The sequence below is a fragment of the Herbaspirillum sp. NPDC087042 genome, assembly GCF_044745245.1.
Lineage (GTDB): Bacteria > Pseudomonadota > Gammaproteobacteria > Burkholderiales > Burkholderiaceae_D > Herbaspirillum.
The window spans coordinates 1-203,849 of the sequence record NZ_JBIUZW010000012.1 but is presented as its reverse complement, the minus strand read 5'-3'; the positions used below and the strand labels follow the sequence as shown (position 1 = coordinate 203,849).

Annotated in this window: 186 protein-coding genes, 5 tRNA genes, 2 pseudogenes and 1 riboswitch; of the genes and pseudogenes, 107 read left to right on the top strand and 86 right to left on the bottom strand. The window is 63.4% G+C overall.

What is annotated here, in order from left to right:
* The 3 genes and pseudogenes from glnA to ntrC all read left to right on the top strand — a co-directional run.
* Window positions 1-665, top strand: a pseudogene (gene glnA, locus ACIPHN_RS17510) (glutamine synthetase); the annotation flags it as partial.
* A 157-nt stretch (window positions 666-822) separates the two neighbouring features.
* Window positions 823-1,896, top strand: coding sequence for a nitrogen regulation protein NR(II) (gene glnL, locus ACIPHN_RS17505; RefSeq protein ID WP_400438003.1), 1,074 nt, complete (start codon window positions 823-825; stop codon window positions 1,894-1,896).
* A gap of 138 nt (window positions 1,897-2,034) precedes the next feature.
* Window positions 2,035-3,540 (top strand): nitrogen regulation protein NR(I), encoded by a 1,506-nt coding sequence (ntrC, locus tag ACIPHN_RS17500; RefSeq protein WP_400438001.1) that lies wholly within the window; start codon window positions 2,035-2,037, stop codon window positions 3,538-3,540.
* Between the two features lie 221 nt (window positions 3,541-3,761).
* On the opposite strand, the gene ACIPHN_RS17495 is transcribed toward ntrC, so the two are convergent.
* A complete protein-coding gene (locus ACIPHN_RS17495; RefSeq protein WP_400437999.1) occupies window positions 3,762-5,045 on the bottom strand; it encodes an MFS transporter in 1,284 nt (427 codons plus the stop codon).
* A gap of 265 nt (window positions 5,046-5,310) precedes the next feature.
* Window positions 5,311-6,951, bottom strand: coding sequence for a propionate catabolism operon regulatory protein PrpR (gene prpR, locus ACIPHN_RS17490; RefSeq protein ID WP_400437997.1), 1,641 nt, complete (start codon window positions 6,949-6,951; stop codon window positions 5,311-5,313).
* A 303-nt stretch (window positions 6,952-7,254) separates the two neighbouring features.
* Here prpR and prpB point away from each other — a divergent pair, with 303 nt between their 5' ends.
* The 6 genes from prpB (at window position 7,255) to ACIPHN_RS17460 (ending at window position 13,044) form a co-directional block, all read left to right on the top strand.
* Entirely contained in the window at window positions 7,255-8,145 is an 891-nt protein-coding gene (gene prpB / locus ACIPHN_RS17485) for a methylisocitrate lyase (RefSeq protein ID WP_400437995.1), read from the top strand.
* Window positions 8,146-8,193: 48 nt separating this feature from the next.
* Complete coding sequence (prpC, locus tag ACIPHN_RS17480; protein WP_400437993.1) at window positions 8,194-9,348, top strand: 2-methylcitrate synthase; 1,155 nt, start codon at window positions 8,194-8,196, stop codon at window positions 9,346-9,348.
* A 169-nt stretch (window positions 9,349-9,517) separates the two neighbouring features.
* Entirely contained in the window at window positions 9,518-9,949 is a 432-nt protein-coding gene (locus ACIPHN_RS17475; protein WP_400437991.1) for a hypothetical protein, read from the top strand.
* A 324-nt stretch (window positions 9,950-10,273) separates the two neighbouring features.
* Window positions 10,274-12,160 (top strand): propionate--CoA ligase, encoded by a 1,887-nt coding sequence (locus ACIPHN_RS17470; protein WP_400437989.1) that lies wholly within the window; start codon window positions 10,274-10,276, stop codon window positions 12,158-12,160.
* Window positions 12,161-12,253: 93 nt separating this feature from the next.
* Entirely contained in the window at window positions 12,254-12,760 is a 507-nt protein-coding gene (locus ACIPHN_RS17465) for an arsinothricin resistance N-acetyltransferase ArsN1 family B (RefSeq protein ID WP_400437987.1), read from the top strand.
* Window positions 12,757-13,044, top strand: coding sequence for a hypothetical protein (locus ACIPHN_RS17460; protein WP_400437985.1), 288 nt, complete (start codon window positions 12,757-12,759; stop codon window positions 13,042-13,044). Before ACIPHN_RS17465 ends, ACIPHN_RS17460 begins: the two co-directional genes overlap by 4 nt.
* A 43-nt stretch (window positions 13,045-13,087) precedes the next feature.
* Here ACIPHN_RS17460 and xth read toward each other — a convergent pair whose 3' ends face one another.
* Window positions 13,088-13,855 carry an exodeoxyribonuclease III gene (gene xth / locus ACIPHN_RS17455; RefSeq protein WP_400437983.1) on the bottom strand — a complete coding sequence of 256 codons (768 nt, stop codon included), beginning with the start codon at window positions 13,853-13,855 and terminating at the stop codon, window positions 13,088-13,090.
* 261 nt (window positions 13,856-14,116) lie between these two features.
* On the opposite strand from xth, the gene ACIPHN_RS17450 reads away from it, so the two are divergent.
* The 3 genes from ACIPHN_RS17450 to ACIPHN_RS17440 all read left to right on the top strand — a co-directional run bounded on the left by ACIPHN_RS17450 (window position 14,117) and on the right by ACIPHN_RS17440 (window position 17,449).
* Entirely contained in the window at window positions 14,117-14,794 is a 678-nt protein-coding gene (locus ACIPHN_RS17450) for a response regulator (protein WP_400437981.1), read from the top strand.
* Window positions 14,781-16,163, top strand: coding sequence for a sensor histidine kinase (locus tag ACIPHN_RS17445; RefSeq protein ID WP_400437979.1), 1,383 nt, complete (start codon window positions 14,781-14,783; stop codon window positions 16,161-16,163). The genes ACIPHN_RS17450 and ACIPHN_RS17445 overlap by 14 nt, the downstream gene beginning before the upstream one ends.
* A 140-nt stretch (window positions 16,164-16,303) precedes the next feature.
* On the top strand, window positions 16,304-17,449 hold the full coding sequence (locus ACIPHN_RS17440; RefSeq protein WP_400437977.1) for a porin: 1,146 nt from the start codon (window positions 16,304-16,306) through the stop codon (window positions 17,447-17,449).
* Window positions 17,450-17,604: 155 nt separating this feature from the next.
* Here the strand turns inward: ACIPHN_RS17440 and ACIPHN_RS17435 are convergent, their stop codons facing one another.
* The 5 genes from ACIPHN_RS17435 to ACIPHN_RS17415 all read right to left on the bottom strand — a co-directional run bounded on the left by ACIPHN_RS17435 (window position 17,605) and on the right by ACIPHN_RS17415 (window position 23,351).
* Window positions 17,605-18,177: an FxDxF family PEP-CTERM protein gene (locus ACIPHN_RS17435; RefSeq protein WP_400437975.1), complete on the bottom strand. Its 573-nt coding sequence runs from the start codon at window positions 18,175-18,177 to the stop codon at window positions 17,605-17,607.
* Window positions 18,178-18,592: 415 nt separating this feature from the next.
* Window positions 18,593-19,354 (bottom strand): MipA/OmpV family protein, encoded by a 762-nt coding sequence (locus ACIPHN_RS17430; RefSeq protein WP_400437973.1) that lies wholly within the window; start codon window positions 19,352-19,354, stop codon window positions 18,593-18,595.
* Between the two features lie 159 nt (window positions 19,355-19,513).
* Window positions 19,514-20,614, bottom strand: a complete 1,101-nt coding sequence (locus ACIPHN_RS17425) for an alkene reductase (protein WP_400437971.1) — start codon at window positions 20,612-20,614, stop codon at window positions 19,514-19,516.
* A 213-nt stretch (window positions 20,615-20,827) separates the two neighbouring features.
* Window positions 20,828-21,703, bottom strand: coding sequence for a dienelactone hydrolase family protein (locus ACIPHN_RS17420; protein ID WP_400437970.1), 876 nt, complete (start codon window positions 21,701-21,703; stop codon window positions 20,828-20,830).
* A 127-nt stretch (window positions 21,704-21,830) separates the two neighbouring features.
* Window positions 21,831-23,351, bottom strand: a complete 1,521-nt coding sequence (locus ACIPHN_RS17415; RefSeq protein WP_400437969.1) for a leucyl aminopeptidase — start codon at window positions 23,349-23,351, stop codon at window positions 21,831-21,833.
* A 154-nt stretch (window positions 23,352-23,505) separates the two neighbouring features.
* Between ACIPHN_RS17415 and lptF the strand changes: the two genes are divergently transcribed.
* From lptF to ACIPHN_RS17400, 3 genes are read left to right on the top strand one after another with little or no spacing between them, the layout of a single operon-like run.
* On the top strand, window positions 23,506-24,636 hold the full coding sequence (gene lptF / locus ACIPHN_RS17410) for an LPS export ABC transporter permease LptF (protein WP_400437968.1): 1,131 nt from the start codon (window positions 23,506-23,508) through the stop codon (window positions 24,634-24,636).
* Between the two features lies 1 nt (window position 24,637).
* On the top strand, window positions 24,638-25,768 hold the full coding sequence (gene lptG / locus ACIPHN_RS17405) for an LPS export ABC transporter permease LptG (RefSeq protein ID WP_400437967.1): 1,131 nt from the start codon (window positions 24,638-24,640) through the stop codon (window positions 25,766-25,768).
* 13 nt (window positions 25,769-25,781) lie between these two features.
* Window positions 25,782-26,168 (top strand): sirohydrochlorin chelatase, encoded by a 387-nt coding sequence (locus tag ACIPHN_RS17400; RefSeq protein ID WP_400437966.1) that lies wholly within the window; start codon window positions 25,782-25,784, stop codon window positions 26,166-26,168.
* 65 nt (window positions 26,169-26,233) lie between these two features.
* Here the strand turns inward: ACIPHN_RS17400 and ACIPHN_RS17395 are convergent, their stop codons facing one another.
* The 8 genes from ACIPHN_RS17395 to ACIPHN_RS17360 form a co-directional block, all read right to left on the bottom strand.
* Window positions 26,234-26,605 (bottom strand): tRNA-binding protein, encoded by a 372-nt coding sequence (locus ACIPHN_RS17395; protein WP_400437965.1) that lies wholly within the window; start codon window positions 26,603-26,605, stop codon window positions 26,234-26,236.
* Between the two features lie 30 nt (window positions 26,606-26,635).
* Complete coding sequence (gene cobA / locus ACIPHN_RS17390) at window positions 26,636-27,397, bottom strand: uroporphyrinogen-III C-methyltransferase (protein WP_400437964.1); 762 nt, start codon at window positions 27,395-27,397, stop codon at window positions 26,636-26,638.
* 30 nt (window positions 27,398-27,427) lie between these two features.
* Window positions 27,428-28,759, bottom strand: coding sequence for a sulfate adenylyltransferase subunit 1 (locus ACIPHN_RS17385; RefSeq protein WP_400437963.1), 1,332 nt, complete (start codon window positions 28,757-28,759; stop codon window positions 27,428-27,430).
* Window positions 28,759-29,694, bottom strand: coding sequence for a sulfate adenylyltransferase subunit CysD (gene cysD / locus ACIPHN_RS17380; protein WP_400437962.1), 936 nt, complete (start codon window positions 29,692-29,694; stop codon window positions 28,759-28,761). Before cysD ends, ACIPHN_RS17385 begins: the two co-directional genes overlap by 1 nt.
* Before the next feature lie 68 nt (window positions 29,695-29,762).
* Window positions 29,763-30,494 carry a phosphoadenylyl-sulfate reductase gene (locus ACIPHN_RS17375; RefSeq protein WP_400437961.1) on the bottom strand — a complete coding sequence of 244 codons (732 nt, stop codon included), beginning with the start codon at window positions 30,492-30,494 and terminating at the stop codon, window positions 29,763-29,765.
* Between the two features lie 44 nt (window positions 30,495-30,538).
* Window positions 30,539-31,066, bottom strand: a complete 528-nt coding sequence (locus ACIPHN_RS17370) for a DUF934 domain-containing protein (protein WP_400437960.1) — start codon at window positions 31,064-31,066, stop codon at window positions 30,539-30,541.
* On the bottom strand, window positions 31,059-32,756 hold the full coding sequence (locus ACIPHN_RS17365) for a nitrite/sulfite reductase (protein ID WP_400437959.1): 1,698 nt from the start codon (window positions 32,754-32,756) through the stop codon (window positions 31,059-31,061). Before ACIPHN_RS17365 ends, ACIPHN_RS17370 begins: the two co-directional genes overlap by 8 nt.
* A 66-nt stretch (window positions 32,757-32,822) precedes the next feature.
* Window positions 32,823-33,596, bottom strand: a complete 774-nt coding sequence (locus ACIPHN_RS17360) for a sulfite exporter TauE/SafE family protein (RefSeq protein ID WP_400437958.1) — start codon at window positions 33,594-33,596, stop codon at window positions 32,823-32,825.
* A 161-nt stretch (window positions 33,597-33,757) separates the two neighbouring features.
* Between ACIPHN_RS17360 and ACIPHN_RS17355 the strand changes: the two genes are divergently transcribed.
* Entirely contained in the window at window positions 33,758-34,699 is a 942-nt protein-coding gene (locus tag ACIPHN_RS17355) for a CysB family HTH-type transcriptional regulator (RefSeq protein ID WP_400437957.1), read from the top strand.
* Between the two features lie 97 nt (window positions 34,700-34,796).
* On the opposite strand, the gene ACIPHN_RS17350 is transcribed toward ACIPHN_RS17355, so the two are convergent.
* Together ACIPHN_RS17350 and ACIPHN_RS17345 are read right to left on the bottom strand one after the other, a co-directional pair.
* Entirely contained in the window at window positions 34,797-36,722 is a 1,926-nt protein-coding gene (locus ACIPHN_RS17350; RefSeq protein WP_400437956.1) for a chemotaxis protein CheA, read from the bottom strand.
* Complete coding sequence (locus ACIPHN_RS17345) at window positions 36,722-37,465, bottom strand: protein phosphatase CheZ (protein WP_400437955.1); 744 nt, start codon at window positions 37,463-37,465, stop codon at window positions 36,722-36,724. Before ACIPHN_RS17345 ends, ACIPHN_RS17350 begins: the two co-directional genes overlap by 1 nt.
* A gap of 501 nt (window positions 37,466-37,966) precedes the next feature.
* Window positions 37,967-38,253, top strand: a riboswitch (cobalamin riboswitch).
* Between the two features lie 85 nt (window positions 38,254-38,338).
* Between ACIPHN_RS17345 and ACIPHN_RS17340 the strand changes: the two genes are divergently transcribed.
* From ACIPHN_RS17340 to ACIPHN_RS17320, 5 genes are all read left to right on the top strand, one after another.
* Window positions 38,339-40,330 carry a TonB-dependent receptor family protein gene (locus tag ACIPHN_RS17340; RefSeq protein ID WP_400437954.1) on the top strand — a complete coding sequence of 664 codons (1,992 nt, stop codon included), beginning with the start codon at window positions 38,339-38,341 and terminating at the stop codon, window positions 40,328-40,330.
* Between the two features lie 41 nt (window positions 40,331-40,371).
* A complete protein-coding gene (locus tag ACIPHN_RS17335; RefSeq protein ID WP_400437953.1) occupies window positions 40,372-41,355 on the top strand; it encodes a FecCD family ABC transporter permease in 984 nt (327 codons plus the stop codon).
* A complete protein-coding gene (locus ACIPHN_RS17330; RefSeq protein ID WP_400437952.1) occupies window positions 41,352-42,128 on the top strand; it encodes an ABC transporter ATP-binding protein in 777 nt (258 codons plus the stop codon). Before ACIPHN_RS17335 ends, ACIPHN_RS17330 begins: the two co-directional genes overlap by 4 nt.
* A gap of 184 nt (window positions 42,129-42,312) precedes the next feature.
* A complete protein-coding gene (locus ACIPHN_RS17325; protein ID WP_400437951.1) occupies window positions 42,313-42,909 on the top strand; it encodes an outer membrane beta-barrel protein in 597 nt (198 codons plus the stop codon).
* A 292-nt stretch (window positions 42,910-43,201) separates the two neighbouring features.
* The gene (locus ACIPHN_RS17320) at window positions 43,202-43,828 is read left to right on the top strand and encodes a porin family protein (protein WP_400437950.1); all 627 of its coding nucleotides are present in this window, start codon (window positions 43,202-43,204) and stop codon (window positions 43,826-43,828) included.
* 45 nt (window positions 43,829-43,873) lie between these two features.
* Here ACIPHN_RS17320 and ACIPHN_RS17315 read toward each other — a convergent pair whose 3' ends face one another.
* The 4 genes from ACIPHN_RS17315 to ACIPHN_RS17300 form a co-directional block, all read right to left on the bottom strand.
* The gene (locus tag ACIPHN_RS17315; protein ID WP_400437949.1) at window positions 43,874-44,749 is read right to left on the bottom strand and encodes a cobalamin-binding protein; all 876 of its coding nucleotides are present in this window, start codon (window positions 44,747-44,749) and stop codon (window positions 43,874-43,876) included.
* A 1-nt stretch (window position 44,750) separates the two neighbouring features.
* Window positions 44,751-45,590: a pantoate--beta-alanine ligase gene (gene panC / locus ACIPHN_RS17310; RefSeq protein ID WP_400437948.1), complete on the bottom strand. Its 840-nt coding sequence runs from the start codon at window positions 45,588-45,590 to the stop codon at window positions 44,751-44,753.
* Window positions 45,591-45,668: 78 nt separating this feature from the next.
* The gene (locus tag ACIPHN_RS17305; RefSeq protein WP_400437947.1) at window positions 45,669-46,565 is read right to left on the bottom strand and encodes a segregation and condensation protein A; all 897 of its coding nucleotides are present in this window, start codon (window positions 46,563-46,565) and stop codon (window positions 45,669-45,671) included.
* Between the two features lie 9 nt (window positions 46,566-46,574).
* Window positions 46,575-46,778 carry a DUF3460 family protein gene (locus ACIPHN_RS17300; RefSeq protein ID WP_400437946.1) on the bottom strand — a complete coding sequence of 68 codons (204 nt, stop codon included), beginning with the start codon at window positions 46,776-46,778 and terminating at the stop codon, window positions 46,575-46,577.
* Window positions 46,779-46,850: 72 nt separating this feature from the next.
* Between ACIPHN_RS17300 and bamE the strand changes: the two genes are divergently transcribed.
* Together bamE and ACIPHN_RS17290 are read left to right on the top strand one after the other, a co-directional pair.
* Window positions 46,851-47,378 (top strand): outer membrane protein assembly factor BamE, encoded by a 528-nt coding sequence (gene bamE / locus ACIPHN_RS17295; protein ID WP_400437945.1) that lies wholly within the window; start codon window positions 46,851-46,853, stop codon window positions 47,376-47,378.
* Window positions 47,379-47,606: 228 nt separating this feature from the next.
* Window positions 47,607-47,891, top strand: coding sequence for a hypothetical protein (locus tag ACIPHN_RS17290; RefSeq protein ID WP_400437944.1), 285 nt, complete (start codon window positions 47,607-47,609; stop codon window positions 47,889-47,891).
* Between the two features lie 53 nt (window positions 47,892-47,944).
* Here the strand turns inward: ACIPHN_RS17290 and ACIPHN_RS17285 are convergent, their stop codons facing one another.
* Genes ACIPHN_RS17285 through ACIPHN_RS17265 form a run of 5 tightly spaced genes read right to left on the bottom strand, consistent with a single transcriptional unit; the run spans window position 47,945 to window position 53,080 of the window.
* The gene (locus ACIPHN_RS17285) at window positions 47,945-48,775 is read right to left on the bottom strand and encodes a carbohydrate ABC transporter permease (protein ID WP_400437943.1); all 831 of its coding nucleotides are present in this window, start codon (window positions 48,773-48,775) and stop codon (window positions 47,945-47,947) included.
* A 4-nt stretch (window positions 48,776-48,779) separates the two neighbouring features.
* Window positions 48,780-49,655, bottom strand: coding sequence for a carbohydrate ABC transporter permease (locus tag ACIPHN_RS17280; RefSeq protein WP_400437942.1), 876 nt, complete (start codon window positions 49,653-49,655; stop codon window positions 48,780-48,782).
* Window positions 49,656-49,678: 23 nt separating this feature from the next.
* Window positions 49,679-50,971 (bottom strand): ABC transporter substrate-binding protein, encoded by a 1,293-nt coding sequence (locus ACIPHN_RS17275; RefSeq protein ID WP_400437941.1) that lies wholly within the window; start codon window positions 50,969-50,971, stop codon window positions 49,679-49,681.
* 52 nt (window positions 50,972-51,023) lie between these two features.
* Window positions 51,024-52,070: an ABC transporter ATP-binding protein gene (locus ACIPHN_RS17270; protein ID WP_400437940.1), complete on the bottom strand. Its 1,047-nt coding sequence runs from the start codon at window positions 52,068-52,070 to the stop codon at window positions 51,024-51,026.
* A 23-nt stretch (window positions 52,071-52,093) separates the two neighbouring features.
* On the bottom strand, window positions 52,094-53,080 hold the full coding sequence (locus ACIPHN_RS17265) for a sugar-binding transcriptional regulator (RefSeq protein ID WP_400437939.1): 987 nt from the start codon (window positions 53,078-53,080) through the stop codon (window positions 52,094-52,096).
* Between the two features lie 278 nt (window positions 53,081-53,358).
* Between ACIPHN_RS17265 and ACIPHN_RS17260 the strand changes: the two genes are divergently transcribed.
* From ACIPHN_RS17260 to ACIPHN_RS17250, 3 genes are all read left to right on the top strand, one after another.
* Window positions 53,359-54,168, top strand: a complete 810-nt coding sequence (locus ACIPHN_RS17260; protein ID WP_400437938.1) for a MetQ/NlpA family ABC transporter substrate-binding protein — start codon at window positions 53,359-53,361, stop codon at window positions 54,166-54,168.
* A gap of 62 nt (window positions 54,169-54,230) precedes the next feature.
* A complete protein-coding gene (locus ACIPHN_RS17255) occupies window positions 54,231-55,328 on the top strand; it encodes a methionine ABC transporter ATP-binding protein (RefSeq protein ID WP_400438018.1) in 1,098 nt (365 codons plus the stop codon).
* Window positions 55,315-55,971, top strand: coding sequence for a methionine ABC transporter permease (locus tag ACIPHN_RS17250; RefSeq protein ID WP_400437937.1), 657 nt, complete (start codon window positions 55,315-55,317; stop codon window positions 55,969-55,971). The genes ACIPHN_RS17255 and ACIPHN_RS17250 overlap by 14 nt, the downstream gene beginning before the upstream one ends.
* Window positions 55,972-56,047: 76 nt before the next feature.
* On the opposite strand, the gene ACIPHN_RS17245 is transcribed toward ACIPHN_RS17250, so the two are convergent.
* Entirely contained in the window at window positions 56,048-56,527 is a 480-nt protein-coding gene (locus ACIPHN_RS17245; RefSeq protein ID WP_400437936.1) for a GNAT family N-acetyltransferase, read from the bottom strand.
* A 30-nt stretch (window positions 56,528-56,557) separates the two neighbouring features.
* Entirely contained in the window at window positions 56,558-58,618 is a 2,061-nt protein-coding gene (gene metG, locus ACIPHN_RS17240) for a methionine--tRNA ligase (protein ID WP_400437935.1), read from the bottom strand.
* A 205-nt stretch (window positions 58,619-58,823) separates the two neighbouring features.
* Here metG and apbC point away from each other — a divergent pair, with 205 nt between their 5' ends.
* The 7 genes from apbC to ACIPHN_RS17205 all read left to right on the top strand — a co-directional run bounded on the left by apbC (window position 58,824) and on the right by ACIPHN_RS17205 (window position 62,360).
* Window positions 58,824-59,912, top strand: coding sequence for an iron-sulfur cluster carrier protein ApbC (gene apbC / locus ACIPHN_RS17235; protein WP_400437934.1), 1,089 nt, complete (start codon window positions 58,824-58,826; stop codon window positions 59,910-59,912).
* A gap of 135 nt (window positions 59,913-60,047) precedes the next feature.
* The gene (gltX, locus tag ACIPHN_RS17230; RefSeq protein ID WP_400437933.1) at window positions 60,048-61,448 is read left to right on the top strand and encodes a glutamate--tRNA ligase; all 1,401 of its coding nucleotides are present in this window, start codon (window positions 60,048-60,050) and stop codon (window positions 61,446-61,448) included.
* Between the two features lie 73 nt (window positions 61,449-61,521).
* Window positions 61,522-61,597: transfer RNA gene (locus ACIPHN_RS17225), tRNA-Ala, on the top strand.
* A gap of 82 nt (window positions 61,598-61,679) precedes the next feature.
* Window positions 61,680-61,755, top strand: a tRNA-Glu gene (locus ACIPHN_RS17220).
* Window positions 61,756-61,811: 56 nt separating this feature from the next.
* Window positions 61,812-61,887: transfer RNA gene (locus ACIPHN_RS17215), tRNA-Glu, on the top strand.
* A 248-nt stretch (window positions 61,888-62,135) separates the two neighbouring features.
* Window positions 62,136-62,211 (top strand) — tRNA-Ala (locus ACIPHN_RS17210).
* Between the two features lie 73 nt (window positions 62,212-62,284).
* Window positions 62,285-62,360 (top strand) — tRNA-Glu (locus tag ACIPHN_RS17205).
* Window positions 62,361-62,594: 234 nt separating this feature from the next.
* Here the strand turns inward: ACIPHN_RS17205 and ACIPHN_RS17200 are convergent.
* From ACIPHN_RS17200 to ACIPHN_RS17190, 3 genes are all read right to left on the bottom strand, one after another.
* A complete protein-coding gene (locus tag ACIPHN_RS17200) occupies window positions 62,595-63,104 on the bottom strand; it encodes a flavin reductase family protein (protein ID WP_400437932.1) in 510 nt (169 codons plus the stop codon).
* Between the two features lie 98 nt (window positions 63,105-63,202).
* A complete protein-coding gene (locus ACIPHN_RS17195; RefSeq protein ID WP_400437931.1) occupies window positions 63,203-64,231 on the bottom strand; it encodes a methionine synthase in 1,029 nt (342 codons plus the stop codon).
* A 27-nt stretch (window positions 64,232-64,258) separates the two neighbouring features.
* Window positions 64,259-65,242, bottom strand: a complete 984-nt coding sequence (locus ACIPHN_RS17190; RefSeq protein WP_400437930.1) for a DUF1852 domain-containing protein — start codon at window positions 65,240-65,242, stop codon at window positions 64,259-64,261.
* A gap of 300 nt (window positions 65,243-65,542) precedes the next feature.
* On the opposite strand from ACIPHN_RS17190, the gene ACIPHN_RS17185 reads away from it, so the two are divergent.
* Complete coding sequence (locus tag ACIPHN_RS17185; protein ID WP_400437929.1) at window positions 65,543-66,337, top strand: enoyl-CoA hydratase-related protein; 795 nt, start codon at window positions 65,543-65,545, stop codon at window positions 66,335-66,337.
* 24 nt (window positions 66,338-66,361) lie between these two features.
* Here ACIPHN_RS17185 and ACIPHN_RS17180 read toward each other — a convergent pair whose 3' ends face one another.
* The 8 genes from ACIPHN_RS17180 to ACIPHN_RS17145 all read right to left on the bottom strand — a co-directional run bounded on the left by ACIPHN_RS17180 (window position 66,362) and on the right by ACIPHN_RS17145 (window position 74,462).
* Complete coding sequence (locus ACIPHN_RS17180; RefSeq protein ID WP_400437928.1) at window positions 66,362-67,231, bottom strand: NAD(P)H-binding protein; 870 nt, start codon at window positions 67,229-67,231, stop codon at window positions 66,362-66,364.
* Window positions 67,232-67,293: 62 nt separating this feature from the next.
* Complete coding sequence (locus ACIPHN_RS17175) at window positions 67,294-67,596, bottom strand: 4Fe-4S dicluster domain-containing protein (protein WP_400437927.1); 303 nt, start codon at window positions 67,594-67,596, stop codon at window positions 67,294-67,296.
* 2 nt (window positions 67,597-67,598) lie between these two features.
* Window positions 67,599-67,958, bottom strand: a complete 360-nt coding sequence (locus ACIPHN_RS17170) for a hypothetical protein (RefSeq protein WP_400437926.1) — start codon at window positions 67,956-67,958, stop codon at window positions 67,599-67,601.
* The gene (locus ACIPHN_RS17165) at window positions 67,958-68,548 is read right to left on the bottom strand and encodes an RNA polymerase sigma factor (protein ID WP_400438016.1); all 591 of its coding nucleotides are present in this window, start codon (window positions 68,546-68,548) and stop codon (window positions 67,958-67,960) included. The genes ACIPHN_RS17170 and ACIPHN_RS17165 overlap by 1 nt, the downstream gene beginning before the upstream one ends.
* A gap of 170 nt (window positions 68,549-68,718) precedes the next feature.
* Window positions 68,719-70,323, bottom strand: coding sequence for a methyl-accepting chemotaxis protein (locus ACIPHN_RS17160; RefSeq protein ID WP_400437925.1), 1,605 nt, complete (start codon window positions 70,321-70,323; stop codon window positions 68,719-68,721).
* A 505-nt stretch (window positions 70,324-70,828) separates the two neighbouring features.
* Window positions 70,829-72,433, bottom strand: a complete 1,605-nt coding sequence (locus ACIPHN_RS17155; RefSeq protein ID WP_400437924.1) for a methyl-accepting chemotaxis protein — start codon at window positions 72,431-72,433, stop codon at window positions 70,829-70,831.
* Window positions 72,434-72,847: 414 nt separating this feature from the next.
* Window positions 72,848-73,429, bottom strand: coding sequence for a DJ-1/PfpI family protein (locus ACIPHN_RS17150; protein WP_400437923.1), 582 nt, complete (start codon window positions 73,427-73,429; stop codon window positions 72,848-72,850).
* A 115-nt stretch (window positions 73,430-73,544) separates the two neighbouring features.
* A complete protein-coding gene (locus ACIPHN_RS17145; RefSeq protein WP_400437922.1) occupies window positions 73,545-74,462 on the bottom strand; it encodes a LysR family transcriptional regulator in 918 nt (305 codons plus the stop codon).
* A 230-nt stretch (window positions 74,463-74,692) separates the two neighbouring features.
* Between ACIPHN_RS17145 and ACIPHN_RS17140 the strand changes: the two genes are divergently transcribed.
* The 4 genes from ACIPHN_RS17140 to ACIPHN_RS17125 all read left to right on the top strand — a co-directional run bounded on the left by ACIPHN_RS17140 (window position 74,693) and on the right by ACIPHN_RS17125 (window position 80,019).
* Window positions 74,693-75,925 (top strand): ABC transporter substrate-binding protein, encoded by a 1,233-nt coding sequence (locus ACIPHN_RS17140; protein ID WP_400437921.1) that lies wholly within the window; start codon window positions 74,693-74,695, stop codon window positions 75,923-75,925.
* Window positions 75,926-75,992: 67 nt separating this feature from the next.
* Window positions 75,993-77,501, top strand: a complete 1,509-nt coding sequence (locus tag ACIPHN_RS17135; protein WP_400437920.1) for a CoA-acylating methylmalonate-semialdehyde dehydrogenase — start codon at window positions 75,993-75,995, stop codon at window positions 77,499-77,501.
* 10 nt (window positions 77,502-77,511) lie between these two features.
* Window positions 77,512-78,414, top strand: a complete 903-nt coding sequence (mmsB, locus tag ACIPHN_RS17130; protein WP_400437919.1) for a 3-hydroxyisobutyrate dehydrogenase — start codon at window positions 77,512-77,514, stop codon at window positions 78,412-78,414.
* 198 nt (window positions 78,415-78,612) lie between these two features.
* Window positions 78,613-80,019 (top strand): DUF2130 domain-containing protein, encoded by a 1,407-nt coding sequence (locus ACIPHN_RS17125; protein WP_400437918.1) that lies wholly within the window; start codon window positions 78,613-78,615, stop codon window positions 80,017-80,019.
* Between the two features lie 106 nt (window positions 80,020-80,125).
* Here the strand turns inward: ACIPHN_RS17125 and denD are convergent, their stop codons facing one another.
* Entirely contained in the window at window positions 80,126-81,100 is a 975-nt protein-coding gene (gene denD / locus ACIPHN_RS17120; RefSeq protein ID WP_400437917.1) for a D-erythronate dehydrogenase, read from the bottom strand.
* 127 nt (window positions 81,101-81,227) lie between these two features.
* Here denD and ACIPHN_RS17115 point away from each other — a divergent pair, with 127 nt between their 5' ends.
* Window positions 81,228-82,073, top strand: a complete 846-nt coding sequence (locus ACIPHN_RS17115; RefSeq protein WP_400438014.1) for a FadR/GntR family transcriptional regulator — start codon at window positions 81,228-81,230, stop codon at window positions 82,071-82,073.
* Between the two features lie 154 nt (window positions 82,074-82,227).
* Here ACIPHN_RS17115 and ACIPHN_RS17110 read toward each other — a convergent pair whose 3' ends face one another.
* The 5 genes from ACIPHN_RS17110 to acnA (ACIPHN_RS17090) all read right to left on the bottom strand — a co-directional run bounded on the left by ACIPHN_RS17110 (window position 82,228) and on the right by acnA (ACIPHN_RS17090) (window position 88,543).
* A complete protein-coding gene (locus ACIPHN_RS17110) occupies window positions 82,228-82,803 on the bottom strand; it encodes an elongation factor P (protein ID WP_400437916.1) in 576 nt (191 codons plus the stop codon).
* A gap of 128 nt (window positions 82,804-82,931) precedes the next feature.
* The gene (gene earP, locus ACIPHN_RS17105; RefSeq protein WP_400437915.1) at window positions 82,932-84,101 is read right to left on the bottom strand and encodes an elongation factor P maturation arginine rhamnosyltransferase EarP; all 1,170 of its coding nucleotides are present in this window, start codon (window positions 84,099-84,101) and stop codon (window positions 82,932-82,934) included.
* A gap of 114 nt (window positions 84,102-84,215) precedes the next feature.
* Window positions 84,216-84,947, bottom strand: coding sequence for an ABC transporter substrate-binding protein (locus ACIPHN_RS17100; protein ID WP_400437914.1), 732 nt, complete (start codon window positions 84,945-84,947; stop codon window positions 84,216-84,218).
* Between the two features lie 28 nt (window positions 84,948-84,975).
* A complete protein-coding gene (locus ACIPHN_RS17095) occupies window positions 84,976-85,872 on the bottom strand; it encodes a GntR family transcriptional regulator (protein WP_400437913.1) in 897 nt (298 codons plus the stop codon).
* A gap of 43 nt (window positions 85,873-85,915) precedes the next feature.
* Complete coding sequence (gene acnA / locus ACIPHN_RS17090) at window positions 85,916-88,543, bottom strand: aconitate hydratase AcnA (RefSeq protein WP_400437912.1); 2,628 nt, start codon at window positions 88,541-88,543, stop codon at window positions 85,916-85,918.
* A gap of 106 nt (window positions 88,544-88,649) precedes the next feature.
* On the opposite strand from acnA (ACIPHN_RS17090), the gene ACIPHN_RS17085 reads away from it, so the two are divergent.
* From ACIPHN_RS17085 to ACIPHN_RS17070, 4 genes are all read left to right on the top strand, one after another.
* Window positions 88,650-89,861 carry a lactonase family protein gene (locus ACIPHN_RS17085; RefSeq protein ID WP_400437911.1) on the top strand — a complete coding sequence of 404 codons (1,212 nt, stop codon included), beginning with the start codon at window positions 88,650-88,652 and terminating at the stop codon, window positions 89,859-89,861.
* Between the two features lie 60 nt (window positions 89,862-89,921).
* The gene (locus ACIPHN_RS17080) at window positions 89,922-91,226 is read left to right on the top strand and encodes an MFS transporter (RefSeq protein ID WP_400437910.1); all 1,305 of its coding nucleotides are present in this window, start codon (window positions 89,922-89,924) and stop codon (window positions 91,224-91,226) included.
* A gap of 133 nt (window positions 91,227-91,359) precedes the next feature.
* Window positions 91,360-91,845, top strand: coding sequence for a MarR family winged helix-turn-helix transcriptional regulator (locus ACIPHN_RS17075; RefSeq protein ID WP_400437909.1), 486 nt, complete (start codon window positions 91,360-91,362; stop codon window positions 91,843-91,845).
* Window positions 91,846-92,076: 231 nt separating this feature from the next.
* Entirely contained in the window at window positions 92,077-92,511 is a 435-nt protein-coding gene (locus tag ACIPHN_RS17070; RefSeq protein WP_198980766.1) for an organic hydroperoxide resistance protein, read from the top strand.
* Between the two features lie 107 nt (window positions 92,512-92,618).
* On the opposite strand, the gene ACIPHN_RS17065 is transcribed toward ACIPHN_RS17070, so the two are convergent.
* The 7 genes from ACIPHN_RS17065 to ACIPHN_RS17035 form a co-directional block, all read right to left on the bottom strand.
* A complete protein-coding gene (locus ACIPHN_RS17065) occupies window positions 92,619-93,632 on the bottom strand; it encodes an SMP-30/gluconolactonase/LRE family protein (protein WP_400438012.1) in 1,014 nt (337 codons plus the stop codon).
* A 355-nt stretch (window positions 93,633-93,987) separates the two neighbouring features.
* Window positions 93,988-94,515 carry a DUF2867 domain-containing protein gene (locus tag ACIPHN_RS17060; RefSeq protein ID WP_400437908.1) on the bottom strand — a complete coding sequence of 176 codons (528 nt, stop codon included), beginning with the start codon at window positions 94,513-94,515 and terminating at the stop codon, window positions 93,988-93,990.
* A gap of 76 nt (window positions 94,516-94,591) precedes the next feature.
* A complete protein-coding gene (gene cydX / locus ACIPHN_RS17055; RefSeq protein ID WP_400437907.1) occupies window positions 94,592-94,762 on the bottom strand; it encodes a cytochrome bd-I oxidase subunit CydX in 171 nt (56 codons plus the stop codon).
* 36 nt (window positions 94,763-94,798) lie between these two features.
* Window positions 94,799-95,938: a cytochrome d ubiquinol oxidase subunit II gene (gene cydB, locus ACIPHN_RS17050; protein WP_400437906.1), complete on the bottom strand. Its 1,140-nt coding sequence runs from the start codon at window positions 95,936-95,938 to the stop codon at window positions 94,799-94,801.
* A 28-nt stretch (window positions 95,939-95,966) separates the two neighbouring features.
* Complete coding sequence (locus ACIPHN_RS17045) at window positions 95,967-97,577, bottom strand: cytochrome ubiquinol oxidase subunit I (RefSeq protein WP_400437905.1); 1,611 nt, start codon at window positions 97,575-97,577, stop codon at window positions 95,967-95,969.
* A 6-nt stretch (window positions 97,578-97,583) separates the two neighbouring features.
* Window positions 97,584-97,811 carry a cytochrome oxidase putative small subunit CydP gene (gene cydP, locus ACIPHN_RS17040; protein ID WP_400437904.1) on the bottom strand — a complete coding sequence of 76 codons (228 nt, stop codon included), beginning with the start codon at window positions 97,809-97,811 and terminating at the stop codon, window positions 97,584-97,586.
* Between the two features lie 3 nt (window positions 97,812-97,814).
* The gene (locus ACIPHN_RS17035) at window positions 97,815-98,384 is read right to left on the bottom strand and encodes a GbsR/MarR family transcriptional regulator (RefSeq protein ID WP_400437903.1); all 570 of its coding nucleotides are present in this window, start codon (window positions 98,382-98,384) and stop codon (window positions 97,815-97,817) included.
* 457 nt (window positions 98,385-98,841) lie between these two features.
* Between ACIPHN_RS17035 and ACIPHN_RS17030 the strand changes: the two genes are divergently transcribed.
* Window positions 98,842-99,939 (top strand): AI-2E family transporter, encoded by a 1,098-nt coding sequence (locus ACIPHN_RS17030; protein ID WP_400437902.1) that lies wholly within the window; start codon window positions 98,842-98,844, stop codon window positions 99,937-99,939.
* On the opposite strand, the gene ACIPHN_RS17025 is transcribed toward ACIPHN_RS17030, so the two are convergent.
* The gene (locus tag ACIPHN_RS17025) at window positions 99,908-101,350 is read right to left on the bottom strand and encodes a heavy metal sensor histidine kinase (RefSeq protein WP_400437901.1); all 1,443 of its coding nucleotides are present in this window, start codon (window positions 101,348-101,350) and stop codon (window positions 99,908-99,910) included. The two genes, ACIPHN_RS17030 and ACIPHN_RS17025, sit on opposite strands and share 32 nt — an antisense overlap.
* Window positions 101,347-102,018 carry a heavy metal response regulator transcription factor gene (locus ACIPHN_RS17020; RefSeq protein WP_198980757.1) on the bottom strand — a complete coding sequence of 224 codons (672 nt, stop codon included), beginning with the start codon at window positions 102,016-102,018 and terminating at the stop codon, window positions 101,347-101,349. Before ACIPHN_RS17020 ends, ACIPHN_RS17025 begins: the two co-directional genes overlap by 4 nt.
* A gap of 201 nt (window positions 102,019-102,219) precedes the next feature.
* Here ACIPHN_RS17020 and msrP point away from each other — a divergent pair, with 201 nt between their 5' ends.
* From msrP to ACIPHN_RS16940, 16 genes are all read left to right on the top strand, one after another.
* Window positions 102,220-103,188, top strand: a complete 969-nt coding sequence (gene msrP / locus ACIPHN_RS17015) for a protein-methionine-sulfoxide reductase catalytic subunit MsrP (protein ID WP_400437900.1) — start codon at window positions 102,220-102,222, stop codon at window positions 103,186-103,188.
* A gap of 7 nt (window positions 103,189-103,195) precedes the next feature.
* Window positions 103,196-103,849 carry a sulfite oxidase heme-binding subunit YedZ gene (locus ACIPHN_RS17010; protein ID WP_400437899.1) on the top strand — a complete coding sequence of 218 codons (654 nt, stop codon included), beginning with the start codon at window positions 103,196-103,198 and terminating at the stop codon, window positions 103,847-103,849.
* Window positions 103,850-103,906: 57 nt separating this feature from the next.
* Window positions 103,907-104,608, top strand: a complete 702-nt coding sequence (gene msrA, locus ACIPHN_RS17005) for a peptide-methionine (S)-S-oxide reductase MsrA (RefSeq protein WP_400437898.1) — start codon at window positions 103,907-103,909, stop codon at window positions 104,606-104,608.
* A gap of 312 nt (window positions 104,609-104,920) precedes the next feature.
* Window positions 104,921-105,274, top strand: a complete 354-nt coding sequence (locus tag ACIPHN_RS17000; RefSeq protein ID WP_400438010.1) for a DUF305 domain-containing protein — start codon at window positions 104,921-104,923, stop codon at window positions 105,272-105,274.
* Between the two features lie 47 nt (window positions 105,275-105,321).
* On the top strand, window positions 105,322-106,713 hold the full coding sequence (locus ACIPHN_RS16995) for a hypothetical protein (protein WP_400437897.1): 1,392 nt from the start codon (window positions 105,322-105,324) through the stop codon (window positions 106,711-106,713).
* 76 nt (window positions 106,714-106,789) lie between these two features.
* Window positions 106,790-108,508: a tetratricopeptide repeat protein gene (locus ACIPHN_RS16990; protein WP_400437896.1), complete on the top strand. Its 1,719-nt coding sequence runs from the start codon at window positions 106,790-106,792 to the stop codon at window positions 108,506-108,508.
* Between the two features lie 329 nt (window positions 108,509-108,837).
* Complete coding sequence (locus ACIPHN_RS16985; protein WP_400437895.1) at window positions 108,838-110,151, top strand: TolC family protein; 1,314 nt, start codon at window positions 108,838-108,840, stop codon at window positions 110,149-110,151.
* 69 nt (window positions 110,152-110,220) lie between these two features.
* Window positions 110,221-111,018 (top strand): EAL domain-containing protein, encoded by a 798-nt coding sequence (locus ACIPHN_RS16980; RefSeq protein WP_400437894.1) that lies wholly within the window; start codon window positions 110,221-110,223, stop codon window positions 111,016-111,018.
* Between the two features lie 863 nt (window positions 111,019-111,881).
* Window positions 111,882-113,975: an ATP-binding cassette domain-containing protein gene (locus tag ACIPHN_RS16975; RefSeq protein ID WP_400437893.1), complete on the top strand. Its 2,094-nt coding sequence runs from the start codon at window positions 111,882-111,884 to the stop codon at window positions 113,973-113,975.
* Between the two features lie 22 nt (window positions 113,976-113,997).
* Window positions 113,998-115,158: an HlyD family efflux transporter periplasmic adaptor subunit gene (locus tag ACIPHN_RS16970; RefSeq protein WP_400437892.1), complete on the top strand. Its 1,161-nt coding sequence runs from the start codon at window positions 113,998-114,000 to the stop codon at window positions 115,156-115,158.
* Between the two features lie 33 nt (window positions 115,159-115,191).
* Window positions 115,192-115,542 carry a hypothetical protein gene (locus ACIPHN_RS16965; RefSeq protein ID WP_400437891.1) on the top strand — a complete coding sequence of 117 codons (351 nt, stop codon included), beginning with the start codon at window positions 115,192-115,194 and terminating at the stop codon, window positions 115,540-115,542.
* 44 nt (window positions 115,543-115,586) lie between these two features.
* On the top strand, window positions 115,587-117,143 hold the full coding sequence (locus ACIPHN_RS16960) for a hypothetical protein (RefSeq protein WP_400437890.1): 1,557 nt from the start codon (window positions 115,587-115,589) through the stop codon (window positions 117,141-117,143).
* 119 nt (window positions 117,144-117,262) lie between these two features.
* Window positions 117,263-118,114 carry a vesicle formation protein gene (locus tag ACIPHN_RS16955; protein ID WP_400437889.1) on the top strand — a complete coding sequence of 284 codons (852 nt, stop codon included), beginning with the start codon at window positions 117,263-117,265 and terminating at the stop codon, window positions 118,112-118,114.
* 9 nt (window positions 118,115-118,123) lie between these two features.
* The gene (locus tag ACIPHN_RS16950) at window positions 118,124-118,516 is read left to right on the top strand and encodes a hypothetical protein (RefSeq protein WP_400437888.1); all 393 of its coding nucleotides are present in this window, start codon (window positions 118,124-118,126) and stop codon (window positions 118,514-118,516) included.
* Window positions 118,517-118,520: 4 nt separating this feature from the next.
* Window positions 118,521-118,916 carry a helix-turn-helix domain-containing protein gene (locus tag ACIPHN_RS16945; protein ID WP_400437887.1) on the top strand — a complete coding sequence of 132 codons (396 nt, stop codon included), beginning with the start codon at window positions 118,521-118,523 and terminating at the stop codon, window positions 118,914-118,916.
* A 57-nt stretch (window positions 118,917-118,973) separates the two neighbouring features.
* Complete coding sequence (locus ACIPHN_RS16940; RefSeq protein WP_400437886.1) at window positions 118,974-119,309, top strand: helix-turn-helix domain-containing protein; 336 nt, start codon at window positions 118,974-118,976, stop codon at window positions 119,307-119,309.
* A gap of 6 nt (window positions 119,310-119,315) precedes the next feature.
* Here the strand turns inward: ACIPHN_RS16940 and ACIPHN_RS16935 are convergent, their stop codons facing one another.
* Window positions 119,316-120,596, bottom strand: a complete 1,281-nt coding sequence (locus tag ACIPHN_RS16935) for an MFS transporter (protein ID WP_400437885.1) — start codon at window positions 120,594-120,596, stop codon at window positions 119,316-119,318.
* Between the two features lie 317 nt (window positions 120,597-120,913).
* Here ACIPHN_RS16935 and ACIPHN_RS16930 point away from each other — a divergent pair, with 317 nt between their 5' ends.
* Window positions 120,914-121,297 (top strand): type II toxin-antitoxin system RelE/ParE family toxin, encoded by a 384-nt coding sequence (locus ACIPHN_RS16930; RefSeq protein ID WP_400437884.1) that lies wholly within the window; start codon window positions 120,914-120,916, stop codon window positions 121,295-121,297.
* Window positions 121,281-121,583: a helix-turn-helix domain-containing protein gene (locus ACIPHN_RS16925; RefSeq protein WP_400437883.1), complete on the top strand. Its 303-nt coding sequence runs from the start codon at window positions 121,281-121,283 to the stop codon at window positions 121,581-121,583. The genes ACIPHN_RS16930 and ACIPHN_RS16925 overlap by 17 nt, the downstream gene beginning before the upstream one ends.
* 27 nt (window positions 121,584-121,610) lie before the next feature.
* On the opposite strand, the gene ACIPHN_RS16920 is transcribed toward ACIPHN_RS16925, so the two are convergent.
* Both ACIPHN_RS16920 and ACIPHN_RS16915 read right to left on the bottom strand, forming a co-directional pair.
* The gene (locus tag ACIPHN_RS16920; RefSeq protein WP_400437882.1) at window positions 121,611-122,828 is read right to left on the bottom strand and encodes an ABC transporter substrate-binding protein; all 1,218 of its coding nucleotides are present in this window, start codon (window positions 122,826-122,828) and stop codon (window positions 121,611-121,613) included.
* Window positions 122,829-122,897: 69 nt separating this feature from the next.
* Window positions 122,898-124,235 (bottom strand): hydroxymethylglutaryl-CoA reductase, degradative, encoded by a 1,338-nt coding sequence (locus tag ACIPHN_RS16915; protein ID WP_400438008.1) that lies wholly within the window; start codon window positions 124,233-124,235, stop codon window positions 122,898-122,900.
* Between the two features lie 166 nt (window positions 124,236-124,401).
* Here ACIPHN_RS16915 and ACIPHN_RS16910 point away from each other — a divergent pair, with 166 nt between their 5' ends.
* Together ACIPHN_RS16910 and ACIPHN_RS16905 are read left to right on the top strand one after the other, a co-directional pair.
* Window positions 124,402-125,808, top strand: a complete 1,407-nt coding sequence (locus ACIPHN_RS16910) for a PLP-dependent aminotransferase family protein (RefSeq protein ID WP_400437881.1) — start codon at window positions 124,402-124,404, stop codon at window positions 125,806-125,808.
* A 208-nt stretch (window positions 125,809-126,016) separates the two neighbouring features.
* Entirely contained in the window at window positions 126,017-127,627 is a 1,611-nt protein-coding gene (locus ACIPHN_RS16905) for a methyl-accepting chemotaxis protein (RefSeq protein ID WP_400437880.1), read from the top strand.
* Window positions 127,628-127,767: 140 nt separating this feature from the next.
* Here the strand turns inward: ACIPHN_RS16905 and ACIPHN_RS16900 are convergent.
* From ACIPHN_RS16900 to ACIPHN_RS16870, 7 genes and pseudogenes are all read right to left on the bottom strand, one after another.
* Window positions 127,768-127,896: pseudogene (locus ACIPHN_RS16900) on the bottom strand (IS3 family transposase); the annotation flags it as partial.
* Between the two features lie 412 nt (window positions 127,897-128,308).
* Window positions 128,309-130,024 (bottom strand): secretin N-terminal domain-containing protein, encoded by a 1,716-nt coding sequence (locus ACIPHN_RS16895; protein ID WP_400437879.1) that lies wholly within the window; start codon window positions 130,022-130,024, stop codon window positions 128,309-128,311.
* Window positions 130,025-130,042: 18 nt separating this feature from the next.
* Complete coding sequence (locus ACIPHN_RS16890) at window positions 130,043-130,486, bottom strand: toxin co-regulated pilus biosynthesis Q family protein (RefSeq protein WP_400437878.1); 444 nt, start codon at window positions 130,484-130,486, stop codon at window positions 130,043-130,045.
* 96 nt (window positions 130,487-130,582) lie between these two features.
* A complete protein-coding gene (locus tag ACIPHN_RS16885) occupies window positions 130,583-131,308 on the bottom strand; it encodes a type II secretion system protein (RefSeq protein WP_400437877.1) in 726 nt (241 codons plus the stop codon).
* Window positions 131,308-131,946, bottom strand: coding sequence for a type II secretion system protein (locus ACIPHN_RS16880; protein ID WP_400437876.1), 639 nt, complete (start codon window positions 131,944-131,946; stop codon window positions 131,308-131,310). Before ACIPHN_RS16880 ends, ACIPHN_RS16885 begins: the two co-directional genes overlap by 1 nt.
* Before the next feature lie 72 nt (window positions 131,947-132,018).
* A complete protein-coding gene (locus ACIPHN_RS16875; RefSeq protein ID WP_400437875.1) occupies window positions 132,019-132,738 on the bottom strand; it encodes a type II secretion system protein J in 720 nt (239 codons plus the stop codon).
* Window positions 132,739-132,913: 175 nt separating this feature from the next.
* Window positions 132,914-134,713: an ATP-binding protein gene (locus tag ACIPHN_RS16870; RefSeq protein WP_400437874.1), complete on the bottom strand. Its 1,800-nt coding sequence runs from the start codon at window positions 134,711-134,713 to the stop codon at window positions 132,914-132,916.
* Between the two features lie 286 nt (window positions 134,714-134,999).
* Here ACIPHN_RS16870 and ACIPHN_RS16865 point away from each other — a divergent pair, with 286 nt between their 5' ends.
* Together ACIPHN_RS16865 and ACIPHN_RS16860 are read left to right on the top strand one after the other, a co-directional pair.
* On the top strand, window positions 135,000-135,230 hold the full coding sequence (locus ACIPHN_RS16865) for a hypothetical protein (RefSeq protein ID WP_400437873.1): 231 nt from the start codon (window positions 135,000-135,002) through the stop codon (window positions 135,228-135,230).
* A complete protein-coding gene (locus ACIPHN_RS16860; protein ID WP_400437872.1) occupies window positions 135,215-136,489 on the top strand; it encodes a serine hydrolase domain-containing protein in 1,275 nt (424 codons plus the stop codon). Before ACIPHN_RS16865 ends, ACIPHN_RS16860 begins: the two co-directional genes overlap by 16 nt.
* Here ACIPHN_RS16860 and ACIPHN_RS16855 read toward each other — a convergent pair.
* From ACIPHN_RS16855 to ACIPHN_RS16840, 4 genes are all read right to left on the bottom strand, one after another.
* Window positions 136,474-137,898 (bottom strand): sensor histidine kinase, encoded by a 1,425-nt coding sequence (locus ACIPHN_RS16855; protein WP_400437871.1) that lies wholly within the window; start codon window positions 137,896-137,898, stop codon window positions 136,474-136,476. The two genes, ACIPHN_RS16860 and ACIPHN_RS16855, sit on opposite strands and share 16 nt — an antisense overlap.
* On the bottom strand, window positions 137,885-138,571 hold the full coding sequence (locus ACIPHN_RS16850) for a response regulator transcription factor (protein ID WP_400438006.1): 687 nt from the start codon (window positions 138,569-138,571) through the stop codon (window positions 137,885-137,887). Before ACIPHN_RS16850 ends, ACIPHN_RS16855 begins: the two co-directional genes overlap by 14 nt.
* Before the next feature lie 19 nt (window positions 138,572-138,590).
* A complete protein-coding gene (locus ACIPHN_RS16845) occupies window positions 138,591-139,403 on the bottom strand; it encodes a MipA/OmpV family protein (protein ID WP_400437870.1) in 813 nt (270 codons plus the stop codon).
* A 74-nt stretch (window positions 139,404-139,477) separates the two neighbouring features.
* Window positions 139,478-140,395, bottom strand: coding sequence for a LysR family transcriptional regulator (locus ACIPHN_RS16840; RefSeq protein WP_400437869.1), 918 nt, complete (start codon window positions 140,393-140,395; stop codon window positions 139,478-139,480).
* 241 nt (window positions 140,396-140,636) lie between these two features.
* Between ACIPHN_RS16840 and aceB the strand changes: the two genes are divergently transcribed.
* On the top strand, window positions 140,637-142,223 hold the full coding sequence (aceB, locus tag ACIPHN_RS16835) for a malate synthase A (protein ID WP_400437868.1): 1,587 nt from the start codon (window positions 140,637-140,639) through the stop codon (window positions 142,221-142,223).
* A 156-nt stretch (window positions 142,224-142,379) separates the two neighbouring features.
* Here the strand turns inward: aceB and ACIPHN_RS16830 are convergent, their stop codons facing one another.
* The 3 genes from ACIPHN_RS16830 to ispD all read right to left on the bottom strand — a co-directional run bounded on the left by ACIPHN_RS16830 (window position 142,380) and on the right by ispD (window position 144,140).
* Complete coding sequence (locus ACIPHN_RS16830) at window positions 142,380-142,586, bottom strand: cold-shock protein (RefSeq protein WP_006464465.1); 207 nt, start codon at window positions 142,584-142,586, stop codon at window positions 142,380-142,382.
* 310 nt (window positions 142,587-142,896) lie between these two features.
* Window positions 142,897-143,400 carry a 2-C-methyl-D-erythritol 2,4-cyclodiphosphate synthase gene (gene ispF / locus ACIPHN_RS16825; protein ID WP_400437867.1) on the bottom strand — a complete coding sequence of 168 codons (504 nt, stop codon included), beginning with the start codon at window positions 143,398-143,400 and terminating at the stop codon, window positions 142,897-142,899.
* The gene (ispD, locus tag ACIPHN_RS16820) at window positions 143,397-144,140 is read right to left on the bottom strand and encodes a 2-C-methyl-D-erythritol 4-phosphate cytidylyltransferase (RefSeq protein WP_400437866.1); all 744 of its coding nucleotides are present in this window, start codon (window positions 144,138-144,140) and stop codon (window positions 143,397-143,399) included. The genes ispF and ispD overlap by 4 nt, the downstream gene beginning before the upstream one ends.
* 181 nt (window positions 144,141-144,321) lie before the next feature.
* On the opposite strand from ispD, the gene mfd reads away from it, so the two are divergent.
* The 12 genes from mfd (at window position 144,322) to ACIPHN_RS16760 (ending at window position 160,289) form a co-directional block, all read left to right on the top strand.
* Window positions 144,322-147,759 (top strand): transcription-repair coupling factor, encoded by a 3,438-nt coding sequence (gene mfd, locus ACIPHN_RS16815; protein ID WP_400437865.1) that lies wholly within the window; start codon window positions 144,322-144,324, stop codon window positions 147,757-147,759.
* A gap of 85 nt (window positions 147,760-147,844) precedes the next feature.
* Entirely contained in the window at window positions 147,845-148,711 is an 867-nt protein-coding gene (serB, locus tag ACIPHN_RS16810) for a phosphoserine phosphatase SerB (RefSeq protein WP_400437864.1), read from the top strand.
* A 49-nt stretch (window positions 148,712-148,760) separates the two neighbouring features.
* Window positions 148,761-149,123 carry a DUF4870 family protein gene (locus tag ACIPHN_RS16805; protein ID WP_400437863.1) on the top strand — a complete coding sequence of 121 codons (363 nt, stop codon included), beginning with the start codon at window positions 148,761-148,763 and terminating at the stop codon, window positions 149,121-149,123.
* 184 nt (window positions 149,124-149,307) lie between these two features.
* A complete protein-coding gene (locus ACIPHN_RS16800) occupies window positions 149,308-150,933 on the top strand; it encodes a methyl-accepting chemotaxis protein (protein ID WP_400437862.1) in 1,626 nt (541 codons plus the stop codon).
* Between the two features lie 18 nt (window positions 150,934-150,951).
* Window positions 150,952-151,431, top strand: a complete 480-nt coding sequence (locus ACIPHN_RS16795; RefSeq protein ID WP_400437861.1) for a chemotaxis protein CheW — start codon at window positions 150,952-150,954, stop codon at window positions 151,429-151,431.
* Window positions 151,428-152,684, top strand: a complete 1,257-nt coding sequence (locus ACIPHN_RS16790) for a CheR family methyltransferase (protein ID WP_400437860.1) — start codon at window positions 151,428-151,430, stop codon at window positions 152,682-152,684. The genes ACIPHN_RS16795 and ACIPHN_RS16790 overlap by 4 nt, the downstream gene beginning before the upstream one ends.
* A gap of 13 nt (window positions 152,685-152,697) precedes the next feature.
* Window positions 152,698-153,381, top strand: coding sequence for a chemotaxis protein CheW (locus ACIPHN_RS16785; protein WP_400437859.1), 684 nt, complete (start codon window positions 152,698-152,700; stop codon window positions 153,379-153,381).
* A complete protein-coding gene (locus ACIPHN_RS16780) occupies window positions 153,378-155,681 on the top strand; it encodes a hybrid sensor histidine kinase/response regulator (protein ID WP_400437858.1) in 2,304 nt (767 codons plus the stop codon). Before ACIPHN_RS16785 ends, ACIPHN_RS16780 begins: the two co-directional genes overlap by 4 nt.
* Window positions 155,678-156,703 (top strand): chemotaxis response regulator protein-glutamate methylesterase, encoded by a 1,026-nt coding sequence (locus ACIPHN_RS16775; protein ID WP_400437857.1) that lies wholly within the window; start codon window positions 155,678-155,680, stop codon window positions 156,701-156,703. The genes ACIPHN_RS16780 and ACIPHN_RS16775 overlap by 4 nt, the downstream gene beginning before the upstream one ends.
* An 11-nt stretch (window positions 156,704-156,714) precedes the next feature.
* Window positions 156,715-157,752, top strand: a complete 1,038-nt coding sequence (locus ACIPHN_RS16770) for a diguanylate cyclase (RefSeq protein ID WP_400437856.1) — start codon at window positions 156,715-156,717, stop codon at window positions 157,750-157,752.
* Between the two features lie 70 nt (window positions 157,753-157,822).
* The gene (locus ACIPHN_RS16765) at window positions 157,823-158,278 is read left to right on the top strand and encodes a MaoC family dehydratase (protein WP_400437855.1); all 456 of its coding nucleotides are present in this window, start codon (window positions 157,823-157,825) and stop codon (window positions 158,276-158,278) included.
* A gap of 217 nt (window positions 158,279-158,495) precedes the next feature.
* Window positions 158,496-160,289, top strand: coding sequence for a diguanylate cyclase (locus ACIPHN_RS16760; protein WP_400437854.1), 1,794 nt, complete (start codon window positions 158,496-158,498; stop codon window positions 160,287-160,289).
* Window positions 160,290-160,324: 35 nt separating this feature from the next.
* Here ACIPHN_RS16760 and ACIPHN_RS16755 read toward each other — a convergent pair whose 3' ends face one another.
* From ACIPHN_RS16755 to ACIPHN_RS16735, 5 genes are all read right to left on the bottom strand, one after another.
* The gene (locus tag ACIPHN_RS16755; RefSeq protein WP_400437853.1) at window positions 160,325-161,017 is read right to left on the bottom strand and encodes a glutathione binding-like protein; all 693 of its coding nucleotides are present in this window, start codon (window positions 161,015-161,017) and stop codon (window positions 160,325-160,327) included.
* A gap of 79 nt (window positions 161,018-161,096) precedes the next feature.
* A complete protein-coding gene (locus ACIPHN_RS16750) occupies window positions 161,097-162,254 on the bottom strand; it encodes a pyridoxal phosphate-dependent aminotransferase (RefSeq protein ID WP_400437852.1) in 1,158 nt (385 codons plus the stop codon).
* Between the two features lie 77 nt (window positions 162,255-162,331).
* On the bottom strand, window positions 162,332-162,862 hold the full coding sequence (locus ACIPHN_RS16745) for a putative toxin-antitoxin system toxin component, PIN family (RefSeq protein ID WP_400437851.1): 531 nt from the start codon (window positions 162,860-162,862) through the stop codon (window positions 162,332-162,334).
* 12 nt (window positions 162,863-162,874) lie between these two features.
* Complete coding sequence (locus ACIPHN_RS16740) at window positions 162,875-163,159, bottom strand: hypothetical protein (protein ID WP_400437850.1); 285 nt, start codon at window positions 163,157-163,159, stop codon at window positions 162,875-162,877.
* A 229-nt stretch (window positions 163,160-163,388) separates the two neighbouring features.
* Complete coding sequence (locus tag ACIPHN_RS16735) at window positions 163,389-165,116, bottom strand: methyl-accepting chemotaxis protein (RefSeq protein WP_400437849.1); 1,728 nt, start codon at window positions 165,114-165,116, stop codon at window positions 163,389-163,391.
* Window positions 165,117-165,335: 219 nt separating this feature from the next.
* Here ACIPHN_RS16735 and yaaA point away from each other — a divergent pair, with 219 nt between their 5' ends.
* Entirely contained in the window at window positions 165,336-166,112 is a 777-nt protein-coding gene (yaaA, locus tag ACIPHN_RS16730) for a peroxide stress protein YaaA (RefSeq protein ID WP_400437848.1), read from the top strand.
* Between the two features lie 132 nt (window positions 166,113-166,244).
* Here yaaA and ACIPHN_RS16725 read toward each other — a convergent pair whose 3' ends face one another.
* Window positions 166,245-167,045: an outer membrane protein assembly factor BamD gene (locus ACIPHN_RS16725; RefSeq protein ID WP_400437847.1), complete on the bottom strand. Its 801-nt coding sequence runs from the start codon at window positions 167,043-167,045 to the stop codon at window positions 166,245-166,247.
* A 112-nt stretch (window positions 167,046-167,157) separates the two neighbouring features.
* On the opposite strand from ACIPHN_RS16725, the gene ACIPHN_RS16720 reads away from it, so the two are divergent.
* Together ACIPHN_RS16720 and pgeF are read left to right on the top strand one after the other, a co-directional pair.
* Window positions 167,158-168,273 (top strand): RluA family pseudouridine synthase, encoded by a 1,116-nt coding sequence (locus ACIPHN_RS16720; RefSeq protein ID WP_400437846.1) that lies wholly within the window; start codon window positions 167,158-167,160, stop codon window positions 168,271-168,273.
* 13 nt (window positions 168,274-168,286) lie between these two features.
* Window positions 168,287-169,033 carry a peptidoglycan editing factor PgeF gene (pgeF, locus tag ACIPHN_RS16715; RefSeq protein ID WP_400437845.1) on the top strand — a complete coding sequence of 249 codons (747 nt, stop codon included), beginning with the start codon at window positions 168,287-168,289 and terminating at the stop codon, window positions 169,031-169,033.
* 63 nt (window positions 169,034-169,096) lie between these two features.
* On the opposite strand, the gene ACIPHN_RS16710 is transcribed toward pgeF, so the two are convergent.
* Window positions 169,097-169,990 (bottom strand): LysR substrate-binding domain-containing protein, encoded by an 894-nt coding sequence (locus tag ACIPHN_RS16710; protein WP_400437844.1) that lies wholly within the window; start codon window positions 169,988-169,990, stop codon window positions 169,097-169,099.
* A gap of 149 nt (window positions 169,991-170,139) precedes the next feature.
* Between ACIPHN_RS16710 and ACIPHN_RS16705 the strand changes: the two genes are divergently transcribed.
* Window positions 170,140-170,907: a sulfite exporter TauE/SafE family protein gene (locus ACIPHN_RS16705; protein WP_400437843.1), complete on the top strand. Its 768-nt coding sequence runs from the start codon at window positions 170,140-170,142 to the stop codon at window positions 170,905-170,907.
* 8 nt (window positions 170,908-170,915) lie between these two features.
* Window positions 170,916-171,191: a hypothetical protein gene (locus ACIPHN_RS16700; protein ID WP_400437842.1), complete on the top strand. Its 276-nt coding sequence runs from the start codon at window positions 170,916-170,918 to the stop codon at window positions 171,189-171,191.
* A gap of 97 nt (window positions 171,192-171,288) precedes the next feature.
* On the opposite strand, the gene ACIPHN_RS16695 is transcribed toward ACIPHN_RS16700, so the two are convergent.
* Window positions 171,289-171,591 carry a hypothetical protein gene (locus tag ACIPHN_RS16695; RefSeq protein WP_400437841.1) on the bottom strand — a complete coding sequence of 101 codons (303 nt, stop codon included), beginning with the start codon at window positions 171,589-171,591 and terminating at the stop codon, window positions 171,289-171,291.
* 57 nt (window positions 171,592-171,648) lie between these two features.
* Here ACIPHN_RS16695 and ACIPHN_RS16690 point away from each other — a divergent pair, with 57 nt between their 5' ends.
* From ACIPHN_RS16690 to phaR, 3 genes are all read left to right on the top strand, one after another.
* The gene (locus tag ACIPHN_RS16690; protein ID WP_400437840.1) at window positions 171,649-173,463 is read left to right on the top strand and encodes a PHA/PHB synthase family protein; all 1,815 of its coding nucleotides are present in this window, start codon (window positions 171,649-171,651) and stop codon (window positions 173,461-173,463) included.
* A 247-nt stretch (window positions 173,464-173,710) separates the two neighbouring features.
* Complete coding sequence (locus ACIPHN_RS16685; RefSeq protein ID WP_400437839.1) at window positions 173,711-174,451, top strand: 3-ketoacyl-ACP reductase; 741 nt, start codon at window positions 173,711-173,713, stop codon at window positions 174,449-174,451.
* 309 nt (window positions 174,452-174,760) lie between these two features.
* Window positions 174,761-175,327: a polyhydroxyalkanoate synthesis repressor PhaR gene (gene phaR / locus ACIPHN_RS16680; RefSeq protein WP_198980691.1), complete on the top strand. Its 567-nt coding sequence runs from the start codon at window positions 174,761-174,763 to the stop codon at window positions 175,325-175,327.
* Here the strand turns inward: phaR and ACIPHN_RS16675 are convergent.
* A complete protein-coding gene (locus ACIPHN_RS16675) occupies window positions 175,315-175,557 on the bottom strand; it encodes a hypothetical protein (RefSeq protein WP_400437838.1) in 243 nt (80 codons plus the stop codon). The two genes, phaR and ACIPHN_RS16675, sit on opposite strands and share 13 nt — an antisense overlap.
* On the opposite strand from ACIPHN_RS16675, the gene rimO reads away from it, so the two are divergent.
* The 12 genes from rimO (at window position 175,556) to ACIPHN_RS16615 (ending at window position 187,117) form a co-directional block, all read left to right on the top strand.
* Window positions 175,556-176,932, top strand: coding sequence for a 30S ribosomal protein S12 methylthiotransferase RimO (gene rimO, locus ACIPHN_RS16670; protein WP_400437837.1), 1,377 nt, complete (start codon window positions 175,556-175,558; stop codon window positions 176,930-176,932). The two genes, ACIPHN_RS16675 and rimO, sit on opposite strands and share 2 nt — an antisense overlap.
* An 8-nt stretch (window positions 176,933-176,940) precedes the next feature.
* Window positions 176,941-177,369, top strand: coding sequence for a hypothetical protein (locus tag ACIPHN_RS16665; RefSeq protein WP_400438004.1), 429 nt, complete (start codon window positions 176,941-176,943; stop codon window positions 177,367-177,369).
* Window positions 177,370-177,492: 123 nt separating this feature from the next.
* Window positions 177,493-178,662, top strand: a complete 1,170-nt coding sequence (locus ACIPHN_RS16660; protein ID WP_400437836.1) for a cystathionine beta-lyase — start codon at window positions 177,493-177,495, stop codon at window positions 178,660-178,662.
* Window positions 178,663-179,277: 615 nt separating this feature from the next.
* Window positions 179,278-179,595: a flagellar transcriptional regulator FlhD gene (gene flhD / locus ACIPHN_RS16655; protein ID WP_017451773.1), complete on the top strand. Its 318-nt coding sequence runs from the start codon at window positions 179,278-179,280 to the stop codon at window positions 179,593-179,595.
* Between the two features lie 174 nt (window positions 179,596-179,769).
* Complete coding sequence (gene flhC / locus ACIPHN_RS16650) at window positions 179,770-180,366, top strand: flagellar transcriptional regulator FlhC (protein WP_400437835.1); 597 nt, start codon at window positions 179,770-179,772, stop codon at window positions 180,364-180,366.
* A gap of 61 nt (window positions 180,367-180,427) precedes the next feature.
* Window positions 180,428-181,222 (top strand): class I SAM-dependent methyltransferase, encoded by a 795-nt coding sequence (locus ACIPHN_RS16645; protein WP_400437834.1) that lies wholly within the window; start codon window positions 180,428-180,430, stop codon window positions 181,220-181,222.
* 170 nt (window positions 181,223-181,392) lie between these two features.
* Window positions 181,393-182,253 carry a flagellar motor stator protein MotA gene (gene motA, locus ACIPHN_RS16640; RefSeq protein ID WP_400437833.1) on the top strand — a complete coding sequence of 287 codons (861 nt, stop codon included), beginning with the start codon at window positions 181,393-181,395 and terminating at the stop codon, window positions 182,251-182,253.
* A gap of 68 nt (window positions 182,254-182,321) precedes the next feature.
* Window positions 182,322-183,260: a flagellar motor protein MotB gene (gene motB, locus ACIPHN_RS16635; protein WP_400437832.1), complete on the top strand. Its 939-nt coding sequence runs from the start codon at window positions 182,322-182,324 to the stop codon at window positions 183,258-183,260.
* A 40-nt stretch (window positions 183,261-183,300) separates the two neighbouring features.
* Window positions 183,301-183,855 carry a chemotaxis protein gene (locus tag ACIPHN_RS16630; RefSeq protein WP_400437831.1) on the top strand — a complete coding sequence of 185 codons (555 nt, stop codon included), beginning with the start codon at window positions 183,301-183,303 and terminating at the stop codon, window positions 183,853-183,855.
* Window positions 183,856-184,008: 153 nt separating this feature from the next.
* Window positions 184,009-184,374 (top strand): response regulator, encoded by a 366-nt coding sequence (locus ACIPHN_RS16625; RefSeq protein ID WP_198981777.1) that lies wholly within the window; start codon window positions 184,009-184,011, stop codon window positions 184,372-184,374.
* 52 nt (window positions 184,375-184,426) lie between these two features.
* The gene (gene cheA / locus ACIPHN_RS16620) at window positions 184,427-186,592 is read left to right on the top strand and encodes a chemotaxis protein CheA (RefSeq protein ID WP_400437830.1); all 2,166 of its coding nucleotides are present in this window, start codon (window positions 184,427-184,429) and stop codon (window positions 186,590-186,592) included.
* A gap of 18 nt (window positions 186,593-186,610) precedes the next feature.
* Window positions 186,611-187,117, top strand: a complete 507-nt coding sequence (locus ACIPHN_RS16615; RefSeq protein WP_058896055.1) for a chemotaxis protein CheW — start codon at window positions 186,611-186,613, stop codon at window positions 187,115-187,117.
* 185 nt (window positions 187,118-187,302) lie between these two features.
* Here the strand turns inward: ACIPHN_RS16615 and ACIPHN_RS16610 are convergent, their stop codons facing one another.
* From ACIPHN_RS16610 to ACIPHN_RS16590, 5 genes are all read right to left on the bottom strand, one after another.
* Window positions 187,303-188,550 carry a DUF2863 family protein gene (locus ACIPHN_RS16610; protein WP_400437829.1) on the bottom strand — a complete coding sequence of 416 codons (1,248 nt, stop codon included), beginning with the start codon at window positions 188,548-188,550 and terminating at the stop codon, window positions 187,303-187,305.
* A gap of 172 nt (window positions 188,551-188,722) precedes the next feature.
* On the bottom strand, window positions 188,723-191,434 hold the full coding sequence (gene acnA / locus ACIPHN_RS16605) for an aconitate hydratase AcnA (RefSeq protein ID WP_400437828.1): 2,712 nt from the start codon (window positions 191,432-191,434) through the stop codon (window positions 188,723-188,725).
* Between the two features lie 130 nt (window positions 191,435-191,564).
* A complete protein-coding gene (locus ACIPHN_RS16600) occupies window positions 191,565-192,101 on the bottom strand; it encodes a hypothetical protein (RefSeq protein WP_400437827.1) in 537 nt (178 codons plus the stop codon).
* Between the two features lie 19 nt (window positions 192,102-192,120).
* A complete protein-coding gene (locus ACIPHN_RS16595) occupies window positions 192,121-193,122 on the bottom strand; it encodes an HpcH/HpaI aldolase/citrate lyase family protein (RefSeq protein ID WP_400437826.1) in 1,002 nt (333 codons plus the stop codon).
* 101 nt (window positions 193,123-193,223) lie between these two features.
* Window positions 193,224-194,213 (bottom strand): malate dehydrogenase, encoded by a 990-nt coding sequence (locus tag ACIPHN_RS16590; RefSeq protein ID WP_400437825.1) that lies wholly within the window; start codon window positions 194,211-194,213, stop codon window positions 193,224-193,226.
* Window positions 194,214-194,676: 463 nt separating this feature from the next.
* On the opposite strand from ACIPHN_RS16590, the gene ACIPHN_RS16585 reads away from it, so the two are divergent.
* From ACIPHN_RS16585 to ACIPHN_RS16550, 8 genes are all read left to right on the top strand, one after another.
* Entirely contained in the window at window positions 194,677-195,462 is a 786-nt protein-coding gene (locus tag ACIPHN_RS16585) for a GntR family transcriptional regulator (RefSeq protein ID WP_400437824.1), read from the top strand.
* Between the two features lie 154 nt (window positions 195,463-195,616).
* Complete coding sequence (sdhC, locus tag ACIPHN_RS16580; protein ID WP_400437823.1) at window positions 195,617-196,027, top strand: succinate dehydrogenase, cytochrome b556 subunit; 411 nt, start codon at window positions 195,617-195,619, stop codon at window positions 196,025-196,027.
* Between the two features lie 2 nt (window positions 196,028-196,029).
* Entirely contained in the window at window positions 196,030-196,395 is a 366-nt protein-coding gene (gene sdhD / locus ACIPHN_RS16575; RefSeq protein WP_400437822.1) for a succinate dehydrogenase, hydrophobic membrane anchor protein, read from the top strand.
* 2 nt (window positions 196,396-196,397) lie between these two features.
* Window positions 196,398-198,176, top strand: a complete 1,779-nt coding sequence (sdhA, locus tag ACIPHN_RS16570; RefSeq protein WP_400437821.1) for a succinate dehydrogenase flavoprotein subunit — start codon at window positions 196,398-196,400, stop codon at window positions 198,174-198,176.
* Window positions 198,177-198,187: 11 nt separating this feature from the next.
* Window positions 198,188-198,898: a succinate dehydrogenase iron-sulfur subunit gene (locus ACIPHN_RS16565; RefSeq protein WP_180668336.1), complete on the top strand. Its 711-nt coding sequence runs from the start codon at window positions 198,188-198,190 to the stop codon at window positions 198,896-198,898.
* 131 nt (window positions 198,899-199,029) lie between these two features.
* The gene (locus tag ACIPHN_RS16560) at window positions 199,030-199,311 is read left to right on the top strand and encodes a succinate dehydrogenase assembly factor 2 (RefSeq protein WP_400437820.1); all 282 of its coding nucleotides are present in this window, start codon (window positions 199,030-199,032) and stop codon (window positions 199,309-199,311) included.
* Window positions 199,312-199,461: 150 nt separating this feature from the next.
* Entirely contained in the window at window positions 199,462-200,763 is a 1,302-nt protein-coding gene (gltA, locus tag ACIPHN_RS16555; protein WP_400437819.1) for a citrate synthase, read from the top strand.
* A gap of 372 nt (window positions 200,764-201,135) precedes the next feature.
* Window positions 201,136-203,849: 2-oxoglutarate dehydrogenase E1 component (locus tag ACIPHN_RS16550; RefSeq protein WP_400437818.1), on the top strand; the 2,714-nt coding region annotated here is incomplete at its 3' end.

Below are 203,849 nucleotides of genomic sequence, written 5' to 3'. Positions count from 1 at the left end.
CCTACGGCAAGACCGCGACCGTCATGCACAAGCCCCTGGTTGGCGACAACGGCTCCGGCATGCACGTGCACCAATCCGTCTGGAAGGATGGCAAGAACCTGTTCGCAGGCGACGGCTATGCTGGCCTGTCCGAGTTCGCGCTGTACTACATCGGCGGTATCATCAAGCACGCCAAGGCACTGAACGCGATCACCAACCCTGGTACCAACTCGTACAAGCGTCTGGTCCCCGGCTTCGAAGCTCCGGTCAAGCTGGCCTACTCGGCCCGTAACCGTTCGGCCTCGATCCGTATCCCGCACGTTGCCAACCCGAAGGGTCGTCGTATCGAAACCCGCTTCCCGGATCCCCTGGCCAACCCGTACCTGTGCTTCTCGGCGCTGCTGATGGCCGGTCTGGATGGCGTGCAGAACAAGATCCACCCGGGCGAAGCTGCGACCAAGGACCTGTACCACCTGCCGCCGGAAGAAGACAAGCTGATCCCGACCGTGTGCTCCTCGCTGGAAGAAGCGCTGGATCACCTGAACAAGGATCGCGAGTTCCTGACCCGTGGCGGCGTGTTCAGCGACAGCATGATCGATGCTTACCTCGAACTGAAGATGCAGGAAGTCACGCGTTATCGCATGACCACCCATCCGATCGAATTCGATATGTACTACTCGCTGTAATCGAATCCGGGTTTGATGAAAAAGGGGAAGCTTGCTTCCCCTTTTTTTATGCGCCGGCGCCTCCTGTGCCGGATCCCGGAGCGCGCCCGAAACTTGCTAGTCATCCGGCATGACGACAACGCGACATGACATGAACCCAGGCTTATCCACCTCCGCCATGAAGACACAATTTCCCTCGCTCGACGGTCTGGACCTGCTGGCGTCGGCCGTGATCATCCTCGATGCCCGGGGCGGCATCGTCTATGCCAATGCAGCCGCCGAGAACCTGCTGGAGAGCTCCTTCAAGGTGCTCTCGCAGCAGAAGCTCTCCGAGCTCTTCCTCAATGGCAAGGAACTCTCGGCGCTGTTCTACCAGGCCATCGAACACCAGTTCGCCGACAAGCGCCTGGACCTGGTGCTGGAGCGTGCCAACCGCGAGCCGCTGCAGGTCCATACCATCGTCACCCCGCTGGACAACCCCGACATGCCGGTGCTGCTGGAGCTGCGCGAGAACGTGCAGCAGCTCAAGCTGGACCGCGAAGAACGCATGTTCGACCAGAGCCAGGCCAACAAGGAACTGATCCGCAACCTGGCCCACGAGATCAAGAATCCGCTGGGCGGTATCCGTGGCGCGGCACAGCTGCTGGAGCTGGAGCTGCCCGAGCGGCACCTGAAGGAATTGCGCGAATACACCCAGGTCATCATCAAGGAAGCCGACCGCCTGCAGACCCTGGTCGATCGCCTGCTGGCGCCGCACCGTCATCCGCACATCGTCGGCGACGTCAACATCCATGAAGTCTGCGAGCGCGTGCGTAGCCTGGTGATGGCCGAGTTCCCGCAGGGGCTGAGCATCCAGCGCGACTATGACCTCTCCATCCCCGAATTCCGTGGCGACAAGGAGCAACTGATCCAGGCCGTGCTCAACATCGTCCACAACGCCGCCCAGGCCCTGGCCGAGCGTATCCGTGCCGGTGATGGCGAGCTGATTCTGCGCACGCGCGTCTCTCGCCAGGTCACGCTTTCCAAGGTTCGATACCGCCTGGCACTAGACTTGCATATCATCGATAACGGTCCGGGTATTCCCCCTGACATCCAGGAAAGAATCTTCTATCCCCTGGTGTCGGGACGGGAAGGTGGTAGCGGACTGGGGCTGACCCTGGCGCAGACTTTCGTGCATCAGCACATGGGCGTGATCGAATGCGACAGCCGGCCGGGTTGTACCGATTTCAGAATACTTATACCGCTGCCGTGAGCTCATGGCCGCAGGCGGCGCGCCAAAGCCGGAATGACGGAAGGCATCCCGTCACCATGGGGGCTGCGGACAGGGCGCCAGAAGTGCCTTGGCTCGCGGGAGCTTTAACAGCAAGACCAACGCAGGAAGAAGTTATTTATGAAGCCAATCTGGATTGTTGACGACGACGAATCGATACGCTGGGTGCTCGAAAAGGCCCTGGCCCGAGAAAATCTCGCCACGCAGAGTTTTTCCAGCGCACGCGATGCCATGGCGGCCCTGCAGAACGGGACGCCGCAAGTGCTGGTTTCCGACATCCGCATGCCCGGCGCCTCCGGCCTGGAGCTGCTGCAGACCGTCAAGGCCAAGCATCCCGGGATTCCGGTGATCATCATCACCGCCTTCTCCGATCTCGACTCGGCGGTCTCGGCCTTCCAGGGCGGCGCCTTCGAATATCTGGCCAAGCCCTTCGACGTGGACAAGGCGGTCGAGCTGATCCGCCGCGCCCTCGACGAGAGCCTGCGCGAAACCGACATCGAACAGGGCGCCGCGCAGACCCCCGAGATCCTCGGCCAGGCACCGGCCATGCAGGATGTGTTCCGCGCCATCGGCCGCCTGTCGCAATCGAACGTGACGGTGCTGATCACCGGCGAATCCGGCTCCGGCAAGGAACTGGTGGCACGCGCCCTGCACAAGCACAGCCCGCGCGCCAGCCAGCCCTTCGTGGCGCTGAACACCGCCGCCATTCCCAAGGACCTGCTGGAGTCCGAGCTGTTCGGTCATGAACGCGGTGCCTTCACCGGCGCGCAAGCCATGCGCCGTGGCCGCTTCGAGCAGGCTGAGGGCGGCACATTGTTCCTCGATGAAATCGGTGACATGCCGCTGGATCTGCAGACGCGCCTCTTGCGCGTACTCTCCGACGGCCACTTCTACCGCGTCGGCGGCCATCAATCCTTGAAGGCCAATGTGCGCGTGATCGCCGCCACCCACCAGAACCTGGAACAGCGCGTGCGCGAAGGCCTGTTCCGCGAGGACTTGTACCATCGCCTGAACGTGATCCGCCTGCGCCTGCCCAGCCTGCGCGAACGCAGCGAGGACATTCCCATCCTGGCCCGTTATTTCCTGGCGCAGAGTGCGCGCCAGCTGGGCGTGGAAGCCAAGCGCCTGTCGCCGCAGGCGATGCAGTTCCTGTCGCAGCTGGAGTTCCCCGGCAACGTGCGCCAGCTGGAAAACCTGTGCAACTGGATCACCGTGATGGCCCCCGGCCAGACCGTCGAGATCAAGGACCTGCCGCAGGATCTGGTGGAAGAGCGCGCCTATGCGCCGCAACCGGCGCAGGTCGTGGCCGGTCCGGCATCGGCGGGGATGGCCGCACCGGTAATGCCGGTCAGCTACGGCGAAGCGACGGCGGGGGCAGCCTTGCCGGAGGCCGGCAATGTCAGCTGGATCTCGCTGCTGGAAACCGAAGCCGCGCAGATGCTGGCCTCGGAACAGCCCGAGGTGATGGATATCCTCGGCCGCCAGTTCGAAGCCGCGCTCATCAAGATCGCCCTGAAGCATACCCACGGTCGCAAGAACGACGCCGCGGTGCGCCTGGGCATTGGCCGCAACACCATCACCCGCAAGATCCAGGAGCTGGGGATCGGCGGTGCCGAGGATGACTGAGCGGGTGTGCCGCTAGCAAGAGTCAAGCAGGGGAGGCCTGCCCGCGTGCCGCCGCGTGGGCAGGACCAGCAAGGGGAAGAGGCGGCGGCGCATAAAAAAGGAAATGGCCTGGATCGCGAGATCCAGGCCATTTTTATTGCGTGACGCAGGGTGAGATGCCGGGTGTGATGCAGGTGCTTCCGGATAAATGATTTATATCGTTTATCCGGACTGCCCCGTGATCAGCGCAGCTTCAGCACCACGCGTGCCGCGATCGACGCGATCAGGCTCAGCACCGCGCCGAAGATGACGAAGTAGCTCACCGACAGCTTGTTGCCGGTGAAGTCGATCAGCCAGGTGATGATCAGGCCGGCGAAGCCACCGAAGATGGTCACGGCGATGTTATAGGCCAGCGACATGCCGGTGCCGCGCGTGGCCACCGGGAAGATGTCGGCCAGCAGGGCCGGCATGGCGGCGAAGTACATGGTCATGAGCACGCCGATGACGGTCTGCAGCAACAGCAGTTGCAGGAAGCCCGGCGAGTTGGTCAGGAACACGAACATCGGATAGGTCAGCACGATGTAGAGGGCGCTGCTGACGATCATGAAGGGGGTGCGGCCGATCTTGTCGGAGAGCGCGCCCACCAGCGGCGAGCCGATGAACATGATCAGGCCGGCCACCGACATGGCGGCAAACGACGACCAGGCCGGCAGGCCCAGTTGCTTGACCGCGTAGGTCGGGATGTACAGCGACAGGTACACCGAGACGGTGGCCATGATGACGCTGCCCGAACCGATCAGCAGGCGCAGCTTCTGGCTGGAGAAGGTGTCGCGCAGCGGAGCGTCGGTCTTCTCGCGGGATTCCTTGAACTCCGGGGCTTCATCCAGGTGGCGACGGATATAGATACCGGCCGGGGCGATCAGCAGGCCAAAGATGAAGGGCACGCGCCAGCCCCAGGAAGCCAGTTGGTCCGGCGTGAGCATGTTGTTGAGCACGGCGCCGAAGACGGCAGCCAGCAGCAGGCTGATACCTTGGCTTGCGACCTGCCAGCTGGAGAAGAAGCCGCGACGATGCGGTGCGTGTTCCACCAGGAAGGCGGTGGAGCTACCGAATTCGCCACCCGCCGAGAAGCCCTGGATCATCTTGCCCAGCGCGATGCCGGCCGGTGCCAGCAGGCCGATGCTGGCGTAGCTGGGCATGAAGGCGATCATGGCCGTACCGATGGTCATCAGGGTGATCGACAGCATCAGGGCCGACTTGCGGCCGGAGCGGTCGGCATAGGCACCCAGCACCACCGCACCCAGCGGACGCATGAAGAAGGACACGCCGAAGGTAGCGAAGGTCAGCAGCAGCGAGACGCTGTCATCCCCGGTGGGGAAGAACTGCTTGGCGATCACGACCGCGAAGGCGCCGTAGATCAGGATGTCGAACCATTCGAGGGCATTGCCGATCGACGAGGAAATGATGGCGCGCCTGGCCTGTGGATGCGAGTGAGCGGCGTCGTGCGCCGCGGTCTGACTGGTCATGAAGACTCCCTGATGGATAGCAGTGTGGATGGAGGAGCGGGCTAGCCCGTGCGACCCGGGTGGAGCCGACAGTTGCCTGGCTGGATGATGGTTGTTCGCTCCGTTGCAGCAGCCTGCCGATGACGGACATGCAACAATGCCGCTACAGCGGGCGAGCATAGGCGGGGCGATGTGGCGCTGTCAAGGCGCGCCGCAAGGGATTATCAACAGGCAGGAAGGTGTTTGCCGAAACCCGAAATCCTGTAAATCATTTACGCAATCCACTCTATCGGGATATCCCATCCTGCGCTTCCCTGAGCTTGCGCCACAGGGTAGTGCGACTCATGCCCAGGTGTCGCGCCGCTGCCGCCCGGTTGCCGCGATAGCGTTGCAGGACGGCCTGGATATCCTCGTCGTCGGGCGGGGGCGCTTCCGCTTGCGGCACCTGCAGCGGCAGGGCGGTTTGCGCAGCCAGTTCCGGTGCCACCCGCAGGATCAGCGCCGGTGTCAGCGCCTGCAGTGGTTCGGCTGCCAGGAACAGGGCCAGCCGCTCCATCAGGTTGCGCAGCTCGCGCACATTGCCCGGCCAGCCATAGGCGCACAAGAGCGGCGCGCAGCGCAGGATCTCGGCGGCCAGGTTGGCGTGCGGGCGCGTATCCAGCGCCGCCAGCGCATGCTTGAGATGCCATTCGGCCAGCGCCGGGATATCCTCGCTGCGCGCGCGCAGCGGCGGCAGCGGCAGGCGCAGCACGCTGAGCCGGTAGTACAGGTCGGCGCGGAAGCGACCATCGCGCACCCGCTCCTCCAGGTCGCAGTGGGTGGCGCTGATGATGCGCACCTGGACCGGAATGGGTCGCGTGCCCCCCACTCGCACCACCACCCGTTCTTCCAGCACGCGCAGCAGCCGGGTCTGCAACTGCAGGGGCATCTCGCCGATCTCGTCGAGCAGCAGGCTGCCGCGATGGGCCGCCTCGAAGACGCCGGCCCGTCCGCCGCGTCGCGAGCCGGTGAAGGCACCTTCTTCATAGCCGAACAGTTCGGACTCCAGCAAGGACTCGGCCAGCGCGCCGCAGTTGATCGCCACGAAGGGATGGGCCGCATGCGTCTTGCCCTGCATCAGTGGATGGGCGCGGTGGATGGCCTGCGCCGCCAGTTCCTTGCCGGTGCCGGTCTCGCCCTGGATCAGCACGGTCGAGGGGGACCGGGCAAAGAGGGTGATCGCCTGGCGGACCTCTTCCATGGCCTCCGAATCGCCGCGCAGGTCCTTGATGTGATGGCGTGCGCGCAGGCTGTCGGCCACCGGCAGGCTGGGGCTGCGCGTGCTTTCCAGTTGCGTCAGGCGGGCCAGTTCCAGCGCATCCTCGAAGGACTGGCGCACCGTCGCAGCGGAGTAGAGGAAGATGCCGCGCATGCCGGCTTCCTCGGCCAGGTCGGTGATCAGGCCGGCGCCCACCACCGCCTCGATGCCGCCGGCCTTGAGCTCGTCGACCACGGCGCGCGCATCTTCTTCGGTGGCATAGGTGCGCTGGGCGATCTCCAGGCCGAACATCTGCTGGAACTCGGCCAGCGCCGGCATGGCGTCCTGGTAGGTGACCAGGCCGATGCGGGTGGTGATCTGGCGCGCCCGCGCCAGCGCCTGCATCACGTCGAAGCCGCTGGCGCGCGCCACCACCACCGGTACCGGCAGGCGGCTCTTGAGATAGGCACCGTTGGAACCGGCCGAGATCACCACATCGCAGCGCTCGCTGGCCAGGCGCTCGCGGATGCTGCGCACGGCCTCGTCGAAGCCCAGCTGGATGGGCTCGATGTCAGCCAGCTCGTCGAATTCCAGCGTGATGTCGCGGAACAGTTCCGACAGGCGGGACATCGAGACCGTCCAGATGACCGGTTTGTCGGCATGACGGTCGGCGGGGGCGGGGCGTTTCATGGCGGTTCCTGTTGTTTCAAAAAGCGTTCATGATGTTTCGTTGAAACGTTAATGTAACACTTGTGGAACGTGGTCGGCGCAATCCGTAGAGCTGCCCGGGCGGCGAGGGATGATCCGGGGCGCTTCCGGCGCCGCCTGCCAAGTCCTTGATTTCACTGTGATATACCAGCGCGGCCGGCCACCGGCCGGGTCGGCGCGGGCGCATGCTGCACTGCGATGGCACGGCCGTTGCAATAAGCCTTGCCATCAGCCGGCGCGGGACGCTCCGCGCACATCCAGCAACCCACTCAGAAGGTGTCCATCATGGCTCTCCACTCCGCAGGCGCAGCATTCCGCAAGGCCGTCCAGGAAGAATCCCCTTTGCAGGTCATCGGCGCGATCAACGCCAACCACGCCCTGCTGGCCAAGCGTGCCGGCTTCCGTGCGATCTACCTCTCCGGTGGCGGTGTCGCGGCCGGTTCGCTGGGCCTGCCCGACCTGGGCATCTCCAACCTGGATGACGTGCTCACCGACGTGCGCCGCATCACCGACGTGTGCGACCTGCCGCTGCTGGTGGACGTCGATACCGGCTTTGGCGCATCTGCCTTCAACGTGGCGCGCACCGTCAAGTCGATGATCAAGTTCGGCGCCGCCGCCGTCCATATCGAAGACCAGGTCGGTGCCAAGCGCTGTGGCCATCGCCCCGGCAAGGAAATCGTCAGCAAGCAGGAAATGGTGGACCGCATCAAGGCCGCCGTGGATGCCCGTACCGATGAGAACTTCGTCATCATGGCGCGCACCGACGCACTGGCCGTGGAAGGCCTGGAGGCCGCCGTGGAACGCGCGGTCGCCTGTGTCGAAGCCGGCGCCGACATGATCTTCCCCGAGGCCATCACCGACCTGGCCATGTACAAGCAATTCGCCAATGCGGTGAAGGTGCCGATCCTGGCCAACATCACCGAATTCGGTTCGACCCCGCTGTTCACCGTGGACGAGCTGAAGGACGCCGACGTCGGCCTGGTGCTCTATCCGCTGTCGGCCTTCCGCGCCATGAACAAGGCCGCCGAGAACGTCTACCAGGCGATCCGCCGCGACGGCACGCAAAAGAACGTGGTCGACACCATGCAGACCCGCATGGAGCTGTACGACCGCATCGATTACCACAGCTACGAACAGCGCCTTGACGCCCTGTTTGCGCAACAGAAAAACAAATAATCCCTTCCGATAATTAGTTTTCACCGAATACGCTACGAGGAGAACACGATGAGCGAACAACAAGCCGCAGGTTTCAAGCCCAAGAAGTCCGTTGCCCTGTCCGGCGTCACCGCCGGCAATACCGCCCTGTGCACCGTCGGCAAGACCGGCAATGACCTGCACTATCGCGGCTACGACATCCTGGATGTGGCCGACAGCTGCGAGTTCGAGGAAATCGCCCACCTGCTGGTGCATGGCAAGCTGCCCACCGCCGCCGAACTGACTGCCTACAAGGCCAAGCTCAAGGCTCTGCGCGGCCTGCCGGCCAACGTCAAGGCGGCGCTGGAATGCCTGCCGGCGGCCTCGCACCCGATGGATGTGATGCGCACCGGCGTCTCGGCGCTGGGCTGTGTGCTGCCCGAGAAGGATGACCACAACACCCCGGGCGCGCGCGATATCGCCGACCGCCTGATGGCGTCGCTGGGTTCCATGCTGCTGTACTGGTACCACTACAGCAGCAATGGCAAGCGCATCGAAGTGGAAACCGATGACGATTCCATCGGCGCCCACTTCCTGCACCTGCTGCATGGCCAGAAGCCCTCCGAGTCCTGGGAAAAGGCCATGCACACCTCGCTGATCCTGTACGCGGAACACGAATTCAATGCTTCCACCTTCACCGGCCGCGTCATCGCCGGCACCGGCTCGGACATGCACTCGGCCATCACCGGCGCCATCGGCGCGCTGCGTGGCCCCAAGCACGGCGGCGCCAATGAGGTGGCCTTCGAGATCCAGAAGCGCTACGACAATCCCGACGAAGCCGAAGCCGACATCCGCCGTCGCGTCGAGAACAAGGAAGTGGTGATCGGCTTCGGCCACCCGGTCTACACCATCTCCGACCCGCGCAACAAGGTCATCAAGGAAGTGGCGCGCAAGCTCTCCACCGAAGCCGGTTCGACCAAGATGTTCGACATCGCCGAACGCCTGGAATCGGTGATGTGGGAGATCAAGAAGATGTTCCCCAACCTGGACTGGTTCTCGGCCGTGTCCTACCACATGATGGGCGTGCCCACCGCGATGTTCACGCCGCTGTTCGTCATCGCCCGTACCTCGGGCTGGGCCGCGCACATCATCGAGCAGCGCATCGACAACAAGATCATCCGCCCCTCCGCCAACTACGTGGGCCCGGAAGATCTGCAGTTCGTGCCGATCGCCGAGCGCAAGTAAGCAGCAGGTGAGGGGACGGCAGTAGCAGGGGAGACGCGGCGGCCCGCCTGGGTGACCGCGATCCACGGATTTGTAACAAGCGGTACATGGGGTCGAGCCGATTGCAATTACTTGTTAAGATGCGGTCGGACCTTTTTCCCCACCGTCTGGACTCTCCATGGATCACCCGATGACTGCTCCCGTCACCTCCCGCCATTCCCTTTTTCTCACGACCTGCCTGGCCGGCGCTGCCGCCTTGCTGCTGGCTTCCTGCGCCTCCAATGACCCGGTGCCGGTCACCGATACCAAGCCGGTATTGCCGCAGATCCTGAAGTCCGAGGCGGCCAGCCAGCCGACCTGGGCCACCCAGTTGAAGACGGGGGACTTCAGTTGCGAGATGGGCAACAAGGTGCAGGTGCGCATGGATGGTCGCGTCACCGATGGCGTCACGCTGGTGTGGAAGGGCAACAGTTACATGATGAGTCCGGTCAGCACATCGACCGGCGCGGTGCGCCTGGAGAACAAGGGCGAGGGGCTGGTGTGGATCCAGATCCCGTCGAAGTCCATGCTGCTCAATTCCAAGATCGGACAGCAGCTCGCCAACGATTGCCGGTCCCGCTGATGGGGTGCGCGTCGTCGGCCCGATGGCCTTCGACGCGATGTCGTTTCCTCTCCGGATGGCGTTCGCTGTCCGTCTCTCTTTCTCTCCATCTCTTGCGCGCGCCACGCGTGCTGCATTGACGTGCATCAAGCGTGGCACGCGCAGCGCCACGGATTCAGCAGACCGTAAGTTTCAGGTGCAAGACTGGTTTCATCGTCGCATCAGGGCCGCGCACAAGCGCCATGCATCAGCGCCATGCATAAGAGCCCAGCGACAGTCGCGCCGCAAGCCACGCAGCAGGCGGGCGAAGACGAGATTTCAATTCGAGAGACATGAGGAGACGTCATGCAATACGAGCAATTCTATCGTCAGTCCATTGACCATCCCGAGGCCTTCTGGGCCCAGGAAGCGCAGCGCATCCACTGGGAAACGCCATTCGCCCAGACCCTGGATTATTCACGCGCACCGTTCGCACGCTGGTTCATCGGCGGCCAGACCAACCTGTGCTACAACGCGGTCGATCGGCACCTGGCCGAGCGTGCCGACCAGGCCGCACTGATCGCCATTTCCACCGAGACCAATACCGAACGCGTCTACAGCTTCGCGCAGTTGCAGCAGGAAGTCATGGCCATGGCAGCCACCATGCAATCGCTGGGCGTCGCTCGCGGCGACCGCGTGCTGATCTACATGCCCATGGTCGCCGAGGCGGTCTTCGCCATGCTGGCCTGCGCGCGTATCGGCGCGGTACATTCGGTGGTGTTTGGCGGCTTTGCCTCCAACAGCCTGGCCTCGCGCATCGACGATGCGCAGCCGCGCCTGATCGTCTCGGCCGATGCCGGTTCGCGCGGTGGCAAGGTGATCCCCTACAAGGGCTTGCTGGACGATGCCATCAACCTGGCCACGCACAAGCCGCAGCAAGTGCTGCTGGTCGATCGGGGCCTGGCGCCGATGGCGCGCAGCACCCCGCGCGACGTCGACTACGCGCCGCTGCGCGAGAAATTCCTGGGCCAGCAGGTACCGGTGACCTGGCTGGAGTCCAACGAGAGCAGCTACGTCCTCTACACCTCCGGCACCACTGGCAAGCCCAAGGGCGTACAGCGCGACGTCGGCGGTTACGCGGTGGCACTGGCCTCGTCGATGCAGCACATCTTCTGCGGCAAGCCCGGCGAGACCTACTTCTGCACCTCCGACATCGGCTGGGTGGTGGGCCACTCCTACATCGTCTATGGCCCGTTGATCGCGGGCATGGCCACGGTGCTCTACGAAGGCCTGCCGATCCGGCCCGACGCCGGCATCTGGTGGAGCATCGTCGAGAAGTACAAGGTCACCCGCATGTTCTCCGCCCCCACGGCCATCCGCGTGCTCAAGAAGCAGCCGCCGGAATGCATGGAGCGCTACGACACCTCGTCGCTCAAAGCCCTCTACCTGGCCGGCGAGCCGCTCGACGAGACCACCTCCAGCTGGATCTCGGGCGCGCTGAAGGTGCCGGTGATCGACAACTACTGGCAGACCGAATCGGGCTGGCCCATCATCTCCATCGCCAAGGGCATCGACGACAAGCCCACCCGCCTGGGCAGCCCCGGCGTCCCCATGCCCGGCTATCGCCTGGCCATCCTCGATGAGAGCACCGGCGAGCCCTGTGGCGCCAACGAGAAAGGCGTGGTGGCCATCGAAGGACCGCTGCCACCGGGCTGCATGCAGACCGTCTACGGCGACGACCAGCGCTTCGTCAACACCTACTGGCGCAGCCTGCCGCGGGAAGTCTATTCGACCTTCGACTGGGGCATCCGCGATGCCGACGGCTACTACTTCATCCTTGGCCGCACCGATGACGTCATCAACGTCGCCGGCCACCGCCTGGGCACGCGCGAGATCGAGGAGAGCATCTCCAGCCATCCCAATGTCTCGGAGGTGGCCGTGGTCGGCGTGGAAGACAAGCTCAAGGGCCAGGTAGCCTTTGCCTTCGCCATTCCCAAACAGGCCGATGCGGTAGCCACGGCCGAGCAGCGTCGCGCCCTGGAGGCCGAGATCATGGGCGTGGTCGACAAGCAGATCGGCGCGGTGGGCCGACCGGCGCGGGTGTTCTTCCTCAGCGCCTTGCCCAAGACGCGCTCGGGCAAGCTGTTGCGGCGGGCCATCCAGTCCATCTGCGAAGGCCGCGATGCGGGCGACCTGCCCACCATCGAAGATCCGGCGGCACTGGAGCAGGTGCGCGCGGTATTGCGCGATTGAACCTGGTGCGGCGGCCGGCCGGTCGGGTTGGTCGCCGCAGCCAGCGCAATTTGGTTACACTGGCGACTTCATTGCGCTATTCACAACCCGGCCATGCACCACCCCATCCGCCCGGCAACCGCCGCCGACGCCGCCGCCATCTGCGGCATCTACAACCACTACGTGGAAACCACTGCCATCAGCTTCGAGACCGAGCCGGTCACGGACGTGGTCATGGCCACCCGCATTGCCGAGGTACAGGCCAACTTCCCCTGGCTGGTCTACGAAGAGCAGGGCCAGGTACTGGGCTATGCCTACGCCGCCCAATGGAAGCCGCGCGCGGCTTACCGGCAATCGGTGGAGAGCTCGGTCTACCTGCGCCATGACGCCGGCGGACGCGGCATCGGCAAGCAACTCTATGTGCGCCTGTTCGAGCAGTTGAAGCCCCTGGGCGTGCACCTGGTCATCGGCGGCATCGCCCAGCCCAATGCCGCCAGCGTGGCGCTGCACGAGAGCCTGGGCTTCGAGAAGTGTGGCGTCTTCAACGAGGTCGGCTACAAGATGGGACGGTGGATCGACGTGGGCTATTGGCAGCTCAAGCTGCAGGAGGTGCAATCATGAGATCGACCCGTGCCGCCAGCGCCATCGAGCGCCTGAACACGCGCACCGAGACGCGCGAATACTCCATGCTGCGCACCTCCGACGAACGCTTCGTGCTGACGCGCCGCGTCGCCGGCCAGCCGATGGAAAAGCTCAACGAACCGCTGGAACTTGACGAATTCGTCGCCTTCGTCAATGCCCAGGGACCGCAGAAAGCCAAGCGCGTCAGCAAGCTCGACGTACAGTTCGAGAAGAACATGCGCAACAAGAAAGACAAAGCGCCACCCGAGGGTGGCGCTGCCTGAGTGCCAGATTGGCTGACTGCCTGCCGTCTGCAGCGCGGCGGGATCAGTCCGACAGGGTCGCGATCACGGGCGCGTGATCGGAGGGTTGCTCCCACTTGCGCGGCACCTTGTCGATGACGCAGGCGGTGCAGCGCGGCACCAGCTCCTCGGAGAGCAGGATGTGGTCGATGCGCAGGCCGCGATTGAGGCGGAAGCCCATCTGGCGATAATCCCACCAGCTGTACATCTTTTCCGGCTGCTCGAAGAGGCGGTAGGAATCGGTCAGGCCCAGTGCCTGCAGCTTGCGGAAGGCCTCGCGCTCCGGATCCGAGACCAGCACCTGGCCCTGCCAGGCCACCGGATCGTGGACGTCGCGGTCTTCGGGGGCGATGTTGTAGTCACCCAGCAAGGCCAGACGCGGGTTCCTGGCCTTCTCCTGCGCCAGCCACTCGTGCAACGCGGCCAGCCAGCTCAGCTTGTAGGGATACTTCTCGGACTCCAGCGACTGGCCGTTGGGGATGTAGGCGCACACATAGCGCACCCCCTCGATGGTGGCGGCGATGATGCGCTGCTGCTCGTCGGGGAAGAGCGGGTTGTTCTTGACCACGTCGCTCATGGGGTGGCGCGACAGGATGGCCACGCCGTTATAGGTCTTCTGGCCCGAGAACTCGACCTGATAACCGGCCGCGGCGATCTCGGCGGCGGGGAACTTGTCATCGGTGAGCTTGGTTTCCTGCAGGCAGAGCACGTCCACCGGGTTGTCCTGCAGCCAGGTCAGGACTTGGGGCAGGCGGACCTTCAGGGAGTTGACGTTCCAGGTGGCGATTTTCATGTGTGGTGGGCTTTCCAGGAAGGTCCGGGCAGGGAATCCCGCATCGACGCCAGGATCCCGGCTGCACCAGACGGATTGCAGCGGCAAATATTTCAGGGCGCCACTATAGCACTTGCGATCCAGTCGCCCATTCTTCCCTTGCTCCCGCCTAAGTCTTTCCTAAGTCTTCGCTAAGTCTGATCCGTTACGCTCCCCAGAATAATTGATAAAAAATTTCCACGGGGAAATGACGTTTGCCCCTTCCCGGACAACGGAGACAACATGCGGATTCTCTTGGCGGAAGACCATCGGCCCCTGGCCGACTGGCTGGTGCTGACCTTCGAGCGCAGCAACTATTCGGTGGATTGCGTCTACGATGGCGGCCACGCCGATCACCTGCTGCTGACCCAGCATTACGACCTGGTGGTACTCGATATCTCCCTGCCGGCCCTGAGCGGCAACGAGGTGGTCAGGCGCCTGCGGGCGCGGGCCAGCAAGGTGCCGGTGCTGATGTTGACCGCCAACAACTCGGTGGAGGGCCGGGTGGTGAGCCTGGACCTGGGCGCCGACGATTACCTGGGCAAGCCCTTTGCGGTCAAGGAGCTGGAGGCGCGCATGCGCGCCCTGGTGCGCCGTTCCGAGCAGCATCCCAGTCCGCATTGGCAGTGCGGGGCACTTTCCTATGACAGCAATACACGGGCGTTCTGCCTCGCTGGCGCACCCTTGTCGCTGCCGCCGCGCGAGCACGCCATCCTGGAGACGCTGCTGTTCAAGTCGGGCAAGACCGTGAGCAAGAAGATGATCGCCGATGCGCTCTTTGCCATGAGCGAGTCGGCCTCCTCGGATGCGATCGAGGTCTATGTCCATCGCCTGCGCCGCAAGCTGGAAGACAGCGGCGTGTCCATCGTGACCCTGCGCGGATTGGGCTACATCCTCAAGCACGACGATGCGCCTCACTAGCCTGCGTGGCCAGTTGCTGCTGTGGCTGCTGCTGCCGCTGGGTATCTTCGTGGCAGTCAGTTCGTGGGTGACCTATCGCAATGCCGTGGAGATGGCGACCGATACGCATGACCGGCTCCTGCTGGGATCGGCACGCGTGATCGCCGAGCAGATCCGCTACGACGATGGCGTCTTCCAGGTGATCGTGCCGCCGGCCGCGCTGGAACTGTTCGAGTCCGGCGCGCGCGACCGCGTCTATTATCGGGTGACTTCGTCAAGCGGACAGCTGCTGGCTGGCTCGGCCGATCTTGCCTTGCCAGCGCAGAGCCCGGAGGCGGATGCGGCAAGCTTCTTCAGTGCGACGTTCCGCGGCGAGCCGGTGCGCATTTCTGCCTTCGGGAAATCGGTCATCTCTGCGCCCGACGATGATCTGGTCATCGTCGAGGTGGCCCAGACGCTGCGCGCCCACAAGATTTTCTCGGACCGGATCTGGGAGCATGCGCTGTTGCAGTACCTGCTGATCCTGGTGTTCGTGGCCGTGCTATTGCTGGTCGGGGTGCGCAGCGCGCTGTCTTCCACGGTGGCGCTGCGCGAGCGCATCCAGGATCGCCGGCCTGATTCGCTGGAGCCATTGGCGCGGGGCAATGTGCCCGATGAACTGGTGCCGATGGTCGATGCCATGAACCACTACGTGGCGCGACTGGATGCCCAGGTGGCCGCGCACAGCCGCTTCGTGGCCAATGCCTCGCATCAGTTGCGCACACCGCTCACGGTGCTCACCACCCAGGTCGACTACGGCTTGCGCAGCACGGCCGTGACGGACAAGGATGCCGCACTGCACGCCATGGCGGGCTCGCTGCAGCACGGCATACGCCTGGTCAACCAGCTGCTGCTGCTCTCCAGCGCGGAGGCCGGTATCGATGCCGGCGCAGCCAGCCGTGCTGACGCGATCGACCTGCTGGTGGTGATCCAGCAGGTCTTCGAGGACTTTGCCGGCTTTGCCCAGGGGCGGCAGATCGATCTGGGCTTCGATTCCCGGCTCGACACCGCGCCGGTACGCAACGGCATGTTGCGCGACCTGGTCTCCAACCTGCTCGACAATGCGCTGCGCTATACGCCCGCCGGTGGCATCGTGACGGTGTCGCTGGCGCGGCAGGGCGCGCGTCTGGTGCTGGAGGTGGCCGACAATGGTCCGGGCATTCCCGAGCAGGAAAGGGGACGTGTCTTCGATCGCTTCTACCGGATCAGCTCCAGCCAGGCCGACGGTACCGGCCTGGGCCTGGCGATCGTGGCCGAGATCGTTGCTGCAGTGGGGGCAACGATCTCGCTGTCGGCGCCTGCGGGACATTCTGGCCTGGTGGTCAGGGTGGAGATGCCGTTGGCGGCATGACAGCAAAGGCAGAGGGAGTGTTGCCCAAACCGCACAACCGCCGGGGAAAATGAAAGCCGGTCGTAAGATTCAAAATTTTATAGTGGCTCCGCTGGACTGCTGGAGGTGTCCAGACCACCTAATCAAATAACGGAGACCCTATGAAGAAGAGCATGGCCGCCATTGCGGCTCTCGGCGCACTCGGCGCATTGGGCGCAGGCAGCGCCTACGCCCAGTCCAACGTGACGATTTACGGCCTGATCGATGCCACGATCAGCACCACCAACAATGCCAATGCCTCGGGCGCGCGCCTGACCGGCATCTCCACAGCCTGGTTCAGCGGCAACCGGCTGGGCTTCCGCGGCAAGGAAGACCTGGGCGGCGGCCTGGGGGCGATCTTCAAGCTGGAGGCCGAGTACCTGGTGGCCACCGGTGCCATGGATACGCCGGGCGTGCTGTTCAATCGCGATTCCTGGGTGGGCCTGCAGGATCCTCGTAGCTTCGGCCAAGTGACCATCGGCCGGCAGAATACGCTGGCGCGCGACTTCGCCCAGGTCTACGGTGATGCCTATGGCTCCTCCGCGATCGGCTACGAAGAGGGCGGATTCACCAACAACAACAATTTCAAGCAGATGATCTTCTACGCCGGCAGCGCCACCGGTACCCGCTATGACAATGGCGTGGTGTGGAAGAAGGTGTTCGACAATGGCGTGGTGGCCGGCGTGGGCTATCAGTTCGGCGAGGTCGCCGGTTCCTTCAACAGCGGCACCACCAAGTCCTTCGGCCTGGGTTACAACGCGCCCAGCTTTGTGCTGTCCAGCTTCTATAACGAGGCCGACGTCGGCAACAAGGCCGATGCCTCCACCGAGAAGCACAAGTCCTGGTCCCTGGGTGGCAGCTATATGTTCGGCATCACCCGGCTCAATGCCGGCTACTTCCACTACACCGCCGAGCAGGGCGCGCTGGGAACGCGTACCGACAAGGCCTGGACGGTTTCAGCCAGGTTCGCGCCGCAGGGTGTGATGGATTACGAGATCGGCTATCAGGTCATGAAGGCCAACAATGCCGCCTACAGCAGCGATGGCACTGGCACCCTCAACGCCTATAGCGACGCCAGCGGTTCCACGGCCACCGGCTCGGGCAAGAAGTCCACGCTCTATGGTTCAGTGTTCTATCACCTCTCCAAGCGCACCGAGCTGTACGTGGCCGCTGACTACATGAAGCTCAGCGATGGCTATCGGGTGGCCTCGGCCAACGGTTTCAAGAACCAGACCGAACTGGCCGTGGGGATGCGTACGCGATTCTGATCGGAAGAGGTAGCAAGGCAGCAGCAGTGTTTGTAGCGAAGTAGTCTTCGAGGTTGCGGCGTACCAGGGGTACGCCGCTTTTTTTTCTTGTCTGCCCTGCAGGGAGAGCGCAGGACAGATGCGTCCTCCCTGCAGACCGATCATCCATCCGCCAATCAAGCCGGCATCAGTTGATCGCTACGTTGCTGCGGGCCGTCCTGGCCGTCCTTGCGACGGCGACGATAGGCCGCAAAGCCCACCACGCCCAGGCCACCCAGCATCATGGCCATGGTCGAGGCTTCCGGCACGGCAGCGATACTGATGTTGCCGCCGAAGCTCCCACCGGTGGAGCCCGAGACCAGGCCACCGATCGACAACGTGTAGTTGCCGGAGAGCAAGCTGTTGGTCCGCAGGGTGTAGACCTGTGTATCTCCCAGGGTGGTCTTCACACCGGTCCACGTGCCACCGTTGCCGGTGAGCGTGAGGCTGGACAGGTTCAGGCGCGACACGCCATCCAGGGCAATCGAGATGACCGCCGAGGAGAACGAGAAGGGACTGGCGTAGCTGAAGGTGAAGTTTTCCAGGAAGCTCTGCCCGGTGGTGCCAGCACCGAACTCGGAACCGAACGACGTGGTGGATGCACTGTTGAAGGTCAGCGCGGTACTACCGTTGATCTGTGCGGCGTTGGCCGTGGCGCCAGCCGCGCACAGTGCGGACGCAAGCAGCACGCCGCCAATGAGTTTCTTCATGACACACCTCTTTCTTGGTATTGATTCATCGAGAATGCACAACAGGGGGAGTGTGTCCCGGCGTTCCTGTCCGATTGCCGGAACGATGGTGTGCCTCAGCTTGTATTTGTCGATGCAACCAGACCTGGTGATCCGACTTTGTTGGAAAGAGACCTGGTGAGCGTAGCGTTTCACACCGGAAAGCTCAATCGATTTCCGCATCAAATCTGTTACTTTTTGTTGCGGTGTAGGAGTCTTGGAAGTCTTGCTGGTAAAGGCTTTCCGACGTTCGCGATAAATTTTTTGCCGCGCCGCAATTTTCTCAGATATTGGATTTTGGCAATGATGATGGACGGCACTGTTCCGGCCCGCGGCGGGCGGGTCGGAATGCGGTGGTCATCGTGCTGCGGATGGGGGGAGGGCAGGTGCGCAGGGATTACTTGAAGTGATAGCTCAGGGCGATGATGGCCGTGTCCTCGGCGCGATGATGGATCAGCGGGCTGTTGGTCACCGAGCTGTCGAGCCACTTGCGGCGCCAGGTCAGGTTCAGCTTCCAGTCGCCGGTGAGGGGCACGTCGGCCGACAGACCCAGTATCGGGCTGGTGGAGGCCCCGGCGGTGTACTGGCGCAGGCCACTGGCGCTGGCTTCAGTGGGATCGACGCCGAAGTAGTAGTTGTTGTAGTTGGCGCTGCGATATTCCACCCCGATCTGCGGGTAGATGCTGACCCGGCCGATATCGACCTGGGCGGCATAGATGGCTTCGGCCAGGGTACCGTGCGAGGTGTTGAAGTCGTAGAAGGCGTTGAGGAAGAAGGCGCCGATCGGGGTTTCCTGATAGGTACCCAGGCCCAGCGGGATCGGATCCGAGCGGCGATGCAGGCCGCGGTCGGCGTCGAAGCCCTCGAAGTTCAGGCGACCGGCCAGTTCCAGGTAGCCGTAGCCCATGCGCACGGTCTTGATGCCGAAGGTATCGACCCGGGCAAAGAAGCGGTCGTAGTCAAAGTAGGCATAGGGCAGGGCCAGGTTGTGGCTGTGACGGCTCAGGCCGTTGCGGTCGAGGTGGAATACGCCGCCACCAATGTCGCCGACGATGCGGTCTTGCAGTTGCAATGGATCGGTGCTGTCGGACGCGGCTTGCTGGGCCAGTGCAGGCAGGGTGCAGCAGGCCAGTGCCAGGGCGGCGAAGGTGTTTTTCATGACGGATCGGCGAATGGGAATGTGGACACTATTGTAACGGTATGCCCGTGATTCTTAACAAAGTGTATCTATCTGAGGTCGTCGCGCAACACGCTCCATGGCGCCATGCAAACGGCCCGCGCGATGGCGGGCCGTTGCAGGATTGATTCAGCCTGCCGCTCAGGCCAGCTTCAAGGCCGGATAGTCGGTATAGCCGGCGGCACCGCCGCCATAGAGGGTGTCCGGATTGAAGGAGGCCAGCGCGGCACCGTGCCGCAGGCGTGCCACCAGGTCGGGATTGGCGATCCAGGGGCGGCCGAAGGCGACCAGGTCGGCCAGGTTGCCCTCGCGTGCCTGCTGCGCCAGCGTCAGGTCATAGCCGTTGTTGGCGATATAGATACCCTCGAAGAGATCACGCAGCACCTGCAGGTCGAAGCCGTTCTCGACCTGGCGCGGGCCGCCGGTGGCACCTTCGACCACGTGCAGGTAGACCAGCTTGTAGCGGTTCAGCTGCTGCACCACATAGCTGAAGAGCGCTTGCGGATTGCTGTCGGCGATATCGTTGGCCGGGCTGATGGGCGAGAGGCGGATGCCCACGCGTTCGCTGGGGACCACCGAGGTCACGGCTTCCACCACTTCCAGCAGCAGGCGGGTGCGGTTTTCAATGCTGCCGCCGTAGGCGTCGGTGCGCAGGTTGGTCTTGTCACGCAGGAACTGGTCCAGCAGGTAGCCGTTGGCGGCATGGATCTCGACGCCGTCGAAGCCGGCCTGGATGGCCAGCTGTGCCGCCGTCTTGTATTGCGCGACGATGCCCGGCAGTTCGTCCAGGTCCAGCGCGCGCGGGGTGACGAAGGGCTGGAGCCCGGTGTCGGTGAAGGCATTACCTTCGGGCTTGACGGCCGACGGCGCCACCGGCAGGGCGTGCCCCGGTTGCAGGTCGGGATGGGAGATGCGGCCGACGTGCCACAGTTGCAGGAAGATGTGGCCACCCTTGGCATGCACGGCGTCGGTCACCTTCTTCCAGCCGGCCACCTGGGCCTGGTCGTAGATGCCGGGGGTGAAGGCATAGCCCTTGCCCTGCGGGGAAATCTGGGTGGCTTCGGCGATGATGAGGCCGGCGCCGGCACGCTGGGCGTAGTACTCGGCGCTCAGTTCGCTGGGGACGTCACCGGCTTGCGCGCGGCTGCGCGTGAGCGGGGCCATGACGATACGATTCTGCAACTGGACGGCGCCCAGTTGCACGGGCTTGAACAGGTCGCTGCTGGGGCTGGCGATGGTCATGTGTATCCTTTTCTGGTTTGCGTTGGCAGGGGAGGTATCGTCGGGCTACGCTGGCAATCCCGTGGCAGCGTGCCGACGTGTTGGAATGCGTTTTCCGGGGCCGGCCATGCTGGAGGGCGCGGCTTGTCGGTAAAGACCAAGCAGTTTAGTCGAGAATTATCAGGGCTGCAGGAGGTGGCCGGATTTGGGGGCGGGAGCGATGCAGGGGCGGTTTCAGGGCAGCGACGGCACCCGGTCCAGCCAGTCGCCCAGGCGTGCCAGGGCATCCTCGCGGGCCTGGCGATTGGCGCCGATGGCCTGGCGTGCACGACCGGGGTCGTCGAAATCATGGGTGGCGCCGGGATAGACGGTGACCACCGGGGCGCTGGTCTGGCGGATACGCAGCACACGCTGCAGCACACGCTGGCAGGTGGCCGGCGATACTTCCTCGTCGGCGCCGCCCAGCAGCACCTGCACGGGCCGGTCCAGTGCGGGTGTGCGCGAGAGCAAGGCCTGCCGGCCGCAGCCGGGATAGAACACCAGGGCGGCGGCAAAGGCGGGGCTGCCGGCGGCCCGGTCGGCCTGGCGCTGCATCACATTCAGCGCCGTGCTGGCGCCGTTGGACCAGCCTTGCAGCATGATGCGCGCAGGATTGACTTCCTGGCGGGCGGCCAGCCAGGCCAGCGCGCCCTCGGCATCGAGCGGACGCACTGTCAATTCGTTGACCTCGTCGCGCTCGGGGGCGCCATGGGTATGGCGGCCGAAGCCATGGGCCACACCACGCGGGCCGAAGCTGTCCACATGCAGGACCAGGTAGCCGCGCGCGATCCAGTAGGCGGTCCAGGCCAGATGGCGCTGGCTGAGCGTATCGCCGTCGCAGGGCGAGGGAATGCCGGGCGCCACCAGCGTGCATTGGCTGCTGACCCGGCCCGAATAGGGCCCGGCGCGACCATGCAGCATCACGATGGCGGGATGCGGGCCCGGTCCCGAGGGCGAGAACAGGTAGCCGGTCAGGTCGGTGCGGCCATCGGCCGAGGGGAAGCGCACCGTCTGCGCCGGCGGCAGCGGGCCGGATTGCGCCAGCGAGAGCCGGGATTGTGCCCCCGTCATGACGATGACAAGGACGAAAAAAAGCCACCGCATCAGCGGTGGCGGGGTCATGCGGTAGCGGGCCGGCGGTGTCATGGCAGGTAAAACCGTGCAAAGGCCTGTCATGCGCCGCCGGGCCTCAAGTCCCTCAGGCGCGCGCCGGCTTGGCGCCTGCCTGCTGGAGCAGCCAGCTGGTCAGCAAGGGGACCGGACGACCGGTGGCACCCTTGGCCGCGCCGCTCTTCCAGGCGGTACCGGCGATGTCCAGGTGGGCCCAGGTGTACTTGCGGGTGAAGCGCTCCAGGAAGCAGGCGGCGGTGACGCTGCCACCCGGCTGGCCGCCGATGTTGGCGATATCGGCGAAGTTGGACTTCAGCTGTTCCTGGTAGACGTCCTGGATGGGCATGCGCCATGCGGTATCGCCAGTCTCGCGGCCGGCGGCCAGCAGCGCGTTGGCCAGCTGGTCGTGGGCGGCATCTTCACGCGTGAACAGGCCCGAGTTGTGATGGCCCAGTGCCACGATGCAGGCGCCGGTGAGGGTGGCGATATCCACCACGGCGGCAGGCTTGAAGCGTTCCACGTAGGTCAGGGCGTCGCACAGGATCAGGCGGCCTTCGGCGTCGGTGTTGAGCACTTCGATGGTCTGGCCGGACATCGAGGTGACGATGTCGCCCGGCTTGGTGGCACGGCCCGAGGGCATGTTTTCGCAGGTCGGGATGACGCCGATGACGTTCAGTTTCAGGTCCAGTTCGGCGATGGTACGGAAGGTGCCCAGCACGGTGGCGGCGCCGCACATGTCGTACTTCATCTCGTCCATGTTCAGGCCCGGCTTGAGCGAGATGCCACCGGTATCGAAGGTGATGCCCTTGCCCACCAGCACCACCGGTGCATCCTTGGCCTTGCCGCCCATGTGCTTGATGACGATGAACTTGGGCGGCTCGTCGCTGCCGTTGGTCACCGACAGGAAGCTGCCCATCTTCAGGGCCTGCAGCTGCTTGCGGTCCAGCACTTCCACGCCCAGCTTGAATTGCTTGGCCAGTTTCTTGGCGGTGTTGGCCAGGTAGGTCGGGGTGCAGACATTGCCCGGCAGGTTGCCCAGGTCCTTGGTCAGGGCCATGCCGTTGGCCAGCGCCACGGCTTCGGCCAGCGCGGTCTTGGCGGCGGCGACGGCCGTCACCGGGACCAGGAAGGCGATCTTCTTGACGCCCGTGGGCACCGGGTCCTTCTTGCTCTTGAGGATGTCGGAGCGGTAGTTGGCGTCACGGCCGGCCAGCACCACGTTGCGGAAGGCCCAGGCCAGGTCGCGGCCCTTGATGCCATCGAAGGGCAGGGCCAGGGCGGCGTCGTCGCAGCCCAGGGTGGCCAGGGTGCGTACCAGGGCGCTGCTGGCGGCGGCAAAGCTCTTGTCGCTGATCTCTTCCTCGGCGCCCAGGCCCAGCAGCACGATGCGTTCGGCGGCGATGCCGGTGACGCCGCGCAGCAGCAGGGTCGAGCCCGGCTTGCCCGAAATGTCGCCCGACTTCAGCGCGGCGCTGATGGCGCCCAGCTTGTCCAGGGCGCCTGCGGCCTTGGACAGCTTGCGGTTTTCATAGATGCCCACGACCAGCGCGCCGGTCTTGACAGCGGTCACGGCGTTTTTTGCGTCCAATGTTTTTGTGCTAAAGTCCATCGTTCGTCCTTTATATGAATTACCTGGCGATTATAGAGCCCATTTCGACGCTACGCGCGCATGAGTTCGGCCGGGTGGGCCAGCCCCGGACAGGACGCTCCGGCCCGAGGCCCAAGATTCGATTTCCAGACACCAGACACATTCCGGCATCCGCATGATTTTCCAGCGCGCTCTTCGACGCGAATTGACCAGCACCGCAGGTGGGGTCTTCACGACGCTGTTCACCATCACCCTGACCGTGATGCTCATCAAGATCCTCGGCCAGGCCGCCGGCGGGCAGGTCGCGTCGCAAGACGTGCTGGCCCTGATCGGCTTCCAGTCGTTGAACTACATGCCCATCATCCTGATCCTCACCGGTTTCATCTCGGTGTTGCTGGTGATGACGCGCAGCTACCAGGATTCCGAGATCGTGGTCTGGTTCGCCTGCGGCCTCTCGCTGACCCGCTGGATCGCGCCGGTGCTGCGCTTCGGCTGGCCCATCGTGGCCCTGGTGGCGGTGCTGTCCTTCGTGGTCACGCCCTGGGCCAACCAGCAGAGCAGCGAATACCGCGACCGCTTCGAAAAGCGCGAGGACATCGCCCGCGTCTCGCCGGGCAAGTTCCAGGAGTCGGCCAGTTCCAACCGTATCTTCTTCGTCGAGGGGATTTCCGGCGATGCCTCCAAGGTGCGCAATGTGTTCGTCAACACCATCAACAGCGATGGCAAGAACAGCGTGGTGGTGGCCAAGGAAGGCGAGACCACGGTCGACCCCGATGGCGAGAAGTTCGTGGTCATGCACAAGGGCCGCCGCTATGACGGATCGCCGGCCCTGCCGGATTTCCAGGTGGTCGATTTCGAACGTTACGGCCTGCTGATCGGCAACCAGTCGGCCGCGGCCGCTGGCGACCGTTCGGCGCGCGCCCTGCAGATGGGCGAACTGGTCACCAAGAAGGATGGCTATGCCCGCGGTGAATTGCTCTGGCGCATCGCCTTGCCGCTGATGGGCCTGGCGCTGATGCTGCTGGCCATCCCGCTGTCCTTCGTCAACCCCCGTGCCGGCCGCTCGCTGGGCCTGGTGGTGGCCCTGCTGCTGTTCGTGGTCTACAGCAATACGGTCAGCGTCTTCCAGGCTTCGGTGGCGCAGAACCGCATGAGCTTCCTGATGGCCTGGTGGCCGGTGCACGTGATCGTGGCCGCGCTGATCCTGGTGATGTTCGTGCTGCGCCTGAACATCAACCATCCCTACCATCCATCCCGGTTGTGGACCCGCGTTCGCCGCGCCATGACGTTCAAGCGCGAGGCCTGAGATGAGAGTCATCCAACGTTATTTCACCTCCGAGATCACGCGCTCGGTGTTCTTTGCACTGGCGGCCTTCCTGGCGCTGTTCGCCTTCTTCGAGATGATGGGGCAGCTGGAGCAGGTCGGTCGCAACGGCTACAACCTACAGCAGGCGGTGTTCTACGTCTTGATGGGTTTGCCCGGCAACGTCTATGAGCTCATGCCCACGGCGGTGCTGATCGGCACCATCTATACGCTCTCGCAACTGGCGGCGCGTTCCGAATTCACCATCATGCGCGTCTCCAGCATGTCCACCGGCATGGCCGCCAAGGTGCTGATGCGCATCGGCATCGGCTTTGCGGTGCTGACCATCGTCTTCGGCGAGCTGATCGCCCCCAAGGCCAGCGAATGGGCCGAGAAGCTCAAGCTGCAGGCCCAGGGGGCCTCGATGTCCTCGCAGTTCCGCTCCGGCATGTGGGCCAAGGATGTGATCAAGGACAACGGGCTGGAAGGCAATGTCACCGGCAGCCGTTTCATCAACATCCACACGGTGCAGCCGGATGGCCGCATCGAAGGCGTCAAGCTCTACGAACTGGATACCGATTTCCACATGGCGCGCATGATCACGGCGAAGTCGGGCCTCTATGAAGGCGACCACCAGTGGGAGCTCGATGATGTCGTGCAGTCCGACTTCACCGGTGGCCGTGACCGCGACATCACCGAGCCGGTCAAGACCGTCAAGATGGCGAAGATGAAGCTGGTGTCCGAGGTGACGCCGGAAATCCTCTCGGTGCTCTTCGCCGACCCGGACCGCATGTCGGCCTACGACCTGCTGGCCTACACCAAGCACCTGGAAGCCAACAACCAGCGTACCGACCGCTACGAGATCGCCTTCTGGAAGAAGATCGTCTACCCGCTGTCGATCTTCGTGATGCTGGCGCTGGCCTTGCCATTCGCCTACCTGCATTTCCGCGCCGGCGGCGTGAGCCTGAAGATCTTCACGGGCATCATGATCGGCGTCTGCTTCCAGTTGATCAACAGCCTGTTCTCCCATCTGGGCTTGCTCAATACCTGGCCTGCCTTCGTCACGGCGGCGCTCCCCAGCCTGCTGTTCATGGTGCTGGCCGCGGGCGCCCTGTGGTGGGTGGAGCGGACCTGAGCCGGTGAGCACCATGTCGTCTTCCATTTCCCCCCCTGGCGTGGTGCTGTTTGCCCACGGCGCGCGCGACCCGGCCTGGGCCGCACCCTTCGAACGCCTGCGGGCACTGACCCAGGCGGCCATGCCGGCCGCCGATGTGCGCCTGGCTTTCCTGGAACTGATGCAGCCCGACCTGCCCACGGCGGTGGCGCAACAGGTCGCTGCCGGAGCACAGCGCATCACGGTGATTCCGGTGTTCCTGGGGCAGGGCGGCCATGTGCGGCGCGACCTGCCGCAATTGCTGGAGCAGTTGCGCCAGGCCCATCCGCAGCTGACGCTTGCCACCGTGCCGGCCGTGGGTGAGGACGAAGCGGTGCTGCAGGCGATTGCCGCTTATTGTGTCGGCGCTGCCGGCGCCTGACCTGGCTCTGCGCAGTAAAAAATATGGCCCGCTAGCGGGCCATATTTTTTTGCGGTATCAGGACATCAGAACAGCCGCGCACCGTTGGGGACATCCCGGTCGGGCTTGAACAGCACCACCTCGCCGTCGGCATCGGGGAACCCCAGCGTCAGGACCTCGGACATGAACTTGCCGATCTGGCGCGGCGGGAAATTGACCACCGCCGCTACCTGGCGGCCGGTCAGCTGTTCCAGCGCGTAGTGAGTCGTGATCTGGGCGCTGCTCTGGCGGATGCCGATGCCGGGGCCGAAATCGATCTTCAGCTTGAAGGCCGGCTTGCGCGCCTCCGGAAAGGCCTCGGCCGAGACGATGGTACCGATGCGGATATCGACCTTCAGGAAGGCGTCGAAATCGATGGCGTCGGCAGCGGGGGCGTTGGTGTCGTGCAGCAGGTGCATGCGTCTCTATCCTTGGTGTGGCTTGATGGCTCAGTCGCGATCGGCCAATGCCGGACCGATCATCACCAGCACCGGGCCGCTGCAGGCTTGCAGCCCCGCTTCCAGACCGGCCAGTTGCAGATGGTAGATGCGCTCTTCGGGGCGGCTGCAGTTTTCCACCACCACCACCGGGGTATCGGGGGCATGGCCCAGTTCCAGCAGGCGCTGGGCGGTGGCCGTGGCTTCGCGCCCTCCCATGTATTGCACCAGGGTATCGCCATTGGGCATGCGCACTTCGTCGGGTTCGTCCACACCGGTGCTGGAGGTGAACAGCGAGACGCTGCGGGCGATGCCGCGGCGGGTCAGCGGGCGCTTGGCCGACGACGCGGCAGCCAGCGCGGCGGTGATGCCGGGGACGATCTCGTAGGGGATGTTGTGGGCTTCCAGCGCCCGCATTTCCTCGTCGGCGCGGCCGAAGAGCATGGGGTCGCCGCCCTTGAGGCGGACCACGCGGCGGTATTGCTGGGCCGCTTCCACCAGTTTCTGGTTGATGACGGGCTGGGCGGTGGAACGCTGGCCGCTACGCTTGCCGACCGATACCTTCACGGCTTGCGGGCACAGGGCCAGGATCTCTTCGGTGACCAGAGCGTCGTGCAGCACGATCTCGGCTTGCGCCAGCAGGCGCGCGCCGCGCACCGTGAGCAGGTCAGCCGCGCCGGGGCCGGAGCCGACCAGCCACACCTGGCCCGGATGTTCCGGGCTGGGGGCGGGCGAGTCGGAAGGGGTGGGGGAAGCTGCCTGTTCGGTGGCCATGGCCTTGGTATCGGTTCGGATCGATGAAAATCAGTCGATCCGAATCATACCAGCGGCAACGGTCTGGTGGCTCACTTCGTCGATCAGGATGAAGGCGCCGGTGGCACGGATATCCTGATAGGCATCGGCAGCGATGGGCGCTTGCACGTTCACGCTGATGCGGGCGATGTCGTTGAGCTTCAAGGTGTCGGCCGGGCGGCGTTCCTGGGTGTTGATGTCCAGCAGCGTATCGACCTTGGCCACGCGCGCAGCGACCTGCTTGGTGGTGTGCTTGAGCCAGTACTTGCGGCGCAGGTCCAGCGGTTCCTCGGAGAGCCAGCAGACGTCGGCGTCGACGGTCTTGAGGATGGTCGAGGGCTGGGCGGCGGCGGCCAGCAGGTCGCCACGGGAGATGTCCAGGTACTCGTCCAGCAGGATGGTCACCGACTGGCCGGCCGAGGCCGATTCCAGCGAGCCGTCCAGGGTCTGGATATCCTTGACGGTGGCACTCTGGCCGCTGGGCAGCACGACCAGCTTGTCACCACGGGCGACCTTGCCGGCTTCGATGCGACCCATGTAGCCACGGAAGTCATTGGCTTCGTGGCCGTTGTGGCGTGCCACCAGTTGCACCGGGAAGCGGAAGGCTTCTTCGTGCGCGTCTTCGTAGACCGAGAGCGATTCCAGCAGCTTGATCAGGGTCGGGCCCTGATACCAGGACAGGCGCTCGCTGGCGGTGACCACGTTGTCGCCGGCCAGGGCCGACAGCGGAATGGCATGCACGTCCTTCAGGCCCAGCTGCTGGGCGAACTGCTGGTAGGCACCGACGATGCGGTCGTAGACGGTCTGGTCGTAGTCCACCAGGTCCATCTTGTTGACGGCCACGATCACGTGCTGGATCTGCAGCAGGTGGGCGATGGTGGAGTGGCGCTTGGTCTGGGTCAGCAGTTCCACGCTGCCATCGTCACCCAGCTTCACCTTGGACACATCCACCAGGATGATGACCGCGTCGGCGGTGGAGGCACCGGTGACCATGTTGCGGGTGTACTGCTCGTGGCCGGGGGTGTCGGCGATGATGAACTTGCGCTTGGGCGTGGCGAAGTAGCGGTAGGCCACGTCGATGGTGATGCCTTGCTCGCGCTCGGCTTCCAGGCCATCGGTGAGCAACGACAGGTCCACCGTGTCGCCCACGGTACGCTTGTGCTTGGCGCGCGAGATGGCGTCAAGCTGGTCGGCGAAGATGCCCTTGCTGTCGAACAGCAGGCGGCCGATCAGGGTGCTCTTGCCATCGTCCACGGAGCCGGCGGTGATGAAGCGCAGCAGGCCGCGTTCGTGCGAAGGCGCGGAGGCGTTGGCCAGTTGTTCTTGGGTTGCGGCGGCGTTCATCAGAAATATCCTTCCTTCTTGCGTTTTTCCATCGAGGCTTCGGACGTCTGGTCGTCCATGCGGGTGGCACCGCGCTCGGTAATCTGGGTCACTGCGGTCTCGGCGATGATGGCTTCCACCGAAGCGGCATCGGAAGAGACCGGGCAGGTGCAGGAGATGTCACCCACGGTGCGGAAGCGCACGACCTGCTTTTCCACGGTCTCGCCTTCGCGGGCCGGGGTCAGGTCGGTCAGCGGCACCAAGAGGCCATTGCGCGGGATCACGTCGCGCTCGTGGGCGAAGTAGATCGAGGGCAGGGCCAGGTTTTCGCGGGCGATGTATTGCCACACATCCAGCTCGGTCCAGTTGGAGATGGGGAAGACGCGCATGTTCTCGCCCGGATGCACGCGGGTGTTATACAGGTCCCACAGCTCGGGGCGCTGGGCCTTGGGATTCCATTGGCCGAACTCGTCGCGGAAAGAGAAGATGCGTTCCTTGGCGCGGGCCTTTTCTTCATCCCGGCGCGCGCCGCCGATACAGGCGTCGAACTTGAATTCCTCGATGGTTTCCAGCAGCGTCACCGCCTGGGCGGCATTGCGCGAATCGGTCAGCGGATTGCGCAGGCGCACGGTGCCGCGCTTGATCGAGTCTTCCACCGAACGCACCACCAGGCGCTCGCCCAGTTCATTGGCGCGGCGGTCGCGGAATTCGATCACTTCCGGGAAGTTGTGGCCGGTATCGATGTGGACCAGCGGGAAGGGGAACTTGCCGGGACGGAAGGCCTTCTCGGCGATGCGCAGCAGCACCACCGAGTCCTTGCCGCCGGAGAACAGCAGCGCCGGGTTGCTGCACTCGGCCGCAACCTCGCGCATGATGTGGATGGCTTCCGATTCCAGCCAGTCGAGGTGACGGTTGCTGGCGTTGTCCAAAAAGAGTTTGTCTACCGCAGTGTTCATGCCGGGCCTTCCCATGCTTTCTATTGATGCTGGTTGTTGCTCTGGTTCAGTTCTTGTTTGCTGCCGGTTCAGGTCGCCGCGTGCGCCTTGATGCGCACCAGCTTGCCGTCAACCACGTGCAGGCCGCATTCCTTGGAGTCGGGGTTTTCCCACCACCAGCGGCCGGCGCGGACATCTTCGCCCGGCTGGATGGCCCGGGTACAGGGCTCGCAGCCGATCGAGGGATAGCCCTGGTCGTGCAGCGGGTTGTAGGGCACATCGTTGGCGCGGATGTAATCCCACACATCCTGTTCGGACCAGTCGGCCAGGGGATTGAATTTCTCCATGCCGTGGGCCTCATCGCGTTCCTGCACATGCAGTTCGGCGCGCGTGACCGACTGCGCGCGACGCTGGCCGGTGACCCACGATGCCTTTCCCGACAGGGCGCGGTTCAGCGGCTCCATCTTGCGGATGTGGCAGCACTGCTTGCGCAGTTCCACGCTGTCGTAGAAGGCGTTGGCGCCGTGGTCGCGGACGTAGGCCTCGACGGCCTCCGGTTGCGGACGGTAGGGCTCGACCTCGTAGCCGTAGGTGTCACGGATGCGGTCGATCATGCCCACGGTCTCCTTGTGCAGGCGGCCGGTTTCCAGGGTAAAGATGCTGATCTTGTCCTGCAGCTTGCCGCGCAGGATGAGGTCGGCCAGCACCATGTCTTCAGCGGCCAGGCTGGAGGCCAGGGCCGCCGGGGCGTACTCGGCGGCGATGCGTGCCAGTGTGGCCTGGGTGTTGGCGATGAGTTCCTGCAAGGCCTGATTCGACATGGGCTGTCCTTCCTTCTTCAATATTGCTGCTGCGAGCGTCCTGCTCAGTCTGCGGCCTGCGCCGTTTCACGCTTGACGCGGCGGAACAGCGGGTTCTTCTCATCCCAGGAGGTCTGGTACTTCTCGGAGAAGTCGGTCAGGCCCTTGACGGCGTCGTGGATGTTCTTGTCGGCACGCACGGCGAAGGCGTCGAAGCCCACGCGCTGCATGTAGAACAGCTGGTCACGCAGCACGTCGCCGATGGCGCGCAGCTCGCCGGTGTAGCCCAGGCGGGCGCGCAGGTTGTAGGCGATGGAATAGCCCCGGCCGTCGGCGAACTTGGGGAAGTCCACGGCCACGACCTTGAAGCTCTCCAGCTCGCCCTTGAGTTCTTCGGGACGCTCGTCGCTGGCCAGCCAGACACCCAGCTCGGCACGTGCCTTGAGGGTGGCGGCCTGGGCCTTCCACACCGTCAGCGGCACGATCACGCGGCCAGCCGGCACCGCGATGGTCTCTGCGGACTCGCCTTCAGCCAGGCGCAGCACGCTCCAGTCGTCACTGACGACGGTCTTGTTCTTGATGATTTCAGGCATTGGCGTCTTCTCCTGCGACATAGTCGGCCGAACGGATCGGCGTTGCGTATACGAATTCCTTGAACGGGTTTACACCGATGCGGCGCACGGTATCGATGAAGAGTTCTTCTTCGTTGCGTTGCTGCACATAGACTTGCAGCAGGCGATCGATCACGGTCGGCATCTGGGTGGCCGAGAACGAGGGGCCGATGATCTTGCCGATTGAGGACTCGTTGCCCTGGGCGCCGCCCAGCGAGACCTGGTACCACTCGGAACCATCCTTGTCCACGCCCAGGATGCCGATGTTGCCCACGTGGTGGTGACCGCAGGCGTTGATGCAGCCGGAGATGTTCAGTTCGATGTCACCGATGTCATGCTGGAAGTCGATGTTCTCGAACTTCTCGGCGATGGCCTGGGCGATCGGGATCGACTTGGCATTGGCCAGCGAGCAGAAGTCGCCGCCAGGGCAGCAGATGATGTCGGTCAAGAGGCCAATGTTGGGGGTGGCCAGGTTGTGCGACTTGGCGGCCTTCCACAGCGCATACAGCTCGGACTGCTTGACGTCGGCCAGCACCAGGTTCTGCTCGTGGGTCACACGCAGTTCGCCGAAGCTGTACTGGTCGGCCAGATCGGCCACGAAGTTCATCTGGTCGGCGGTGATGTCGCCCGGGGGCACGCCCGGCTTCTTCAGCGACAGCAGCACGGCGGCATAGCCCGGCTTCTTGTGGGCCTTGACGTTGCGCTTGATCCAGTTGGCAAAGCCACGGTCTTCGGCCTTCAGGCGTTCGTACTCGGCATCCACCGCCGGCAGGGCAGCGTAGGCCGGATCGGTGAAGAACTGCGCCACGCGCTGCAGTTCCTCTTCGGTCAGGGTGGAGGGGCCGTCCTTGATCTCGGCCCATTCCTGCTCGACCTGGCGGGCGAATTCCTCGGCGCCGATGGCCTTGACCAGGATCTTGATGCGCGCCTTGTACATGTTGTCGCGGCGGCCGTACTGGTTGTAGACGCGCAGGATGGCTTCCAGGTAGGACATGGCGTGCTTCCAGGGCAGGAAGTCGCGGATGACGCTGCCCAGGATGGGCGTGCGGCCCATGCCGCCGCCGACCAGCACGCGGAAGCCCACTTCGCCGGCTTCGTTCTTGAGCACATGCAGGCCGATGTCATGCACGGCCGTGGCGGCGCGGTCTTCGGCGGCGCCGCTGATGGCGATCTTGAACTTGCGCGGCAGGTAGGCGAACTCGGGGTGGAAGGTGCTCCACTCGCGGATCAGTTCGGCGTAGGGACGCGGATCGACGATCTCGTCGGCAGCCACGCCAGCCAGCTCGTCGGAGGTGGTGTTGCGGATGCAGTTGCCCGAGGTCTGGATGGCATGCATCTCGACGCTGGCCAGTTCTTCCAGGATCTCGGGGGATTCTTCCAGCTTGATCCAGTTGAACTGGATGTTCTGGCGGGTGGTGAAGTGGCCATAGCCGCGGTCGTACTTGACGGCGATCTCGGCGAACTTGCGCAATTGCTTGGAAGCGAGCATGCCATAGGGAATAGCGATGCGCAGCATGTAGGCATGGCGTTGCAGGTAGAGACCGTTCTGCAGGCGCAGGATACGGAATTCGTCCTCGATGAGTTCATCCGACAGGCGCCGGCGCACCTGGTCCCGGTATTGTGCAACTCGCTCTTTGACGATCAAGTGATCGTATTGGTCATAGCGGTACATCTTATAGTCCCTGTTAACGTCTTGATGGGCGACCTCAACGCAAGGTGCGCCCGATTGAAAAACAGCCTACCAAATCAGCTTGACTGCAACGCTCGTCAGCGTAATGGCCAGCAGGCCTCGCAAGAATTTCTCCGGCACCGCTCGTGCTGCGAGCGAACCGATGGTGATACCCGGAACCGAGCCCAGCAGCAGCGTGGCCAGCAGTTCCCAGTTGATCGAACCCAGCCACCAGTGACCCAGCGCCGCGATGGCGGTCAGCGGCACGGCGTAGGCGATGTCGGTGCCGGCGATCTCGGCCGGCGTCAGGCGAGGATACAGCAGGACCAGCAAGGTTGCGCCCACGGCACCGGCGCCGATGGAAGAAATGGTCACCAGCGTGCCCAGCAGGGCACCGGCGGCGATGGTGGCATTGGACAGTGCGGCGCCTTGCAGCTGGCGTTGCGGGTGGGCATTGAGCCAGGCCTGCATGCGCGAACGGAACAGCAGGGCGGTCACGGTCAGCAGCACCGAGATGGCGATGGAATAACGGATGGTCAGGGCGATGCCGTCGCTGACGGCGCCGAAGTGCTTGAGCAGCAGGGTGGTCGCCAGGGCGGCCGGCAGGGCGCCATAGGACAGGCGACGGACCACGTCCCAGCGCACGGTACCCTTGAAACGGTGGGCCAGGGTGCCGGCGGTCTTGGTCGCCGAGGCAAAGGCCAGGTCGGTGCCCACCGCCACGCTGGGGTGGATGCCGAACAGCAAGGTCAACAGGGGCGTCATGAGCGAGCCGCCACCGACCCCGGTCAGGCCGACCAGCAGTCCCACGGCAAATCCGCTTACTACATAAGAAACAGTCATAACACCTCGCCCATTAGTCTGCGAATCGTAATAAACTTATGTTTCAAACCAAACTACATAGTATTTATTTGCTTATATACGCCTTTGGCATATACAAATGAGGCTGGCGATTGCCCTAGGGGCGGGGTCGCCGCGCTGTGTGGAAGCGAAGGATTTCCCTCATGAATCTTCATCAATTCCGCTTTGTACGCGAAGCGGTACGTCAGAATTTCAACCTCACCGAGGCCGCCAAGGCCTTGTACACGTCCCAGCCGGGCGTCTCCAAGGCCATCATCGAGCTGGAAGAAGAACTGGGTGTGGATATCTTCACCCGCCACGGCAAGCGTATCCGTGGCCTGACCGAGCCGGGACGGGCGGTGTTGCGCTCGGTGGAGCTGATCATGCAGGAAGTCGACGGTCTGAAGCGCATCGGCAAGGAATTCGCCGCCCATGACAGCGGCAGCTTCACCATTGCCACCACCCACACCCAGGCGCGCTATGCCTTGCCCAAGGTGGTGCAGGCCTTCACGCAGAAGTATCCCAAGGTGCATCTGTCATTGCTGCAGGGCAATCCCAAGCAGATCACCGAGATGGTCCGCAACGACCAGGCCGACATCGCCATTGCCACCGAGGCCCTGGCCTCCGGCGAGGGCCTGGTGTCCTTGCCCTGCTACCAGTGGGAGCATGTGGTGGTGGTGCCGCCGGAGCATCCGCTGCTGCAGTCCAAGAGCCTGACACTGGAAGAAATCGCGGCCAATCCGCTGATCACCTACGACTCGGCTTTCAGCGGTCGCAGCAAGATCGACCATGCCTTCTCGCTGCGCCAGTTGAAGCCCGACGTGGTGCTGGAAGCCATCGACGCCGACGTCATCAAGACCTATGTGGAACTGGGCATGGGCGTGGGCATCATCGCCGGCATCGCCTTCGACGCCGAGCGGGACCGTGGCCTGCGCGCCATTCCGGCCGGACACCTGTTCGGCACCAATGTCTCGCGCGTGGCCCTGAAGCAGGGCGCCTACCTGCGCGGCTATGTCTATACCTTCATCGAACTGCTGGCGCCGACCCTGAACCGCAAGCTGATCTCCCAGGTGATGGAAGGTGAGAAGGACATGTACGAACTGTAAGGGCAGGCCTGGCGGACGTAACGCCTCATGCAAAAACGGCCGGGTCTTCGCAGACCCGGCCGTTTTTGCTTGTGCCCCGCTAGCGGGCTGCTCAGACTTATGCCACCGCCGTGCGTTCCAGGTCGCGGCAGCCGTCCAGCAGGAAGGACAGGCCCACCACCAGCACCAGTTCACCCTCGGCCGAACGCGCCGTGCCGGTGATGCCGGCGGTGTGGATCGCCGTCAGCGGCTTGATCACCAGGTCGGCCGTGCCTTCGACCGATTCCACGCCCAGAATGTAGGGGTGCGGTACCGCCATGACGATGCCCACGCGTTCATTGCCCGGTTCGTAGCCCAGCACGCCTGCCAGCGAATTGACCGGCAGCGGACGGCCCTGGTCGCGCAGCACCGGGGCGCCGCCGACTTCGTCGAAGGTCTCGGGCAGCTCGACCACACGCTCCACCACCGCCATCGGCAGGGCCAGCGGCGCGCCGGCGCAGCGCACCAGCATGGTCGGGATGATCGACAGTTCGATGGGCAGGCGGATCGAGAACTTGGTCCCCTTGCCGATGGTGGAGTCGATGCGGATGGTGCCGCGATGCTTTTCCACCGCCGTCTTGACCACGTCCATGCCCACGCCACGTCCGGAGACGCTGGAGGCCACTTCCTTGGTCGAGAAACCGGGCAGGAACACCAGTTGCAGGGCCTCATCGGAGGTGAGCGCCTGGTGTTCGTTGATCAGGCCCTTGGCCAGCGCCTTGCTGCGCAGCATGTCGGGGTCCATGCCCTTGCCGTCGTCGAAGACCTCGATCATGACGCTGCTACCGGCCTGCCAGGCGTTGAGCGAGATGGTGGCCTTGGTCGACTTGCCGGCACCGACGCGATCGACTTCGATGCCGTGGTCCAGCGAATTGCGCAGCATGTGCACCAGCGGGTCGTAGAGGCTGTCCACCACCACGCGGTCCACTTCGGTTTCGGCACCGGTGATGACCAGATCGACGTCCTTGCCCAGATCCTTGGCCAGTTCGCGTACCAGTCGGGGGAACTTCTGGAACAGGCGGCCCACCGGTTGCATGCGGGTCGACAGGGTGGCGCGCTGCAGTTCGCTGGAATAGCGCGAGGCGCGTCCCAGGGTCTCGGCCAGGGTCGACATGAGGGCCCCAGCCGTGCCTTCGAACTTGAACTGCTGCAGTTTTTCCAGCAGGACGGCGGCCTGGTTGGCAGCCTGCACCGATTCGCCGGCCACTTCCAGCAGGGCATCGAGTTTGCCGGCATCGATACGGATGCTTTCTTCCTTGGCGGCGTCGGTGGAGCGACGGTTGTGCTGTGCAGGCGCGGCCTTCGCTTCGCCACCATCGGCGCTGGCCGGGGCTGCAGCCGCAGCTGGTGCAGCAGGAGCGGCCGCTGCCGCGACCGGACTGGCCGCAGCGGCGACGGGGGCTGCGGGGGCTGCACTTGCCACGGCCGGGGCGGTGGCGCCTGCGGCGCCCGGCACCAGGGCCTGGTAGAGCGCGTTCCAGTCCAGCTGGCCATTGTTCATCACGCTGGCGCTGCCATCGATGGCAGCGGCCGACGTCGTCACGGCAGCAGGTGCAGCGGCGGCCACCGGGGCAGGGGCGGGCGCGGGCGCCGCAGCCGCCGGGGCGGGTGCCTCGGCCTTACCTTCGATGGCCTGGGTCAGGATGTCCTTGAGCTCGGTCGGCATCGACGCCAGGCTATCGGGCGCGGCACCATTGGAGAGCTCGTTGAGTTGATCGGCCACGAAACCGCTGGCTTGCAGCGCCGCTTCGATGGCCAGGGGCGTCACGGGCGCCTTGCCGGTCCGCAGGGCGTCGAACAGGTTTTCGGTCAGGTGGCAGGCCGACACCATGGCCGGCAGGTTCACGAAACCGGCGCCGCCCTTGATGGTGTGGAAGGCGCGGAAGACCGCATTGAGGATTTCAAGGTCATCAGGATGTCGTTCGAGCGTCAGCAGATGCTCTTCCACGTTGGTGGCGAGCTCCAACGCTTCAACGACAAAATCCTTGAGCATTTCGTCATCCATTAGAACCCCAGGCTATCGAGTAAGTCGTCCACATCGTTCTGGCCCATGGCCGTTCCCGGCGTGGCAGGACCATTCATCAGCGAAACCGGTTTCTCGGCTTCGATCTGCGCGCGCACCTCGGCCGGTGCATTGTCGCGCAGCAACTGCGCCAGCTCGCGCTCGGCGCTGGCGGTGATGCCCACGATCTTCTTGATCAGCTGGCCGGTGATGTCCTGGAAGTCCTGGGCCATCATGATTTCCAGCATGCGGGCCTTTTCCGCTTCGGTCGATTCCACCACCGAGGCAGAAAACTTCTGGGAATCGCCCGCCAGTTGCTTGAACTCGTCGATGCTCATCTGGCCGGCATAGAGCCTGGCCCAGCGGTCGTTGATGTCCTTGGCCTGTTCCTGCAGGCGATCCTGGGCAGGCATGCCCGAATCGAGCGCATTGAGCACCTTGTTGGCGGCCTGCTCGGTGAGCGTGGCGATATGTTCCAGGCGGCTCTGGGCGTCGCCGATCTGCTCGGCCACGTCGGTGAGCGAGCGGTCGTAGCCCAGTTCGCGCATCGAGTCGTGCAGCAGGCGGACGATGCCACCCAGGCGCTCGTACATGGGCTTGTCACTTTGGTCTTCCGTCGATTCCGGGCTGGCCTCGTCGGCGGCGACGGCCTGGGGAGGCGATGCCTCGCCGGTGGGACTCATGGCCGGCAGGGTTTGCGCGGAAATTTCGTCAAACAGTGCTTCCAGATCAACGTCGTCGCTCATGATTACAAATTCTCCCAACAAATGTAGTGCACTTTTTATGCAACCTGCCTGTCCAGGCAAGTCAAATGAGTCGTTCCACCAGGCCAGACCACAGCCCAACCTGCAATATCGGCAGACCGGGACCGTCTCTGAAGTCCAGCGGCCGTCAACGGCGATTCAGGGATGACAGGGAAGGCCAAGGAGCGAGAGCCCGAGGGTCGACGATGCCATGCTGCCGAGTATAGGGTGCGCGCAGACCATTTCATCGGCTAAATAGCGAGTGAAATCCCCCATCTGTTCCGTTTTTTCTTCAAGCTGTCAACTTCCTGACAAAGCGGCGGATCGCCTGGCTTGTCGGACTGGTGTTGCCCCCACTTCTTGAAACTTCTTGAATTGACTTCGAAATTTTTCGATATTGCTTTGGATTTTATCCATCTTTTTCTTTTAAGCAATACATATGCCCAACTTGTGCTGATTTACATCAGTCTTCTTCTCTTGCTTGTGAGACAAGTGGCTTCGCGCCTACAATGGCGCCGTTTTGGTGCCCGCCGGCGTGTCCTCGCCGGCAGTTAAACGGGAAACACCCGCCATCGAGGCTGGCCGCAAGGCCGCTCCGGTGGTCAATGTGTGCTGCCCCCGCAACGGTAAACAGGCGCCGGCCTTGTGCCAATGTCTCCTTGAGAGACCTTGCGTAGTGCCGGCAATCCATCTTCCATGCCACTGTGCATCTTGCCGCGTGCAAGCAATGCATGGGAAGGCCGATGGTCATGCCTGCAGCCCGGATACCGGCCAGGACGGGGGGGAGCTTGCCTGTACGCCATATCGTCCGGGCGGCTTCCGTTGAATCCGGCTTGCGGGGAGGCAGGCCGGGGAATGTCACCGGATTTCACTACCATGTCTAACATCGTTTCGCGGGGCCATCGCGCTGCCCCCAGCATGCACTTGCGCGCTTCCGTTTCCCTGAGTCTGGCCGTCGCGGCCGCCTGGCAGCTGCCTGCCCAGGCCGAGTCCGATACGGCCAATGCCACTACCCCGTTGTCGGCGGTGGTGGTGTCGGCCTCGCGCTTCCCCAATGATCCGGCCTTTGCGCCGGTGGCCACGACCGTGATCACGGCCGAGCAGATCCGCGCCGCCGGCATCGACAATGCCAATGAGGCGCTGCGCAAGCTGGGCGGCATCTATGGCCGCCAGAGTTCGGCCGGCCCCAATGATTTCCCGCTGGACCTGCGCGGTTTCGGCACCAATGGCGACCAGAACATGGTGGTGCTGGTCGATGGTGTGCGGATTTCGGAAAACGAATTGTCCACACCCTTGCTGTCCTCCATCCCCATCGAGACCATCGAGCGCATCGAGATCGTGCGCGGTGGCAGCAGCGTGCTCTATGGCAGCGGCGCCACCGGCGGCACCATCCAGATCATCACCCGCCGTCCGCAAGCCAACGATGGCCATGGCACGGTGGTGGCCGAGCTGGGCAACCAGGGCCAGCGCGCCGGGCGCGCCGCCGTCTCGCGCGGCTGGGACAACATGTCGATTGACGCCAGCTATGCCAAGGCGCATAGCGACAACTGGCGCGACAATGCGAAATCCAACCAGGAAAACTTCAGTACCACCGTGCAGTGGTTCGCCAGCGACTGGCGTTTTGGTCTGCGCGCCAATATCGCCCGCGCCGATTTCGGTCTGCCGGGCAGCCTCACCCAGGCCCAGTACCAGGCCGATCCGCGCCAGAGCAGCAAGCCGCTGGATCATGGCTCCTATGACAACGACACGGTGACAGCCTTCCTGGAGCGCCGCTTCGGCGACTTCGACGTGGCCGCCGAGCTGTCTCATCGCGAGAAGATCTCGCGCGCCGACTACGTGAGCAGCGCCTCGACCTCGCAAGCCAATATCCGCCTGACCCAGTTCTCGCCGCGCCTGCGCCATGTGCTGCAAAGCGGGCCATGGAAGAATGAATGGATCGTCGGCACCGACCTCACCGAATGGAACAGCGTCACCAACGCCAGCTATGGCAACAGCGATGCGGCCCAGCATGCCAAGGCCCTGTACCTGCGCGACGAGATCGAGTTCGACCACAATGCCCGCCTGGCGGCCGGCGTGCGTCGCGAGCAGTTCACCCAGAGCAGCGGCTCGGGCGCCTACAACCGGACCAGTGCCGTCAATGCCTGGGACCTGCAAGCCAGTTACGCCCCGCTGCCGCTGTTGCGCGCCTTCGCCAAGACTGGCCAGAGCTACCGCCTGGCCACGCCCGACGAGAACGGCTATACCGCCTTGCCCAGCGGCCAGGTGCTCAAGCCCCAGGTGTCGCATGACGTCGAGCTGGGTGCCACGCTGGGTAACGATGCGCGCCAGCTGACGGCGCGCTGGTTCCGCCATCGCGTGCGTGACGAGCTGTATTACGATCCCACCGCCAATGGCGGCTTCGGTGCCAACAGCAACCTCGATCCCACCCTGCACCAGGGCGTGGAACTGGAAGGGCGCCTGCGCGTGAACGACAGCATCACCCTCAGCGCCAACTACCAGCATATCGACGCCAAGTTCGCCGATGGTGTCAACAACGGCAAGGAGCTGGCGCTGGTGCCCAGGAACACCCTGTCGACCCGGATCAACTGGAAGTCCGGCCAGCAGAGCGCCGACGCCGGTGTGCGCTGGGTGGACCGTCAGCGCATGGGCAATGACTTCGCCAATACCTGCGCCAGGATGCCCTCCTTCACCACCCTCGATGCCCGTTACGCGGTGCGGGTGAGCGCCTGGGAGTTTGCCGTGACCGGGACCAACTTGGCCGACCGCACCTACTATTCCCAGGCCTATGATTGTTCCGGTGGCGCCGTCTCCGGCATCTATCCGGAAAACGGTCGGGCGGTAAAATTCACGGCCCGCTACGATTTCTGATGCGGGACGCCTGAATTCCAACCTCCCCATCCGGATTGCCGATGCGACGTCTGTTCTCCCTGCTTGCCGTCTTGTTGCTGGTGTCGCTGCTGACGCTGGCGGCGGCCGCCTTGTGCGGCAGCACGGGCTGCCTGCGTCCTTCGGCCCCGGCCGACACGGTGTCATTGTTGCTGTCGCTGCGGGTGCCGCGCGCGCTGACCGCGTTCGTGGTGGGCGCCGCGCTGGCCTTGTCGGGGGCGCTGATGCAGGTGCTGCTCCGCAATCCGCTGGCCGATCCGTATGTGCTGGGCCTGTCTGGTGGTTCGGCGGCCGGGGCCTTGCTGGCCATGCTGGCGGCATTGCACCTGGGCCTGCCGGTACAGGCCGCGACCGCACCTGGCGCCTTGCTGGGAGCGGCGCTGGCGATGGCGCTGCTGTTTGGCCTGGTACGGCAATCGCTGCGGCATCTGGCGACCTCGCCGCTGCTGTCCAGCCAGCGCCTGCTGCTGACCGGCGTGATGCTGGCGGCCGGCTTTGGCGCGCTGATCTCGCTGGCCCTGTCGGTGGCGCCGGACGCGCAATTGCGCGGAATGGTGTTCTGGCTGATCGGGGACCTCGATGATGCCCGCCTGCTGCCGCTGGCGGCGGTCGTGCTGCTGCTGGCGCTGATCTGGAGCCTGCGACATGCGCCGTCGCTGAACCTGCTGGCGCGTGGCGATGCTTTTGCCCAGTTGCTGGGTGTGCCGGTGTTGCGCCTGCGGGTCATGAGCCTGTGCGTGGCCTCGGCCTGTACCGCCATGGCCGTGGCCATGGCCGGAACCATCGGTTTCGTCGGCCTGGTAGTACCGCATACCTTGCGGCTGCTGTGGGGCAATGACCAGCGGCTGTTGCTGCCGGCCTCGGTCCTGGGTGGCGGCGCGGCGCTGACGCTGGCCGACCTGCTGGCCCGCACCGTGGTGGCCCCCGTGCAATTGCCGGTGGGCGTCATCACGGCCTTGGTCGGGGTGCCGGTGTTCCTGTGGCTGCTGGCACGGAGCCGTGTATGAGCCGCCCTGACGACTTGGTCTTGCAGGCCCGGCAGCTGGAGATCAGGGCAGGCCGGCGCATCCTGCTTGCGGGGCTGGACTGGCAAGCGCGCGCTGGCGAGTTCTGGTGCGTGCTGGGGCGCAATGGCATCGGCAAGAGCACGCTGCTGCACGCCGCCGCCGGCCTGCAGCGCCCGTATGCCGGCCAACTGCTATTGCAAGGACAGCCGCTGGCCGGGATGGCCGTGCCGACCATGGCCCTGCACCGGGGATTGCTGCTGCAACAGCAGCATGATGCCTTCTCCCTGCCGGTGCTTGAGGCCGTGCAGGCCGGGCGTTTCGCGCATGGTGGCGGCTGGGGGCAGCCGGCTGGGGATGGCGAACTGGCACGGGCGGCGCTGGAACAGGTCGGCCTGGCCGCGCTGGCCGGGCATGACCTGCTGCAACTGTCGGGCGGAGAGCGGCAGCGCGTGGCGCTGGCCACACTGCTGGTCCAGGATCCGGCCTTGTACCTGCTCGATGAGCCGACTTCACACCAGGATATCGCCGCGCAATTGCAGATCATGCAATTGCTGCGCGGGCTGGCGGAGCAGGGCAAGGCGGTGGTGGCGAGTTGTCACGATATCAATCTGGCCAAGCGTTTCGCGACCCACGTCCTGCTGCTGGGACCTGACGGGTCTCATGCCGGGACCGTCAGTGAGGTGATGGTGCCGTCCCTGCTGGAAGCCGCCTTCGGCTGCCGCTTCACTCAGCTCAGCCAGGATGGCTGCAGCGTCTTTCTTTCCAGTCTCTAGCGAACGCACTTTGCTGGTGTGTCGGGCGCGTACTCCGTAAGGGGATGCGCTGTTGTTTTTCGTCTAAAAAATCGAATTTGTTCGAGAAATCCCTTAACAAATATTTACGCATTCTCACCAGTCGATATAATTGCGGCGGGGAAACCCTGACAAAAGACTGACATATTCCTAGGGATTATAAGAAATGCAAAAGAAGATCGCAGCAGCAGTAGCAGTAGCCGCAATGATGACCGCCGGTTCGGTGGCAGCCCAGACCGCCGACAGCGGCGTGTATGTCGGACTCGAAGGCGGTATCGCCTCGATCAACGCCATCGCCACCCCGACCAACGGTGTGAAGACCTCCGAAACCAACGAAACTGGCGCCCTGCGCGCCCTGGTTGGTTATCAGATCAACAAGAACTTCGCTCTGGAGCTGGGCTACTTCGTCACCGACGATTTCAAGCAGGACGGCACCAACGTCGCCCGCACCGTGCGCTACAACGTGAAGGCCAATGTCCAGGGTGCGGATCTGTCCGTGATCTACAAGTTCACCGAATTCGTGCCGGGCCTGTACCTGAAGGCGGGTGCCACCCAATCCAAGGTGTCCCTGGAGCTGAGCCAACCCTCCGGCACTTCCAAGTTCTCGACATCGGGCAGCGGTTACCTGTACGGCCTGGGCTATGAGTTCAGCGTCACCAAGAACGTCGGCATCAATGTCGGCTTTACCCGCCTGGAAAAGCTGGGTGGCCAAAGCGAAAACAAGATGAACCTGTACTCGGCTGGCGTGAAGTACAAGTTCTAAGCGCTGATGCCTTAGTACGCAGGTACGCAGAAATCCCTCCGCTTGCGGGGGGATTTTTTTTGCCTGGGCGCGCTATCGGAGCAGTTGTTTTTCTGCACCTGGCGGCGGAATTTATCGCTTGTAGCTCGGCTGCTTTCGATGGCCAATTCGAATTACGACGATTTTCTGAACGCATTCTTCGCTATCTCCGGTCTTTTCTCTCCCTCACTTCTATCATCCGCCCGCCTCCACCATCCTTGCGGCCTTGCTGCAAGGGTTCGTGGAGACCCATTCAATTTTTGAGAAGAGACCTATGAAGAAAATGCGCTTACTGTTCGCTGGTGTGCTGCTGGCGGCATCTTCCGTTCCCACCTGGGCCCAGGCTGTGAAGTCAGATAGCGGCGTCTATATCGGCATCGAGGGCGGCATGAGCAGCTACCTCGTCAGCGAAAAAGATGCGCCCACCACCCGGAATTATTCGGATTCGCGCAATGCTGGGGCCTTGCGCGCCCTGATTGGCTACCGCTTCACTCCCAACTTTTCGGTGGAAGCGAGCTATCTGAGCCTGGGCAATTTCGAGCGCGAGCTTGTCCGCGGTGATCGTCGCTGGAACCTGAAGGCCAGTACCGACGCCTTCGATGTGAGTGCCATCTATAAATTCACCCAATTCGTGCCGGGCCTGTACATCAAGGGCGGGTTGATGAATTCCACGGTATCGGTCCAGATCGTTGATGAAGTCCCTAACCGCTTCCGTAATACCCGCAACCACTCGCAATCGGGCAACGGCTATCTTCTGGGCCTGGGTTATGAGTTCGACCTGACATCGAACTGGAGCGCTAACGCCGGTTTCACACGCCTGCAGCGTCTCGGCGGCTCCTGGGACGATGAAGTGACTGTCAATGCCAACCTGTACAGCGCCGGTGTGAAATACCGCTTCTAGACCTTGCTTTCCTGGCAAACCATCCCTCCAGACCTGGAGGGATTTTCATTTCATGGCCGCCCTGGCCTGATCCAGGCGAGCACAGACTTCTGCGGCTGCATCCAGGATGCGCGGCCCGGCCCGGTTGAGCCAGTCCGCATTGACGCTGTAGAGCTGAGCATCGCGCACCGCACGCAGGCGCGGGAACTGGCGCCAGCGCTCCAGCGGCTGGTCCTTCGCATCACCCGGGGCGAGGATCACCTGCGGATCGGCTGCCAGCACCGCTTCGACGCTGACGGTGGGGGCCAGTTGCGGCAGGTCGGCGAAGATGTTGCGACCACCGCACAGGCGCAGCACCGATGACACCATGTGGTGACCGTTGAGTGTCATCAGCGGCTGGCTCCAGATCTGGTAGAACACGCTGACCTCGGGCCGTCCGCGATACTGCGCCTGCAGGCTTTGCCAGCGCGCCCGGAAGGCGGAGGCCGCGGCCTGCCCAGTGGCATCGCTGCCGGCCAGATGGGCGAGTTGCTCCAGCGACGTGGCGATCATGCCGAAATCGGCCGGCTGGCTTTCATAGAGAGGGATGCCGAACTGGCGCAGGCGCGCCAGTTGCGCGGGTTTGTTGCCGCTGTGCCAGGCCACGATCAGGTCGGGCTTGAGGGCCAGGATGCGCTCCAGGTCGAGCGCGGCAAAGCTGCCCACGGAAGGGAGTTGCGCGGCCTCGCGGGGATAGTCGCTGACATTGCTGACACCCACCAGCCTGTCGCCGGCGCCGGCGGCATACAGCAGTTCGGTGACGTGCGGTGCCAGGCTGACGATGCGGCGGGCTGGCTGGGCCAGCGTCACCGTATTGCCCAGGTCGTCCTGGACGGTGACCGTCGCCTGCGCCGGGCCTGCCAGCGCAAGCGCGGCCAGCCAGAGCCCGGCCGCGGCCCGCACTTCAGATTTCCAGGTTGTCGATCAGGCGGGTCGCCCCCAGCTTGGCCGCCGACAGGACCACCAACGGCGCGCCCTGTTCGATGTCGGCTGCGCTCGGTGCCTGCAGGTCGATGCGCTTGCGCACGGCCACGTAGTCCGGCTTCCAGCCACGTCCGGCCAGGCGCTCCATGGCCAATTGCTCGACCAGGGCGATATTGGTCTGGCCGCCACGCACTTCCTCGGCCACATTGTTGAGCACCTTGTAGAGCAGCGGCGCCTCGGCGCGCTCCTCGGCCGACAGGTAACCGTTGCGCGAGGACAGTGCCAGGCCATCCTCGGCGCGATAGGTCTCGGCACCGACGATCTCGGTGGGCAGGGCGAACTGGCGTGCCATGTTGCGCACGATCATCAGCTGCTGGTAGTCCTTCTTGCCGAACACGGCCACGCGCGGTTGCACACAGGAGAACAGCTTCATCACCACCGTCGAGACGCCGGTGAAGAAGCCGGGACGGAATTCACCCTCCAGCGTATTGCCCAGGCCATCGGGCGGCTGCACGCGGTATTCCTGCGGCTCCGGGTACATGTCCTTTTCGGTCGGGGCGAAGAGCACGTAGACGCCTTCCTTCTCCAGCTTCTCGACGTCGTCCTGGAAGGTGCGGGGGTATTTGTCGAAGTCCTCGTTGGGGCCGAATTGCAGACGGTTCACGAAGATCGAGGCCACCACCGGGTCGCCGTGGGTGCGCGCCAGGCGCATCAGCGAGAGGTGACCTTCGTGCAGGTTGCCCATGGTCGCCACGAAGGCGGTGCGCAACTGGCCCCGCAGGTGGTCGCGGAGTTCTTCGATCGAGGAAATGATTTTCATGCGGATTCTCTGGTTGCAGGCCGGCCAGCGCTGGCGTCATGCGCGGCCCGGCCCGGGTTGCCGGTGGGTGTCGCCCGCTCAGCTGGGCGAATACGACAGTCTGACATAGATGGGCGCGAAGGCTTCGGCCTGGGTGATTTCGATGAGCGTTTCCTTGGCCAGTTCGAGCAGGGCGATGAAGTTCACCACCACCACCGGTACGCCGCGGGAGGGCTCGAAGAGATCCGAGAACTCGACGAAGCGCGCCGTCTGCAGGCGGCGCAGGATGCCCGTCATGTGCTCGCGCACTGACAGTTCCTCGCGGCTGATGTGGTGATGCTGGGTCAGCTTGGCGCGCTTGAGGATATCGGCCCAGACCGACTTGAGGTCATCCATGTTGACCTCGGGCCAGCGGGTGACCACGGTCTGCTCGATGTGCACCTGGGTGCGCACGTAGTCGCGCCCGACCTGCGGCAGCTGGTCCAGCTCCTGGGCCGCCAGCTTGATCTGTTCGTACTCCAGCAGGCGGCGTACCAGTTCGGCGCGCGGATCCTCGGGCTCTTCGCCGCTCTCGGCCCGCTTGGCCGGCAGCAGCATGCGCGACTTGATCTCGATGAGCATGGCCGCCATCAGCAGGTATTCGGCGGCCAGTTCCAGGTTCTGCTTGCGGATCTGTTCGACGTATTCCAGGTACTGGGCGGTGACCTGGGCCAGCGGGATGTCCAGGATGTTGAAGTTCTGCTTGCGGATCAGGTACAGCAACAAGTCCAGCGGTCCCTGGAAGGCTTCCAGGAAGACTTCCAGCGCATCCGGCGGGATGTAGAGGTCGTTGGGCAGCTGGAACAGCGGCTCGCCGTACAGGCGCGCCAACGCCACGCCGTCGATCACGTCGGGCGTGGTGTCCTGTTGTCCTGCGGGGGTGATGTCGATGGCGTCGACGTTGCGTTGCTCGCCGGGCTGATCGGCGGTGTCGGCGCCACCTGCTTGAACCGTCATGCGAACAGCTTAGTGGCTCTGGTAGACGTAGGGCTGCTGCGCCACGCGCGAGGCCTTCTCACGGGCGGTCTTGTCCAGGTCCAGCGGCTCCTTGTCCCACAGCAGGGCACGGCCGTCACGCTGAGAGTCTTCCAGCTTCGGGTTCTTCGTCTTCAGTTCGTCGATGAACTGGGTGATTTCAGATACGTAGGTGGTCTTTTTTCCGAAGATCATGATGAGGTCAGGCCAAAATGTTACACAGAAGCCGTATTTTACCTTGTCTTCATCAGGGATAATCAATTACCTATGACTGCGCCTTTATTCACCCGCCTGCGTCGCCACGCCGCCAGCTTCGGCGCCTTGCTTGCCGCTTTGGCAATGTTCGGCTGCGACCGCAATGGCAATCCCATCGAGGAGTTCGGTTTGGACAAGTTGCAGAAGGGCATCTCCAGCGAAGCCGACGTGCGCGGCGTGATGGGGCAACCCGATACCGTCTGGGAAGACGGCGGAGGCGCCCACACCCTGGAATATCCCAAGGGACCGGAAGGCATCCGCACCTGGATGTTCGCCATCGGCGCTTCCGGGATGCTGGTCGACTACACCCAGGTGTTGACCCAGGAACATTTCGACACCATCCGCCCCGGCATGAGCGCCGACGAGGTACGCCGCCAGTTCGGCCGCCCGCGCAGCGTGGTGCCCTTCGCCCGCAAGAACGAGGAGGTGTGGGACTGGAAATACCACTACGTCCACGAGGATCGCCTCTTCAACGTGCATTTCGACATGACCACCCGGCAGGTGGTGCGGACCTCGATTTCGGAGATTTCCGGGCATTAAGCGGGAAGCTCTTACCGTTCTATCGTCAATTGCACGGTATACGGAGGATGCCGGTGACGTGATGCCGCTGCGCGTCGAGCAATGAAAAGAAGAACTGCGGAAAAGCAGTCTCTCGTGATTCTTCGGACATTCCTGTATTCCTTCGGCTTGTCTCTCGGTGGGGCTTGCTCATGTCATCTAATAAGCATCCTTAACAATGTCGCCGCCCGACGCGCGTGAGGAGTGCTCATGTCATCACTTGTTTATCGAACGACCACCCGATTGTCTGTCCTGGCGCTGGCCTGCTGTCTTGCCAGTGCCTGCTCGACACCAGATTTCGATTTGCACAAGGCCGGATTTGGCCTTTCTGGAATGGCTCAAGACAAGGCTCACGATCGTTGCGATGGAAAAGTCGGCTATGGGGACTACCGCGACTGTACCCGCAGTATCGACACACAGTATGACGCGTGGCGTTCGCAGCAAAAGGCGGCCGGGGAGGTTGAGTGGTTCGGGAAGTCGCCAGGACGCCCCTGACCACACCTGCCGTCGTAGCTACCAGGGGCGCAATGTGTATGCGGCGGATGGCGTCAGCGTATCCCCGCCCGCATGAACGACTGCACGAACTGTCGCTGGAACAGCAGGAAAGCCAGCAGCAGCGGTGCCGAGGTCATCAGGGTGGCGGCCGTGATGATGGACCAGTCCACCCCCTGGTCGGTGGAGGAAAACACCTGCAGCCCCACCGTCAGCGGGCGCGATTCCACCGAGTTGGTGACGATCAGCGGCCACAGGAAGTTGTTCCAGTGGGTACTCACCGAGACCAGTCCGAAGGCGATGTAGATCGGCCTGGCCAGCGGCACATACACCTGCATCAGGATCTGCATGGGCGAGGCGCCTTCGACCGTGGCCGCTTCGTCCAGCTCGCGGGGAACCGTCTTGAAGGTCTGGCGCAGCAGGAAGATGCCGAAGGCCGAGGCGAAGTAGGGCAGGCCGATGGAGAGGATGGTGTCGCGCAGGCCCAGCAGGTTCATGGTCTGGTAGTTTTCCACGATGAGGATGTCGGGCATCACCATCAATTGCATCAGCACCAGCATGAACATCACATTGCTGCCGCGGAAGCTGAAGCGCGCAAAGGCATACGCGGCCAGCGTCGCCAGCACCATCTGCGCCACCAGGATCAGGCTCACCAGCAGGAAGGTATTGAGGAAGTAGCGCGGGAAGGGCGCCGCATGCCAGGCATTGGCGAAGTTCTCCAGCGTCAGCGGCGCGTCCAGGGCGAAGCGGGTGGCGTAGGCGGCCGGGTGGAAAGCAGTCCACAGGGCATACAGCAGCGGCAGCAGCCACAGCAGCGCCAGCGCCCAGGCGGACAGGGTTTCCAGTGTCCGGCTGCCGGTGGCGAAGGGGGAGGTCGGCGCATTCATTGATTCATTGGTAGTGGGTCCTGCGGTCGAGGATGCGGAACTTCACCAGCGCGATCAGCCCCAGCATGGCCAGCAGCACCACCGTCAGCGCCGCCGCGTAGGACGAATCCCAGAAGGCGAAGCCGACTTCATAGATGTAGTACAGCAGCAGCGCGCTGGCATTGTCCGGGCCGCCCTTGGTCATGACCACGATATGGTCCACCAGCCGGAAGGCATTGATCAGGGCATTGATGAGCACGAAGAGTGTGGTCGGCATCAGCAGCGGGAACTGCACCTGCCAGAAATACTGCCAGCGCGAGGCGCCTTCCAGCGCGGCGGCTTCGGCCAGCACCGGGGAGATCTGCTGCAGCGCGGCCAGGTAGAAGATCATGAAGAAACCGGCTTCCTTCCACACCGCGACCACCATCAGAGCGCCCAGCACGGTGTCAGGATTGCCCAGCCAGTTGTGCGAGGGCAGGCCGAGCGCGCCGGTGATCTGCTCCAGCAAGCCGTACTGGGGCGTGTAGAAGAACAGCCAGATATTGGCCACCGCGATCATGGGCAGCACCGTCGGCGTGAAATAGGCCAGGCGCAGCACACCGCGCCCGGCCAGCCGTTCATTGACCCACAGGGCCATCAGGATGGCCAGGGCAATGGCCACCGGGATGGTGCCGAAGGCAAACCACAGGTTGTTGCACAAGGCCCGCCAGAATACCGGATCGTCCACCATCAGCGCATAGTTCTCCAGACCGACGAACACCGACGGCCTGGCGCCCTTGGGCGTGGAAAAGAAGCTATGCCACAGCGTCGCCAGCGCCGGATAGTGCGTAAAGGCGATCAGCAGCACCATGGCCGGCGAGAGCAGCAGCCAGGGCAGGACGGAGGAAGACAGGCGTTTCATCGGCGGGCCAGGTGCGCTGCGCCTTAGCGGCCGTAGGCGCGGAGGATGCGCTCGGCTTCGCGCTGGGCGTCCTTCAAGGCGGCGTCCGCTGTCTTGGTGCCGGAGAGCGCCGCCTGCAGATTGTCGTTCAGGGCCTTGGTCACGCGCTGGTTGTCATGGGTGGACAGTTCGGCCACACCGTATTTCATCTGCTCGCGGGCGACGTCGGCGGCCGGGACATCCTGCAGGTACTTCTTCATTTCTGGCGTATCCCAGGCGTCCTGGCGCGGTGCCACGTAGCCGGTGGCGATCGACCACTGGGCCGCGCGCGCCGGTTCGGTGGCGAAGCGGATGAACTTCATGGCGGCCTGCTGCTCGGCCGGCGAAGTCTTGTTGAAGACATAGAAGTTGCCACCGCCGGTGGGGCTGCCCGGATGCTTGATGCCCGGCAGCATGGCCACGCCGAAGGGGAAGCTGGCATTGCTGCGGATATTGGTCAGGTTGCCGGTGGTGGTCCAGACCATGGCTGCCTTCTGCTCCAGGAAGTCCTTGGGCGTGGTGCCCCATTCGATGGCGCCGGCCGGCATGACCTTCTCGCGAGTGGTCAGGTCGACCCAGTGCTGCAGCGCCTGGACCGCGCCCGGCTTATCGAAGTAGGTCTTGGTACCGGCGCTGTTCATGAGCAGGGTGTCGTTGGAGGCCGTCATGGCCTGGAACATCCAGTAGCCGAAACCGGTCGAGGGGATCTTCACACCCCACTGGCTGACGTTGCCGGCGGCGTCACGCTTGGTGAGCTTCCTGGCGGCTTCGACCATCTCGTTCCAGGTGGCCGGGGCCTTCTCGGGGTTCAGGCCGGCTTCCTTGAACAGGGCCTTGTTGTAGTACATCACGATGGTCGAGCGCTGGAAGGGGATGCCCCAGGTCTTGCCTTCGGTCTGGCTGTTGTCCATGAAGCCCTTGTAGAAGCCATCGATCCACTTCTTGTCTTCGGCGCTGCTGGCCAGGCTGTCGATGGAGACAATGGCGTTCTCGTCGATCAGCGTGAACAGGTCGGTCGACAGCAGCACGGCCAGCGTGGGCGGGGTGCCGCCCTTGAAGGCGGTCAGCGCCTTGACGATGCTTTCCTGGTAGGTGCCGGCATAGATGGCCTTGACCTTGATGTCCGGGTTGGCCTTCTCGAAGTCGGCCACCATGCTGTCGATGGTCTTGGTCACCGCGCCACCGACGGCGACCGGGTAGTAGAAGCTGATCTCGACCGGGTTGGCCGCCAGGACCGGGGCGCTGAAGGCGGCGGTGACGGCCAGTGCGGCCAGGGATTTCAGGATGGTTCTACGCATGAGACATCTCCATGAGGGGAAGGTGGACTTGCAACGGAAAACAGGACGCGCATCAGCCATGGCGCAGGCCGCTGTCACGCGCGAAGAAGTACTGGTCGCGGGCATCCCAGGCCAGTCGTATCGCCGCGCCGGAGCGCAGGCTGTGCTGGCCCGGCACCCGCGCCATCAGGGATGCCTGGCCGATGCGTGCGGCCACGATGGTGTCGGCGCCGAAGTATTCGACCGTCTCCACCACCGCCGCCACGCCGTCATCGGCGATGCGGATGTGCTCCGGGCGCAGGCCCAGTTGCAGCGGCGTGTTGGCATCGTCCCTGACCCTGTGCGTACTGCCGGCGATGACCAGGCCTTGCGGGGAAGACTCCAGCGCCAGCAGGTTCATGGGCGGCGTGCCGATGAAGCGGGCCGCGAAGGCGCTGGCCGGTTGCGCATACAGCTGTGCGGGCGGCGCATCCTGTTCGATGCGGCCATCGCGCAGCAAGACCACCTGGTCGGCCATGCTCATGGCCTCGGTCTGGTCGTGGGTGACGTAGATCATGGTCATGCCGAGCTGCTGCTGCAGGGCGCGGATCTCGCGGCGCATTTCCTGGCGCAACTGGGCGTCGAGGTTGGAGAGCGGTTCATCCATCAGGCAGACCGGGGCGTCGGCGATGATGGCGCGACCCAGCGCTACCCGCTGTTGCTGGCCGCCGGAGAGCTGCGCCGGACGCCGGTCCAGCAGGTGCGACAGTCCCAGGATATCGGCCACGCGCTTGAGTCGCGCCTCATACCCCTGGCGCGGCTCCTTGCGCACCCGTACGCCGAAGAGGATGTTGTCGCGTACGCTCAGGTGCGGGAACAGGGCATAAGACTGGAACACCATCGAGATCTTGCGCTGCGCCGGCGGCAGCTGCGTCACATCCTTCCCGCCGATATGGATACGGCCGGCGCTGGGTTTGTCCAGTCCGGCGATCAGGCGCAGGGTGGTGGATTTGCCGCAGCCCGAAGGCCCCAGCAGGACGGTGAAATCCCCCGACTTCACCTCGATATCGATGCCCGTGATGCCCTGGGTCTGGGCCTCGCCCCAGTGCTTGCACAGGCCCTGCAAGGAGATGGCTGCCATTGCGGTTTCCCCGTGGTGATGGCTCAGGACGTGGCCAGGCTGCTGCGGCGGATATGCTCCACCAGCAGGCGCGCACTGGGTTCGTCGATGATCAGTTCGTTGATGAAGCCGCCGCGTAGCGCCGCCTTCAGGCCGGGCAGCTTGCCGGTGCCGGAGACCACGCAGATGGAATGCGGCGCGCGCTGGAAGCAGCCCAGGTCGGGGCCACTGCTGCGGGCATTGAGGGCGACGTCGCGCCAGCTGCCATCCTCGCGGAAGAACACCGTGGCGATGTCGCCTACCAGGCCTTCGTCGCGCAGGATCTGGCGTTCCTGTTCACCCAGGTAGCCAGCGGTATGGATGTAGCTGCCGGTGGCCTCGGCGCCGATGGAAAAGAGCAGGATGGAGGCGCGGTCCTGCAGGTCGCGGATGGCCTGGATGCTCTTTTCGCGCCACAGCGCGCTGCGGGTGTCGGCGTAGTCGAAGAAGGCCGGCACCGGGAAATGATGGGCGCGCGCGCCATAGTTCTGCGCCACCCGCGAGACGATCGATTCGCCAAAGGTATTGATGAAGCTGGCGCCACTGCCGGAGCCATTCAACTGCACCACGTCGACGTCATGCACATGACGCGGCAGCAACTGGTCGGCGATCTCCGAGACGGTGGTGCCCCAGGCCAGGCCGATGACCGACGAGGGCGTCACCAGCGCATTGACATAGGCGGCGGCATGGGCGGCCACGCGCTGCAGGGTTTCCTTGTCGCTGGCGGCGGCCGCCACCGGCACCACCTGGATGGAGCGCAGGCGGTAATGGGTGGCGATCAGGGTTTCCAGGTTGCCGGAGATTTCCTGCGGGTCGTGTACGCGGATTTCCACCAGGCCACGCTCCAGCGCATAGGACAGCAGGCGCGAGACGGTCGCCCGCGAGGTACCGATCTCGTCGGCGATGGCCGCCGTGGTCATGTTCTGGAAATAGTAGAGCCGTGCCACGCGCACGGCCATGTAGGCGGTTTCCTGCCTCTCCCCTTGGGCCATTTTCTTGTCCGGACGTCGAAAGTGATGCGAAATAGATAAATAGATAAGTAGGTGGTCTGTGTGCAGCGGCCGCCTGGCAACGTTTTCACGATGGTAGCGATCCTTTGTTACACCTTGATGAACAGATGTTCTTGGGGCGTGGGCAGGCGCATGGGGTGACGTATAAGGACATACGAAAAGCTTCGTTGGCCGCGCGGAGTGGCGTCCCTACACTGGCTAGCCTGCACCCGGAAGGTGCATCTCTGCCCGCCCATCAGATCACTACAAAAGGAGCCTCCATGACCCTTCTCTCCCGCCTGTCCGCCGTGCTCGCCTTGACGAGTTTTTGCCTGTCCGGCCTGGCCCATGGCGCCGATACCAGGACGTTGAAGGTAGGCGTGCGGGGTGGCACCGACGAACTGATCTGGCAGGTGGTGACCCAGGTGGCCAAGAAGAACGGGCTCAATGTCGAAGCCGTCGTCATCTCGGGCGCGGCCAGCCCCAACGAGGCGCTCAACAATGGCGACCTGGATGCCAATTCCTTCCAGCACATTCCCTTCCTGCGCGACCAGATCAAGCAGCGCGGCTACAAGCTCAGCGCCGTGGGCGATACCTATATCTCGCCGATCGCCTTCTATTCGAAGAAGTACAAGTCGCTCAAGGACCTGCCCGAGGGCGCCAAGGTGGCCATCCCCAATGACCCCAGCAACCAGACCCGCGCCCTGGTGATCCTGCGCGACGCCGGCCTGATCACCTTGCGCGAGGGCTTCGATCCCTACACCGGCACGGCCTCGCTGTCGGATATCAGCGGCTACCGCAAGAAGATCAACCTGATCGAAAGCGCCTCGGTGGTGCTGGCGCGCTCGCTGGAGGATGTCGATGCTGCTGCCATCGTCAATACCTTCGCCTACCAGGCCGGCCTGATCGCCACGCGTGACGGCATCGCGGTGGAAAAGCGTGAGCAGAATCCCTACGTCAACATCATCGTGGTGCGCGAACAGGACAAGAATGCCCCCTGGGTCGCACCGCTGGTGAAGGCCTACCAGTCCGAGGAAGTGCGCCAGTTCATCCAGAAGCAGTTCAATGGCTCGGTGGTGCCGGTATTTTGAGTATCGCCGCCCTGATCCGTGGCGGCATCAGCCTGCCGGCACGCCGTCGCAAGGTGCCGTCGCTGACGCCAGTGGCGACGCCCACGTCTGACGCCGCGACGGCATCGCGCCCGGGTGACACCCACATCACCCTGCGCGAGGTCGGCAAGCACTATGCCGCGCCGACCGGGAGCGTGCAGGCCCTGAGCGGGATCGACTTCAGCGTGGCCCGTGGCGAGATCTTCGGCATCATCGGGCGTAGCGGTGCCGGCAAGTCGACCCTGCTGCGCACCCTCAATGCGCTGGAGGCGGTGTCCTCGGGCCAGGTCCTGGTCAACGGCATCGATGTCGGCACGCTCGACGAAGCGGGGCTGGTGGCCCTGCGGCGGCGCATCGGCATGATCTTCCAGCACTTCAACCTGCTCTCGGCCAAGACCGTGCGCGAGAACATCGGTCTGCCGTTGCGGGTGGCGGGTGTGCCGCCCGATCGCATCCGGACCAGGGTGGATGCATTGCTGGAACTGGTCGGGCTGGCCGACAAGGCCGATGTCTACCCGGCCAGATTGTCGGGCGGGCAGAAGCAGCGCGTGGGTATCGCCCGCGCGCTGGTACACGAGCCCGACATCCTCCTTTGCGACGAGGCCACCTCGGCACTCGATCCCGAGACCACCCAATCCATCCTGGCGCTATTGCGCCAGGTCAGCCAGGCCATGGGTTTGACGGTGGTATTGATCACCCATGACATGGCGGTAATCCGTGAAATCTGCGACCGCGTGCTGGTGCTGGACCAGGGGCGGGCCGTGGAGCTGGGCGAGGTGTGGCGGGTGTTCGGCCAGCCGCAGGCCGATGCCACGCGCGCGCTGCTCAGTCCCTTGCTGCACGGGGTTCCGACCGACCTGGCGGCGCGACTGGTGGACGATCTGCGCGGTAGTCCGGGCCAGGCGCTGGTCAGTCTGCATGTCGATGGCAGCGCGGCGGTCCAGGGTCTGCCCCTGCCGCTGCTGGCGCAGTTGGGGCCGCAGGCGGTGCTGGTCCATGGCGGGCTGGACCGCATTCGCGGACACTCGCAAGGCGAACTGCTGTTCCTGTTGCCGGCGCAGGACCTGGCGCGCGTGCGCCAGTCATTCGAGGCCGGCCAGGGGGCCGGTCGTATCAAGGTGATTGCCTATGTCCCTGCCTGAACTCGACAAGTATGTCCTGGCCTTCTTCCAGACCCTGCTGATGGTGGGCAGTGCCGCGGTGCTGGCCATCCTGCTGGGACTGGCCCTGGCAGTGGTGCTGACGGTGACAGCGCGCCACCATCTCTACCCCCGGCCACGCCTGCACCGGGCCTTGTCGGTGACGGTCAACGTGTTCCGGGCAGTGCCTTTCATCATCATGCTGGTGGCGCTGCTGCCGGTGACGCGCTGGCTGGTCGGCACCACCCTGGGCACCTGGGCGGCGGTGGTGCCGCTGACGGTGAACCTGCTGCCTTTCTATGCCCGCATCGCCCAGGTCTCGCTCAACGAGGTCGATGGCGGACTGGTGGAAGCGGCCCGCGCCATGGGGTGCCGGCGCTGGCACATCGTGCGCCATGTGCTGCTGCCCGAGGCCTTGCCGGGCATCGTCGGTGGCATGACGGTGAGCGTCATCGCCATGATCAATGCCTCGGCCATGGCCGGGGCGGTGGGGGCTGGTGGCCTGGGCGACCTGGCCATCCGCTATGGCTATGAACGCTACGAGACGCGGGTGATGTTCGAGGTCATCGTGATCCTCATCGCGCTGGTGTCGGTGATCCAGTTCACCGGGGAGGCGATTGCACGGCGGCTGGATCACCGGCGCTGAGCGTGGCCGGATGCCCCAGACGAAAAAAATGCGACGCCGTGGCGTCGCATTTTTTCTTGCGGATCCTGCGGTCACTTCAGTGACGCATCATCCGGCGCATCACGATGGGAGGCGCATCCAGCGGATTGGCCCGGGTGTACTCCAGTTCCGGCGCGATCTCGAAGCCGAAGGCGGCATACAGGTCCACCAGCCTGGCCTGGTCATGGCGCACCGCCAGCCGCAGCTCGCGCACATCGGCCGCTTGCGCCCGGTGGATCAGTGCTTCCATCAGGTGCTGCGACAGGCGCTCGCCCCGGAAGGCCGGGGCGATGCCCATGCGACGGATTTCCCAGACATCGCTCTCGGTATCGAGCGGGATCCAGCGCACCGAACCGGCCGGCGTTTCACCGCGCAGCAGGATGAAGGCGCCGCCATGCTGCAGGTCCTCGGCCACGTGATCGGCAGCCTCGCGGTGGCCGGACGAGTTCGCCGCCACCTTGTTGGCCCAGCTGTGCCGGGTCAGGTCGGCGATGAGGATGGTGTCCTCGGAGGTGGCTTCGCGGATGAGCAGGTCCATACTGGAGACTCCCTTCAGGCCGGCAGCGCCTTAGCGCACCCGCATGCCCGGCTCGGCGCCCGGCCACGGATTGAGCACGTAGATGCCCGGATTGGCCTTCTCGTCCTTGGCCGAGGCTGCCAGCACCATGCCTTCGGAGACGCCGAACTTCATCTTGCGCGGCGCCAGGTTGGCCACCATCACCGTCAGCTTGCCGACCAGTTCTTCCGGCTTGTAGGCCGAGGCGATGCCCGAGAAGACGTTGCGGGTGCGGCCTTCGCCGGCATCCAGGGTCAGGCGCAGCAGCTTGGTGGAGCCTTCCACGGCTTCGCAGTTGACGATCTTGGCAATGCGCAGATCGACCTTGGCGAAGTCGTCGATGGAGATCTCGGGGGCCAGTTCCTCGATGGCGCTTTCTTCGGCAGCGGCGGCTGCGGGGGCTTCCGGTGCCTCGAACAGGGCATCGAGCATCTTGGGATCGACGCGCTGCATCAGGTGCGAGTAGGCGTTGATGACATGGCCATCGGCCAGCGGCACGGTCACGTCGCCCCACTGGAAGGGCTGGACCTTGAAGAAGGCTTCCACCTGTGCGGCCAGTTGCGGCAGCACCGGCTTGAGGTAGACGGTCAGGATGCGGAAGGCTTCCAGCAGGCGGCTGCAGACTTCGTGCAGTTGCGCGTCGCGGGCCGTGTCCTTGGCCAGTTCCCAGGGCTTGTTGGCATCCACATAGGCGTTGATGGCGTCGGCCTGTTCCATCACCAGGCGCAGGGCCTTGCCGTATTCACGCTGCTCGTAGAGGCCGCGGATTTCATCGGCCACGCCGCGCAGCTTGCCCAGGAAGGCGTCGTCGCCCGTGGCCCACTGGGTCGAGACGCGACCTTCGAAGCGCTTGGCGATGAAGCCGGCGGCACGGCTGGCGATGTTGACGTACTTGCCGATCAGGTCGGCGTTGACGCGGGCGACGAAGTCATCCGGGTTGAAGTCCACGTCCTCGACCTTGGCATTCAGCTTGGCGGCGATGTAGTAGCGCAGCCATTCCGGGTTCATGCCGATATCCAGGTAGCGCAGCGGCGAGATGCCGGTGCCGCGCGACTTGGACATCTTCTCGCCGCTGACCGTGATGAAGCCGTGCGCGAAGACGTTGTTGGGCGTCTTGCGGCCGGCGAATTTCAGCATGGCGGGCCAGAACAGGGTGTGGAAATAGGTGATGTCCTTGCCGATGAAGTGGTACTGCTCGGTCTTCTCGTCGGCCATGAAGGCGTCGAAATCACGACCGGTCTTGCCGAAGTAGTTCTTCAGCGAGGCCAGGTAGCCGATCGGCGCGTCCAGCCAGACATAGAAGTACTTGCCCGGTGCATCGGGGATCTCGATGCCGAAGTAGGGCGCGTCACGGCTGATGTCCCAGTCGCCCAGGCCGCCTTCGCCGTCCAGCCATTCGCGGGCCTTGTTGGCCACTTCCGGTTGCAGGCGGTTGCTCTCCAGCGCCCATTCGCGCAGGAATTCCACGCACTTGGGGTCGGACAGCTTGAAGAAGAAGTGTTCCGACGACTTCATCACCGGGGTCGCGCCGGACAGCGTCGAGTACGGGTTCTTCAGGTCGGTCGGTGCGTAGACGGCGCTGCAGTTCTCGCAGGAGTCGCCGTACTGGTCCTTGGTACCGCACTTGGGGCATTCGCCCTTGATGTAGCGGTCCGGCAGGAACATGTTCTTGACCGGGTCATAGAACTGGTCGATGGTCTTGGTCGAGATCAGCTTGGCCTCGTCGCGCAGGGCGCGATAGATTTCCTGCGACAGCTCGTGGTTCTCGGGGCTGTCGGTGGAGCTCCAGTTGTCGAAGGCGATATGGAAGCCGTCCAGGTACTGCTTGCGACCGGCAGCGATGTTGGCCACGAATTGCTGCGGCGTGATGCCGGCCTTCTCGGCGGCGATCATGATGGGCGCACCGTGGGCATCGTCGGCGCCGACGAAATGGACCTCATTGCCCTGCATTCGCTGGAACCGGACCCAGATGTCGGCCTGGATATATTCCATGATGTGGCCGATGTGGAACGCGCCGTTGGCGTAGGGGAGTGCGGTTGTGACGAAGAGTTGGCGAGGTGCAGTTGTACTCATTGGCAATACGGACGATGCGATGGGTGGATAAAGGGCGACGTTTTGCGTGGCCGAAGGGAGTCATTCTATCAGTCGATGGCGATCCGGCGCAGTAGTTGCTTGATTGCAAGGAAAATCCGGTTGCGGATGGGCTTGCATTGATCCCGTCACAGGGCGGCGCGGGCGCGATTGCGATAGACTTGCGGGTTCTGAGCAAGGAGAATCAATGAGCATCACAGTGGAAGAGGTCAAGGCGGCACTGTTGCAGGTGATCGACCCCAATACCGGCCGGGATCTGATCCGCGGCAAGGAAGCGCGCAACATCCGTGTCGACGGTGGCCGCGTGCTGCTGGACGTGGAGCTGGGTTACCCGGCCGCCAGCCAGCTGGAACCCATCCGCCAGATGGTGGAAGAGGCCCTGGGCAAGCTGCCCGGCGTCACCGCCGTGGAGGCCAACGTCCAGTTCAAGATCGTGGCCCATGCCGTGCAGCGCGGCATCAAGCTCAAGAGCAACGTCAAGAACATCATTGCGGTCGCCTCCGGCAAGGGCGGGGTGGGCAAGTCGACCACCGCCGTCAACCTGGCGCTGGCGCTGTCGGCCGAGGGCGCGCGCGTGGGCATCCTGGATGCCGACATCTATGGCCCCTCGCAACCGATGATGATGGGTATTTCGGGCCAGCCCGAGACCAAGGATGGCAAGACCATGGAGCCGCTGGAAAACCACGGCCTGCAGGTCTCCTCCATCGGTTTCATGATCGACCCGGACGAACCCATGGTCTGGCGCGGTCCCATCGTCACCCAGGCCCTGCAGCAACTGCTGGACCAGACCAACTGGCGCGAGCTCGATTACCTCATCGTCGACATGCCCCCCGGCACCGGCGACGTGCAACTGACGCTGTCGCAGAAGGTGCCGGTCACCGGTGCGGTCATCGTGACCACGCCCCAGGACATCGCCTTGCTGGACGCGCGCAAGGGCTTGCGCATGTTCGAGAAGGTCGGCATCCCCATCCTGGGCATCGTGGAAAACATGAGCATGCACGTCTGCTCCAACTGCGGCCATGCCGAGCCCATCTTTGGCGTGGGCGGCGGCGAGAAGATGTGCGCCGACTTCGGCGTGGACTTCCTGGGCGCCTTGCCGCTGACCATGGAAATCCGCCAGCAGACCGACTCCGGCACCCCCACCGTGGTGGCCGATCCGCAGGGCAAGGTCGCCGAGATCTACAAGGCCATCGCCCGCAAGGTCGCCGTGAAGGTGGCCGAAAAGGCGCGCGACATGTCCAGCAAGTTCCCCACCATCGTGGTGCAGAACGACTGAACATTCCAGCCAGGGCGGGCCGCCGGCATGGCGTGCCCGCCTGCAAAGGCGTTAAAATGACGTCTTTCCGATTGAACCCTTGACCGTTGTACGGCTTTGGCATGCCAAGGCCGTTTTGGTTTTTTATTCCCGATCATGACTGCCACTCAAGTACGTACCCGTTTCGCTCCCAGTCCCACCGGCTACCTGCACCTGGGCGGCGCCCGCACGGCGCTGTTCTCCTGGGCCTATGCCCGTCGCTTCGGCGGCACCTTCGTGCTGCGCATCGAAGACACCGACGTCGAGCGTTCCACCCCGGAAGCAGTGCAGGCCATCATCGAGGGCATGCAATGGCTGGGCCTGGCGCATGACGAAGGCCCGTTCTACCAGATGAAGCGCATGGACCGTTACCGCGAGGTGGTGGGCCAGATGCTGGAGCAGGGCACGGCCTATCACTGCTACTGCACGCCCGAGGAAGTCGAAGCCATGCGCGAGCGCCAGCGCGCCGCCGGCGAGAAGCCGCGCTACGACGGCACCTGGCGTCCGGAGCCGGGCAAGACCCTGCCGGCCATTCCCGCAGACCGCAAGCCGGTGGTACGTTTCAAGAACCCGCAAGAGGGCGAGGTCAGCTGGAACGACGTGGTCAAGGGCCCCATCACCATCTCCAACCGCGAGCTGGACGACCTGGTGATCGCCCGCCCGGACGGTACCCCGACCTACAACTTCTGTGTGGTGGTGGACGACTGGGACATGAAGATCACCCACGTCATCCGTGGCGACGACCACGTCAACAACACCCCGCGCCAGATCAACATCCTCAAGGCCCTGGGCGGCACGCTGCCTGAATACGGCCACGTGCCCATGATCCTGGGCGCCGACGGTGAAAAGCTCTCCAAGCGCCACGGCGCGGTCAGCGTGATGGACTACCCGGCCCAGGGCTACCTGCCCGAAGCGATGCTGAACTACCTGGCCCGCCTGGGCTGGAGCCATGGCGACGACGAGATCTTCTCGATGCAGCAGTTCTGCGAATGGTTCGACCTGGACCACCTGACCAAGGCCCCGGCGCAATTCAATCCGGAAAAGCTGAACTGGCTCAACAACCACTACATCAAGCTGGCCGACAACGCCCGCCTGGCCGGCCTGGTGCGCCCGCAGCTGGAGCAGCAGGGCGCCGCCTTCGACGGCGCGCCGGCGCTGGAAGCCGTGATCGCCTTGTTGAAGGACCGCGCCAACACCGTCAACGAGATCGCCGCCGCCGCGCTGATGTTCTACCGCCAGCCGGCCCCGGACGCCGCCCTGGTGGCCCAGCACATCACCGACGCCATCAAGCCGGCCCTGGCCGACTTTGCCCAGCGCGTCGCCACCGTGGAATGGACCAAGGAAGCGATCGCCCCGATGATCAAGGAAGTATTGGCCGCGCACGGCATCAAGATGCCGCAGCTGGCCATGCCCCTGCGCCTGATCGTCGCCGGTCAATTGCAGACTCCGGCCATTGACGCCGTGCTGCAATTGTTCGGTCGTGAGGCTGTGGCGGCACGTTTGGCAGCTTATCTTTAAAAAAAAGAAATTATTTTTGAAAAAGCTGTTGTCTTTTGAAAAGAGGTATTGCATAATCTCGCTTCTTCGCAACGGGGGTATAGCTCAGCTGGGAGAGCGCTTGCATGGCATGCAAGAGGTCAGCGGTTCGATCCCGCTTACCTCCACCAGCGACCCGCAGATGTTTGGCGGTGATATTTCAGGCGAAGCTTGAGATGTTGAAGTAAGAAGATGTAGTTGAAGTACCTGCTTGTCCCCTTCGTCTAGAGGCCTAGGACATCACCCTTTCACGGTGAGTACGGGGGTTCGAATCCCCCAGGGGACGCCAGATTTTGATATCTGTGCTGTCACCCAGCAAGCAGCACAGGTATGAAGAAGTACAGTGTCCCCTTCGTCTAGAGGCCTAGGACATCACCCTTTCACGGTGAGTACGGGGGTTCGAATCCCCCAGGGGACGCCAGGTAAGAAATAGTCCGGCTACGGTCGGGCTATGTAAGTCCAGCGATGTGCTGAGCACATCGCGTGGGGATTCGAAGGGAATCGCTTGAAAGCGATTCCGCGGCCCGCAGAATGTGGGCGAATCCCCCAGGGGACGCCAGGTTGTAAGGCAGTCCGGTAGCCGCCGGGTTGTTGGAAAGTTGAAGTAGTCTGATTATTCAGGCTACCTTGAGGTTGGATAGTCCGGAGTTTGGGACTTTTCCTTTCGCAGGGGGTATAGCTCAGCTGGGAGAGCGCTTGCATGGCATGCAAGAGGTCAGCGGTTCGATCCCGCTTACCTCCACCAGCGACCCACATGGAAATGTGGGGTGAATTAGTGGAAGAGCTGATTCGAGGAAGTTTGTAGTTGTAACCGTTTTGTCCCCTTCGTCTAGAGGCCTAGGACATCACCCTTTCACGGTGAGTACGGGGGTTCGAATCCCCCAGGGGACGCCAAATAAAAAAGCCCGCGCAAGCGGGCTTTTTTGTTTGGTGGCGCCTAGCGATGTGCTGAGCACATCGCGGGGGGGATTCGAAAGGTTTCGCTTGCAAGCGAAACCGGGCCCGCGGCACGTGGGCGAATCCTTCGCTCGCGCAGCGAGCGTTAGAGGGCAGTGGAATGCGCACCGAACGCAATCCAAGCCAAGCAAGTCAATCCAGATCAACTCAGATCAATTCAGATCAATCCGCTCAAACCACCTCAGCCACGGCAATATTCCGATATTGCCCCCTGAAATACAGCAATGGCTGCCCATCAGCCGCATCTTGCGTATCCAATCCCTTCACCTCACCAATCACGATCACGTGATCCCCCGCAGCATGTTCCGCATGCACCTGGCAATCCAGCCAAGACAGGCTACCGGCAATGACCGGATTGCCCAGCGCTGACCTCGTCCATTCAATCCCGGCCCATTTGTCCCCGCCGCGCCGGGCGAATTGCGAGGAAACCCCGATCTGCTCCTCCGACAGGATATTGACGGCGAACCGTCCCGCCGCGCGAATCCTGGGAAGGCTGGCCGATCCGGACATGACGCAGAAGGACACCAGTGGCGGACTCATCGACACGCTATAGAACGACTGGCAGGTGAAGCCGACAGGCTCGTCATCGACCAGGGAGGTGATCACGGTGATGCCGGAGGCAAAATGCCCGAGCGCCTCGCGCAAGCGTGAGGGGGCGATGGCAGGACTGGAAATGGACATGGCAGGAAGCAATGGCAGGTACGGTGTGACAGAGCCCGTGCGGCTCTTCTGGTATGGCCGTCGCGATTTGCACGCGACGGCCATGGCCCGGGGCAGTGTTATCGCGCCAGCTCTTGACGGATGATTTCCGCGCCGGCACTCAATGCATTGAGCTTGCCCCTGGCCACGTCACGCGGCAAGGGCGCCATGCCGCAGTTGGTGCAAGGGTAGAGCTTGTCGGCATCGACGAACTGCAACGCCTTGCGCAGGGTATCGGCGACTTCCTCCGGGGTCTCGATGGTATGGCTCGCCACGTCGATGGCCCCGACCATCACCTTCTTGCCCCGGATCAGTTCAATCAGATCCATGGGCACATGGGAGTTGTGGCATTCCAGCGAAACGATATCGATGCCGGATTGCTGCAGCTTGGGGAAGGCCTCTTCATATTGACGCCACTCCGAGCCCAGCGTCTTCTTCCAGTCCGTATTGGCCTTGATGCCATAGCCATAGCAGATATGCACGGCCGTCTCGCACTTGAGGCCTTCGATGGCCCGCTCCAGGGTGGCGACACCCCAGTCATTGACCTCGTCGAAGAAGACATTGAATGCCGGCTCGTCAAACTGGATGATATCGACCCCCGCGGCCTCCAGCTCCCTGGCTTCCTGGTTGAGGATCTTGGCGAACTCCCAGGCCAGTTTTTCGCGGCTCTTGTAATGGGCGTCATAGAGCGTATCGATCATGGTCATGGGACCTGGCAGCGCCCACTTGATGGGCTGGCTGGTCTGCTGGCGCAGGAAGCGGGCATCGTCGACAAAGACCGGCTTCTGGCGCGATACGGCGCCCACCACGGTCGGTACGCTGGCGTCGTAGCGGTCGCGGATCCTGACGGTCTCGCGTTTGGCGAAATCGACGCCGTCCAGGTGCTCGATGAAGGTCGTCACGAAATGCTGGCGCGTCTGCTCGCCATCGCTGACGATATCGATGCCGGCGTGTTGCTGCTCCTGCAGCGCCAGGCGCAAGGCATCCTGCTTGCCATGGCGAAGTTCGTCACCTTGCAGTTTCCAGGGCGACCAGAGCTTTTCAGGTTCGGCCAGCCAGGATGGTTTGGGCAGGCTGCCGGCAGTGGAGGTGGGTAAGAGTTTTTTCACGGTAGATGACCTGGTGTGTGGGATGAATCAGTGCGCGGCGTGGGCGGACCATTGCGCCAGTACCGCCTGGTAAGGCTTGATGAAGTGCTCCTCGGCGAAGCGGCCCTGCTCGACCGCCAACCGGCTGCGCTCCTCGCGGTCATAGACGATCCGCGTCAACGAGTAGTCCTGGTGCTTCAGGCTGGGTTGATAGGATTTGCCGGCAGCAGAATTGGCGTTGTAGATCTCGGGCCGATAGATCTTCTGGAAGGTATCCATCGTGCTGATGGTGCTGATCAGTTCCAGATTGGTGTAGTCGCCCAGCAGGTCGCCGGAGAAATAGAAGGCCAGCGGCGCGGCGCTGTTGGGTGGCATGAAATAGCGCACCTGCAAGCCCATCTTCCTGAAGTAGTCATCGGTGAGGGAGTACGCGTCCTGCACGTATTCCACGCCCAGGACCGGATGCCGGTTTTCAGTGCGCTCATAGGTCTTGCTGCTGGACACGCTCAGGCAGATCACGGGCGGCTTGCTGAAATGGGCCTGGTAGGCGTCCGAATTGACGAAGGACTTGAACAGCTTGCCGTGCAGGTCGCCAAAGTCCTCCGGCGCGCTGAAGGCCGGCTGGTCCTTGTTGCGCTCCAGCAGGACCACGCTGAAGTCATAGTCACGCACGTAGGACGAGAAGTTGTTCCCCACGATGCCGGCGATGTGCTCGCCGGTGCGGCGATCGATGATCGTGGTCTTGAGGATCTCGATCAGGGGGAGGGCGTTGCCAGTGTTTTCGCCATCGACATTCATTCCGACCGAGATGATGTCCAGCCGGACCTGATAACGATCGCCGGTGGGATTGTCCCAATGCGCCAGGGCATTGAAACGGTTGTCGATCATCCTGAAGGTGTTGCGCAGGTTTTCCTGGCGACTCGCCCCCCTGGCCAGATTGGCGAAGTTGGTGGTGATGCGCGTATTGTCCGAGGGACGATAGTCCTCGTCGAAACTGATGCACTTGATGGCAAATGTGAATTCTTTGTTCATGATGATCCTTACCCGGATTTCCGCATTGACGATGTTCGAAACGGATTTTAGGTGGGGTCATCCATGAAAAAAAAGTGATTTGATTTCATAAAACCATTAGGTGTACTCATGGATTGGGGTGGCGTACCGGTCTTCTAGTCGCCTGCCTCATCAAGCAGAACCTTAATATGGCGCATCAACTCCCGCCTATCCCTATCCTCGTTTGTCCTCCGCCCAACAGTCCTTCGGGAGCGTTTACGTTATGCTCCTGAGAAACACCGCCCCGGACCGGTGCATAGACAGACAACGACAGGAGTACACATGACAGCCGCAGCCCAACTCGATATCGACAGCCGTGGCGTGGCCACCATCACGCTGAACCGGCCTGATGTCCACAATGCCTTCGACGACCAGCTCATTGCCCATCTGATCGAACTGATCAACCAGGCCGGTCAGGATCCGCGCACCCGCGTGCTGCTGCTGGCCTCGACCGGCAAGTCCTTCTCGGCCGGCGCCGACCTGGCCTGGATGCGCCGCATGGCCGATGCTTCGCGCGAGGACAATCTGCGCGATGCCCGCCAGCTGGCGAAGCTGATGGAGACCCTCAATGGTTTTTCTGCGCCCACGGTGGCCAAGGTGCAGGGGGCGGTGATGGGGGGCGGTGTGGGCCTGGTGTCATGCTGCGATATTGCCGTGGCCTCCGAGACGGCTTTCTTTGCGCTCTCCGAGGTCAAGCTGGGCCTGGCGCCCGCGGCCATCAGCCCGTACGTGATCGCCAAGATGGGGGTGTCGCAGGCGCGCCGCTTTTTCGTCTCCGGCGAGCGCTTCTCGGCCGTGCGGGCGGCGGCTGTCGGCCTGGTGCATGAAGTGGTGTCGCCGGCCGAGCTGGAAGTGAAGGTCATGCAGATCATCGATACCCTGCTGGCCAATGGACCGCAAGCCATGCGTGCGGCCAAGCAACTGGTGCAGGTGGCCAATCCGCTGCGGGTCACGCCCGAACTGGCCGACTATACCGCCGGTGTGATCGCCGACCTGCGCGCTTCCGAGGAGGGACGTGAAGGCTTGCGTGCCTTCCTGCACAAGGATGTGCCGGCCTGGATCCGCTCCGGCAAGTGAGACCGGTGGCTGCCCTCGGGGCGTTCAGGCCTCGACCGCGTCCAGCGGCCAGGCCAGCGACAGGGGCGTAAGCCGCAGGCCGAAGCGCGCTGCTGTCTCCAGGCTGGCTCCGGCATCACGCGGGGCGGCGATACGCGCCAGCAGGTCGCTGACCGAGCGCTGCAGCGCCGGACAGGGCAGCGCCTGCAGGGAGGCCCGCTGCAAAGGCAGGTCGCCACCATTGGCCAGCCGCGCAAGTTGCGCCAGGCTGTGTTCTTCGGGGCCGCCCAGCTCATACAGGCCGGGCGTACCTTCCCCTAGTGCCGCGGCTTCGGCGATGGTGGCGACATCCCCCAGGTTGATCGGACGGCTGGTGCGCTCCGGGTCCCCATAGAGGATCACCGGCGCCGCCGGTCCCGGTTGCAGCAATGCCTGTTCGAACGGCAGCGGTTGCGGGCTGCCCCGCACCACCGGACCCAGACGGAAGATCACGCTGCCCGGCAGCGGTCGCAAGGCGGCTTCGGCCAGGCCCTTGGCGCGCAGGTACCAGTTCTCCGAGGCCGCATCGGCTGCCAGCGATGAAAAATACACCACCCGTGTCGCCCGTTCTCCCACCGCCTGTGCCACCTGGCGGGCAGTATCGACCATGCCTTGCTGGTAGTGCTCCCAGTGACTGGCGCCGCAGACCCCGGTCAGCAGCACCACCGCATCGGCGGCGGCGATGGCCTCGGCACTGCGCGGGTTGGTGGTCCAGTCGCTGATGACGTCGTCAGCCACCAGGGGCGCCGGTTGACGCACCAGCGCCGTGGCATGCACGCCGGAGTCGCGCAGTAGGAGCAGCAACAGGCGGGCGGTGGCACTGTTGGCGCCGGCGACCACTACGCGGCGAGGACGCGAGGGAGAAATCAGCTTCATGGAGACTCCTTGGGGGAGGATGCCGGCAGGCCCCTTCCTGGAAGGGCCGTGTTCCGGGAAAGTCAGCGCCGTGCCAGCGTGATGGCGCGCTCCGGGCAGGCTTTGACGCACAGGCCGCAGCCACGGCAGGCGTCGGCGTTGGGGGTATAGGCGACCTGCATGCCATGCACGCGCAGCTTGAACTTGCCCAGCCAGCCCAGGGTGGCGAAGTCGCTATCGTCGATGCGACGTACTTCGAATACGTTCTCGGGGCAGACCGGCACGCAGTCGGCCTTGCCTTCGCAACGCTTGAGGTTGACCACCGGCACGATCACGCCAGGGGCTTGCTTGCAGTCGCTGGCCTTGGAGGAGGAGGTGGCTGGCATGCTCACTCCTGCTCGCGGCCACGGCCGAAGCGGCCCATGCGTGCGTGGCAGCGTTCGCGCTCCTCGGGGGTCATGGCCTGCCAGCGGGCGCGCATCAGGCGGCGCTTTTCGCGCCAGCCACCGGGGCGTCCACGGAAGCCGCCGAAGAGAATGCGGCACAACACCAGCAAGCCCAGCGCGCGCCAGAAGCCGATCTCGGCCACGCCGGGGAAGATCGGCGGCATCACCCAGTTCCACAGGTACATGACCACCGCACCCAGCAGGGGCACGCACAGCAGTACCACCACCAGCTTGAGTGCCCACCAGCGCGCACCGAAGCGGCAGCGCGAGCGTTCACGATTGTCCATTTGATCCTGGTCCATCATTCCATCTCCAATTCGTCATAAATCGCCTGCAGGCGCTCGCGCAGATGCAGGACTGCATAGCGCTTGCGCGCCAGTAGGGTGTTCAGGCTGGTGCCGCTGGCGGCGGCCATTTCCTTGAAACTCTTGCCATCGAGTTCATGCGCGATGAAGACTTCGCGCTGGGCCTCGGGCAATTCATTGAGGGCTGCCTGCAGTGCTTCCAGCAGGGTGGCCCGCACGTAGGCGGCCTCGGGGCCGTCGGCGCTGGCCGGCAAGACCAGGTCCAGCCGCCAGGCGCTGTCGGCACCGTCGTAGTCGTCGGCATCGCTGGCCTCGGCCAGCGGTTCTTCCTTCTTCTTGCGGAAGCGGTCGATGATGCGGTTGCGCGCTACCCGGAACAGCCAGGCGCTGACCTGCTCGATGGGTTCGGGCAGGCGGTAGGCCTGGACGAATTCATAGAACACCTCCTGCAGGATGTCCTCGGCCTCGCCGGCATCGGCCACCCGGCGGCGGATGAAGCCGCCCAGCCGCGATCGCTCGCGCAATACGGTGGCGGTTATCTCGCGGTCCTGGTCGCTCATGGCCTGGGAGGTGGAAATCGGCTGCATGCCCTGAAGACGGATCATCTTCGCGCATATTGTGGCGTCGCCGAAAAATGGGTGGATAGCGCGATTCTAGCGGCTATCGGGGCAGGGAGGAGGGCGAGGGGGAGTGCGCCGCCAACAGGACTTGCCGGCAAGGCGGCAAGGCAAGTCCTGTCAGCGCAGATACGGCGCGATCAATGCTGCTCGAAGACTCGGATGGCCAACACCAGCATGGCCACGCGCTCTTCCATGTCGGCGACGGCGGCGGCCGAGTGTTCGACCATGTCGGCATTCTTCTGGGTCATCTCGTCCAGCATCAGGGCCGACTGGCTGACCTGGGCCACGCCCTGGCTCTGTTCGGCGGTGCTGCTGGAAATCTCGCCGATCAGGGCGCTCAGACCCTTCACCTCGGAGACGATGGTCTGCATGGCCAGGCCGCCCTGTTCCGCGCGCCGGGCGCCAGCCTGGCTCTGCGAGACGCTTTCGGCGATCAGCTGCTTGATATCGCGCGCGGCCTTGGCGCTGCGCTGGGCCAGTACGCGCACTTCACCGGCCACCACGGCAAAGCCGCGACCGGCTTCACCCGCCCGGGCCGCCTCGACGGCGGCATTGAGGGCGAGGATGTTGGTCTGGAAGGCCAGGCTGTCGATGAGGCCGTTGATCTCGCCGATCTGGGCCGAGGAATCGGCAATCTGGTGCATGGTATTGACGACCTGCATGACGATCTCGCCCCCCTGGGTGGCCGCATCACTGGTCTGGCGGGCCAGCGCATTGGCGCTTTGGGCCGTGTCGGCGCTGTGGCGCATGGCGGTGGCCATTTCTTCGGCAGCGGCAGCGGTCTGTTGCAGATGGGCATGGGTCTCGGCCGTACGCTGGCGCAGGGAGATGTTGTCGCCGGCGATCTGCTGGTTGGCCAGGCTCAGGCCGTGGACCTGGGCTGACACGTCATCGATGAGGGCGCGCAGGTTCAGTCCGGCCTGGTTGGTGGCGCGCAGCAGGAGACCGATTTCGTCGACCCGGTTCAGGGAGTGGGCTTCTCCGGGTTGCCCGGAGGCGACCGCCTTGGCTTGCGCCAGGACCTGTTGCAGGGGGGCCGAGATGCTGCGCTCCAGCCAGATGCCGGCACCCAGCAGTGTCACCAGCACACCGGCTGACAGCGCCACGGCTTGTCCCGGCAGCAGCACGGGAAGTGCCACTGCGCTGGTGCCCACGCCTGCCAGGGCCAGCCGCAGGCGCCAGCGTACCGGCATCACCTGGCCCAGGCGTGTCCACGCGCCCAGGCCCCGGCGCACCACCAGGCCCTTGTAGAAGGCCAGGCTGCCGGCCTGCCCTTCGCGAAAGCGCCGATAGAGCGACGCCGCCGCGTTGATTTCAGCGGACTGTGGCCGTGTACGAACCGACAGATAGCCGTGGACCTGACCGTTGCGGCGGATCGGCGTGACATTGGCGCGTACCCAGTAATGCTGGCCATCGGCGCGGCGGTTCTTCACCAGGGCGGTCCAGGCATCGCCGCGGCGCAGGGTCGACCACATGTCGGCAAAGGCTTCCCTGGGCATGTCGGGATGGCGCACGATGTTGTGGGGCTGGCCCATCAGGTCTTCGCGCGTGTAGCCGCTGATGTCGACAAAGGTGGCGTTGGCGTAGGTGAGCTTGCTGCTGGTGTCGGTGCTGGACATCAGGGTGGCGCGGCCGGGGTAGGGGTAGCCGGTTTCATCATCCCCGGGCAAGGCGAGCCTGGGGACGGCACGCAATGGATCGCTGGTGGCGGCAAAGTCGGCGGGGAGGTCGTTGATTTTCATGTTGGCGAATCGATGGCAAAGCAAGGCCCTGCCCGCGCACGGCGAGATGCGCGGGAATGACGTGGATGAAAAGAACGGGTGAGGACGGGTGAGGGCAGCGGGTTCCGGCTTGCCGGGGTGTCGGTGCGAGGCTGCCTCGGCGAGGCAGCCTCAGATGTCTGGTTTGGTGATGCTGAACATTGGACTCCCTCGGCGACGGCGGTGGGGCCGACCTGCGGCCGGCCTGATGTTATCCCTCAGGACAGCAGGGGTAATGAGAATGGGTCACTGTATATCGTTGCGCGGGACAGTCGGGGTAGCCGGGTTGCGATGAATCAAGTCCGTAATGAAAATACCTGATGGAAACCTTGTGCATGGGGAACTAAACCGTGTAGCACGGAGGTGCGCTTCCACACGGGGCATCACAGGCATGGCGGACAGAGGGTGTAAAAAAAGCGCACCCTGCGGGGTGCGCTTGCGGATGTGCCTTGCGGCAGCGAGTCCCTTCGACGTCGATCTCTTCCGGTCAACGCTGCTCGAACACGCGCATGGCTGACACCAGCATGGCCAGGCGCTCTTCCATGTTGGTCGTGGCGGCGGCCGAGTGTTCGACCATATCGGCGTTCTGCTGGGTCATGGTGTCCAGCATCACCGCCGACTGGCTCACCAGCGCCACGCCCTGGCTTTGTTCGGCGGTGCTGCTGGAGATCTCGCCGATCAGGGTGCTCAGACCCTGCACCTCGGAGACGATGGTCTGTATGGCTTGACCTGCCTGTTCGGCGAGTCGGGCACCGGCCTGGCTCTGGGATGCGCTCTCGGCGATCAGCTGCTTGATGTCACGTGCGGCCTTGGCGCTGCGCTGGGCCAGTACGCGCACCTCCGAGGCCACCACGGCGAAGCCACGGCCGGCTTCACCCGCCCGCGCGGCCTCGACGGCGGCATTCAGGGCCAGGATGTTGGTCTGGAAGGCCAGGCTGTCGATGAGGCCGTTGATTTCAGCGATCTTGGCCGAGGAGTCGGCAATCTGGTGCATGGTCTGCACGACCTGCATGACGATCTTGCCGCCCTCGGCTGCTGCTTCGCTGGTCTGGCGGGCCACCGCATTGGCATTGCGGGCGGTGTCGGCGCTGTGGAGCATGGCCGTGGCCATCTCTTCGGCGGCGGCAGCGGTCTGTTGCAGGTGGGAGTGGGTCTCGCCCGTGCGCTGGCGCAGGGCGCTGTTGTCACCGGCGATCTGCTGGGTGACCTGGTTCAGGCCGTGGATCTGGGCCGACACGTCATCGATGAGCGAGCGCAGGTTCAGTCCGGCCTGGTTGGTGGCGCGCAGCAGGAGACCGATCTCGTCGACCCGGTTCAGGACCTGCGGCTCAACCGGTTGCCCGGACGCGACCGCCTTGGCCTGCGCCAGCACTTGCGCCAGCGGCGCGGCAATACGGTGTTCCAGCCAGATCCCGGCCGTCAGCAGGGTCGCCAGTACGCCCGCTGACGTTGGCAGGGCTTGTTCCGGGTACAGCACGGACAAGACCAGTGCGGTGACGGCCACGCCCGCCATGGCCAGCCGCAGTCGCCAGCGCACTGGCATCACTTGGCCCAGGCGTGTCCACGCCCCCAGGCCCCGGCGCACCAGCAAGCCCTTGTGGAAGGCCAGGTTGCCGGCACGGCCTTCGCGGAAGCGCCGATACAGGGAGGCCGCTGCGGTGATTTCCTCGGATTGCGGACGCGTCCGTACCGACAGATAGCCATTGATCTTGCCGTCGCGCCGGATCGGCGTGACATTGGCGCGGACCCAGTAATGCTGGCCGTCGGCGCGGAGGTTCTTCACCAGGGCGGTCCAGGCGTCCCCCTGGCGCAGGGTCGACCACATGTCGGCAAAGGCTTCCTTGGGCATGTCGGGATGGCGCACGATGTTGTGCGGTTGTCCCATCAGGTCCTCGCGCTTGTAGCCGCTGATGTCGACAAAGCTGGCGTTGGCGTAGGTCAGCTTGCTGCTTGTGTCGGTGCTGGACATCAGGGTGGTGTCGCCGGGGTAGGGGTAGCCGATTTCGGCCTCGGTGGGCGAGGCGAATCCGGGTGTTGCGCCCGGATGATTGGCGGTAGCGGAATAGTCGGTGCGAAGCTTGTTGTTTTTCATAATGGGCTAATCGATGACGTGTGGGTCCTGAGGCCACAGGTTGTTGTACGAGCCGGCAGGGCAGGGATCAGGAGTGAAACTGTCGGCATCCATGGCGTTGGATGGGGGGCCGCTCCGGGCTTGCCTGAGCGGCGTTGGCCTGTCGACGCATATATATGACTGGAACGGTTTTGATTATTTCATGATGGACGGAGGTGAATGCCAGGATAAAGTTGCTCTACATCAATAAATCAATCGAAAAATTTCGAGGAATATTGCGCTATGAGAATAGGGCTGCGCATATATCGATTCACTTCTCCATCGGTATCTGCCTCATGGCCGGTGCGGTGCGGCGACGTGACGTAGCCACCAACAAAAACGCACCCCTGGGGGTGCGTCATGTGTCGTGCTATCGGATTGTCGCCGGCGGGGCCTTCAGGGTTCGATACGCGTCCCCAGCACCTGCAGGAACTGCGCCAGCCAGGCCGGATGCGCCGGCCAGGCCGGGGCGGTGACCAGCTTGCCATCGGTGATGGCGGCATCCACCGCGATATCGGCGAAGTGGCCGCCGGCCAGCTTGACTTCCGGTGCGCAGGCCGGATAGGCCGAGACCTTCTTGCCTTCCAGCACGCCGGCCGCGGCCAGTACCTGGGGACCATGGCAGACGGCCGCGATGGGCTTGTCGGCCTTGGCAAAGGCTTGCACCAGTTCGATCACCTTGGGATTCAAGCGCAGGTATTCCGGCGCGCGGCCACCGGCCACCACCAGCGCATCATAGGCTGCCGCGCTGACCTCGTCGAAGCTGGCATTGAGAGCGAACTGGTGGCCCGGCTTTTCGGTATAGGTCTGGTCGCCTTCGAAGTCGTGGATGGCGGTCTTGACCTTGTCGCCGGCTTTCTTGCCGGGGCATACCGCATGCACGGTATGGCCCACCATCTGCAGTGCCTGGAAAGGCACCATGGTTTCGTAGTCCTCGGCGAAATCACCGGTCAACAACAGGATCTTCTTTGCAGCCATCGTCATCTCCTTGGGATAGGGCCGGGCGGCGCCGTAGGGGGAGCGCCTTGCGGCCGGGTTGGAACGAATGTCTTGTTCTTGCTCTTGCTCTTGCTGGCGCGGGCCAGGACGTTCTTCAGTCCAGCCAGCGCATCTGCCGCGACCGCCCCATCAGGAAATCGCGGTTGGCTTCCACGCATTCGCGCAGATAGCGCCACAGGGCCGAGACCCGCGCCACATGGCGTTGCTCGCTGGCGGCTACCAGCCAGAAGGTGCGGGTGATGGCGACTTCATCCTCCAGCACCGGCACCAGCTGGTCCGACTGCTGCGCCAGGAAGCAGGGCAGGATGGACAGGGCGCGACCGGCACAGGCCGCCGTGTACTGCGCCACCACGCTGGTGCTGCGGAAGGCCCGGAAGGCGTCGGGTGCCACCGTATCCTTGTAGCGCAATTCCTCGCTGAAGACCAGATCATCGATATAGCCGATGAAGTGATGTTGCGCCAGGTCATCCACGTTGTGAATGGCCGGGTGGCTGGCCAGGTACTCACGTGAAGCATATAGCTTCAGGACATAGTCGGACAGTTTTGTGACCACGTAATTACCCGACAGCGGCCGTTCGATCGACACGCTGATATCGGCCTCGTGCTTGGACAGGTTCACGAAGCGCGGCATGGGCAGCATGTCCACCGTGATGTGCGGATTGCTGGCGCAGAAGTGGGCGATATGCGGTGCCAGCACGAAGGTGCCGAAGCCTTCGGTGGCGCCCAGCCGCACCTGCCCCGAGAGCTTGCTGTTGTGGCCGCCCAGTTCTTCGGTGGCGGCGTAGAGGGTGCTTTCGACCTGCTCGGCATATTCGACCAGGCGGTAGCCATCGGCGGTGAGCTTGTAGCCATGGTTGTTGCGGTCGAACAGTTGGCTGCCCACCTGTTCCTCGAAGCGTTTCATGCGGCGCGAGACGGTGGAGTGGTCGATGCCCAGTTTCTTGGCGGCATCCACCAGGCCCTGGCTACGGGTGAGTTCGAGGAAGATCCTGAGATTGTCCCAGTCCAGCATGCGGTCTCCAGAAGGGGTTTTGCATTGATGCAAAATCGTTTTGGGTTTCTGGTTATTGTAGCGCTAATTACGCACATGCAGAATAGCAAGGCCGTAGCGGCGCCGGGATGACGAGCGACAAGATGTGCGACAAGACACCGGCTAGCGCAACGGAGGGAGGACAACGGCAAGACCCGGCGTCGACGTAACGCGGGCGTGGCCGACAACAATCACAATATCTAGGAGACATGATGCGCAAGAACGTAATCGGCCGTTCCGTCACGGCCGCTGCCGTAGCCTGTACGGTTTCCCTGGCCGCCGCGACCACACCGGCCATGGCGCAGGATGCCAACACGGTCAAGATCGGCGTGCTCACCGACATGTCCGGCCCGTATTCCGCCATGGGCGGGCAAGGCTCGGTGGTGGCCGCCAAGATGGCGGTGGAAGACTGCCTCAAGAATGAATGCAAGGGGATGAAGATCGAGATCCTCTCTGCCGACAACCAGAACAAGCCCGACGTGGGCGTGACCCGCGCCCGCGAATGGCTGGACCGCGATAAGGTCGAGGCCATCGCCGACCTGACCAATTCTTCCGTGGCGCTGGCGGTGCAAAAACTCATCAAGGACAAGGGCGGCATCGCTATGTACAGCGGCCCGGCCACCGGCGCGCTGACCACGGCCGAGTGCGCGCCGAATGGCTTCCACTGGATGTTCGATACCTATTCGCAGGCCGCCGGCGCGGCTGCGGCGCTGACCAAGCTGGGCAACAAGTCCTGGTACTTCGTGACGGTGGACTACGCCTTTGGCCACTCGCTGGAAAAGGATGCTTCCGACGTGGTCAAGGCCAATGGCGGCACGGTGGTGGGCTCGGTGCGCCACCCGCTGAATGCCTCGGACTTCTCGTCCTTCCTGCTGCAGGCGCAGGCCTCCAAGGCGCAGGTGATCGGCCTGGCCGATGGCGGCACCGACGTGGTCAACGCCATCAAGCAGGCGCGCTCCTTTGCCGTCGGCGGCAAGGACCAGCGCCTGGTGGCCCTCTTGGTGTTCCTCTCGGACGTGCATGCGCTGGGACTGGATGCGGCCCAAGGCCTGGTCTATACCGATGGCTTCTACTGGGACTACGACGACCAGACCCGCGCCTTCTCCAAGCGCTTCGAATCGCAGTTCAAGAACATCAAGCCGACCATGGTGCAGGCGGGTGTCTATTCCAGCGTCTACCACTTCCTGAAGGCCCGCGCGGCCGCCAAGACGGCTGACTGGAAGGTGGTTTCGCAGAAGATGCGCGAGATCCCGATCTCGGACGCGGTCATGCGCAATGCCTCGATCCGCCCGGATGGCCGCGTCATCCACGACATGTACCTGTACCAGGTCAAGGCCCCGGCCGAATCCAAGGGCGCCTGGGATTACCTGAAGCTGTTGTCGGTGATCCCGGCCCAGCAGGCCTTCCGTCCGATGGATGCCGCCTGCCCGCTGGTCAAGCAGTAATGTACCCGGCCGGGAGCGGGGCTCCCGGCCATCCTGATCTCCACCCCCACACTATGGAAATTGCATCATGAGCCAAGCCAACATCCCCAACGTTCCCCTGTACATCAACGGTGAGAAGGTGCAATCCACCTCCAAGGAGTGGCGCGACGTGCTCAACCCGGCCACCCAGGAAGTGGTGGCGCGCGTGCCGTTTGCCACCAAGGAAGAAGTGGACCGCGCCGTCGCCAACGCCAAGGACAGCTTCAAGACCTGGCGCAATACCTCGCTGGCGCAGCGCATGCGCATCATGCTGAAGTTCCAGCAGCTGCTGCGCGAGAACATCGCCCCGCTGGCCGAAATGATCACCCGTGAACACGGCAAGACGCTGCCCGACGCCGAAGGCGAAGTCATGCGCGGCCTGGAAGTGGTGGAGCACGCCTGCTCGATCACCTCGCTGCAACTGGGCGAGCTGGCCGAGAACGTGGCCGGCGGCGTCGACGTCTACACCCTCTACCAGCCGCTGGGCGTGGGGGCGGGCATCACCGCCTTCAACTTCCCTGTGATGCTGCCCTGCTTCATGTTCCCCATCGCGGTGGCGTGCGGCAATACTTTCGTGCTGAAGCCCTCGGAACAGGATCCGACCTCGTCGCTGTTCCTGGTCGAGCTGGCCAACCAGGCCGGCCTGCCCCCGGGCGTGCTCAACGTGGTGCATGGCGGCCCGGACGTGGCCAACATGATCTGCGACCATCCCGATATCAAGGCGGTCTCCTTCATCGGTTCCACCCATGTCGGTACCCACATCTACCGTCGCGCCAGCGAAGCCGGCAAGCGCGCCCAGTGCATGATGGGCGCCAAGAACCACTGCATCGTGTTGCCGGATGCGCCCAAGGACCAGGCCATCAACAACCTGCTGGGCGCTGCCTTCGGTGCTGCCGGCCAGCGCTGCATGGCCAACTCGGTGGTGGTGCTGGTGGGCCAGACCCGCGAATGGATTCCGGAAATCGTCGAGCGCTCCAAGGCCATGAAGGTGGGCCCGGGCACCGACCGCAAGGCCGATGTCGGCCCGCTGGTGTCGGCCGCCGCCAAGGCCCGCGTGGAACGCCTGATCGGCAGCGGTGTGGAGCAGGGCGCCAAGCTGCTGCTGGACGGCCGCAACTGCAAGGTGGCCGGCAGCGAGAACGGCAACTTCGTCGGCCCGACCGTCTTCACCGGCGTCAAGCCCGAGATGGATATCTACACCCAGGAAATCTTCGGCCCGGCCATGTGCATCGTCGAACTGGACACCCTGGATGAGGCCATCGCCTTCATCAACGCCAATCCGAACGGCAACGGCACCTCCATCTTCACCAGCTCCGGCTATGCGGCGCGCAAGTTCCAGAACGAGATCGACGTCGGCCAGGTCGGCATCAACGTGCCTATTCCCGTGCCGGTCGCCTACTTCAGCTTCACCGGTTCGCGCGCTTCCAAGCTGGGCGACCTGGGCCCCAACGGCAAGCAGGCCGTGACCTTCTGGACCCAGACCAAGACCGTCACCGCGCGCTGGTATGCCCCGGATGAAGAAGCCGGCCAGGTCAACACCACCATCACCCTGAAGTGAGGAGAGCATCATGAGCGCCAACATCGTCTTCATCGGCCTGGGCAACATGGGCTTGCCGATGGCGCAGAACCTGGTCAAGGCCGGGTTTGCGGTCAGCGGCCATGACCTGGTCAAGGCCAGCGTGGACAAGCTGGTCGAGACCGGCGGCAAGACCGAGGCCGACTCCATGGCGGCGGTGGCCAAGGCTGACGTGGTCATCACCATGCTGCCGGCCAGCCGGCATGTCGAATCGCTCTACCTGGGCGATGCCGGCGTGCTGGCCTCGGCCAAGCCCGGCACCCTGCTGATCGACTGCTCCACCATCGCCCCGGAAGCGGCGCGCAAGGTGGCCGCTGCCGCCAAGGCCCGCGGCTTTGAGATGCTCGATGCCCCGGTCTCCGGTGGCACCAACGGCGCCACCGCCGGCACGCTGACCTTCATGGTCGGCGGCAGCACGGCGGCCTTCGAGGCGGCCCAGCCCTATCTGCAGAAGATGGGCAAAGCCATCTACCACGCCGGTGAAAGCGGCAGCGGCCAGACGGTGAAGGTGTGCAACAACATGCTGCTGGGGATCCTGATGATCGGCACCTCCGAGGCGATCCGCCTGGGCATTGCCAATGGCATGGATCCCAAGGTGCTCTCGGAGATCATGTCCAAGAGTTCCGGGCGCAACTGGACGCTGGAAGTCTATAACCCCTGCCCGGGCGTGATGGATACGGCGCCGGCCTCCAAGGGCTATGCCGGTGGTTTCGGCGTGGACCTGATGTTGAAGGACCTGGGGCTGGCGGTGGAAAATGCACTGGCCACCAACTGTGCCATCCCGCTGGGTTCGGCGGCCCGCAACCTCTACGATATCCACAGCATGAACGGGGCTGGCAAGCTGGACTTCTCCAGCATCTTCAACATGCTGGGCAAGGCCGGCAAGGTCGGTTAGGGCCACCGGGACGACATAGCTGGTTTCATTGTTCTCCGAGGAAGTGATGTCACTGCGCGGCCGCATGAGGTGGGCCGCGCTTTTTTTTGTCCAGCTGGCGCGTCGCCGCCGAAAATCTGGCATGCTCCCTGCACCCGACATCGGGCCGGACCGGTCGCCCGGCCCCCGGCCCCCGGACAAGGCAAAGGAAAGGTGAGCATGCACGAAATCATGTGTCCGCATTGCGGCAAGGCATTCAAGATCGACGAAGCGGGTTACGCCCAGATACTCAAGCAGGTACGCGACGGCGAATTCGAGCAGCAACTGCATGAGCGGCTGGAGCTGGCCGAGCAGGACAAGCGCACCGCCATCGAGCTGGCCCAGGCCAGGGTGGTGGCCGAGATGAACAAGAGCGCCGCCGGCAAGGATGCCGAGATCCAGAAGCTGAGCGCGCAGATCGATGCGGCGCAAGTGGAGCGCAAGCTGGCCGTGAACGAAGCGCTGGGCGAGGTGGCTCGGGAGCGCGATGCCCTGGCCAACGAGCTGGAGCAACTGCGGCGCGACCAGCAATCCAGCCAGCAACTGGCCGAAGCCCGCCTGGTCAACGAACTGCAAAAGAGCGCCGCCGCCCGTGATGCGGAAATCCAATCCCTGCGGGCCGAGCTGGAGGCCGGCCGGCTGGCGCAGCAACTGGCTGTTGCCGAGGCGCTCGGCGGCGTGGAGAAGGAACGCGACCAGCTCAGGCATGGACTGGCCCAGGCCGCGCTGGAAAAGCGCCTGGCCGAGCAATCGCTCAAGGACAAGTACGAGACCCAACTGAAGGACCGCGATGATGCCATCGAGCGCCTGAAAGACCTCAAGGCGCGCCTGTCCACCAAGATGGTCGGCGAGACCCTGGAACAGCACTGCGAGATCGAGTTCAACCGTATCCGCGCCATGGCCTTCCCGCGCGCGTATTTCGAGAAGGACAACGATGCCCGCAGCGGCAGCAAGGGTGACTACATCTTCCGCGATAGCGATGAGGCCGATACCGAGATCGTCTCCATCATGTTCGAGATGAAGAACGAGAACGACGAGACCGCGACCAAGAAAAAGAACGAAGACTTCCTCAAGGAACTGGACAAGGACCGCATCGAGAAGAAGTGCGAATACGCGGTGCTGGTGTCGCTGCTGGAGCCGGAGAACGAGCTCTACAACGGCGGCATCGTCGATGTCTCGCATCGCTTTCCGAAGATGTATGTGGTGCGTCCGCAGTTCTTCCTGCCCATCATCACTCTGCTGCGCAATGCCGGCATGAAGTCGCTGCAGTACAAGGCCGAGCTGGCCCAGGTGCGGGCCCAGAACATCGACATCACCAACTTCGAGAACGAGCTCGATACCTTCAAGACGGCCTTCGCGAAGAACTACGACCTGGCGTCCCGGCGCTTCCAGACGGCCATCGACGAGATCGACAAGTCCATCGACCATCTGCAGAAGACCCGCGAAGCCCTGGTCGGGGCCGACCGCAACCTGCGGCTGGCCAACGACAAGGCGCAGGACGTGACGATCAAGAAGCTGACCAAGGGCAATCCCACCATGGCCGGCAAGTTCGCCGAGCTGGGCCATGTGGGCAGCGAGCCGGACTGATGGTGTAGCCCGCCCTTGAGGGCGCATCCCGGAAAAGAAAACGGCACCCCGCGAGGTGCCGTTTTTCTTGTCCGCCAGGTGGGCGCAGGCGGCTTGCTTCAGGGGCTTACTTCCTGACTTCGTCCTCGATGTGGGCGCGGATGATGTCGGCGAAGCTGGCGTCGGCGGTGAAGCCCAGGGCCTTGGCGCGCTTGGCTTCGAACTGGCCGGGCCAGGAGTTGACGATGCGCTTGATGGCTTCGTCTTCCTTCCACTCGATCAGCTTGACCACATCTGCGCCGGCGACCTGTTCCAGTGCCTCGACCATGTCCTTGACGGTGACGCACAGGCCATCGATGGAGAGGAAGCGGGCCAGGCCCAGGTCGGCACCGTTGATTTCGTGGCCGTGGATCAGGTTGGCAATGGCCTGGCGCGGCGACATCAGCCACATGCGGGTCTCCGGCGTGACCGGGCAGACCGAGGGCTGGCCGTTCAGGGGTTCGCGGATGATGCCCGAGGCGAAGCTGGAGGCCGCCTTGTTGGGCGCGCCCGGACGCACCGAGATGGTCGGCATGCGCAGCGCGCGGCCATCGATGTAGCCCTTGCGGGAGTAATCCTGCACCATCAGTTCGCCCATCACCTTCTGTGCGCCATAGGAGCTTTGCGGCATCAGGAGGGTGTTGTCCGGCACCACGGCCGGCAGGTCGCCACCGAACACTGCCACCGAGCTGGTGAACACCAGGCGCGGCTTGGTACCCAGGGCGCGGGCGCGTTCCAGGATGACGCGGGTGGCGTCGAAGTTGATCTTCATGCCCAGGTCGAAATCGGCCTCGGCGTGGCCGCTGACGATGGCGGCCAGGTGGAAGATGGAGTGCGTCTCGGCGGTGATGACGCGCTCGATCACGGCGGCGTCGGCAATGTCGCCGGTGACCGCTTCGATGCGGGCATCATCGAAACCCTGTGCCGGCACCACGTCCAGCAGGGTGATGCGCTTGATCTCTTGTGGCTGGCCATCGCGGCCGGTCAGGGTGCCGCGTTGCAGCAGCTGGCGCGCCAGTCGGCTGCCCAGGAAACCGGCGCCGCCGGTGATGACGATATGCATGTGTGCTCCTCTTGGTCTGTAGGAAAGTGCGTGACGATATTTTTGCGAAGGGCAGTATAGCACAAAGTTGTCATACAACTTTTTGAGGTGGAAGCGGGTGGCATCTGCGTCGGGTAAAAGCGGTATGATGCGCGCCATGAAGACTTCCACCACGACCCGCGCGGCCAGGACCGCTGTTGCACCGACCGGAGGCGCCGCGCCCGCTGGCCGTGCCAAGGCCACCTTGGCCGATCACGTCACCAGCGTGCTGGCGCAGCAGATCCGTGCCGGCGAGTTTGCGCCGGACACCCGCCTGCCCTCGGAGATGGAGTTGACCGAGCGTTTTGCGGTGAGCCGCACGGTGATCCGCGAGGCGATCTCCCGCCTGAAGTCCGAAGGCCTGGTCGGCTCGCGGCGTGGCAGCGGCACCGTGGTACTGGGGGCCAACCAGGCCACGCCGTTCCGGCTGGATCTGCAGGTGGAGGATGGGCGCGACTCGATCCAGGCGGTGCTGCGCGTGATCGAATTGCGCCGTGGCGTGGAAGGGGAGATGGCCGCGCTGGCTGCGCAGCGGCGCACCCGGGAGCAGGAGAAGGCGATCCGCCAAGCCTTGCAGGCCATCGATGAAGCGGCGGCGGCCGGGCGCGATGGCGTGCAGGAGGATTTCGCCTTCCATGCCGCCATTTCGAATGCCTCGCATAATCCGCTCTATACCTCGCTGGTGCAGTTCCTGAGCCAGTTCCTGCATGCCGCCATCCGGGTGGCGCGCATGAACGAGGCCCGCAGCAGCGAGTTCGTGCAGCAGGTGCGCGCCGAGCATGCGGCGCTGGCACAGGCCATCAGCGATGGCGACGCCGAGGCGGCACGGGCGGCGGCCTTGCGGCACATGGAGAATTCGGCCAAGCGCATCCAGGCTGCCGACCGGGCGTTCTGGGCCAGCGAAGAGGGGCAAGCGGCGGCACGCGACCTGGCGCAGGTCAGGAGCGGTGGATGAGCAGGGGATGGGGTAAGGGGGGGGGCGGACCCCGGACCCGTTCGCCCTGAGTAGACGCGCAGCGTCGTATCGAAGGGATCTCTGACGATGACGACGTCGGCAGGCATAAAAAAACGCTGCACAAGGCAGCGTTTTTTGTTGGCATCGACAGCGATCAGCCGCGGACAACCTTCTTGTATTCGTTGGTGCGGGTGTCGATTTCGATATCGTCATCCTGGCTCACGAACAGCGGCACCATCACGATGATCTGGTTGGCTTCGATGGCGTTCTCGATCTTGGCTTCCTTCAGGACGTTGCCCGAAGTGTTGCCCTTGACGGCCGGTTCCGAGTAGGCAACCTTGCGCACGATGGTGGTGGGCATTTCGACCGAGATGGCCTTGCCGTCGTAGAACACGGCTTCACATTGCATGCCGTCCTTCAGGTAACCGACGGCGTCACCCATGTTTTCGCCTTCGATTTCGTACTGGTTGTACTCTTCGTCCATGAAGACGAACAGCGGGTCAGCGAAGTACGAGTAGGTCACCGGCTTCTTGTCCAGCACCACGACGTCGAACTTGTCGTCGCCACGGAAGACGCTTTCCTGGGGGCTGTTGGTCAGCAGGTTCTTCATCTTCCACTTGTAGGTGAAGCCGGTACGGGAAGAACCGTTGACGTCGGAGCGCAGGACGATCATGGGCTTGCTGTCGACCATAATGATGTTGCCGACGCGGATTTCTTTTGCAAATTTCATAGCGATGTGTCGTGAAAAGTAGGTTTTTTCAAACTGTCAGTAGCCCACTGGTAAAACTTCACCGCAAGCCCACGTACGATTGAATTCCAAACTGCGTTAAAACTGTAGCCGGCTATTTTAACCCATTTTCAGCGCTCTTCCACTACCAGGCGGGCAGCGAAGCGGAGCAAATTCTCCATGAAGTCGCCATTTGCCAACATCTTGTGCACCCATTGCCCGGCCGACCGGGTCATGGCCGGCAATTCGGCCTGCAGGGCCTGCCAGTTGGCGCTCCAGTCGAGCTGGCCGGGATAGGCGCCGTTCCAGGCGCGGTCGAGGTCGACCAGCGCGGCCGTGGCTGGGTCGTAGATCTTCAGGAAGGCGTTCAGCTTGGTGTGGTGCAGGTTCTTGTCCTGGTGATAAATGTTCCACAGGAAAGGTTTTCCCGCCCATTGTGCCCGCACGAAGGAATCCTCACCCCGCACGAAGTTCAGGTCACAGCTCCACAAGAGCTTGTCATAGTCGGTCTGCGGCACGAAGGGCAGTACCCGCACGCTCAGCTGGCCTTTTGTGGCAGCGGCGCCCGGCACCATCGGCTGGCCCAGGAAGGCCTCGATGGCGGCGCGGCCGACGCCCTCCGGCACCAGGCAGGTCACCGGCACCGGTGAGGCTTGCCAGGCAGCAAACAGTTCGGCAATGGGGGCATAGTCGTAGCAGAACAGCGAAACCTTGCAGCCTTGTTGCTCCTGCGCGCTGACGCCCAGGTCTTGCAGGAAGCGGGTGGACTCGCCACTGTCCAGGAAGGCCAGGCGCCGGGCCAGCAGGTCGGCCTCGACGCTGAGGCCGCCGGTGCGTTCATTGAAGCCGGGGAAGAAGAAGTACTTGGTCAGCTTCAAGCTGCGGTGCGGTGAGGGCAAGGTGTGGCAGCCTTCGACCCAGGGTTCGGCCGACAGTCCTTCGAGGTTGAACCAGACCGGCTTGACCGGACGCTGGGCCATCGCCTCCACGTAGCCGGGCGGGATCTCGCAGCCAAAGAATTCGATGACGATATCGGCCACGTCGGCGGGGGTGTAGGCATCGTCCTGTCCACGCCAGTGCTGCACGGTGACGCCAGCGACGACTTGCGTGGCGGCCCCGGTATCGACCGGCGGCCAGATGCGCTGGAAGCTGACCAGGTCGTCGACCCACAGCCGCACCGCGATCCCGTGCTCATGCGCCAGTTGTCGCGCCAGGCGCCAGCAGATGCCGATATCGCCATAGTTGTCGACGACCTTGCAGAAGAGGTCCAGGGAGCGCAGCGGATTGGTGTGGGTTGACATGCCGGGAGCGGTAAAAAAACGGAGCAGCGCGCATGGTTCACGCTCTGCGGCCGGAAAGCAAGCCCCTGGTCCAAAAAAGGGCTTGCCGGAACGGCATGCGGATGCGACCCGGGCTCAGGCCGCCGGTGCCACGGAGGCGCCCGCGATGCCATGCCGCGCCAGCGCGGCGGCCACGAAGCCGCTGGACTTCATCTGCTCGACAAAACCGGCCAGGAAGGCGGCCGCCTCCGGGCCGCGCGACTTGGGCGTCCCCATGGCTTGCTGGATCACCATGAAGCGCTCATTGAGCAGGCGCAGCCCACCGATCTTGCCGGCATCCTGTTCCAGTTGCTGCTTCACGCCGGCGGCGACCTCGGCACCTTCCTGCAGGAAATGCTGCACCACCGCCGGCGAGGTCGGGGCGCGCAGGATGGTGGCCTGCTTCAGCTCACGTGTGAGATACAGGTCATAGGCGCTGCCCTTGCCGACCACCACGCGCTGGCCGGCACGATCCACCTCGTCGTTGGTGCGCAGCGGTGATTCGTTCTTGACCAGGTAATAGCCTTCGATCAACACATAGGGGGCGGTGAAGGCGATCTGCTGGCCGCGTACCGGGTCGATGGCAAAGAAACCGAAGTCGGCCTGCTCGGCCGCCACGGCGTCCACCGACTTGCCGGCGGCATCGAAGACCACCAGTTCCAGTTCCGCCTGCAGGGCCCGCGCGAGTTCGCCGGCCAGGTCGACCGAGACGCCGCAGGGCTGGCCCTGGGCGTCGCGGCCGGCCAGGATGGGGTTGCCCAGGTTGATGGAGGCACGCAGCTTGCCGGTGGGCGTGAAGGCGGAGCGGAGGGCGGGAGTCAGGTTCATGGGATCTCAGGAAACGGTGGGGAAGGGCTCAGGGTTGGAGGAGGTCTCCGATCTTGGCAATCGAGGACAGCGTGTATTCCAGGTGTTGCTTCATGAAGGCCGAGGCCTCGTCGTTGCGCTCGCGCTCCAGCAGATCGAGGATGTGCAGGTGCTGGCGGCAATGCTCGGGATAGCGTTCGCGCTGGCGCATGGAGCGATAGGACAACAGTCGTCGCACCCGGTTGACGCGCTTGATGGTATCGATGAAGAAGGCATTGCCGGAGGCTTCCACCAGGCTTTCGTGGAAGCGCACGCCACGGTTGTGCAGCTCGTCGGCGGTGGCGGTCTCGATGCCGCCGGCCAGCAGATATTGTTCGGTGGCGCGGCATTGCGCCAGGACTTGCGCATCCAGGCGGAATCCCGGCTCCAGCAGCGCCGCCGGTTCCAGTGCCAGGCGCAGTCGATAGGATTGCAGCAGGCTGTCGGGCGTGAGCAGCATGCTGGAAAAAGTCCAGCCATAGCCTGGCTTGCGTTCGGCCCAGCCTTCCTTGGCGATGCGGCTGAGCACGGCGTTGAGCTGGGAGGCGGTCAGGCTGTAGCGGTTCTTGATCAACTGCTCCGAGAATTCCTGCGGCAATTCGCCGCGCAGCAGGTCGTCGGCGATGCGGAAGTAGACGCTGGTGACCACGTCCGATTCTTCCAGTCCCAGCGCCTGCACGATATCGCCCAGCTGTTCGTCGAAGCCCTCGCCGACGAAATAGCCCTTGTTGCGTTCGCGGGTGAGCAAGCCCTTTTCATGCAGCATGGCCAGCGCCGTATTGATGGGCTGGCGCGACACGCGCAGGCGATCGGCCAGCATTTGCGCCGGCAGGTGCGTGCCGATGTCCCAGGACTGGTTCTTGACCAGTTCCACGATCTGTTTGGAGATGCTTGATTCCGTGCTCATTGTCGTCATGGTTCGCAAGGCCCGGGCGGGCCTCCTGTGCCTATTATGACCGACGCTGCGCCGCCATCGTGTTTTGCAGGATGAAAGGAATCACGCCGCCCCGGCGCAGCAGCTCCACTTCGAGCTGGGTTTCGACGGCGGCGCGGGCGCTGATCTCTTCCACCCGGCCATCCTGGCGCAGCAGTCGCACGGCGATCTCGCAGCGCGGTGCCAGCAGCGCGGCATCGGCATTGACGTCGATGCGGTCGCCCGGAGCGATGGCCAGCTCGGCCGGTGAGGCGCCGTCCGGCAGGCGCAACGGCAGGATGCCCATGCCGATCAGGTTGGAGCGGTGGATGCGCTCGAAGCTCATCGCCAGCACCGCGCGGATGCCCAGCAGGCGCTGTCCCTTGGCCGCCCAGTCACGCGAGGAGCCGGTGCCGTAGCGCTCGCCTGCCACCAGCACCGAGGCCAGGCCGGCGGCCCGATAGCGGGCGGCGACCTCGTGGATGGGCGCCAGTTCGGCACTGGGTACATGCAGCGTATAGCCGGGGGGCGCGTCCGGTGCCAGCAGGTTGCGCAGCGTCTTGTTGTAGAAGGCGGCCCGCATCATGACTTCCCAGTTGCCACGGCGCGAGGCAAAGACATTGAGGTCATTGCGGTCGTCACCGCGCTCCACCAGGAAGTCGGCAATGAAGCTCTGGCGCGGGATGGCACTGGCCGGCGAGATATGGTCGGTGGTGATGTCGTCGCCCAGTACCAGCAGCGGATAGGCCGTGAAGCTGCCCAGCAGGCTGCCTTCGGAGAGGGCTGCGAAAGGCGGGCGGCGCAGCGCCGTCGAGGCTGGCGACCACGGGAAGAGCGGCGTCTGCGGCACCTGCAGCGCATGCCACATCGGGTTTTGCGAAGCCAGTGCAAAGGCGCGCGGGAAGTCCTCGGCACGCACGCCGGCATCGACGGCCGCAGCGATTTCAGCATGGCTCGGCCACAGGTCCCTGAGCCACACGTCGCGCCCATCGGCGGTGGTCTGCAGCGGCTGGGTGGCCAGGTCGATCTCGGCGTCTCCGGCCAGCGCGCAGGCCACCACCAGGGGTGGCGACATCAGGAAGCCCAGGTCCAGGTCGGGATGCACCCGCCCGGGGAAGTTGCGGTTGCCCGACAGGGCGGCCACCGGGTGGATCTCGCCGTTGGCCAGCGCCTGCTGGATGGGGGCGCTCAGGGGGCCGGAGTTGCCGATGCAGGTCGTGCAGCCATAGCCGACGATATCGAAACCCACCGCCGCCAGGTCGGCGTCGAGGCCGGCGCGTGCCAGGTAACTGGCGGCGGCGGGGGAGCCCGGTCCTAGCGAGGTCTTGACCCAGTAGGGAACGCGCAGGCCCAGCGCACGCGCCTTGCGCGCCACCAGGCCGGCCGCCGCCAGCAGCGCCGGGTCCGAGGTATTGGTGCAGCTGGTGATGGCGGCAATGGCATAGGGGTGACGCGGCAAGGGCCCCTGGGCCTGGCTGGGCGTGAAGCCCAGCGCGCGCACGGTCGGCGCCAGTTCGGCGTAGGACAGCAGGTCCTGCGGACGACGTGGGCCGGCCACATGCATGGCGACGGTGGCGAGATCGATGGCGATGGTGCGGGTGTAGCGGGGTGTGGCGTGCGGGTCGAACCACAGTGCATTGCGCCGGGCGTAGGCTTCGGCCAGTTGTTGCAGCGCCTGCGGGCGTGCGGTGCTGTGCAGGTAGGCGATGGTCTGTGCGTCGATGGGGAAGAAGCCCGAACTGGCGCCATATTCGGGCGCCATGTTGGCCACCACCGCGCGTTCGCCGGCCGTCAGCGTGGCTACGCCGGGGCCGAAGAATTCCACGAACTCGCCCGACACGCCGATGGCGCGCAACTGCCGGGTCACCGTCAGCGCCAGGTCGGTGGCCAGCACGCCCGCCGGCAGGCGACCGCTGAGCTGCACGCCGATGACGTCGGGGATACGCATCATGGTGGGCATGCCGAACATCACCGTCTGTGCTTCCAGCCCGCCCACGCCCCAGCCCAGTACGCCAATGCCGTTGATCATCGGCGTGTGGCTGTCGGTACCCAGCAAGGTATCGGGCACCAGCCAGGGCTGGCCATCGCGTTCTTCGACGCTGACCACGGTGGCCAGTTGCTCCAGGTTGATGGTGTGCATGATGCCGGTGCCGGGCGGATGGATACGCACACCCTTCATCACCTTCGAGGCCCAGCGCATGAAGCTGTAGCGCTCGCCATTGCGCTTGATCTCCAGCGCCAGGTTCTTCTCCAGCGCCTCCTTCTGCGCGAAGAATTCCACTGCCAGCGAGTGATCCACCGAGATATCCACCGGCAATCCCGGATTGAGCGCGGTCGGGTCGTAGCCTGCCTCGGCCAGTGCATCGCGCATGGCGGCGATATCGACCAGGGCCGGTGTGCTGGTGGTGTCGTGCATCAGCACGCGGCCGGGCTGGAAGGCAATCTCGGCCTCGCTGCTGCCGTGTTCCAGCCACGCGAACATGGCCGCGACCACCGCCTCGCGCTCGGCGCCGCTGCCGTGGCGGACGATGTTCTCCAGCAGGATGCGCAGCACCACCGGCAGCGCGTTGAGGCGCTCACCGAACAGGGCGGGCAGGTCGACCACTTGATAAGACGTTCCGGCGTGGTCCAGTGAACCCGGGGCGAATGGCGAGGAAGTTTTCATCAATTCATTGTTGCATAAGTTTGCGAATAAATGCAATATAAAGAAAAAGAACAACCACCAACCCATCGGAGACACACATATGGATGCAACAGGAAAACCGTCCCCCATGCCCGCGCAGAGCGGCGTCGAGGGCATCCGGCAGGGGCGTCGCAGCCTGCTGCTGGGCGCCGGGGGCGTCGGCGCGCTGGCGGCAACGGGACTGGCCGGCTGTGCCGTGGCCACCACCAATCAGGGTGTGGCTACACCCGTCAATTCAAGGGGAAATGCAATGTTTGCTTATGTAGGCTCGCGCACCACGCGGGAGCGCAATGCGCACGGAGATGGCATCAGCGTGTTCCGGGTCGATCCGCACAGCGGCGACCTGGCACTGGTGCAACTGGTGAAGGACCTGGTCAATCCCTCCTTCCTGGCCTTGAGCCGGGATGGCCAATTCCTCTACACGGTGCATGGGGATATCTCCGATATCAGCGCCTTCAAGGTCGATCGCGCCACCGGCATGCTGCACTTCATCAACCGCCAGAGCACGCACGGCAAGAATCCGGTGCACCTGGCCATCGACCCCAGCGGCAAGTTCGTGGTGGTGAGCAATCACCTGGGTTCCAGCCTGGCGGTGTTACCCATCGCGGCCGATGGCGCGCTGCAGGAGATGACGCAGCTGGTCACGCTGGAAGGCCCCATCGGCCCGCATCGCGTCGAGCAGAAGCTGTCCAAGCCGCACTTCAATCCCTTCGATCCCAGTGGCAAGTTCGTCATCGTGCCTGACAAGGGCCTGGACCGTACTTTCTCGTTCCGCTTCGCCGACGGCAAGCTGACCCCTGCGGCCAGCCCCTTCGTGGTGGCGCGTGAAACCTCGGGGCCGCGCCATCTCGCCTTCCATCCGCGGCTGCCGATGGCCTATGTGGTCAATGAACTGGATTCGACCGTGACCAGCTATGGCTACTCGGCCGCCGATGGCAGCCTCAGCCCGCGCCAGATCCTCTCGACCCTGCCGGAAAGCTTCACCGGCAACAGCCGCGCCTCGGAGATCGAGGTCGACCGTAGCGGGCGCTTCCTGTTCGCCTCCAACCGGGGCTACGACAGCATCGCCGGTTTCACCATCGACCAGCAGACCGGCCTGTTGCGTGCGGGCGCGATCACGCAGACCGGTGGCAAGACGCCGCGCTTTTTCACCATCACCCCGGACAACCGCTTCCTGTACGCGCTCAACGAAGACAGCGACAGCATCGTCGCCTTCACGCTTGACCAGGACAGCGGTGCGCTGCGGCCGACCGGTTTCTCGGTCGCCTCCGGCAGCCCGGTGTGCATGATCTTTTCCTGATCCTGCCATTTCCATAGACCCCAACGAGGATGCCGGCGCCCAAGCGCCGGCAGCAGTTCCATGCAAGCACATCAAGACATCCATGAAGCCGCGCTGGTGCGCAAGATCACCTGGAAGATCATTCCCTTCGTCTTCATCCTGTACATCATTTCCTACCTGGATCGCGCCAACATCGGCTATGCCGCGCTGCAGATGAACAAGGAGCTGGCCCTGTCGGCCGAGGCCTTCGGCTTCATCTCCGGCATCTTCTTCATCGGTTACTTCCTCTTCGAAGTGCCCAGCAACGTCATGCTCAACAAGTTCGGCGCACGGCGCTGGATCGCCCGCATCCTGTTGAGCTGGGGCGTGGTCTCGGTGGCCTGCGGCTTCGTGCAGAGCGCCAACCAGCTCTATGTACTGCGCTTCCTGCTGGGCGTGTCGGAGGCCGGCTTCTTCCCCGGCATCATCGTCTATCTGACCTACTGGTTCCGCCAGAAGGAGCTGGCGACCACGGTGGCGCTGTTCACCTCGGCCATTCCAGTGTCCTACATCATCGGGGCGCCGCTCTCGACCTGGATCATGGATCACGTGCACTGGTTCGGCTGGAGCGGCTGGCGCTGGATGTTGCTGCTGGAGGGTGTCCCGGCCATTGTCGGCGGCCTGTTCTGCTACTTCTACCTGATCGACCGCCCGCAGGATGCCCGCTGGCTGACCCCGGCGGAAAAGGACTGGATCGCCGGCGAGCTGGAGCGTGATCGCCAGGCCAAGCCCGAGGCCAGGCACCTGAGCACGATGAAGACCCTGTCCAATCCACGCGTGCTGTACCTGTCCTTCATCTACTTCGTCTACCAGTGCGGCAGCCTGGGCATCGGCTACTGGATGCCGCAGATCATCAAGGGCTTTTCGGACCAGCTCAGCCATACCCAGATTGGCCTGATCGCGATGATCCCGTATCTGTTTGCCACCATCGTAATGGTGTTCTGGTCGCGCAGTTCGGACCAGCGGGTGGAGCGTCGCCTGCACTCGGCCATTCCGCTGGCCATGGCGGCACTGGCGCTGGGCAGTATCGCCCATGTCGGCAACCCGTATCTGGCGACCCTGCTCATCAGCGTGAGCCTGGCCGGGCTGTATGCCTTCAAGTCGCCGTTCTGGGCATTGCCGACCCTGTTCCTCTCGCGCGAGACGGCAGCGGTCTCGATTGCCGTCATCAATTCGGTGGGAAACCTGGGCGGATTCGTGGGGCCGTCGCTGATCGGCTATGTCAAGGGGCAGGGCTATGCGGCCAGTACCGGCCTGATGTTTCTGGCGGCCATGCTGGTGGTCGCCTTCCTGATGACCATCTTCATCCGCATCCGGGAAAGTGCGCCACGTGCCGATGCCCGCTGATCCTGTGGGCAGGGTGGGTGCGGTGGCCGTGGGGCTGCCGCACCGGCGCGCTGTGTTGTTTCAGCGAGGCTGAACGAGTGCTTCAAATTATTTCAAATTAAATAGCTTGCAATTTAATTTTGAACGTTTTAATATGCCCTCCATGGACAAGGCAACGACCCCGACACTGAGCGACGCACTGATCGATGAAGCCTTGCTTCTCGACAACCAGCTGTGCTTCGCCATGTATTCGGCGTCGCTGGCGATGACCAAGGCGTACAAGAAGATCCTGGCGCCGCTGGAGATCACCTATCCGCAATACCTGGTCATGATGGTGTTGTGGGAGCAGGACCAGGTCATCGTCTCCGAGCTGGGCGCGCGGCTGTTCCTGGATTCTGGCACGCTCACGCCCTTGCTCAAGCGCATGGAGGCGATGGGCCTGCTGCGGCGGGCACGCGATGCCGGCGACGAGCGTCGGGTCGTGGTCAGCCTGACCGATGCCGGCCGCGCCCTGCGTGAAAAGGCCAGGGCGGTGCCGGTACAGATGGGCTGCATGTTGCCGCCGCTGGCGCAGGTGAAAAACCTGGTCGTGGAATTGAAGCAGGTCCGAAAAGGCCTGTACGATGGCGAAGGGGCTTGATTGGCTCCTTCATGTTTGTGGTTTATATTGCGAACAATTATATTGTTAACTATTTATATGATTGCCGGACGATGCGCATGGCCGTCCGGTACAGGCAAGACAGTAGTAGCGCAGAACGTATTTGCAGTCGCAGTAGCAGGAAATGAATGAAACCGGCGGATCTTTCGCCAACGCTTACCCTCGAAAGCAGACCCGGAAGGGTCTTAACCTGAAACCTTGAAAGGAATGAACATGCCCTCGCACAAGATCGAAAAAGCCCTCTACACCGCTACCGCCACCGCCACCGGCGGTCGTGAAGGCGCCGCCAAGTCCTCCGACGGCGTCCTGGACATCAAGCTGTCGACCCCGAAGGAACTGGGCGGCGCCGGCGGTAACGGCACCAACCCGGAACAACTGTTCGCCGCCGGCTACTCGGCTTGCTTCCTGGGCGCGCTGAAGTTCGTCGCCGGCCAGGCCAAGGTGGCCCTGCCTGCCGACGCCAGCATCACCGGCAAGGTCGGCATCGGCCAGATCCCCAACGGTTTCGGCATCGAAGCCGAGCTGAACATCTCGCTGCCGGGCCTGGACGCCGCCGTGGCGCAGGATCTGGTGAACAAGGCACACCAGGTGTGCCCGTACTCCAACGCCACCCGTGACAACATCAACGTCACCCTGAACCTGGTGTAATCGGCTCAGGATGTGCCGGCCATGCCATCAGGCGGGCCGGCATGAAGAAAAACCGCCGCTGCGATTCCGGTCGCAGCGGCGGCTTTTTTTCGTCAGGTGCAGAGCCATCATACCGCGCCGCGCGTCTCCACGTACAGGGCATACAGCGAGTGGCTGCTGGCCATGAACAGGCGGTTCTTCTTGGCACCGCCGAAGACCAGGTTGGGGCAGCGTTCGGGCAGGTGGATATGGCCGATCGCCTGGCCATGCGGATTGAAGATGCGCACGCCGTCGAGCTCCTCGGCCTTGGCATCGAGGGCGCCATTGCTGCCCCAGCCGCACCAGAGATTGCCGTCGACATCGACCTTGAAGCCATCGATGGCGCCGGCGCCGTTGGCGTCCACGGCCAGGCGGCGGCGACCGATGCGGGTGCCGTCGTCGCTCATGTCATAGGCCCAGATCACGCGATTGGGCGTGGCGCGCGATTCGACGATGTAGAGCACTTTCTCGTCCGGCGAAAACGCCAGGCCATTGGGGCCGGCCAGGGCATCGGTGACCAGGCTGAGCTTGCCGCTGCGGCCATCGATGCGGTACACCGATTGCGGCAGCTCGGCGGTCTGCTTGTCGCCTTCCCAGTCACCGGCGATGCCGAAGGGCGGATCGCTGAACCAGATCGAGCCGTCGGACTTGCAGACGATATCGTTGGGCGAATTGAAGCGCTTGCCGTTGTAGCTATCGGCCAGCACCGTGATGCTGCCATCGTATTCGGTGCGGGTGATGCGGCGGGTCAGGTGTTCGCAGGCCAGCAGGCGGCCCTGGCGGTCACGCGCCAGGCCATTGCTGTGGTTGGACGGCTGGCGGAATACCGAAGTGGTGCCGGTGGTTTCATCCCAGCGCATGATGCGGTTGTTGGGAATGTCCGAGAACAGCAGGTAGCGGCCATCTCCGAACCAGACCGGCCCCTCGACCCAGCGGAATCCCGTCGCCAGTTGTTCCACGCTGGAACTGAAGAGGCGGTACTTGAGGAAGCTCTTGTCCAGCACTTCCACGCTGGGATCGGGGTAGCGCTGGTTGGGCGTGAACGCAAAGCTCTGGGCCTTGGCGCCCAGCGCGGTACCGGCCAGGCCTAGTCCGGCCAGCATGGTTGTACGACGAGTGGCGTTGAAATTGGATGTTGTGGTCTTGTCTTGCTGCGACATCGATGTCTCCATGTTCCAGGTCGGCGACTTCCCGCAATCGTGTAGGGCAGGCCGAAAGGTAGATTGGCAATGGGCGGCAGGAGGCAGCGCAAACCGTTGGGCGGTTCGCTGGTGCTGGTGGAAGTCTCCTGTGGTGCGGGCTGGATGAGGCATGGACCCGTTCTTGTGGTAGGACATCGTACTTCATGATTTGTCATTTTGCAATCGGACGTGCAATCCATGACAGGGTGGCGGACGGGGCAGGAAAAACGCCGCGACGCAGCTAGCGTGGCGGCGCCTGGAGACAGCGGGGGATCGCTTAGTGTGAACGGGGGGCCGGTGCCACCAGGCCTTGCAGCAAGGTGCGTGCGATCAGGCGATGGAAGGGCATGATCGCGGCCAGATAGACCTGTCCCAGCATGCGCTTGGTGCGCACCACGGTGGTCACGGTCAGCCAGCCCAGCTCATCGTCGTCGCTGCGTTGTGCATCTGGGGATGCGGCCGATTTTTCCACGCAGAGGCGGAAATCCAGGTGGTTGTCATCGAGCCCCATGACCACCCGGCCGGCTTGCGCCATGATCAGGGGGAAGCCGGTCGGGGTGCGGTTGTCGGCGGCACGCTTCAAGCCCAGCGGCGCCACCAGCCGGTCGCGCAACTGCATCAGGCCGCTGACCCAGGCCGGTTGCTCGGCCATCATTTTGGCGGTGAGTTCGGTCGTGTCCAGGCCGGCCAGTTGCGGCGTGAGACGGATGCGGAAGCTGTCGGCAAAGCCGGCACCGGGCAGCAAGGCCCAGTGATGTGGGGCGGGACGGATTTCCTCGGTGTGTTGCCAGCGGGGCTGTTGCATGGTGGGCCTCGTCGGGTAGGGAGTGACGCTTGGGGTTGAAAAAAAGCCGGCTACCTTGCGGCGCCGGCTTCCGGTCTTATTTGCCGCTGCGCCGCTGCTGCGACGCTGCACGGGCGCTGGCGAAGCGCTCGTGGGTTTCTTCGGCCTTGCGCCGGCCGAAGGCATAGTTGGCTTCCAGCCACATGACGTTGATGATGCCGAAGGCCAGTGCCAGGCCGATGCCAAGTATCCAGGCGAAGTACCACATGATGTTCTCCTTGTTCCAGTTCGGTATTGATCGTGATCAGTAGGCCGTGTGTTCGTTGTCGTGGATGTGGCGGGCGGTCACCTTGCCCCGCACCACGCGGTACACCCAGCCGGTGTAGAGGATGATGATGGGCAGGAAGATCAGCACCATCCAGAACATCAGGCCCAGCGTCTTGTGGCTCGATACCGCATCCCACAGGGTCAGGCTGCTCTTCGCATCCAGCGAGGAAGGCATGACGAAGGGGAAGAGCGACATGCCGGCGGTGAGGATGATGCCCGTCACCGACAGGCCACTGGCAATGAAGGCCAGGCGGGCGCTGCGCAGCAGGGCCAGCAGTGCCGCCAGTACCGCACCACCCACGCCCAGCACCGGGAAGAGCTTGGTGGCTGGCCACTTGGCGTAGTTGTCGAACCAGGCGCCGGCCACCACTTCCACGGTCTTGGCCAGGGGCGTGAAGGCGCTGTTGGCGTCCGGCATGGCGGTGATGCGATAGCCCGGCAGCTGCGCCACCCAGAAGCCGCCAGCGACGAACAGGGCCACCGTGACCAGGGCCGCAGCCACCACAGTCTTGCGCGAACGCTCACCCACGGCCGCATCTGTCTTGACGAAGGCAAACGCGGCACCGTGCATCAGCAGCATGGCCACCGACAGCAGACCCGCCAGCAGGCCGAAGGGATTCAACAGGGCGAAGAAGCTGCCGGTGTATTCCACCCGCATGGTGTCGTCGTAGTGGAAGGGCACGCCCAAGAGCAGGTTGCCGAAGGCCACGCCGCAGATCAGCGGCGGCACGAAGCCGCCCACGAACAGGCCCCAGTCCCAGGCATTGCGCCAGCGCGGATCGGCCACCTTGCTGCGGTAGTCGAAGCCGACCGGGCGGAAGAACAGCGAGAACAGCAGGATCATCAGGGCGATGTAGAAGCCCGAGAAGGCGGTGGCATACACCAGCGGCCAGGCCGCGAAGGTGGCGCCGCCGGCAGTGACGAACCAGGTCTGGTTGCCTTCCCAGGTGGGGCCGATGGAGTTGATCAGCACGCGTCGTTCGGTGTCGGTCTTGCCGGCGAAGGGCAGCATCATGCCCACGCCGAAGTCGAAGCCGTCGGTCAACGCGAAGCCGATGATGAGCACGCCGACGAAGGCCCACCAGATCAGTTTGAGTGTTTCGTAGTCGAAGATCATTTTGTTTTCCTCATTGCTTGCGGGGGCGTCACTGGGCCGATGGCTTCATGGGCGGCGGCAGGGCGGCGCCGGGCTTCTTGTGCGGGGATTTGGTTTCCCAGTGATACTGGCCGGTATGCAGGCTGCTCGGTCCCAGGCGTGCGTACTTGACCATCAGGATCATCTCCACCACCAGCAGGAAGGTGTAGAACAGGATGAATCCGGCCAGGCTGAAGTAGAGGCTGCCCGGCTGCAGCGAGGAGGCCGACAGGTGGGTCGGCAGGATGCCGGCGATGGTCCAGGGCTGGCGACCGTATTCGGCCACGATCCAGCCCAGTTCGGCGGCGATCCAGGGCAGCGGGATGGCGATCACGGCCAGGCGCAGCAGCCAGCGTTGCGGCGCCAGCTGCTTCTTGGCGAGGAACCAGAACGACGCGACGAAGATGAACAGGAACAGGAAGCCCAGTCCCACCATGCCCCGGAAGGCCCAGAACATCGGCGCCACCTTGGGGATGGTGTCATTGACGGCCAGGGCGATCTGCTCGGGCGTGGCATCGACGACGTTGTTGGTGTACTTCTTCAACAGCAGGCCATAGCCCAGGTCCTTCTTGAGCTTGTCGAACTCGGCGCGGGCCTCGGGCGACTTGTCGCCGGACTTCAGGCGGGCCAGGGCGGCGTAGGCCAGCATGCCGTTGCGGATGCGGACTTCGTGTTCCTTCTTCAGGTCCTTGATGCCCAGCACTTGCGTATCGGTCGAGCGGGTGCCGATCAGGCCCAGTACGTAGGGGATCTTGATCGCATAGTCGGTACGTTCCTGCTTGTCATTGGGCAGGCCGAACAGGGTCAGGCCGGCGGGGGCGGGGTGGGTATCCCACTCGGCTTCGATGGCGGCCAGCTTGACCTTGTTGACTTCACCGGCGGTATAGCCCGATTCGTCACCCAGCACGATCACCGAGAGCGTCGCGGCCAGGCCGAAACCGGCGGCCACGGCAAAGGAGCGCAGCGCGAAGGCGGTGTCGCGGGCCTTGAGCAGATACCAGGCCGAGATGCCCAGCACGAACATGGAGGCCGTCACATAGCCGGCGGCCACGGTGTGGACGAACTTGACCTGCGCCACGGGGTTGAAGATCACCTCGGTCATGCTCACCAGTTCCATGCGCATGGTCTCGAAGTTGAACTCGGCGCCCACGGGATTGTTCATCCAGCCGTTGGCGATGAGGATCCACAGCGCCGACAGGTTCGAGCCCAGCGCTACCAGCACGGTGACGATCAGGTGCTGCTTGCGCGAGAGCTTGTCCCAGCCGAAGAAGAACAGGCCCACGAAGGTCGATTCCAGGAAGAAGGCCATCAGGCCCTCGATGGCCAGCGGGGTGCCGAAGATGTCGCCCACGTAGTGCGAGTAATAGGACCAGTTGGTGCCGAACTGGAATTCCAGCGTCAGGCCGGTGGCCACGCCCATGGCGAAGTTGATGCCGAAGAGCTTGCCCCAGAAGCGGGTCATGTCCTTGTAGATCTGGTTGCCGGTCATGACATAGACCGACTCCATGATGACCAGTATCCAGGACAGGCCTAGCGTCAGGGGCACGAACAGGAAGTGATACAGCGCTGTGACGGCGAATTGCAGCCGTGACAGCGACACGACTTCATCGATGGGAACCATGTGTTGTTACTCCGGTGATGTTGAGGCTTGGGGTGTTGCGGAATGTGTCGGGGTCGGCGCCAGCATGCGTTGCTCCACGCTGGCCGTGGGCATGCGCATATGCTTGGCTTCGGGATGGGCGAAGAAGGTCTTGGCCAGCACCGTGAGCAGGGCGATCTTGAGCACCAGCAGGAGGGTGATTTCGACGCCCAGCGGCAAGCTGGTCAGACGGGGGAACCTGCGCAGGAAAGACATTGATTACTCCTTTTCCCGGACAGCGCCGGGGCGGAACTTGTCACGCACATCGAGCAGCTTCTTGACCTTGGAACCCATCTTCATGAGCGAGACCAGGGTCTCGGGCGAGAGCCGTTGCACGTCGTCGAACCAGGAGCTGGAGAGCTCGATGAGTTCATACATCTCGCGCATGCGCTTTTGCACTTCCTTGTCGTCGCGGCTGCCGGGTGACTCCAGCAGGGCATCGCGCAGCATCGACAGGGTGGGCTCAATCTCGCGGCGGCGACGTTCTTCCAGCAGCACCTTGAAGATGTCCCAGATGTCGCCCGGCGGTTCGAAGTATTCGCGCCGGTCATTGGGCTTGTGCAGCAGCTTCACCAGGCGCCAGGATTGCAGTTCCTTGAGCCCCATGCTCACGTTGGAGCGCGAGAAGCTGAGGTATTCGGCAATCTCGTCGGCATTGAGCGCGCGACCGCAGATGTAGAGCAGGGCATAGATCTGCCCCACCGTGCGATTGATGCCCCAACGACTGCCCATCTCGCCGAAATGGCCGATGAAGCGTTGCATCATGGGGCTGAGAACCTGGTTTTCCATATTCATATATTTTGAAATTTCAGTAATTACTGAAATTTAAAACAATTGCTTGTCCCATCGCAATGACACGCGATCGCGGTTTTTGCTGATAACAGGTATCACGGATGAGAATGACCCAGTCCCGGCGCGGCTGCGCAAGGAGTGGGCGGTAGCGGTGCACAGGCAGGGTGGGACAATATGTCACACCGTCCTTGCGAACTTCCCGGTTCCGCAAGGCGGCAGTCCTGTGTTGCACCGCATGAAGTTATTTTCACGCTTTCCTACAAATGCAGAAGAGATTGGCCGATAGGAAAGCTGACGCCGATCAACTAAAGTCCACTTCAAGCTCTGCCGTGGTGATCGCTCGTTGCGATCCGGTCACGGCCAGGTGGCCCGGGCTGCCCAGGCTGCACAAGCCTGCTGTCGCCGATTCCACTTCCGGAGGCCAGGCCTCCCCCTATCCCGAGGATGTACATCAATGCTGGGTTTCGATTTCCGCGTGGCCAGGATTGCCTGGACCGTCTTCCTGGTGGCGCTGCTGCTCTACATCACCTACACCATTTCTTCCACGGTGCTGGTGCTGGTCTTTGCGGTCTTCTTCAGCTACCTGGTCTATCCGCTGGTGGAGTTGCTGGAGCGCGTGCGTCCGCCGCGCATCCCGCGCACGGTCTCCATCGCCCTGGTGTTCGTGCTGGCCATCGCCCTCGTGGTGGCGGTGGCGACCGTCTTCGGCGCGCGCATCCAGGAGGAGGCACTGCGGCTCTCCGAGCAATTGCCGGCGCTGCTGCGTTCCAATGACGCCGTCTCGCGCCTGCCCCTGCCGGGCTTTGCCGAGCCGCTGCGCGCGCGCATCCTGGGCTTCATCCGCGACCAGCTGGCCAATGGCACCGACCAGGCCATGCCGCTGGCCAAGCAGTTCGGGGTGGGGGTCATGCATGCGGCCAGCAACCTGATCTACCTGGTGCTGGTGCCGGTGATCAGCTTCCTGCTCATCAAGGAAGCACCGGCCATGCGCGAGGAAATGCTGTCCTGGATGAACCGCGCCAACCGCAAGCTGTGGGACGGCATCATCACCGATCTCGATGTCCTGCTGTCACGCTATGTGCGGGCCTTGCTGTTCCTGTCGATGGCGACCCTGGTGGCCTACAGTATTGCCTTCTCGCTCATGGGCGTGCCCTATGCGATGCTGCTGGCGGGCCTGGCTGCGGTGCTGGAATTCATCCCCTTCGCCGGTCCCCTGGCGGCTAGCGCGGCCGCGCTGGTGGTGGCCGGTTTCAGCGGCTACGACCATCTGTTGTGGCTGGTCGGCTTCATCGTGGCCTATCGGGTGTTCCAGGATTACGTGCTCAATCCCTACCTGATGAGCGAGGGCGTGGAAGTGAGTCCGCTGATGGTGATCCTGGGCTTGCTGGCGGGGGACCAGCTGGGCGGGGTGGCCGGCATCTTCCTGTCGGTGCCGGTGATGGCCGCCCTGAAGATCATTTTCACCCGCGCCTCGGCAGCGCAGAAAGCGCGCCGCGCCGCCGAGGCGCGCGAGGCCGAGCTCAGGGAAGCGTCGCCGCCGGCGGGAAGCTGAGGGTAAAGCGGATCCAGCCCGGCTGGGGACACTCCACCGTGGCGGTACCGCGATGCAGGGCCATGATGGCCTTGACGATGGCCAGCCCCAGACCGTTGGATTCGGTGAAGGCGCTGCGCGAGAGGTCGCCCCGGTAGAAGCGGTCGAACATGCGCGCCATGGCGTGCGGGGTGATGGCGTCGCTGCGGTTTTCGACCACGATGCGACTGCCGCTCTCGTCACTGCGGGCCAGGATGCGGATGCCGCTGTCGGGCTCGCCATAGCGCACCGCATTGATGACCAGGTTGTTCACCGCGCGACGCCACATGATCAGGTTGGCCTGGCACAGGCCCTGGGCATCGAGTTCGAAGCGCATGCCGCGCTCGTCGGCAATCCCCTCGAAGTAGTCGGTGATCTTGCCCAGTTCCTCGGACAGATCCAGCTGGGTGCACTCCACAGCCAGCGTGGCATGGTCGGCCTGGGCCAGGAACAGGATGTTCTCGACGATGCGTGCCAGGCGCTGTAATTCTTCCACGTTCGATTCCAGCAACTGCTCGTACTCTTCCGGCGTACGGCGTTGCCCCAGTGCGACCTGGCTCTGGCCCATGAGGACGTTGATGGGGGTGCGGATCTCGTGGGCCAGGTCACCGGAAAACTGCGCCAGGTGGGCGTAGCCGGCTTCCAGCCGGTCCAGCATGGCATTGAAGGACAGGGCCACGCGGCGCAGTTCGGCCGGCATGCCTTCCTGCTCCAGCCGGGCCGAGAGATGGTCGGGGGTGATCTGGGCGGCGCGCAGGCTCATCGCTTCCAGCGGTTGCAGGCCCCGGCGCAGCAGCAGGAAGCCCAGCAGGGCGGTCAGCAGCACCGCGGCGGCGGCGGCGCCGGCGATGCGCCAGCGATAGCTGCGCATCATGTGCGCTTCCTGCACCATCACGTAGGCGGCCACGATTTCCACCGTATCGCCTCCCTGGCCCCGGCCACGGCCCACCTCGGCCAGGGCCGAGACCCAGCGTACCTGTACGCCATCGGCGCGGGCGCTGGTGACCAGGTTGGCGGCCGAGACCGGCTGGTCCACCGCCAGCGGTTCCATCGGCGGCGGGACCAGATGGTCGGGATTGCTCTGGATGAAGGGCGCTTCGCCACGGCGGCGGAAGATGCGCACGTCCTGCTCGTTGCCCATCATGCTCTCGAAGAGGGCCGGGCGCTGTTCCATCTGTTCGACGTTGTACAGGTCCTGCATCAGCGTGCGGAAATGCTCGACCCGGCCGATCAGCGCCTGGTCGGCGCGCTGCGCCAGCGCCTCGCCGGCGGCGCCATCCAGGTAGACGCCCAGGCTGGTCACGACCAGGCAGGCCAGCAGCGCGAACAGGGCCGTGACGCGGGTGGTCAGGGTCCAGCCACGGGTGGTGGCCGGTTCAGCGTGGCCGTTCATGGCTCTTCCGAGAACATGTAGCCGACACTGCGCACGGTGTGGATCAGTTTCTGCTCGAAGGGGGCATCGACCTTGGCGCGCAGGCGCTTGATGGCGACATCGACGACGTTGGTGTCGCTGTCGAAGTTCATGTCCCAGATCTGCGAGGCGATCACGCTGCGCGAGAGCGCCTCGCCGCGCCGCTTGATGAGCAGGTGCAGCAGCATGAATTCCTTGTTGGTCAGGGCGATATTGACGCCCTGGCGGGTCACCTTGTGGCGCACATGGTCCAGTTGCAGGTCGGCGATCTCGTAGACCTCGGTCTCACGGGTGACGCCGCGTCGCAACAGGGTGCGGATGCGCAGCACCAGTTCGGTGAAGGAGAAGGGCTTGACCAGGTAGTCGTCGGCACCCAGCTGCAGGCCACGGATACGGTCATCCACATGGTCCTTGGCGGTCAGGAAGAGCACCGGCAGGTCGCGCTTGTTGCGCAGCGCACTCATGACCTGCCAGCCATCCAGGCCGGGCAGCATCACGTCCAGCACCACCAGGTCGTAGTCCTGTTCGAGCGCCATGTGCAGGCCATCGGTGCCATTGCGCGCCAGGTCGACCACATAGCCGGATTCGCGCAAGCCGCGCCGCAGGTAGTCCCCGGTCTTGGGGTCGTCTTCGATTACCAGGATAGCCATGCCGGATCAGTTGCTCAGTAAGTCGCCCAAAAGGCTTGCAGGATGCAGGAAAATGCCTGAGATTCTAGCAATGACGGGATTTTTCTTCATGACAAAATTGTCATCAAATTGCCACTTGCCTGTCACGCCGTCGCCTTTAAGATGCTTTCACGTTGCCATGGCTGAGGCCATGCAGGCCCCCCCACCTTGCCGGAGTGCACCATGCTGATCAAGATTCGACCCGACCAGATCGAGATTCCCACCGCATCCGAAATCACGCCCAGGGAGATCTACCTGTCGCGCCGCAGCTTCATGGCGCGCGTGGCGGCCGGTGCGGCGCTGGCCGGTGGCATGGGTGCGCTGCCCCAGGCTTTCGCCCAGCAGGGCCGCAAGTTGCCGGCCAAGCTCAATAACGCCTACGCGGTCATGGACAAGCAGACCGCCTACAAGGACGCCACCAGCTACAACAACTTCTACGAATTCGGTACCGACAAGGCCGATCCGGCCAAGAACGCCGGCACCCTCAAGACCAGCCCCTGGACGGTAGACATCGAAGGCGAGGTCAAGAAGCCCTTCACCCTGGACCTGGACGCCCTGGCCAAGCTGGCCCCGCTGGAGGAACGCATCTATCGCCTGCGCTGCGTGGAGGGCTGGTCGATGGTGATCCCCTGGATCGGCTATTCGCTGTCGGCCCTGATCAAGAAGGCTGAGCCCACCGGCAATGCCAAGTATGTCGAGTTCGTCACCCTGGCCGACAAGAAACAGATGCCTGGCATCAGCGACCCCATCCTGAACTGGCCCTATCGTGAAGGCCTGCGCATGGACGAGGCCAATCATCCGCTGACCCTGTTGACGCTGGGCATGTATGGCGAAGTGCTGCCCAACCAGAACGGCGCGCCGGTGCGCATCATCGTGCCATGGAAGTATGGCTTCAAGTCGGCCAAGTCCATCGTCAAGATCCGCTTCGTCAAGGAAGAGCCCAAGACCGCCTGGAACCTGTATGCCCCGCGCGAGTACGGCTTCTACTCCAACGTCAATCCCGAGGTGGATCACCCGCGCTGGTCGCAGGCCACCGAGCGCCGCATCGGCGAGGATGGCTTCTTCGCCCCCAAGCGCAAGACCCTGATGTTCAACGGCTACAACGACGTTGCCAGCCTGTACAGCGGGATGGACCTGCGCAAGTTTTACTGAGATCGCCATGGCCCTGCAGCTCGCTCCCGCCGTACTCCGCAACCTCAGGCCGCGTGCCGTCACGGGGCTGTGGTGGATCTTCCTGGCCCTGGCCTTCACGCCGCTGGCGCGACTGGTCGTGCTGGGCTTCACCGGCGGGCTGGGTGCCAATCCGCTGGAATTCATCACCCACAGCACCGGTGACTGGACGCTCTACCTGTTCTGCATCACCCTGGCCGTGACACCGCTGCGCAAGCTGACCGACCTGAACTGGCTGGTGCGCATGCGTCGCATGCTGGGGCTGATGGCCTTCTTCTACCTGAGCCTGCACTTCACCACCTTTGTCTGGTTCGATCACTTCTTCGACCTGGGCGAGATCTGGAAGGACATCGTCAAGCGGCCCTTCATCACCGTGGGTGTGCTGGCGCTGCTGCTGACCCTCCCGCTGGCCATCACCAGCACCAACGGCATGGTGCGACGACTGGGCGGCAAGCGCTGGCAAGCCTTGCACCGGCTGGTCTACCTGATCGTGCCGCTGGGCGTGTTGCACTACTGGTGGGACAAGGCCGGCAAGAACCTGATTGCCCAGCCGCTGCTCTTTGCCGTGCTGGTCGGCCTGATGCTGGCCTTGCGCCTGGCCTGGCGCCGGGGCAGGGCGCCGGTGGCGGTGCAGCGTTCCTGAGGCGCTGACCGGCCCGTATTTGCTGTTCGTTTCTCTTACCGTTTTTCGGAGCCTTCCATGTCCCTGCTGAAACCCCTTGCCCTGGCATCGGCGGCCGCCCTGTGCCTGGCGTTGTCGTCCCTCTCTTCCGTCCATGCGGCCGAAGCCGCCGTTGCCGTGCCGGCGCCTGCGGGCAAGGCGCTGCTGGTTTCCACTGCCCCCAGCGAGAGTGTGGTGCTGGCCGGCGGTTGCTTCTGGGGCGTGCAGGGCGTGTTCCAGCATACCCAGGGCGTGCTCAGGGCGGTCTCCGGCTATGCGGGGGGCAAGCCGGATTCGGCCACCTATTCGATGGTCAGCTCGGGCAGCACCGGGCATGCCGAATCGGTGCAGGTGACTTACGATCCGCGCAAGATCTCCTTTGGCCAGATCCTGCAGATCTATTTCTCGGTGGCCCATGATCCTACCCAGCTGAACCGCCAGGGACCGGACCACGGCACCCAATACCGCTCGGCCATCTTCACCGCCGGCGAGCAGCAGAAGCAGGCCGCCGATGCCTACATCGCGCAGATCAACGCGGCCCACGTGTTTTCCTCACCCATCGTCACGCAGGTGACACCGCTGCAGGCCTTCTATGCGGCCGAGGACTATCACCAGGACTACGCCACCCTGCATCCCAACCAGCCCTATATCGCCTACAACGACCTGCCCAAGATCGCCAACCTGCAGAAGATGTATCCGGCCATCTACCGTGCCGATCCGGTGCTGGTATTCAAGCATTGAAATTCAAGCGCTGAACCCGCTTTGTCCGGTGTCACCCGGCAAGCCGCCTCGCCCTGTGCGACGCGGCTTTTTTGTTTTGCCTGAGCCCGGAAAGCAGCGCAGTGGGTGACAGAATTGTCATCCGTTTGTCATTCGATGGTTGCCACGGTCTACCTACACTGCTCGCATCACTGTTACCGAGGAGAGCGCATGAGCATCACATCCGCACGCCCCCAGGCAGGGCGCCATCGACTTCATCCACGCGGGCTGCTGCTGGTGGCCTGCCTCATCGCGCCCTTGCCGGCGAGCGTGCTGGCGCATGACATGGGCAACATGGCCGGCCATGGCGACCATGGCGAACATGCTGCGCCCGCCCCGGGCAGTGCAGCGCCGGTGTTCATCGCCAGCACCGCCAAGCCCTTCGCCGGCTTGATGGACGACGCCATGAATGTCATGGACTACGGCATGAAGCAGGCCCCCATGAACGGCCAGGCCGAGCACGACTTCGTGACCATGATGATGCCGCACCACCAGGGCGCGGTGGACATGGCCAAGGCCGTACTGCTGTACAGCCAGGATCCCGAGATCCGCAATCTCGCGCTGGGCATCATCGCCGAGCAGCAGAACGAAATCCAGGTCATGCAGGCCTGGCTGAAGCGCCACGGCTATCCGCTGGGTACGCCGTAATTCCTTCCTTCGCATCCTCCCCCTTACGCCCCCAAAGAGAGACAAGCATGAACAAACTCGCCCTGACTTTTTCCACCGTCGCACTGGGTCTGATGGCCGGCGCGGCGATGGCCCTGCCCACCGCGCACGACCGCGTCTATACCGCCGACCAGAACAGCAATACCGTGTCGGTCTTCAATCCCGCCGACAACACGCTGGTGGGCCAGATCCGCCTGGGTAATCCGCGTCCGGATGTGCTTTCGCCGCTCTACCGGGGCCAGATCAACGTGCATGGCATGGGCTTCTCGCCGGACCACAAGACGCTGGTGGTGATCTCCAATGGCTCCAACTCGGTCACGTTCATCGACACCGCCACCAATGCCGTCAAGGGCAGCACCTACGTCGGCCGTTCACCCCACGAGGGCTTTTTTAACGCCGACGGCAAGGAGGTCTGGGTGGTGGTGCGTGGTGAGGACTACATCTCGGTGATCGACCCCACCACCTTCAAGGAAACACGCCGCATCCAGACCGCCGTCGGTCCGGGCATGGTGCAGTTCATGCCGGATGGCAAGCTGGCCTTCTCGGTGTCCAGCTTCACGCCGCAGGTGGATGTGATCGACGTGAAGTCGCACCAGGTGATCAGGAAGATCGACGTGGTCAGCCCGTTCTCGCCCTTCCTGCAGTTCACGCCCGACCACAAGGAAATCTGGATGACCCACAAGGACGTCGGCAAGGTCACCCGCATCGATACCCATACGCTGGAAGTGACCGGTGTCATCGATACCGGCTTCATCACCAATCACCTGGCCTTTGCCACGGTCGATGGCAAGGTGCTGGCCTATGTGACCGTGGGGGGCGAGAACGTGGTCAAGGTCTATACCACCGAGGCCCAGGCCAGGCTGGTGGCCACCATCCCCACGGGCGCGCTGCCGCATGGTATCTGGACTTCGGATGACAGCAGCCGCATCTATGTCGGCCTGGAGAACGGCGACGGCATGGAAGTGATCGACCCGGCGCAGAACAAGGTGGTCGCCCATGTGGCGGGCGGGCAGGCGCCGCAGGCGCTGGTGTTTCTCTCCAATGTCGTCAAGGACGGCGAGGGCCGGCAGAACCTGGTCCCGCTGGCCAATGGCGAACCCCTCAACCTGCGCCTGAAGCCGGTGACGGCGCCCGACGCACGTGGCTTCGTGGTCTCGCGCAACCTGGGCGTGGTCGATGCGCTGGAGGTCTCGCTGTTCAAGCTCAAGCCGCAGACCCCCTACAACGTCTACCTGAGCGGGCAGGCTGCGCCGGTGGCCAGTTTCGTCACCGATGCCAAGGGCATGGCCAACGGCACGGCGATCGGCCCCACCCGCCACCTGGCCGCGCCGGGCGCCATGGCCACAGCGTCGCGGCTGGTCGTGATGGAGGGCAATGCCGCGGCGGATGAGTCCAGGGCGGTCCTGGTCAGCGATCAGTGAGAAGAGGCGCCGGCAAGATGCGGCGCGGGGCGGGCAGGGATGAGACAATAGCGCCGTTTGCCTGACTCCGCCCGCCATGAATCCCACTGACACGCTGACCCAAGCCCTGGCCCATTTCGACCGGGAAGACTACGCCGCTGCCGAAGCAGCCCTGTTCGGCCTGCTGCAGGCGCAGCCCGACCACAAGGATGCCCTGCACCTGCTGGGCAGCGTGGCGGCGGCACAAGGTCGTTTCGAGGAAGCCGCGCTGGCCTGGCAACAGGCGCTGCGGTGGGTGGCGCCCGCCAGCCAGGAAGCCCTGGCCCTGCGCTATCGGCTGGGACGTGCCTTCTACGAACAGGGCCGTTTCGAGGATGCCTTCCTGCTGTATCGCGACCTGATCGAGGCTGGCCATGCCCAGCCTGAATTCTTCGTCGCGGCGGCAGCGGCCCTGCAGGGCATGTCGCCGTCGGGCAAGAACGATGGCCAGGCCATGGCCTTGCTGGACGAAGCCTTGCAACTGAATCCGGATGTGCCCGATACCTGGCACCGCAAGGCCTTGCTGCAGGAGCGCGCCCGCCAATGGGAAGCCGCCCGCACCAGCATCCACAACGCCTTGCGCCTGAACGACCAGCAAGCCCAGTACTGGCTGGCCGCTGGCCTGGTCGAGCATGCCCTGGGCGAATTCGAAGAAGCCCTGCGTTACTACGATGAGGCCCTGATCCTGGCCCCCGAGTTGGTCGATGCCCACGTCAGCCGCGGCACCTCGCTGGCGCGCTTGCGCGACTACGACGAAGCCATCGACAGCTACCGCCGCGCGCTGCGCCTGGACGACGGCGAGGCCGACGCCCGTCTCAATCTGGCCCTGTCGCTGCTGGTGCTGGGCCGGCTGGACGAAGCCTGGCCGCTCTACGAGTGGCGCTGGGAAGCGCGCGATGCCGATCCCTACCGCCATGCCGCCATCCCCGCCTGGAATGGCGCCAGTTCGCTGGCCGGCAAGCGCATCCTGCTGTGGAGCGAGCAGGGGCACGGAGACACCATCCAGTTCAGCCGCTATGTGCAGCAGATCGTCGAGGCCGGCGCCGAGGTCGTCCTGGAAGTGCCGGCCAGCCTGTTGTCCCTGATGCAGAGCCTGCCCGATGCCGCACGCCTGCAACTGGTGGCCATGGGCGAGCCACTGCCGGCGGTGGATTTCCAGCTGCCGCTGATGAGCCTGCCGCTGATCTGCAATACCGCACGCGACGCCATTCCGGCCCCCATCCCCTATCTGGCGGCAGAGCCCGGCAAGCGCGCTGCCTGGGCGCAGCGCATCGAGGCCATGGCCCCGCGTGCGCCGGGTGGCCTGCGGGTGGGGGTGGTGTGTTCGGGCAATCGCGGCAACGCCAATGATGCCCGCCGCTCCATCGCTCTGTCGCGCTTCGCCTCGCTGGCGGCGGCCCGTACCGGACTGGCGCTGTTCGTGATCCAGCCCGATCTGCATGACGAGGATGCCCGCTGGCTGCAACAGCAGGGGGCGCCAGGCTGGCACTGGCTGGGCGCCGACATCGTCGATTTCAGCGATACGGCGGCGGCGCTGTCGTGCATGGATCTGGTGGTCAGCGTCGATACCGCTGCCGCTCACCTGGCCGGGGCCTTGGGCCTGCCGGTCTGGATCGCCTTGCCGTATGCGCCGGACTGGCGCTGGTTCCTCAACCAGTCGACCTCGCCCTGGTATCCCCAGGCCCGTTTGTTCCGCCAGCAACAGCCAGGGGCATGGGAGGAAGTGATGCTGACCTTGCGGGCTGCACTGGCGGTGGCGCAATTGCCAACCCCCTAGAAATTCATCGATACGCAGGACAGGAGAAAGGCGGCTTCCGGGCGGCCTTTTTTGTTTTTTGCTGCCGTTTATCGAAAAGGTTCGAGGTCTATCGGCGGGTTCTGCCCCATAGGACAATTCGGACACACGTGCATTTCCACGATCATAAAAAAGCACTTTCTTGTCCGAGTTCCTTCCTTTTTCCTGCAATCCGTCGTGGGGGCCGTGCCTGTCGCATCTACCCATGGCGAGATCATCCGCGGTCCTGATTTTCCCGCCCGGCAGCTTGCCGGGATGAGGTCACGACTGTCATTGCAGAGGCGGACAAGAGCAACCGGAAATGACCGCTGATGAATGACAACACAAACAAGCACGCTTCTCCCGGCCTCCGCCGCCATCGCTATCGTTTCTGCCATTGGCACGCGCCGGCATTCTGCCTGGCCCTGCTGGCCTGGAATCCCGATGCCAGTGCCATCACGCTGGACGAACTGGTCAAGGCCGCCGCCTACAACAACCCCTCGGCACTGTCACGCCAGCGTGCGGCGGAGGCCGCCGCAGAAGGGGTGTCATCGGCACAATGGCAATTCTTCCCCACGCCGTCGGTCTCGGTGGAACGCGCCGGCACCAGTGGCAGTCGCGATATCTCCTATGGCGGCGACGCCAGCGTGGTGATCCTGCGCCTGCAGCAGACGCTCTGGTCGGGCGGACGCCTGACGGCCCAGCTGGAGCAGGCGCAGCAGAACCAGCAATCGGCCGAAGAGGCGGTGCGCGAGCAGCGCTTCCGTCTGGCCGAGCAGGTGATTTCGCAGTACAGCCTCTGGCTCAGGTCTGACCTGGCCAGCACCGCCAACCAGAAGAACCTGGCAGCACTGGAAAACTTCCTGGAACAGAGCCGGCGCCGCGAGAAGGAGGGCGCCGCCGCCAAGGTCGACGTGACCCTGGTCCAGGGGCGTCGCGACCAGGCCCTGACCGACCTGCTGGCGGCCAAGGCGGCGCGCCAGTCGGCGCGGTTGCAGCTGGAGCAACTGGTCGGCCTGCCGCTGGCGGATGCTGAACTGCGCACCGACGTCGAGCAGGCCCCGACGCTTGAGGACCTGCCGGCCCTGACCGAAAGCGCCCTTGCCAGCAGCCCCTTGCTCAAGCGCTTGCGGGCCGACGCGCAAGTCCAGGAATCGGCCATCAAGGTACGCCAGGCCGCGTACTGGCCGGAAGTCTATGCCCGCCTGGAACACCAGCGCGGCAACTACAGCGTCTCCAACCAGCCCAGCAGCAATCGCGGCTTCATCGGCATGCAGATGCAACTGGGCGCGGGGCTGTCGCTGGGTTCGGAAGTCGACGCCGCACGCGGCCGCTACCAGTCCGCCCTGCTGGCGGTGGACGCGGCGCGTCTGGAGCTGATCTCGCAGATCGGCGCGACCTACACCGAATACCAGCAGGCCATCGGCCGCGCCGGCAACCTGGAAGATGTCGCCCGCTCTGCCGAGGAGGTACAGGCCTCCTATACCCGGCAATACCTGTCGGGCCGTCGTTCCTGGCTGGACGTGATGAACGCGGTGCGCGAAGTGGTCCAGACCGACCTGCAGAAGGCCGATGTCACGGCCATGAGCATTGCCGACGGACGCAAGCTGCTGCTGTGGGCCTATGGCATCGATCGCCTCCGCTGATGCCATGAGAGACGCTGTCGCCATCTCGCCCATGCCGACACCGTCGCTCCCGCCTGGCTGGAGCACACCGTGAAGGCGGATGTGATCGACCGGCGGCAACTCCGGAATGCGCTTCGTCGCAACGAGATTGCCGTGGTCTATCAACCCGTCATCGAACTATCGAGCGGGCAATGTGCGGGCGTCGAAGCGCTGGTGCGTTGGCGACGCGAGAACGGCGAGAACGTTTTGCCGGAACGCTTCATCCCGGTTGCCGAGCGGCTGCAATGCGTCGACGTCATCACCGAGCGCGTCGTCGATCTTGTGATCCGGGAGCTGGGGGCTTGCCTGGTGAGCCATCCCGCATTGCATGTGGCCATCAATGTCTGCCCCCATGACGTCAGCAGCGGACGGATCCTGCCCCTCATGGAAGAGCGGCTGGCGGGCAGTGGCATCCACCCCGCGCAAGTCTGGCTGGAAGTCACCGAGGGCAGCGAGATCGAAGTCGAGAGCGCCCGCAATACCCTGGCACAAGCCAGACGCCGAGGACATGTGGTCGCCCTGGATGACTTCGGTGTGGGCTACTCCAACCTGCGCTACCTGCACGAACTGCCCTGCGACGTCCTGAAGATCGATCGCGCCTTCGTCCGTGGCATTGCCGGCGATGGTCCGTCGCCGCCCATCCTCGATTGCATCATCGGCATGGCCGCTGCCCTGGGGATGAAGGTCGTTGCCGAGGGCGTCGAGGACATCGTGCAGGCGCGCTACCTGGCCGATGCAGGCGTGCGCTATGCGCAGGGATGGCATTTCGCCAGGCCCATGTCCTGCACGCAATTGATGGCGTATCTGGACGCCGGAAATGAGGCGAAGGCGCCCCCTGCGGCGACGTGACGCGCTTGCCCGCGTTCATTCTGAACATCACCGACACCGGTGCAAAATCGTAATGGTCGATTTCTTCACCAAAGACCAATTAAAAAAATCATGTAATCGCCATAAAGTTAGTTTTGCATCCAGAAAAAATATTCCCAATGGATGCTGTCATCAGCGACGATATCCAGTCTGTCCATCAGATGGCGAATGCGGTTTTGCTCCCCTCATTTCATGTCGAAATCGAGGGGAGTTTTCCTTTGTAATGCTGTTTCAAGCGGGATTGGAGGCCGTTTTCGGCGCTGTCATGGTGCGCAGAAAAGGTGGTGAGATGAAGCATGTCGATGCCTGGCGAGAGTAATCAGGTTTTAAAAATCGAGACCAGATGAAAAACGTATGGACTTCCATTTACTAACAAAACTGGTGAATTGAATGCCGCTGAAATGCACGAAAGGACAATTAAAAATTTATATGAATTAAAAGATCATAGGCTCCCTGACGATGTGTGCCGACCGGATTTTTCGGTACGTTCCCGGGCGCCGGAAGGGCTGGTCTCTCATGGTGCGCCGATGCGTCAGCAACGAGGGGATTCTCCAGAAGCTGCGAGTCGGGCGGCAATTCGTCGGATGGATTTTGCTTGCCTTTGCATTCAACTCGCTCAGATGCATCTGGTTTGCGTGTTGCGGTATCGGGTGTGTCTCGGCCTGCATGGCAGGCAAGGTAGCCGATACGTTTGATAGTCCCTTTTTATAAGTCGCCATGAGAAAAAAATTCCATCCTTGCCGGCACCAGCAGCCCAGCCAGCGGGTTCGCCCGAGCGGGCCGGTCAGCCAGGAACACCCGCCAGCCCATCGCGCGTTTTCGCCCTCACTCGCCGGAGCAGTGCAATGAGCGAGTCGCTTGCTTCGCTGTCCTGGGCGATCGCCGCGATCGCACGTCGCCAGGGCGTGGTCCTCGATCCAGTCCGGCTGGATGGTGCCGTCACCGCCGCAGTCCAGGCCGGGCAGGATGTGGAGTTCCCGCGCCTGTGTGCCGCCCTCAATATCGCCAAGCCCGAACACCAGCAACAACCGCAGCGCGCCAGCCTGCCCCTGCTCTGTCGGGCCGAGGGGCAGGGCTGGGGGCTGCTGGTCGACCAGCGTCCCGACGGTCGCTGGGCCTTCGTCAGCGCGGATGGCCAGGCGCTGCTCGGTGACGATGACCTGCCCGCCGGCGCCTACAGGATCGATTTCGCCGGTCGGGACGAAAAGGATGCGCCCAAGGGGTTCGAGCACATCTTCCTGGAAGCCATTGCTGAATTCCGCCCGGTGCTCATCGAAGTGGTGCTGGCCTCGGTCGTCATGAGCATCATCGCCCTGGGCGCGTCCATCTTCTCGATGCAGGTCTATGACCGTGTCATCCCGACCCATGGCGTGGCAACCCTGATCGTGCTGGCCACCGGCGTGGGCCTGGCCATCCTCTTCGAGCTGGGCATGAAGTTCGCCCGCTCGCACATCATGGATTCGGTGGTCTCGGGGCTGGATGCCAAGCTCTCGCAGGCGCTGTTCGAGCGGCTGCTCTCGGTGCGGGTGGACCAGTTGCCCGGTTCGGTCGGCAGCCTGGCCGGCCAGTTGCGCGGCTATGAACAGATCCGCTCCTTCTATACCTCCCAGACCCTCTTCACCCTGGTCGATTTGCCGCTGGGCCTGCTCTTCGTGCTGGTCATCGCCATGATCGCCAGCCCCTGGATGGCAGTGGTCCCCACCCTGTTCGGCCTGGCCGCGATCCTGATCGGCTATCTTTCCAATCGCAAGGTCGTACGCCTGGCCGACAAGAGCGCAGCCGCCTCCAACCTCAAGACCGGCCTGCTGGTCGAGACCGTCGAAGGCGTCGAGACCATCAAGTCCGGTTCGGGCGGCTGGAAATTCCTCTCACGCTGGATCGACGTCAGCGCCGAATCGATCCGCAGCGACATGGCCATGCGCGCCATCGGCGACCACGCCGGCTATGTCGCGGCGACCCTGCAGCAGTTGAGCTATTCCACCACCGTCATCGTCGGCGCCTTCCTGGTCATCAATGGCCAGATCACGATGGGCGCCCTGATCGCCTGTTCCATCCTGGGCGGACGCATCCTGGCCCCGGTGGCCATGATCCCGGGGCTGATGGTGCAGCGTGCGCATACCAAGGCCACCCTGGCCGGGCTGGAAAAGATCTACGCCCTGCAGACCGACCAGGGCGGCGAACGCCAGCTGACGCCCGACAGCCTGCGCGGCCAGTTCCGCGTCGAGGAGGCCAAGTTCACCTATGCCGGCAGCCTGCTCAATGCGATGACCATCGACAAGCTCAGTATCGATGCGGGCGAACGCATCGCCATCCTGGGGCCCATCGGCGCGGGCAAGTCCACCATCCTGCGTCTGCTCTCCGGCCTGTACCGGCCACAGCAGGGACGCATCCTGCTCGACGGCCTGGACATGGCCAGTATCAATCGCCTCACGCTGAACCAGCACATCGGCTACCTGCAACAGGATCACCGGCTCTTTGTCGGCACCTTGCGCGAGAACCTGTTGATCGGCCTGCCCGATCCCGGCGATGAAGTCCTGCGCCGCGTGATGGAGCGCACCGGCCTGTTGCGCCTGGTGGCAGCCCACCCCAAGGGGCTGGACCTGCCCATCCAGGAGGGCGGGCGCGGCCTCTCCGGCGGTCAGCGTCAGCTGGTGGCCTTTACCCGGCTGCTGCTGTGCCAGCCCGACATCTTCCTGCTCGACGAACCGACCGCGTCCATGGACGAAGACCTGGAACGCCATTGCCTGAACGTTCTGCAGGAAGAAGTCGGCGCCGGTCGCACGCTGGTGGTCGTGACCCACAAGCCTGCCTTCCTGCCCATGGTGGACCGCGTCATCGTCGTCGTGGGCAACCGCATCGTGCTCGATGGACCGCGCGATGCCGTCCTGGCGCGCTTGCGTGGAGAACCCTCGGCAGTCGCTGTGACGACGGCGGCATGAGGCAGGTGAATTCGGATTTCATATGAAAAACAAGACAGTCAAGAACCCCCTGGTATCGGCGCAATGGATATTGCGCCTGTCGATGGCGACCGTGCTCCTCCTGCTGGTCTGGGCAGGGTTCAGCCATATCGATCAGGTGACCCGGGCGCAGGGCCAGGTCATCGCCGTTTCGCGTACCCAATCCGTGCAGGCACCCGATGGCGGGCCCGTCAAGCAGATCCTGGTCAAGGAAGGCGAGGGCGTCAGGCAAGGACAGTTGCTGATGGTGCTGGAGCAGGACAGGGTCCAGACCTCCCTCAACGACAGCCGCGCCAAGGTCGCGGCATTGCGCATCGCCCTGGCGCGCCTGCGGGCCGAGGTCTATGGTCAGCCCCTGAACTTCGAGCCGGACCTGCTGGAGTACCGGGAATACATCGCCAACCAGAAAGACCTCTACATCAAGCGCAAGGCCCTGATCGACCAGGACCTGCTGGCCCTGGACGACATGCTGGGGCTGGCCAGCCAGGAACTGGAGATGAACCGGAACCTGGAGAAGACCGGCGACGTCGGTCGCGCCGATGTCCTGCGCCTGCAGCGCAACGTGGCCGATATCTGCGCCCAGATCAACAACAAGCGCAACAAGTACTTCCAGGAAGCCCTGGTGGACATGACCAAGGTGCAGGAAGACCTCAGCACCCAGCGCGAGCAACTGGAAGACCGCACCCAGGTGCTGGAGCACACCGAGCTGCGCGCGCCGGCCGATGGCGTGGTCAAGAACATCCGGGTCACCACCATCGGTGGCGTCGTGCGGCCGGGCGACGTCGTCATGGAAATCCTGCCGGTGGACAACCTGATCGTCGAAGCCAAGGTCTCGACCGCCGATTCCGCCTACGTCAAGACGGGCCAGGCCGCCAACGTCAAGCTGGACGCCTACGACTACGCCATCTACGGCACCCTCAACGGTCATGTGGTCTATGTCAGTCCCGACACCCTGCTGGATGAGACACGACAGGGCGCCGTGCCCTACTACCGGGTACACATCGCCCTGGAAGACACCGTATTCAAGGGCCAGAAGGCCAGCGGCATCCATGTCAAGCCAGGGATGACCGCCACCGTCGAGATCAAGGCCAATACCCGCACCGTCCTTTCGTTCCTGGTCAAACCTATCGCCAAGACAATCCAGGAGTCAATGGGGGAGCGATAAGCCTCACTAATCACTTAAAACAAGGACCATCCGATGAAGATCGCCACACTCAACAAGCAAGTTGCTCCCGACCCGGCCTACATCCTGCCCTGGTTTGGCACGCTGTTCGTATTCGCTGCCTACCTGCTGGTCAATGCCCTAATGTTCAGTCGCGTGATGGAGCTGATCAGGCATGTCGCCAACCCGTTCTTCGTGGTGCTCCTGGTCATCGTCACGGTGGCCGGCCAGTTGCTCACGATCGCCTGCACCTGGAAACTGCTGGTCGAAGGCAAGCACCTGGATTTCCTGAGCCGACGCCTGCGCTCGCACGAGCACGACGAGCGTGCAACCCAGGCCCTGGCCCTGCAGGACAGGCCGCCACCCCGACCGGTGGCAGCCGTGTAGCCACCATCACCCTGACCGACCAGGCGGGTAACAGCAGTACCAGCGTGACCAATCTGAATGTGGATGTGGTGGCACCTAGCGCGGTGACGGCGACCCTGTTGAGCACCACCCAGAGCAGCTACCGCACGATTGCCGTGCCGGACATCCTGGGAGCGAGCAACACGCACAACCTGAGCAAAGGCGAGAGCGCCGATCTGACCAGCCTGCTGCCGGCGGGCAGCACGCCAGCGGCCTTCATCGCCTCACTCAAGGCCATCTATGCGGAATGGGGCGGCTTGTCCATCACCAGCAATCCCAATACCACCAACAGCTCGGACAGGACCTACTATTCGCTGGCCACGCCGTTGACGCTGGGGAGCAGCTTCTCCATGGACCATCAGGGCGCCAACTATGTCAAGGGCGAGAACTACAACTTCAGTTCTCCGGATGGCAGCAAGCTGCTGCTCAACGATACGGGAGGATTTTATAGCGCCAATACCGACGTCTACGCGTTCACGGGCGGGGGGATTTCGAAAGCGTATGACATCGGCAATGTCCGCCTGCTCTACCAGGTGCAGACCAGCAACCCGGACTCCATGCCGACCATCTCGGCCAGCTACGACGGCACGCATTCCAGCGTGGGAGATACCGTGCAGCTCTATGAAGGATCGACCCTGCTGGGCGGCAAGGTATTGGGCGTAGGCGACATCGGCAGCAGCAGTGAGAGCGTCAACGTGCAAGTGGCGCACAGCCTGTCGGCCGGCACGCACGTCATCACCACCAAGTATGTGGACCTGGCCGGCAACACGGTAGTGGGCAATGATGTCACGGTGAACCTGGCGGCGGGTGCAAGCGCACCGGTCTTGTCCAATCTGCAGGTGACCGGCAAGGATGGGGTGGTGAGCGACATCAATGCGTCCAGCACCAGCTACGCCATGGTGTCGGAGCAAGGCGGCGTTTCCGTCGGTACAGACGGGCTGTCGCAGAACCTGACCTTCAGCGGGACCGTGGGCAGTGCGGCCTCCGGCGATCGCTATCTGGTCACGGTGAGCATGGGCGGCCAGGTACTGGCCTTCGATACCTTCGCGCCGGGTAACTTCTCCATGACCACGTCGGCCAACGTGCTGGCACCGGGTCTCTACAAGGACCTGAGCATCACGGCCACCGACATCAGCGATGGGGTCAACAACGGCCAGACAGCGTCGATCCAGAACCAGACCCTGGGCTGGTATTGGACCGCGCAGTCGCTGGGCAATACCAGCGGTGGCGCCGGCAACGACGTCATCCCGCTGGGGGCGACGGCCAATGGCGCCAATACCCTGATCCAGACCGGCCTGGGCAACGACACGCTGGTGCTGGGTGTGTTCGGTGCAACCAATCCCGGCAAGCTGGCCGCGACCGTGACCGACTTCACCGTGGGACAGGACAAGATCGCGGTATTCGGCCAGACCGTCACGGCCGGCAACCTCAGTCAGTACGTCACTGCCTCGGCCGCCAATAACGTCACTACCAAACTGGTGGTGGATCTCAATGGTCCGGCTGCCGGTGGACAGGTCTACACGCTGTATCTGCAAAACGTAGCTTACAAGCCCGACACCGTACACACCCTGTTCGGCGTATGAGCCGGGGTGCGCGGTAAGCGGACAGGCACCGGCAGCCGCCGGTGCACACCATCAGGAGAGGGGGCGGGGACGCATGCGTCCCTGTTCTGGACATTCATTTTTGCAAAGGAGAACTACCCATGGCCGCTCATTCAGCCGATTCGGATGAACAAAATTTCTGGCCCGGCTATGTCGACTCCATGGTCAACATGGTCATGTACCTGCTGCTGCTCATCGCCATCCTGGCGATGGCCGTCATGTACTTTTCGATGAAGGCCAGAGACGAAGCCTACGAAAGCAAGACTTCCAAGATCGAGGCGCTTGGCAAGCCCTCTGAAAAAGCCTTCCCGGGGGCCTCGGAGGTCAAGCCTGACCAGCCCAGCGAGGAAGATCTGCATGCCCAGATCGAACGCCTGCGGCAAACACTCAATGACAATGAGGTGCGCTACAAGGCCGACGTCGCGGAGTTGAAGGAGAAGCTGCGCGAAAACGATCAGCGCTTCAAGGTGGCCGGACTGAGCAAGACCGAGAAGCCCAACCAGAAGGATCGCGGCAACAGCATGCTCTCGCCGCCGGACGCCAACCTGGCCAAGCCCGGCGCATCCGAGCGTACGGTCGATGCCAGCGGCGGCGCCGGTGCGCTGCCCAAGGGTGTGGAAGCGCTGGCCTTGCGCCCCAGCGTGCTGATCGTGCGGTTCCGTCCAGGCACGGTCGATCTGGGGGCCGACGAAGCCAGGCGCATGACCGACACCTTCATCAGTCACTTCGAGTGGAATGGCAATCACGAGCAGAACTTCACCATTTCTTCCGCTGCCGTGGAAGGCTTGTCGGAGTCCAATCGCATGGCCTTCTATCGGGTGGTGGCGGTGCGTAACCATCTGCTGTCCATCGGCGTGCCGGCGGCGCGCATCCGCCAGCGCATCGACCCGGTCCCGGCGGCGCGCCAGAGCGGTACCGAAGGCCTGGAAATCCGCATCCAGAAGACGGAGTGAGCCAGCATCATGTCCGAAGCAGACAATTCCATCGAGGCAGCCCTGATGGGAAAGACGACCTATACGCTCGACCTGGCACAGGCCGGTACCGCGTTGCGCAAGATCCCGATCGAATCGATCAAGGACGTGCGCAGCCTGGGCATTGACCTGCTGCTGGTCTTGCGTAGCGGAGGACAGATCCTGCTGCGGGAGGGGGCGCTGGACGCCCTGGTGCATCCCGAGCGCAGCCTGGAGTTCAGTGACGGCGTGCTCACCCTGCAGCAGATCTTCATGCAGAGCGAGCGCTTCGATTTCCTCAACTCCAGTTCCGACGCATCGTTGGCCGTGCATCCCAGCGTCGTCTTCGGCGAGTTGCACCAGCATCATCGGGGTGCCACGACGACCTTGTTCTTGGGAGCTTGATGCCATGGTCAGCCACACCGGGAGCATGACGCCAGACCAGGCCGAAGTATCGAAGAAAGTGGTTGGAGAACGCCTCAAGGCGACGCGGCTGTTGATCGGCCTGAACCAGCGGGATTTTGCCCAGCGCCTGGGTACCTCGGGGGCCTATATCAGCTGCGTCGAACTGGGGCATAGCATGCCGGGAGGGCGGTTCCTGCGCTGCCTGCACCGCGAATTCGACATCAATATCAACTGGCTGCTCAGCGGCCAGGAGCCCGACTTGCCACCGCGCTACGGGTTCCACATCAAGACGCTCATCGTGGACTATGTCCATGCGCCGGCCAGCGGCAAGACGCTGGTCATGGCCGTGGCCAGCTACCTGGCCGGGCAGGGGGCATGTACGTCCGGTGTCATCACGTGAGGTTGACAGGGGGAACAGTGGGAGAGCGGGCACAACGCAGTGCGAGCAGGAGACGAGATGTTCAGTGAAGAAATCGGCAGCCGGCTCAAGGAAGTGCGGCTCACCAACGGCCTGAGCCAGCGCGAGCTGGGACAGCGCCTCAATACATCGACCGGCCACATCAGCTGGCTGGAGGCCGGCAAGGCCATGCCGGGCGGCGAACTGCTATTGCAGTTGCACCGCGAGTTCGCCGTCGACCTGAACTGGCTGCTCACCGGTGACGAACCGGATTGCCTGCCCGATCAAGGCGACGGCGAGGTGCGCATGCTGGTCGATCACTATTGCCGCGCTGACGTCAATGGACGCGAAATCATCCGCAACCTGGCCAGCTACGCCGGCAAGGACAACCCCTGAGCGGGCTCAGGTGGCCTTGGCCTTGGCGTCGGCCGCCAGCTGGCCGGTGTGCACCCGCACATCGCGATCCAGGCGCCACACCAGCAGCGAGGCCAGGAGCGTGGTACCGACGATGACAAAGCCGACGATATCGAAATTGCCCAGGTGACCATCGGGTGACAGCGTGACGATATGACCGGCGATCACCGAGGCCACACCGCCCGACAATTGCTGGATGGACGCGCTGATGGCATTGAAGGAGCCACGCTGGGTCGGACCCGGCACCGACGACACCAGCGCCTGGAACGGGATCATGCGCGAGAAGATCCCCAGGAACAGCACCGCATTGACCACAATGATCATGGGTACCGTGACCGGTCCCAGGTGGGTATAGATCAACACCATGATGATGGACAGCGTGGCACCGAAGACGAACACCCGGAACTTGCCGACCTTGTCGGCAGCGCGTCCGATCAGCGGACCGAAGGCGATGGTACAGAGGCCAGTGACCAGGTAGACGGTGGGCAGGTGATGCAGGTCGATCCCCAGGTTGCCGACCAGATAGGCGCTGCTGAAGGGCATGAGCATGAAGCCGCCGGTCATCAGCAGGGCGGTGGTGGCAAAGGCGGTCAGGTAGCGCGGCTCGGTGACGGTGTGGTACAGGTGCATCCAGGCGCTGTGTTCCTGCTTGAGCTTGAGGTGGCCGTCGACCGGCCGCAGCTTGAAGCTCACCACCAGTCCGCCCACCAGGCCCAGTGCGGCCATGGCGATGAAGGGCACATGCCAGTTCCAGGTGTTGGACAGGTACAGGCCGATGGGGATGCCCAGCACCTGGCTGGCCGCAAACGAGGTCTGGATGATGCCCATGACGCGGCCGCGCAATTGCGGCGCGAACAGGTCGGTGGCGATGGCCAGGTTGATCGAACCGATCACGCCGCCAAACAGGCCGGTGACGATGCGTGCCAGCAACAGGCTCTCGAAACTCTGCGCCAGGCCGCACCACAGGGTGCCGATCACGAAGCCGCTATAGAAGAACAGCAGCAGGCGCTTGCGGTCGAAGCGGTCGGCAAAACCGGCCGTGAGCAAACCGGAAGCGCCGGCGCTGAAGGCATAGGCCGAGACCACCAGGCCGAACTGCTGCGGGGTGATCTGCATGGCCGGCATGATCATGGCGCCCAGCGGCGACATCAGCATGAAATCGAGAATCACGGCGAATTGCAGGAAGGCCAGCAGACCGACGACGGTCCTCTGGTAGCGTGTGAAGCCCTGGGTAGGGGCGGTCTTGCCGGTGTTGTCTGGTTGACTCAAAGGGACTCCTTGGCGATTCGATGGCGATGAGGGTAGGTGGTCCGCAACACGCCGCGGTTGGCAAGCCGGGCATGCGGTGTCGGTGAAGACGGATGGGAACCAACTTTATTGTGTTGCCGGGCCGCCTGCGCATGCAGCGTGGATGCGCGCAGCAATGGGGCGGCTTGCAAGAGTAGGCCCAAGTGGCTTCTTAGGCAAGTCAGATAAGGGCTGCCATCCCCGGAGAGAGCAAAAATCGCCAGCGTCGTACGCACACTGCAAGCGCCCGCACAGGACTTTTAAAACATACCCGTTACGGATACATTATTGGGGTTTGGATGCCGGCTATCCTGAAGCGAAAAGACTTTGTGCGCTGGCAAGTGCGCGAGAACCTGCCCGATGCCTTGTTATGCAAGACGGTTCGTGACATGGAGCGCGGCCTCATCGATGCCGATCTTGGCGGTCTGCTCTACAAGATGCGCGTCGCCCGTCCCGGGGCGGGCAAGAGGGGCGGTTACCGTACCCTGGTCTCGGCGCGGATTGGCATGCGGTACGTCTTTCTCCATGGTTTCGCGAAGAACGATGTGGACAACCTTTCGCATGACGAGATCCGGGCGTTGCAATTTGCGGGCGGCGTATTGCTCGAACTGCGTGACGAAGCCCTGTTTAAAGCCGTCTGTGCCGGCGTTCTGGTGGAGGTGCATTGTGAGCAATATCATTGAATCGCTGCGTGGCGACCTGGACGCGCTGCTGGAGGCCGGGGCCATCGGCAAAGTGACCATGCGCAAGTTCGATGCCATCTTCCCGCCGCCGGTGCGGCAATTCAGCGCGGATGACATCAAGCGCCTGCGGCATTCGCTCAAGTTCAGCCAGCCAGTGTTCGCCCTGCATCTGCACACCACGGCCTCGACCGTGCGCAAATGGGAAAGCGGCCAGACCAGACCGGCCGGCCCCGCCCTGAAACTGCTGAACATCCTCGCCGACAAGGGCCTGCAGGCCATCCTCTAGCCTGCAGGGCCGCTGGCAGCCTTACTCTTACTGCTTGAGCAGACTGCACTTGGATTCGGCCACGGTCGTGAACGCCTGTTCACCCGGGATCGTTTCCAACAACTTCAGGTAATCCCAGGGCTTCTTCGATTCCGCCGGCGACTTGACCTGGTACAGGTACATGTCGTGGATGTTGCGGCCATCGGCGCGGATATAGCCCTTGTTGTAGAAGTCGTCGATGCGGGTCTTCTTCAGCTGCGCCATGACGCGGGTCGAGTCGTCGGTGCCGGCGGCTTCCACCGCCTTGAGATAGGTGGTGGTGGCCGAATAGGCGGCGGCCTGGTGGGTGCTGGGCATCTTTTTCATCTTCTGGTAGAAGCGCTCGGCGAACTTGCGCGAGGCCTCGTCCTTGTCCCAGTACCAGCTGTCGGTCATCATCAGGCCTTCGGCATTGGCCAGGCCCAGGGCGTGGATGTCATTGATGACCATCAGCAGACCCACCAGCTTCATGGTCTTGGTAATACCGAATTCCTTGGCGGCCTTGATCGAATTGACCGTATCCTCGCCCGCATTGGCCAGTCCCAGGATCTGCGCCTTCGATGCCTGTGCCTGCAACAGGAAGGACGACAGGTCGGAGGATTGTGGCGGATGCTTGATCGAGCCCACCACGGTGCCGCCGCTGGCCTTGACCACTGCGCCGGTATCGTTGGCCAGTGAATGGCCGAAGGCATAGTCGGCCACCAGGAAGAACCAGGACTTGCCACCCTGCTTGATCACCGCGCTGGCCGTCCCCTTGGCCAGGGCCACGGTGTCGTATTCATAGTGGACGGTGTAGGGCGTGCATTCTTCGTTGGTCAGGCGCGCGGTACCGGCGCCGATGTTGATGTAGACGCGCTTCTTCTCGGCCATGACCTTGTTCATGGACAGGGCCGTGGCCGAGTTGACGCCGCCGATGAGCATGTCCAGGCCGCGTTCGTCGGCCCACTCGCGGGCGCGGGTGGCGGCGATATCGGCCTTGTTCTGATGGTCGGCCGAGATCACTTCGATGGGCTTGCCCAGCACCTTGCCGCCGTAGTCGGCCACCGCCATGCGGATGGCTTCCAGGCCGCCGGTGCCATCGGTGTCGGCATAGGGGCCGGACATGTCGGTGATGAAGCCGATACGGACCACGTCATTGGAAATCTGGGCGTACGCTGCCGGGGCGGCAAAGGCGCCGGCCACGGCACAGGCGGCGGCCAGCAGGCGCAGGGTCTGGAATGCTTTCATGCTCTTGTCTCCTTGTTGTTGTCGGCCGCCTCGGGGCGGCGCTTGTTGCTGCGTGATCGGGGCCTGGCCTCAGGCCTGGCGTCGCTGCGCCAGTAGTTCGCGGGCATAGTCCACCCGCACATCGTGGCGGGCCACCATCTGCTGCACCAGCCAGTCCATGTCGGCAGGCTCGGCGCCGGCGGCCAGCGCGATGTTGCGGGCGTGCAGTGCCATGTGACCGCGCTGTATGCCTTCGGTGGCCAAGGCCCGCAGGGCGGCCATGTTCTGCGCCAGGCCGACGGCCACCGCCACCTCGGCCAGCTCCTGGGCAGATTCCACCCGCAGGATCTTCAGCGCCGCGCGTGCGGCCGGATGGGTCTTGGTCGCGCCGCCCACCAGACCGACCGGCATGGGGATTTCCAGCGTGCCGACCAGGTCGCCATCGCTGGCGATCTCCCAGTGCGTGAGCGAAGTGTAGCGTCCCTGGCGGCAGGCATAGGCATGCGCGCCGGCTTCGACGGCGCGCCAGTCATTACCGGTGGCGACGATGACCGGGTCGATGCCGTTCATGATGCCCTTGTTGTGGGTGGCGGCCCGGTAGGGATCGACGGCGGCGAATTCGTAGGCGTCGACGATGCCGTTGATGACTTCCTCGCCACTGTGCTGCGCCGTGCCCAGCACCTTGGCCGAGACTTTGACCCTGGCGCGTGCCAGGCGCAGGTCGGCCAGGTTGGAGAGGATGCGCAGCCGCACCTTGCCACCGGTGATCTGCTCGATGTGGCCGGCCACGGCTTCGGCCATGGTGTTGACGGTGTTGGCCCCCATGGCGTCGCGCACGTCCACGATCAGGTGGGTCACCACCATGGCGCCACGGCGGGTGTCGGGGAAGACATGCACTTCGATGTCGCGGCAACCGCCGCCCAGTTGGTTGAGCAACTGGTCGCGGCTGTTGGCGATGTCGATGATGGCCTGGCGTTCCTTGAGGATGGCCAGGCGCGCGCCGTGCGGGTCGCTGATGCCCAGCAACTGGATCTGGGCGCGCATGAGCGGTGCGCTGCTGGAGGTCTGGAAACCGCCGCACTCGCGCACCAGCTTGGCCATGAAGGAGGCCGCAGCCACCACCGAAGGCTCTTCGACCGCCATCGGCACCAGCACGTCGCGACCATTCAACTGGAAGTAGCCGGCCACGCCCAGTGGCAGCTGGAAACTGCCGACCACGTTCTCGATCATGCCATTGGCGGTGGCCAGGGGCAGGGCGCCGGGCTGGCTCAGGAGGGCCAGGTCGGCGGCATCGAGCTGCGTCAGGCGGGCCAGTTCGGCCAGCCGCTGTTCGGGCGTGAAGCTGCGGAAGCCGGGCAGGCGGGAATCTGGCGGGGTGCCAGGATGGACGTCGTGGGACATGCGCTTGTCTCTCCGGGTGTTGTTGATCTTGGCTTGCACTGCAGGGTAGGCGCAGGCAGGATAGCAAGGCTGTACCAATGGTTATGGGTACAGTTTTAACCAACAGTGCGACGACTGTACCCAGGACAATCGATTTGCATCGCAACAAGACAGGGCCGGCGAGCCCTGCCCGCAACAACAACGGAGACCCGTCATGACCGAGCCGCGCACCCTCACCAGCACCCTGGTGCAACTGATCCGCCGCCAGATTGCCGATGGCCTGTATGCACCCGGCAGCCGCCTGCCCTCGATACGCGAACTGGCGGCCCGCCATGGCTGCGCCAAGAACACCATCGTCAATGTCTTCGAGGAGCTTACTGCGCTGGGCGTGGCCGAGCCGCGCCGGGGCTCGGGCTTCTTCGTCTGTGCCACGCCGGCACGCCCCAAGGAAGACGAGGAGGGTAGCCTCAGCCGCGCCATGGACGTGGTCTGGCTCATGCGCGAGCAGCTCAAGCATGATGCCAGCCACCTGCGCCTGGGCGACGGTTTTCCGCCGGTGGAGTGGTTACACGATGTGCGGCTGGACAAGTTCCACCAGAAGGTGGTGCGTACCGGCATCGGCGCCTTGTTCGGCTATGGCAGTCGCTTCGGCTACCTGCCGCTGCGCCAGCACCTGGTCCACAAGCTGGCCCAGCATGGCATCGAAGCCGGCACCGGCCAGATCGTGCTGACCCATGGCGCCAACCAGGCGCTGGACATCGTGATCCGCAACTTCATCCGCCCCGGTGACCGGGTGCTGGTCGATGAACCCGGCTACTACATGTTGTATGGCAAGCTCAAGCTGTCCGGCGCACGCATCGTCGGTATCCCGCGCCTGGCCGACGGCCCCGACCTGGAGGTGCTGGAGCGCGAGCTCAAGCTGCCGGGCAAGCCGCCGCTGTTCTTCACGCAATCGCTGGCGCACAATCCCACGGCATCCGATACCGCACCGCACAAGGCCCACCAGATCCTGCAACTGGCCGACCGCTACGATGCCCTCATCGTCGAGAACGACGCCTTTGCCGACTTCAAGCCGGCCACTGCGGCCCGCATCGCCACACTGGACCAGCTACGGCGCACCCTCTATATCGGCAGCTTCTCGAAGTCGGTCTCGGCCGCCCTGCGGGTGGGCTTCATCGCTTGTCATCGCGACCTGGCCAGCGACCTGGCCGATATCAAGATGCTGGTCCACATGAGCAGCTCCGAATACTGCGAGCGCACCCTGGATGTGATCCTCTCCGACGGCCATTTCAGCCGCCACACGGCGCGCCTGCGCGACCGTCTCACCCAGGCCACCGAGCAGGCCAGCCACCAGCTCGAACAACTGGGTGCGGAACTGTTCTGCGCACCGCAGCAATCGATGTACCTGTGGGCCAGGTTCCCGGCCTTCGGCGACGCCAAGCTGCTGGCGCAGGCGCTCATGGAGCGTCGCATCGTGCTGGCCCCGGGCAGCATCTTCCATGTCGACACCGAGCAGGTCGTGCCCTGGTCGCGCTTCAATGTTGGTTTGCTGGCCGACCCTCGCTTCGCCTCGGCCATGGGTGAAATACTTGCCGGAAAGGCAGTAATTCCCGGCCGCTGAGGCAGTTTTTGCATGCTCTTTGACGCTATCCGGAAGTAAGCGGGCAATCGCCGTGTATTCCTCGTTTAGCCTGGTTGTACGCGCATCGCCCGCCTGCCATAGTGTCAATATGTGTCAGCACTGCCTGAGACATGAAAAGAACAATGAAAGAAAGTTAACGATAACAGGCGCGCTCCCTCGTTGGCGCCCTGATAGGGACAGATCCACCATGAATATCTTCGGCAACATGAACATCGGCAAACGCCTGACCTTGGGCTTTGCGCTTATCCTGGCTTTTTCGGTCATCGTCGCGGGCATCAGCCTGTGGCGTCTGGAGCAGGTCGCCAGCGCCACACGCGAGATGATGAGAGAACCGCTCAAGACCGAGCGCCTCATCGGCGACTGGTACACCAACCTGACCGCAGGTATTCGCCGCACCATCGCCATTGCCAAGAGCAGCGATACGTCGCTGGTGGCGTTCTTCGCCGACGAAGCGGCGGCCTCGACCAAGAGCTCCACCGAATTCCAGAAGCAGGTCGAGTCCCTGCTCAATAGCCCCGAAGAAAAGGCCCTGTTCGAGAAGATCGGCGAACAGCGCAAGGTCTACCTGTCGTCCCGTGATGCCATTACCAAGGCCAAGGCCGCCGGCAACATGGAAGAGGCCATGAGCATCCTGGAGAAGACCTTCGTGCCGACCTCGACCACTTATCAGCAGCTGATGCGCCAGCTGGTCGACATGCAGCGCAAGGACATCGACGACACCGCCCAGCGCATCGACAGCATCGCCGCCCAGAGCCGCATGTTGATCCTTCTGCTGGAAGGCCTGATCCTGCTGCTGGGCGTAGTGCTGGCGCGTTACCTGACGACCGGGATCACCAAGCCGCTGCAGACGGCCGTGAACGTGTCGCGCAGGGTCGCCGAGGGCGACCTGTCGGCAGATGTCCAAGTGAGCAGCAAGGATGAAACCGGCCAGTTGCTGCAATCCCTCAAGGATATGAACAACAGCCTGCGTGGCATCGTCAGCAATGTGCGCAGCGGTACCGACACCATCAGCACGGCGTCGTCCGAGATTGCCGCCGGCAACCTGGACCTGTCCTCGCGCACCGAAGAACAGGCCAGCTCCCTGGAGGAGACCGCCTCGGCCATGGAAGAACTGATCTCCACCGTGCGCCAGAATGCCGACAACGCCCGCCAGGCCAGCCAGCTGGCCAATTCCGCCTCGGCGGTGGCCGAGCAGGGCGGCGGCGTGGTCAACCAGGTAGTCGATACCATGGGCGCCATCAACGACTCCTCGCGCAAGATTGTGGAAATCATCAGCGTCATCGATGGCATTGCCTTCCAGACCAATATCCTGGCCTTGAATGCGGCGGTGGAAGCCGCCCGTGCCGGCGAACAGGGACGTGGCTTCGCGGTGGTGGCCTCGGAGGTACGTTCGCTGGCCCAGCGTTCGGCCTCGGCTGCCAAGGAGATCAAGGAACTGATCAACGATTCGGTGGAAAAGGTCGGCGATGGCAGCCGCCTGGTCCAGCAGGCCGGCAGCACCATGCAGGAAGTGGTCAGCAGCGTGCGCCGGGTGACCGATATCGTGGCCGAGATCAGCGCAGCCAGCACCGAGCAGACCAACGGCATTGAGCAGATCAACCTGGCCATCACCCAGATGGATCAGGTGACCCAGCAGAATGCGGCGCTGGTGGAACAGGCGGCAGCGGCAGCAGCCTCGATGCAGAACCAGGCCGACAGTCTCACGCGCCTGGTCAGCGTGTTCCGCCTCAATGCCGGGGATCAGGTCGTGCGGCGTGAAATCGACGTTACACCGACCAGCCCTGAGCTGCCTCGCTGAGCTGGCCGACGTCCCGGGGGGAGATTGCGGATGATGCGGCTGTGCTCCTGTTGCTGGCCATATCCCGACCGGGCGTCGAACTCTTGACGCCGATGGAAGTTCAATGATTCGTCTTGGGCCGACCAGCATTTAGTAGACACTCACGAGTCCTTTAGCGCGTAGCGCTTCTCAAACTCTACAGGTGATAGGTCGCCGGCGGAGCCATGCCGGCGAATCGGGTTGTAGAACATTTCAATGTAATCGAACACATCGGACGTCGCTGCTGCCCTGCGCTCGGCCACCACGTCAGCGCCGCCGATGACATCGAATCCCGGCACCGGCTGTCCGTCGCGCAATACGACCAGGCAGCTGCGCATGGCATCGACATGGAAGGCGAAGATTTCCTCGCCGCCGTGCGAATAATTCTTGCCCAGCAGTAGCGCCAGCGAGACCAGTGCGCCGCGCCCCTTGCCGTGTCCACCCGGATTGGAAGAGAAGAAACCGATCTGCGTGCCGTCGGGCGTGATGCAATAACTGTGTTCGCCCGCCTCCCGAGCCGCATTGAAGAGTTTGCCCCGCTCGCCTTTGGCCAGTGGTACCCAGCGCAGGCCAGCCACGATACCCAGTTTTTCCTTCTGGAAGATGCGGCTGTGGTCCACCACCGGACGGGCTTTGCGGGCTGGCTTCTTGTTGAGTAGTCTCTTAAACATCGGTCAGCCGTGGGGTAATCAGAATCACGAAGGATTGCCGGGTATTGGAAGCGGTCTTGCTGGCCGACAGGCCATCGACACTGCCGCTGTTGCTGGCATTGGCCTGGGCCTGGTCATAACCGAGCATGACCAGCGTTTCGCCCGACGGCACCACCATGCGCTGACCCACGGTAAAGGCGCTGACGTTGGGCAATTGAATGGTCTGCCCGGCCGAGCTGAACGAGGGCAGGCCCTTGAGGCTGGAGATGTTGATGTAGGTCTGCAGCAGCACCTGGTTGGAATCGAGCACCACCGGCAGGAAGGCCAGGGACATGCCGGTGCTGATCTGGCCTGGTGTCAGGCTGGGCCCGGTCGTCGTGACGCTGCCGGTCTGCGCACCGGTGACCACGGCCGCCTGGGTCTGCTTCAGGTATGCCTGCTGGTTCACCACCATCAATGGCACCGACACCCGGTTGGAGGTCACGGCCACCCCGGAATAGGTCGTTGAGACCCGGCCAAAGGTCTTGAGCAGCTTGATCAGCGCGGCATTGCCATTGCCGTTCTGGTAAGCAAAGGTGAAGGGGCTGCCAGACTGGCTGGGTAACAGCGCCGCAGGGGCGGAAGAGGCGAAATTGTTGCGCACCACATTCCAGTCGATGCCGGCAGAGAATTCATCGTTCAACTGCACCGACAGTACCTGGATTTCCAGGCTGACCTGACGCATCAGCGCCTTGTTGACTTGCTCGATATAGCTGTCCACCACCTTCATCGGCTCGGCGGCATCGGTTACCGTGATCACGCCCGATTTGGAATCGACCGAGAATTTGCCGCCGTTGGAGACCAGCGAACCCAGGGTCTTTTCGATGCCGCCCCAGAAGTCGGACTCGAAATCCATGCTGGCCGAGCTGCCACCTCCGCCCCCACCGCCACCGCCGCCCCCACCACCGCCGCCTCCGCCACCGCTATCAGCTGAGGCCGACAACGTAGCGGTGTACTTGAAGGAGGTGCTCAGGGTCTTGACGAAGAAGGTGCGGGTGCTGACACGATAGAAAAGGATGCGATCGTCCTCGTATTTCCACTGCAGGCCGGCGCGCACGGCCACGTAATCCAGCAGACCTGCAAACGATCCGGCGTAGTTGAGTTCATAGGTGTTGCCATAAGCCTGGTTGGTGAAGCTCATGTCGCTCAGGCCCTTTTCGCCGAAAGCGTTTTTCTCGCCTGGGCCGCCCTGCGGACCCGCGCCCGGGAGCGGCAACGCTGCGGCCGCCAGCGCCGCGCCTACGGCCCCGCCGACGGCAAAGCGTGAGGCCGGCATCAGGGCATCGGGCGTGAGCAGCATGGGTACGCCGGTCTCGCTGGCGATACGTTCGACGATGGTGGCCATGGAATAACGACCCGGGAAGCGGAAGGCCACCTGACGCATCGCCTCCGGCAGCGCCGCCTCCCGCGACAGCGGTATGGAACGGGTGGCGATGATCAGGCGGGTGTCCTTGACCGCATAGGCGGGGCGCGGCTGGGATGTGGTCAGCTCGGCACGGGAGGTTTCGGTGCGCTTCACGACGTCGTCCAACGTCTGACCGGCCTGCTGCCAGGTGCTGCACGCCGTGCACAGCACACTGGTGACCATGAGCAGGGGAAGTGTCTGAGCGTAACGGCGGCCTTGCGGCGGACGCGGTGCAGCCGCCAGATGGGGCTGACTCAGGGGAGCGATGATGTGTTCGATGTTCATAATTTACCTCGATGGGCCTCAGCGGGCCTTGCCTTCCAGATAGCGGCCGATGCGGATGATGCGCAGCTCGCTGTTGATGCGCGCCTGAACTGGATAATCAGTGATGGCCAGTGACTCCACCACGGCGCTGACGACCTGCTCGATACGTCCTGACAACTGCAGTTCGGTGTCGACGGGGAAATCGCGGGGGGCGTCCCAGACCAGTTGCCAGCCGGCCTCGCGCGCCCAGCGCTGCAGCATGCGGCGCACCGAGACGTCGGCGCGTCGCACCTGCCATTGCTGCACGCCTGGATCGGGCGGCTGGTCCGTTGCGGAGACGCCAATGCCATCGGACAGCTCGGACGAGTTCGATGCGCCATTAGGTTGCCAGACCGAGGCGCGGGGGCTGGCAACCGGCGCGGCGGTCACGGTGGGGGCTTGCTCCGTTACCTGCTGGGCATGGACGGGAAGGCAGACCGCCATCAGGGCAAGGGGGCGTAGCCATAGACGAGGAAGGCTTCTAAGGCGGCCAGGATAGGTGGGATAGGACGCGACTGTTTTCATAAGTAAATGCCATCCTTAAAGAGCATTGTTATTGCTCGTGAGGAAGAGGTTGAAGTAAGGCTGTCTGGTTTCGCACAGGCTGGTCAGGGCAGCGGGGCTGATGGGGACATAGGGAGACTCTTTCAAGATGTAGACGGTGGGCGAGAGCGTGTGCAGCAAGCGGCCGGGATTCAGCGAGACCGATGCGAGTGCTTGTGTGGCGATCTCTGCGCCCGTGGTCGGCGAGCCTGCCAGGGCATGCCGCAGTCCACCGGCGTTCAGGCTCGATTCCAGGCTGTGCACGATGTCGGGACACAGGCGCATGGGCAGGCCTGATACTTGCAATACCCAGTCGGCGTTGCTGCCGGCATTCAATTGGCCCACGAACATTCGACCGCCCCAGGTGTTGCTGATACGGGTATTGGGGCCGGTGCCGCCGCCTACGTATTGGCGTGCTACGGCTCCGCCATTGGCCAGTGTGCTGTTGTCGATGGCAGCGGCGCCTGCACCGCCCACAAAAAAATCCTGCAGGGACACCAGGGTCTGTCGCAAAAAAAAGGATGACGAGCTCACCTGGGCTTGGTCGAGCTGCTGGCGCAGCACCGTCAGCGAGGCCACCACCACAATGGCGGAAATGGCCATCGACACGGATAACTCCACCAGTGTGAAACCATGTCGACGCAGTTGCTGCAAGCGAGCAGGACCAGCTCTGTCGTGGGTGCGTCTGGCGCAGGGGCGCCGGGATATCGTGAAGAGGCTCATCACAGTTTAGATTTCAGAAGCAGGACACCAAAGCGGTTGCCGGCGAGATTGCACACCCTCGACAGCGAGTCGGGGGAAAGATTCGTTGTCAGATTCTTGGCGATGAGAGGGCCCGCACCACCCAGACCGCCGTCGATGGCGATCGCAGGTACGCTGGCATCGAGACGGATCTGGCCGCGCCAGTCGACCGGGTTGCTCATCCCGCCGGGGAAAACCACGAGGGCATCCGATGCTGGCGCGGACCGGAACAGCAAATCGATGCAGTGCGATGCCGGGATGGCATTGAGGTACAAGCCCCAGGCCAGGGGCGTTGGTCCATTGACCGGTGCTACGCCGACGGCACCGCCGAACGGATGGGTCACGGTCACATTGTCGGTAGCGCGCTGATTGATGATGAACTGGCTGAAAGCGCCGAAGGACACCGCTTGCCGCAAGGACAGGCCGTTATAGCTGGGCAACTGGGCATAGGTATCGTTGATGCGCTTGATGGCGTCGGTATTCTGTGCGGAGAATTCGTTGATTCTCTGTTGATCAATCAGCGACATGGCGCCGGCAACACTGCCCAGCGCGACGATACCAGCCAGGGCCAGGACCACGGAGAGCTCTACCAGCGTGTAGCCGAATTGTTGTTTTTTCATGAGAAAATGGGGGGCATTCTTCGAATGCCGCTCCTTTGCAAGAGCGGCATCAAAAAAATTATCGTGAGCGCATTACTTCCAGTTGACCAGACCGATACTTACGCTCGCGTTACCGGTGCCGCAAGCACGCACATTGGTCGCCGCTGCGACGTCGAGCAGGCCGTTCAGCAGGTGTCCTTTAACTACGGCAGCGCTGCCTGTGGCATCAGTCGGGGCAGCACCGCCAGCAGCAACTCCGGTCAATCCGGTTAAGGTCAACGTAGAAATGCCAGCAGCAGTAATAGAACGTGTTCCCAAAGTCGCCTCGGGTTGAACAAGAATGCCGCGCACGCCGGTAGCAGCGGCAGAAGAGACGATATCGGCGCAGGACGAGGTAGGAATGCCGGCTAAAGTAACCACATAGCCACTGGAAGTGTCTGCCCCGCCGAAAGCCGTGGCGACATCCACCGTGGTGGGATAACCAAAGCGGTTATTCGCGCGGCGATTTGGCGAAGTCCCTGCAATATCGAAGACGCCATCAAAGGCGCCGAAGCCAATAGCCCCATCGGTCGTCAGACCCGCGTAGCTAGTGGCCTGGCTAAAAATCTTGTCGATTTGGGTCATCAGGCGAGGAATGCCGCTGACCACATCATTGGCGCGCGACTGTCGCAGCACCACCTGCACCAGCGCAATGGCCGAGACCAGCAGCACGCCGGCGATGGCCACCGCCACCGAAAGTTCGACAATGGTGAAGCCGCTTTGCGCTTTCCGCTGGGGGCGCGCTTTCTTTGTCTTGTGAGGGGAGTAGAACATTTTAAAATTCCTTAGAACATGCCTGGTGCCGGCTGAAAGTGGGTGGCACCAAGGGATAATTGGATGAATCGATAGAGAGCGACGATGCGCTCGCGCCTGCGAGGCAGACTCGCAGGCGCAAGTACCTGAATCGTCATTACTTGGTGTGGGGCAGGCGATTTATTTCATCGCGGGACTATCTCCTTTCTCGTGGGTCAAAACGCTTCGCCTGGATGGGCAAGACGAAGCGACGTGAATAGCTCAGTACCCGCATGAAGCCGGGCAGGCGGAATTGCAGGATGTCGTCCTTGACGGCGCCAAACAGACTCTGCACCGAGGCCAGCGCATCGACGTCGATGTCGCTGGAGAGATGGCCGATGAAGAAGTTCTCGGTCTGCGTCAGCAGGGAATAGCTGACCGAGGTGGGCGACTGGGTGGAATAGACGATGCCGATGCCGAACTTGGCACCTTCTTTCGCAAAGCGCGCGTAGATGTCGGTGGTGTTCTTGCCGGCCGCATCGACCGGGAAGATCATGTGCGCTTCTTCGAAGTAGATCTGGACGAAGCGTCCGGCCAGGGTGTTGGTGATGAATTTGTGCTCCTGCTGCTGGAACACGGCCGTGGAGATGATGCGCGAGAAGTAGCGCACGATGCGTTCATTGGCTGCGCCGAGGTCGATGATCACGGTCTTGCCGGTATCGATGGCGCGCAGGGTGTCATGCAGGAAATCGCTGGCGTTGGCCGAGTGGAACTGAAGGCATTCGCGCAGGAAGTAGGGGCCCACGCCATTGACCTGGCAGAGTAGTTCCTGCACCACGCGGTCTTCTTCGTCAAACAGTTCGGTACGACCGACGCGCAGGTTGGGGTCGTTCGCATATTTGAGTGCGAAGGCCGAGAGTACGCGGATTTCCTCGGCCATCTCGGTGAAGCTGGTGGGCATCGGCGGCGGCACCTTCGATTTGATCGTCTGCCAGGCCGCCATGCGCAGCGCCAGGGTGATGCCCGCATTGGTCAGCCCGCGTGCAGCGATCTCGGCGCAGACGGTCTCTCCGGGCTCAAAGCCGGCCTCCTGCAGCAGCGTCCAGTACAGGCATAGCTTGCGGAATGCCACGGCACTGTCGTCGGAGCGCCCGGTTTTCAGCGCCGACAGCGCCGGGAAACGGATCATCAGGAAGTTGCGCACCTCGGGAATCTCCAGCACCGATGGCGTGAGCAACTCGGAAAAGATCGTCAGGGCACGTTCCGGGATATCAAAGAAGTTATAGCGCAGGAACTCACCGTCACCGCGTGGCTGGGTCGAGAGGAAATACACCAGCACGCGCTCGGGATAGGCCGAGGCGATGGAGAAGTTGCCATCCTGGGGATTGTCGTTGGCGTATTCGCCATTGACGTCGAACACCAGCTGACCGACGTGGCCGCTGCGGCGGGTCGCATTGAGCACGCCCTGCATGAGCAGCTTGACCACGTTGGATTTGCCAAGCCTGGTCTTGCCGAACATGGCGGTACGCTTGCCCACCACTTCATTGACGCTCATGGTCACCGGGACCGTGTGCGCATCCTTGCCGTGATGTTCGCCCCAGCGCACATGACCCAGTTCGAAGGTCTCGCCGGCGTCGCCGGACAGCGCCAGCAGGGAACGCATGATGCCCTCGGGCAGCGCGTGGCATGCGCAGGAGGGCAGCAGCATGAGCGCAGCATAGGCGGGTAGTCCGGCATAGTAGGACAGTTGCCCGGTACGCTGGTCGATACGGCAACTACCCATGATGCGGCAGTGCAGTTCGCAGGCCTTGCTGTCGCGTTGTGCCGTGACTTTCAGGAAGCGCACCAGAATGAATTCCTGTGCCCCATCGCTGATCCACTCAGGCGCGACGATGGCGAGGAATAGCCCCGGCACGATGCCGGCGCGGTGCAGCCGCTCGTAAGAGGAGCTGGCCCGGACCTGTAGGCCGTCCTGAAATTCGATCAGCCCCAGGCTGTGTTCTCGCGAAAAAAACATATCGTCGTGTCAATGTTGAGGTGGAATATCGTGCGCAGAAATCTGTTGTCGGAATAGCCACTATGAGACTCGATAATTGTCTTTTTGAATATGAGAAACGTCCTAAAATAGAGTGGGAAAAGTCTTGTGTGCAGGAACTGGGAGCGGGTTTTGGGGAGCTGAATGTGGTGCTCCCGAGGGGGGCGACAGGGACCTTGCACGACCTGTCGCGTCATAGTGGAAAGTGCTTGTTTTCATCGGCTACGCTGCGCGCGTTTTCCGGTGTCTTGATAGGAACAGAACACGCATGTCTATCTTCGACAACATGAACATCGTCAGCTGGTGCAGCGAGCGCTGCATCGGCATCCGCCACTCCATCGCCAAGAGTCGGGCCAATTTGCTGGTGGCCTTCTTCGGCGAGGACGTGGCCGCCTCGACCAGGTATGCCACCGCGAGCCAGAAGCAGATGACACCCTGTTCGACGTCACACCGAGCAGCCCTGAACGACTTCGCTGAGTGCCCATGCCTGCCCGCATGAGTGGATGGCGGCGCCCGCCGATGTTGCTGGCGTTGCTGGCGCTGGCCAGCCAGTTCGGCAGTGTGGCCATCGCCGCACCCGACGAGCAGCGGCTGGGCCGGGATGCCGGTTATCCGGTGGGCGCCAATCTGAAGCAGGCCTACCAGCCCACCTATCTGGTGGGTTCCTTCAGCGCCATGGACCGCATCGCGCCGTCCTGCACCCAGGCGCCATCGACGCAGGTGCTGGCCTTGCCCAAGGCCGAGCCGCAGACCACGATCCACTATCGCTTCGGCAATGGCGCTTTCACGCTGGACGACTACATGCAGCACCAGCGCGCCACGGCCGTGGTGGTGGTCAGGGATGGTCGTATCGTGGCCGAACGGTTCAACTACGGCCGCAGCGCCGAGATGCGCATGCTGTCCAATTCCATGGGCAAGACGGTGCTGGCGCTGGGCATCCTCAAGGCGCTGGAAGCCGGCAAGATCCGTTCGCTGGAGGACCGCGCCGAGGACTACGTACCCGAACTCAAGGGTTCGCTGTATGGCGGCACGCGCCTGGTGAACCTGTTGCGTATGGCCTCGGGGGCGCGCTTCGTGGAAGACTACAGCAGCAATGATGACCGGGTCGTCTTCAATCGGATCATGCACCGGCAGGGCACGCTGGCAGCCGTGAAAAACGTGCAAGAGCGGGCCGCGCCGGAAGGCGAACGCTTCAACTACAGCGGTGCGCAGAGTTCGGCCTTGGGCCTGGTCCTGGGCGCGGCGACCGGGCAGGACCTGTGCAGCTGGATCGGTGACCAGATCTGGCAGCCCATGGGGGCGGAGGCGGCAGCCTCATGGCTGCTCAATCCGGTGGACCAGCAGGCGGTGGCCCAGGGCGGCTTCAATGCCACGGTCCATGACTATGCGCGGCTGGGCATGCTGCTGGCCAACGACGGCCAGATCAATGGACAACAGATCATCAGCCGCGAACACCTGCTGGACATGACCGAAGCCACGCGCCAGCCGCCGGCCTTCCGGCCCGGTACCATGCAGGCCAGCCATGGCAACACCTACTACGGCTATGGCTATCAGGTCTGGTTGATGCCGGGTAGCCATCGGCGCTTTGTCCTGCTGGGCATCTATGGCCAGGCGATCTTCGTTGATCCCGAGCTGAAACTGGTGATGGTGCATACCGCCGTGGGCCAGGATGCCGCCGGCGATGCCAGCGGCGCCCACCTGGGCCAGGAGCGCGATGCCCTGTGGCGCGGCGTGGTGGCGACCTACGGCAACTGGTGAAGCGGCGCGCCGGCACGGCTTGCCGGACTGAAATCGACTTCGAAGATGGCGCCCTGCTGCCCGTTGGCGGCACGCAGGGTCCATCCGTGCGCCCGGGCGATCTCGGCGCAGATGGCCAGGCCCAGGCCAGCCCCTTCGTCGCGCCTATGCGGGCCACGCCAGAAACGTTCAAACAGGTGCGGCATGGCGTCGGCGGGAATGCCCGGCCCCTGGTCACGCACCGAGAGTTTCTGGTGGTCTGCCTCGGCGATCACGACCCTGCCCGGCGGGCTGTGGTGCAGGGCATTTTCCAGCAGGTTCTTGCACAGCACGCCCAGGGCGCCGGCATCGGCATGGATGGGCGTGGCATGGGGCGCGTCGGTATCGGGTAGCTGCAATTGCACCTCGCGCTGGCGCGCCAGCCGTTCCAGTTGCGCACCGGCCTGCGCCAGTGCCGCATGGGGCAGCGTCTCCTGCATGGCATAGTTGTGGCGTTCGCTGGCTTCGGCCAGGGTCAGCAGTTGCTGCACCTGCCGAGCCATGCGGTCGATGTCCTGCAGCAGCGTGGCGCGGTCGCCGGCTTCCCCCAGCTCGACTTGGCCGCGCATCAGGGCCAGCGGGGTCTTGAGTTCGTGGGCGGCGGTGGCGAGGAAATCGCGTTGCTGCCGGTAGCCTTGTTCCAGCCGGTCCAGCGCCAGGTTGACCGAATGGAACAGGGGCGTGAGTTCGCTCGGTACGCCTTGCAGGGACAGGCGTTCCGACAGGTTGTCGATATCGATGGTGGCCGCGGCAGTGGCGGCGCGGCGCAAGGGCTTGAGCAGGTAGTGCAGGCTCACCGCCACCACCAGTGAAAAGAGCAGGGTGCCGACAATGGTGCCGATGATGATGAGCGAGGTCAGGCGCTGGCTCTTGTCGTCCAGCACGATCTGCAGCAAGCGCTCGCTGCGCATGACCTGCACGTAGAAGGGCTGGCCGGCATGTTCGAAGCGGCGCGTGAGCACTTGCAGGGTGCGCTCGCCGGTGGTGAGGGTCAGGCGTTCGCGCCCGGTCGCAAAGCCTTCGCCGGGCAAGGCGTAGGGCAGGGTGGCGCCATCGGAGGCCAGCAGCACCCGGCCCTGGGCATCAAGCACGCGGTAGACGCTGTCCTCCTTGAGGATGTCATAGGCGGCGGCTTCCTTGTCGTTGGTCTTGAGCTTGACCGGGCTGCCGGCCGCGTCGAAGCGCAGGCCTTCGATCACGGTGCTGGCATTGTGCTTCAGCGAGAGGTCGGTCAGCAGGTCCGGTCCCCAGCGCAGTACCAGTGCCATCCCGCCGATGACGATGGCGCTGACCAGGACCAGGATCAGGGCGGTGAAGGCCTGCAGGTGCAGCGACAGGCTGCGGTTGCACAGCGATCTGGCGCGGGTGGCGGGGGCGTCAGCCTGGTTCATGGGCATCCTTGAGGGCGTAGCCGAGGCCGCGCTGATTGACGATCTGCAGGCGTGAATCGATGCCGGTGAGCTTGCGGCGCAGGCGATGCAGCGCCACATCCAGTGCATTGGGCGTGACCGGTTCGCCGATGCCCCAGGCGGCGGCCTCCAGCGCGGTGCGGCGCGCCGTGGCCCCGGCGGCGCGGACCAGCACCAGCATCAATTGCAATTCGGCCGGCGACAGCGAGATCGATTCCTCGCAGCAGGACAGGCGGCTTTCCACCGGATCGATGCACAGGTCGCCATGTCGCGGGGCCAGGCTTTGCTGCTGCGGGGCGCGCCGCATCAGGGCGCGTACCCGGGCCACCAGTTCCTCCATCGAGAAGGGCTTGGGCAGGTAGTCGTCGGCCCCGGCTTCCAGGCCATCGATGCGGTCATGCAGGGCATCGCGGGCGGTCAACATCAGGCAGGGCGTATCGATGCGGCGCGCGCGCAACTGCCGCACCAGCTGCAGGCCATCGCCGTCGGGCAGGTTGCGGTCCAGCACCAGCGCCGGGTAGCGGATCTGTTCCAGGCCGATGGCGGCCTGGGACAGGGTGCCGTAGACATCGGTCTCGATGCCGGCGCCCGCCAGCGCCCGGCTGACCAGCGCGGCCATGCGTTCATGGTCTTCCAGCAGGGCGATGCGGTTCATCATCAAAGGTGTCATCCAGTCAGAAGCGATACAGGTAGCCGGCCCGTACGGCGGCTGCATGGTTGCGGTCCACCAGCGGGCTGTCGGTGATGCCGCTGCCGTAGCGGGTCAGGCGCAGGTCCATGAAGAGCGACTGCGACTCGGTCATGCGCAGGTCGGTACGCAGGCCGCCGACCAGGTTGGCGGTGGAGCTGCCCTGGTAGAAGGCGCGCTGGGCGGTGACTTCGTTCTGGCGTACGCCGAAGTAGTAGTCCACGTAGTTGCTGTTCATCCAGTTCACTCCCAGATAGGGCGTCAGCGTGAGGCGACCGGTATTGAAGCGGTGTTCGGCGCGCAGCTTCAGGGTTTGCCCGCGGCTGTTGCCGGAGGCGTCGGCCAGCCACTCCAGCGACAGGTCGGCGTAGGGATTGCGCCACAGCGCCACGCCACCCAGCCAGAAGCTGCTCTTGCGCTTGTCCATGCCATTGAGGATGCGTGCATCGCTGCCGTCATAGCCCTCGTCGGCATATTGCGCGCGCAGGGCAAAACCGACCGGGCCGGCGGCTCCCAGCTTGAGGTCGGCCGTTGTCCCCACCAGCCGGAACCTGGGGCCATTGTACATAAGCAGGGGCAGGGCACGGCTGCGATTGCCGTAGCCGGCATAGGGGCTTTGCTCCACGCTGGCACCGGCGCCCAGTGCCCACTGGCCCTGGGCGGGATCCTCTTGCGGGTCTGCCTGTTGGGTCTGCTGGGTCTGCTGTGCGTAGGCCGCCAGCGGCAGCCACAGCAGGGCGGCACAGGCCAGCGGTGGGATGAAGGACAGGCGGGGACGGTGGACGGCGTAATGTGGCATGCGTGACTCCATGGTGGGGGGATCGAAACGCAGGCATCATCGCGCAGCAAGTCTTACCGCATCCTTACCTGCCTTTACCGGATGGGGGAGGTCTTCTTCCAGTAATCGGCCTGCGCATAGGCATGCCGCAAGAAATCCACAAAGGCCCGGATACGCAGCGGCAGGTGCCGGCGCTGGGCGAACACGGCATAGATCGACGGAGCCGGCGCGGCGAACTTGTCCAGCACCGTGACCAGTTCACCGGCTTCGATGGCTGCGCCCACCTCCCACATCGAGCGCCAGGCCAGGCCGCGTCCGGACAAGGCCCAGTTGTGCAGTACCTCGCCGTCGTTGCAGACCATGTTGCCGCCCACCTTGTAGACGCTGACCTTGCCCGATTGCTTGAGCGTCCAGCCGCGCTGGCTGCCTTCGCTGCTCATGGTCAGGCAGTTGTGGCGCACCAGGTCGTCGGGGACTTGCGGGGTGCCGTGGCGGCGCAGGTAGGAGGGGGCAGCGACGATGACGCGGTGGTTCTCGGCCAGCTTGATGCTCACCAGGTTGGAGTCGGTCAGGGTGGCGATGCGGATGGCCACGTCGATGCCTTCGCCGATGACGTCGGCGATGCGGTCGTTCAGGTTCAGGGTCAGGGTGACGTCGCGGTGCTCGGCCAGGAAGGAGGGCACCAGCGGCGCCACGTGTTGGCGGCCGAAGCCGGCCGGGGCCGAGATCAGCAGTTCGCCACTGGCGCGGGCGCTGCGCTCGGAGACCGCCGATTCGGCATCTTCCAGGTCGGCCAGGATGCGCTGGCAGTCTTCCAGGAAGGCCGCGCCTTCGTTGGTGAGCATGATCTTGCGCGTGGTTCTCTGCAGCAACTTCACGCCCAGACGCTCTTCCAGGGCGTCGAGACGGCGTCCTATCATGGCCGGGGCAATGCCCTCGGCGCGGGCCGCGGCCGACAGGCTGCCGCGCGCCACCACCTCGGCGAAGGTGGAAATCTGCTTGAACTGGTCCATGACGGCCTCCTCGAATCCACTGCAAAGCCGCGCTGGGACTGGCGCGGCCGGGTCCGTGATTATCTCTTCACTTGTGACTAAAACGCAAAGATAAATTGATAAAACGTTAGACTCATATGGATTTTGTTTAAATATACTGCGTACATAAAGTGTGTGATGCGATGCAAAAAGTGCACGCGTCTCAGGCACAATCATGAAAACAAGATCAATCAGTCCATCTTTTCTTTTTGAGGAGTCCAGCATGACGCAACTGAAGCTGCCTACCGGCATGGAAATCTCCGGCGAGATCAAGCCGGGTTACGAAAACGTCCTGACCTTCGAGGCCCTGTCGCTGGTCGCCAAGCTCTCGCGCGCCTTCGAAGGTCGTCGCCAGGAGCTGCTGGCCGCCCGCGTGGAGCGCGTCAAGCGCCTGGATGCCGGTGAGCGTCCCGATTTTCTGAAGGAAACCGAGTCGGTGCGTACCGGCGACTGGAAGATTGCCCCGATCCCGGAAGCACTGAAGTGCCGCCGCGTCGAAATCACCGGCCCGGTCGAGCGCAAGATGGTCATCAACGCCTTCAACTCGGGCGCCGACAGCTACATGACCGACTTCGAGGATTCCAACTCCCCGGTATGGGATAACCAGATCAGCGGCCAGATCAACCTGTCCGACGCGATCCGTCGCACCATTTCGCTGGAATCCAACGGCAAGAGCTACAAGCTCAATGACAAGATCGCCACCCTGGTGGTGCGCCCGCGCGGCTGGCACCTGGATGAAAAGCACGTCACCCTGGATGGCAAGCGCATCTCCGGCGGTATCTTCGACTTCGCCCTGTTCCTGTTCCACAATGCCAAGGAACAGCTGGCCCGTGGCGCCGGTCCGTACTTCTACCTGCCCAAGATGGAGTCGCACCTGGAAGCCCGTCTGTGGAATGACATCTTCGTGATGGCGCAGAACGAAATCGGCCTGCCGCAAGGCACCATCAAGGCCACCGTGCTGATCGAGACCATCACCGCGGCCTTCGAGATGGAAGAAATCCTGTACGAACTGCGCGAGCACAGCGCCGGCCTGAACGCCGGCCGTTGGGACTACATCTTCTCCTGCATCAAGAAGTTCAAGAACGATAAGGACTTCTGCCTGGCCGACCGCGCCAAGGTCACCATGACCGCGCCGTTCATGCGCGCCTATGCGCTGCTGCTGCTGAAGACCTGCCACAAGCGCGGTGCCCCGGCCATCGGCGGCATGAGCGCGCTGATCCCGATCAAGAACGATCCGGAAAAGAACGCCATCGCCATGCAGGGCATCATTAACGACAAGCGTCGTGATGCCACCGACGGCTACGACGGCGGCTGGGTGGCTCACCCGGGCCTGGTCGAGGCCTCCATGAAGGAATTCGTGGACGTGCTGGGCGACAAGCCCAACCAGTTCGAGAAGCAGCGTCCGGACGTGGACGTGAAGGCGGCCGACCTGCTGAACTTCCAGCCGGAAACCCCGATCACCGAAGCTGGCCTGCGCTACAACATCAACGTCGGCATCCACTACCTGGGTGCCTGGCTGGCCGGCAACGGTTGCGTGCCCATCCACAACCTGATGGAAGATGCGGCCACCGCCGAGATCAGCCGCGCGCAGGTGTGGCAGTGGATCCGCAGCGCCAAGGGCAACCTGGAAGATGGCCGCAAGGTCACGGCCGACATGGTCCGTGCGATGATCCCGGAAGAGCTGGCCAAGGTGAAGCAGGTCGCCGGTGACGGCCCGACCTATGACCGCGCCGCCAAGATCTTCGAGGAGATGTCCACCTCCGAGCAGTTCGCCGAGTTCCTGACGCTGCCGCTGTACGAAGAGATCTGATCAGGCTGACGTTGGCCTGACGTGAACATCCCCGCCTCTCGCAAGAGGGCGGGGATGTTTTTTTCACCCGGGGCATGACCTCGGCAAGAACGGCAAGAAAATCGCAGGCAAAAAAAATCCCCGACGAATCGGGGATTTTTTTTCAGCTTGAGAAGCTTAAGCAGCAGGAACGATGTTCGAAGCTTGCTTGCCCTTCGGGCCGGTGGTCACTTCGAAGGAAACGCGTTGGTTTTCCTTCAGGGACTTGAAGCCATTCGATTGAATAGCGGAGAAGTGTGCGAACAGATCTTCGCCGCCTTCATCGGGAGTGATGAAACCAAAACCCTTTGCATCGTTGAACCACTTGACGGTACCAGTTGCCATTACGGACTCCTAAATTTAATTGATTGGGGCTTGAACCCGGCTCTTTATCGTTACTCGGGAGGAATGACAGCGAAGACCGCACTACCAGCTCGAATCCTAACGACGCAACGATTATACTCATTAAATTGAGAATGCAAGCTATTTTCGGCACGAAACTTCAATTTAAATATTCAATGGCTTTTTCCGGTGCTTTAGATTTCGCTTGGTGCCGGGAAATGGTGCGCCCAATGATCGTCAATCCCTTGTCTGGTGCGGCTCCTGGCGTGTCCGGCATTGTCCTACACAAACACCTCAGAGAGCTTCCTGCGCGTTAATTTTCTTCATCTGTGCGGTAGATCAGCACGACAGCCTCGGCGGCAATGCCTTCCTCGCGGCCCAAATAGCCCATTTTTTCGTTGGTTTTCGCCTTGATGTTCACTTGATCACGAGAAATTTCCAGATCATTTGCGACATGGGCGACCATGGACGGGATATGGGGGGCCATCTTGGGGGCCTGGGCGATGATGGTGGCATCCACGTTGCCGACCCGGTAGCCGGCCGCCTGGAGGCGCTTGCCGGCCTCACGCAGCAGCACGCGCGAATCGGCACCCTTGAATTGCGGATCGGTATCGGGGAAGTGGCGGCCAATATCACCCAGGGCGGCGGCGCCAAAGAGGGCATCGGTGATGGCATGCAGCAGGGCATCGGCGTCGGAATGGCCGAGCAGGCCCTTCTTGTGCGGGATCTCGACGCCGCCCAGGATCAGCGGGCGGCCCTCAACCAGGGCGTGGCAGTCGTAACCCTGGCCGATGCGGAAGGGGATGGGGTGGCTCATGGGTGTTGACCTTTCAGGAAGAATTCGGCCAGCGCGGCGTCCTGCGCCAGGGTGACCTTGAGATTGCGGGGGCTGCCCTCGACCAGGCGCGGGCGCAGGCCCAGCATTTCGATGGCGCTGGCGTCGTCGGTGATGGCGCCCAGGCGGCCTTGCTCCTGCGCCTGCTGCAGCGCCTGCAGCAGCAGGGCGTAGCGGAACATCTGCGGCGTCTGCGCGGCCCACAGGCCGGCGCGGGGGACCGTCTCCAGCGAGCGGCCGTCGTCATCGGCGCGTTTGAGGGTGTCGACCACCGGCAGGGCCAGCAGGCCGCCGACGGCGTCGTTGGTCAGGGCATCGAGCAGGCGATCGATCAGGCCGGCGTCCAGTCCGGGCCGGGCGGCGTCATGCACCAGCACCCAGTCGGCGGCATCGGCGTGCCCGGCGATGGCGTTGAGGCCATTGAAGACGCTGTCCTGTCGGGTCGGCCCGCCCACGCGCAGGATGCTGGCCCGCTGCAGCAGGGCCGGGGTGAGCAGTTCATCGATCCAGCCATCCTCGGGGCTGACCACGATGAAGGTATGGGCGATGCGGGGATGGCCGGCAAAGGTCTCCAGTGCATGATGCAGCATGGGTTTGCCGGCCAGGGGCATGTATTGCTTGGGGATGTGGGTCCCCATGCGGGCGCCCACGCCGGCGGCCGGGATCAGGGCGTAGTGGCGGGAGGGGGCGCCGGGGAGGGCGGGAGGTACCGGTGGATTCATGCCTTGCGCTCAGGCCCGCATGGCAGAGCGCCGGGAGGCGGTCCGGGACGGGGCCATCGTTTATAATGAGAGGCTGAATTTTAATGCCAATCCCTTGCAAGCGGCCGGCATTTTGCGGCTGTGCGCCCGCAACGGGCCGCGCCGGGTGTTGCTGCCGATCCTGTCGAGTCCGCCGATCCTGATGTCTTTCGATCTGAAAAAATCCCTTCCCAAACCGGGCGTACGCTTCCTGCCGCCGGCCGTGCACGGCTCGGCCGATGCCTATCTGCTGGCCCAGGCGGCGTTGGCCCTGAAGGCCGAGGGCCGCATGCTGGCGGTGATCGTGGCCGGTGCCACCGACGCCCAGCGGCTGCTGGCCGAGATCCCCTGGTTCCAGCCCAAGGAGGGCGAGCGCCTGCGCTGCCACCTGCTGCCGGACTGGGAAACCTTGCCGTATGACGCCTTCTCGCCGCACCAGGATCTGGTCTCGGAGCGCCTGGCCACCCTGTACGAGGTGCAGTCCGGCCAGTGCGACCTGCTGATCGTGCCGGCCACGACCGCCTTGCTGCGCATGGCGCCGCCGCAATTCCTGGCGGCCTATACCTTCTTCTTCAAGCAGGGTGAAAAGCTCGACGAGGGCAAGCTGAAGTCGCAACTGACGCTGGCCGGCTATACCCACGTGGGGCAGGTGATGTCGCCGGGCGAGTATTCGGTGCGCGGCGGCCTGATCGATATCTTCCCCATGGGTTCGGTATTGCCCTACCGGCTGGACCTGTTTGGCGACACCATCGAGACCATCCGCACCTTCGATGCCGATACCCAGCGCTCGCTCTATCCGGTGCGCGAGGTGCGGCTGCTGCCGGGGCGCGAGTTCCCCATGGACGATGCGGCGCGCCTGGCCTTCCGCAACCGCTGGCGCGAGGTGTTCGAGGGCGATCCGTCGCGCTCGGCCATCTACAAGGACATCGGCAATGGTATCGCCTCGGCTGGTATCGAGTATTACCTGCCACTGTTCTTCGAAGAAACCGCCACCCTGTTCCAGTACCTGCCGGCCGACGCCATGTTTGCCACCGTGGGCGATATCGAGCAGTCCATCAAGCGCTTCTGGAGCGATACCCGCTCGCGCTGGACCTTCCTCAACGCCGACCGCGAACGCCCGGTGCTGGAGCCCAAGGCCATCTACCTGGATGACGAGGATTTCTTCACCCTGCTCAAACCGCACGCGCGCTGGGTGCTCAAGACCGACGATGCGCCCTCGGCGGTGTCGGCGCCGCTGCCCAACATCGCCGTCAATCGCCGTGCCGACGATCCGCTGGTGAACCTGCGCAGCTTCCTCCTGAAGGGGGCCGAGCGCGTGCTGATCTGCGCCGAGTCCAATGGCCGCCGCGAGACCCTGCAGCAATACTTCGCCGAATACGACCTGCATCCGGTGCTGTGCGAGGACTGGGAAGCCTTCCTGGCCAGCGACGAGCCCCTGATGCTGGGCGTGGCGCCGCTGCAGGCCGGCTTCATCACCGCCGCCGGGCTGGCACTGCTGACCGAAACCGAGCTGTATGCCGGCAGCGGCCGCCGCGCCGGCAGCCGCAAGCAGCAGGCCACCACCGATGTCGAATTCATGGTGCGCGATCTCTCGGAGCTGAAGATCGGCGACCCGGTGGTCCACAGCAGCCACGGCATTGGCCGCTACATGGGCCTCATCAGCATGGACCTGGGCGAGGGCGAGACCGAGTTCCTGCACCTGGAATACGCCAAGGAAACCAAGCTCTACGTGCCGGTATCGCAACTGCATGTGATCTCGCGCTATTCCGGCGCCTCGCCCGAAGATGCGCCGCTGCACGCGCTGGGTTCGGGCCAGTGGGAAAAAGCCAAGCGCAAGGCCGCCCAGCAGGTGCGCGATACCGCCGCCGAACTGCTGAACCTGTATGCGCGCCGGGCACTGCGCCAGGGCCATGCCTTCCAGTATTCGGCGCACGACTACGAAGCCTTTGCCGACAGCTTCGGCTTTGAAGAGACGGCCGACCAGGCCGCCGCCATCAATGCCGTCATCAAGGACATGACCGGCGGCAAGCCCATGGACCGCCTCATCTGCGGCGACGTCGGCTTCGGCAAGACCGAAGTGGCCCTGCGCGCGGCCTTCGTGGCGGTGATGGGCGGCAAACAGGTCGCCATCCTGGCGCCTACCACGCTGCTGGCCGAACAGCACGCGACCACCTTTGCCGATCGCTTCGCCAACTGGCCGGTGAAGATCGCCGAGCTGTCGCGCTTTCGCACCGGCAAGGAAGTCACACAAGCCATCAAGGGCCTGGGCGATGGCACCATCGATATCGTCATCGGCACCCACAAGCTGCTCTCCGACGAGGTGAAGTTCTCGCGCCTGGGCCTGGTCATCATCGACGAGGAACACCGTTTCGGCGTGCGCCAGAAGGAAGCCCTGAAGTCCCTGCGCGCCGAGGTCGACGTGCTCACGCTCACTGCCACCCCCATCCCGCGTACCCTGGGCATGGCGCTGGAAGGCTTGCGCGACTTCTCCGTCATCGCCACGGCGCCGCAGAAGCGCCTGGCCATCAAGACCTTCGTGCGTGCCGAGAGCGAGTCCACCATCCGCGAGGCCTGCCTGCGCGAATTGAAGCGGGGCGGCCAGGTCTACTTCCTGCACAACGAGGTCGAGACCATCGCCAACCGCAAGGCCGCGCTGGAAGCATTGCTGCCGGAAGCCCGTATTGCCGTGGCCCATGGCCAGATGCACGAGCGCGACCTGGAAAAGGTGATGCGCGATTTCGTCGCCCAGCGTTTCAATATCCTGCTGTGCACGACCATCATCGAGACCGGCATCGACGTGCCCACCGCCAACACCATCATCATGCATCGCGCCGACAAGTTCGGCCTGGCGCAGCTGCACCAGTTGCGCGGCCGGGTTGGCCGTTCGCACCACCAGGCCTATGCCTACCTGCTGGTGCAGGATGTGCAGGGCCTGTCCAAGCAGGCCCAGCGCCGCCTGGAAGCGATCCAGCAGATGGAGGAGCTGGGCAGCGGCTTCTACCTGGCCATGCACGACCTGGAGATCCGCGGGGCCGGCGAAGTGCTGGGCGACCACCAGTCGGGCGAGATCCACGAGATCGGCTTCCAGATGTATTCGGACATGTTGAACGAAGCCGTGCGCGCCCTGAAGGATGGTCGCGAGCCCGACCTGGCCGCGCCGCTGTCGACTACCACCGAGATCAACCTGCACGTGCCGGCGCTGCTGCCCAATGACTATTGCGGCGACGTGCATGAACGCCTGTCGCTGTACAAGCGCTTTGCCAACTGTGAGAAGCCCGACGCCATCGATGCCCTGCAGGAAGAACTGATCGACCGCTTCGGCAAGCTGCCCGACCAGGCCAAGGCGCTGGTGGAGACGCACCGCCTGCGCATCGCCGCCAAGCCGCTGGGCATCATCAAGATCGATGCCCACTCGGAAGCGGCCCTGCTGCAGTTCGTTCCCAATCCGCCCATCGACGCCATGCGCATCATCACGCTGGTGCAGAAGAACCGCCAGGTCAAGCTCAATGGCCCGGACAAGCTGCGCATCACGGCGGCCATGCCCGATCTGGCTGCCCGCGTGCAGCAGGTCAAGACGACCATGAAGGCGCTGACCGGCTGAGGCCGGTCCTGTGCCTGCCCAACTGCTATCACCGCTATCACCGCTATCACCGCTTTTACCGATTTACCCGAACTCCACCACGAACATGAACCTGATCCTGCAAGCCCCCAAGAGCCACGCCGTTTCCGCTGCCGACATCGATGCCATCGCCGCCCTGGCCAGTGGCCAGGCGCAGCGCATCACCGATAGCCGCGTGGCCGATGCCGATGCCTGGCGCGTGGCGGGTGTGGCTGTCACCGACGAACTGAAGGCCGCCATCGACGCCGCCTGCCTCAAGGCGCGCCTGGACTATGCCTTCATCGGCGCGGGACAGCGGCTGGCCGATTTCCGCCTGGTGGCCATGGACATGGACTCCACCCTGATCACCATCGAATGCATCGACGAGATCGCCGACATGCAGGGCTTGAAGCCGCAAGTGGCCGAGATCACCGAAGCCGCCATGCGGGGCGAGATCGAGTTCAACGAAAGCCTGGTCCGCCGCGTGGCCCTGTTGAAGGGACTGGATGCGGGCGCCTTGCAGCGCGTCTACGATGAGCGCCTGCAACTCTCGCCCGGTGCCGAGAACATGCTCAAGGCCGTGCAGGCTGCGGGCCTGAAGACCCTGCTGGTCTCGGGGGGCTTTACCTTCTTCACCGACCGCATGAAGGCGCGCCTGGGCCTGGACTATACCCACGCCAATACGCTGGAAGTGCTGGATGGCAAGCTGACCGGCAAGGTGGTGGGCGGCATCGTCAATGCCGAGGAGAAGCGTGCCACGGTGGAGCGCGTCTGCCAGGAGATCGGCGCGCAGCCGGCGCAGGCCATCGTCATGGGCGATGGCGCCAATGACCTGCGCATGATGGGTATCTCGGGCCTGTCGGTGGCCTTCCGGGCCAAGCCGGTGGTGCGTGCCCAGGCCAGCGTGGGCTTGAATTTCGTCGGACTGGACGGCATCTTGAACCTGCTGGCCTGAGTCATCCCCGCAAGAACAGGCCGGCGCCCGATCAATCACAGGAGACGCGATGAACCAGGAACTGGTCTTGGACCCCCAGACCCAATCGGCCCGCGAGCTGGTCTGGTGGCTTTATCTCTTCCATGGCGCCAGCCTGCTCTTTTCGCTGGGCCTGCTGTCATGGCTGCCGTTGATCATCAACTACCTCAAGCGCGGTGACGCCCGCGACACCTTCCTCTACAGCCATCACCGCTGGCAGATCCGCTCCTTCTGGTGGTACCTGTTCTGGATGTTTGCCGGCGGGGTGGTGTGGATGACCTTCGTCGGCATTCCGCTGGCGGTGCTGATGTTCTCCCTGGCCTGGATCTGGAAAGCCTATCGCCTCATCAAGGGCTTCCTCGACCTGCAGGACAACAAGCCCATGCCGACCTGACCCGGTCGGAAACACCTCGCTTGCCATGACGGCGCCCGGATGGGCGCCGTTTTTGTTTCTGATGGGAAATTTACTATTCTCCCTCATGGTCATATTGAAAAGATTCGATGATAATCTCGAATAATTTCTAGATTGCACTATGCGGGATGCCCCGGCACCTGCATCCACCCAAGGAAGCCTGCGCATGAACAACTGGACCATCAAGCAACGCATACTCGGGAGCTTCGTGCTCATCCTGCTGCTCATGGCGCTGATGGCCGGGATTTTCGCGGTCAACCTGGGCCGCATCGAGAAGAGTGCCAATTCCCTGCGCCTGGATTCCACGCCGGGGCTGTACTACAGCACCATGATCAATGCCGCCTGGTACGAGAACCTGCTGATGAGCCAGCAGATCGCCCAGATCGATGGCAGTGACGGCGAGCGCCAGGCCGATATCGCCCTGCTGCGCCGTAACGGCGAACGCCTGGATCGCTTGCAGGAGGACTACGAGAAATCGGTCTTCAGCGACGATGATCGCCAGATCTTCGAGCAATTCAAGGACGCCCGGCAGAAATACCGCGCCATGATGACCGAGGCACTGAAGATGGATTTCAGCCAGCGCAACGCCGTCGACAAGGTCTTCAACGAGCAGATCCGGCCGCAGTGGCGTCTGGGCTATCAATTTACCCAGCGCATGGTGGAGAAGAACAAGTCCATCGCCGATGACGCCGCCAGCCATATCAGCGATGCCGTCACCTCGGCGCAGTTCGCCATGCTGACCTCGCTCATGGCGGCCTTGCTGGTGGCGCTGGTGTGCGGCTTCTTCCTGATGCGCGCCATCAACGAGCCGCTGCAAAAACTCATGGGCATCCTCGATACCATGCGTTCGGGCGATTTCTCCCGGCGGGTGGAACTGGCGCGCCAGGACGAGTTCGGTCATCTCGGCAGCGGTTTCAATCGCATGACCGATGAGCTGACGACGCTGGTGTCGCAGGCCCAGCGCTCCTCGGCGCAGGTGGCCACCTCGGTGACCGAGATCGCCGCCACGGCGCGCCAGCAACAGGCCACCGCCGCCGAAACCGCCGCCACCACCACCGAGATCGGTGCCACCTCGCGCGAGATCCATGCGACCTCGCGCGACCTGGTGCGGACCATGAATGAAGTCTCGGTGGTCTCCGAACAGACCTCCTCGCTGGCCGGCAGTGGCCAGGCCGGCTTGACCCGCATGGAAGACACCATGCAAAGCGTCATGGATGCGGCCGGCTCGGTCAGCGCCAAGCTGGCGATCTTGAACGAGAAGGCCGGCAACATCAACCAGGTCGTCACCACCATCACCAAGGTGGCCGACCAGACCAATCTGCTCTCGCTCAATGCCGCCATCGAAGCCGAGAAGGCCGGCGAACACGGGCGCGGCTTCTCGGTGGTGGCCACCGAGATCCGACGCCTGGCCGACCAGACCGCCGTGGCGACGTATGACATCGAGGTCATGGTCAAGGAAATCCAGTCCGCCGTCGCGGCCGGGGTGATGGGCATGGACAAGTTCTCCGACCAGGTGCGACGCGGCATGCAGGATGTGCAGACCGCCGGTGGCCAGCTCTCGCAGATCATCGCCCAGGTGCAGGCGCTGGCGCCGCGCTTCCAGATCGTCAACGAAGGCATGCAGGCCCAGGCCAGCAGCGCCGAACAGATCAACCAGGCACTGGTGCAATTGTCGGAAGCGGCCCAGCAGACGGTGGAGTCGCTGCAGCAATCCAGCCAGGCCATCGAGGAATTGACCGTGGTCTCCAACGAGTTGCGCAATGGCGTGTCGCGCTTCAAGGTGCAGGGCTGAGGCCGGTGCAGTCAAGCCATGAGCCTGTCCTTGTTCCTGTTGTTTTCGCTGGGGCCTGACCGGTATGCCCTGCCGGTCTCCGAGGTGGCGTCGGTACTGCCGCTGACACCCTGCAAGAGCCTGCCAGGCGCACCGGCCTGGGTGGCCGGCTTGCTGCCTCATGGCGATGCCCATGTGCCGGTGATCGATCTGTCGATGCTGGCGCTGGGGCAGCCTGCGCGTGCGCGCGTGAGCACCCGCCTGGTGCTGGTGCACTACCGCGCCCCCGGCACGCCGGCGTCGCGCGCGCCGGCCTTGCTGGGGCTGATCCTGGAGCAGGCCACCGATACCCTGCGCTGCGATCCCCTCGACTTCCTCGCCAGTACGGTGCGCAATGAGCAGGCCCCTTACCTGGGGCCGGTGATGCAGTACCAGGGGAGCCTGCTGCAACGGGTCGATGTCGCGGCCTTGCTCGATGCGTCCACGCGCGCGCTGCTCTATCCGCAGGAGCCGGCATGAAGTCCTTGCCGCAGATCGCTGGCAAGCTCAAGGCCGCGATGGGCCTGGACATGGCTACGGTCGGCGCACGCCTGATCGAACGTGTGGTGCGCGAGCGCATGGGCCTGCTGGCGCTGGACGACGACAGCCAGTACCTGGCCGTGTTGCTGACCAGCGAGACCGAATTGCAGGCCTTGATCGAGCTGGCAGTGGTGCCCGAGACCTGGTTCTTCCGCGACCGCGAAGCCATGCTGGCGGTGGCCCGCCTGGCCCGCGAACGCCTGGCCGAACGGCCTGGCGAAGTGGTGCGCATCCTGAGCCTGCCGTGCTCCACCGGTGAGGAGCCCTATTCGCTGGCGATGGCCTTGTGCGATGCCGGCGTGACGCCGGCACAGTTCCAGATCGATGCCATCGATATCCGTACCCGCTCGCTGGAGATCGCCGCCCAGGGTATCTATGGCCGCAATTCCTTCCGCGGGCAGGACCTGGCGTTTCGCGACCGCCATTTCGATCCCTGCGAGGGCGCCTGGCAGGTGCATGAGCAGATCCGGCGCCAGGTGCGTTTTGCCCCGGGCAACCTGTTGGCGCCCGACTTCATGCGTCACGCCCAGGCCTACCACCTTATCCTGTGCCGCAACGTATTGATCTACTTCGAGCGCGACGTGCAGCAGCAGGTGGTAGCCCTGCTGGTGAACCTGATGGCCGAAGACGGTCATCTCTTCGTCGGTCCGGCCGAGGGCGGTATCGTGCTGGGCTCCGTGCTGGAGTCCGCCGGCATCCCGCTGGCGTTCGGATTTCGCCGGCGCAAGGACGGGGCCGCAGCGGCTTCGCCAGCGTCCGTCTCGCGGCCGGTGGCGCCTGCGACGGTCATGCCGCGGTGGGCGCGGACCGTACCATCGACGCGAGCGGACACCGTCAGCCCACCCGTGGCCGGCCCCGCGCCCGCGCTGCAGCCATCACTGCTGCAACAGGCGCGCGCCCTGGCCGATCGGGGGCAGCTGGAGCGCGCCGGCAGCCTGTGCGAGCAGGCTGTGCAGGAGCAGGGGCCGAGCGCCGAGGCGTTCTACCTGCAAGGATTGATTTTCGACGCCGACGGCAATGCGGCGCAGGCGCAACGTTGCTATCGCAAGGCGCTGTACCTGGATCCCGCGCACCAGGCCGCCTTGCTGCATCTGGCGGCCTTGTTGCAGGCGCAGGGCGATGCGGCAGGGGCGCAACGCATGCGCCTGCGCGCGCAGCGCACCAGCCAGCCGGGGGAGGGCGGGCATGACTGAAACAGGAGCGGACATGGCCAATGCCAGCGCAGCATGGCAATCGGCAGCCATCGACGATTGCTGGAACCGCATCGGCACCAAGGGTGACAGCTCTTGTCCTTTGCTGCAGCAACACGTGCGCTGCCTGAATTGCCCCACCTTTGCCAGCGCGGCCATGCAACAGCTCGACCGTGTACCGGCCTCCGCCGAGGTGGCGCAGGCGTGGGGGCAAGCGGACGTGACGGGCTTGGGTGAGGGCAGCGCCCAGGTGCGCCAGGCACAGGCGTCGGCGCTGGTGGTGCGCATCGGCGAGGAATGGCTGGCCATCGCCACGGTGGTGGTGCAGGAAGTGACCGAGGCGCGTGCCTTGCATAGCCTGCCGCACCAGCGCAATCCGGCCATCCAGGGCGTGCTCAATATCCGCGGCGCCTTGCGCATCTGCGTCTCGCTGGCGCAATTGTTCCAGCTCACCACGGCGCCCGCCAAGCCGGCGGCGCAATTGCTGGTGGTCCACCACGAGGGGCAGACGCTGGTCTTCCCGGTCGACGAGGTGGCCGGCCTGCACCGCTATGGCGGCGATACGCTGGCGCCGGTGCCGACCACCCTGGCGCACGCCGCCATCCAGTACACCCGTGGCATGCTGGACTGGCGTGGCCGCCAGATCGGCTTGCTCGATCACGATTTGTTGTTCTACGTACTCAACCGGAGCATGACATGAGTACGCCCGATTTCAGCCAGATGTCCATGCTCGACCTGTTCCGCTTCGAGGCGGAGAGCCAGATCGAGCTTCTCAATGCCAGCCTGCTGGCGCTGGAGCAGCAACCGCAAGCCGCCGAGCACCTGGAGGCCTGCATGCGCGCGGGCCATTCGCTCAAGGGCGCGGCCCGTATCGTCGGCCTGGAGACCGCCGTCAAGGTGGCCCATGTCATGGAGGATTGCTTCGTGCTGGCCCAGCAGGGCAAGCTGGTGCTGGAGAAGCGCCACATCGACGTGCTGCTGCGCGGGGTCGACCTGCTGGCCCGTATCGCGGTGCCGCCCGATGGCGATGAAGCCTGGGCCGACCATGCCGGCAGCGCCGAGGTGCAAGCTTTCCTGCAGGCGCTGCCGGCGGTGATGAGCGGTGCCGAGGTGCCACCCTGGCCGCAGCCGCCTGCCTCCTTGCCCGAGATCGTCACTCCGGAAGTCCTTGTGTCTCCGAGCTTGGTACCGACCCCGGCCGAGCCGGAAGGGAATGCCCCGGCCGCCGCACCGCAGGCGGCAATGGCCGGCGCGCGTGCGGTGCGGGTCAGCGCCGAGAGCCTGGACCGGCTGCTCAGCCTGACAGGCGAGTCCCTGGTCGAATCGCGCCGCTTGCAACCCTTTTCGGCCAGCATGCTGCGCATGAAGCGGGTGCAGCGCGAAGCCATGCAGGCGCTCGACCTGCTGCAGCAAAGGCTGCCGCTGGCGACGCTGGATGAATATACCCAGACCACCTTGTCCGAATTGCGCACCCTGATGCAGCAGAACCAGCACCTGCTGGGCGAGCAGCTGACCGAACTGGATGCCTTCGACCGGCGCTCGGTCAATCTCTCGCAGCGCCTCTACGACGAAGCCCTGGCTTGCCGCATGCGTCCCTTCGCCGATGGCACGGGTGGCTTTGCGCGCATGGTGCGTGATGTCGGCAACAGCCTGGGCAAATCGGTGCGGCTCGATATCACCGGCACCGCCACTCAGATCGACCGCGATATTCTCGACAAGCTGGAGGCCCCTATCGGCCACCTGCTGCGCAATGCCGTGGACCACGGCATCGAGCACGGCGCGCAACGACGTGCCACCGGCAAGCCCGAGCAGGGTGTGGTGCGGTTGGAGGCCCGGCACAGTGCCGGCATGCTCATCATCGAGGTGGCCGACGATGGCGCCGGGATCGATGTGGAGCGCCTGCGCCAGACCGTGGTGGAGCGCAAGCTGTCGAACCAGGAGACGGCGGCGCGCCTGTCCGAGGCCGAGCTGCTGGAGTTCCTGCTGTTGCCCAGCTTCAGCCTGCGCGATACCGTCACCGAGATTTCCGGACGCGGCGTGGGGCTCGATGTGGTGGCCGACATGCTCAAGCAGGTACGCGGTACCATCCGCATCAGTACCCGGCCGGGACAGGGCAGCCGTTTCCTGATGCAGCTACCCTTGACGCTGTCGGTGATCCGCAGCTTGCTGGTGGAGATCGCGGGGGAACCTTATGCGTTTCCGCTGGCCTATGTGAATCGTACGCTGCGCCTGCCGGCAGAAGCCTTGCAGACCCAGGAGGGCTACCAGCATTTCACCCATGACGGTCGCCAGGTGGGACTGGTCAGCGCCCACCAGGTGCTGCAGAAGGGCCATTGGCGCGCGCGCGATGGCAGCGTCTGCGTGGTCGTCATCGGCGAACAGGAACATGCCTATGGCGTGGCGGTGGATGCCTTCCTGGGCGAGCGCATGCTGGTGGTGCAACCGCTGGATCCACGCCTGGGCAAGATTGCCGATATCCTGGCGGGAGCGCTGATGGAAAATGGCGAACCGCTGCTGATCCTGGATGTGGCCGACATGTTGCGTACCGTGGAGAAGCTGACCGCCTCGGGGCGCCTGCAGACGGTCGACCAGGACAGTGCGGCCCAGGCTGCCGGCGCGGCGCGCAAGAAGGTGCTGGTGGTGGACGATTCGCTCACCGTGCGCGAGCTGGAACGCAAGATGCTTTCCAATCGCGGTTACCAGGTCACCGTGGCGGTGGATGGCATGGATGGCTGGAACGCGGTACGTGCCGAGCATTTCGACCTGGTCATCACCGATATCGACATGCCGCGCATGGATGGCATCGAGCTGGTCGGCCTGATCCGCAATGCGCCCAGCCTGCAGGCATTGCCGGTGATGATCGTGTCGTACAAGGACCGGGAAGAGGATAGGCAACGCGGCCTGGAGGCCGGTGCCGACCACTATTTCACCAAGAGCAGTTTCCACGACGAAAGCCTGCTGCAGGCCGTCACGGACTTGATTGGAGAGGCCACATCGTGAAAATCGGCATCGTCAACGATACTCCCATGATGGTGGAGGTGCTGCGCCGGGTCATCGCCGAGAGCGGCCGCCATGAACTGATCTGGATCGCCCGCGATGGCGAGCAGGCCGTGCAGATGTGTGCCTGGCAGTTGCCCGATGTGGTGCTGATGGATTTGCTGATGCCCAGGATGGATGGCGCCGAAGCCACCCGCCGCATCATGCAGGAGACGCCTTGCCCCATCCTCATCGTCACCTCCGATATGGACAGCAGTGCCTCCAAGCTCTATGACGCCATGGGCTATGGCGCGCTCGATGCCACCCAGACCCCGGCCCTGGTGGGCGCGGCCGGTCGTCGCGACGCCGCGGCGCTGATCGAGAAGATCGACAACCTGGGCCTGCTCCTGCCCGAGCTGGTCGCCACGGCGGCACGTCCGCTGGCAGCGCCGGCGGGGCTGACGGCGACGACCGAGCTGGCACCGCTGGTGGCTGTGGGCGCGTCGGCGGGCGGCCCGGCGGCCTTGTCGACGATCCTGCGGCAGATTCCGGCGGGCTTTGCCGGCGCCATGGTGATCGTCCAGCATATCGATGCCGCCTTCGCGCCCGGCATGGCGCAATGGCTGCAACAGCAATCCTTGCTCAAGGTCCGGGTGGCCGCCGAAGGCGACCTGCCGCAGCGTGGCGAGGTCTTGCTGGCGGGCAGCAACCAGCATCTGGTGTTCAAGGAAGGCGGGCGCCTGGGCTATGTCCAGGGCAGCGCCAGCGATATCTACCGGCCTTCGGTGGATGCGTTCTTCCACAGCATCGTGCGACGCTGGCCGGGGCGCGCGGTGGCCATGCTGCTGACCGGCATGGGGCGCGACGGCGCCGTCGGCCTGAAGGATTTGCGAGACAACGGCTATCACACCATTGCCCAGGACCAGAAGAGTTGTGCGGTCTACGGCATGCCCAAGGCGGCGGCGGCCCTCGACGCGGCGCAGGAGGTGTTACCGGTGACCGGCATGGCAGCTCGCCTGCAAGCCATTTTGACGGGCTTAGTTTGAAGGATGAATCAATGAATTCGGTGCATACCGATATCCAGACGGGGAGCCCGGTGCTGCCCCCTGACGAGTACAAGATCATGGTGCTGCTGGTGGATGACCAGGCCATGGTGGGCGAGGCTATCCGTCGCGCCCTGGCCAGCGAGGCCCATATCGACTTCCATTTCTGTACCCGTGCCGAGGAAGCATTGGCCGTGGCCGAGAAGACCCATCCCACGGTGATCCTGCAGGACCTGGTGATGCCGGGCGTGGATGGCATGACCCTGGTGCGGCAATATCGCGCCAGTGCGGTGCTGGCCAATGTCCCCATCATCGTGCTGTCGTCCAAGGACGATGCCACGGTCAAGCGCGACGCCTTTGCCGGTGGCGCCAACGACTACATGGTCAAGTTGCCGGACGTGATCGAGCTGGTGGCGCGCATCCGCTATCACTCGCGCTCCTACATCAACCTGCTCCAGCGCGACGCCGCCTATCGCGCGCTGCGCGAGAGCCAGCAGCAATTGCAGAAGACCAATTTCGAGCTGCAGCGGTTGACCAATACCGATGGCCTCACCGGCATCGCCAACCGTCGCTATTTCGATGATTACCTCGGGGCCGAATGGCGTCGGGCGCGGCGCGATGACCTGTACCTGTCGCTGCTGCTGATCGATGTCGATTTCTTCAAGCTCTACAACGACAGCTACGGCCACGTCGCCGGCGATGCCGTGCTCAAGCAGGTAGCGCAGACCCTGGACGACAGCATCCTGCGTCCGGCCGACCTGTCGGCCCGCTTCGGTGGCGAAGAATTCGCCATGATCCTGCCGCGTACCGACCTGGACGGCGCGCGCGCCATCGGCCAGAAGATCTGCCACCTGATCGAGGCGACCGCGATACCGCATGAGCGTTCCACCGTGAGCCAGTTCCTCACCGTCAGCGTGGGCGCCGCCAGCGTGGTGCCGGGCCACGAGCAGGATCTGGGCGCTCTGGTGGAGATGGCTGATCGTCGGCTGTACCTGGCCAAGCAGGCTGGCCGCAATCAGGTGGTGTGGGAGGACGCTCCAGAGGCGAGCTGATCCATCAGAATCCATCAGGGAACCATCAGCGAAAACATCAGAATCCATCACAAGAAGCAAGGAAGACAGGATGCGCGAGATTGCCACGTTGCAAGAATTGAAGTCCCTGGCCGGCACCGAAGTGGCGACCAGTCCATGGATCACGGTCAGCCAGGAGCAGGTGGACCGTTTTGCCGATGCCACCGGCGACCATCAATGGATACACGTCGACCCCGAGCGCGCTGCCCGTGAATTGCCCTATGGCGGCACGGTGGCGCATGGTTTCCTGACGCTGGCGCTGTTGCCGCGCCTGCTGTCGGAGTCGGTCAGCCTGGGGGCCGAGGTGCGCATGCTGCTCAACTACGGGCTCAATCGCGTGCGCTTCCCGGCGCCGCTGCCGGTAGGGCGCCGGGTGCGCGGCATCATCGTGCTGCAATCGGTCGAGGAGATCGCCGGCGGCGCGCAACTGGAATGGGAGATCACCATCGAATGCGAGGGTTCGGACAAGCCGGTCTGCGTGGCCGAATTCCTGGTGCGCCGTTATTGACATGAGGCAAGGCTAGCCATCCTCGCAGATCATCACGATTTGTGTTGCCCGACAACATCGCTGCAATCCGCGTAGCAAGATTTTCACCTCATGCGGGCGAGGAAGGTGCTAAGGTGGACTCCCTGCGGTGGTGCCAGCGCCGAGTCCTGACGCCGCCGCGTGCTTGCCGATGAAGCCGCCCATGATGTCAGAATGCCCCCAACAGCAGGCCGCTGTCTTGTCTCACCGCAACGCGCTGGCCTTCCATCAGCTCACGCTGTCCTTCATCGCCCGTGGCGCGCCGCTGGATCAATTGCTTGATCGCATCGCGGTGGGTTTCTCCCAGGCCTATCCCGAACGCATGGCTGCCATCTTCCTCTTCGATGGACAGGCGCAGCGCATGCGCGTAGGTGCGGCACCGCGGCTGGCACCAGCCCATGTGGCGCAGATCGAGGCGCTGGAGGTGACCCAGGCCGATACCCCTTACTTCTGGAGCCGCTTCGTGGCGCTGGCCGGACAGCACGACACGGCGGTGCTGGAGATGCTGCCCTTGCGCTCCTTTGCCGGCGACGTGGCGGGCATCCTGGTGGTGTGCGCGAGCACCGACCTGCCCGAGTTGCCCGAGGTCGAGCGCGCCGACTATCGGCTGGCCGTCGGCGCGGCGGTCTCGATGGCCATGCTGGCCGTCGAACGTTCGCTGGTGCCACAGCGCACGCCGCTGCAGGCTGAACCGGCCGGCGTGGCCGACCAGCGCATGGCGCTGGCCATCGAAGGCAGTGGCACCGGCATCTGGGACCGCAATGCCGTCACCGGCGAGATGTACTATTCGCGCGGCTGGAAAGCCATCCTCGGCTACGAGGACTGGGAGTTGTCCAGCCATATCGAGGATGCCTATCAGCGCATCCATCCCGATGACCTGGCCTATGTGCAAGAGACCATCCGCCAGCATTTCGAGGCCCGGTCCGACACCTACCAGGTCGAGCACCGCATCCGCTGCCGCGACGGCAGCTACAAGTGGATCAGCAGCCGCGGCAAGGTGGTGGCGCGCGATGCCCAGGGCAATGCCTTGCGCATGATGGGGACCACCACCGACATCACCGAACTCAAGCGCCTCACCGCCAAGCTGGAAAAGAGCAGCCGCCTGCTGGCCGACCTCACCAGCGAGTTTCCCGGCATGGCGTTCCAGTATCGGGTGCCGCCGGGCGAGCGCGGCTATTTCACCTATGTCAGCGAAGGCGCGCGTGAAACCTATGGCTTGTGTCCGCAGCAATTGCTGGACGATCCCTCGGCCATGGAAAGCTTTGTCTATCCCGACGACCTGGCGCTGTTCCGGGCTGCGCGCGATGCCATCCTGGCGGGGGCGGCCCATTGGCGTCTGGAGTTCCGGGTGATGGTGCCGGGCATGGCGCTGCGCTGGCTGCGTGGCCACGCCCGGCCGCGCCGGCTGGAGGACGGGACGGTGCTGTGGCATGGCTTCATCAGCGACATCAGCGAGAGCAAGGCCATCGAGCTGGAGTTGCAGGAATTCGCCCTGACCGACTACCTTACGCAGTTGCCCAACCGGCGCTATTTCATGCAGCGGCTGCAGGAGGAGCATGGCCGCTCCCAGCGTGACATCAACGGCCGCGCCGCCGTGCTGATGTGCGACCTGGATCATTTCAAGCGCATCAACGACACCCATGGCCACGCCGTGGGTGACCGGGTGCTCCAGCATTTCGCCGGCGTGCTCAGGACGCAGTTGCGCAAGGGTGATACGGTGGGGCGGCTGGGCGGTGAGGAATTCGCGGTGATCCTGGCCGGCGCCGACATGGATGCCGCCGCCGAATTCGCCGTTCGTCTGCAGCGCTGCTTTGCCAGCCAGCCCCTCATCCACGAGGGCAAGCTGCTGGAGGTGACGCTGTCGATCGGCATTGCGCTCATGCAGGGCAAGAGCATCGGCCAGGATCAGGTGCTGCGCGCCAGCGACGATGCCTTGTACCGCGCCAAGGAAAGAGGGCGCAATCGTGTGGAGATCGCGCCCTCGTTGTACTAGCTGTCCGCTGGTCCCGCCCCCACGGGGCGGTGTGCTCAGCGCTTCTGGTACTGGCTCTTGCCGAACAGCAGTTCCTTGGCCTTGTCATCCTGCAGCGGCTTGCGCTTGTCGGCCAGCACGGTCACGCCGCGCTGTACGGCCGGGCGTGCGCTGATGGCGTCGAACCAGCGCTTGACGTTGGGGAAGTCTTCCAGCGCGATACCCTGGTTCTTGTGTGAACGGGTCCAGGGGAAGCAGGCGATATCGGCGATGGTGTAGTGCTCGCCGGCCAGGTAGGCATGCTGGCCCAGTTGCTTGTCCATCACCTGGTACAGGCGACGCGCCTCGTTGCTGTAGCGGTTCACCGCGTATTCGATCTGTTCCGGGGCATACAGGCGGAAGTGATGGGCCTGGCCCAGCATCGGTCCCAGGCCGCCCATCTGGAACATCAGCCATTGCAGCACTTCATACTTCTCGCGCGTGGTCTCACCCAGGAAGCGACCGGTCTTGCCGGCCAGGTAGAGCAGGATGGCGCCGGACTCGAACAGCGAGATCGGTTCACCGTCCGGGCCATCCGGATCGACGATGGCGGGGATCTTGTTGTTGGGCGAGATCTTCAGGAATTCAGGCGTGAACTGGTCGCCGGCGCCGATATCGATGGCATGCGCGGTGTAGGGCAGGCCGCATTCCTCCAGCATGATGTGGACCTTGTGGCCGTTGGGCGTGGCCCAGCTGTAGACGTCGATCATGGATGTCCTCGGTAAGTGTGGAGTGACGCTTCGATGGAATTCAAAAAACGATATAAGCGATACAAGCGATATATCGGCTTTACAGCTTGCCCAGCCGATCCAGCGCCAGGCGCAGCGTCTCGTCCTTCTTGGCGAAGCAGAAGCGCACGATGCCCGATTCGGTAGGCGTGTTGTAGAAGGCCGAGACCGGGATGGCGGCCACGCCGATCTCGGTGGTCAGCCACTTGCAGAACTCGGCCTCGGGCAGGTCGGAAATGGCGCCGTACTTCACGCACTGGAAGTAGGTGCCCTGCGAGGGCAGCAGTTCGAAGCGGGTGTTGGCCAGGCCATCGCGGAAGAGATCGCGCTTGTGCTGGTAGAAGGCCGGCAGGTCCAGGTAGGGCGACGGGTCCTTCATGTAGGTCGCCAGGCCGTACTGCACCGGGGTGTTGACGGTGAAGACGTTGAACTGGTGGACCTTGCGGAATTCGGCCGAGAGCGCCGCCGGTGCGGCCACGAAGCCGACCTTCCAGCCGGTGACGTGGTAGGTCTTGCCGAAGCTGGAATTGATGAAGGTGCGCTCGACCAGTTCCGGATGGCGCGCCAGCGATTCGTGCGGCTGGCCATCGTAGACCATGTGTTCGTAGACCTCGTCGGAGAGGATCAGGATGTCGGTGCCGCGCACGATATCGGCCAGCGCCGCCACATCGGCTGCGCGCATGACGCTGCCGGTCGGGTTGTGCGGGGTGTTGACCATGATCATGCGGGTCTTGGGGGTGACGGCCGCTCTGACCTTGTCCCAGGGGATGCTGTAGCCGCGCTCGTCCACGGTCATCTGCACGAATACCGGGATGCCGCCAGCCAGTTCGATGGCCGGTACGTAGCAGTCGTACACCGGTTCGATGACGATGACTTCGTCGCCGGCATGCACCGCGCACAGCACCGAGGTCAGGATGCCCTGGGTGGCGCCGGCGGTGACGGTGATTTCCGAGGCCGGGTCATAGCGGTGGCCGTAGAGTGCCGCGACCTTGTCGGCGATGGCCTCGCGCAGCGGCAGCACCCCCGCCATCGGCGGGTACTGGTTCAGGCCATCCTGCATGGCCTGGGTGACCGCCTGCACCAGCGCCGGGTCGCAGTGGAAATCGGGGAAGCCTTGTCCCAGATTGACCGCGCCTTTTTCGCTGGCCAGTGCAGACATGACGGTGAAGATGGTGGTGCCGACCTTGGGCAGTTTGGTAACGATGTTGGGGGTGCTCATTGCAGCGGGCCTGATCCGTATGATTGTCGCAAGCCCGTTATTCTAGCCGGATTCCCGGCGCGGTTCAGGTCGACGGATCAGCTGGCCATGGCGAGGAAGGCATCGGCGCGCCAGTGTTGCGGCTGCACGATGGAAAACATGCCACGCTTGACGGTGCGCTTGCCCAGCTTGAGCACGGCCTTGTCCTTGCTCACCAGTACGTGGGCGCGGCATTGCAGGGCCAGTTCCAGGAACTTCTGGTCGTCGCGATCGGTGCACAGCGGCAGCCCGAAGGTATTGACCTCGGCCAGCGGCAGGCAGTGCAGCAGGCGGTCGAAGTGGGCGCAGATGGCCGGCTTGTCGGCGGCGCTTACCGGCAGGTGGGGATAGTCCAGCACCGCCAGCCATTCGTTGCGGCAATCCACGCGGGTGAAGGCCTGCACGCGGCCCTCTTCCAGTGCCTGCCGCAGGGCGTCCCAGCGCGGATCCCGGAAGACGAACAGGTCAAGGCAGACATTGGTATCGAGCACCAGCCGCTGGCGCTGGTCATCAGCCGGAAGCGCCTCGGACGGGCTGGTGGAGGGGGTAGAAGAGGGGGAGGGGCTGGCCTGGGTGTCCTGGGTATGCATGAATCGGTCAAACTAGTTATCGATGCCGCGGTTCGGGGCGGGCGGAACGTCCTGCGTGGCGAACAGGTCGCCACCGCTGTCGAGCGCATCATACCCCTGATCGGTCACGCGCCAGAAATTGTGCATGTCCACCGCCGCCAGCCCGCGGTCGTGCAACAGCCGCAGGTGGTGCAGGATCAGTTCCGGTGCCACCTGGCCGGGCAGGGAGGCATGGATCTTTTCCACGTCGCCGTAGATGGTGCCGAAAGATGCCAGTTGCTTGAGGATGGCGCCCATGAGGGCCTTGTCGCGTTTCATGATGTCCTCCTTGCCGGGACGGCAGGCTGGTGATGCGCCAGATGGCGTGCGCAATGTTCCTGCCTGGATTGACAAGAAAATGCGGCACAAGTGCCGGTCAATTCAGTTATCGGCTGTCTGGCGGGAACATTGATTCATTGTATGTTTTTATTGACCAAGGGCAAGCCCGTTGCACGCCCGCCTGGTCAAAAAAACAGCCCCGCCAGGGCGGGGCTGCTGTTGTCGATGATCAGAACTGCTCCCATTCACCCTCGGCCTCGCTGCCGCCCACGGGCTTGTTGGCGGGTTTGCGGGCGGGCAGGGCGGGAACCGGCTTGTGCGCTGCCACCGGTGCCGCGGCCGGCGCAACAGGCTTGGCGCGGGCGGCTGGCCTGGGCGCCGGGCCGGCCGAGGGGGGCGCGCTATGGGCGCGGTCCAGCTTGAAGACGCTCACCAGCTCGGCCAGGCGGGAGGCCTGCTCCTGCAGCGATCCGGCCGCAGCCGCGGCTTCTTCCACCAGGGCCGCGTTCTGTTGCGTGACTTCGTCCATCTGCGTGATGGCGATGTTGACCTGCTCGATGCCGTCGCTCTGCTCGGAGCTGGCGGCGGTGATCTCGCCCACGATGTCGGTGACGCGGCGTACGCTGGCCACCACCTCGGTCATGGTGCTGCCGGCCTGTTCGACCAGGCGGCTGCCGGTATCGACCTTGGAAACCGAGTCGTCGATGAGCAACTTGATCTCCTTGGCCGCCGCCGCCGAGCGCTGGGCCAGCGAACGCACCTCGGAGGCCACCACCGCGAAGCCGCGTCCCTGTTCGCCGGCGCGGGCCGCTTCGACCGCTGCATTCAGGGCCAGGATATTGGTCTGGAAGGCGATGCCGTCGATGACGCTGATGATTTCCACGATCTTGCGCGAGGAGGCATTGATGGCGCCCATGGTATCGACCACCTGCGAGACCACGGTGCCGCCCTGGGTCGCCACGTCCGAGGCCGAGTTGGCCAGCTGGTTGGCCTGGCGGGCGTTGTCGGCGTTCTGCTTGACGGTGGAGGTCAGCTCTTCCATGGCAGAGGCGGTCTCTTCCAGCGAACTGGCCTGTTCTTCGGTACGGGTGGAGAGGTCGAGGTTGCCGGTGGCGATTTCTCGGGAGGCGGTATTGATGGTGTCGGTGCCTTCGCGCACCTGGCTGACGATGCGCAGGAGACTGTCGTTCATGGCCTTGAGCGAGCGCATCAGGTGGCCGGTTTCATCACGGCCGGCCGGCTTGATGTCGACCGTCAGATCGCCATCGGCCACGCGTTCGGCCACATGCATGGCATCCTGCAGGGGGCGCGAGACGATGCGCGCCACCCAGGTCGCCAGCATCAGGCCCAGGCCGATGCAACAGGCCAGCAACACCATGATGAGTGTGCGCGAGGTCTCGTAGCGATCCTGGGCTTGCAGGTCGGTCTTCTCGCTGGCATCGATATTGATCTTGACGGCGTTGTCGAGGTTGCCGAACAGGCGCAGGTAGACCGGCGTGGCCTGTTTCATGAGCATCTCGCGGGCGTCATCGATCTTGTTGGCGCGCACCAGCGTGGCGATCTCCTGGTGCATCTTGATGAACAGGGCGAGGTCGTTCTTGATGGCTGAGAAATAGCCTTTTTCGGCATCCATGTTGACCAGCGGGGCGTACTTGTCCAGCGCCGCGTTCATGGTGGTGAACATGTCGGCGATCAGCTTTTCATTGTTCTCCACGTTGGCTTCGTTGCCCGGCAGCAGGTGCTGCAACTGCACGGTGCGGATGCGCGCCAGTGCGACCTTGGCTTCCAGCGGATACCGCACGCTGGGCAGGGAATTGGTGGCCAGATCGGTAGAGGCCTGGTTGACCCGGGCCAGTTGCACGATCGAGAACACGCCCTGGATGGCGGTCAGTACGAGGATGGCGGCAAAGGTGAGCAAGAGCTTGCGGGCGATGCGCAGATCGTAGAACCAGTTCATGGTGTGTCCTTTGGCGAGGAGGTGCTGCAAGTGGATGCAGTCGAGGAACGGGAATGGAGCCCTGGGAATGAGTGTAGGAGGCAGTGGCGGCTGGCAAAAGCTGCAACAGCCTGTCTTTTGCGCGCCAAATTGCGGTATCAACCCGGGTTGGCAGCGCGGCGCACGTTCGGCGCAGTTTCGGTATCATGGCGGCCAATCTCTACAATGGATGAATCCCCGATGCTGATTGTCTTGTCTCCCGCCAAGTCGCTGGACTACGATACGCCCGCCAACACTGATCTGCACACCACGCCGGCCTTCGTGCCGCGCTCGGCCGAGCTGATCGAGGTGCTCAAGAAACTCTCGCCGGCTGAGATCGGTAGCCTGATGAGCATTTCCGACCAGCTGTCGGTGCTCAACGTCAACCGCTATGCCTCCTGGTCGCGCAAGTTCTCCACCAAAAATGCCAAGCAGGCCGTGCTGGCCTTCAACGGCGATGTCTACGAGGGCTTGCAGGCCGCGTCGCTCAACGGCAAGCAACTGGACTACCTGCAGAACCATGTGCGCATCCTCTCCGGCCTCTACGGCATGTTGCGTCCGCTGGACCTGATGCAGCCTTACCGCCTGGAAATGGGGACCAAGCTGGCCAATGCCCATGGCAAGGATCTGTACGCCTTCTGGGGCAGCGAGATCACCGAGGCGATCAATACCGAACTGGCCGCGCAGAAGACGCCGGTGCTGGTGAACCTGGCCTCGGAAGAGTATTTCAAGGTGGTCAAGCCCAAGCTGCTCAAGGCCCAGGTGATCTCGCCGGTGTTCGAGGACTGGAAGGGCGGCAAGTACAAGATCATCTCCTTCTATGCCAAGCGCGCGCGCGGCCTGATGGCGCGCTATGCCGCCCTGAAGAACATCAGCCAGCCCGAAAAGCTCAAGGCCTTCGACCTGGATGGCTATGCCTTCGCCGCTGACGCCTCCACCGAGAGTAGCTGGGTGTTCCGCCGCAAGCTGGAAGCCTGAGCCGGCCGGATCTGCCTCAGGGCGTGTTGCGCTCTGGCGCCGGGCAATAAAAAAACCTCGCCATCTGCATGGCGAGGTTTTTTATTGGCCGAAGGGGCCCGAGCCCGAGCTTGTCGCTGTTGCCCGGCGGTCTTACCAGACCTTCCACCAGGGATTTTCCTTCTTCTTGGGGCCACCGTTGTACCAGGGGCTGTTCGGATAGGTGGCCTGGATGACGCGTTCGGTGTCTTCCTTGAGCTTGGTCTGGCCCAGCGCATCGTAGGAGCGCATCAGGATGAACAGGGCTTCCTCGTTGGCCGGCGAATCAGGATATTGCTTGATGGCAGCCTGGGCACGGTTGGCCGCCGACACGTAGGCGCCACGGCGGAAGTAGTAGTTCGCCACGTGGACGTCGTACTGCGACATGGCATTGACCAGGTAGCGCATGCGGGCGATGGCGTCCGGGGTGTACTTGCTGTCCGGGAAGCGCTCGGCCAGCAGCTTGAACGAATCGAAGGCGTCGCGCATGGCCTTGGGATCGCGTTCGGTGTTGTCCTGGTCGGTGATGGTGTCGAAGATGCTGGTGCGATCATTGAAGTTGATCAGGCCACGCAGGTAGTACATGTAATCGACGTTGGGATGATTGGGGTGCAGCTTGACGAAGCGATCCACCGCCGCCAGGCCCTGTGCCTGCTCGTTCTGGCGGTAGTAGGCATAGGCGATATCCATCTGCGCTTGCTGGGCATAGGTACCGAAGGGGTAGCGCGATTCCAGCTTTTCGAAGTACTTGATGGACTTCTCGTAGCCGCCGGCATTCAGTTCATCCTTGGCTTCCGAGTATAATTTGGCGGCAGACCAGCCGACTGTCTCGTCCTTTTGCTCTGGCAACAGGCCGCAGGCGGTGAGCGAGAGGGCAAAACCGATGATGAAGAACTTCAATAAGATTTTGTGCATGACTCTTGTGTGCTTGTCTGGGACTTATCAGTTGTGCATGGCGCAGTGCGCCTCCCGAGCCGGCTGCATCGATACCCGAAATACAATCAACCCGATCCGGCGATTATAGCTGATGTCACGTAAGAAACCCCCTGAGATTACAAATGGCCAAGAGCCTGTAAAGACCGACCTCCCGCTGGAGGACGATTTCGATGACGGCGACGCTGCCGCCGACGAAAGCGCCACCGGCCTGGAGCCCCTGACCCTGCGCCTGGACGACGACGTCATCGGCCAGCGGCTGGACAAGGTATTGTCCGGCCTGATGCCCGAATTCTCGCGCAACCGCATCCAGCAATGGATCGAGGATGGCCATGTCACCGTCAATGGTGCCCCGGCCAAGGCCAAGATGACCATGCTGGGCGACGAGCTGGTGGAGGTGGCGCCGCAATCGGTGCCGGCCGAGCAGCCCTACGGCCCGGAACCCATGGCGCTGGACATCCTGCATGAAGACCGCGCCATCATCGTGCTCAACAAGCCGGCCGGCCTGGTGGTCCATCCGGCCGCGGGCAACTGGAGCGGCACGCTCCTGAACGGCCTGTTACACCATTGCCCGGCGCTGGCCAAGGTGCCGCGTGCCGGCATCGTGCACCGCCTGGACAAGGAAACCAGCGGCCTCATGGTCGTGGCCAAGACCCTGGCGGCCCAGACCGACCTGGTGCGGCAGTTGCAGGCGCGCAGCATGAAGCGCCAGTACGTGGCGCTGGTGTGGGGCTTGCCGCAATTGTCCGGCACCGTCGATGCGCCGATGGCACGCCATCCGCGCGACCGCATCAAGATGGCGGTGTCGCAGAGCATGCGGGCCAAGGCGGCGGTGACCCATTACCGTCGCATGGCCACCGGCGAGATCGAGCGCAAGCCGGTCAGCCTGGTGCATTGCCGCCTGGAAACCGGGCGTACCCACCAGATCCGCGTCCACCTGCAGTCGCTGGGCTTCCCGCTGGTGGGCGATGCGCTGTATGGCAAGCAGCACCTGGTGACGGTGTTCCCGCGCCAGGCCCTGCTGGCGGGCCGCCTGGGCCTGGTGCATCCGACCTCGGGCAAGTTCCGCCAGTGGGCTGCGCCCCTGCCGGAAGACATCCTGGCCCTGCTGCAGCGTGCCGGCATCGATCCGGCACTGGCCGAGATTCCCGAGATGAGCGAGGAGCCCGACCAGGTGCTGGGCGACTTTGACGACGATGACGAGTATTGATCGCGCCCGGACCATGGAACTCCTGATCCCCGACTGGCCGGCACCGGCCAACATCGGTGCCCTGACCACCCTGCGCGCCGGCGGCTACAGCCCGGCGCCTTATGGGGATGGGCAGGGTGGCCCCGGCCTGAATCTGGGGACCCATGTCGAGGATGATCCTGCCCTGGTCGCCCGTAACCGCGCGCAGCTGCGACGCCTGCTGCCGCAGGAGCCGGCCTGGCTCACGCAGGTGCATGGCGTGACGGTGCTGGATGCGGCCGCGTTGCCGGCCGATGCGCAAGCCGATGCCTGTATCAGCACCACGCCCGGCGCGGTGTGCGTGATGATGACCGCGGACTGCCTGCCGGTGCTGTTCTGCGACCGTGCCGGCACCGTGGTGGGCGCGGCCCATGCCGGCTGGCGCGGCCTGGCCGCCGGCGTGCTGGAAAACACCGTGGCCGCCATGCGCGCACGCGGCGCGACCGACATCCTGGCCTGGCTGGGGCCGGCCATCGGTCCGGACAACTTCGAGGTCGGCGCCGAGGTGAAAGAGGCTTTCGTGCAGCAGCAGGAAAGCGCGCAACGGGCATTTCGCGACTATCCGGGACGACCGGGCAAGTACCTGGCCGACATCTACCAGCTGGCGCGCCTGCGCCTGGCGGCGGTGGGGGTGGACCAGGTCAGCGGCGGTGGCCTGTGTACGGTGGCCGATACGCGCTTCTACTCCTATCGGCGCGACCGCACCACCGGGCGCATGGGCTCGCTGATCTGGCTCAAGTGATGGTGTAGTGGTGCGCGAGGCATGACGCGATGGCGGCTCCCGGGAGCCGCCATTTTTTTTTCGTCAGGGATGGCTTTGCAGGGCGTGGATCAATTCCCGCGTGTGTCCCGGCAAGCCTTCCAGGCCACGCACGCAGATGAGCAGGTGGCGACGGCTCCAGCCATCGGCCAGCGGGATGGCGCGGATTTCCATGTGGGCCGCGCTGGTGGTGGCGGCGGTCTCCGGGATCACGGCCACGCCGACCTGATGCTCGACCATGCGGCAGATGCCCTCGAAGCTGCGCAGGCGCACCCGGTATTGCAGGCGTTTGCCGGCGCGCGTGGCGTGGCCCGAGAGGTGTTGCTGCAAGGCGCTGTCGCCGGAGAGGCCGACGAAATCCTCGCCCAGCAACTCGGCAAAGTCCAGCGACTTGCGGCGCGCCAGCGGGTGCTTCTTCGATAGCACCGCCACCAGGTGGTCCTGGCGGAACGGATAGGTCTGCAGGGGGCCGCTGTCGGTGGAGTCGGCGATGATGCCGACGTCGGCCACGCCATCGACGACCGCCTGGACCACTTCGTAGCTCAGCTTTTCTTCCAGTTCGATATCGGTATGGGGGTGGCGCGCCAGGAAGCGCGCCAGCACCTCCGGCAGGAACTCGGTCATGGCCGAGGTATTGCACAGCAGCCGGATATGGCCCTTCAATCCCTGCGCATATTGCCCCAGCTCATCGCGCAACTGTTCCATCTGCTGCGCCATCATGCGCGCGTGGTGGGCCAGCGCGCGGCCGGCATCGGTGGTCTGGACGCCGCGCCGGCCGCGCTCCAGCAGGGCCGTGCCCAGCGCATCTTCCATGTTGCGGATACGCGCACTGGCCGAGGCCAGCGCCATGTGCGCGCGGGTGGCGCCAGCGGTGATGCTGCCACTCTCGACGATGTGGAGAAACAGGCGCAGGTCGGAGAGTTCGAATCGGTTGCTCATGGCAGGGCAGGGGGGGCAGGGGAAAGAGAGGTTCTGCCTTCGTCCAGGCCGAAGGCTGGCTAAGTGTATTCCACATTTCCAGCCGGTGCGAGGACTGGCAGACTGGGACACCTCGATCTACCCACACGGTGTTTCTCGCCAATTCTCCCATGACCAGTCTGCTCTCCTTCATCGACATGAATGCCACGGTACTGGCGGCCAGCCTGGCAGTGTTCCTGCTGGCCGGCTTCGTCAAGGGCGTCATCGGCCTGGGCTTGCCGACGGTGGCGGTGGGCTTGTTGAGCCTGGTGATGTCGCCCGTGCAGGCGGCCGCCTTGCTGATTGTGCCTTCGATGGTGACCAATGGCTGGCAGTTGCTCTCGGGGGGCGCCTTCCTGGCGCTGGCGCGACGACTCTGGGGCCTGCTGGCCGGGATCGTGCTGGGGGCCCTGGCGGGCAGCGGCTTCATGGGCGCCGATGGCGGGCGCCACGCCATCGTCGTGCTGGGGCTGGCACTGGTGCTGTATGCAGTGGCGGGTCTGGCCTCGTTCACGCTGTCGGTGCCGGCCGCGCAGGAGAAATGGTGGTCGCCCGTGATCGGTGTGCTGACCGGCCTGGTCACGGCCGCCACCGGCGTGTTCGTGATCCCCGCCGTGCCTTACCTGCAGGCGCTGGGTTTGCAGCGTGATGAACTGATCCAGGCGCTGGGCCTGTCCTTTACCGTGTCGACCCTGGCGCTGGCGATCAACCTGGGGCAAGGCGGCGCCTTCGGTGGCGGCGTTGGCTGGGCGTCGCTGGTGGTGCTGTTGCCCGCCCTGCTGGGCATGGCCATCGGCACCCGCGTGCGCGGCATGGTGCGCGCGGCGACCTTCCGGCGCTGCTTCTTCATCGGCTTGCTGTTGCTGGGTGTGCACCTGGCCTGGCATATCCTGGCCTAGGTGGCGGCATGCGACCCTATCCTGTTTCCGCCAGTGCCTGGAAGATAGAAGGGCCCAGCGAGCGGCAGCCCAACGAAGTCCATGTCTATGCCTACCTGGATGGCAGCATGATTGCCATGCTTGATTGTGAGTTACGCGAAAGTGACTTCGTGCAGTTACGTATGGCCTATGTCTCGCCGCCCTGGCGAGGATCGGCTGTCCTGCGCGACATGCTTGCCGTACTGAAACCCCGTTATCGGCGCATCAGCGTCAAGCGGGCCTCAGGGCGTGGGTCGTATCGCTGAGTTTCCTGCCGACGGCACAGGTCATGCTGCACTGCGCAAACCATTGCCTGGCAAGGCTTCCGTGATCGCCGCGAGCCTGCGTGATATCCGTATTTTATTAGTTTTCATGATCCCCTCCGGTGCGCACATCCTGATGCGCCGGGCCTTGCGCGCTTGCCCGTCCCTCGGCGGACTCGCTTTTCATCAAGCCGTCAGCTTCGGTCTGCCGCAGGCCGGCAGCTTTTAATTTCTCTTTCTTTTGACGATTCCGCTTGCGTTGCGGCGTACCCATCAGGTATAAAACAACGGTCAAGGGAAATATCCCGTACAGCAGGAACGTGGTCACTCCGGCGACCGCCGACTGCTCGGTAATCGACATCATGAAGACGACGTAGAGCCATGCGATTGCGACGATGTACATGGTGAAATGGCGCTTCGATACAAACCGTAAAGATACGCGAAAATTGCAGATCCGAGCATGAACAAGCAGAGTCCGCAGCAACCTTCTCCCGATGTATCCGCGTGGCTGGCCCAGATGTCCGATCCTAAATTCTGGACTTCGCTTCAGTCGCAATTCCAATCCCAGTTCCAGCAGTTCAAGCCGCCTGCGCAGGCCTTCCAGGGTTTCCCTGGCATGGGCATGCCGCCCGGTGCTGGCCAGCTCGATCCTGCGGCACTGAGCCGGCAGCTTGGCGAGCTCGGGGCCACCATCGATCCGGCCGACATGGTGCGCTTGCAGCAGGACTACACCCAGCAGTTCGCCGAGCTCTGGCAATCGGTGCTGTCCTCCAGGACCCCGGCCATTACCGACCGCCGACTGTCGGCGCCGGCCTGGCAGGAGCATCCCTACTTCGCATTCCAGGCCGCGGCCTACCAGCTCAATTCGCAGTTCCTGCTGGCCCTGGCCGATGCCGTGAAGGGCAGCGACAAGGTACGCCACAAGCTGCGTTTTGCGGTGCAGCAAATGATCGATGCGATGTCGCCGGCGAACTTCCTGGCCACCAATCCGGTGGCCCAGCAGAAGGTCATCGAGACGCGCGGCGAGAGTCTCACCAAGGGCATCGCGCAGTTGCTGGCCGACCTGCAGAAGGGCCATGTGTCGCAGACCGACGAGACCGCCTTCGAGGTGGGTCGTGATGTCGGTGCCAGCGCCGGCACGGTGATCTTCGAGAACGAGCTGTTCCAGCTGATCCAGTACACGCCGCTGACCAAGACCGTGCATGCGGTGCCGCTGCTGATCGTGCCACCCTGCATCAACAAGTTCTACATCCTCGACCTGCAACCGCAGAATTCGCTGGTGCGCTATACGGTGGAGCAGGGGCATACGGTGTTCCTGATCTCCTGGCGCAATGCCGACGCTTCGGTCGATGGCGCCACCTGGGACCAGTATGTCGATGACGCCGTGGTGCGGTCCATCCATATCGTCCAGGAGATCAGCAAGCAGCCGCAGATCAATGCGCTGGGCTTCTGCGTGGGCGGCACCATCCTGTCCTGCGCATTGGCCCTGCTGGCCGCGCGCGGCGAGGATCCGGTCTCCAGCCTGACGTTGCTGACGACCTTCCTGGATTTCTCCGATACCGGCGCCATCGATGTCTATATCGACGAGATGCAGCTGGCCCTGCGCGAGCAGATGATCGGCAAGCGCGGCCTGATGGCCGGGCGCGATTTCGCCAGCGCCTTCTCCAGCCTGCGTCCCAACGACCTGCTGTGGAACTACGTCGAATCCAACTACCTCAAGGGCGAGCCGCCCAGTGCCTTCGACCTGCTGTACTGGAACGCCGACAGCACCAACCTGCCGGGTCCGATGTTCTGCTACTACCTGCGGCACATGTACCTGGAGAACGCGCTTAAGGATCCGGGTCGCCTGACCGTGGGGGGCGAAAAGATCGACCTGCGCAAGATCACTGCGCCGGCCTTCGTCTATGCCTCCCGTGACGATCACATCGTGCCGTGGAAGTCGGCCTATGCCACGCTGGGCCTGATCAACGCGGCCAAGCCGGCCAACAACCGCTTCGTGCTGGGCGCCTCCGGCCACATTGCCGGCGTGATCAATCCCGCTTCCAAGAACAAGCGCAACTACTGGATCAATGACAAGGCCAAGACCGGCGTGGATGCCGATGCCTGGCTGGCCGGTGCAGTCGATCATCCGGGGAGCTGGTGGAGCCAGTGGGCCGAATTCCTGGCCAAGCATGGCGGGCGCAAGGTGGCCGCGCCCAAGGCGGCCGGATCGTCCCGCTACCAGGGTATCGAGCCGGCCCCGGGGCGCTACGTCAAGGTCAAGGCAGACCAGTAGGCCTGCCGGCAGGATCCACCAGCCGGTCATAGAAGCCGGCGGTGACGATAAAAAGAGGGCGGCCGCCGGCAACGGCTCCGCCGACAGAGAGAGACGGCCCGCGCCGCATCCGCGGCGGCGCCAGGGTCAGAGATATTCAGGGAAGCCAGGACAAGTCGCGGCCTCCCGAACAATGCGGCGCAACGCAGACGCGAAGAGGGGAGCAGGGTAGCACCCCAATAATCACCATCCCTAAAGGAGGCAGCAAATGAGCAAGCGTATCGCATATGTGACCGGCGGCATGGGCGGCATCGGAACCGCCATCTGCACCCGCCTGTGCAAGGACGGCTACACCGTCGTGGCAGGCTGCGGTCCGAATTCCGCGCGCAAGGACAAGTGGCTCGCCACGATGCGCGAACAGGGGTTCGACATCCACGCATCCGAAGGCAACGTGTCCGACTGGGAGTCGACCAAGGCGGCCTTCGAGAAGGTCCGTGCCGAGATCGGCGAAGTCGACGTGCTGGTCAACAACGCCGGCATTACCCGTGACGGCCAGTTCCGCAAGATGAGCAAGGATGACTGGGACTCGGTCATCGATACCAACCTCAATTCGCTCTTCAACGTGACCAAGCAGGTCATCGAAGGCATGTGTGAGCGCGGTTTCGGTCGCATCGTCAACATCTCCTCGGTGAACGGCCAGAAGGGCCAGTTCGGCCAGACCAACTACTCCACCGCCAAGGCCGGCATTCACGGCTTCACCATGGCACTGGCGCAGGAAGTGGCGACCAAGGGCGTGACCGTCAATACCGTTTCTCCTGGCTACATCGGGACCGACATGGTGCGTGCGATCCGTCCGGAAGTGCTGGAAAAGATCGTCTCCGGCATCCCCGTCAAGCGCCTGGGCGAACCCGAGGAAATCGCCTCCATCGTGGCCTGGATCGCTTCGTCTGAAGGTGGTTATGCGACCGGTTCGGACTTCTCCCTGAACGGCGGCCTGTACATGGGCTGACGGCCATCGCCGTCTCCGGCCTGCCTGCGAGGGTGGGCCGGGGCTGCGAGCCTTGCGGATTTGCTCCGCATTGCGCGAAGAGGCTCCCTATTCTCGTGCTTCCCCCCTATAATGGCTTGCGTTGTTGCCATGCAAAAAAGGTGGCATCCGCGTCGCCAGGCTGACGCGAACGGCGCAACAGTAGAAGAAGCAAGGAGAGGACAGAGACAATGTCCCGGACGCCCGCGGGTCGGGATCGCAATCATGCGGACCCGCTACCGCTGCAAACCATGGCCGGCAAACGGCTGAATAAGAGAGACTGGACTTCAGATGACTACTGCAAAAAATTCGGCAGAACGCTTGATCAAGAAATACCCCAATCGCCGTCTTTACGATACCCAGACCAGTTCCTACATCACCTTGACCGACGTCAAGCAGCTGGTGCTGGACAACGAGGATTTCACCGTCGTCGACGCCAAGAATGGTGACGACCTGACCCGCAGCATCCTGTTGCAGATCATCCTGGAAGAAGAGTCGCATGGTGTGCCGATGTTCTCCAGCGGCGCGCTGTCGCAGATCATCCGCTACTATGGCCACGCCATGCAGGGCATGATGGGCAACTACCTGGAAAAGAACATCCAGACCTTCATCGACATCCAGAACAAGCTGGCCGAGAATTCCAAGGGCTTCTACGAAGGCAAGCCCTTCAGCCCGGAAATGTGGACCCAGTTCATGAATGTGCAGGGGCCGATGATGCAGGGCATGATGAGCAACTACATTGAGCAGAGCAAGAACCTGTTCATCCAGATGCAGGAGCAGATGCAGAGCCAGACCAAGAACATGTTCGGTACCTTCCCCTTCGGTACACCGGGCAATCCGCCGGATCAGAAGAAGTAATCTGCCCGCTGGTGCGCCAGCAACTGCGAAAACGGCCCGTCACGGGCCGTTTTGCATTGAAGCGGGCGGGGCAGGGCCTGTAGGCGGGCAGTGTGCCGAAAAGCCGCAAAAGAGGGCGCGCGGCGGCAGACGTTGTACAATAGCGCCCTGATTTTTAAAGCATTTTCCGCTTTTTCCCGGTTTTTCCGGATTTTTCCGTTTTTCGCCAGTTTCTTCAGCCCGCACGCCATGTCCAACCCATCCTCTCCCGCTAGCCCGGCCCTGCCCAAGGTCGGTTTTGTCTCCCTCGGCTGCCCCAAGGCACTGGTCGACTCCGAGCAGATCCTGACCCAGCTGCGCGCCGAAGGCTACGATACCGCCAAGTCCTATGACGGTGCCGACCTGGTCATCGTCAACACCTGCGGTTTCATCGACGCAGCGGTGCAGGAGTCGCTGGACGCCATCGGCGAAGCCTTGAACGAGAACGGCAAGGTCATCGTCACCGGTTGCCTGGGCGCCAAGAAGGATGCCGACGGCGACGACATCATCCACAAGATCCACCCCAAGGTCTTGGAAGTGACCGGCCCGCACGCCGTGGGCGAGGTCATGCAGGCGGTGCACAAGCACCTGCCCAAGCCGCATGCCCCCTTCATCGACCTGGTGCCGCCGCAGGGCGTCAAGCTCACGCCCAAGCATTTTGCTTACCTGAAGATTTCCGAAGGCTGCAACCATCGCTGCAGCTTCTGCATCATCCCCTCCATGCGTGGCGACCTGGTGTCGCGTCCCATCGCCGATGTCATGCTGGAAGCCGAGAACCTGTTCAAGGCCGGCGTGAAGGAGCTGCTGGTGATTTCGCAGGACACCAGCGCCTATGGCGTGGATGTGAAGTTCCGTACCGGCTTCTGGAACGGCAAGCCCATCAAGACCCACATGACCCAGCTGGTCGGCGCCCTGGGCGAGCTGGCCCAGCAGTATGGCGCCTGGGTGCGCCTGCACTACGTCTACCCGTATCCGCACGTGGACCAGATCATTCCGCTGATGGCCGAGGGCAAGATCCTGCCTTACCTGGACGTGCCGCTGCAGCACGCCCATCCTGACGTGCTCAAGCGCATGAAGCGCCCGGCCAACGGCGAAAAGAACATCGAACGTATCCAGGCCTGGCGCGCCATGTGCCCGGACATCACGATCCGCTCCACCTTCATCGCCGGTTTCCCCGGCGAGACCGAGGCCGAATTCGAGTACCTGATGGACTTCCTCAAGGAAGCCGAGATCGACCGCTTGGGCTGCTTCGCCTACTCGCCGGTGGAAGGCGCGACCGCCAACGAGATCGCCAATCCGGTACCGGAAGAAGTGCGCGAGGAACGTCGTGCTCGCGTGATGCAACTGCAGGAAGAGATCTCCAAGAAACGCCTGCAAGCCAAGGTCGGCAAGACCCTGCGCGTGCTGATCGACGAAGTGGATCGCAATGGCGGCACCGGTCGCACCTATTCGGATGCGCCCGAGATCGATGGCGTGGTCTATGTGAAGCCGCCGTTCGAGCCGCATCGCAAGCTGGAAGTCGGTCAGTTCGTCGATGTGCGCATCACCGCCGCCGACGCCCACGACCTGTGGGGTGCCGCCGAGTGAGCCCGCTGATGTATCGGCAGCGGGGCAGGCTGGTCGCCGCGTTGCTGTCCCTGGCGTGCCTGGCGCTGCCCGCCGCGCAGGCTGCAGCACAGGCTGCAACACCGGCGGCCGACGCCAGCCAGGGCTCGCTGCAGCAGGTCCTGATGACGCATGCGCTGGTCTTGCGCGGCCAGATCGATGGTCGTGCCATCCAGCTGTCGCTGCAACCGAAGAAGAATGAAGATGGCCTGGAAGGCCGCTACTTCTTCTTCGGCGGTTCGCCCGAGATCCTGGTGGCCGGCGAGGTCGAGGGCGACGACTTCATCATGGAAGAATCCATCAATGGCCGCGATGTCTCCGGCCAGTGGGAAGGTCACCGGGATGGGCAATCCATCACCGGTACCTGGTCCAGCGCCGACGGCGCCATCACCAAGCCATTCGCCCTGCAATTGCCCTGATCCCCCGCGCCCGCTGCGCGGGCGTCTGTCTGTTGCTTTCGATGTCGGCGGGCTGCGCGTATAGTGAAGCCTTTGCGCGGTCCATCAGCGACCGCGTCTCCATCGATTTCAGAAGGCAGATTCGTGTCACACGCCAAGCAGACTCCGCAGACTTCCCTGGTCCATAGCAACTACCGCGCCCCCGATGGCTTCGAGGCCTTCCCGGTGGGTATCCATCACGCTTCCACGGTGCTGTTCCCCGATGTTGCCTCGATGCGCTCGCGCGACTGGCGCGAGAAGCTGGGTTATACCTACGGCCTGCACGGCACGCCGACCAGCTTCGTGCTGGAGGCGCGGCTGGCCGAGATCGAGGGCGGTACCTATTGCCGCGTCACCCCCAGCGGGCTGGCGGCCATCGCGATGGTCAACTTTGCCTTCCTCAAGACCGGCGATGAAGTGCTGCTGCCCGATAACGTCTACGGCCCCAGCAAGGACCTGGGCCAGTGGCTGGAACGCGATTTCCAGATCACCGCGCGTTTCTACGATCCCATGATCGGTGCCGGCATCGCCGACCTGATCGGCCCCCATACCCGCCTGGTCTGGACCGAGGCGCCGGGATCGGTGTCCATGGAGGTGCCGGATATTCCGGCCCTGTGTCGTGCCGCCCATGACAAGGGCGTGCTGGTGGCCATCGACAATACCTGGTCGGCTGGTCTGGCCTTCAAGGCCTTCGATCATGGCGTGGACATCGTCATGCAGGCCGTCACCAAATACCAGTCCGGCGGGTCGGACGTGCTGATGGGCGCCGTGATCGTGCGCGACCAGGCGCTCAATGAGCGGCTGGAACTGGCGCACATGCGCCTGGGCTTTGGCGTGGGGATGGACGACGTGTATCTGGTCCTGCGCAGCCTGTCCTCGATGCGCCTGCGTTTCGAGGCCCATGATGCTGCCGCACGCAAGGTGGCGACCTGGCTCAAGCAACGGCCCGAGATCGCGGCGGTCTTGCATCCCGCCTTCGAGGATTGCCCTGGTCACGCCCACTGGAAGCGCGATTTCACGGGGGCCGGCGGGCTGTTCTCGGTGATCTTCGATCCGCGCTATGTGGAAGAACAGACCGATCGCTTCGTCGATAGCCTGAAACTGTTCAAGATCGGCTACAGCTGGGGCGGTGCCCACAGCCTGTGTGTACCTTATCGCATGAAGGGCATGCGTCGCGACTGGCAGCGCGAGGGGCAACTGGTGCGTTTCAATATCGGCCTGGAGTCTCCCGAGGATCTGATCGCCGATATCGAGCAGGCCCTGGGTCGGCTCTGACGCGACGAAGTCACAGGAGTGAGCGGGGCGGCAGTATGGTGGAGTTAACTGTTTGACAGTTGAATAAAGCTAAATGCTGCCTCTTATTCCCATTTTGCAATGGTAGCGTTGACGATATGATGCATATCAATCGGGAAATCCTTGCGCATGTTGCGAAAAATGCGTGAAGCTGTGTAAATAACTGCAAGTTTTTACGTGGCTATGGATGAATCTCAATACAGTGTAGGCGCCAACCAGGTCTTCAATGCCAGGATGAGCTAGTCGTGACGCAGCAACATGAGCACAGGTTCCGGCAATAATTTACATGTGAATATGTTGTTTTATAAGAAACTTATTTCTTGCATTTCAAGCCAGAAACCTTTTGATCGGGAAATTCCTGATTGTGCCGCAAAGGTGCTGGCAGCTTGAAAGCAAGTCAAAAGTCTCGAATTACTTAGAGTAGATTTCTCAAATTTGTAAGACAAAATCCTACAAATTGAAGCGTCGTGTCTCCGACGAAAAATACCGACCAAGTCTAATTCCCCGCCTGTCCTGCCCCCCTCAGAATTGGCTTGCAGTCAAGTAAGTGTAACTGACTGTAAGCAGCAGGAAGTTTCTTACCGAGGTGGGGTGCCAATGAATACCAACGACATGATGGCGGAAATCCGCGATGCCAACCTGAGCTATCTCATGCTGGCGCAGCAGATGATCCGATCCGACAAGCCGACGGCGATTTTCCGTCTCGGCATCAGCGCGGAGATCGCAGACCTGATCGAAGGCCTGTCCAACGCGCAGATCATGAAACTGGCGGCCACCAACATGATGCTGACGCGTTTTCGTTTCGACGACGGCGCCATACTCGGCATGCTGACCAACTACAACAAGGACAAGAGCCTGGCCCAGTCGCATGCGGCCATCCTCATGGCCTGTCAGCCCAGCGAACAAATTTCGTAAAACAACAAGACAAACAGGGCCGGCGCGGCCAGGGGCAGTCAACGCGCCGGAGAGGAAGACGTTGAGTAGCACATTGGTTTTTGTGTCTTGGATTTGAAGCCTGATGTCTGCACACGCCTGAGTGCGCAGAGTGGGGTCAGGCAGTTTCATTACGAAATCACCGGGGGTAGCAACATGGCTAAGAAAAGCGTTGTCACAGAGGCGCAGGAAATTCAGTTGGCCATTGAATTGATCAACCTGGGGGCTCGCCTCCAGTTGCTGGAATCCGAAACTTCGCTGTCGCGCGAGCGCCTGCTGAAGCTGTACAAGGAATTGAAGGGGGTGTCGCCGCCCAAGGGGATGTTGCCGTTCTCGACGGACTGGTTCATCACTTGGCAGCCCAACATCCATTCGTCGCTGTTCATCAATATCCATCGCTATCTGGTGGAGCATGCCCGCATCAATGGCATCGAGGCGGTGATGAAGGCCTACAAGCTCTATCTGGAGCAGGTCGGCCCCAATGATGCCGGCGAGCCGGTGCTGTCGCTGACCCGTGCCTGGACCCTGGTGCGCTTCTTCGAAAGCAAGATGCTCATGACCACGCCCTGTTGCAAGTGCAGTGGCCACTTCGTGGTGCATCGCCTGGACCTGCATCAGGACTATCTGTGCGGCCTGTGCCACATGCCCTCGCGCGCAGGCAAGACCAAGAAGGCCAAGGATGCCGTGGTCACTGCGCTGGTCGAAGCAGCCATGCCGATGGCCGTATCGGCGCCGCTGGTGGCGGTGGCCTGAGCCCCTGGCAGTACGAAGGCGACGGCCTGGTATGTCCAACACGATAAGGCCGATTGCCTAGATGTCCGAACAAGAGAATGACCCCGGCGCCCGTCGCAGGCCACTGCGACAGGCGCCGGCGATCCAGGCCTTGCTGCTGTTCCTGTTGGCCCTGGTCGCGGCCAACGTGATCGATGTGCTGGTCCAGCGCGCCGGTTTTCCTCCTATTTCCCCATTGCCGATGTCCCTGCTGCATGGCCTGCTGGCCGCCTTGCTGGCGCGCTGGCGCCGACTGGCCGTCTGGTGGTGGGTGATCCTGGCGTTGTTCCCGCTGGCCGCGCTGGTGGTGGGGCGCCTGCAAGTGCCGCCATGGATGTTCCTGGCGGTCTTCCTGTTCATGCTGGTGTTGTTCTGGTCTACCTTCCGTAGCCAGGTGCCGTTCTATCCGTCCGGGCAGCCGGCCTGGGATGCCGTGGCGGGTCTCTTGCCGGCTGGACGGCCGATCCGCTTCATGGATATCGGCAGCGGCCTGGGTGGCGCCGTGCTGGATCTGGCGCGACGCCGTCCCGAGAGCCAGTTCACCGGTATCGAGATTGCACCCTTGCCCTGGTTGGTGAGTCGATTGCGTGCAGCCCTGGCCGGCAATTCCTGTCGTTTTATGCGAGGTGACTACCTGTTACTGGACTTCGCCGACTATGATGTCGTGTTTGCCTACCTGTCGCCGGCGGCGATGCTTGCCCTCTGGCACAAGGCGCGCGCCGAGATGCGGCCGGGAACGCTCCTGCTCAGCTACGAGTTCCACATCCCCGGTACCTCGCCGGATGTGGTGATCCAGCCGGAAGGGGGTGGTCCGCTTCTGCATGGCTGGCGCATGTAAAGGGAAGTGGCAGGGGCGAGACGCGGCGTATCAAGTTTGGGCGGATTTGGTCGTAAATCAAAAAGGAAGGGCGTTTTTCGGTTATGTATTCCCCCATTTGCTTGAATGGAATACATGTAACCTGATGAACGTGAAAATACACTCAACGCCACCGGGACGGGAGTAGGCACTTGTTAGTCATAATTGGATATGTCGTGGTCATGGGGTCCGTCTTCGGCGGGTTCGTGCTGTCTGGCGGCCACGTTGGGGCGCTTTTTCAGCCACTCGAACTGCTGATGATCGGCGGCGCCGCGGGGGGCGCTTTCCTGGTCGGTAACAACACCAAGGCGATCAAGGCCACGATGAAGGCGCTGCCGACGGTGCTGAAAGGGTCGACCTACACCAAGGCGCTGTACATGGAGCTCATGGCGCTGCTCTTCGAGATCCTGACCAAGTCCCGCAAGGAAGGCTTGATGTCGATCGAAGGCGATATCGAGGAACCTGAAAGCAGCCCGATCTTCAGCAAGTACCCGGGCGTGCTGGCGGACCATCACCTCATCGAATTCATGACTGACTACCTGCGTCTGATGGTGTCGGGCAACATGGATGCCTTCCAGATCGAAAACCTGATGGACAACGAAATCGAAACCCATCACCACGAAGGCGAAATTCCGGTGCATTGCATCGCCAAGCTGGGCGACGGTATGCCGGCGTTCGGTATCGTGGCGGCGGTGATGGGGGTGGTGCACACCATGGAATCGGTGGGTATCCCGCCTTCCGAACTGGGTATGCTGATCGCGCACGCGCTGGTGGGTACCTTCCTCGGTATTCTGCTGGCATACGGCTTCGTGGGCCCGCTCTCCAGTCTGCTGGAACAGAAACTGCACGAATCGACCAAGATCTACCAATGCGTGAAGGTGACGCTGCTGGCCAGCCTGAATGGCTATGCGCCGGCGCTGTCGATCGAATTCGGCCGCAAGGTCCTGTTCTCGACCGAACGTCCGACCTTCCTGGAACTGGAAGAACACGTCAAGCAGGCCAAGGGCAAGTAAGCTTCGGGCAAGCGCGCGACGTTATAGTCGATTCACACAGGCAACAGTATTGAGGCAGGAGCACAGGCATGGCCGACGAAGGGCTACGTCCCATAATCGTTAAACGGATCAAGAAGGGCGGCGGTGGTCACCACGGCGGCGCCTGGAAGATCGCGTACGCCGACTTCGTGACGGCAATGATGGCGTTCTTCCTGCTGATGTGGCTGCTTGGCTCGACCGCCAAGGGCGACCTGAACGGGATTGCCGAATACTTCAAGACCCCGCTGAAGGTGGCCATGGCGGGCGGCTCCGGCAGCGGTGACGCCAATACCGTCCTTCCCGGCGGCGGCAAGGACCTGACGCGTCAGGACGGCCAGTTGCGCAAGGGCGAGAACGACGTGGTCACGCGCAAGCAGACCCTGAAGCAGGCCCAGCAGGAGCTGGAGCGTGCCGAACGGACCCGTCTGGAGGAATTGAAGTCGCGCATCGAAAAGGCGATCGACTCCAATCCCACCCTGAAGCAGTTCAAGAACCAGCTGCTCATCGATATCACCTCCGAAGGCTTGCGCATCCAGATCGTGGACGAGAAGAACCGTCCGATGTTTGCCCTGGCCAGCGCGCAGCTGCAGCCCTATACCAAGGAAATCCTGCACGAGATCGGCCGTACCCTGAACGATGTGCCCAACAAGATCAGCCTGTCGGGGCATACCGATGCCACGCCCTATTCGCAGGGCGAGAAGGGCTACAGCAACTGGGAACTCTCGGCTGACCGCGCCAATGCATCGCGTCGCGAGCTGATCCTGGGCGGCATGGATGAATCCAAGGTGTTGCGGGTGGTTGGCCTGTCCTCGGCGGTATTGCTGGACAAGGAAGACCCGTTCAATCCGATCAACCGGCGTATCAGCATCATCGTGATGAACAAGAAGGCAGAAGAACTGGTGGAGAAGGATAGCGGTTCGCTCAACGTCCCCACCGATGCCAGCGACGATGATGTCCAGCAGGGCTTGAGCGCACCTGCCAAGAATTGACCTAGAAGTGTTTTAACTGTCCAAGGGAAGAGAGCCGGATATGCCGACCAAGACCATGCTGCAGGAGCTCAAGCGCTTGTTGCTCGATACTGCCAGCGGCGGCAGTCGCCAGTTGACGGAGGTGGAGTCTGACCTGGTCCAGACCAACATCCTCCTGGGCGAGGCCATCGGCAAGCTGGGTAGCAGCTTCATGGAGCTGCACCGTTCGGTGCAGGCCCAGCAGACTATCCTGGAAGATCTGATGAATGGCACCGGCACGTTCGACGCCGCCAGCATCGAGCGTCTCAAGGGGACCCAGGCCCAGGTCAGCCACCACGTCAATGCGGCGGTGACCGGCCTGCAGTTCCAGGACATGACCAGCCAGCTGCTCGAGCGTATCGTGCGTCGTGTCATCGGCCTGCGCGAAGCGCTGGGCGTGCTCAGTGCCAACAGCTTCGAGATCGTCCCGGAACAGGACCAGACCGACGTGGAGCTGGAAGAATTGCTCGCCAGTACCGTCCAGGCCATGGAAGAGCGCCTGACCGTGCTGGACAATGGCCTCTGGAAAGCCGTGCGTCAGACGCGCATGGAAAGCGGCGACATCGAATTGTTCTGAGCGGTCGGCAGCGTTGTCATGGGCCCGGGCAACCGGCAGAGTGGTACAAGATTGAACTAGGTCATTCCGGGCCGGCACAGTGGTAGGTCCGATACCAAGGGTGCGGCATAATGCGTAAGCGCATGAGCCTTATTGAAGAAACAGGGAGTAACGATGTCCAAAACAATTCTCGCAGTAGATGATTCCGGATCACTGCGTCAGATGGTGGTATTCAGTCTGAAGGCTGCGGGTTACAACGTCACCGAAGCGGTCGACGGTGTGGACGCGCTGGAAAAGGCCAGGTCGCAGACCTTTGACCTGGTCCTGACCGATCAGAACATGCCACGCATGGACGGCCTGACCTTGATCCGCTCCTTGCGCGAGCTGACCAGCTATGCGCGTGTCCCCATCCTGATGCTGACCACCGAGTTCAGCGACGAAATGAAGGCCAAGGGCAAGGCCGCCGGCGCCAATGGCTGGCTGGTCAAGCCCTTCGACCCGCAGCGCCTGACCGAGGTCGTCAAGAAAGTGATCGGCTGATTTGCCAGGAAAACAAGAACGACACGAACTGCATCCTTGATGGAGCCCAGGCATGAGCATTGATATGAGCCAGTTTTTCCAAGTCTTTTTCGACGAGGCCGAAGAGGGGCTCGCCGAAATGGAAAAGCTGTTGTTGGCCGTCAATGTGGCCTCGCCGGATCCGGAGGATCTCAATGCCGTCTTCCGTGCAGCCCACTCGATCAAGGGGGGCTCGTCGACATTCGGCCTGACCGATATCGCCGAGGTCACGCACGTCCTCGAATCCTTGCTGGACCGCATTCGCCAGGGCCAGATGGCGCTGACCTCCGAGCATGTGGACGCCTTCCTGGCGGCCAAGGACGTGCTCAAATCCATGCTGGATGGTCACAAGCATGGCGCCGAGGTGGATCTGGACGCCGTGGGCGACGTGCGCATGCTGCTGGAGGCACTGTCCCAGGGCAAGAGTTCGGCCCCCGCCAAGCCAGCCGCGTCAGCCGCCCGTGCGGCCGCTGTTGCGCCCGGTCCGGGCGGAGTGTGCCGCTATCGGCTGGACATGCCGGTCATCGCCGACAAGGACGCCGAAGCCCTGGCCGACGAGCTGTCCATGCTGGGCAAGATCGAAAAGACCAAGTCACCCGAAGGCCGCTGGGTCTTCGTGCTGGACACGGCCGAGCCCATCGATGACGTGGTCGCCATTTGCGCCTTCATCGTCAACGTGGACGAGCTGAAGGTATCGCAAGCGGTCGAACCCGCACGCAGTAGCGATGAAGAACGCGGATATGGTTTCTTCGATAACTTCGTGACCCAGGAAGATCGCGAGCGCGCCCAGGGTTATGGCTTCTTTGACAACCATACTGCCATTGAAGACAAGGAACGTGAGCAGGGCTACGGCTTCTTCGCTCCGTTCGTGCCGCTGGACATCAGCGCCAAGAAGAATGACAGCGATACCCTGAGCCAGCCCCATCCCGAGGATGTACCGCTGCCCGTGACCGAGCAGGCTGGTGCCGAAAAGAAGGCCGCCAAGAGTGGCGCCGCCGCGGCCCAGGGACATGAATCCTCGTCGATCCGGGTGAGCATCGAGAAGGTGGACCAGTTGATCAACCTGGTCGGCGAACTGGTGATTACCCAGGCCATGATCGAGCAACGCGTGGGCAAGCTCGACCCCATGACCCACGAGCATCTGCTCAATAGCGTCAGCCAGCTGAGCCGCAATACCCGCGATCTGCAGGAATCGGTGATGTCGATCCGTATGATGCCCATGGATTACGTGTTCTCGCGCTTCCCGCGCATGGTGCGCGATCTGGCGCACAAGCTGGGCAAGCAGGTCGAGTTCGTCACCCATGGCGCGGCCACCGAACTGGACAAGGGCTTGATCGAGCGTATCGTCGATCCCTTGACGCACCTGGTGCGCAACAGTATCGACCATGGCATCGAGCTGCCCGATGCGCGCCGGGCGGCGGGCAAGGGCGAGGCAGGGACGTTGTCGCTGTCGGCCGAACACCAGGGCGGCAACATCATCATCGAGGTCACCGACGACGGCGGCGGGCTCAACCGTGACAGGATCCTGGCCAAGGCCAAGCAGCAGGGCATGCCGGTCAACGACAATCTCTCCGACGCCGAGGTCTGGCAGCTGATCTTCGAACCCGGCTTCTCCACGGCCGAGCAGGTGACCGACGTGTCGGGCCGTGGCGTGGGCATGGATGTGGTCAAGCGCAATATCCTGGCCATGGGTGGCGCGGTGGATATCCGCTCCAGCAAGGGCTTTGGCACCACGATTTCGATCTCGCTGCCCCTGACGCTGGCGATCCTGGATGGCATGTCGATCCGGATCGGTGAAGAAGTTTACATATTGCCGCTAGGATATGTGGTTGAATCTTTGCAGCCATTAGCGCAAGATATCAAGGAAATCAGTGGCCAGGGCCAAGTGCTGCGCGTGCGTGGCGAATACCTGCCGCTGATACCGCTTTATCAGATTTTCAACATCGTGCCTTCCTTCACCGACCCCTCGCAGGGGCTGGTGGTGATCCTGGAGTCCGATGGCAAGAAGGCGGCATTGTTCGTGGATGACCTGATCGGGCAACAGCAGATCGTTGTCAAGAATCTGGAATCCAACTATCGGAAGGTTGCCGGTATTTCCGGTGCTACCATTCTGGGTGACGGCGGCGTCGCCCTGATTGTCGATGTGGCAGCATTGCTGCGATCCAGCCGCCAACTGAATGACGAATCTGTATTTTCCTGATTTTTAAAGGGCCACACCATGTCTGACACTGCATCCAAGAATCTTTCCGGCTTCGGCGACAAGACCGACAGCAACGGAAACGAATTTCTTGCCTTCACCCTGGGTAAGGAAGAATACGGCATCGATATTCTGAAGGTTCAGGAAATCCGCGGCTACGAAGCCGTGACCCGCATCGCCAATTCGCCCGACTTCATCAAGGGCGTCGTGAACCTGCGCGGCATCATCGTCCCCATCGTCGACATGCGCATCAAGTTCCAGCTGGGCGAGCCGACCTATGACCAGTTCACGGTCGTGATCATCCTCAACATCGGCGGTCGCGTGGTCGGCATGGTGGTCGATAGCGTGTCCGACGTGATCACCCTGACCCAGGAACAGATCAAGCCGGCACCGGAGATGGGCACCACCTTCGACTCCGACTACCTGATCGGCCTGGGTACCCTGGAACAGCGCATGCTGATCCTGGTGGACATCGACAAGCTGATGTCCAGCGCCGAAATGGGCTTGATCGAAAAGCTGGCAGCCTGATCAGGACAGGCCTGCAGCAAGAGGATCCGGAGGAGACGCAGTCCGGATCTGGCGCCCGTCGTCATTCGGCACAGCAGGAAAAGCGGGCAACATAGCCCGGTACAGAAGAGAAAAAGGCATCCGCCCGAAGGTGGATGCCTTTTTTATTTGGGCGGGCCCGGTGCAAGGCCGGGCCTGGTGGCCTGTCAGTGGAAGTGCTCGACCGGCGGTGGGGTGTCTTCCGGCATCTCGGCATGCACCAGTTCGCCTTCGCGGTCGGGGAAGAGCGGGGCGCCGCAATCGTCGCAGAACTCCATCGTGAAGCGCTCGGTGTGGTGCTTGATGTGCACGATGCCGCATTCCCGCAGCACCGTCAGGATCTGCTGCAGCGGGCTGGTGGGCAAGCCCTCGGCCAATCCGGCACCGGTGGGGAGCATCAGGGGCAGTTCATCGCCGCTTTCCTGCTCGTACAGCGGCCAGACCGTGCCATAGACCACGGTGGGGTCGTCGCCAATGGAAAAGCCGATACGGTATTCGTCGACCTGGCCGTTGATATCCTCGGAGAAGCCGCCGATGCTGGCGTGCAGCTCGGAGGAGTTGATCTCCAGGGTTTGCGTCAGGAAGTAGTCGGCCGCGCGGATGGAGGCCGGGCGGATGCGCTTGTCGGCTTCGCGGCAGCCGAAGTAATAGGCCTGCGGCAGCAGCAGTTCGACATTGCAGCCCGGCAGCAGGCGTGCAAAGAGCGGCGTGACCTGCTGCTTCCAGGCATCGAAGGCGGCGCTCTTGTTGGTCGAGAAGTGGCTTTGCTGCTCGCTCTCCTGCCAGTGGAACAGGGCATTGCCCGACGGCACGGTCACAGCCGCAATCACATAGCGGGTATCGGCCAGGAAGGCGGCGGTAGGCTGCTGGTCGCCGCGCAACTGGACGCTGCCCTTCTTCAGGGCGCTCTGGCCCATCTGGCGGGTCAGCGCGAAGACGTCGGTATGCAGGCGCGGCAATTGCTCGATGGAGAACAGCATCGGCGCCAGCGCCAGGCCGGCGTCCTTGGCCAGGACGTGGGCATGCAGGTGGGCGGCGATGGCATTGTGCAGGTCGCCGGCGATGGTGCCGGAGGCGATGGAGAAGCGGGTCCAGGCCAGCACCGGCAGGATCAGCAATTGCACGTCGTAGTCCTGGCCATCGTGCTCCACGGTGGTCGATTCGCTGCCGGCTTCGACGGCTTCGATCAGGACGTCATAGGCATCCAGATCGGCCTTGAACAGGTGGTCCAGGGCAGCATCGATGAGCGTCTGGTGGCCGGTGCGCAGCAGTTTGTTGAGCAGGGCGTCCAGGGGTTTCAGCCAGGCCCGTTCTTCGAGCCGGCTGGAGGCCTGCGCGATGGCTTGCGCAAAGGTGACCAGGTGCTGGCTGTCGACAGAGAGCTTGGAGGAGGAACGTTTGGCGGGACGACGCATGGAGGCAATCTGTAGAGAAACGAAACTCCCTATTGTAGATGATTTGGACCGGGAGTCATTGCCGCAGCCGCGCCGTGATGGGGCAAGGCAATAAAAAAACGCCGGACGAATCCGGCGTTCTTTTTTGCTCCAGGCCGCAGCACCCGGGGGCGCTGCGGGGATCCTGTCTGGCTTAGGCAGCCAGCAGCTGGCGCAGCACGAACGGCAGGATGCCGCCATGCTTGTAGTAGTCCACTTCGATCGGGGTATCGATACGCAGCAGGACCTTGACTTCCTTGGTTTCGCCGTTCTTGCGATGGATCACCAGGGTAGCGTCCTGTTGCGGCTTGATCTCGCCGTCCAGGCCCTTCAGGTCGAAGGTTTCGTCGCCGACGATGCCCAGCGTCTGCACGCTGTCGCTGCCCTTGAACTGCAGCGGCAGCACGCCCATGCCAACCAGGTTGGAACGGTGGATACGCTCGAAGGAACGTGCGATCACGGCCTTCACGCCCAGCAGCTGGGTGCCCTTGGCAGCCCAGTCACGGGAGGAGCCGGTACCGTACTCTTCGCCACCGAAGACCATGGTCGGGGTTTCAGCTGCGACGTACTTCATGGCGGCGTCGTAGATCGACATTTCTTCACCGGTCGGCTGGTGCAGGGTGATGCCACCTTCCACGCGCGAGCCGTCAGGCTTGGCCGGGATCATCAGGTTCTTGATACGCACGTTGGCGAAGGTGCCGCGCATCATGATCTCGTGGTTACCGCGACGCGAGCCGTAGGAGTTGAAGTCGGCCTTCAACACGCCGTTGGCCTGCAGCCACTTGCCGGCCGGGCTGGATTCCTTGATGGAGCCTGCCGGCGAGATGTGGTCGGTGGTGATCGAGTCGCCGAACACGCCCAGGGCGCGTGCGCCGGTGATGCCAGCCGATGCGATCTTGGGTTCTTCGGAGAAGTTCTCGAAGAACGGCGGCTCGGCGATGTAGGTCGAGGACGGCCAGTTGTAGACTTCGCCCTTGGCGACGCCCTTGATGGCTTCCCACAGCTTGCCAGGAGCGCCCTTCACGTCGGCGTAGTTTTCCTTGAAGGTCTTGGCGTTCATGGCGAACTTCAGCAGCTTTTCGATCTCTTGCGAGGTCGGCCAGATGTCGCCCAGGAAGATGTCCTTGCCACCCTTGCCCTTGCCGACCGGTTCGGTCATCAGGTCACGGGTAACGTTGCCGGCGATGGCGTAGGCCACCACCAGCGGCGGCGAAGCCAGGAAGTTGGCGCGGATGTTCGGGTGGATACGGGCTTCGAAGTTGCGGTTGCCCGACAGCACGGCGGCCGCCACCACGTCGTTCTTGACGATGGCTTCGTTCATGGCCGGGGTCAGGTCGCCAGCGTTGCCGATGCAAGTGGTGCAACCGTAGGCCGTCACGCCAAAGCCCAGCTTTTCCAGGTAGGGCAGGAGGCCTGCCGCTTCCAGGTACTTGGTCACCACGCGCGATCCGGGCGCCAGCGAGGTCTTGATGTGCGGAGCGACCTTCAGGCCGGCTTCCACAGCCTTCTTGGCCAGCAGGCCAGCCGCCAGCAGCACGCTCGGGTTGGAGGTGTTGGTGCAGGAGGTGATGGCGGCGATCAGCACGTCGCCGTTGTGCACGTCCACGCCGTCGGCGTTCTTGTAGGCGGCGCCCAGGTCGTCAGCCTTCTTGTTGAAACCGTTTTCGGCCACCGGCTTGGTGAACAGGTCGGAGAAGGTGGACTTGACGTTGCCGATCTCGATGCGATCTTGCGGACGCTTCGGGCCAGCCAGGGACGGGGCCACGGTGCCCAGGTCCAGGGAGACTTCCTGGGTGTAGTCGATCTCGCCAGCCTTGGGGATGCCGTACAGGTTCTGTGCCTTGAAGTAGGCTTCGAAGGCGTCGATCTCGGCCTTGGTGCGGCCGGTGCCCTTGAAGTAGTCGATGGTGGCGTCGTCAACCGGGAAGAAGCCCATGGTGGCGCCGTATTCCGGTGCCATGTTGGCGATGGTGGCGCGGTCGGTCAGCGACAGCGACTGGGTGCCTTCGCCGAAGAATTCGACGAACTTGCCCACGACCTTGGTCTGGCGCAGCAGTTCGGTGATGGTCAGCACCAGGTCGGTGGCGGTGACGCCTTCGCGCAGTGCGCCGGTCAGGTTCACGCCGACCACGTCGGGGGTCAGGAAGTAGACCGGCTGGCCCAGCATGCCGGCTTCGGCTTCGATGCCGCCCACGCCCCAGCCGACCACGCCGATGCCGTTGATCATGGTGGTGTGGGAGTCGGTACCGACCAGGGTGTCAGGGTAGTAGACACCGGTCTTGTTGTGCACGCCACGTGCCAGGTATTCCAGGTTGACCTGGTGGACGATGCCGAAGCCCGGGGGCACCACACCGAAGGTATCGAAGGCTTGCATGCCCCACTTCATGAACTGGTAACGCTCGTTGTTGCGCGAGAATTCCAGCTTCATGTTCAGGTCCAGTGCCTTCTTCTCGCGGAAGTGGTCGATCTGCACCGAGTGGTCAACCACCAGGTCCACGGGGACCAGCGGTTCGATGTTCTTGGGGTTCTTGCCCAGCTTGCTTGCGACGTTGCGCATGGCGGCCAGGTCGGCCAGCAGCGGCACGCCGGTGAAGTCCTGCAGCACCACGCGGGCGACCACGAAGGGGATCTCATCCACGCGGGCAGCCTTGGCGCCCCAGTTGGCCAGTTGCTTGACGTGTTCTTCGGTGACCTTCTGGCCATCGCAGTTACGCAGCACCGATTCCAGCACGACGCGGATGGACACCGGCAGACGGGAGATATTCACGCCCAGCGATTTTTGCAGGGCGGGCAGGGAGTAGAACTTGCCCTTCTTGGAACCGGAAATCTTGAATTCCTTTAGGGTGTTCAATGTGTTGCGAGACATGGCCTCTTCTCCTTAAATTGGCAATTTAGTGGTGTTAGCTAGTCGAATCCGGTTTGCGCTGCAATGGTGAACTGCGTGGTGCTGCCTGATTCTGTCTTGCGTTCTGCACCGGGAATGCTGCTTTCCCGGATCAGTTCTGCTGTGCCGCGGCAACCGCCGGCGCACCCGCTGTCGCGGCGGCCTTCAGTTGATCGGCGTTCTTGCATTCGTTGGCCAGCTGCTGGCCTTTCTTGGAGTCCAGCAACAGGCCCTTGGCCGGGATACCGATCCAGACCAGGCCCATCTTGTGGTTCTCGAAGCGGTTGGCGCCGGTGGTGGTGTCCACGCGGGTGAGGCGGTGGATACGCTTGTTCCAGCGGATGGCGATGTGCTTGTCGTCGGACTCGTTCTTCCAGATGGTCAGCTTGTTGCCCAGTTCGCACTGGTAGTCGGCCGACAGCGTGCCGCCCAGTTCGGGTTCGCTGTCATCATCCTCGGCATCCGACGAGAAGGGCATCTTGGCGGCCGGGGCAGCGGCAGCAGCAGCGGCGGCCTTCTTGGCCGGCACCTTCTTGGTCACCTTCTTCTTGGCGGTCGTCTTGGTGTCGGTGCTGTTCTGTGCCTGGGCAATCCCGGCGGTGGCGAACAGGGCGCCCAGCAGGGCGATCAGGGTCAAGTGCTTTTTCATAACGATATCGGGTCGGTCTTTACGGCTTGGTTGAGAGGGAGGCGCCTGCGGCGAACCAGTCGGCTGCCGGCGGTGGCAATTCCACACCGGTGGCATGCGCGCGTTGCAGGATACTCCAGTAATAGCGATAGCTTGCACGATCGTGCAGGTTGCCCAGATGCTGGATCGGGCCCCATTGCACCGATTGCGCCTTGAGCAAGATCTGTGCCGCCAGCTCGGCCTCCTCGGTGGAAGGCGACATGGCCTGCACGATCGGGCGGATCTGGTCCGGGTGGATGCTCCACATCCGGGTATAGCCAAATTCCTGTGCCGCGCGGCCTGCATCGGCGGCCACGGCGGCGGGATTCTTGATGTCGGTGGTCACGTTATGTGACGGCACCTTGCCGTGCGCGTGGCAGGCGGCGGCAATTTCCAGCTTGGCGCGACGTACCAGCGGGTGGTCGAACTGTCCGGGGGAGCGCATGGCGCTACCGGGAATGGCTCCGTAGTGCGCGGAGACGAAATCCATGACCCCGAACGAGAGCGACTGCACCTGCGGCAGCGCGGCGATCTTCCAGGCATCGGCCAGGGCGCCGTGGGTCTCGATCAGTACATGCACCGGCAGGTCGGCGCGGCCGGCGGCCTGGCTGGCGCGGCTGATTGATGCCAGTGCGCGCTGCACATCGGCCAGGCCTTCGGGCTTGGGCAACATCAGGAAGGCCAGCTCACGGGCGGCACCGCCGCAGATGAGGGCGACATCCTGCTCGAAATAAGGGCTGCCGACGTCGTGCACGCGCGCGCCAATGCGGCGGTGGCCATTGTCGGGGCCGGCGATCAGTGCTGCGACCAGTTCGGCGTGCGCGGCTTCATTGCCGGCGGCAGCGCCGTCTTCGCAGTCGAAGGTGATATCGAACAGCGCACCGAGCTCCTGTTGCAGGGCCATCGACTTGCGCATCAGCTTCTCGGAGCCGGCGTAGTGATCGCACACCGGAAGCGAAACCGGTTGCTGGGCACCTGGGAACAAGACCTGGGAGGGATGCATTGCTGCTGAGTGTGTTCGGTGAAAGTTGGTCGTGACGGTCAACGTGCTAGATCTGTGGATACGGCACGGCGGCAGTTGCCTGCCGCCGTGCCGTGGGTCGATTAGCCGACCAGGTGCTTGACGCCTTCGCGCTCTTCCATCAGCTCCTTCAGAGTGATGTTGATGCGCTCTTGCGAGAACTCATCGATCTCCAGACCCTGGACGATCTTGTACTCGCCGTTCTCGGTGGTCACCGGGAAGCCGAACATGGTGCCTTCGGGGATGCCATAGGAACCATCCGAGGGGATGCCCATGGTGGTCCACTTGCCGTTGGTGCCCAGGACCCAGTCACGCACGTGGTCGATGGCGGCATTGGCGGCCGAGGCTGCCGAGGACAGGCCACGGGCTTCGATGATGGCGGCGCCGCGCTTGCCGACGGTGGGCAGGAACACGTTCTTGTTCCATTCCTGGTCGTTGATGGCGTCCTTGACGGAGGCGCCATCGGCAGTCGCGAAGCGGTAGTCGGCGTACATGGTCGGCGAGTGGTTGCCCCACACGCACAGCTTTTCGATGGCCGAAACCGGCTTGCCGATCTTGGCAGCCACTTGCGACAGGGCGCGGTTGTGGTCCAGGCGCAGCATGGCGGTGAAGTTCTTGGCCGGCAGGTTCGGCGCCGACTTCATGGCGATGTAGGCATTGGTGTTGGCCGGGTTGCCGACCACCAGGACCTTCACGTCACGCGAAGCGACGGCGTCCAGCGCCTTGCCCTGCACGGTGAAGATCTGGGCGTTGGCTTCCAGCAGGTCCTTGCGTTCCATGCCGGGGCCACGGGGACGGGCACCCACCAGCAGGGCCACGTCGGCGTCCTTGAAGGCGGTCATCGGATCGCTGTGGGCGGTCACGCCAGCCAGCAGGGGGAAGGCACAGTCATCGATTTCCATGATGACGCCCTTGAGCGCCTTTTGTGCCTTCTCATCGGGGATTTCCAGCAGTTGCAGGATGACCGGCTGGTCTTTGCCGAGCAGGTCGCCATTGGCGATGCGGAAGAGCAGGGAGTAACCGATCTGACCGGCGGCGCCGGTGACGGCAACACGCTTGGGGGCTTTAGCCATGTGAATCTCCAAAAGAGGTGATGAAAAAAAGCATTCCGACTGCATCGAAGCGCACGTTGCGGTCGCGTCGCGGTGAGCGCGGCAGGGCCGTCTGCGGTTGCTTCTGGTTTGCGCAAGTAAATGCGCGACTTCCTCGAATTCTTGTTAGGCCGCCATGATACCGTCGAAAGCGCAGTGCGTCATTGCTTTCACCCGGGCGTCTGTGGACAAATCAAAAACCTGTCAAACTTGTGTGCTGGTTACATGAAAACACCGGTTTCGGAGCACCTTGATGAGATCGATTCTCGTTATCGTCTGCTGCTCGGAAATTCGCTTGCTGCCTGCGTTGGGGGTCTTCAGCTTGCTCGCGAGTGTAGGCCTGCGAAAGACTGCTGTCAATCAATATCTTATGTCTTATATAAGACATATTATTGCCTAGTTTTTGCTGGACGGGCGTAGGGTTTATGTGTTGAAATTCGGGGTTATGAGCTCGATCCTGCCTAATTCGAACAACGCTGACGCGCAAGCCGCGGGGGCGGGTGTTGCCAGTCCGGCGCCCACTTTCAGTCCGTTGTACCAGCAGATCAAGGCGCTCATCATGCAGCGCCTGGAAGCCGGTGAGTGGAAACCCGGTGAGCTCATCCCCAGCGAGGTCGAGCTGGGCGGCCGCTTCAAGGTCAGCCAGGGGACGGTGCGCAAGGCCATCGACGAGCTGGCGGCCGAGAACCTGGTGGTGCGCCGCCAGGGCAAGGGTACCTTCGTTGCCACCCATCATGAGACCCAGGCGCAATTCCGCTTCCTGCGGCTGATGGCCGATAGCGACGAGCCGCAGCGTCCCGAGAACAAGATCGTCGAAGTCAAGCGCGTACGCGCATCCGCCGAAGTGGCCCGTCAGCTGGACATGAAGTCCGGCGACTCCGTCATTTTCATCCGGCGGGTAAAATCATTCAATGGCACTCCCATCATCCTCGAAGACATCTGGCTGCCTGGCGCCATCTTCAAGGGGCTGACGGCCGAGCGCCTGGTGGAATACCGTGGGCCGCTGTACGGCCTGTTCGAGTCGGAATTCGGTACGCGCATGATCCGTGCCGAAGAGCGCATCCGCGCCGTCGGGGCGGATCCGGATGCGGCAGAGTTTCTGGGCGTGTTGCCCCAAACGCCGTTGCTCAGTGTGGAGCGGGCTTCATTCACCTACGGCGACAAGCCGGTGGAAATGCGGCGCGGGCTGTACCTGACGACGAATCATCATTATCAGAGCGAGTTGAGCTGACGGTCCTGCCGGAGTGCTGCGCGGACCATGGTCCTGCAGCGGGGAGGGGTGCTGTCAAGCCTTTTTGGCATGCTGCGAAGCGCAATAATTGTTGATGGTGATTTAGAAAATCGGCGAAAATTGCAGGATTGTTTTAATCTGAGGAGAACCTTGTATGTCTGAAGCCGCTAAACCACCACGGCCGCAATTCCGTAACATACACCTAACCCAAATTGCTGGCTATCGCATGCCCCTGGCCGCTCTGGTCTCGATCATGCACCGCATCAGCGGTCTGTTCCTGTTCCTGATGCTGCCCTTCGTGCTGTTCCTGCTGGACAGCAGCCTGCTCTCGGAAGGCACCTTCGACTACCTCAAGGGCTTCACCTCGGGCTGGTGTGTCAAGCTGGTCATCCTGGCCCTGTCCTGGGCATACCTGCATCACTTCTGCGCCGGCATCCGCCACCTGATCATGGATAACCACATCGGTCTGGACAAGGACAGCGCGCGCAAGTCCTCGGCAACTGTCCTGGTGGTCAGCATCACGCTGATGGTCCTGGTCGCATTGAAACTGTTCGGAGCATTCTAAAAATGGCTGATAACAATATCGGACCCAAGCGCCTGGTCGTCGGCGCCCACTATGGCCTGCGTGACTGGCTGGCGCAACGCGCCACCGCCGTCGTGATGGCGGTCTACACCGTCATCCTGCTGGTGTGCTTCTTCACGTCGACCAACTTCAGCTACCAGGGCTGGGCGGCGCTGTTCTCGCATCAATGGTTCAAGGTCGCCACCTTCGCGGTGTTCATGGCGCTGTTCTTCCACGCCTGGATCGGCGTGCGTGACGCGCTCATGGACTACGTCAAGCCGGTCGGCGTGCGCCTGGTCCTGCAAGTTGCCGCCATCCTGTGGCTGATCGGTTGCGCTGGCTATGCTGCGCAGATTCTCTGGAGAAACTAATCGTGGCTGCAATCAAATCCGCCATCACTACCCGCCGCTTTGACGCGGTCATCGTCGGCGCCGGTGGCTCCGGCATGCGCGCCTCGCTGCAACTGGCCGAAGCCGGCCTGAACGTCGCTGTCCTGTCCAAGGTCTTCCCGACCCGCTCGCACACCGTGGCTGCCCAGGGCGGCATCGGCGCTTCGCTGGGCAACATGTCGGAAGACAACTGGTACTGGCACATGTTCGACACCGTCAAGGGTTCGGACTACCTGGGTGACCAGGACGCCATCGAATTCATGTGCCGTGAAGCACCGAAGGCCGTCTACGAGCTGGAACACTTCGGCATGCCCTTCGACCGCAACCCGGATGGCACCATCTACCAGCGTCCGTTCGGCGGCCACACCGCCAACCTGGGCGAAAAGCCGGTCCAGCGCGCCTGTGCCGCTGCCGACCGTACCGGTCACGCACTGCTGCACACCCTGTACCAGCGCAACGTGCGCGCCAAGACCCACTTCTTCGTCGAGTGGATGGCGCTGGACGTGATCCGCAACGAAGAGGGCGATGTCCTCGGCGTGATCGCGCTGGAAATGGAAACCGGCGAAATCATGATGCTGCACGCCAAGACCACCCTGTTCGCCACCGGCGGTGCAGGTCGTATCTGGGCCGCATCGACCAACGCCTTCATCAACACCGGCGACGGCATGGGCATGGCGGCACGCGCCGGCCTGCCGCTGCAGGATATGGAATTCTGGCAGTTCCACCCGACCGGCGTGGCCGGCGCGGGCGTGCTGATCACCGAAGGTGTGCGCGGTGAAGGCGGCATCCTGATCAACAGCAACGGCGAACGCTTCATGGAGCGCTATGCGCCGACCCTGAAGGATCTGGCCCCGCGTGACTTCGTGTCGCGTTCGATGGACCAGGAAATCAAGGAAGGCCGCGGCGTTGGCCAGCACAAGGACCACGTCCTGCTGGACCTGCGTCACATCGGTGCCGACACCATCAAGAAGCGTCTGCCCTCGATCCTGGAAATCGCCCACAAGTTCGCCAACGTCGATGCGACCAAGGAACCGATTCCTGTCGTGCCGACCATCCACTACCAGATGGGTGGTATCCCCACCAACATCAATGGCCAGGTGGTCGCGCCCAAGGGCGGTTCGATGAAGGAAGTGGTGCAGGGCATGTACGCCATCGGCGAATGCGCCTGCGTGTCGGTGCACGGCGCCAACCGCCTGGGCACCAACTCGCTGCTGGATCTGGTGGTCTTCGGCCGCGCTGCCGGTAACCACATCGTCAACAGCCGCCTGCAGGACCAGAGCCACAAGCCCATCCCGGCCGGCGCCCTGGACCGCTCGCTGGAACGCATCGCCCATCTGGAAAACAGCACCGGTTCCGAGCGCGTGCAGGACGTCGCCAACGACATCCGCGCCACCATGCAGAAGTACTGCGGCGTGTTCCGTACCGATGCCCTGTTGAAGGAAGGCTACGAAAAGATCATGGAGCTGGACGAGCGTCGCAAGCACGTCTCCTTCAAGGACAAGTCCAAGGTCTTCAACACCGCCCGCGTGGAAGCGCTGGAGCTGGACAACCTGATCGAAACCGCCAAGGCCACCATCACCTCGGCCGAAGCGCGCAAGGAATCGCGCGGCGCCCACGCGCAAAGCGACCACGAGCAGCGCGACGACGTGAACTGGCTCAAGCACACGCTGTGGTTCTCCGAGGGGAATCGTCTCGACTACAAGCCGGTCAACATGCAGCCGCTGACCGTCGAGACCTTCAAACCTAAAGCACGTACTTTCTAAGAGGTCGCAACATGACTCGCACCCTGAAATTCAAGATTTATCGTTACGATCCGGACAAGGACGACAAGCCGTACATGCAAGACCTGACGGTGGAACTGAAGCCGACCGACAAGATGCTGCTGGACGCCCTGCAACGCATCAAGTCCGACGTGGACGATTCCCTGGCGCTGCGCCGCTCCTGCCGCGAAGGCGTGTGCGGTTCCGACGCCATGAACATCAACGGCAAGAACGGTCTGGCCTGCATCACCAACCTCAACGAGCTGAGCGAACCCATCGTCCTGAAGCCGCTGCCTGGCCTGCCGGTGATCCGCGACCTGATCGTGGACATGACCAACTTCTTCAAGCAGTACGATTCGATCAAGCCTTACCTGATCAACGACAGCATCCCGCCCGAGAAGGAGCGCCTGCAGTCGCCCGAGCAGCGTGAAGAGCTGGACGGCGTCTACGAGTGCATCCTGTGCGCCTGCTGCTCGACGTCCTGCCCGTCGTTCTGGTGGAATCCGGACAAGTTCGTCGGTCCTGCCGGCCTGCTGCAAGCCTACCGCTTCATCGCCGACAGCCGCGACGAAGCCACCGGTGCGCGCCTGGACAACCTGGAAGATCCGTACCGCCTGTTCCGCTGCCGTTCGATCATGAACTGCGTCGATGTCTGCCCCAAGGGTCTGAACCCCAACAAGGCCATCGGCAAGATCAAGGAACTGATGGTCCGTCGTTCGGTATAAGCCTTATCGGCTTATGTGCCAGCCAGGCCCGCCATCCGGCGGGCCGCAGCGGGGAGCAGGGTGGTGGCGCTCCCCGTGGCCGGCCCGGTCAGATCGGGTCCGGTTGCAAGTGAAATGAAGAGATACAAGAAATGAGCGAGTTCACGACTGAACGTCACCAGGATGATCCGGCCAAACGCGCGCGACTGCGCTGGCGTGCCCGCCGCGGGTTGCTGGAGAACGATCTGATCTTGACGCGCTATCTCGATGCCAATGAGGCCGGGATGAGCGACGACGAGGTCGATGCCTTCTCGCGCCTGATGGATCTGACCGACAACGACCTGATGGACTTGCTGCTGGCTCGCAAGGAGCCGGAGGCGGCGGTTGACCTGCCCCAAGTGCATGCGTTGCTGAAGAAACTGCGTACTGCCTGATTTTTGCGCCTGGCCACAAGCCAGACGGATTCTGCTCGATCGCGGCCTGTTTTGTCTCGCCACCCGACGTCCATGGATTGGTCGTCGCCTGGTTCGTCGCGGTCGCGCTTTTGATTAACGGTTTCACCCTCCCCGCAAAAAGGAAAAGCTATGTCCAACACCGATATCAAAGCTACCCTGTCGTTCTCCGACGGGTCTCCGTCCGTAGATTTTCCTATCTACAAGGGCAGCATCGGTCCTGATGTGATCGATATCCGCAAGCTCTACGGCGCCACCGGCAAGTTCACCTACGACCCGGGCTTCATGTCGACCGCGTCCTGCAACTCCTCCATCACCTACATCGATGGCGACAAGGGCGAGCTGCTGTACCGCGGCTATCCGATCGAGCAGCTGGCGGTGAACTGCGACTTCCTGGAATCCTGCTACCTGCTGCTGCACGGTGAGCTGCCCAACGCCGCCCAGAAGACCGAATTCGTCAACACCGTGACCCAGCACACCATGGTGCACGAGCAGATGAACTTCTTCTTCCGTGGCTTCCGCCGTGACGCGCACCCGATGGCGGTGCTGACTGGTTCGGTGGGCGCACTGTCGGCCTTCTACCACGACTCGCTGGACATCTCCAACGCCAACCACCGCGAAGTGTCGGCCATCCGCATGATCGCCAAGCTGCCGACCCTGGTGGCCATGGCCTACAAGTACAGCATCGGCCAGCCGTTCGTGTATCCGCGCAACGACCTGTCCTACACGGCCAACTTCATGCGCATGATGTTCGCCAACCCGTGCGAAGAGTACAAGGTCAATGAAGTCCTGGTGCGCGCGCTGGACCGCATCCTGATCCTGCACGCCGACCACGAACAGAACGCCTCGACCTCGACCGTGCGTCTGGCTGGCTCCTCGGGCGCCAACCCGTTCGCATGTATCGCCGCCGGTATCGCCTGCCTGTGGGGTCCTGCCCACGGTGGTGCCAACGAAGCTGCACTGACCATGCTGGAAGAGATCGGTTCGGTCGAGAATATCCCTGAGTTCATCAAGCAAGTGAAGGACAAGAACTCCGGCGTGAAGCTGATGGGCTTCGGTCACCGCGTCTACAAGAACTACGACCCGCGTGCCAAGCTGATGCGCGAAACCTGCTACGAAGTCCTGAACGAACTGGGCCTGCACGACGACCCGCTGTTCAAGCTGGCCATGGAGCTGGAAAAGATCGCCCTGGAAGACGACTACTTCGTTTCCCGCAAGCTGTACCCGAACGTCGACTTCTACTCGGGCATCGTGCAGCGCGCCCTGGGTATCCCGACCTCGATGTTCACCTGCATCTTCGCCATGGCCCGTACCATCGGCTGGATTGCCCAGTGGAACGAAATGATCTCGGATCCGGAACAAAAGATCGGCCGTCCCCGCCAGCTGTTCGTGGGCTCGCCGCGTCGCGACGTCCCGCCCATCGACAAGCGTTGATGAACTCGGCCGCTTGCCCGTTCGAGTTGTTGAATGGGCAACGGTCGGTGTGTTGAAAGGCTTGTTCTTCCCGTCTTCCGGGATTCTCCGGAAGAGGCTTGAGCGGCGCTGTGACAAGGCTTTGCGGACCGGCGTTGGCAGTTGGAAACGCCCGTCGCATCTGGTTTCAAATAAAAAAGCGAATCCCCAAGGATTCGCTTTTTTATTTGATATTCGGATATATAATTCCGGAGCGCTGACTGGATGACGTACAGAAGTTCAGGTAGACAAGGTCCTTCCCCACAACTTGATGCAATCCGCTAACCGGTCAGGCCGTGTCGCGGAAGGTGTAGAAACCCGCTAATCTCGCGAAACGCGAAGAAAGGTGAGCAAATGACAAAGCTCTACGAGCAATACAACATCAACTCCTACCTCTTCGGTGGGAATGCTCCGTACATCGAGGAATTGTACGAAGCCTATCTGAACAATCCCGGCTCTGTCCCCGAAAACTGGCGTGCTTATTTCGATGCGGTGCAACACGTGCCCGCCACCGATGGCTCGAACCGCCCCGACGTTGCCCACGCACCGGTGATTGCTTCCTTCGCCGAGCGCGCCAAGCAAGGCCCGATCCGCACCGTCATCGCCTCCGCCGACTCCGACATGGGCCGCAAGCGTGTTGCGGTGACCCAGCTGATCGCCGGCTACCGTGACCTCGGTTCCCGCTTCGCCAACCTGGACCCGCTGCAACGCCAGGAACGCCCCAACATCCCCGAACTCGATCCCTCCTTCTACGGCTTCACCGATGCCGACCTGGATATCGTCTTCAACATCAACAATACCTACTTCGGCCCGGAAACCGCATCGCTGCGCGATCTGCTGCAGATGCTGCGCGACACTTACACGCGCTCCATCGGTGCCGAGTTCACCTACATTTCGGACATGGCCGAAGTGCGCTGGCTGGAAGAGCGTCTCGAGCCGACCCGTGCCGTGCCCAGCTTCTCCTCCGACAAGAAGAAGCACATCCTGGAGCGCCTGACCGCAGCCGAAGGCCTGGAGCGCTACCTCCACACCAAGTACGTCGGCCAGAAGCGCTTCTCGCTGGAAGGCGGCGAATCCTTCATCGCCTCCCTGGATGAAACCATCCAGCGCGCCGGTGAAAAGGGTGTGCAGGAAATCGTCATCGGCATGGCCCACCGTGGTCGTCTGAACGTGCTGGTCAACATCCTGGGCAAGACCCCGCAGGAACTGTTCTCCGAGTTCGAAGGCCGTCACGCCGACGACCTGCCGGCCGGCGACGTTAAGTACCACCAGGGCTTCTCCTCGGACGTCTCCACCCCTGGCGGCCCGGTCCACCTGTCGCTGGCCTTCAACCCTTCCCACCTGGAAATCGTCAACCCGGTGGTCGAAGGTTCGGTCAAGGCCCGTATGGATCGCCGCGGCGACAAGGATGGTTCGCAAGTGCTGCCGATCCTGGTGCACGGTGATGCCGCCTTCGCCGGTCAAGGCGTGGTGATGGAAACCCTGAACCTGGCCCAGACCCGTGGCTACGGCACCGGTGGTACCGTCCACATCGTCATCAACAACCAGATCGGCTTCACCACTTCCGATCCGCGCGACTCCCGTTCGACCCTGTACTGCTCGGACGTGGTCAAGATGATCGAAGCCCCGGTGCTGCACGTCAACGGCGATGATCCGGAAGCTGTCGTGTTCGCCACCCAGATCGCTGTCGACTACCGCATGAAGTTCAAGAAGGACATCGTGGTCGACATCATCTGCTTCCGCAAGCTGGGCCACAACGAGCAAGATACGCCTGCTCTGACCCAGCCGCTGATGTACAAGAAGATCGCCCAGCACCCCGGTACCCGCAAGCTGTACGCGGACAAGCTGTCGGCCCAGAAGACCATCGCCACCGACGGTGGCGAAGAGCTGGTCAAGGCCTACCGCGCCGCCATGGACGCTGGCAAGCACGCCATCGATCCGGTGCTGACCAACTTCAAGAGCAAGTACGCCGTCGACTGGCTGCCGTTCCTGAACCGCAAGTGGACCGACGCCGCCGAGACCGCCGTGCCGATGGCTGAACTGAAGCGCCTGGCCACCAAGATCACCACCGTGCCGGAAGGCTTCAAGGTGCACTCGCTGGTCGAGAAGGTCTTGAACGACCGCGCCGCCATGGGTCGTGGCGACATCAACCTGGACTGGGGCATGGGTGAACACCTGGCCTACGCCAGCCTGGTGTCCTCCGGCTATGCCGTGCGCCTGACCGGTCAGGATGCCGGCCGTGGCACCTTCACCCACCGCCACTCGGTGCTGCACGACCAGAACCGCGAGCGTTGGGATGCCGGTACCTATATCCCGCTGCAGAACGTGGCTGAAAACCAGTCCACCTTCACGGTGATCGACTCGGTGCTCTCCGAAGAAGCCGTGCTGGCCTTCGAATACGGCTACTCGACCGCCGAGCCGAACACCCTGACCATCTGGGAAGCCCAGTTCGGCGACTTCGCCAACGGTGCCCAGGTCGTCATGGACCAGTTCATCACCAGCGGCGAAACCAAGTGGCAACGTCTGTGTGGTCTGACCATGCTGCTGCCGCACGGTTACGAAGGCCAGGGTCCGGAGCACTCTTCTGCGCGTCTGGAACGTTACCTGCAGCTGTGTGCTGAGCAGAACATGCAGGTGTGCATCCCGTCCACTCCGGCACAGGTCTACCATATGCTGCGTCGTCAGGCGCTGCGCGGTATGCGCCGTCCGTTGGTGGTGATGTCGCCGAAATCTCTGCTGCGTCACCCGCTGGCAACCTCGTCTCTGGAAGAGCTGGCTAACGGCACCTTCCTGCCGGCTATCGGCGAGATCGACGAGTTGGATCCGAAAGCGGTCAAACGCGTGGTCATGTGCTCCGGTAAGGTCTATTACGATCTGCTGGAACAACGCCGCAAGAACGACCAGAAAGACGTGGCTATCATCCGTATCGAGCAGTTGTACCCGTTCCCGCATCAGGCCGTTCAGGCGGTGCTGGAGAAGTATGCTCACGTGCATGATTTCGTCTGGTGTCAGGAAGAGCCGCTGAACCAGGGCGCCTGGTACTGCAGCCAACACAACTTCCGTGAAGT

Coding starts and splice junctions, on each gene's coding strand:
- glnL (WP_400438003.1), top strand. CDS start 823: ATGAAGACACAATTTCCCTCGCTCGACGGTCTGGACCTGCTGGCGTCG.
- ntrC (WP_400438001.1), top strand. CDS start 2,035: ATGAAGCCAATCTGGATTGTTGACGACGACGAATCGATACGCTGGGTG.
- ACIPHN_RS17495 (WP_400437999.1), bottom strand. CDS start 5,045: ATGACCAGTCAGACCGCGGCGCACGACGCCGCTCACTCGCATCCACAG.
- prpR (WP_400437997.1), bottom strand. CDS start 6,951: ATGAAACGCCCCGCCCCCGCCGACCGTCATGCCGACAAACCGGTCATC.
- prpB (WP_400437995.1), top strand. CDS start 7,255: ATGGCTCTCCACTCCGCAGGCGCAGCATTCCGCAAGGCCGTCCAGGAA.
- prpC (WP_400437993.1), top strand. CDS start 8,194: ATGAGCGAACAACAAGCCGCAGGTTTCAAGCCCAAGAAGTCCGTTGCC.
- ACIPHN_RS17475 (WP_400437991.1), top strand. CDS start 9,518: ATGACTGCTCCCGTCACCTCCCGCCATTCCCTTTTTCTCACGACCTGC.
- ACIPHN_RS17470 (WP_400437989.1), top strand. CDS start 10,274: ATGCAATACGAGCAATTCTATCGTCAGTCCATTGACCATCCCGAGGCC.
- ACIPHN_RS17465 (WP_400437987.1), top strand. CDS start 12,254: ATGCACCACCCCATCCGCCCGGCAACCGCCGCCGACGCCGCCGCCATC.
- ACIPHN_RS17460 (WP_400437985.1), top strand. CDS start 12,757: ATGAGATCGACCCGTGCCGCCAGCGCCATCGAGCGCCTGAACACGCGC.
- xth (WP_400437983.1), bottom strand. CDS start 13,855: ATGAAAATCGCCACCTGGAACGTCAACTCCCTGAAGGTCCGCCTGCCC.
- ACIPHN_RS17450 (WP_400437981.1), top strand. CDS start 14,117: ATGCGGATTCTCTTGGCGGAAGACCATCGGCCCCTGGCCGACTGGCTG.
- ACIPHN_RS17445 (WP_400437979.1), top strand. CDS start 14,781: ATGCGCCTCACTAGCCTGCGTGGCCAGTTGCTGCTGTGGCTGCTGCTG.
- ACIPHN_RS17440 (WP_400437977.1), top strand. CDS start 16,304: ATGAAGAAGAGCATGGCCGCCATTGCGGCTCTCGGCGCACTCGGCGCA.
- ACIPHN_RS17435 (WP_400437975.1), bottom strand. CDS start 18,177: ATGAAGAAACTCATTGGCGGCGTGCTGCTTGCGTCCGCACTGTGCGCG.
- ACIPHN_RS17430 (WP_400437973.1), bottom strand. CDS start 19,354: ATGAAAAACACCTTCGCCGCCCTGGCACTGGCCTGCTGCACCCTGCCT.
- ACIPHN_RS17425 (WP_400437971.1), bottom strand. CDS start 20,614: ATGACCATCGCCAGCCCCAGCAGCGACCTGTTCAAGCCCGTGCAACTG.
- ACIPHN_RS17420 (WP_400437970.1), bottom strand. CDS start 21,703: ATGACGGGGGCACAATCCCGGCTCTCGCTGGCGCAATCCGGCCCGCTG.
- ACIPHN_RS17415 (WP_400437969.1), bottom strand. CDS start 23,351: ATGGACTTTAGCACAAAAACATTGGACGCAAAAAACGCCGTGACCGCT.
- lptF (WP_400437968.1), top strand. CDS start 23,506: ATGATTTTCCAGCGCGCTCTTCGACGCGAATTGACCAGCACCGCAGGT.
- lptG (WP_400437967.1), top strand. CDS start 24,638: ATGAGAGTCATCCAACGTTATTTCACCTCCGAGATCACGCGCTCGGTG.
- ACIPHN_RS17400 (WP_400437966.1), top strand. CDS start 25,782: ATGTCGTCTTCCATTTCCCCCCCTGGCGTGGTGCTGTTTGCCCACGGC.
- ACIPHN_RS17395 (WP_400437965.1), bottom strand. CDS start 26,605: ATGCACCTGCTGCACGACACCAACGCCCCCGCTGCCGACGCCATCGAT.
- cobA (WP_400437964.1), bottom strand. CDS start 27,397: ATGGCCACCGAACAGGCAGCTTCCCCCACCCCTTCCGACTCGCCCGCC.
- ACIPHN_RS17385 (WP_400437963.1), bottom strand. CDS start 28,759: ATGAACGCCGCCGCAACCCAAGAACAACTGGCCAACGCCTCCGCGCCT.
- cysD (WP_400437962.1), bottom strand. CDS start 29,694: ATGAACACTGCGGTAGACAAACTCTTTTTGGACAACGCCAGCAACCGT.
- ACIPHN_RS17375 (WP_400437961.1), bottom strand. CDS start 30,494: ATGTCGAATCAGGCCTTGCAGGAACTCATCGCCAACACCCAGGCCACA.
- ACIPHN_RS17370 (WP_400437960.1), bottom strand. CDS start 31,066: ATGCCTGAAATCATCAAGAACAAGACCGTCGTCAGTGACGACTGGAGC.
- ACIPHN_RS17365 (WP_400437959.1), bottom strand. CDS start 32,756: ATGTACCGCTATGACCAATACGATCACTTGATCGTCAAAGAGCGAGTT.
- ACIPHN_RS17360 (WP_400437958.1), bottom strand. CDS start 33,596: ATGACTGTTTCTTATGTAGTAAGCGGATTTGCCGTGGGACTGCTGGTC.
- ACIPHN_RS17355 (WP_400437957.1), top strand. CDS start 33,758: ATGAATCTTCATCAATTCCGCTTTGTACGCGAAGCGGTACGTCAGAAT.
- ACIPHN_RS17350 (WP_400437956.1), bottom strand. CDS start 36,722: ATGGATGACGAAATGCTCAAGGATTTTGTCGTTGAAGCGTTGGAGCTC.
- ACIPHN_RS17345 (WP_400437955.1), bottom strand. CDS start 37,465: ATGAGCGACGACGTTGATCTGGAAGCACTGTTTGACGAAATTTCCGCG.
- ACIPHN_RS17340 (WP_400437954.1), top strand. CDS start 38,339: ATGTCTAACATCGTTTCGCGGGGCCATCGCGCTGCCCCCAGCATGCAC.
- ACIPHN_RS17335 (WP_400437953.1), top strand. CDS start 40,372: ATGCGACGTCTGTTCTCCCTGCTTGCCGTCTTGTTGCTGGTGTCGCTG.
- ACIPHN_RS17330 (WP_400437952.1), top strand. CDS start 41,352: ATGAGCCGCCCTGACGACTTGGTCTTGCAGGCCCGGCAGCTGGAGATC.
- ACIPHN_RS17325 (WP_400437951.1), top strand. CDS start 42,313: ATGCAAAAGAAGATCGCAGCAGCAGTAGCAGTAGCCGCAATGATGACC.
- ACIPHN_RS17320 (WP_400437950.1), top strand. CDS start 43,202: ATGAAGAAAATGCGCTTACTGTTCGCTGGTGTGCTGCTGGCGGCATCT.
- panC (WP_400437948.1), bottom strand. CDS start 45,590: ATGAAAATCATTTCCTCGATCGAAGAACTCCGCGACCACCTGCGGGGC.
- ACIPHN_RS17305 (WP_400437947.1), bottom strand. CDS start 46,565: ATGACGGTTCAAGCAGGTGGCGCCGACACCGCCGATCAGCCCGGCGAG.
- ACIPHN_RS17300 (WP_400437946.1), bottom strand. CDS start 46,778: ATGATCTTCGGAAAAAAGACCACCTACGTATCTGAAATCACCCAGTTC.
- bamE (WP_400437945.1), top strand. CDS start 46,851: ATGACTGCGCCTTTATTCACCCGCCTGCGTCGCCACGCCGCCAGCTTC.
- ACIPHN_RS17290 (WP_400437944.1), top strand. CDS start 47,607: ATGTCATCACTTGTTTATCGAACGACCACCCGATTGTCTGTCCTGGCG.
- ACIPHN_RS17285 (WP_400437943.1), bottom strand. CDS start 48,775: ATGAATGCGCCGACCTCCCCCTTCGCCACCGGCAGCCGGACACTGGAA.
- ACIPHN_RS17280 (WP_400437942.1), bottom strand. CDS start 49,655: ATGAAACGCCTGTCTTCCTCCGTCCTGCCCTGGCTGCTGCTCTCGCCG.
- ACIPHN_RS17275 (WP_400437941.1), bottom strand. CDS start 50,971: ATGCGTAGAACCATCCTGAAATCCCTGGCCGCACTGGCCGTCACCGCC.
- ACIPHN_RS17270 (WP_400437940.1), bottom strand. CDS start 52,070: ATGGCAGCCATCTCCTTGCAGGGCCTGTGCAAGCACTGGGGCGAGGCC.
- ACIPHN_RS17265 (WP_400437939.1), bottom strand. CDS start 53,080: ATGGCCCAAGGGGAGAGGCAGGAAACCGCCTACATGGCCGTGCGCGTG.
- ACIPHN_RS17260 (WP_400437938.1), top strand. CDS start 53,359: ATGACCCTTCTCTCCCGCCTGTCCGCCGTGCTCGCCTTGACGAGTTTT.
- ACIPHN_RS17250 (WP_400437937.1), top strand. CDS start 55,315: ATGTCCCTGCCTGAACTCGACAAGTATGTCCTGGCCTTCTTCCAGACC.
- ACIPHN_RS17245 (WP_400437936.1), bottom strand. CDS start 56,527: ATGGACCTGCTCATCCGCGAAGCCACCTCCGAGGACACCATCCTCATC.
- metG (WP_400437935.1), bottom strand. CDS start 58,618: ATGAGTACAACTGCACCTCGCCAACTCTTCGTCACAACCGCACTCCCC.
- apbC (WP_400437934.1), top strand. CDS start 58,824: ATGAGCATCACAGTGGAAGAGGTCAAGGCGGCACTGTTGCAGGTGATC.
- gltX (WP_400437933.1), top strand. CDS start 60,048: ATGACTGCCACTCAAGTACGTACCCGTTTCGCTCCCAGTCCCACCGGC.
- ACIPHN_RS17200 (WP_400437932.1), bottom strand. CDS start 63,104: ATGTCCATTTCCAGTCCTGCCATCGCCCCCTCACGCTTGCGCGAGGCG.
- ACIPHN_RS17190 (WP_400437930.1), bottom strand. CDS start 65,242: ATGAACAAAGAATTCACATTTGCCATCAAGTGCATCAGTTTCGACGAG.
- ACIPHN_RS17185 (WP_400437929.1), top strand. CDS start 65,543: ATGACAGCCGCAGCCCAACTCGATATCGACAGCCGTGGCGTGGCCACC.
- ACIPHN_RS17180 (WP_400437928.1), bottom strand. CDS start 67,231: ATGAAGCTGATTTCTCCCTCGCGTCCTCGCCGCGTAGTGGTCGCCGGC.
- ACIPHN_RS17175 (WP_400437927.1), bottom strand. CDS start 67,596: ATGCCAGCCACCTCCTCCTCCAAGGCCAGCGACTGCAAGCAAGCCCCT.
- ACIPHN_RS17170 (WP_400437926.1), bottom strand. CDS start 67,958: ATGGACCAGGATCAAATGGACAATCGTGAACGCTCGCGCTGCCGCTTC.
- ACIPHN_RS17165 (WP_400438016.1), bottom strand. CDS start 68,548: ATGCAGCCGATTTCCACCTCCCAGGCCATGAGCGACCAGGACCGCGAG.
- ACIPHN_RS17160 (WP_400437925.1), bottom strand. CDS start 70,323: ATGAAAATCAACGACCTCCCCGCCGACTTTGCCGCCACCAGCGATCCA.
- ACIPHN_RS17155 (WP_400437924.1), bottom strand. CDS start 72,433: ATGAAAAACAACAAGCTTCGCACCGACTATTCCGCTACCGCCAATCAT.
- ACIPHN_RS17150 (WP_400437923.1), bottom strand. CDS start 73,429: ATGGCTGCAAAGAAGATCCTGTTGTTGACCGGTGATTTCGCCGAGGAC.
- ACIPHN_RS17145 (WP_400437922.1), bottom strand. CDS start 74,462: ATGCTGGACTGGGACAATCTCAGGATCTTCCTCGAACTCACCCGTAGC.
- ACIPHN_RS17140 (WP_400437921.1), top strand. CDS start 74,693: ATGCGCAAGAACGTAATCGGCCGTTCCGTCACGGCCGCTGCCGTAGCC.
- ACIPHN_RS17135 (WP_400437920.1), top strand. CDS start 75,993: ATGAGCCAAGCCAACATCCCCAACGTTCCCCTGTACATCAACGGTGAG.
- mmsB (WP_400437919.1), top strand. CDS start 77,512: ATGAGCGCCAACATCGTCTTCATCGGCCTGGGCAACATGGGCTTGCCG.
- ACIPHN_RS17125 (WP_400437918.1), top strand. CDS start 78,613: ATGCACGAAATCATGTGTCCGCATTGCGGCAAGGCATTCAAGATCGAC.
- denD (WP_400437917.1), bottom strand. CDS start 81,100: ATGCATATCGTCATCACCGGCGGCGCCGGTTTCCTGGGCAGCCGACTG.
- ACIPHN_RS17115 (WP_400438014.1), top strand. CDS start 81,228: ATGCGCGCCATGAAGACTTCCACCACGACCCGCGCGGCCAGGACCGCT.
- ACIPHN_RS17110 (WP_400437916.1), bottom strand. CDS start 82,803: ATGAAATTTGCAAAAGAAATCCGCGTCGGCAACATCATTATGGTCGAC.
- earP (WP_400437915.1), bottom strand. CDS start 84,101: ATGTCAACCCACACCAATCCGCTGCGCTCCCTGGACCTCTTCTGCAAG.
- ACIPHN_RS17100 (WP_400437914.1), bottom strand. CDS start 84,947: ATGAACCTGACTCCCGCCCTCCGCTCCGCCTTCACGCCCACCGGCAAG.
- ACIPHN_RS17095 (WP_400437913.1), bottom strand. CDS start 85,872: ATGAGCACGGAATCAAGCATCTCCAAACAGATCGTGGAACTGGTCAAG.
- acnA (WP_400437912.1), bottom strand. CDS start 88,543: ATGAAAACTTCCTCGCCATTCGCCCCGGGTTCACTGGACCACGCCGGA.
- ACIPHN_RS17085 (WP_400437911.1), top strand. CDS start 88,650: ATGCCCGCGCAGAGCGGCGTCGAGGGCATCCGGCAGGGGCGTCGCAGC.
- ACIPHN_RS17080 (WP_400437910.1), top strand. CDS start 89,922: ATGCAAGCACATCAAGACATCCATGAAGCCGCGCTGGTGCGCAAGATC.
- ACIPHN_RS17075 (WP_400437909.1), top strand. CDS start 91,360: ATGCCCTCCATGGACAAGGCAACGACCCCGACACTGAGCGACGCACTG.
- ACIPHN_RS17070 (WP_198980766.1), top strand. CDS start 92,077: ATGCCCTCGCACAAGATCGAAAAAGCCCTCTACACCGCTACCGCCACC.
- ACIPHN_RS17065 (WP_400438012.1), bottom strand. CDS start 93,632: ATGCTGGCCGGACTAGGCCTGGCCGGTACCGCGCTGGGCGCCAAGGCC.
- ACIPHN_RS17060 (WP_400437908.1), bottom strand. CDS start 94,515: ATGCAACAGCCCCGCTGGCAACACACCGAGGAAATCCGTCCCGCCCCA.
- cydX (WP_400437907.1), bottom strand. CDS start 94,762: ATGTGGTACTTCGCCTGGATACTTGGCATCGGCCTGGCACTGGCCTTC.
- cydB (WP_400437906.1), bottom strand. CDS start 95,938: ATGATCTTCGACTACGAAACACTCAAACTGATCTGGTGGGCCTTCGTC.
- ACIPHN_RS17045 (WP_400437905.1), bottom strand. CDS start 97,577: ATGGTTCCCATCGATGAAGTCGTGTCGCTGTCACGGCTGCAATTCGCC.
- cydP (WP_400437904.1), bottom strand. CDS start 97,811: ATGTCTTTCCTGCGCAGGTTCCCCCGTCTGACCAGCTTGCCGCTGGGC.
- ACIPHN_RS17035 (WP_400437903.1), bottom strand. CDS start 98,384: ATGGAAAACCAGGTTCTCAGCCCCATGATGCAACGCTTCATCGGCCAT.
- ACIPHN_RS17030 (WP_400437902.1), top strand. CDS start 98,842: ATGCTGGGTTTCGATTTCCGCGTGGCCAGGATTGCCTGGACCGTCTTC.
- ACIPHN_RS17025 (WP_400437901.1), bottom strand. CDS start 101,350: ATGAACGGCCACGCTGAACCGGCCACCACCCGTGGCTGGACCCTGACC.
- ACIPHN_RS17020 (WP_198980757.1), bottom strand. CDS start 102,018: ATGGCTATCCTGGTAATCGAAGACGACCCCAAGACCGGGGACTACCTG.
- msrP (WP_400437900.1), top strand. CDS start 102,220: ATGCTGATCAAGATTCGACCCGACCAGATCGAGATTCCCACCGCATCC.
- ACIPHN_RS17010 (WP_400437899.1), top strand. CDS start 103,196: ATGGCCCTGCAGCTCGCTCCCGCCGTACTCCGCAACCTCAGGCCGCGT.
- msrA (WP_400437898.1), top strand. CDS start 103,907: ATGTCCCTGCTGAAACCCCTTGCCCTGGCATCGGCGGCCGCCCTGTGC.
- ACIPHN_RS17000 (WP_400438010.1), top strand. CDS start 104,921: ATGGCCGGCCATGGCGACCATGGCGAACATGCTGCGCCCGCCCCGGGC.
- ACIPHN_RS16995 (WP_400437897.1), top strand. CDS start 105,322: ATGAACAAACTCGCCCTGACTTTTTCCACCGTCGCACTGGGTCTGATG.
- ACIPHN_RS16990 (WP_400437896.1), top strand. CDS start 106,790: ATGAATCCCACTGACACGCTGACCCAAGCCCTGGCCCATTTCGACCGG.
- ACIPHN_RS16985 (WP_400437895.1), top strand. CDS start 108,838: ATGAATGACAACACAAACAAGCACGCTTCTCCCGGCCTCCGCCGCCAT.
- ACIPHN_RS16975 (WP_400437893.1), top strand. CDS start 111,882: ATGAGCGAGTCGCTTGCTTCGCTGTCCTGGGCGATCGCCGCGATCGCA.
- ACIPHN_RS16970 (WP_400437892.1), top strand. CDS start 113,998: ATGAAAAACAAGACAGTCAAGAACCCCCTGGTATCGGCGCAATGGATA.
- ACIPHN_RS16965 (WP_400437891.1), top strand. CDS start 115,192: ATGAAGATCGCCACACTCAACAAGCAAGTTGCTCCCGACCCGGCCTAC.
- ACIPHN_RS16955 (WP_400437889.1), top strand. CDS start 117,263: ATGGCCGCTCATTCAGCCGATTCGGATGAACAAAATTTCTGGCCCGGC.
- ACIPHN_RS16950 (WP_400437888.1), top strand. CDS start 118,124: ATGTCCGAAGCAGACAATTCCATCGAGGCAGCCCTGATGGGAAAGACG.
- ACIPHN_RS16945 (WP_400437887.1), top strand. CDS start 118,521: ATGGTCAGCCACACCGGGAGCATGACGCCAGACCAGGCCGAAGTATCG.
- ACIPHN_RS16940 (WP_400437886.1), top strand. CDS start 118,974: ATGTTCAGTGAAGAAATCGGCAGCCGGCTCAAGGAAGTGCGGCTCACC.
- ACIPHN_RS16930 (WP_400437884.1), top strand. CDS start 120,914: ATGCCGGCTATCCTGAAGCGAAAAGACTTTGTGCGCTGGCAAGTGCGC.
- ACIPHN_RS16920 (WP_400437882.1), bottom strand. CDS start 122,828: ATGAAAGCATTCCAGACCCTGCGCCTGCTGGCCGCCGCCTGTGCCGTG.
- ACIPHN_RS16910 (WP_400437881.1), top strand. CDS start 124,402: ATGACCGAGCCGCGCACCCTCACCAGCACCCTGGTGCAACTGATCCGC.
- ACIPHN_RS16905 (WP_400437880.1), top strand. CDS start 126,017: ATGAATATCTTCGGCAACATGAACATCGGCAAACGCCTGACCTTGGGC.
- ACIPHN_RS16895 (WP_400437879.1), bottom strand. CDS start 130,024: ATGAACATCGAACACATCATCGCTCCCCTGAGTCAGCCCCATCTGGCG.
- ACIPHN_RS16890 (WP_400437878.1), bottom strand. CDS start 130,486: ATGGCGGTCTGCCTTCCCGTCCATGCCCAGCAGGTAACGGAGCAAGCC.
- ACIPHN_RS16885 (WP_400437877.1), bottom strand. CDS start 131,308: ATGAGCCTCTTCACGATATCCCGGCGCCCCTGCGCCAGACGCACCCAC.
- ACIPHN_RS16880 (WP_400437876.1), bottom strand. CDS start 131,946: ATGAAAAAACAACAATTCGGCTACACGCTGGTAGAGCTCTCCGTGGTC.
- ACIPHN_RS16875 (WP_400437875.1), bottom strand. CDS start 132,738: ATGTTCTACTCCCCTCACAAGACAAAGAAAGCGCGCCCCCAGCGGAAA.
- ACIPHN_RS16870 (WP_400437874.1), bottom strand. CDS start 134,713: ATGTTTTTTTCGCGAGAACACAGCCTGGGGCTGATCGAATTTCAGGAC.
- ACIPHN_RS16865 (WP_400437873.1), top strand. CDS start 135,000: ATGTCTATCTTCGACAACATGAACATCGTCAGCTGGTGCAGCGAGCGC.
- ACIPHN_RS16860 (WP_400437872.1), top strand. CDS start 135,215: ATGCCTGCCCGCATGAGTGGATGGCGGCGCCCGCCGATGTTGCTGGCG.
- ACIPHN_RS16855 (WP_400437871.1), bottom strand. CDS start 137,898: ATGAACCAGGCTGACGCCCCCGCCACCCGCGCCAGATCGCTGTGCAAC.
- ACIPHN_RS16850 (WP_400438006.1), bottom strand. CDS start 138,571: ATGAACCGCATCGCCCTGCTGGAAGACCATGAACGCATGGCCGCGCTG.
- ACIPHN_RS16845 (WP_400437870.1), bottom strand. CDS start 139,403: ATGCCACATTACGCCGTCCACCGTCCCCGCCTGTCCTTCATCCCACCG.
- ACIPHN_RS16840 (WP_400437869.1), bottom strand. CDS start 140,395: ATGGACCAGTTCAAGCAGATTTCCACCTTCGCCGAGGTGGTGGCGCGC.
- aceB (WP_400437868.1), top strand. CDS start 140,637: ATGACGCAACTGAAGCTGCCTACCGGCATGGAAATCTCCGGCGAGATC.
- ACIPHN_RS16830 (WP_006464465.1), bottom strand. CDS start 142,586: ATGGCAACTGGTACCGTCAAGTGGTTCAACGATGCAAAGGGTTTTGGT.
- ispF (WP_400437867.1), bottom strand. CDS start 143,400: ATGAGCCACCCCATCCCCTTCCGCATCGGCCAGGGTTACGACTGCCAC.
- ispD (WP_400437866.1), bottom strand. CDS start 144,140: ATGAATCCACCGGTACCTCCCGCCCTCCCCGGCGCCCCCTCCCGCCAC.
- mfd (WP_400437865.1), top strand. CDS start 144,322: ATGTCTTTCGATCTGAAAAAATCCCTTCCCAAACCGGGCGTACGCTTC.
- serB (WP_400437864.1), top strand. CDS start 147,845: ATGAACCTGATCCTGCAAGCCCCCAAGAGCCACGCCGTTTCCGCTGCC.
- ACIPHN_RS16805 (WP_400437863.1), top strand. CDS start 148,761: ATGAACCAGGAACTGGTCTTGGACCCCCAGACCCAATCGGCCCGCGAG.
- ACIPHN_RS16800 (WP_400437862.1), top strand. CDS start 149,308: ATGAACAACTGGACCATCAAGCAACGCATACTCGGGAGCTTCGTGCTC.
- ACIPHN_RS16795 (WP_400437861.1), top strand. CDS start 150,952: ATGAGCCTGTCCTTGTTCCTGTTGTTTTCGCTGGGGCCTGACCGGTAT.
- ACIPHN_RS16790 (WP_400437860.1), top strand. CDS start 151,428: ATGAAGTCCTTGCCGCAGATCGCTGGCAAGCTCAAGGCCGCGATGGGC.
- ACIPHN_RS16785 (WP_400437859.1), top strand. CDS start 152,698: ATGGCCAATGCCAGCGCAGCATGGCAATCGGCAGCCATCGACGATTGC.
- ACIPHN_RS16780 (WP_400437858.1), top strand. CDS start 153,378: ATGAGTACGCCCGATTTCAGCCAGATGTCCATGCTCGACCTGTTCCGC.
- ACIPHN_RS16770 (WP_400437856.1), top strand. CDS start 156,715: ATGAATTCGGTGCATACCGATATCCAGACGGGGAGCCCGGTGCTGCCC.
- ACIPHN_RS16765 (WP_400437855.1), top strand. CDS start 157,823: ATGCGCGAGATTGCCACGTTGCAAGAATTGAAGTCCCTGGCCGGCACC.
- ACIPHN_RS16755 (WP_400437853.1), bottom strand. CDS start 161,017: ATGATCGACGTCTACAGCTGGGCCACGCCCAACGGCCACAAGGTCCAC.
- ACIPHN_RS16750 (WP_400437852.1), bottom strand. CDS start 162,254: ATGAGCACCCCCAACATCGTTACCAAACTGCCCAAGGTCGGCACCACC.
- ACIPHN_RS16745 (WP_400437851.1), bottom strand. CDS start 162,862: ATGCATACCCAGGACACCCAGGCCAGCCCCTCCCCCTCTTCTACCCCC.
- ACIPHN_RS16740 (WP_400437850.1), bottom strand. CDS start 163,159: ATGAAACGCGACAAGGCCCTCATGGGCGCCATCCTCAAGCAACTGGCA.
- ACIPHN_RS16735 (WP_400437849.1), bottom strand. CDS start 165,116: ATGAACTGGTTCTACGATCTGCGCATCGCCCGCAAGCTCTTGCTCACC.
- yaaA (WP_400437848.1), top strand. CDS start 165,336: ATGCTGATTGTCTTGTCTCCCGCCAAGTCGCTGGACTACGATACGCCC.
- ACIPHN_RS16725 (WP_400437847.1), bottom strand. CDS start 167,045: ATGCACAAAATCTTATTGAAGTTCTTCATCATCGGTTTTGCCCTCTCG.
- ACIPHN_RS16720 (WP_400437846.1), top strand. CDS start 167,158: ATGTCACGTAAGAAACCCCCTGAGATTACAAATGGCCAAGAGCCTGTA.
- pgeF (WP_400437845.1), top strand. CDS start 168,287: ATGGAACTCCTGATCCCCGACTGGCCGGCACCGGCCAACATCGGTGCC.
- ACIPHN_RS16710 (WP_400437844.1), bottom strand. CDS start 169,990: ATGAGCAACCGATTCGAACTCTCCGACCTGCGCCTGTTTCTCCACATC.
- ACIPHN_RS16705 (WP_400437843.1), top strand. CDS start 170,140: ATGACCAGTCTGCTCTCCTTCATCGACATGAATGCCACGGTACTGGCG.
- ACIPHN_RS16700 (WP_400437842.1), top strand. CDS start 170,916: ATGCGACCCTATCCTGTTTCCGCCAGTGCCTGGAAGATAGAAGGGCCC.
- ACIPHN_RS16695 (WP_400437841.1), bottom strand. CDS start 171,591: ATGTACATCGTCGCAATCGCATGGCTCTACGTCGTCTTCATGATGTCG.
- ACIPHN_RS16690 (WP_400437840.1), top strand. CDS start 171,649: ATGAACAAGCAGAGTCCGCAGCAACCTTCTCCCGATGTATCCGCGTGG.
- ACIPHN_RS16685 (WP_400437839.1), top strand. CDS start 173,711: ATGAGCAAGCGTATCGCATATGTGACCGGCGGCATGGGCGGCATCGGA.
- phaR (WP_198980691.1), top strand. CDS start 174,761: ATGACTACTGCAAAAAATTCGGCAGAACGCTTGATCAAGAAATACCCC.
- rimO (WP_400437837.1), top strand. CDS start 175,556: ATGTCCAACCCATCCTCTCCCGCTAGCCCGGCCCTGCCCAAGGTCGGT.
- ACIPHN_RS16675 (WP_400437838.1), bottom strand. CDS start 175,557: ATGGCGTGCGGGCTGAAGAAACTGGCGAAAAACGGAAAAATCCGGAAA.
- ACIPHN_RS16665 (WP_400438004.1), top strand. CDS start 176,941: ATGTATCGGCAGCGGGGCAGGCTGGTCGCCGCGTTGCTGTCCCTGGCG.
- flhD (WP_017451773.1), top strand. CDS start 179,278: ATGAATACCAACGACATGATGGCGGAAATCCGCGATGCCAACCTGAGC.
- flhC (WP_400437835.1), top strand. CDS start 179,770: ATGGCTAAGAAAAGCGTTGTCACAGAGGCGCAGGAAATTCAGTTGGCC.
- ACIPHN_RS16645 (WP_400437834.1), top strand. CDS start 180,428: ATGTCCGAACAAGAGAATGACCCCGGCGCCCGTCGCAGGCCACTGCGA.
- motB (WP_400437832.1), top strand. CDS start 182,322: ATGGCCGACGAAGGGCTACGTCCCATAATCGTTAAACGGATCAAGAAG.
- ACIPHN_RS16630 (WP_400437831.1), top strand. CDS start 183,301: ATGCCGACCAAGACCATGCTGCAGGAGCTCAAGCGCTTGTTGCTCGAT.
- ACIPHN_RS16625 (WP_198981777.1), top strand. CDS start 184,009: ATGTCCAAAACAATTCTCGCAGTAGATGATTCCGGATCACTGCGTCAG.
- cheA (WP_400437830.1), top strand. CDS start 184,427: ATGAGCATTGATATGAGCCAGTTTTTCCAAGTCTTTTTCGACGAGGCC.
- ACIPHN_RS16615 (WP_058896055.1), top strand. CDS start 186,611: ATGTCTGACACTGCATCCAAGAATCTTTCCGGCTTCGGCGACAAGACC.
- ACIPHN_RS16610 (WP_400437829.1), bottom strand. CDS start 188,550: ATGCGTCGTCCCGCCAAACGTTCCTCCTCCAAGCTCTCTGTCGACAGC.
- acnA (WP_400437828.1), bottom strand. CDS start 191,434: ATGTCTCGCAACACATTGAACACCCTAAAGGAATTCAAGATTTCCGGT.
- ACIPHN_RS16600 (WP_400437827.1), bottom strand. CDS start 192,101: ATGAAAAAGCACTTGACCCTGATCGCCCTGCTGGGCGCCCTGTTCGCC.
- ACIPHN_RS16595 (WP_400437826.1), bottom strand. CDS start 193,122: ATGCATCCCTCCCAGGTCTTGTTCCCAGGTGCCCAGCAACCGGTTTCG.
- ACIPHN_RS16590 (WP_400437825.1), bottom strand. CDS start 194,213: ATGGCTAAAGCCCCCAAGCGTGTTGCCGTCACCGGCGCCGCCGGTCAG.
- ACIPHN_RS16585 (WP_400437824.1), top strand. CDS start 194,677: ATGAGCTCGATCCTGCCTAATTCGAACAACGCTGACGCGCAAGCCGCG.
- sdhC (WP_400437823.1), top strand. CDS start 195,617: ATGTCTGAAGCCGCTAAACCACCACGGCCGCAATTCCGTAACATACAC.
- sdhD (WP_400437822.1), top strand. CDS start 196,030: ATGGCTGATAACAATATCGGACCCAAGCGCCTGGTCGTCGGCGCCCAC.
- ACIPHN_RS16565 (WP_180668336.1), top strand. CDS start 198,188: ATGACTCGCACCCTGAAATTCAAGATTTATCGTTACGATCCGGACAAG.
- ACIPHN_RS16560 (WP_400437820.1), top strand. CDS start 199,030: ATGAGCGAGTTCACGACTGAACGTCACCAGGATGATCCGGCCAAACGC.
- gltA (WP_400437819.1), top strand. CDS start 199,462: ATGTCCAACACCGATATCAAAGCTACCCTGTCGTTCTCCGACGGGTCT.